Below are 223,269 nucleotides of genomic sequence, written 5' to 3'. Positions count from 1 at the left end.
GTGCGGGGAACGCTTCGCACGGCAGAGCAGCGCTCGGGATCTCTGCCCGCGATGCCGTCCGCCTCTGACAAAGCCGTGCGCACGCTGCGGAAGCCAGTTCACCGGCTCGACAGAACTGCGCCGCTACTGCTCGCCCGAGTGCCGCGATGCAGCGCTCGACGACAAGCGCAGAGAAACGCGACGCAAGGTGCGACTGGAAGCTCTGCGAGCGTACAGCGGCGAGACACCGATCTGCGTCTGCTGCGGCGAGGACACGCTCCTCTTCCTCTCGCTGGACCACATCGACGGCGGCGGCGGCAAGCACCGTCAGGAGACAGGCGGGGGCGGGTTCTACACCTGGCTGCGCCGCCACAACTACCCGGCCGGGTTCCGGGTCCTCTGCCACAACTGCAACCTCGGCCGACAGCTCAACGGCGGCACCTGCCCGCACCAGGAGGAATGACCCCTATGGGATTCGACGCAACCCCCGCTACGGTCACCGTTCGTTTCAAGCCGGGGCACAAGTACCACGGCGCCGAAGCGCAGGTGCGCGGCATGAGCATCGGCGAGTACCTCGCCGCCACCGGCATGGACGGCGGCGAGGGCGACGACACCGCGAAGACGATGGCGCGGTTCTTCGACTCCCTCGTGTCGTGGAACCTCACCTACCAGGGCCAGCCGCTGGCACCCACCCCGGACGCCATGCAGAAGGCCGACCAGGCCCTGATCCGCGCCATGAACAACGCCTGGATCGAGTCGCTTATGGGGGTTGCCGACAGCGACCCTTTGCCCGAGAACTCCACCTCTGGCGCGAGCTCCCCGGCGCCAGCAATTCCGATGGCACCACTGTCGGAGAGCCAGGCGAGCTGACCCAAGCCCGCTACCTGCTGGGGATCCTGCGGAAGTTCCCCGGCTACACCCTCACCACCCTGTTGCAGGAAGACGTGCGCCTGCTGCGCCTGCTCAGCATCGAAGCCCTCGGCACACCCGACGAACCCGACCCGGAAGGAGGTGACGACGCATGGCCGGAGACGACGTAACGATCACTATCCGCGCCGACAGCGGCGACGCCGTCCGCGCGTTCCGTGACGTGGACGGACGCCTACGCGACATGCGTGGCCGGTTCGTGTCCGAGAGCGCGATCATGTCCGGGTCGATGAACCGGCTCTCCTCCTCCATCACGGGAGTCCGCGGATCGATCATCCCGCTCGCCGCCGCGGCCGTACCGCTCGCGGCGGCCATGGCCCCGGTCGCGGCGAAGTCGCTGGCGGCCGGCGCAGCGGTGGCGGCGTTCGGTGTTGCCGTGGCCGGGCAGGTGGGTCATCTGTCGGATGCGTCGAAGGCGCAGCAGAAGTACGCGGACGCGGTCGCCCAGTACGGGCGGGGTTCGAAGCAGGCGGCTGAGGCTGCTCGCGCGCAGCAGGCGACGTTGGCGGGCATGCCTGCGGCGACGGCTCAGGCCTCGGTCGCCATGCAGACGCTGGGCCGCACGTTCCGCGACTGGTCTGACTCGACGGCGAAGTTCACGATGGCGCCGGTCGAGAAGAGCTTCACCGTGCTGGGCGAACTGGTGCCCCGCCTCACACCCATGGTCGAGGGCGCATCAACCCAGCTTGAGCGACTGGTCGACGTGGCCGGCGGTGCGGTCGCCTCGCCCGGCTTCGATGCTCTGGCCGAGAAGCTCGGGACACTCACCAGTGGTGCGCTTGAGGGCGCGGTCGACGGCGTCATCCGGTTCGCGCGGGCTCTGTCCGAAGGCGACGTGTCCGGGCCGATCAAGACGTTCATGGACTACGCGGAACGCAACGGCCCCGCCATGCGGGAAACCCTCGCCTCCGTCAGCGACGCCGTCATGAACCTCGTCGAGGCCGCGGCCGACGCCGGCCCCGGCATGCTGACGCTGGTCAACGCGGCTGCGGGGCTGGTGGCGTCGCTGCCGCCTGAGCTGGTCACGATCCTCATGCAGACCGCGGTCGCCCTGAAGGCGGTGTCGCTGGCGGGCGCGGGGGCGGCTGCTATCGCTGGCGGGATCGCGAGTCTCGGCGCGCAGATCACGGCGCTGAAGGCGGCGTCGGTTGCGGCGGGCGGCGGGCTGGCGGGCTTCAACGCGGCGTTGACCACGCTGTCGACGGGCGGTAAGGCGGCGCTCGCGTTGGGCGTGGTGGGCGGGCTGTCGCTGGCGATGCACCAGCTCAGCGACCAGAAGTCGCCGGTCGCGGTGGATGAACTGTCGACGGCGCTGAACACGCTCGCGTCGACGGGCAAGGTCACCGGGGTCCTGAAGACCGACTTCGACGAGATGACGAAGTCGATCGCGATGATGTCGAAGGGCGCCTCGGACAACAAGCTGCTGAAGCTCACCAGCGACTTCGGCACGTGGATCGGCATCGCGACCGGCCCGTCGATCTCCGACGCCCGGAAGAACCTGGACGCCTGGGACAAGTCCATGGCGAACCTGGTCAAGGAGGGCCGCTTCGAGGAGGCAGCCGCCCAGTACGACATCCTTAAGAAGGCGTGGCAGGCGGGCGGCGGAGACCTCGACCGGCTGAAGGACACCACCAACGACTACCAGAACTCGCTGGCCGACGCTGCGTTCGAGCAAGACCACGCCGCCCAGAGCATGGGCGTGTTCGGGGCGGCGGCGCAGGACACTGAGGCGAAGCTGGCCGCGCAGCGGCAGGCTGCTGATGGGCTGCGCGCCAGCATCCTCGCCCTGAACGACGTCAACAGGTCGGCGCACGATGCGCAGACCCAGTTCGGGGCAGCTCTTGACGCTCTCACCGCCAGCTTCGCGGAGCATGGTGCGACGCTCAGCGCGGACACCGAAGCGGGCCGGGCGAACCGGGATGCCATGTCGGCTGCCGCGGCGGCACAGGATGAGCTGATCGCATCCGGCCTGGCAGCTGGTGAATCACTCGGCTCAATGACGAAGAAGTCGAGCGAGCTGCGCGAGGAGATGATGCGCCTCGCCCTCGAAGCCTTCGACGGGAACAAGCAGAAGGCGACGGAGTACGTCAACACGCTGCTCGGTATACCGAGCGACATCAAGACCATGATCACGGCGGAGAAGGAGGAGGCGATCTCCGGGCTGCACTCCGTGCAGGCCGAGATCGAGAAGACGCCACGAGCCAAGACCGTGACCGTGGAAGCTCTGAACGGGGCGGCTATCGCGGCGCTGGAAGCGGTCGGCCTCAAGACCCGGCAACTCCCCGACGGGCGGACACAGGTCTTCACGGCGAACGGGCAGGCCCTCGGATCCATCGGTGCTGTCGTTGCTGCGCTGGCGGCACTCGACGGGAAGACCGCACAGACCTACACCACGCACAACGTCACCACGATCTTCAAAAGCGTCCAGGCGAGTGGCGGCTCCAACCAGTCGGCAAGGAACGCCGCCGAGCTCGCATCGCGCGGACTCCTCGCAGACGGCGGCCTGGTCCCTCGGTACGCGGACGGCGGAGACGTACAGGTCGCCCCGAACGGCCTGATCCGTGGCCCCGGCGGTGGACGCTCGGACAGCATCCTGGCCCTGTTCGCGTCGGGGGCAACCGGCCGGATCTCGAACACCGAGTACGTCGTCAACGCCGCCTCTACAGCGAAGTACCTGCCGCTGCTGGAAGCCATCAACGAGGACCGCCTGCCCAAATTCGCGAAGGGCGGCAAGGTCTCGAAGGCGCAAGAGCGCGCCCGAGCCCAGGCGAAAGCCGAGGCGGAGGCACGCCGCGACGCGATGGGCGACCTCGGCATCAGCCACTTCGGGCGGATGGCCGGCGACCGGCGCAGTTCGTTCAATTCGGCGCTGGCCCGGCCCGACAGCCTGGCGTCCCTGGTGAGCTCCCTCAACGAGTGGGCCAGCGTCATCCGCAAGGCCACGCACGGCTCCCTCGAAAAGGGCCTCCTCAGGGCGCTCGACTCCGCCGGCCGGAAACTGATCGGCTGGGAGAAGCAACTCACCCAGGTAGGCAAGGAACTCGACAAGGCGAAGGGCCGGCTGTCTGATCTGCGGTCGGCGGCGTCGCAGCTGGCGGGCTCGGTCCGGTCGGGGGTGCTCAGCTCGGCGAGCATCACGCGCGGTGCGGGCGGCAGCGGCACGGTGTCCCTGTCGTCGATCATGGGCGGCCTGATCGGGAGCAGGGACAAGGCCACCGCTTTCGCTAGCGCCTTGGACCAGCTCCGCGACAAGGGCCTCTCCTCCAGCCTGCTCCGCCAGGTCGCCGAAGCCGGGATCGAGGGCGGCGGCCTGGAGACCGCGGGCGCTTTGCTGGGGGCGTCGTCGTCGGAGATCAAGACGATGAACGACCTGCAAGGCCAGATCGCGAAGGCAGCCTCGGCGGCGGGGAAGACGACCGCGGACGCGGTGTACGCCAAGGCGATCGCCGCGCAGGAGCGCCTCGTTAAGTCGCTCGGCGCGCAGCAGAAAGACCTGCTCAAGAGCATGGACAGGCTCGCCGGGTCGATGGAGAAGCTCATCGAGGCCGCCTTCAAACGGAAGGGCGGTAAGGCGGCTGGCGGAATCGTCGGCGCCGCATCGGGCGGGATCCGCTCGAACCTGACATGGGTGGGCGAGCACGGTCCGGAGCTGCTGGATCTGCCGGCGGGGGCGCGGGTGTGGTCGAACCCGGACTCGCGGCGGATGGCTCAGGGCGCGTGGGCGTCGATGCTCAACACCCCCCGCCGCGGTGGTGCGGCTGTGGCGCCGGCGGCTGGCCGGCCTGAGCCGGTGGTGATCGAACTGCGGTCGAGTGGCTCCGAGGTTGACGAGTTCCTGCTGAAGCTTCTGCGCCGTGCGATCAACGCGCGCGGCGGTAACGCCCAGGTCGTCCTCACCGGACGCAAGCAGTAGAGAGGAAGACCCGATGCCCTTCACGGTGTGGAACGGCCCGGCACCGACAACGGCCGCGCTGGCCAGCGTCACGACGGGGACCGCGATCAAGACGATGCTGCAGCTGGCAACGCCGTCGACCACGCAGATCCGCATCATCGAGTGGGGGTTCTCCCTCGACGACCCGCCCGGCGCGGACGGTGTGATCGAGCTGCTGCAGACGGACGTGGCGGCCACGGTCACACAGCATGTCGCCGCGACCGGCGTGGTGAACCTCGACCCGAACGGCCCGACGACGCTGCTCACGATGGGCACGTCGGCTACCGGCTACACAGCGACCGCTGAGGGGGCGATCGCCGCGACACGCCCGTTCGATGCGGTGTCGCTGTCGTCGGTGTCGCAGGAGTCTGGCCTCACCTACACGAAGACGTTCATGCCGAACGCCATGCCGATCGTGGCGGTGAGCCGGTTCCTGCGCGTGCGGGCCACGACCCCGACGACGGCGGCGGACATGCGCTGCTTCGTGACCTTCGAGCAGGTGGGCTGACCTGTGCCGTCCTCCCTCGTCCAGCTCGTCACCGCGTACCGGCGGCGGTTCACGAACACGCCTGGCCCGGCGCGGCCATCGGGCGAGGTGTCGAATGGTGAGCCGGTCCAGGTGGAGATGTGGATCAATGGTGCGTGGGTGGACATCACCGCATATGTGATGGTCCGCGACGACCAGGGCCGCATCTCGATCTCGTATGGGGTGCGTGACGAGTCGTCGCTGACGGAGCAGTCCCGCAGCACCCTTCCCCTGCGGAACGACGATGGCCGGTTCACGCGCCGGAACCCGACCGGCCCGTACTACGGCTACATCGGCCGCAACACCCCGATCCGGATCTCTGTGCCGGACGGGCTGGGCGGCAAGAGCTACCGGCAGCAGGCCGAGATCTCGAAGTGGCCCAAGCAGTGGGACCCCACCGGCAACGACGTGTGGGTGGACGTGTCCGCGGACGGCCTCATGCAGCGCCTGTCGAAGGCCCCGCCGCCCGAGCGGAGCGTGGTGTACGAGGCGATCACGGATCCGCTCGCCTCGTCGGTGGTGGCGTACTGGCCGTGCGAAGACCCGTCCGGTTCGACGTCGCTGGCGTCGGCGATGACGACCGGCTCTGCCATGACCTGGACCGGCACGCCAAGCCTGGCCTCCTACGACGGGTTCACCGCGTCCGACCCGCTGCCGGACCTGACGACCGCCACCCTGTCCGGCGGCGTCGCCAAGTACACAGATCCGACCGCCACGCAGGTGCGGTTCCTCGCGTACATCCCCGCCGACGGTCTCGCCCTCGGCAAGGTTCTGGTGGCGATCGACCAACTCGACTATTCGGCCGGGGCCTCGCAGTTCTGGGAGGTGTTCTACGACACGAGCACCAAGAGCTTCACGATCCGCACGTGCGCGTCCGACGGCACCGTCCTCGGCGCCGAGCTGCAGCACACCCTCGACGTCCGCGGCCGGCTGCTGTACGTGTCGGTGGAGCTGCAGGAGTCCGGCGCCAACATCACCCGCACCGTCCGGTTGAAGGACGTCTCCACCCGCCAGACGTACACCGTCAGCGACACCGTGGCCGTCACCCAGCTCACCCGCGTCACCAAGGTGCAGTTCGGGCCGGCGTCCCGCGCGGTGTCGGGCGCGGCCGGCACGCAGTACCTGCCGGGGGTGGCGGTCGGGCATGTGACGGTGGAGAACTCGATCACGGCGATGGATGCGCTCGGCGTGCGGGTCAACCCCATCGGGGAGACCGCGGGGCGCAGGATTCAGCGGCTGTGCGGCGAGGAGGGCCTGCCGTTCGAGTGGGTCGGCGACCTCGATGACACGGTGGCGCTCGGCGCGCAGGGCAAGAGCAATCTGCTGGCGCTGGTGCAGGAGGCGGCGCTCGCCGACGGCGGCCTGCTGTACGAACTGCGGTCCGGGCTGGGGCTGGGCTACCGCACGCGTGCCTCCCTGTACAACCAGGACCCGGCGCTGACGCTGGACTACACGGCCTACCAGCTGTCGCAGATCCCGGCACCGGTGGAGGACGACCGCTACCTCGCGAACCAAGTCGTCGTCTCGGTCAACGGCGTGACGGCAACGTATGAGGAGACGGACGGCCCGCTATCAACGGAGCTGCCGCCCGCGGGGGTCGGCGTGTACGGCGCCAACAGCGAGTCGCCGCTGTCGCTGAACCTGGCGACCAGCGACCGGCCGACACTGCTGGACCACGCGGCATGGCGGGTGCACCTCGGCACGGTCGATGAAGATCGCTTCCCTGAGATCAGCGTGAACCTGGTCCACCCGAGCATCACCCCGGCAATGCGGCAGGCCATCCTCGCGCTGCGCCTCGGCGACCGCATCCAGGTCACCAACCCGCCCGTCTGGGTCGGCCCCGAAACAATCGACCAGCTCGTCATCGGCATGTCCGAGGAGATCACCCACTTCGAGCACCGAATCACGCTCACCTGCCAGCCCTCGTCGCCCTACAACTCGATGGGCGTCCTCGACGCCGCAGCCGCGCGGATCGACACGGACGGGTCGGAGCTGGCGGCGGACGTGTCGTCGTCGGCCACGTCGCTGTCGGTCGCGTCGTCCGCCGGCCACACCACGCTGTGGACAACGGACGCTGCCGACGCGCCGTTCGACATCCGGGTGGGTGGCGAGGTCATGACCGTGACCGCGGTGTCCGGGAGCAGCAGCCCGCAGACGTTCACCGTGACCCGCTCCGTGAACGGCGTCGTCAAGGCCCACGCTGCTGGCGCGGATGTGCGTCTCGCTACCCCTACCTATCTCGCCCTGTAAGGAGGCCCGTTGTGGCTGAGCAGTACCCGACGCTTGCCGCAGGCCAGCGCATCACCGCGAGCCTCCTGCGCAGCATGCAACCGCAGTTCGCCCGCAAGACCGCCGACACCGCGCGCCCCGCGGTCACGACCCAGACCGACGACCCTCACTTGACTTTCACGGTCGAGGCGAACGGGGTGTACGACTGCACGGGCTGGCTGAAATACGACGGGCCGACCGCGGCCGACTTCCAATTCTCGTGGACCATCCCGGCCGGATCGGACGGCGAGTTCTACGGCTGGGGCGCCGGCCACTCCCCGGTGATCACGTTCACGAATACCGGCGTGGTGCAGCTGGATACGTCGTCGTCGCGCGGCTACCCCATCCGGGTCGAGTCGCTGGACATCACCAGCGCAAGCCGCAACGTGGGCTGTCTCGGTGTCGGCACCGTGCTGACCGTGCAGACCAGGGCCCTGCTCCGCGTCGGCGCGACCGGCGGCACCTTCGCCCTGAAGTGGGGCCAGGCCACTTCGGATGCCTCGGCCACGACTCTGTACACCGACTCGATGCTCCGTCTCGACCGAATCGCCTAGGAGACCCTCATGCCTCAGTACGTCATCACCGGCCGCAGCAACGACGGGACCACGATCGCGACGACGTCCGTCAGCTCGGTGGATCAGGACGGGCCGGTCATCGACGACATGACCATCGTGAATGCGGCTCGGGCCGCGATGGCGTCCGGTGCGGGCGTGGCTTCGGTCCTTGTCCGCAAGTACGACCAGATCATCACCGTCGTCTAGGGGGCTGGCATGGCACGCACCGGACCACAGCGCTACCCGGGCGCCTCGACGGCGGCTTGGTACCAGGACGACTTCCCAGGCTCGCCGATGGAGGTGAACGTCGTTGTCCTCCATACGACCGAGGGCACGTCGTTGCCGTCCTACGGGGGCGGCGGGTCCGCACCGAACCTGACCGCGCGCCCGGACTTCGCGGCGAAGCGGCTGGTCTGGTTCCAGCACTTCGACATCGACGTCTCCTCCCGCGCCCTCCGCAACCTGTCGGGCGGGGTGGAGACGAACACCCTGAACGTCTGCCAGGTGGAGCTGGTCGGCACCTGCGACCCGACCACCCACCAGCGCTGGCAGGCCGCAGGCGTAGCGCACATCTACTGGCCGGAAGCCCCGGACTGGGCGCTCCGCGACGTGGCCGCGTTCCTGCGGTGGATGAACGCCGAGCACGGCGTCCCCCTCGTCGGGCCGTCCCGGTGGCCGGCGTACCCCAGCTCTTACGGGTCGGCCGGCGGGCAGCGGATGTCGGGCGCGCAGTGGACCGGGTTCTCCGGGGTGTGCGGTCACATGCACGTCCCGGAGAACGACCACGGCGACCCGGGCGCCATCGACTTCCCCAAGCTGATTGCCCTGGCCAAGGGCAGCACGACTCCGTCCGAGGAGGACGACATGGCGCTGAGCGCTGAGGACAAGGCGTGGATCGAGGCCGCGATCAGGCGGCTGGTGCCGGTGGCGGTGCTGAACACGGACAACGTCCTGAAGAACCCGAACCCGGCGACGGCGGACGAGAACCCGTACATCGCGCTGGCGACGGCGATCGGGAACATCGAGATCCTCGCGCGGCGCACGGAGGGCCGGGTGATCGGGCTGAAGGCGCCGTCGTTGACGGATGCGCAGGTGGGTGCGTTGGCGGCGGCTGTGGCTGCGCATCCGCTGCTGGCGGATCTGATCGCGACGAAGGTCGCGGACAAGCTCGCCTCGCGACTCGCGAGCTGACCCCCCTCACAGACAGGAGACTGATCATGAAGGATTCGTCGAAGCGCACGGCCCGCACAGTGCTGCAGACCGGCGTCGGCGTGGCCGTGGCCCTGCCCGGCATCGTCGCCGCGTCGGGGGTGCCGGAGTCCCTGCCGTGGGTGGCGGGCGCCCTGGCGGTGGCGGGCGGCTTCGCCCGGGTGATGGCCCTCCCCGCGGTGCAGGGGCTGCTCCCGGCGTGGCTGCGGACGGACGGGGGCGGGACTGAGGCGGTACGCGAGTGACGACTCCGGAGGTGTCTGTGGCGCTGGAGCTGGAGCGGCTGAGGGGAACCTGCGAGACCGGGTTCACTCGGGTGGATGGGCAGCTCGCTCTCCTGGTCCAGCGCGGTGATCAGACAGACAAGGACATCGCGGAGCTGAAGGCGGAGGTTGAGGCGTTGAAGCGCGGTCGCTGGCCTCTGCCGTCGATCGCTGCGGTGTGTGGTGTGGCCGGGCTGGGGATGGCGCTGTGGCAGGCGGCGGGCCGGTGACCAGCGCGGATGTGGTGTGGGCGGGGCTGATCCTGGCGGGTGCGGCTTTCGAGACGTATGCGCTGCGCAACGCCCGCCAGGGGGACACGCTCAGCGAGTCGACGCGCAGGTGGTTCCGGGTCCACACGCGGGCGGGCGCCGTGGCGTTCGGCGTCTCGTGGGCCGCGTTCTCCCTCTGGTACGGGTGGCACATCCTGACCTGACTGGTCGCACGAGAGGCCTCGTCCGCTACGGCGGGCGGGGCCCTCTGCTTGTAGCTACTTGAAGCCGAAGACCTACAAGTAGAGCTACAAGTAGGTCTGGTGAGTGCTTGTTGGAGAAGAGGGGGCGGTTGTTGAAGATCACGCCGCCGTGCTCATGTCCCCGCGTTCCACCCGCCGCAACTCGGCCAGCAGCCGCGCGTACTCCTCCCGCTGCAGCGTCGTCAACGGCACAGCCGGATGCGACCACAGCGCGCGGATCTCCGCATTCACCTCAGCAGCAGAGCGCACGACAGCACCGGGCGCAGGATCGGGGGACATGATCCAAGGCTAGAGCCCTCAGTCCTCCAGGTCGATCCTGAAGTCCACGATCGTGGTATCTCCCCGCCGCACGATGGGATGCGCTACCTCCACCACCCGGCCTGTGTCCGCGATGTGCCGCCGCGTGTACCGCAGGACCGGAACGCCCGCGCCTATCCGCAGCGTTGCCGCCTCCACCTCGGTGGGCATCGCCGCCGTGAACGACTCCGTGATCTGCGTGACCCGGATGCCGAGCGTCGCCAGCTGCGCGCGAGTTCCGCCGGGCCAGGGCTCGTTGATCGGGTCGGCGACGGGGGTGCCGGCCACGTCGGACCAGCGCACGTAGCTCGTCGACATCTGGGTGGGCTGGTCGTTGTCGTAGAAGATGAAGTGCCGCGCGAGGAGCTGCTCGCCGGGCGCGCACTCGAACAGCGCGGCCAACTCGGCGTCCGCCTGGACGCGCTCGAACCGCTTGTCGAGCCGGTACTCCGACCAGCCGATGCCCTGATCCCGCGTGTATGGCGTCGACTTGGCGCCGGGCGTGGACCGGTAGCGGTCGGCGGCCATGCGGTGGATCGGCGGGCGGGGCCTGACGCGGGTGCCGGCGCGGGCGTTGGACTCGACGAGGCCTTCGCCGCGGAGGAGTGCGATGGCGTTGCGGATGGTGGTCTGTGACACGCCGTAGGCGTCGCAGAGTTCGGGGAGGGTGGGGATCTGGTCGCCGGGCGCCCACTCGCCCGCGGTGATGCGGCGCCGCAGGTCGGCGGCGATGCGCAGGTACTCGGGCTGTGCCACGGCGGTGCTCCCACGGTTGGTGATCGCGTCAATCTGTGTACACATACTGTCCCGTCCCCCTTGACCTGCGCCAACCTCGCGGACATTCTGAGTACAGAAAAGCAGATCCTGTACTCAGATAGCTACTGGTCGTGGGGGACATTCATGTCCGAAACAGGCAGAACATGGCAGCGTGCGTTCAAGGGCCACGCCAGCGAGGCTGCCGAAGTTCGGGCCTGGACAGCGAAACGCACCACCCCCGAAGACGCCGTGCAGATCGCCCACGAACTGTTCGCCGCCGTCCTCAGCTCCGGCGCAGACGTCATCGAGCTGACCCTCTCTACCGCAGGCCAGCGGCTCCGCATCACCGCCACCGGCGACCGCCGCTTATCCCTACGCCACAGCCACGGCCCCGGCTGGACCATCATCGCCGCACTCGCCCAACGCACCGGCACCACCACAGACGAGTCGGGCCTGTGGGCGCAGATCGAGACCGACACATGAGCAGCCCCCTGCCGCCCGCAACCAGCCTGACCGGCCCGCAGTACAACGGCTGGGCCTGCGTCTGGTGCGGCACCTCACTCGCCCGCACCGGAGGCGTCAGCGCAGGCATCGCCCGCGGCCAGATCGGCGCCCACGTCCTCGATGTCGAGGTGTACGCCTGCCCGGCAGGCTGCCGCACGCGGCCGACCAAGACTCCCGCCCGAGCCGGTGATCCTCCACAGAACCCGGCCGGGCGGGCCATCCCCAACCACACTCAGCAGAGGAGACCATCGTGACCTTACCGCCGAACCCTGGCCCCGACCGCGACCCGACGCCCGGCCCGGTGCCTGTCCTGCCGCGCATGCTGCTGACGGACCAGCAGTTCGCCAGCGTGCGGGGCACGGTGATGGACGCCAACCCCGGCATGGGTGAGGAGCTCGCGGGCCGGATCGTCGACGAGGGCATCAAGTTCGTGACCGCGTGCGCCAAGCACCCGGGTGCCGGTTTGGTGCCGTCGCGGATCGTGGACGAGGGCTGGCACGCCCTGATCCTCCACACCGCCCTCTACGCCGACCTCTGCCGCGAGGTGGGCGGCCAGTTCGTGCACCACTACCCGGGCTACGACCCCGGCAACTACGACCCCACGGTCCTGGACCGCACGCGTGAGGCGATCGAGGGCCTGGGCTGGGACGTCGACGAGGAACTCTGGGTGGCACCGTCGGACGAGACGCTCGTCGCCGTGGCCGCGAAGTGCCAGCACTCCGACGACTCCGGTCCGATCGTCACCTTGCCCAAGCCCAAGGGCTGACAGCCCCTACGCTGGCGGGACGAAGGGAGGCCGCATGTCCGAGTGGATCGACCCGCGGTACGCGGAACTGGTCGCGGCGTGGAAGCGCGCGCAGCAGCCGGAATCCGATGGTGAGGGTCGGCAGGCGCGGGGTTTCATCGTCCCGCCCAAGCCGTAGACCGGGCGGCCCCGGCTGTAGCTGGTCGGGGCCGTTCACCGCAGGAGATCCGCCAGCGGCATCCCGAGGGCGTCGGCGACGAGCAGCAAGTCGTCGAGGTTGGGTGGTGTTGCCGCGGTCTCCCACCGGTGGACGGTTTTGTGGTCGCGGCCGACGAGCTCGCCGAGCTGCATTTGGGAGAGGCCGAGTTGGCGGCGTGCCATGCGGATGCGTTCCCCGATCTGCCGGCGTCGGGTGGTTACCCAGGCGGGCATGGGGTCGAGTGGCACCCGACCACGTTGGAATGATCTTGGGAAGAAGTCTTTACCATCAGTGGTAAATCGCTAACTCTGGGGTACCCGCGTAGATATATGCAGGTACCATCGGCCAGAACTCAACAGAGAGTCACGAATCCACACCCCGTGTGACGGTCGCGCGCGCATATGCCTGCCGCAACCGCTTCCCAGGATGGTCGTCCCATGATGGGATCAAGCTGCCCCACCCCCCACCACGTGCCCGGCGCGGTGCACTGAGCCTGCACCGCGTCGGACTGGCCGTCCGTCTGTCGTGAGTACCCCCTCGTCGGCAGGCGGACGGTCACATCACTGGCCAGCTTGAACCGAAGTCAAACTCACTCGAACGAGTGACCGATTTGGGCGTGACGGATGCCCCGTACACGCGTTAGAAAGAGTGGCCAGGGTGGGGCACAGGTCCCCTCCCCGGGGTGACAGCCCCACCCTGGTCCAACGGCCCCCGACGTTCACCGTCGGGGGCCGACTCATTTCCCATGGGGAACGGATGGGGTAATGATCTTGTGAACTCAGGCTAACTCAAGCGAACTAGGGCCAACTCAAGCGAACTTGCAATCCACGGCCCCGCAGGCCAGCCCGTCGACCTGCAACAAGTCCACCAACACGACTGACACATGGTGTCAGTGAAGCCGTCCTAGCGTCCTGCCATGGCTTTCACGGAAAAACTGCTCACCGTGCCACCGCCGATCGAGGTGGCCGGGCGGCACGTCAAGCGCTACCACGTCACCGCCGACCCCGCGGGCATCGCGCCCGAGGTGCGGGAGGCGGCGTACGCGATCCTGCCGAAGCTGCTGCCGGAGCCGGACGGCACCCCGCCCGCGACCTTCGTGGTGCTGCACCGGGGCGGCGACAGCGGCGCCTATCTGAACGTCTACAGCTGGGTGTGGGACAACGTGCTGCACTTCCGGGGCGCCGCCGCCGGACAGCCGGTGCTCGGCTGCCCGGACCGCGATCCCACCCACTTCGTGCCGACCGGGCGGCCCTGGATCGGCTGCGTCTGGGAGCTGCCGCCGATCCGGCACGAGCGGGACGCCTGGGTCCGGCATCTGCTCGCGCCCGGCACCCCCGACCTGGCCGCGTACCTGGCCGACAGCATGCCCGAGGGAACCACGGGAGACCCCGCATGAGCAGCCCGCACGACTTCGACTTCCTGCACGGCGACTGGGACGTCCGCAACCGCCGGCGCACCGACTTCCTGGACCCCGCCGGCGCATGGGAGGAGTTCCCGGCCACCACCCGCTGCTGGAGCCTCTTCGACGGCGCGGCCAACGTCGACGAGATCGACATGCCCCACCTCGGCTGCCGCGGACTGACCCTGCGGCTGTTCGACCCGCGGACGCGGCAGTGGTCGCTGAACTGGGCGTCCAGCCGGACCGGGCGGCTGTTCCCGCCGGTGCTCGGGCACTTCGAGGACGGCCGGGGCGTCTTCCACGGCGACGACGCCTACGACGGCAAGGAGGTGCGGGTGCGCTTCGTGTGGTCGGGGATCGGCGCGGCCACGGCCCGCTGGGAGCAGGCGTTCTCCCTGGACGACGGCGAGAGCTGGCTGACGAACTGGTCGATGGAGTTCACCCGCGCGGCTTGCGGAACGCCCGCAGGCTGAACTCCGGGTCCGGGCGGGGCCGGTCCTGGTCGGGGAGCCCGGCGAGACGCGCCGCGAACTCCTCGGTGCGCGGCTCACCCGGCGGGAGGGTGACGAACCAGCCGCGCCGCAGGTCGGCGATGGTGCGCCGGGGGCTGCGGCCCTGGCCCCGCCCCGGGAAGCGGGCCCGTCCGGCGGGTGTCAGTCCGTGTGCCGCGGCGAGCGCGGCGACGGTGCCGGCGGCGTCGTGGGCGGGGCTGGGCGGCCGGGAGGCGAGGACGGCGTCGATGTCGCTGCCCACGTTGTGCGCGGCGGCCTTGTCGACGGTGGTGACGTAGACCCCGCCGGGCCGCAGCACCCGCGCGCACTCGGCGACGACACCGCGCACGTCGGTGTCGTCCAGCAGGTGCAGCAGCCAGACGCTGACGACGGCGTCGAAGGAGGCGTCCGGGAACGGCAGCCGGCGGCTGTCGGCGACGACGACCCGGCCGGGCAGCCGGGCGGCGGCCGTCCGGGCCATCCCGGCCGCCAGGTCCACGCCCGTCACCCGGGTGCCGGGGCGGGCCGCGGCGAGGCGGCGGGTGACGATGCCGGTGCCGCAGGCGAGGTCCAGCAGGTCGGTGCGGTCCGGGGGCAGCAGCCCGAGGACCGCGTCGGCGGCGGCCGCCGCCCGGGGCTCACCGCCGCGCAGGGCGTCGTAGGCGTCGGCTTCCTTGTCGTAGTCGAGCATGCGCGCCCCCCGGCCGTCACTGATCGATCATCCGGGTCAGCTTGCCCCATGCCCGGGTGCCAGGTCTTCCACCTTTCGCGCAAGGCTGAAGTCCATGTCGGTGACGGCGCCGCCCGCGCTGTGGGTGTTCACCGCCAGGCGCACGGTGTTGTAGCCGAGGGTGAGGTCGGAGTGGTGGTTCAGCTCCTCCTGCACCTGCGCGATGTGCACGACCAGCGCGGCCGCGGCGAAGTGGGAACCGAGCCGGTAGGTGCGGGTGAGCCGGTCGTCCTCGACCGCCCAGCCGGGCAGCTCGGCCAGCCGGTCCTCGATCTCCTTCAGCGACAGGGGTTCGACGGCCACGCGTGGCTCCCTTCCTGGGAATCCGGGGATCGTGTACCTGACCAGCGTGCCTCGCTCGACTACGGTCGTCCACATGACCACAGTGAGGTCCGCCCGGGCCACCGTTCCCGCCGCTGCCGCCGCCTCCGCCGACTCGGGTGTCGGTCCGCTGCTGCGGGCCTGGCGGGAGCAGCGGCGGGTCAGCCAGCTGGAGCTGGCGCTGCGCGCCGACTCCTCCGCCCGGCACATCAGCTTCGTCGAGACCGGCCGCTCCCGGCCGAGCGAGGAGCTGCTGCTGCGGCTGGCCGAGCACCTGGAGGTGCCGGTGCGCGAGCGCAACGCCCTGCTGCTGGCGGCCGGTTACGCCCCGCGCTACCCGGAGACCCCGCTGGACGACCCGGCACTGCGCTCGCTGCGCGAGGGCATGGAGCGGCTGATCCAGGGCTACGAGCCCTACCCGGCGCTGGTGGTCGACGCGACGTACGACGTGGTGGCCGCCAACCGGGGCATCCTGATGCTGTTGGACGGCATGCCCGAGGAGCTGCTGGCGCCGCCGCTGAACGCGATGCGGCTGACCCTGCACCCGAAGGGCCTCGCGCCGCGCATCCGCAATCTGCGCGAGTGGCGCGGGCATCTGCTGGCGCAGATGGAGCGGCAGATCGCGCTGCACCGCTCCCAGCCGCTGCGGGAGCTGTACGAGGAGGTCGCGGCGTATCCGGTGCCCGACGAGGCACCGGGCGCGGAGCCCGAGGAGCCGGTGCCGTACTTCGCGCTGCCGCTCCAGGTGGAGCACGAGGGGCGGGTGCTGTCCTTCATCTCGTCCATCTCCACCTTCAACACCCCCATGGACGTGACCGTCGCCGAGCTGGCCATCGAGACGCTGCTCCCGGCCGACCCGGCGACGGTCAAGTACCTTCACTCGCTCATGCCCTGACGGGACCTCAGGGCGGTGTGCTGGAGCAGGGCGAAGCCGATGACCGTGAGGGCCTGCAGCACCGTCCACACCGTGCCGGCGGTGCTGGGGTCCAGCCAGAGGCCGAGCGCGACGAAACTCACCGCCGACCAGGCGAGGTTGGCCTCGATCACGGCCTTCACCGGCAGCGCGGCCGGCCGGGTGCGGGAGGCCAGCAGGCCCACCGCGATCGCGTACGCCGTGAGGAACGCGCCCAGTTCGAGCAGCAGGGGCCTGCCGACGCCGAGGAGGTCGGCCAGGGGGCCGGACGCGGCGAGGTAGGCGAGGCCGTTGACGCCGGTCACCGCCGTGTCGAGAGCCAGGAACCTACGCAGGGCGGTGTTGGGCTCCGAGGTGCGGGCGAGGGCGCTGAGTGCGGTGGCGGACATGGGAATCACCCTCCGGGCAGGTCGTGTTGTCGGTGGGACAACCATGCCGGGACGCGTCCGCCGGGGTCGATTACCTCAGAGGTAATCATGGGTGGTCGGAGCTCACCCGAGATCATCCGAAGCCGGCCGAGGTGATGCGCCTGAGCCGTCCCGCTCACACCGCGCGGCGGAGCGGCATATTCAAAAGGGCCCGCTCCCCTTTACAGTGCAGGCGTGCTGAGGAGGCGTGGTGAGTGAGCGGCGGCCTGCGCCCACCGTCGGGCAGGTGGTGCTCGGCAGGCGGCTGCAGGAACTGCGGGAGGCGGCGGGCCTCAAGCGGGAGGAGGCCGCCAAGGTGCTGCGCGTCGCCCCGGCGACCGTGCGGCGGATGGAGACGGCCGAGGTCTCGCTGAAGATCCCGTATGTGCAGGTGCTGCTGGAGACCTACGGGGTGCCGCAGGAGGAGGCGGAGACGTTCGTCTCGCTCGCCGAGGAGGCCAACCAGCCGGGCTGGTGGCAGCGGTACCACGACGTGCTGCCCGAGTGGTTCAGCCTGTACGTCAGCCTGGAGGGCGCCGCCCGGCTGATCCGCTCCTACGAGCCGCACTTCGTGCCCGGCCTGCTGCAGACCGAGGCGTACGCCCGTGCCGTCATGGCGGCCGGGACGATAGGGCAGCAGGGGCCGGAGGCGGTCGAGCGGCACGTCGCCCTGCGGATGGAGCGGCAGCGGCTGCTGGAGCGCGCCGACCCGCCCCATCTCTGGGTGATCATCGACGAGACGGTGCTGCGGCGGCCCGTGTGCGGGCGCCCCGAGGTGATGCGCGACCAGCTGGACCGGCTGCTCGAGGCCGCCGAGCGGGACCGGGTCACGCTCCAGGTCGCCGAGTTCGCGAGCGGCCCGCACCCGGGGACGTACGCGCCCTTCTCGCTGTTCCGCTTCGCCGAGCCCGAGTTGCCGGACATGGTGTTCACCGAGTACCTGACCGGCGCCCTCTATCTCGACTCGCGCCAGGAGGTCTCCGCGCATCTGGAGGTGCTGGACCATGTCACGGCCCATGCCGCGTCCGGCCGGCGCACCAAGAAGATCCTCCAGGAGTACCGCGAGCGCTACTAGGGGGACGCCCCCCTAGCCATGACCCACTTCTTTCGAGGAGCGCATTCCGCATGACCGGACCCGACGCCGCAGCCCCCCGTATCGACACCAGCCGGCCGCACCCGGCCCGGGTGTACGACTGGTGGCTGGGCGGCAAGGACAACTACCCGGTGGACGAGGAGCTCGCCCGGCGCATCCTCGCCGTGGACGGCACGGTGGTGCGTGGCGCCCGTGCCAACCGGCGTTTCATGCACCGGGCCGTCCGTACGGTCGCCGAGGCCGGCATCCGCCAGTTCCTCGACATCGGCACCGGGATACCGACCGAGCCGAACCTGCACCAGATCGCCCAGCGGGTCGCCCCGGAGTCGAAGGTGGTGTACGCGGACAACGACCCGATCGTGCTGCGCCACGCGGAGGCCCTGCTCGGCGGCACGCCCGAGGGAAGCACCGACTACGTGCACGCCGACGTCCGGGACGCCGGCGCCCTGCTGGCCCGCGCCGAGGAGTCGCTGGACTTCGCCGAGCCGGTCGCGCTGTCGCTGGTGGCGCTGACGCACTACCTCGACGACGAGGCGTACGGGCTCGTGGAGCGGTACGTCGACGCGCTCGCGCCGGGCAGCTACCTGATCCTGTCGCAGGTCACACCCGATCTGAACCCGGCCGCCATCGAGCAGGCCGCGGAGAACTTCCGGCGCAGCGGCACGTCCTTCCACCCGCGCACGCTGGCCGAGTTCACGCGGTTCTTCGAGGGTCTGGAGCTGCTCGGCCCGGGCGTGATCCCGGTCCACGGCTGGCGCCCGGAGGCGGAGGACGTGGCCGCGCAGGCGGAGGGGATCGTCCCGGTGTACGCGGGGGTGGCCCGCAAGCCCTGACCCGCCGGGGGCGCCCGGTCCGGGGGCGGGAGCGGGTGGGGCCGCCGGTCGGGCGGCTCCTCCCGGGCGTCTCCGCCGGGTCAGGCGGCTCCGCCCTTGCGTTCGCGGTCGTCGTCGACGATCTCGGCGTCGACCACGCCCTCCTCCTCCGGTGCCGTGGGCGTCTCGTTGGGCGTCCGGGTCTGCGCGTACATCGCCTGTCCCATCTTCTGGCTGATGCCGGCGAGTTTCTCGACGCCCGCGCGCAGGGGTCCGGTGTCGGCGTTCTGCTCCAGCAGCGCCTTGAGGTCGGCGACGGCGGACTCGACCTCGGAGCGGGTGGCCTGCGGTACCCGCTCGGGGTTGTCGTGGAGGAACTTCTCGGTCTGGTAGACGAGTTGCTCGGCCTGGTTGCGGGCCTCGGCGTTCTCGCGGCGGGTGCGGTCCTCCTCGGCGTACTGCTCGGCCTCGCGCATCATGCGGTCGATGTCGTCCTTCGGCAGCGCCGAGCCGCCGGTGACGGTCATCTTCTGCTCGCGCCCGGTGCCGAGGTCCTTGGCGGAGACGTGCATGATCCCGTTGGCGTCGATGTCGAACGCGACCTCGATCTGCGGCACGCCCCGCGGCGCGGGCGGCAGTCCGGTGAGGTCGAAGGTGCCGAGCTTCTTGTTGTACGCGGCGATCTCGCGCTCGCCCTGGTAGACCTGGATGCCGACGGAGGGCTGGTTGTCCTCGGCGGTGGTGAAGATCTCCGAACGCCGGGTGGGGATCGTGGTGTTGCGCTCGATCAGCTTGGTCATGATGCCGCCCTTGGTCTCGATGCCGAGGGACAGCGGGGTCACGTCGAGCAGCAGCACGTCCTTGACGTCGCCGCGGATCACCCCGGCCTGCAGGGCGGCGCCGACGGCCACGACCTCGTCGGGGTTGACGCCCTTGTGCGGGTCCTTGCCGGTCAGCTCGCGCACCAGGTCGGTGACGGCGGGCATCCGGGTGGAGCCGCCGACCAGGATGACGTGGTCGATCGCGGAGAGCTTGATGCCGGCGTCCTTGACCGCCTGGTGGAAGGGCGTCCTGCAGCGGTCCAGCAGATCGGCGGTGAGCTCCTGGAACTGGGCGCGGGTGAGCTTCTCCTCCAGGTGCAGCGGGCCCTCGGCGGAGGCGGTGACGTAGGGCAGGTTGATGTTCGTCTCCGAGGAGCTGGACAGCTCGATCTTGGCCCGCTCGGCGGCCTCCCTGAGGCGCTGCACGGCCATCTTGTCCTTGGAGAGGTCGATGCCGTACTGCCCCTGGAAGCGTTTGACCAGGTGCTCGACGATCCGCTGGTCCCAGTCGTCGCCGCCGAGGCGGGTGTCGCCGTTGGTGGCCCTGACCTCGATGACGCCGTCGCCGATCTCCAGCAGGGACACGTCGAAGGTGCCGCCGCCGAGGTCGAAGACCAGCACGGTCTGCTCCTCGCCGCGGTCCAGGCCGTAGGCGAGGGCGGCTGCGGTCGGCTCGTTGATGATCCGCAGCACCCTCAGGCCGGCGATCTCCCCGGCCTCCTTGGTGGCCTGGCGCTGGGTGTCGTCGAAGTAGGCGGGCACGGTGATCACCGCGTCGGTGACGTCCTCGCCGAGGTAGGCCTCCGCGTCCCGCTTCAGCTTCTGCAGCACCCGCGCGGACAGCTCCTGCGCCCGGTAGCGGGTGCCGTCCACGGAGCCCTGCTCCGGGAAGCGCCACGAGCCGTCGCCCATGTGCCGCTTCACCGAGCGGGCGGTGCGCTCGACGTTGGTGACCGCCTGCCGCTTGGCGACCTCGCCGACGAGGACCTCGCCGTTCTTGGCGAACGCCACCACCGACGGTGTCGTACGGGCGCCCTCCGCGTTGGCGACGACGGTGGGCTCACCGCCCTCCAGCACGGCCACCACCGAGTTCGTGGTCCCCAGATCGATACCGACCGCACGTGCCATCGCCGTCCCCTTCCACGAGGGTCTCCCCGGTCGCCTGCACCTCCAGCACAAAACCTGAGCGGATGCTTGTCAATGGGGCGCTCGGCGCACAGGGGCGCGGCCCGCCGCCGGGGCGGGCCGCACCGCCTGTCCTGCCCGCCCGGTCAGGCCAGCTTCGCCGTGAGGGTGATCGGTACGGCCTTCAGGGCCTGGCTGACGGGGCAGCCGACCTTGGCCTCCTCGGCGACGGAGAGGAACTTCTCCTCGTCGAGTCCGGGAACCGTGCCCTCCACCGTGAGGTGGATGCCCGTGATGCCCTCGCCCGGCTGGAAGGTGACATCGGCGGAGGTGACGAGCTTGGTGGGCGGCGTGTCGTTCTTGGCCAGCATGTTCGAGAAGGCCATGGAGAAGCAGCTGGAGTGGGCGGCGGCGATCAGCTCCTCCGGGCTCGTCCTGCCGTTGGCCTCCTCGGCGCGCGAGGCCCAGGTCACCGGCTGCTGGCCGATGGCGCCGGAGGAGTCGAAGGTGACGACACCGTTGCCCTTGAGGAGGTCGCCTTCCCAGATGGTGTGTGCGGAACGCGTGGTAGCCATGTTTCTTCCTTTCGCCGTGCCTTCACAAGGACTTGCGGCTCCATCCGATCACATTCCGGGTCACCGCACGCGGAACACCGGCCCACACGCGGTGAACGGCAGCCGGGCGCCCTGGGGAATCAGATAGGCGTGCTCGCGCCGCACCCTGAGGACGTCGCACCAGCCGTCCGTGATGATCAGCACCGGCGCGTCGGGCGGGAAGTCGTCCGCGCGGTGCAGCAGATCGATCCCCGGCTGCAGGACCGTACCGCCACGGCCGTGCACCCGCACCCGCTCGGCGATCTCCGTGACCGGCAGATAGCCCGCGTCGTGCGGGGCCGCGTCGCAGAACACCACGCGGGCCGCGGGCACGTCCCGGGCCTCGGCGTAGGAGGCGATGGCGCCCAGCGCCTTGCCGAGCAGGGTGTGGTTCATCGATCCCGAGGTGTCCAGGACGACGCCGAAGGTGCAGCGGGGCACCTCCTCGGGCGGGAAGTACCGTCCCGCACGCGGGATGCCGGGGGTGGAGGCCTGGCGCCGGGCGGGCCGGGCGTACGACCTGAGCGGCTCGGGGCGGGGCACGAACTCGTCGAACCAGCGGGCCAGTTGCGCGTCCCAGGGCAGCGGCGGATGGCTGAGCGCGCGGATCTCCTCGATCAGCCCGCCGGGCAGGAGGCCGCGCTCCTGGCGCTGGTGCAGGTCGAGGCCGTGGGCCAGGCCCCGGCGGTAGAACTCGTCGAGGTCGGCATGGTCTCCGGGCGCGCCGAGCGGGCCGCTCAGGATGTCGCCGACGCCCTTGCCGCGCAGGGTGGCCAGGCGCCGGCTCCGGCGCAGGTCGCCGGCGATGCGGTCGTAGACCTCCTCGGCGGACAGCCCGGCCGGCTCCGGGTCGTGGAGCAGCCCTTCGGGCATGGTGCCGATCCGCATCTCGCGCAGCCAGGCGTTGATCACGTAGTCGCAGGCGACGTTGAACAACTGCGGGTCGCGGGTGCCACAGCGGTCCTGGTGGCGCAGGGCGGCGTGCAGCATCTCGTGGGCGAGGACGAACCGCCACTGTTCGTCGTCGTAGCGGCACAGCGGGTTGATGTAGATCTCCCCGGACAGCGCGTCGACCGCGGCGATCGCGATGCCGTGCGCACGGGCGAACTCGGCGTCGGCGACCAGCCTGATGCCGGAGGCGATCCCTCCGAGCAGCGGGTACGACGACACGAACCAGCTCAGCGCCCGCTCCCAGGGCCGCCGCTCGGTGGGGCCGCCGGTCATGGCGTCGCGGCGGCCGCCTGCCAGGTCCATCGCGGTGGACAGGGTGCGGGTGAGGGCGTGCGCGAAGGCGAGCTGCCAGTCGGGCACCTGGCCGTTCCAGGAGCCCCAGTCGACCAGCAGCTGGTCGGACTCCTCGCGCCGGTACGCGGCCGGGATGCCGTCGCGGCGCCACAGGGCGGTCAGGCGCTCCTCGTCGCCGTCCGGGTAGGCGGCGGGCAGGTCCTCGGGCGGGCGGCCGACCTTGAAGGTCAGCAGGAACCGGTCGACGACCGCGCAGCGCGCGGCCCGCTCGAACCGGTCGGGCTGGACGCGCGCGCCGTCGGCTGCGGGGACGTGCCCGAAGCCGAGGTGGATCAGCGCGTGGGCGATCGCCCAGGCCCAGTCGGCGGGCTCGGCACGGGCGGTGGGGTGCAGATGGACGGTGCCGTTGGAGTCGACGCGGGCGAGGCCCTGCCGGGGCGCGGCCCGGCACTCGGGGTCACGGCAGGTCCTGGCCTCCAGCGCGGCGAGCGCGGGGTCGGCCCGCACCGTGCGCAGGCCCTCGGCGCACGCCTCGGCCGCGGGGTCGCGCTCGGCGGCGGCCTTGGCCTTGGGTCTGGCGGGGCTCATCGCCGGGCCTCGACCAGCCGGGGCATGTCGCGGGCCGCCTCGACCAGGAACCAGGAGGGCAGCACGGGGTTGCCGTCGGCGTCGGACGCGATCACGCTCTGGGCGACCTCGACGGAGATCTCCGCGAGCTGCACCAGCAGGGACTTGGCGCGGTAGGCGGTCTGCCGGCCGTTCGCCGACAGGTGCTCCTTGGAGACGGGCAGCTCCTTGAGCAGCCGGCCGCGGAACGACTCGGCCAGGTAGTAGAGCAGGTCGCGGTCCTCGACGCGGCTGGGCCAGCGGGCGTCGCCCCTGAGGACCGCCTCGATACCGAAGCGGCTGCGCACGATCTTGACGTAGCCGCAGAAGGCGGTGGCGTGCCGGGGGGTGAGCGTGCCGTGCGCGAGGACCTTCAGGGTCTCCTCGTCGAGGTCCGCGCCGAAGGAGTGCAGCGCGTCGGAGAGCATGTGCCAGGAGCGCGGGGTGGAGAACGGCTCCTCGGTCTTGGGCGGCTTGGCCCACAGGTGGTCGGGCCGGTCGGTCAGGTGGTCCAGGATCCAGGGGTGGATGCCGTTCTTCGCCGCCCACACCAGCCAGTCCTTCGGCGAGGCCTCCAGATGGACGTGGGTGAGCCGGTTGACCAGCGCGGACGCGATCGGGCGGGCGAGGGCGTTGTCGGTGGAGCGGTTGCCCGCGCCGATGACGATCGAGCCCGCGGGCAGCTCGTAGTTCCCTATGCGGCGGTCCAGGATCAGCGAGTAGAACGCCTTCTGCACGTCCGGCGTGGCCGCGTTCAGCTCGTCCAGGAACAGGCAGTACGGCTCGTTCCGGGCGATCGCCTCGGGCGGGCAGAACACCGACCGGCCGTCGCGGATCTGGGGGACCCCGATCAGGTCCTCGGGGGCGAGCTGGGTACCGAGCAGGCTCACGCACTCCAGCCCGAGGGACTCGGCGAACTCCCTGACCAGGGAGGACTTGCCGATGCCGGGCGCGCCCCACAGGAACACCGGCCGGACGGCGGCGAGGCCCAGCAGCAGGTCGGGGACACGGGCGGGAGTGACGGTCACGGCGGCCTGCAACGCAGGGGCTCCTCGGGGCGACAGGGGGCGTAGGCACTCACAGTGTGTGCGTACGGCCCCCTGCCCGCAGCCGAATTTCAGGCGGTGCGCTGCCTCCTGGCAGCCAGCCACGCGTACACGAGGACGCCCGCGAACAGGAACAGCACGCCCTGGTAGACGGCCGCGTACCCGGCGCCCGCGACCAGCCACATCGAGAAGCCGAACGCGACGGCGGCGACCAGGGCGTCGCGCAGCAGGCGGGCCTTGTCCACCTGCTCGCCCCTGACGAGGTGGAAGATCTGCGCGGCGGTCGCCAGCAGGTAGGGCACGGTCGCGGTGAAGGTGGTGACGAGGACGAGGATCTCGAAGACCTTGGCGGTGCCGGCGGTGTAGTTGTAGACCGTCAGCAGGGAGGCCAGGACGACCGTGACGGCCACGCCGACGGTCGGCACGCCGCGCTTCCTGCGGGCGAAGGCGGCCGGGAACAGGCCGTCCTTGGCGGCGGCGTACGGCGTCTGGGCGCTGAGCAGGGTCCAGCCGTTGAGGCAGCCGGTCATCGACACCAGCGCGGCCAGGGCGACGGCCCAGCCGCCCCAGCTGCCGCCGAACATGGCGTTCACGGCGTCGGAGAAGGGGGCCGAGGAGTCGACGAGCTCGTCGTGGGCGACCGTGCCGAACACGGCGAGGGTGCCGAGCAGGTAGACGAGGGCGGCGCCCGCGGTGCCGATGACGGTGGCGCGGCCGACGTTGCGCCGCGGGTCGCGGACCTCGCCCGCGCTGACGGCTGCGGATTCCACGCCCAGGTAGGAGAAGAGCAGGATCGCGGCGGAGGCGGACACCGCGCCGATCGCGCTGTCCCCGCTCGCCCGGAACGGGCCGAGGTTGCCGGCGTCGAAGAAGAACAGCCCGCCGACCGCGACGAGCAGCAGCGGCGCGAACTTCAGCACGGTGGAGACGAGCTGCACGGCACCGACGTAGCGGGTGCCGGCGAAGTTGGCGAGCGCGGGCAGCCACTGCACGGCGAGGGCGGCCAGGCAGGCGGTCCATCTGTGGTCGTTCACCGGGATCAGCACGTCCAGGTAGCCGACCGCGGCGACGGCGAGGGCGGCGTTGGAGACCCAGGTGGTGATCCAGTACGACCAGGCGGCGAGGAAGCCGGCGAAGTCGCCGAACGCCTCACGGGCGTAGACGTAGGGGCCGCCCGTGCGCGGGTCGCGCTCGGCCAGCCGGCCGAAGACCAGGGCCAGGGCGATCGCGCCGACGGTGAGCACACCGAAGGAGACCAGGCTGATCGTGCCGAAGGGGGCCACGGAGGCCGGGAGCAGGAAGATCCCGCCGCCGATGATGTTGCCCATGACCAGGGCGGTGGCGACGGGGAGGCCGAAGCGGCGGGCGTGCCGGCTGGTCGGTGCCGTGGGGTTCGCCTGCTCGGGGGCCGGAGCCGGTGCGGTGACGGTTCCGGAGTCGTGCATGGGGTGGTGCGCCTCTCATCGAACTGACGCCCGGGATCGCCGGGACGGCGCCCATGGTCGGGCACCGTCCGGCGGCTCTCCAAATCACGCGGTTTTGTCCTGTACGACCCCGTCCGGCACCGGAAAAGGTGCGATGTCGCCCGTTCCCGGCCGCGAATCGTCCAGCACCTGGGGGCCGTCGGACTCCCGCAGCCAGCGGCGCAGCACCCGGTGGACCTGCTCGGCACCGGCGATCTCCCCGGGCGGCGGGGTGAGGGCGAGCGGGGACAGCAGGAACGCCCGGCCCTGCTCGCCGCCGAGGCCGCCGTGGGAGCCGATCTGCTCCTCGAAGGCCAGCACCTCGCCGTCGGCCGGGTCGTGGAAGGAGTTGACCATGATGTCGGCGGTGTGCGGGAAGGAGTGCGTGCGCCGTACGGCGTCGGCGGCGCCGGAACCGAAGCCGGCCAGCGGGCCGCGTCCGTCCACCAGCTCGGCGACCGGGATCTCGGCGCCGTACGCCCCGAGCACCACCCCGCCGTGCTCCTCGCTGCGCACCAGCAGGAAGCCGATGCCGGGGTGGTTGGCGAGGGTCGGCAGCAGCGCCGGGTGGCGGGCGTCGATCTCCTCCTTGGTCATGCGGTGCGGCACGTCCGGGAAGGACACCAGGCCGAGGTTGCCGGAGGCCAGCACGACCGGCTCGCTGCGGCGGGCGGGGCGGTACTCCTCGGCGCCCTCCTCGACCGGCCGGCGCAGCGCCGCACGGACCGCCGCGCGCGCCTCGGCGCCACTGTGGGTGCGCTGCGCCCGGCGCGGCACAGGAAGGCCGCAGCCGGCCCGCACGAGGTCGCCGAGGGTGAGACCGTAGCGGGCGCGGAACGTTTCACCCGGGCTCTGGCCGTGGTCGGAGAGCACCACCAGGCGGTACGGGCGCGGCGCGTGCTCGGCGACGTTCTCGATCAGCGCCAGCGAGCGGTCGAGCCGGGCGAGGACCTGCTCGGCGTCCCGGCTGTGCGGCCCGGAGTGGTGCGCCACCTCGTCGTAGGCCACGAGATCGGCGTAGACGGCGGTGCGCCCGGCGAGCAGGTCGCCCGTCACGGCGGCGACCACGACGTCCCGCTCGACGACGGTCGCGAAGGCACGGATGAACGGGTACAGGCCGCCGCGGCTCACCCGGGGGCGCTGCCGGCGCAGCCGGGCCCGGACGGACTGGACGATCTCGCGGCCCACCTCGGCGACGAACGACAGCGCGGTGCGCACGGCGTTGGCCGGGTCGGAGAAGTAGGCGAAGTACCCGGCCCGGGACCGGGTCTCGCGGCTGCGCCGCCGGGCGGCGATGGACAGCACCAGGGCCTGCTCGTCGGCGCCGCCGCTGAACAGGTTGCCGCGGCTGGCGCCGTCCACGGTGAGCAGCCCGCCGTCCCCAGTGCGCTCGACGGCCCGGCGCTGCAGCTCCACGGCGCTGGTGGGCCGGTTGCACACCATGACGACCTGGCTCTCCTTCTCGTACCAGCGGAAGGCCGGCACGTCGAAGTTGCTGCCGTGCAGGATGCCGAGCTGGCTGGCGCCGGTCTGGCTCGACCAGTCGGTGCGCCACGGGGTGAGCCGGTGGGTGGCGGGCGCGCCGGGGGCGCCGTGCAGCCAGCGCGCGACGGTCGGCATGAGCCCGTTGGCGACGGCGTCGGCGAGCACGTCGTGGCCCACCCCGTCCAGTTGCAGGAAGACGGTGCCGGGGCTGGCGGGGCCGGGCACCGGCAGGGCCCGGCGGCGGCGGTCGGCCAGCCGGTACAGGCGGCGCCGGTAGGCGTCGTCGTCGCGGACGGCGAGGGCGGCGCCGGTCGCGGAGGCGACCGCGGACATGACGGCGGCCACCACCACGGCCGTCTCCCAGGCCGCACCGCCCCGCTCGGCCGGGTTCAGGCGCAGCGCGAGCAGCAGCAGCCCGCCGTTGAGGAAGAACACCAGCAGGCCCAGCACCAGCGCGGGCACGAGCAGCAGCAGCCGCACCAGCAGCGGCCACACCAGCGCGGAGAGCACACCGAAGGCGCCCGCGCCGCACGCGGCCGTGACCGCGATCCGGGTGGCGCTGTCGCCGTCCGGGGACTGGAGCTGGAAGTCGGGCAGGATGCCGGCGAGGACGAGCATGGTGAGCGTCGACACGGCCCACACCGTGGTGCTCCGGCCGATCTGGCTCACGACCCGTCGCCAACGCCGTCCCAGCACCCCGCACACACCTCACGTTCCGTACCCGTCCCCGCGGCGGGCCCGGCATCCAGCCTGGCACACGGTGCCGCGGAACCGGCTGGTCCGCCGGGTGACATTCGAAAGTGCGGGCCACCGGCGGACGTGTCCGGGCGGGCGCCCCCGGGCTCAGCGGCCGTCGTAGCCGGCGGTGGGCATCGACAGCCTCCGGTGCACCACGGCCTTCATCCGGGCGTCGTACGCCGGTTCGGCGCAGCCCACCGTCTCCAGGCGCACCCCGCGCCGGGCGCACTCGGCCGTGAACTCCTCCAGGGAGGCGAGCGCGCAGCGCAGCACGCGCGGGCTGGGCGCCACGAACAGGTCGAGACCGGGGCGCACCCCGTCCCACAGGGCGCGGTGGTCGGGCCGCAGCCCGCGTACGAGCAGCTGGCGGGCGACGACGTAGCCGCGCTCGGCGGCCCAGCGCGCGCACATGGCGTGCTGTCCGCGGGAGTCCACCAGGAAGGGGTCGGCCTCCAGTTCCTCCAGCGGCGTCAGGCCGGCGATCGCCGTGACCTGCGCGACCGCCGCGTCCGGCCGGCCGAAGGCACCCCGCGTCTGTCCCATGGCGTCCCCCTCACCTCAGGGTTTCGCCGCCGACCCTACTCCTGCACGTAGGCTTCGGGGGAGTCGCGCGAAAGGGGCGGAAGGGTGCCGGTGGAGATCACCTGGTGGGGGCACGCCACCTGCACGGTCGCGGACTCGGACGTACGGGTCCTCACCGACCCCCTGTTCGCCCGCAGGCTGGCGCATCTGCGGCGCCGCCGGGGCGCGTTGCCGCCGCCGGACGCCTGGCACGCGGACTTGGCGCTGGTGTCGCATCTGCACGCCGACCATCTGCACGTGCCGTCGCTCGCGCGGCTCGCGCCGGGCACGCGCCTGCTCGTGCCCCGGGGCGCGCGCCGTGCGGTGCCGTCGCTGCGCCGACTCTCCCATCTGCGGATCGAGGAGGTGGGGCCCGGTGACGAGACGCGCGTGGGCGACCTCCTCGTACGGGCCGTGCCCGCGGCGCACGACGGACGGCGGCTGCCGGTGGGGCGGCACCGCTCCCCCGCGCTCGGCTATGTCGTCGAGGGCGAGGCACGCACCTACTTCGCCGGGGACACCGGCCTGTTCGACACCATGGCCAAGGAGGTCGGTCCGGTCGACGTGGCCCTGCTGCCGGTGGGCGGCTGGGGCCCCTACCTGGGCGAGGGGCACCTGGACGCGGGCCGGGCCGCCGAGGCGCTGGCGCTGCTGGGGGCGGCGAGCGCGGTGCCGGTGCACTACGGGACGTACTGGCCGATCGGGATGGACGCCGTGCGCCCCCACGAGTTCCATACGCCCGGCGAGGAGTTCGTGCGCCTCGCCGCCTCGCGGGCGCCGCAGGCGGCGGTGCACCGGCTGGGGCACGGGGAGAGTGTGCGGCCGGAGGTCACGCGGTGAGCCTTCTCGCGGCCGCGTCCTCGTCGGTGCCGCCGGAGTCGACGCAGCAGGCCATCGGCTATCCGACGCTGTTCCTGCTGGTGTTGGCCGGGGCGCTGGTCCCCGTCGTGCCGACCGGGGCGCTGGTGTCCTCCGCCGCGGTGGTGGCCTTCCATCAGACGGCGCCGTTCGCTCTGGCCCTGGTGTTCGTGACGGCCTCCGTCGCCGCGTTCCTGGGGGACGTGGCGCTGTACTGGCTCGGGCGGCGGGGGCTGAAGTCGAAGAACGGCTCCCGGTGGCTGGAGGCGATTCGGGCCCGGGCGCCCGAGGACCGGCTGGAGCAGGCGCAGGTGAAGCTGGCCGAGCACGGGGTTGCCGTGCTGGTGCTGTCGCGGCTGATGCCGGCGGGGCGGCTGCCGGTGATGCTGGCGTGTCTGCTGGCCCGGTGGCCCCTGCGGAGGTTCGTGCGCGGGAATCTGCCCGCGTGCCTCGCCTGGGCCGTGACGTATCAGCTGATCGGCATTCTCGGGGGGTCGCTGTTTCCCGAGCCGTGGGAGGGAGTCGTCGCGGCGGTTGGGCTCACGCTGGTGATCAGTGTTGCGCCAAGTGTCTGGAAGCGGGTTCGGGCTGCCGGGTGACGCTCGCGTCGCGGGGTGTCGCGCCGTCGTGGCTTGTCGCGCCGTCGTGGCTTGTCGCGCCGTCGTGGGGTGTCGCGCCGTCGTGGCTTGCCGCGCCGTCCCCGCGCCCCTAGAAGTCGGCGCTCTTCAGCACCCTTGAAGCGCCTACGGGCAGGTCCCACAGGTCCTCCCTCGCCAGGCCCGCCTCCTCCCACGCCCTCCGCACGCGGGTCAGCGGCTCCAGCACCGGCTCCGCGGACAGGATGAACGTGCCCCAGTGCATGGGGGCCATCCTGCGGGCGCCCAGGTCCTGGGTGGCGCGGACGGCCTCCTCCGGGTCGCAGTGGACGTCGCTGAGCCACCAGCGGGGGTCGTAGGCGCCGATGGGGAGCAGGGCGAGGTCGATGCCGGGGTAACGGCGGCCGATGCGGGTGAACCAGTGGCCGTAGCCGGTGTCGCCGGCGAAGTAGACGCGCTGTCCCCCGGCGTCGGTGAGGACCCAGCCGCCCCAGAGGGAACGGCAGGTGTCGGTGAGGGTGCGCTTGGACCAGTGGTGTGCGGGGACGAAGTCGAAACGGACCCCGGACACTTCGGCGGCCTCCCACCAGTCCAGCTCGGTGACACAGGTGAAGCGGCGGCGCTGGAACCAGCGTCCGAGGCCGGCCGGCACCAGCACCGGGGTGTCGCGCGGCAGTCGGCTCAGGGTGGGCGCGTCCAGGTGGTCGTAGTGGTTGTGGCTGATGACGACCGCGTCGATGTGCGGCAGCGCGCTCCAGGCGACGCCCACGGGTGTGACACGGGGCGGGGTGCCGAGGATGCGGCGGGACCACACGGGGTCGGTGAGGACGGTCAGGCCGCCGATGCGCACCACCCAACTGGCGTGCCCCGCCCACGAGACGGCGACCGTGCGGGCGTCCACCCGGGGCAGCGGCCCCGGTTCGAAGGGCAGCCGGGGGATGTCGGCGAGACCGTCGGCGCCGGGGCGCACGGCACCCTCGCGGGCGAAGCGGGCGAACGCCTTGAGGCCGGGCAGCGGGGCGGTCAGCCGGTCGTGGAAGGTGCGCGGCCACACGCGCCGCTCGCCCAGCGGACGGGGTTCGGCGAGCGGCGGGAAGGGCGGGGCGAGGGGCGACTCGACGAGGGATGCCTCGGTCAGCGGCGTCTCGGTGAAGGGTTTTTCGGTGAAGGGCGTCTCGGTGAAGGGCTTCTGCGCGAAGGGGGTTTCGGTGACGGCGGACTCGGTGAGCGGGGCGGCGGCTTCCCGCGCGGGGGCGCTTTCGCGGGGGCCGGCACTCGTGGTGGTCGACTCGGACTGCTGCGTCATCGAGGAGGCTCCCATCGCTGAGCGTCGTCGCGGAGTTCGTCGAAGACCGTCTTCACGGTGATCAACGCACGGTGCACGTGTGGCAGTTCCAGGGGCGAGGGCGCATCGAGGCACCGCGCGCGCTCCTCGTCGGTGCCGCCGAGCAGCGGTCCGGTCGCGAGCCGTACGCGCAGGGCGGCGAGGTCGTCGCCGAAGCGCTGGCCGCCGGGGGTTGGCATGCCGAGCCGGGCGGCGAGGAAGTCCTCCAGCTCCTGGGCGTCGCCGACGCCGTGGGCGGACAGGGCGGCGCGCAGCGGGCCGAGGTCGGCGTAGAGGTGGCGGCCGGCCCGCGGGGGCCGGGCGAGGGCGCCGGCGCCGACGACGGCGTCGTACAGGGCGGCGGCCACCCGCGCGTGCAGCCCTACGGCGGCGGTGACGCGGGTGGTGACCGGCTCGGGTTCGGCGAGGGCGTAGGCGGCCGCGGCGGCGACGGGTCCGGCGACGCGGGCGCCGAGGGCGGTGAGGACGTCCAGCACGCGTGCGCGCAGGCGGGCTCCGGCCGGGTCCCCGGGGAAGCGCGCGACGGCGGCCGGCCAGCCCGACGGCAGCAGCGCGCCGGCCAGGTCGGTGACGACGGTGACCCGGCCGGGGAGCATCTCGGCGGGGCTGAGCAGCAAGGTGTCGGGCGGGCAGTGCACGGCGGCGGACGCGGAGTGCACGGTGCCCGTATGGGAGTGCACGGTGTCGCGCCAGGTCTCGTCGCTGACCAGGTGCAGGCCCTCCCCCGCGGCGGCCTCGACCGCCTCGTGCAGCACCTCGGGCGGGGCGACGGTGCCGGTGGGGTCGTCGGCGACGGACAGCACGAGCAGCCGGGGGTCGCCGCCCTCCTCGCGGACCCGGCGCACGGTCTCCAGCAGGGCGTAGGGGTCGGGCACTCCTCCGCACTCGGCGGGGGTCGCGACGTGGAAGACGGGCCTGCCGAGGAGGCGTGCGTACGGTGCCCACCAGGCGGCGCAGGGCCGGGGCACCAGGACGTCGCCGCCGAGCGCGGCGGTCAGCGCGAGCAGCAGGGACGGGGCGCCGGGGCCCGCGGCGGCGTGCTCGGGCGCGGTGGGCAGTCCGCGGCGCTCCCAGTAGCCGCAGGCGGCGTCCAGCAGCGCCGTGCCGCCGCCGACCGGCTCGGCGCCGCCGCGTCCCGCGGCCGCCGCGAGGACCGCGCACAGCTCCGGCAGCACCGGCAGCCCGTCGTCGGGCGACGGCGGCCCGTACCGTACGGGGCCGTGGCCCTCCGCGTCCGCCGCCCACCGCATGCCCACCTCCGCATCCTGCCGCCGCTGTCGTCCGCCCGCATGCCGGGTGCCCTGGCCGGGCGCGGAACCGGCGCTCGTGTGGCCCGTGGGGCTCTGTGTACCCGGCGCGGGGCGCGGTCAGGCGTCCTTGGCGGGGTTCCTGCGGTGCAGGCGGTAGGCGGCGCCGCCGAGTGCGCCGGTGATGAGGAGGCCGCCCGCGACGAGTGCGGGCACCGAGTCGGTGAAGGTGCCGCCCTCACCGGCCCGTACGCCGTGCTGGACGGGGGCGGGCGGCGGGCAGGCGGAGCCGTGGGAGGACTGGTGGGAGGGCTCGGGGCAGGGCGCCGGGCAGGCGGAGCCGTGGGAGGACTGGTGGGAGGGCTCGGGACAGGGCGCCGGGCAGGCGGTGCCGTGGGACGACTCGGGACAGGGCGGCGCACTGGTGGCGCCGCCGCCGTCCTTGGTCACGGTGAAGGTGGCGCTCCAGGGCGCGCCCTGGCCGCCGGGCGCGGCCGGGCAGGTGCCCTCGACGGTCCAGGCGGTGTCGGGTCCGAGGCCCGCCGGCTCGCTCTCCAGGGCCTCGGCGGGCGCGATCCGGGCGGTGCCCCGGTAGGCGGGTCCCGAGAGCTCGTCGTCGTTGCCGGGGACCAGGTGCAGGGCGACGGTGCCCTCCTCGAAGGCCTCGGAGGTGGCGTCCATGGTCGCGGGCGGCGACCCGCCGACGGGGTCGCAGGAGACGGACACGGTGATGCTGCCGCCGGGCGACACAGCGGCGGGGCTCACCTCGGCGGCGGGTTCGGCCGCCACCAGCGGCACGGCACCGGTCAGGGCGGCGCCGGTGAGGGCGACGACGGACAGGACTCGGGCGGTGCGGCGCATACGAAGGGCTCCTCGGGCCGGCGGGCTGCGGGGGCACGTCGTTCGCGCCCCCGCAGCCATCACAGCCCGCCCTGCCCCGCCCCGCGCGCGGCCGGACCCCATCGGTGGGACCCGCACGCCCGACCGGGTGAAGCGGGGCCGGATCAGGCGGCGTCGTCCAGCACCTGTTCCCTGAGCCGGTCGCAGCAGCGGCTGATCAGCCGGGAGACGTGCATCTGGGAGATGCCGAGCTGCTCGGCGATGCGGCTCTGGGTCATGTCGTCGAAGAACCGCATGTAGAGGATGGCGCGCTCGCGTTCGGGGAGGGCGGCGAGCCGGGTCCTGACGGCCTCGCGGTCGACGACGGTGTCGAGGGCGGGGTCCGGGGCGCCGAGGGCGTCGCCGAGGGAGTAGCCGTCCTCACCGCCGGGCAGTTCGGCGTCGAGGGAGAGGGCGGTGAAGCTCTCCAGGGCCTCCAGGCCGACCTTGACGTCGCCCTCGCTCAGACCGGTGTGCCCGGCGATCTCGGCGACGGTCGGGGTGCGGCCCGCGGGGCTGAGCTCGCCGACGGCGACACGGACCCGGTTGCGCAGGTCCTGGACCCGGCGTGGCACGTGCAGGGTCCACATGTGGTCGCGGAAGTGGCGCTTGATCTCTCCGGTGACGGTGGGCACGGCGTAGCTCTCGAAGGCGTTGCCGAGTGCGGGGTCGTAGCGGTCGACGGCCTTGACCAGGCCGAGCGCCGCCACCTGGCGCAGGTCCTCGTAGGACTCGCCGCGGTTGCGGAAGCGGCCGGCGAGCCGGTCGGCCATGGGCAGCCAGGCTTCGACGATCTGCCCTCGCAGGGTGTCGCGCTGCGGCCCCGGGGGGAGCGTGGCGAGGGTGCGGAAGGCCTGGGCGGTGTCGGGGGCGTCGTCATGGGGGTGGCGCTTCGCGGCTGCTCGGGTGCGCATGGTGCGTCGCAACTCCCTTGTGTGTGCTCTGGGGTGGACGGTCACCGTGGGGAGCCTGGCCGTGGCCGGGCAGCGTGCGCGGGGCTGCGGCGGGCCGCTTCCACGGACGTGCCTCCGGTCCGAAGCACTGAGGGTGCGCCTGCCCCGGCCCCGGGGGCGCAAACCAGGCCGCGGGTTTCCGGGCGGGGTGCGGGGTGACTCGGCAGGGCACGAAGCCCGGTCCGCTGTCCGTCCCGTCCCGGGAGGTTCCGTCATGAGCACCAAGGTCTCCGACCATGTCCTGTCACGGCTGCGCGAGTGGGGGGTCGAACATGTCTTCGGCTACCCCGGCGACGGCATCAACGGCCTGCTCGCCGCCTGGGGCCGGGCCGAGGACCAGCCGATGTTCGTGCAGTCCCGGCACGAGGAGATGTCGGCGTTCGAGGCGGTCGGCTACGCGAAGTTCAGCGGCAGGCTCGGAGTGTGCGTGGCGACCTCGGGGCCGGGGGCGATCCACCTGCTGAACGGCCTGTACGACGCCAAGCTGGACCATGTGCCGGTGCTGGCGATCGTCGGCCAGACGCACCGCACCGCGATGGGCGGCTCCTACCAGCAGGAGGTGGACCTGCACTCGCTGTTCAAGGACGTCGCCTCCGACTTCGTGGAGACGGTGACCGTGCCCGAGCAGCTGCCGAACGTCCTGGACCGGGCGATCCGCACCGCGTACGCGCGCCGCTGCCCGACCGCGCTGATCATCCCCGGCGATGTGCAGGAGCTGGACTACTCGCCGCCCACGCACGAGTTCAAGATGGTGCCGTCGAGCCTGGACCGCAGCGCGTGGACGGCGGTCCCGTCGGACGAGTCGCTGCGCCGGGCGGCGGAGATCCTCAACTCCGGTGACAAAGTGGCCATCCTGATCGGCCAGGGCGCCGCGGGCGCCGTCGACGAGGTGCGCGACGTCGCCGAGACGCTCGGCGCGGGCGTGGCGAAGGCGCTGCTCGGCAAGGACGTCCTCAGCGACGAACTGCCGTACGTGACCGGGTCGATCGGGCTGCTGGGCACGCGCCCGTCGTACGAGCTGATGCGGGACTGCGACACGCTGCTGACCATCGGATCGTCCTTCCCGTACACGCAGTTCATGCCGGAGTTCGGCAAGGCGCGCGGGGTGCAGATCGACATCGACCCGCACATGGTGGGGATGCGTTACCCGTACGAGGTGAACCTCGTCGGCGACGCGCGTGAGACGCTGCGCCGGCTGATCCCGATGCTGCGGGGCGAGGGCCGCGGCCGGGAGTGGTTCGACACGGTGTGCGACAACGTGGCGCGCTGGCACGAGGTGATGGAGCGGCGGGCCGGTCTCTCGGCGGACCCGATCAACCCGGAGTATGTGACGCGGGCGCTGGACCCGCTGCTGCCGGAGAACGCGATCGTCACGTCCGACTCGGGGTCGGCGGCGAACTGGTACGCGCGGCACCTGAACATGCGGCCGGGCATGCGCTCGTCGCTGTCGGGCACGCTGGCGACGATGGGCTGCGGGGTGCCGTACGCGATCGGCGCGAAGTTCGCGCACCCGGACCGGCCGGCGATCGCGCTGGTCGGGGACGGCGCGATGCAGATGAACGGCATGGCTGAGCTGATCACGGCCGCCAAGTACGCCGGCCGCTGGCAGGACCCGCGGCTGGTGGTGGGCGTGTTCAACAACCACGACCTCAACCAGGTCACCTGGGAGATGCGGGCCATGGAGGGCGCGCCGTCCTTCCTGCCCTCGCAGGAGCTGCCGGACGTGCGGTACGCGGCGTTCGCGCGCTCGCTGGGCCTGACCGGGATCCGGGTGGAGAAGCCGGAGGACGTGGAGGCTGCCTGGCGGGCCGGCCTGGAGGCGGACGGGCCGGCGGTGGTGGAGTTCCTCACCGACCCGGCCGTACCGCCGATCCCGCCGCACTCCACCTGGGAGCAGATGGAGGCCACGGCCGCGTCGATCCTGAAGGGCGACGCCGACCGCGGCTCGATGGTGCGGCAGGGCTTCAAGGCGAAGGTGCAGGAGTTCCTGCCCGGACGGGCGAAGAAGTAGCGGGCTGCGCCGCCTCCGCCGTGTCCTCGGGCAGGAGCAGGTCCTCGTACCAGCCGAGCGCCAAGACGACGCCGAGCAGGACGACGGGGATGAGCACCGCGAGTACGACCATGGGCTTTCCTTCCCCAGGCGGATCCGTGGGGGGTTCTGGCCGGGTCTCCCCCGATCCGGCCGGCAAACCCCGGTGTCGTCGGAGCGGGGCCGGGTACGCGGTCGGCGACTGCCGACGATCTGGAGGAGTCATGCAGCGAGGCAGCGACCGGATGAGCGCACACCGCGACGACGAGATGAAGCACCAGCTCCAGGGCCTGCTGAGGTCGGGCCACCCCACGCGGGTCGAGGAGTGGCACGATCCGGAGCCTGTCGCCGAGGACGACCCGTGGATCGCGGGCGGCCCCCATGTCCCGGCCTCCGCGGCCGAGGCCCGTCTGGAGCTCGGCCGGGTCCTCGGGCGAACCGCGTTCCCCGCGGGTCCCCGGGAGCTGATCGGCCTGCTCCGCGACCGGCACGCGCCGGACGCCCTGATCGAGCCGTTGCACCGGCTGCCGCGTTCCGCGCGCTACCGCAACGTCCAGGAGCTGGCCGAGGCGCTGACCGGCGAGGGACGGGAAGGAGGCCGGTGATGGCCGAGTTCGTACGCGAGGTGATGACCCCGGGCGTGGTCGCCGTACGCCCGGACGCCTCGTTGGCGGAGGCCGCGCAGCTGATGCGCGCACAGGACATCGGGGACGTGGTGGTGGCCGAGGGCCAGCAGGTCGTCGGGGTGCTCACCGACCGTGACATCACGATCCGGGCCGTGGCCGAGGGCATCGACCCGTCGGCGATGAGCGTGCGGGCGGCCTGCACCCCGCACCCGGTGACGGTCGGCCCGGCCGAGACCGTGGCCACGGCCGTCGCGCTGATGCGCGAGAAGGCCGTACGGCGGCTGCCTGTCGTCGAGGACGGGATGCCGGTCGGGATGGTGACGCTCGGGGACCTGGCGATGGCCGAGAACCCCGACAGCGCGCTGGCCGCGATCAGCAGGGCCGACCCGGACGAGGAGCCTGGCGCCGGCCGGTACGGCCGGGGGCCCGTGTGAGCCGGGACCGGGCCGCCGAGATCTCCGGGACGGGCGTCACCGTGGACGTGGGTGACGCCACCGTCCGCTATCTGCTGTACGGGCTGCTGCCGAGCTGGTTCGTTCCCGGCCTCGCGGACTGGCTGATGCACCGGCGCACCCGGATCGAGGAGACGACGGGGACGAAGGAGTCCGCCGTCCACTCACTGATGATGGCCGAGGTGGGTGTGCCGATCGCGCTGACCCTGCGCTACGAGGTCAACCCGCTGCTGCTGACCGTGCAGTTGGCGGGTGCCGCCGCCCATGAGGCGACCGCGCTGTGGGACGTGCGGATGGCGACGCGCAGCGAGCGTGAGGTCAAGCCGATCGAGCAGCACATCCACAGCTTCCTGGAGTCGCTGCCGTTCGGCGCGCTGTCCGCGCTGATGTGTCTGCACGCCGACCAGGTGAAGTCGCTGCTGCGGGGCGGCCGCGGAAGCCGGGACGCGTGGCGTCTGGTGCCGCGCGATCCACCGCTGTCGCGGGCCTATCTCGCGGGCATCGGGGCCGCGATCGGCACCTGTGTGCTGCTGCCGTACGGCGAGGAACTGCTGCGCTGCCTCAGGGTGGCCCGGCGGAACAGGAAGCGTGCCGAGGAAATCGACGAAGCCGAGGAAATGGAGTGACCACATGCGGATCGCGTTCCTGACGGCGCCCGAGGGCGTCGAGCAGATCGAGCTGACCGATCCCTGGAAGGCGGCCGAGGAGGCCGGCCACCAGCCGGTGCTGGTGTCGACCGAGGCCGGCCGGGTACAGGCGTTCGAGCACCTCGACAAGGGGGACACCTTCCCCGTGGACGAGGTGGTGGGCGAGGTGGCCGCGGAGTCGTTCGGCGCGCTGGTGCTGCCCGGCGGGGTCGCCAACCCGGACTTCCTGCGGACGGACGACAAGGCCGTCGCGTTCGTGAAGGAGTTCTTCGACCGGGGCCGCCCGGTGGCCGCGATCTGCCACGCGCCGTGGACGCTGGTGGAGGCGGACGTGGTGCGCGGCCGGGTGCTCACCTCCTGGCCGAGTCTGCGCACCGACATCACCAACGCGGGCGGTACCTGGGTCGACGAGCAGGTGAAGGTGTGCGACCACGGCCCCAACAAGCTGGTCACCAGTCGTAAGCCGGACGATCTCAAGGCGTTCTGCGAGACCTTCCTGGAGGTCTTCGCGAAGGAGAACGGCTGAGCATCGGAGACGGCCTGCTCAGCCCCGCAGGACGGCTGAGCGGGCCGTGACCGCGCGCGGACTCCGGGCCGCGGGGACCGACTCCCGGTTCCCGCGGCCCGGAGCGCTGTGCAGGACCGGCCCGGGCCGAGTCCTGGGCTGCGGGAGTCCTGGGCCGCGGTTGTCGGCAGGAGCCTGGCCTGCCGCTGTCAGCCGCCCGCGCCGCCCGCTCCCGGGCCCCACTTGCCGACCGGGGTCCGGTCGGGGCCCGACGGCGTGCGCTCGCGCGCCCCCTCACGGGTGCGGGAGGGGGAGACGGACCGTCGCGGGTTGCGGCGGAGGTACTCGCCCTCCAGTTGCGCCATGCGCTCGTTGTGGGCGCGCAGCGCGTCGTTCGAGCCGTACAGCAGGGTGTCGTGGCGCGTGCGGTGGATCGTCTCCAGCTCTTTCATGAGCTGCTGGTCGTCCAGCCGGCCCGGTTCGACTCCGGTCATCGTGGTGCCCCGCTCGTCGTGTTCGTCCATATCTGCCGGGTACCCGCCCGACGCGTACCGCACCACCGAACGGCCTCCGGGAGGGAGCCATGGACCTCGCTTTCCTGCACCCACTGTACGAACAAACCGGCCCCTGGGCCTCCGTGTACGTCGACACCTCCCGGCACACGGAGGGCACCCCGCACGAGCGGCATCTGACCGCCGAGGCGATGGCCCGCGAGCTGGCCCGGCAGGGCGCGGACGAGGCCACCTGCCGGGCCGTGCGGGACGCCCTGGAGCAGTTGCGGCACTCCTCCGAGCCCCATGGGCGTGCCCTGTTCGCCCGTGCGGGTGAGGTCGTGCTCGACCCGTCGCTGGCCCGGCCGCCGCTGGGCGACCGCGCGGAGTGGGCGCCGCTGCCGCGCGTCTCCCCGCTGCTGGAGCTGACCGGGGAGGACCCGGTGTGCGTGGTGGCCTACGTCGACCGCAAGGGCGCCGGCTTCGAGCTGCGCAGCGCCCTGGACCGGGAGCCCGCGGGCACCGTCGCCTGGCGGCAGTGGCCGGTGCACCGCACCAGCAGCGCCGACTGGTCCGAGCGGCACTTCCAGCTCAGGGTGGAGAACACCTGGGAGCACAACGCGGCGGAGATCGCCGACGCGCTGTCCGTCTGCCAGGAGGAGACGCGGGCCGACCTGCTGATCCTGGTGGGCGAGGACCGCGAGCGGCGCTCGGTGCGCGAACGGCTGCCGCAGCGGCTGGCCGGCCGCGTGGTGGAGGCCCCGCACGGCGCGGGCAGCCGGCTCCTCGACGCGGACGTGGAGGAGGCCCGGACGCGGCATGTGCGCGAGCGCACCGAGGCCGCGCTGGACCGGTTCATGGCCGCGCGCACGCCGGACGACGAGGGCCGCGCCGCAGCGGCCGAGGGCGTCCCGGCGCTGGTCGAGGCCGCGCGCGAGCACCGGATCGACACGCTGGTGGTGCGGCCGGACGGGCCGGACACGCATCGCGAGGTGTGGATCGGGGAGGACCCGGACCAGCTGGCGGTGCGCCGCACCGATCTCAAGATCCTCGGCGAGCAGCACTCGTGGGCGGCGCGCGCGGACGACGCCCTGATCCGCTCCGCCGTCGCCACGGGCGCGCCCGCGCTGTCCCTGGCGCCGCTGGAGGCGGCCCGGCGCGACGACGTCCCGTCCGGCGGACTGGGGGCGCTGCTGCGCTGGAGGTGACCGGCGCGCGAGGAAGGCGGGCGGAGCGGGCCCGCGACGGCGGCACGATCCGGACGACAGTCCCCAGGGCCTGTCCGACGCCGCGGCGCACGCGGGAATGGTCAGACAGCCCTAGCGCGCCCGCTCCACCCGTCGTTCGTCCCACACCGGCTCCGGGGTCTCCCGGACCCGGCCGTCGCTGCCGAAGACCAGGAAGCGGTCGAAGGAGCGGGCGAACCACCGGTCGTGGGTGACCGCCAGGACCGTGCCCTCGAAGGCTTCGAGTCCCTCCTGGAGCGCCTCGGCGGACTCCAGGTCGAGGTTGTCGGTGGGCTCGTCGAGCAGCAGGGCGGTCACGCCCTGGAGCTCCAGCAGCAGGATCTGGAACCGGGCCTGCTGGCCGCCGGAGAGCCGGTCGAAGGTCTGCTCGGCCTGGTTGGTGAGCTCGTAGCGCCGCAGCCGGGACATCGCCGCCCCGCGGTCCTGGGCGTGCTCCTTCCACAGGATGTCCAGCAGGGTGCGGCCCTGGAGCTCCGGGTGGGCGTGCGTCTGGGCGAAGTGCCCGGGCACGACGCGTGCACCCAGCTTCCACTGCCCCGTGTGCGCCACGTCCTCGCCGGCCAGCAGCCGCAGGAAGTGCGACTTGCCCGAGCCGTTGGACCCGAGGACCGCGACGCGTTCGCCGTAGAAGACCTCCAGGTCGAACGGCTTCATCAGGCCGGTGAGTTCGAGCCCGGCGCAGGTGACGGCCCGTACGCCGGTCCGGCCGCCCTTCAGCCGCATGGTGATGTCCTGCTCGCGCGGCGGCTCGGGCGGCGGTCCGGCCTCCTCGAACTTGCGCAGCCGGGTCTGGGCGGCGGCGTAGCGGGAGGCCATCTCGTGGCTGACGGCGGCGGCCTGGCGGAGGTTGACCACCAGCTTCTTCAGCTGGGCGTGCTTCTCGTCCCAGCGGCGGCGCAACTCCTCGAAGCGGGCGAAGCGTTCGCGGCGGGCCTCGTGGTAGGTCGCGAAGCCGCCGCCGTGCACCCAGGCGTCGGCGCCGGCCGGGCCGGGCTCCACGGAGACGATCTTCTCGGCGGCACGGGCGAGCAGTTCACGGTCGTGGGACACGAACAGGACCGTCTTGCGGGTCTCCTTGAGCCGCTCCTCCAGCCAGCGCTTGCCGGGCACGTCGAGGTAGTTGTCCGGCTCGTCGAGCAGCAGCACCTCGTCGGTGCCGCGCAGCAGCGCCTCCAGCACCAGGCGCTTCTGCTCGCCGCCGGACAGGGTGCGCACCAGCCGCCACTGCGCCTTGTCGTAGGGCACGCCGAGCGCGGCCGTGGTGCACATGTCCCACAGCGTCTCGGCCTCGTAGCCGCGCGCCTCCGCCCAGTCGGACAGGGCCTGCGCGTACTTCATCTGGGCCGCCTCGTCGTCCACGGTCATGACCGCGTGCTCGGCGGCGTCGACGGCCTTCGCCGCCTCCCGGATGCGGGGCGTGGCCACGGAGACGAGCAGGTCGCGCACGGTGGTCTCGTCGCGTACCGACCCGACGAACTGCCGCATCACACCGAGGCCGCCACTCACGGTGACCGTGCCGCCGTGCGGCTTGAGCTCCCCGGAGATCAGCCGCAGCAGGGTCGTCTTGCCGGCGCCGTTGGGTCCGACGAGGGCGACGACCGCGCCCTCACCCACCCGGAAGGACACATCGCCGAGCAGCGTCCTCCCGTCGGGGAGGTGGTACTCGAGGTGCGCGGCTTCCAGATGTCCCATGGTCAGGCATTGTGCGGGCGGGCCGCACACCCGGGCAAACCGTTATCCGGTCCGGCCGCGCGCGCGTCTCACCCGGAGGTGTCGTCCAGGGGCCGGCCGGCCGGACCGCCCTCCGTGCCCGGGCCCACCGCCGCCACCATGGCGCCGGCCCAGGAGAGCGCCTTCCAGCCGTCGCCCGGTGAGCCCTCCAGGGCGACCACGCCGGTGTTGTCCAGGCCGTGGGAGGCGGCGAAGTCCACGTCGACGTTGGCGGCGCGCGCGGCCGTCCAGAGCCGGATCACGGCGCCGTGGCTGACCATGGCGACGGTGCCCGCGCCGTCGGCGGCGGCCTCGGCGACCACGGCGTCGTAGCGGGCGAGGACCTCGTCGCCGGTCTCACCGCCCGGCATCCGCAGTCCGGTGTCGCCGTTCATCCAGGCGACCACGGTCCGCAGATAGCGCTGCCCGTCCTCGGTGCCGGCGGGCAGCATCTCCAGCTCGCCCGCGAACACCTCGCGCAGTCCGTCGCGGACCAGGACGTCGAGCCCGCGCGCGGCGGCCAGCGGCGCGGCCGTGCGCCGGGTGCGGGTCAGCGGGGAGGCGTAGACGACCGCGACGTCCTCGTCGGCGAGGGTCCCCGGCAGCAGGGCGGCCTGCCGCTCGCCCAGCTCGGTCAGGTCCGTGCCCGGGTACGCGGTGTCGAGCAGGAAGTCGAGGTTGGCGACGGTCTGGCCGTGGCGAACGAGAAGCAGACGCACCACCTCAGCGTACCCGCACAGAACCTTCACACGGCTGACGAACCATCAGTCCACATGTCGAAACGGCGGTCTCAGAATGCGGCCGCACGGCATACGGTGGCGTCAGCCGCTCCGGCACCTCGGGGGGCGGACCCGACGAGAAGGGGGACGTCATGTCGCAGGCACGGGAGACCGCCGTCTACACGCACGGGCACCACGAGTCGGTGCTGCGATCGCACACCTGGCGCACCGCCGCCAACTCCGCGGCGTACCTGCTGGGTTCGCTCGAGCCCCATATGCGGATCCTGGACATCGGCTGTGGCCCCGGCACCATCACCGCCGACCTGGCCGCACTGGTCCCGGACGGACACGTCACCGGCGTGGACAGGGCGCCCGGGATCGTCGAGACCGCCCGGGCCACCGCCGCCGAACGCGGCCTGGCCAACACCGACTTCGCCGTCGCCGACGTACACGCCCTGGACTTCCCGGACGACACCTTCTGCGTGGTCCACGCCCACCAGGTGCTGCAGCACGTGGGCGACCCGGTGCGGGCACTGCGCGAGATGAGGCGGGTGACGAGGCCGGGCGGCCTGATCGCCGTCCGCGACTCCGACTACGCGGCGATGACCTGGTACCCGGCCTCGCCGGGCCTGGACGCCTGGCTGGACCTGTACGAGCGGGTGGCCCGGGCCAACGGCGGCGAGCCGGACGCCGGGCGGCGCCTGAAGGCCTGGGCGCTGGAGGCCGGCCTGACCGACATCACCGCCACCTCGGCCACCTGGACCTTCTCCACCCCCGAGGAGCGCGCCTGGTGGAGCGGACTGTGGGCGGACCGCACCCTGGCCTCGTCCTACGCCGACCGCGCCACGGAAGGCGGCCATGCGACGGCCGAGGAGCTGCGGGCGGTGTCGGAGGCCTGGCGGGAGTGGGGGCGGCGGGAGGACGGCTGGTTCAGTGTCCTGCACGGAGAGATTCTGTGCCGGAAGGACGCCTGAAACCCGGAATTCTGGATACCCGGGTCGGCAGGAGGTTCACATTATGGTTCCCATCCTGCTGGTGCTGCTTCTGGTGCTCATCCTGTTCGGCGCCGGATTCGCGGTGAAGGTGCTGTGGTGGATCGCACTCGCTGTGCTGATCCTGTGGCTGCTGGGCTTCCTGCTCCGCGGCACGACCGCCGGGGGCGGCAGGGGCCGCTGGTACAGGTGGTGAGGTAAGACCCCCGATCACTTCCGGGGCAGCAATGGTCCGAGCGGCCCGAGGTCCAGATTCAGGTCCTCGGGCCGCAGTCCGTAGCGCTCACGCAGCTCGGTCATCCGCTCGTCCAGCAGCATCAGGGTCAGCCCGATGCGCTCCTCCTGCTCCTCACTGAGGTCGCCCGCGTCGAACCGGCGCAGCGCCTGGCGCTCCATGAGCTGGCGCAGCAGCTCGACGACGGTCAGCACCAGCTTGACCAGGTCCCGCTCGACGGTGTCCGGGTCCAGCTCCATCCGGCGCCGTGGCTCGCTCACGCTCACGCGCTCTCCTCCCAGGGTGCCGGCAGCTGCGGTCCCACCGAGCTGATCAGCGCGTTCAGGTCGATGCGGACGAGGTCGACATCGGCGATGCGCAGGGTGATGTCCCCCGTCAGGACGACCCCGCCCGCCAGCAGCCGGTCGAGGAGGTCGACGAGGGCCACCTCACGGCGTTCGATGACGGTCACCGCTCCTCCCCCACGTCCTCCGTGCCCTCCGTGCCTGCCGTGCCTGCCGTGCCCGCCGTGCCCGCCGTGCCCGCCGTGACCCCGGGAGCCTTTTCCGCGTCCCCGGCGTTCTCTGCGTTCTTTATGGTCTCGTTGTTCTCGGTTTCCCCGGTGAATCCCATGTCCCCGGTGAACGAATAGGCGGCCCACGGCCCGGTGAGTTCCACCCGCATTCCGCTCGCCTGGTCCTTGGTGCGGTCGACCAGCTCGACGAATTCCTCGGAATGGGCCCGGGACACGAGATAGGCCGCATTGAGCACATTCCGCCCCGCGGCCCCGGAGAGCGCCGGATTCTGCGGGGCGTGCAGCCGGGAATCCTCCGCGAAGGAGGCCAGTGTCCGGTGCAGCCCCGTGGCGAATTCCTCCGCCCGCCGCCAGGTCTCCTCGGCACTGCGCGACTGCAGACGCCGCTGCCGCAGATAGTCCCGGCCGCTCGCCGGCCGTGCGGCGGGCCGCGCCGGCTCCGCGGACTCCTCGGAGGGCTCCAGGTACACCTTCACACCCCACTCCACCCGGCCCTCCAGCCGGTCGAGGGTGCGCCGGAACGCCTCCTCGTGCTCCTCGATCATCACGCGTACGCCGCTGTCGTCACGGAAGACGGTGCCGAGCCGCAGCGGCAGCGGCGTCGTGACGGCCGTGAGCGCGTCGATCACGCCCTGGTGGGCGCGGGCGGTCGTGGTGAGCCAGTCCAGGTCCTCCAGCCGCTCGCGCAGCGCCGCCTCGGAGAAGTCGGCCTCGGGTACCGTGCTCACGACGGCGATCAGGCCGTGGTGGGTCAGCTGCCGGGGCGGCACTCCGGCCACGCCCGTCAGCTGGGACTGGAGGGCGGAGCCGAAGGGCCGGCAGACGGCGTAGACGTAGCGCAGTCCGGTCATGAGGCCTCCTCCTGGAGCTCGCCGCTCTCCAGTCGTGCGAGCCGTTCCCGCAACTCGGCGTTCTCCCGCGCGAGTTCCCCGCTCCGGGCGCGCGAGGACAGCGCCGGGTCGTTCTCCCACCAGTCGATGCCCATCTCACGGGCCTTGTCGACGGACGCGACCACGAGCCGCAGCTTGATGGTGAGCAGCTCGATGTCGAGGAGGTTGATACGGATGTCGCCGGCGATGACGACGCCCTTGTCGAGCACCCGCTCCAGGATGTCGGCGAGGTTGGAGCCGCCGTCACCGCCGTAGGTCTGAGGAAGTCGGCTCGGTGTGCTCATCGGCGGCTCCGGCGGCGGGGCTGGGACTCTTCCTCAGGGGACTCTTCCTCCGGCTCGTCCTCGGCCTCGTAGTCGTCCTCCCGCTCGTCCTCGTCCTCCGGCTCGTAGTCGTCCTCCGGCTCGTCGTCGTAGTCCGCCTCGGCCTCGTCGTCGTACTCGTCCTCGTCCTCGTCCTCGTCCTCGTCCTCGGCGGCCTCGTCGGCCTCGTCGCGGTCGTCGCGCTCGCCGCGCGGTTCGTCGCGCTCGTCGGCCTCGGCGTCGGCGTCGTCCGCCTCGTCCTCGTAGCCGTCCTCGTCGGACTCGTACTCCTCGTCGGCTCCCTCGCGGTCCTCGGCGCCCTCGGCGCCCTCGCCGTTCCGGGCGTCCTCGGCGCCCTCGTCCGACTGTTCCGCCTCCTCGGCCTCCATGGCGTCCTCATGGGAGCGGACGACCTCTCCGTCGCGGATCTCGCCGCGCCAGCCCTCGTCCGCCTCGCCGCGCAGGGTGACGTAGCGGGCGTAGTGCTTCAGGTCGAGCCTGGCCCGGCGGCCCTGTGCGCGCCAGATGTTGCCGGTCTTCTCGAAGAGGCCCTGCGGGTAGTACTCGATGACCAGCAGCACGCGCGTGAGGTTCTCACTGATCTCACGGAAGGAGACGACACCCTTCACCGTGCCCTTGGCGCCCTCGGACGACCACGCGATGCGGTCGTCCGGCAGCTGCTCGAGGGTGTGCGCCTTCCAGCTGCGGTTGGACCAGAAGATCTTGGCCTGCCAGTCCGAGGTGGTGTCGTCGGCGCGCTGCGCGCTCTTGACGCCCTTGGCGAAGGTGCTGAAGTCCTGGTAGCGGGTCCACTGGTCGTACGCCGTGCGCAGCGGCACCGCGACGTCGACGTACTCCATGATCACCGTCGGCTTCTGGCCGACGCTGCCCTTGCGGCCCTTCTTGCCGCCCAGGGCGTTCTTGACCGCGCCGGTCACGCTGTCCTTGGCGCGCTTGGCGCCGACCTCCAGGGCCGCGCGCATCGGGCTCTTGCCCTCGGCGAGCTTGCGGCCGCCGTCGACGGCGAGCTTGGCGAAGCCCGGGCTGTTGCCCTCCGCGATGTCGTTGAGCTTGCCGGTGGTCTCCCCCAGCTTGCGGCCCAGGCCGGCCAGGAGCCGCTCCGCCTGGGCGGCGAGGTACTCCTGCGCCTCGGCCTTGAGCCGGTCTGCGGCCTCGCTGTGGGCCACCTGCGAGAGCGGGTTTCCGTCCGCGGCGCCGGCTGCGGCGCCGGTCGCCTTGGAGGCCGCTGATCGGGCTGTGGCGGTCATCGGTCACCGCCTCCTTTCGGCCGCCGGGCACCGGAGGCCGTCCTGGCGGCCGATCCGGCCGCCTTGGCTCCCCGGGCCGTCTTCTTGGCGGCGGTCTTGCGAGCGCCCGCCTTCTTGGCCGGCGCGGTGGTCTTCCGGGCACGTGACCTGCTGCCGGACGCCTCGGACGATGAGTCCTCCTCCGCGGTCTCCTCCGCGTCCTGGGTGTCCCTGGCCTGCGCTGCGTCGTCCTCCTCCGGCTCGGCTGCGTCCGGCTCCCGGTCCTTGTCCGACCGGGTACCCCCGGCTGGGGCTTCCTCCTCGTCCTGAGCGGATTCCTCCCCATCGGGGAGAACCCCGGCGAGCCGGTCGCGGGTCTCGGCGGTACGGTCGTGCAGCCGTCCGGCGAGGGCGTCGAGCTGCCGCTCGATCATCGCCGAGGACGCGGCCTTCCCCACGCCGCGCAGATCACCGCGCAGCTGGTCCCCGAGCTCCTTGAACTGCGGGTTCTCCCGCAGCTGCCGGGAGACGAGGTCCACGACCGTCCCGGGGCCGAGGTTCATCCGGCGGCCCGCCACGAACGTGCCGACGGCGACGGCCAGTTTGAGTTTCCTGGTCCGTCCCAGAAGATATCCGGCCCCTATCGCGAGGCCGAGTCCCGCTCGGTTCATCGTGTCCGTCCCCTCACTGTGCGGCGCCGTCCTGGCGCGAGCCTCTCTCCAGCCGGTCGAGGAGCTCGTCCTCCCTGCGGTCGAACTCCTCCTCGTCGATCTCCCCCGCCTCCAGTTGCTCCTCCAGCCGGGCCAGCTCGGCCCGGACGGCCGCGGGGTCGTAGTAGAGCCGCTCGGCCTCGTGCAGCACCTGTTCGATCACCCAGGCGCTGCCGCGCACCGGGGCGAACGGCAGCAGCAGCACCTCGGAGATCAGTCCCATGGCCTACTCCACCGGCTGCGCGCTGGTGATCCCGGTCTGCGCGGACTCGGCCGGCCCGGGGTCGACGAAGCTGTACGGGGGGAGCGGGCCGTTGACGCGCAGCTCCAGGTGCGGAAGCGTGCCGCGGGCCTCCTCGACGGCCTCCAGGAACTTGGCGGCCGCGTCCCGGTGCACCAGGAACGAGACGTTGACCAGCCAGCCGCTGGACTCGGGCCCCGTGCTGGTCGCCTCGGCGGCGGAGCGCAGCAGCTCCTGGACGCGGGCGGCGTCCTCGGCCTCCTGGGCGCGCACGGCCCCCGCGACCATCTCGCCGAGCCGCAGCTTGTCCTCGTAGCTGCCGCCGCCTGACCTGCGGTTGGCCTCCGCGAGGGCGCGGATCTCGGCATCGGCGGACATCACCTTGTGCAGTACGGCCTCCTCGTCGTGGGAGGCCTTGACGTTGTACTCGACCCGGCCGTCGAGGGCCTGGAGCCGCTCGCGGTAGTGGTCGGCGCGTTCGGTGAGCACCCCGGTCACCGTGTCGTCGTCGGGGGCGACGCTGCCGAACCGCATCGGCAGCACACAGCCCTCGGCCCCCGCCTCTCCCAGCACCGCCTGGTGCGCGATGAGGTCACGGCGCTTGGGCCGCAGCCCCTCCGGGGCCTCGCCGACGACCGCCGCCAGCTCGCCGGCGGGCAGCAGCCGCACCGGGCCGGGCGGGTCGCCGACACCCTTGAGGCCCTCGGGCAGCGGCGGGTGGTCGCTCCCGACGATGCCGTAGACGTAGGTGCTCACTCCTGCTCCTCCTTCCGGCGGGTGGTGGTGCGGCGGGCGCGCGGCTTGCTCTCGGTCTCCTGGCCCTCGTCGCGGGCCTGCTTGAACGCGTCGGAGATGGTCTGGGCGGCGCCGGACAGGGCCCCCTTGGACTTGCCGCGGGCCCCCGACTCGGTGATCTCGCCGACCACCTCGGGCAGCCCCGGGCTCTTGTTAGGTCCGGACTCGAGGTCGAGGCGGTTGCACGCCTCGGCGAACCGCAGATACGTGTCGACGCTGGCCACGACGACACGGACGTCGATCTTCAGAATTTCGATGCCGACCAGGGAGACCCGCACGAAGGCGTCGATGACGAGCCCCCTGTCCAGTACGAGTTCCAGCACGTCGTAGAGGCCACTGCTGCCTCCCGATCCTCCGGTCTGTTGTGCCGGGACGACGGTCATGCCGGTGGTGCCTCCTTGCTGTCGTTGATCGCTCTGGCGATGGCCGCACGGTGAGGGCGGAGCGGCGCTAACGGCCGCCGGACCGCTGTCCGTCGGACCGTCCCCGCTCGTAGCGGCGTACGCGTCGGTAGCCGGTGACTCCGCCCTGGGGGTCGAGGTCGACCCGGTAGCTCGCCAGCAAGCTCATCGTGTCGGGTACGCGGGCCAGTTCGAGGACTTCGACCTCAAGGGTCCAGCCGTCCGCGGTCTGTTCCACCGACGACACCCCCTCGGCGGTCATGCCGGTCAGCTCGGCGAACTGCGCACCGGCCGTGCGTATCACTTCCATCAGGGGCGGACGCTCGTCCGCCCCACCGGTCTTCTCTGCTGTCTTCTTCTCAGTCATTGGCGCCTCTGAGAGCGAGTGGCCCGTCAAGCCGTGGCCAAACCCGGCACCTTCGGAAACGGCCGGAGTTCAGCCGCGCAGCGCGTCGAGCCTGCGCCGCGCCGGACCGAGGGACCTGGCCCGGTCCATGACACCCGACCAGGGGTTCGTCCGGGCCTGTCCGACGGCGTTCGCGATGCTCCAACGACGGGCGGTGAGGGCCGGATCGGCGAGCTGCTCCCAGGTGACGGGGGTGGCGACGGGCGCGCCGGGCAGGGCGCGGACGGTGAAGGGCACGACCGCGGTCTGGGCGTAGGCGTTGCGCTGGATGTCGAGATAGAGGCGGTCGCCGCGGTCCTTCTTGCGGGCGGCGGTGGTCAGCCGGCCGGGGTGGGCCGCGGCGAGCAGCTCGGCGACGTCATGGGCGAACTCCCGGACCTCGTCGAAGTCGTGACGGCCGCTCAGCGGCACCACGATGTGCAGTCCGCGCGATCCGGTGGTCATCGGCGCCGAGGGCAGCCGGAGTTGGTCGAGGACCTCGCCGAGCAGCCCGGCCGCCTCCCGCACCTGCTCGAAGTCGTCCCCGGCCGGGTCCAGGTCGAACACCATCCGGTCGGGCCGGTCGACCGCGCCGGTGCGGGACAGCCAGCGGTGCAGGGTGAGGCAGGCCTGGTCGGTGAGGTAGAGCAGGGTGGCGGTGTCGTCGCAGACGGTGTGACAGACCGTGCCGCCCTCCTTGCGCACCTCGTACCGGGTGATCCAGTCCGGGTAGTTCACGGGGGTGTTCTTCTGCATGAAGCCGGGCCCGTCGACGCCGTCCGGCCGGCGCTCCAGCATCAGCGGGCGGCCGCGCAGATGGGGCAGCATGAACGGGGCGACCGCGCGGTGGTAGTCGGCGAGGTGGCCCTTGGTGTACTCCTTGCCGTCGCCGTCCCCCGGGAACAGCGCCTTGCCTGGCCGGTGCAGCTCCACCGTGTGCCGCCCGGCCCGGATACGTCGTACGTCGTCGCCGCTCACGGCACGATCGCCTGCTCCACCAGCAGCCGTACGCCTGCCGCGACGGATTCGGCGTCGATGCCGGCGGCGTGCAGCTGCTCCTCGGGGGTGGCCGAGCCGGGCATGGTGCGCACCGCGAGCCGCACCAGGCGGGGCATCGGGCGCCCGTCGAGGAAGGCGTCGACGACGGCGTCGCCGAGGCCGCCCTCGGGGTGGTGGTCCTCGACGGTGACCAGGCAGCCGGTGTCCTCGGCGGCCTGCCGCAGGGTGAACCGGTCGACGGGCTTGACCGAGTACAGGTCGATCACGCGGACGGCGATGTCCTCGTGCGCCAGGATGTCGGCGGCGGCGAGCGCCTCGTGCACGGTCACGCCCGCGGCGACCAGTGTGACCCGGTCGCGCGTGGAGGAGCGCAGTACCTTGGAGCCGCCGATCGGGAACTCGTCGTCGGGGCCGTAGATCACCGGCATCGCGCCGCGCGAGGTGCGCAGATAGCGGATGCCGTCCAGCCGGGCCATGGTCGCGACGAGGCGGGCGGTCTGGTTGGCGTCGCAGGGGTAGAGCACGGTCGAGTCGTGCACGGCCCGGAACATCGCCAGGTCCTCCAGGCCCATCTGCGAGGGCCCGTCCTGGCCGATGGAGACACCCGCGTGCGAGCCGACCAGGTTGATGCCGGCGCCGCTGATGGAGGCCATGCGCACGAAATCGTAGGCGCGGGTGAGGAAGGCGGCGAAGGAGGAGGCGTACGGCACCCAGCCGCGGGAGGCGAGCCCGACCGCGGCGGCGACCATCTGCTGCTCGGCGATGTAGCACTCGAAGAACCGGTCGGGGTGTTCCTTGGCGAAGAACTCGGCGCGGGTGGAGTCACCGACCTCGCCGTCCAGGGCCACGACGTCCCCGCGTCCGCTGCCGAGCGCGGCGAGCGCCTTGCCGTACGCGTCACGCGTGGGCACCTTCTCGCCCATCGGCCAGCTAGGCGGCTCGTAGGGCCCGGTGTGCACGGCGTGCAGGGCGCGCGCGGCGGGCGGCTCGGCCACCTGGACGATCAGGTCGGAGGTGCCGCCGAGCTCGGCGACCGCCTGCTCGGCGTCGGGCAGCGGCTTGCCGTGCAGGCCCTCGCGGTCCTGGACGTCCTCGACGCCCTTGCCCTTGAGGGTGCGGGCCAGGATGACGGTGGGCTGGCCCAGGGTGGACAGGGCCTCCCCGTAGGCGCGGTCGATGGCGTCGACGTCATGGCCGTCGATCTCCACGGTGTGCCAGCCGAAGGCCTGGAAGCGGCGGGCGTAGGCGTCCAGGTCGTGGCCGTGGCGGGTGGGGCCGCGCTGGCCGAGGCGGTTGACGTCGACGATCGCGGTGAGGTTGTCCAGGTGCTCGAAGGAGGCGTGCTCGGCGGCCTCCCACACCGAGCCCTCGGCGAGTTCGCTGTCGCCGCACAGCACCCACACCCGGTATCCGGTGCGGTCCAGGCGCTTGCCGGCCAGCGCGATGCCGACGGCGACGGGCAGGCCCTGGCCGAGCGAGCCGGTGGCGGTCTCCACCCAGGGCAGCTTGCGCGGGGTCGGGTGGCCTTCGAGGCGGCTGCCCTGCTTGCGGAAGGTGAGCAGTTCCTCGTCGTCGATGGCGCCGGCCGCCTTGGCCGCCGCGTACATCAGCGGGGAGGCGTGGCCCTTGGACAGGACGAAGCGGTCGTTGGCCGGGTGGGTGGGGCGTTCGAAGTCGTAGCGCAGATGGCCCGCCAGCAGCACGGCCATCAGGTCGGCGGCGGACATCGACGACGTCGGGTGCCCACTGCCCGCCGCGGCGGAGGCGCGCACGCTGTCCACACGCAACTGTCGGGCGAGGTCGGCGAATTCGCGGGAGTTCATCGCGCTCCTTGCTCGGGTTCGTCGGGCTTGTCGGGTTCCTCGTCACCGGGTACCGGGAGCTGCCCGAGGGGGCGTGACCTGCCGGTCCCGCCGGGCTTCCCGGGCTTCTCGGGGGCCTCGTCCATGAGGTCCTCGCGGCGTACGGGACCGGGTGGTTCGGTGTGCCGGGTGCCGGCCGCGGCTCCTGCCGCCGCCCGCGGAGCGGGTCCTCCGGCCACCCGGGCGAGTTCGGGTGCGGCCGTGTCCAGCGGGACCGACCAGGAGCGGACGAGGCCCAACTGCACGGCCTGGCGGGGCAGTACGGCGTCGAGCAGCCAGTCGGCGGCGACCCGGACGCGGTTGCCGGGCATGGCGGCGAGATGGTAGCCGCGGGTGACCAGTCCGGCGAGTGGCCCGGACAGCGGCAGCCCGAACGGGTCGGCGGCGGCCTGCACCCCGCCCAGGTCGACGGCGAAGCCCAGCTCGCGGTGCCGGTACGCGGCGAACTCGCCCCGGCCGAGGGAGGCGGCGACGTTGCGGCCGCAGACCTTGCCCTGCCGCCAGGCGTGCTGCGCGGTCATCGGCGTGTACTGCCCGGGCCGGTCCAGGTCGGGTACGGCGGCCGCGTCGCCGCAGGCGAACACCTCGGGCCTGCCGGGCACCCGCAGCTGCGGGTCGACCAGCAGCCGGCCGCGCTCCAGGGGCAGTCCGAGCGACTCGGCGAGCGGGTCGGGCCGCACGCCGACGCACCACACGAGGGTGCGGGTCTCGACGAACTCCCCGTCGGTGAGCAGCACTCCGTCGGGCGTGGCCTCCTTCACGGACGTGCCCATGCGCACGTCGACGCCCCGCCTGCGCAGCACCTGGTCGGCGGTGCGCGAGAGCCGCTGGTCCAGTTCGGGCAGCACCCGGTCGGCGACGTCCAGCAGCATCCAGCGCGGCCGCAGACCCGAGCGCAGGGGGTGTCTGCGCACCTGCGCGTCGGTGAACAGCTGCCCGTGCGCGGCGACCTCTGTGCCGGTGTAGCCGGCGCCGACGACGACGAAGGTGCAGCGGGCCCGGCAGCGCGCGGGGTCGTCGGCGGAGGCGGCCAGCTCGACCTGGCGGGTCACGTGGTCGCGCAGGTAGAGGGCCTCGGGCAGGCCGCGGAAGCCGTGCGCGTGCTCGGCGACGCCCGGGACGGGCAGCAGCTTGTTGACGCTGCCGGCGGCCAGCACCAGCCGGTCGTAGGGAAGGGTTCCGCCGCCGCCCTCGGGGTCCGTGTAGTGCACGGTCCGCGCGTCGAGGTCGATGCCGTCGGCCTGGCCGAGGACCAGCCGCACCCGGGGCAGCGTGCCGGACAGGGACACCGTGACGCGGCGCGGCTCCAGGATTCCGGCGGCCACCTGCGGCAGCAGCGGCAGATACAGGAAGTAGTCAGTCGGGTTCAGCAGGGTGACGTCGGCCTGCTGCCGGGCCGGCCCCGACAGCGTGCGTGCCGTGCGGTACCCGGCGAACCCGGCGCCGACGATCACGATGCGGGGTCGGCTCACGATCTCGCCTCCGGCGGTGGCGTATGTGCTCGTACGAGGTCTTCCGCGTCCCCCCGGCCCGGGCGGCCAAACCCGGTGCGGCCGCACCGGGCCGGTTTCCGCGGGGGTGCCCGGGTACTCGGGGCGGGTCCCGACCGCCTCAAGCGGAGGTACCCCCCATGCCCGAGTACGGCTACTTCCTGGCCTCGGAGGAATTCGGCCCCGCGGACCTCGTGGAGCAGGCGCGGATGGCCGAGCAGGCCGGTTTCACCTCGCTGTGGATCTCCGACCACTTCCACCCGTGGAACGACGCCCAGGGCCAGAGCCCGTTCGTCTGGTCGGTGATCGGCGCGCTCTCGGAAGCCGTGTCGCTGCCCGTCGAGACCGCGGTGACCTGTCCGACGGTCCGTGTGCATCCGGCGGTGGTGGCGCAGGCCGCCGCGACCTGCGCGGTGATGACGAACGGCCGCTTCCGGCTCGGCGTCGGCACCGGCGAGGCGCTCAACGAGCACATCCTGGGCGACGCCTGGCCGCCCGCGCACGTCCGCATGGAGATGCTGGAGGAGGCGGTCCAGGTCATGCGCGAGCTGTTCACCGGCGAGGAGGTCAACCACGACGGCGTCCACTACACGGTGGAGAACGCCCGGCTGTACACGGTCCCGGACGAGCCCGTCCCGATCGACGTCTCCGGCTTCGGCCCGAAGGCGACCTCGCTGGCGGCGCGGGTGGGCGACGGCTACATCACGATGATGCCGGACGCGGACCTGGTGGAGCAGTTCCGCGAGGGCGGTGGCGGCACGAAGCCGGTCCTCGGCGGGACGAAGGTCTGCTACGGCCCGGACCGCGACGAGGCGGTGCGGACGGTGCGCCGGCTGTGGTCCAACCAGCTGCTGCCCGGCGAGATGGGCCAGATCCTGCCCTCCCCGAAGCACTTCGAGCAGCTGGAGCCGCTGATCACCGAGGACATGGTGCGCGACGGCACGGTGTGCGGGGACGACCCCGACGACCACATCGAGGCCCTGACCGCCTTCGCCGAGGCCGGCTTCGACCGCGTCTACGTCAACCAGATCGGCCCCGACCAGCGCGGATTCTTCGACTTCTACCGTACGAAGGTGCTGCCGCGGCTGCCCTCCTGACCGGCCCGGCTCAGCGGGGCCCGGCCCCCAGCCGCCTGGCCGCCACGGCACCCAGCGCGCCCGCCGCGAGGAGCCCGGCGCCCAGCCGAGTCCGGTTGCGGGAGAGCCACTCCTGGGGGTCGCCGTCGCGCGACTCGGCGTCGAAGCGGCCGTGCGCCCCGTGGTCGTGCCCGTGCGGCCCGTCGGCCGGGGTCCACAGGTTCCCCGCGCCCTCGGGCCGCTGCCCGGGCTGCCGCTCCTGCTGGCTGTCGTACGCGGTGCGGGCCAGGTACCGGTCCAGCAGTCCCGGCATGACCGCGTTGGCGAACAGCGCGGCCGCGGTGGGTGCGCCGGTCCAGTACTCGCGCCGCCGTGGGTGCGCGGCGGCGTGCACGATCGCGCGTGCCGCCACCTCGGGCTGGTAGACGGGCGCGACCGGCCGGGGGCGGCCCGGCATCCGACTGAGCACCCAGTCGAACTGCGGGGTGTTCACGGCCGGGAGCTGCACCATCGTCGTACGCACCCGGCTGCCGTCCCGCAGCAGCTCGCAGCGCAGCGACTCGTTGAACCCCTGGATGGCGTGCTTGGCGCCGCAGTACGCCGACTGCAGCGGCACACCCCGGTAGGCGAGCGCGGAGCCCACCTGCACGATGGTGCCGCGGTCCCGGGGCAGCATGTGCCGCAGCGCCGCCCGGGTGCCGAACACATAGCCCAGGTACGTCACTTCGGTGACCCGGCGGAACTCGTCGGGTGTGATCTCGGTGAAGGGCGCGAAGACGCCCGTGAAGGCGTTGTTGACCCATACGTCGATGCCGCCGAAGGCGTCGGCGACCTGCTGGGCGGCGTCCTCGACGGCCTTGGCGTCGGCCATGTCGACGCCGACCACCAGCGCCTCGCCCCCGGCGCGCTGCACCTCGTCGGCTGCGCCGGCGAGGCCCTCACGGCCGCGGGCCAGCAGCGCGACCCGGTCGCCGCGGGCGGCGAAGGCCACCGCCGCGGCCCGGCCGACTCCGCCGCTGGCACCCGTGACGACGACCGTCCTGCCCCGCCCGCGCACCGGTACTCACGCCCTGTGGTGCGGGGTCTCGGGGTCGATGTCGTCCGGCCGCGGGGCGGCGCCGTCGCTCGTGCCGGGTGCCGGCGTGCCCGCTCCGGGTGCCCCGGTGGCCGCGCCCGCGCCGCCGGGCGCGACGGGCGGGACCGGCGGGTAGCCGCCCGGTCCGGCGAGCCCGCCGGGCGGGCCCAGCGGGGCGGTGCCGCCGTGCACGTGCTCGCGCTCACCGCGGGCCGCGGCGTCGTCCCTCATCCGCTCGGGTGTCGGCCGGGACGCCGAGGGCTTCGCGGCGGCGCGCAGCGCGTAGGCCGCCGCGGCGAGGATCACCGCGGTGATCAGCGCGGCGGCCCAGTCGGGCAGCCCCTCGGCCAGGGCCAGCCCTACGGTGAGCGCCAGCGCGGCGCCCGCGTAGAGGGCGAGGGCCCCGGACGCGCCGTAGAACATCGCCTTGCGCCGCTGCTCCCGCGTCTGCCGGCGCAGCTCGTCCCGCACGGTCTCCCTCGCCACCTGCGCGAGTTCGTCGACCAGTGCCTTGTCCAGATGCTCCAGATGATCCAAGCGCTCCATGCGGTCCGGGTACCCGGGGTTCCGGGGGCGTAACGGGGTGTGCCCGCGGGGGCCGGTGGCACGTCTGCGGGTGGTCCCTGGCTGATCGCGCCGTTCCCCGCGCCCTTTGACGCCCCTCGGCTCGCGCCGTCGCCGGCTGCGGGTGGTCCGTGGTTGATCGCGCAGTTCCCCGCGCCCCCTACCGCCGTCGTCGGCTCGGGTCGTCCCCGGCTGCCGGTTCCGTGGTCGATCGCGCCGTTCCCCGCGCCCCTGGTCGGCGGTGGGCGTCCGTTATTCCCGGCGGGGCCTCACGGCGGCGGCGTACAGTCGGCTCTTTCGATGTGACGTACGGCGACGTATCGGGGAGTGGGACGTGGGCGAGCGGCACACCTACCGGGTGATCGTCCGGGGGACCTGGGACGGGCTCACCGAGGAGGCGCGGGCGCGGCTGGTCGCCGAGGCGGCGGACCACGGGCTGGCGAGCATGCGGTTCACCGAGGAGGGCACGCTGACGTACGAGCCGTCGCCGCTGAAGCACTTCTCGATGCGGTTCGTGGTGGTGGCGGACGCGGCGGACGGCGAGGAGATGGCCGCGGCGATCGCGGAGGACCGGGCGGAGACGGTGCTCGGGGGCCTCGGCTACGGTTGGGGCCCGCTGCGGTCGACCGTCACCGACCTCGACACCATGAAGATCAACCGGAAGTCCGCATCTCGGCGGTGAGCGCCCAGCGCTCGTGGTCCCGCCAGGCCCCGTCGATGAACAGCATGTCCGGGGAGAAGCCCTCCAGCCGGAAGCCGCAGGAGCGGGCGAGGGCGATGGAGGCGGTGTTGCCGGGCTGGACGTTGATCTCCAGGCGGTGCAGCCGCAGCGGCCCGAAGGCGTGGCCGACGACGAGGTCGAGGCCCTCGCGCATCAGACCGCGTCCGGCGGCGTGCGCGAAGGCGCCGTAGCCGAGGGCGCCGCACTGGAAGGCGCCGTGGACGATGTTGTTGATGTTGATGAACCCGGCGATGGCCCCGTCGCCCTTCTCGCACACCAGGAAGCCGGCCCGGGCCGGGTCCTCGATCAGCCGGCCGGCGTAGGCGGCGTAGTCCTCGGCGGTGTCGGGCGGGAACAGCCAGGGGTGGTGGAGGTCCTTGCTCTCCCGGGCTCGGGCGGTGAACTCGTCGCCGTCGGCCAGGGTGAAGTGACGTATGCCCACGCGGGGGCCCTCGGCGAGGTAGAGGGATGCAGTGTGCGGCATCGGGTCAGCCTATGCGGGAGTCACCTCCTTCGCCTCATGAAATAGGCCCCGACCAGCACGCCGATGACCCCGGTGGCGAGCAGCGCCACCCACAGCGGCATGGTCACGACGGGGATCAGCAGCCGGATCTCGGTGCTGTCGTTGTTCTGGAAGATGAAGATCAGGGCGAGGACGGCGAGGGCCAGGACGACGTACCGGGCCGGGGTCATCCACTCGCGCAGTCCGCCGCCCTTGACCTTCTTCTCGACACGCTCGGAGGTCTTGGTACCCATACCACCAGGGTGCGCCCACTGCACCTGTCACGCACGGTGAGCGCGTCACGCGCACTCCTTCGTCCGGCGAAGGACGCGTCGTCGCCCGCGGCGGCCCCGGGACTCAGCGCACTGCCGGCTTGTCGAGCGTCAACGTGCCCGCCTCCGCGTCCAGTTCGGCCGCCACCCCGAAGGGGATGGTCGACGCCCCCTCGCCGTGCCCGAACCCGAACTCCTCCACGACCGGCACGCCCAGCGGGCCGAGCCGGTCGACGAGCATCGGCCGCAGTCTCTCCGCGTAGGGCTCGCAGCTCTCCCAGGAGCCGAGCAGCACCCCGCTCACCCCGTCCAGCCAGCCCGCGCGCAGGAGTTGGGTGAGGTAGCGGTCGAGGCGGTACGTGTCCTCCCCGACGTCCTCCAGGCACAGCAGCCCGCCCGCGGCGGAGGGGCGCGCGTGCGGGGTGCCGAGGTCGGCGGCGAGCAGGCTCAGACAGCCGCCGAGCAGCACCCCGCGGGCGCGGCCCGGCACCATGGCCCTGCTGCCGGGGGCGGTGAGGGTGGTGACGGTCTCCGGCGCGAACAGGGTGGCCCGCAGGTGGTCCTGGGCGTGGGCGTTCTTGATGAAGTCGACGCCCGCCGCCATGGGCCCGTGCAGTGTGACCAGACCGAGCCGGACGGCGAACGCCTCGTGCAGGGCGGTGATGTCGCTGAACCCGACGAACACCTTCGGCCCGGCCGCCCGCATGGCCTCCCAGTCCAGCAGGTCGACCATGCGCTGCACTCCGTAGCCGCCGCGGGCGCACAGCACGGCGTCGACCGCCGGGTCGCACCAGGCGGCCTGGAGGTCGGCGGCCCGGTCGGCGTCGGTGCCCGCGAGGTAGGGGAACCCGGGGTGCCGGTCCAGGACATGGGGCGCCACGACCGGGTCGAGGTCCCAGCCGCGCAGCACGTCGAGGCCCGCCTGGAGCCGCTCCTCGGGCACGGGCCCGCTCGGCGCGACGACGGCGACGCGGGCGCCGGGCGCGAGCCGGGGAGGGCGCTGAAGTTCTCTCACTTGGCCAGCTCCAGCCGCGGCACCCCGCGCAGGTCGATGCCGAAGACCTGGGCGTACAGGGACAGTTCGGCCTCCAGGGCGCGCACCATGGTGTCGGCGCGCCGGAACCCGTGCCCCTCGCCCTCGAAGGCGATGTACGCGTGCGGCACCCGCCGGCCCTCCATCCGGGACAGCAGCCGCTCGCACTGGGCGGGCGGGCAGATCACGTCGTCCAGGCCCTGGAGCAGCAGGAAGGGGGCGGTGATCCGCTCGGCGTGCTCGACGGGCGAGCGCTCGGCGTACCGGGCGGGCACCTCGGCGTACGGGCCGACGAGGGTCTCCAGGTAGCGCGACTCGAAGTCGTGGGTCTCCCCCGACGCCCAGCCGGCCAGGTCGAGGACGGGGTAGATGATCGTGGCGCACGCGTACACGTCGGTCCCGGCGAGGGACGCGGCCGCGGTCCAGCCGCCCGCGCTGCCGCCCCGGATGCCGAGCCGGGCCCGGTCGGCGGTGCCTTCCTCGGCGAGGGCCAGCGCGACGGCGGCGCAGTCCTCGACGTCGACGACGCCCCACTGCTCGCGCAGCCGGTTGCGGTACTCCCGCCCGTACCCGGCCGAGCCGCCGTAGTCGACCTCGGCGACGCCGATGCCGCGCGAGGTGAAGTAGGCGATCTCCAGGTCGAGCACCAGCGGGGAGCGCCCGGTGGGGCCGCCGTGCGCCCACACGACGTACGGCGGCAGCTCGGCGTCGGGGGCCGTGCACAGCGGGTTGTGCGGCGGGTAGACGTGGGCGTGGATCTCCCGGCCGTCCGGCCCGGTGAAGGTGCGGATCTGCGGCTCGGGGTAGTACGCCGGGTCGACGGCGTCCTCGTGCGGGGCGCCGATCACCCGGGCGCGTCCGGTGCGGGTGTCCAGCTCGACGACCTCGTACGCGGTGCGCGGGCTGGCGCCCACCGCGACGACGCGTTCGCCGTGCACGGCGAGGGTGGGCCCGAACTCGGTCCAGGGCCCGGCCGCGTCGACGACCTCGCCGGTCTCCGGGTCGAGGATGCCGAGCGCGGTGGCGCCGCGTCCGTGCACGACGGCGATCAGGCCGCTCGGCAGCGGCGCGAACCAGCGCTGGCCGACCTTCCACAGCGGCCCGCCGAACTCCTCCTCGCGGGGGCACAGGGCCTTGCCGTCGCGGTAGAGGTTCCACCAGCCGGTGCGGTCGGAGGCGTACAGCAGCGCGCCGTCGGCGGCGAAGTCGGCCTGGCAGACGGACTCCTCGGGGCCGCCGGCGACCACCTCGGGCGTGCCGAGGGTGCCGTCGGGGCTCACGTCGGCGAGGAGCAGTTCGGTGCCGTCCCAGGGCATGTTCGGGTGGTCCCAGCCGATCCAGCAGGCCCGCCGTCCGTCGGGCGACAGCTTCGGCCCGGTCACGAACCGGTGCCGCTCCGGCGCGAGTTCACGTACGGCACCGGACCCGTCCAGCGCCACGGCGGCCGGCACCCGGCGCACGTCGGAGGGCCCCTCGCCGGTGAACTCCTCCCGCACGCACCACACTTCGCCGCGCTCGGGCAGCACCACGAGGTCGGCCCAGCGCAGTCCCCCGCCGGTCTCGCCGGCCGGGGTGAGCGCGACCGGCTCGGCGCCGGGCTCCCACCGGTACAGGCGCTGGTCGGCGAAGTGCACGAACACCACCAGCGGGCGGCCGTCCACCTCGGCGCCGGCCCAGGGCTGTCCGCCGTACTCGATGACCCGGCTGCGCACGTTCCACGGCGCGGGCAGCACCGGCTCCTCGCGGCCGTCGGCGTGCCGGCGTACCAGGGTGCGGCGGCCGCCCTCGGTGGGGCGGGGCTCGGTCCACCAGGCCTCGTCGCCGACGAAGCCGACGTACTCGGGGTGGCCGTCGTGGGCGGCGGCGAGGGCCGCGTCGATGGGCGAGGGCCAGGAACCGTAGGCGAGTGTCTGCACGTCGTCCCCCACTTCGCTCAGGCGGTCCGCAGGAAGCGGTCCAGGACGCGGACACCGAAGTGCAGCGCCTCGACCGGGACCCGCTCGTCGACCCCGTGGAACAGCGCCTGGTAGTCGAAGCCCTCCGGCAGCTTCAGCGGCGCGAAGCCGTAGCCGGTGATGCCCAGGCGCGAGAACTGCTTGGCGTCCGTGCCGCCCGACATGCAGTACGGCACGGTGTGTCCCTCGGGCGCGAACTCCTCGACGGCCTGCCGCATCCGCAGGAAGGTCGGCGAGTCGACGGGCGCCTGCAGGGCGACCTCCCGGTGGTGGAACTCCCAGTCCACGTCGGGCCCGGTCAGCTCGTCCAGGGTGGCCCGGAACTCGTCCTCGTGTCCGGCGAGGAAACGCCCGTCGACATAGGCGGCGGCCTCGCCGGGGATGACGTTGACCTTGTAACCGGCCTCCAGCATGGTCGGGTTGGCGCTGTTGCGCACGGTCGCCTCGACCAGCTTGGCCGCCGGGCCCAGCTTCTCCAGCAGCCTGTCGACATCGCGGAGGTCGGTGTCGATGCCGTAGAGCGCGGCGAGTTCGGTGAGGGCGGCCCGCACGGTCGGGGTGAGGCGCAGCGGCCACTCGTGCGCGCCGATGCGGGCGACGGCTGCGGCGAGGCGGGTCACCGCGTTCTCCCGGTTGACCTTGGAGCCGTGCCCGGCCCGGCCGCGCGCGGTCAGCTTCATCCAGCCCGTGCCGCGCTCACCGGCGGCGATGGGGTAGATCTGCCGTCCGGCGCCGTCGTGGAAGGTGAACGCGCCGGACTCGCTGACGCCCTCGGTGCAGCCCTCGAAGAGATGCGGGTGCCGGTCGGCGAGGAAGCCCGAGCCGTCCTCGGCGCTGGCCTCCTCGTCGGCGGTGAACGCGATCACCACGTCCCGGCGGGGCCGTACGCCCTCGCGGGCCCAGGACCGTACGACGGCGAGGATCATCGCGTCCATGTTCTTCATGTCGACCGCGCCGCGGCCCCAGACGACCCCGTCGCGGATCTCCCCGGAGAACGGGTGCACGCTCCAGTCGGCGGGCTCGGCGGGCACGACGTCCAGGTGACCGTGCACGAGCAGCGCGTCCGCGGTCGGGTCGGTGCCCGCGAGCCGGGCCACCACGTTGGTGCGGCCCTTGGTGCGCTCCAGCAGCACCGGCTCCAGGCCCGCCCCGGCGAGAGCGGCGGCCGCGTACTCGGCGGCGGGCCGCTCCTGGCAGTCCCCGCCGCCCCGGTTGGTGGTGTCGATGCGGATGAGGTCGGAGGTGAACCTCACGACCTCGTCCAGTGCCTGCTCGTCAGCCATACTGCTCCTCCACTGCGGCCGAGACGATGGTGGTGACCGCCTTGAAGGTGCGGATCCCCTCGAACATGGTGTCGCTGGTGTAGGCGACCTTGCGCTCCCCGATCCGCGCCACCCCCGGCACGACGGTCGCGGCCATCGCGAGATGCTCGGCGTCGAACTCCAGGGCGATGGTGTGCGGTCCGGCGGTGACCGGCTCGTGCCGCACGGCGAGCGCGGCCGCCTCCTTCGCCGCGGCCCGGATGTCGGCGGCGGTGCGGGCGGGCGTACGGCAGACCGCCGCGTAGCGCGACACATGGTCCTTCACGGCGACCTTCAGCGCCTCGGGCGCGTAGCCGAGCGCGTCCTCGCAGGCCACGTCGTCGCCGGTGACCAGCACGACCGGCACGCCGTACTCGGCGACGACATGGGCGTTCAGCAGGCCCTCGCTGGCGCGTACGTCGTCCAGCCAGACGCCGGTGATCTGGTTGGCGAGGTAGGTGTGGGCGAGGACGCCCTCCATGCCGGCGCCCGCGTGGTAGCCGATGAACGCGATCCCGTCGACGTCGCCGTGCTGGACGCCCTCCACCATCGACAGTGCCTTGTGCCGGCCGGTCAGCATCTGGGCGCGCTCGTCCAGCTGCTCCAGCAGGAGGTTGCGCATGGTCCAGTGCGCCTCGTTGACGAGGACCTCGTCGGCGCCGCCGTCGTAGAAGCCGAGCACCGCCGCGTTCACGTCCGAGGTGAACATCGACCGGCACCGCTCCCACTGCGGTGTCCCCGGCAGCACGTCGGCGGGCCAGGTCACACCGGTGGCGCCCTCCATGTCGGCGCTGATCAGGATCTTCATGGTGCGTCACGTTACGCGGAGAAGCGGGAACGGGCCAGGACGCGGTTTCACCCGACCTGACCGGTTCCCCACCGTGCGTCGCTTACGTCCCGCCGGCCTCACACCGCCTCACACCGCACGCCCCACCACCAGCCAGGTCGACGGGATCCGGATGCGGGTGCCGTCGGCCGTGTGCTCGGTGGTGGTGAGCGGCAGCTCGCCGGCCTCCAGGACGGTCAGGCCGGCCGCGGTCAGATGGCCGGTGACCGCGGCGTCGCTGACCTCACCGGGCGCGATGCCGTGCCGGAAGACCGGGGCGAGCTTGGCGGGCGGCCCCTCGGGGCTCTGGGCGAGGCCCCGCAGGACCGCCCCGGCGGCCTCGGACGGCTCGACGAGGAAGGCGCGGCCGCGCGCGCCGACGAGCGTGGCGAGGGCGTCGGCCAGGGGCCGGCGGTCGTCGGGCTCGCACTGGTGCAGGACGCCCCGCATATAGACGTTGGCGTCGCCGAGTTCGGCGTGCAGGGTCTCGGCCTCGGTCTTGTCGGTGGCGTCGAGCTGCCGGTAGGCGGCCTGTCCTGCCGGGTCGGCCCGCCGGGCGTGCTCCACCGCGGCGGCGGCCAGGTCGACGCCTATGACGTGCGGGAAGCGGCCGGCGAAGAAGCGGGTCTGGGTGCCGTTGCCGCAGCCGAGGTCGATCAGCGGCAGGGCCGGGTCGGCCAGCAGGGGCTCGAACAGGCCGAGGTGCACGGCGGCGGTCAGGGGCGGTTCGGCGTCCCAGAAGACGGACCCGGGTTCGTCGGACGCCTCCCGCCAGAAACCCTCCCAGGCCTGCCGGTACCGACTCGTCACGCTCATGCCCAACTCCCCACGGTGCAGCGCCGATCCGTCGCGTTCGACGGGCGAGTACGGTCTACCCCGCCCGGGTCGCGCCGACAAGCGCGTGACGCGACCGGCTTTCAGCGCCGGGGCAGAGTGAGCTCGAACCACACCGTCTTGCCCGCGCTCGTGCGGCTGGTGCCCCACTCCCGGGCGAGCGTGGAGACCACTCGCAGTCCGCGTCCGGTCTCGTCGTCGGGTCCGGCGCTGCGCAGGGTCGGCAGTTCGTGGTCGTCGTCGTCCACCTCGCACAGCAGCGTGTCCCCGCGCACCAGCCGCAGTTCGACGGGCCTGTTGCGGGAGTGCCGTACGGCGTTGGTGACCAGCTCGCTGACCAGCAGCTCGGCGCTGTCCGCCAGCTTGGCGAGCCCCCAGTCGTGCAGCTGCTCGCGCACCACGGCGCGGGCCCGGGGCACCTCGGCGGGGTCGAGTCCGAGGCGCCACTCGGCGACGTCGTCGGGCTCGATGCCGTTGAGGCGGGCCATCAGCAGGGCCACGTCGTCCTTGCGGCCGCCGCGGGTGTTGAGGGCCCGGATGATCGTGTCGCAGGCGTCGTCCATGGACGCGGCAGGGTGCGCGGCCGACTCGCACAGCGTGGCGAGTCCCACGCCGATGTCCTCGCCGCGCATCTCGACCAGCCCGTCGGTGCACATCACCAGCCGGTCGCCGGGCTCCACGCGCACGCGTACGGCCTCGAAGGGCACCCCGCCGACGCCGATGGGCGCGCCCGTGGGCAGGTCGAGCAGCTCGCTGCGGCCGTCCTCGGCGCGGACGATCACCGGCGGGATGTGTCCGGCGTTGGCGATCACCAGCTCGCTCGCGATCGGGTCGTACACCGCGTACAGGCAGGTCGCGAGGTAGGTGTCGCCGAGGCGCTGGGCGAGGTCGTCGAGGTTGCGCAGCAGCTGGGCGGGCGGCAGGTCGAGGGCGGCCATGGTCTGCACGGCGGTGCGCAACTGGCCCATCATCGCGGCCGAGTTGAGGCCGTGTCCCATCACGTCGCCGACGACGAGCGCGGTGCGCGCGCCGGGCAGCTTCACCGAGTCGAACCAGTCGCCGCCGACCCGGCCGAGCAGGGTGCCGGGCAGATAGCGGGTGGCGATGTCGCAGCCCGCCATGCGCGCCGGGATGTGCGGCAGCATGCTGTCCTGGAGGGTCTCGGCGACCGCCTCCTGGTAGGTGTACATGCGCGCGTTGTCGAGCACCAGGCCCGCGCGGGCGGCGAGTTCCGCGCCGGTGACCCGGTCCATGTCGTTGAACTCGGCGCGCTCGGGGTGGCGCAGCAGGATCATGAAGCCGAGGACGACGTTGCGGGCCTTGAGCGGGACGACCAGCATGGACCGGCCGGTGATCAGCGGCCGGATGTCGCGCTTCTCGAACTGCGAGGCGATGGCGTGGCCCATCTGCTCGCTGATGCGCGGCACCAGGACGGGCTCGCCGGTCGTCATGCACTGGAAGAACGGGGTGTGCGCGGGGAACGGCATGGCCTCGCCGACCGGCACGACGTCGTCCCAGCGGCCGGGTTCGTCGGTGTGCTCGACGGCCACCCGGTGCCACAGGGTGGTGGTGTCGGGCACGCCCTCGGGGAACCCCTCGCCGGCGACGACCTGTTCGCGCAGATAGGTCCCGGCGACGTCGGTGAAGCGCGGTACGACCGCCTTGCTGACCTCGACGATGGTGCGGGACAGGTCGAGGGAGGTGCCGATCCGGCCGCTGACCTCGTTGAGGAACTCCAGCCGCTCCCGTACGGCGGCGTACTCCAGGTCCTCGCGGTCGTCCTCGGTGAGTACGGCGGGCAGCGGCTCGCCCGCGGCGACGGCGCGTGCCAGGCGTTCACGGCGGGCCTTGCGCTCGGCGCGCCGGGGCACGCCCCAGTCGGGGGTGACGGGCACCCGGTCGTTCTGGCTGAACTCCAGCACGGGATAGCCCAGTTCGAGGACCTGCGCGACGATGCGGGCGCTCTCCTCGACGCTCATGCTGGGCAGGATCTCGGGCAGCCCGCGGGCGAGGTCCTCGGCGCCGGGGAAGTCGGTGTGCAGGGCGAAGGCGGGCGCGATGCGCTGGACCGCGCCGTCGGTGTCGTCCTCGGCCCGCAGTCCGGCCGCGTCGGCGGCGAGGACGAGAAGCCGCTCGGGGCCGGGGCCGACCAGCGGGTAGGCCCACCACAGCACGTCGGCGCGGTGGCCCTCGGGCACGTCGAGGCGGGCGCTGCCCGCGGCGGGGTAGTCGAGGCCGCCGTCCAGCGAGGAGCCCAGGTCGGGGCCGAGGCCGTCGTAGTCGTACGGCTCGGGTTCGGGCAGGGCGCCGGAGACCGGCAGCAGATCGGTGGCGGGCCGGCCGATGGCCCCCTCCTTGGGGGTGCCGAACAGGCGTCGGGCGCCGCTGCTCCAGTGCGAGACCAGGCCGGTGCGGTCGACGACTATCACGGCCAGCTGCACGCGCCCGGCCGCGGGCCCAGCCTCCACGCCGGGCCCGGCCGGCCGGCTGGGAGGTGCTTCCCGGTCGGTGCCACGGTCCATGGCCCAAGCCCTCTCTCCGCACGCCTCCACAAGATCTGTCCCCGCACCACGGTACGGCGCCGCCCCCGCGGGATGTGCGGCAATGAGGGAATTGGTCTCCAGGGCGCGCCCCGGCGCACGCCCGCGCCCGGAGGGAAGGCCGTCCGGGCGCACCGGCGACGCCCCCGCTCTCCCGCGGGGCGCGGTCAGTCCTCGTGCCCCAGCTGGAGGTCCCGTTCCGTGCGGCCGCCGCCCGCCACCTGCAGGACGGTGGCGACCGGCGGGTAGCCGGACGCGATCACGGTGTACTCGCCGGAGGACAGGTCGACGAAGCGGAAGGTGCCGTCGGGGCCGGTGGTGAGGGTGTCGACGACGTTGCCCGCGGCGTCGAGGAGGGTGACGCGCGCGTCCTCGACGGGGCGTCCGCCGCCGGCCCGCACGGTGCCCCGCAGCACGGCTCCGCCCGCGAGTTCGATGTCCTGGCGGGTCTCCCGGGCGGCCTGGACGGTGACGGGCAGCGCGGCCGGGCGGAAGGCGGGGGCGCTGGCGGCGAGGGTGTACTCGCCGGCGACCAGCTCGCTGATGACGTACCCGCCCTCGCGGCCGCTGCGGGTGCTGGCGACGACCTCGCCGTGGACGTTGGTGAGGGTGACGGTGGCGTCCCGCACGGTGCTGCCGTCGGCGGTGACGACGGTGCCCGCGAGGCGGCCCGCGCCGCCGAGGACGACGTCGAGCTCCACGGGGCGCTCCCCGACCGTCACCGAGACGGCCTGCGGCTGGTGTCCGCCGGCCGCGGCGATGAGGACGTACGAGCCCTGTCCGGGCGTCGACAGCGCGTACCGGCCGTCCTCGCCGCTCGCGCCGCGGCCGATCTGCTGTCCGGCCACGTCGACGAGGGTGAGCGCGGCGCGGGGCACGACGGTGCCGTCCGGGTGCTGCACGGTCCCGCAGACGGGGATGCCGGCGGCGAGGGGCGTCCGTGCCTGGGGAACGGTCGTCGGCGAGGTCTCGGTGGCGTGGTGGGACACCAGGGGTCTCTCCTTGAGGAAGAAGGCGATGAGCAGGCCGAGGACGAGCACCGGCACGAGGTAGAGGAAGATCCGCGGCATGGCGTCGGCGTAGGCCTGGATGTAGGCGTCGCGCAGCGCCGGGGGCAGGGAGTGGACCGCCTGCGGGGTGACGGACTCCGGGTCGGGCAGCCCGCCGCCCGAGGGCAGTTCCCGGCGCAGGGCGTCGGCGAGCCGGTCGGCGAAGAGCGTGCCGAAGACCGCGGCCCCGACGCTGCCGCCGATCTGGCGGAAGTAGGTGTTCGCGCTGGTGGCCGTCCCGAGGTCGGCCGGGCGCACCGAGTTCTGCACGGCGAGGATCAGGACGGGCATCACCATGCCGATGCCCGCGCCGAGGACGGCCATCCAGATGCTGTAGTGCAGCCGGGGCGTGTCCGCCTCCAGCCGGGACAGCAGCCACATGCCGAGGACGGACAGGGCGCTGCCGAGGACGGGCCAGAGCCGGTAGCGGCCGGTGTGGCTGACGAGCTGGCCGCAGACGACGGAGGCGCCGACGATGCCGCCCATCATCGGCAGCATCAGCAGCCCGGACTCGGTGGCGCTGGCCCCGTCGACCATCTGCAGGAACGTCGGCAGATAGCTGGCCGCGCCGAACAGGGCGACGCCGACGACGAGCCCGACGAGGCCGGTGACGTTGAAGACGGAGTCGCGGAACAGCCTGAGCGGGATGAGGGGTTCGGCGGCGTAGCGCTCCGCGACGAGGAAGAGCACCGTCGCGGCGAGCGCCCCGGCGGCGAGGCCGAGGATCACGCGGGAGTCCCAGGCGTACTCGGTGCCGCCCCAACTGGTCAGCAGAATCAGGCAGGTGGAGGCGGCGGCGAGCAACAGCGCGCCGAGGACGTCGAATCGGGGCCGCGCGTGCGGCTTGGGCAGCTTCAGCACGACGGCGACGACGGCCATGGTGACCAGGCCGAAGGGGACGTTGACGTAGAAGCACCAGCGCCAGGAGAGATGGTCGGTGAAGTAGCCGCCGAGGAGGGGGCCCGCCACGGAGGCGAGTCCGAACGCGGCGCCGATCAGGCCCATGAACCGGCCGCGCCGCCGGGGCGGCACGATGTCCGCGATGATCGCCTGGACGCCGATCATGAGCCCGCCCGCGCCGACGCCCTGCACCGCGCGGAAGGCGATCAGCTGGTCCATGGTCTGCGCGCGTCCGGCGAGCGCGGAGCCGACGACGAAGACGGCGATGGCGAACTGGAAGACGCCCTTGCGGCCGAGGAGGTCGCCGAGCTTGCCGTAGACCGGCAGTCCGACGGTGGCGGTGAGCAGATAGGCGGTGATCGCCCAGGACATCCGGTCCAGGCCGTGCAGTTCACCGACGATCTTCGGCAGGGCCGTGGCGACGATCATCTGCTCCAGCGCGGCGAGCAGCAGCGCCAGCATCAGGCCGAGGAAGACCAACCGCACGCGCCGGGGGCTGAGTTCGCCGGCGTCGGCGGCCGGCGGCGGGACCGGCGGGCCGGGTGGGCCGGACGGGGTCTCGACCGTTTCCGTCCGCTCCAGAGTGATCCCGCCCATGCAGCGCTCCCCTCGTCACACCTGCCACACAATTCCCGCGTAATGCGACAACTCCGAGCAAGTGCGACGAGTTACGGCGCCGACCCGGTCGAGATGCGAATCCACTCGAACCGGTGATGGGGGCAACGCCCCAGCGGATCGCGGGACTTACTTCTCGACCTCGGCGGCGAGCTTCGCGAGGACCTCGTCGTAGATGCGGCCGAGGCCCTTGGGGGCGAAGGTGCGCTCGAAGAAGCCGCCGATGCCGCTCGCCCCGGTCCAGGTGGTGGTGACGACGACACGGGACCTGCCCTCGCCGGCCGGCGTGACGCGCCAGACGGTGACCATGGAGGAGTTGCGGTCCTTCTCGACCAGCTCGCCGTCGGTGGGCTCGGTGACCTCCAGCAGGCAGTCGCGCACCCGCTTGCTGGTGGCCTGGAGCCTCCAGTGGACGAGGGTGCCCTCGCCGTCGCCGCCCTCGCGCACCTCGTACTCGCTGAAGTGCTCGGACAGGAGCTTGGCGCGGGTGCCGCTGTAGTCGGCGAGGGTGTCGAACACCGTCTCCGGGTCCGCCGCGACGACCCGCTCCGTAGTGGCCTCTACCTGCGCCATTGCTTCCTCCAGGACCTTCGGTTCTCGCCGGACGGGGCAAGCCAACCACCCGGGCGCCCGGCCGCCCAAATCGAGGTCGCACGATCATGGGAACACGTGTTCTATTGTGAGGGGAGTACTACCGAGGAGGCGTCATGCGCTGGGACAATCTCACGCAGTCCGGCGAGCACGGCCGGGCGGCCGACGCCGCGCTGTTCGGCGCGGACGCGGTCACGACCCGGACGTTCGACACGCCCGAGTTCCGCGGGATCACCTTCCACGAGGTGCGGGCCCGCTCGATCCTGAACCGGGTGCCGGGCGCCTCCCGCATGCCGTTCGAATGGACGGTGAACCCCTACCGGGGCTGCACGCACGCGTGCGTCTACTGCTTCGCCCGCAGGACCCACAGCTATCTGGACCTGGACACCGGCATCGGCTTCGACACCCAGATCGTGGTCAAGGTCAACGCCCCCGAGCTGCTGCGCCGCCAGCTGGCCTCCCCGCGCTGGCAGGGCGAGCACGTGGCGATGGGCACGAACGTCGACTGCTACCAGCGCGCCGAGGGCCGCTACCGGCTGATGCCGGGCATCATCGCGGCCCTGAGCGACCGGGCGAACCCGTTCTCGATCCTCACCAAGGGCACCCTGATCCTGCGCGACCTCGACCTGCTGACCCGGGCGGCCGAGGTCACCGACGTCGGCATCTCCGTCTCGGTCGGCTTCACCGACCACGAGCTGTGGCGCACGGTCGAGCCGGGCACCCCCGCGCCGGAGCGCCGCCTGGACGTCGTACGGACCCTGGGTGAGCACGGCATCGGCTGCGGGGTGCTGATGGCGCCGGTGATCCCCTTCCTCGGCGACCACCCGGCCCAACTGCGGGCGACCGTCCGGGCGATCGCGGCCGCCGGGGCGACCTCGGTCACCCCGCTGGTGCTGCATCTGCGGCCCGGCGCCCGGGAGTGGTTCATGGCCTGGCTGGGGCAGCACCACCCGCATCTCGTGCGCCGCTACGAGCGGCTGTACGCCGACGGCGCCTACGCACCCAAGTGGTACCAGCGCCGGATCACCCGTCAGGTGCACGAACTCGCCCAGGAGTACGGCATCGGCCCCGCCCGCCCCGGCATGCCGCGCCGCATCCGGGAGCCCGCGCCCGCCACGGAGACGGAGCCGGGTCCGCAGGCGGCGTCCGCTCCGCAGGCGGTGTCCGCTCCGCAGGCGGTGTCCGGTCCCACCCAGCTGACCCTGATATGACCCCGCGACGAAAGCAACTCACCCCGATATGAGCGCATCCGAGCGCAAGTAGCGACCCGATCGGGTCAAGTACGACCAGAACAGGTTCTTACAGGCGCCCTTTCCGGGACGATGCGGCGAGGACCGCGGCCCTCGCGGTCCGGCTCACCCTCCGTCCTGGGAGGACTCCTCCATGAAGAAACGCGCAGCCGTGCTGTGCGGTGCCGCCGCCGTCCTGGCCGGGTCGTTCACCGCCGTCCCCGCCGAGGCGAGCGGCCCGCACACCGCGGCCCCGAAGCTCGCCTGGACCAAGTGCGGCACCACCGGCCACCCGACGCTGCAGTGCGCGTCCCTGAAGGTGCCGCTGGACCACGCGAACCCCGCGGGGCGGCAGATCACGCTCGCGCTGACCCGCGTCCCGCACAGCGCGAAGAAGTTCCAGGGGCCGCTGCTGGTCAATCCCGGCGGCCCGGGGGGCAGCGGCCGGACCCTCGCCGGGTTCGTCGCCACGAGCCTGCCCGAGGCGGTGGCCGCCCAGTACGACGTGATCGGCTTCGACCCGCGCGGCGTCGGCAGGAGCACGCCCGCGCTGAACTGCCGGCCCGGCCACTTCAAGCCCGTACGCCCCGACTCGGTGCCCGTCACCCCGCAGATCGAGCGGGCCAACCTGGTCCGCGCCAAGGCCTTCGCCGACGCCTGCGGCAAGAAGTACGCGGACGTGCTGCCGTACATCGACACGGTCTCGGCGGTACGGGACATGGACCGCATCCGCGAGGCGCTCGGCGCGGGGAATCTGAACTACTTCGGCTACTCGTACGGCACCTACCTCGGCGCGGTCTACGGCAAGCTCTACCCGCACCGGGTGCGCCGTTTCGTGCTGGACTCGGTCGTCGACCCGACCGGCGTCTGGTACGAGGACAATCTCACCCAGGACCACGCCTTCAACGACCGCCACCGGGCCTTCATGTCGTGGGTCGCCCAGCACGACAAGACGTACCGGCTGGGCACGGACCCGGCCCGGGTCGAGACCAAGTGGTACGCGATGCGCGCGGCGCTGGCGAAGAAGCCCGCGGGCCGCAAGGTGGGCCCCTCCGAGCTGGAGGACACCTTCATGCCGGGCGGCTACTACGACGGCTACTGGCCCTACCTCGCCGAGGCGTTCGCCGCGTACGTCACCGACAGGGACGCGGACCCGCTGGTGGAGGCGTACGAGACGTTCGGCGCGGTCGACGCCGCCGGGGAGAACGGCTACAGCGTCTACACCGCGGTGCAGTGCCGGGACGCCGGCTGGCCGCGGGACTGGGAGACCTGGCGCGCGGACAACTGGGCCGCGTACGAGAAGGCGCCCTTCATGACCTGGAACAACGCCTGGTACAACGCGCCGTGCGCGTTCTGGCCGACCGGGTCGCGGCTGCCGAGGAACATCGCCAACGGCGATCTGCCGCCGGTGCTGCTGTTCCAGGCGACCGACGACGCGGCCACCCCGTACCGGGGCGGCGTCCTCGTGCACCGCATGCTGTACGGCTCCAGCCTGGTCGTCGAGGAGGGCGGCGGCAACCACGGCATCACCCTGAGCGGCAACGCCTGCCTGGACAGGCACCTGGCCGCCTACCTCACCGACGGCACGGTCCCGCGCGGCGCGGGCGAGGTGGACGCGGTGTGCAAGGCCCAGCCGGCCCCGAAGCCGCTGGCCGCCAGGTCCGGCCCGTCCCGGGGCACGACCCTGCACAGGCTGCTGGGCTTCCGCGGCTGAGCCCATAACCGGGGGCGGGCGCCCTGGCCCGTGTGGTCCCATGAGCCCATGAGTGAGCCGATCGTCAGGATCCCCGCCCCCGACGGTGTCGCCCCGGCGGCCGCGTACACGCATGTGGTGACGGGCACGGGGCGTTTCGTGGCCGTGGCCGGCCAGCTGCCGCTCGACGAGAACGGCACGCTGGTCGGCCCGGGCGACCCCGAGGCGCAGGCGCGGCAGGTGTTCGAGAACCTCCGGCGCTGCCTCGCCGCCGCCGGCGCGACCTTCGACGACGTCGTGAAGCTCACCTTCTTCGTCACGGACATGGCCCATATGCCCGCGATCCGCGCGGCCCGCAGGGCGTACGTCCCGGACGACCGGCTCCCCGCCGCCTCCGCCGTGCAGGTGGCCGCGCTGGTGGCGCCGGAGTACCTGATGGAGATCGAGGCGTTCGCGGTGGTGGCCGAGTGAGCGTCCTGGTCCGCCCGATGACGCTCGCCGACTGCGGCCGCGTGGCCGAGATCCGCGTCGGCGGCTGGCGCTCCGCCTACCGGGACCTGATGCCGCAGTCCCACCTCGACGGGCTGAGCGTCACCGAGGACGCCGCCCGCCACCGCACCCGGTTCGCGGCAGCCGACGGCAGCACCCTGGACCTGGTGGCCGAGCGGGACGGCGAGGTCGTCGGGTGGGCCTGCCACGGTCCGTACCGGGACGGTGAGGTGCGCACCGCGGACGCCGAGTTGTACGCGATCTACGTCGACCCCGCGCACTGCGGCGGCGGCGTCGGGCAGGCGCTCCTCGCGGAGTCCGTGGCCCGCTGCACGTCCGCCGGCCGCCCGCGGATGCTGCTGTGGGTGCTGAAGGGCAACGCCCGCGCGCGGCGCTTCTACGAGCGGGCCGGCTTCCGCGCGGACGGCACCGAGGAGCCGTACGAGGTGGCCGGAGTGCCGGTGCCGGAGGTGCGCTACGCCAAGGACCTCGCCGCCTAGGCGACGCGCCGTTCAGCCCCGGCGCTGTCCGGGGAGTCGGGCCAGCGCGTGCACGGCGGCCTCCGCCAGCGCCGGGTGGGCGAGCGCCTCGTTGAGTACGGTCCTGGCGCGCGTGTCGCCCAGCGCGCCGAGCCCCTCCACGCAGGCGAGGGCCACCCGCCGGTAGGGGTCGTGCGGGCGCAGGCGCCGCTCCAGGGTGGTGATGAGCGCGGGCACGGCCTCCGGGGCGCGCAGCTCGACCAGCAGCCGCACCGGGTGCAGGGCGTAGGCGACGCGCAGTTCGTTGGTGGCGAGGGCGGCCGCCGCGCGGGCCGTGCGCGGGTCGCCGAGGCGGGCGAGGGCGTGGGCGGCGGAGGCGCAGCGCTCGGGGTCGCGGTGGTTGAGCAGCAGGACGAGCGCCTCGAAGGCCCGCCGGTCGCCGGCCAGGCCCAGCCGGAACGCGGCCAGCTCCCGCGCCCACAGCGGCTGCCCGGGGGCGGTGAGCACCTGCGCCAGCTCGTCCGTGTCCTCGGTCGCCGCCAGGTGTGCGAAGGCCGGGGTGTCCCCGGACTCCTTCCGTAAGCGCTCGGTGAGCGATCGCAACGCTTCGTCCATGAGCCCGAGGGTAGGGGCGATGCCCGCGCAAGGGGACCTACATCACAAACTCCGGGGGCTGGCGCGCTCGTTACCCGCGGGTTAAGCTCAGACGAGCGAGTCACCCACTCGCGGAACTCCTCACGACGGTTTGGTGACGCAACCGTCGTGAGTGCAGCAGTCGGTTCGGTGCCCGAAGGTACCGCAGTGCGACCTGGCCATGGGACAGGGCCGGTCGGATCAGCCGCAGTCCGGGCGTGTGCGCGCCCGTGGGCTCGGCACCGGGCGTGTGCGCTCGCAGCCCGGTCATCACACCCGCGTTTTCTCCACGCACCCGGTGCGCCCTTCGGCGCACCCGGGCGCGCTTCCCGTCGTCACCCTCATTCCTGGAGTCCCGCGATGGCTGCTCCCCTGTCCGACACCCCTCCGTCCCCGCTCCAGACGATCGCCGTCGTCGGCCTCGGCACGATGGGCACCGGCATCGCCGAGGTCCTCGCCCGGGCCGGCCGCCAGGTCGTCGGCATCGACATCAGCGAGGCCCAGGCCGCGAGTTGTGCCGCCGCCCTGGATGCCTCCACCGCCCGCGCCGTTCAGCGCGGCCGGCTGACCGAGGAGGAGCGCGCGGGGACCCTCGCCCGGCTGCGCACTTCAACCGATCTGCGGGCCGCTGCCGACGCCGACCTGGTGATCGAGGTGGCGCCGGAGTCCTACGAGGTCAAGCACCAGATCTTCCGCGAGCTGGACGGCATCGTCCGGCCCGAGACGATCCTGGCGACCGGCACCAACGCGCTGTCGGTGACCCGGCTCGCCGCCGACTCGGCGCGGCCCGAGCGGGTGCTGGGCCTGCACTTCTTCAACCCGGCGCCGGCGATGAAGCTGGTCGAGGTGGTCTCCTCGGTGCTCACCGCCCCGGCCGCGGTCAGCGCCGTCACCGACCTCGCCCTGGACCTGGGCAAGGAGCCCGTCGCGGTCGGTGACCGGCCCGGCTTCGTCGCCGACGGCCTGCTGTTCGGCTACCTCAACCAGGCCGCCGCGATGTACGAGGCGAAGTACGCCTCCCGCGAGGACATCGACGCCGCGATGCGGCTGGGCTGCGGCCTGCCGATGGGCCCGCTCGCGCTGCTGGACCTGATCGGCATCGACACCGCGCGTACGGTCCTGGAGGCCATGTACGCCGAGTCGCAGGACCGGCTGCACGCCCCCGCGCCCATCCTCAAGCAGCTCAGCGAGGCCGGGCTGACGGGCCGTAAGGCGGGCCGGGGCTTCTACAGCTACGAGGCGCCGGGCAGCGCGACCGTGGTCCCGGACACGCTGACCCCGCCGGAGGGCGGCGGCCTCGCCGGGGGCCGTCCCGTCTCCTCGGTCGGTGTCGCGGGCTCGGGCACCATGGCCTCCGGCATCGCCGAGGTCTTCGCCAAGGCCGGCTACACGGTCGTGCTGGCCGCCCGCAGCGCGGAGAAGGCCGAGACGGCCAAGGCGCGGATCGGCAAGTCGCTGGCCCGCTCGGTCGACAAGGGCCGGATGACCGCGGAGGCGGCCGCCGAGACCCTGGAACGGATCACCCCGGCCGGCTCCTACGACGCGTTCGCCGAGGTCGACCTGGCCGTCGAGGCGGTCGCGGAGGACCTGGAGATCAAGCGGCAGCTGTTCGCGACGCTGGACAAGGTGTGCAAGCCGGGCGCGATCCTGGCGACCACCACCTCCTCGCTGCCGGTCGTCGCCTGCGCCCGCGCGACCTCGCGTCCGCAGGACGTGATCGGCATGCACTTCTTCAACCCGGCGCCGGCCATGAAGCTGGTCGAGGTCGTCCGCACGGTGCTCACCGCGGACGACGTCCACGCCACGGTCCGCGCGGTGTGCGCCAAGATCCGCAAGCACGCCGTCGACTGCGGCGACCGGGCCGGTTTCATCGTGAACGCCCTGCTCTTCCCGTACCTGAACAACGCGATCAAGATGGTCCAGGACCACTACGCCTCCCTGGACGACATCGACGCCGCGATGAAGCTGGGCGGCGGCTACCCGATGGGCCCGTTCGAGCTGCTGGACGTGGTCGGGCTCGACGTCTCCCTCGCCATCGAGCAGGTCCTGCACCGCGAGTTCCGCGAGCCGGGACTCGCCCCCGCGCCGCTGCTCGAGCACCTGGTGGCCGCGGGCTGCCTCGGCCGCAAGACGGGCCGCGGTTTCCGCGAATATGCCCGGCGCTGACCGGGCCGGCGACTGGCTGCGGACCGGGGAGGACTGGGGCGGGCTGCTGGATCCGGCCACGGCCGGGCAGCCCGACCGGTCCGCCGCTCCCCCGCCCTCCCCGGGCGGGGAAACCCCCGTGCATGCGCACCGAGCTGCGCACATGCAGTACGTTCGGGTCATGTCCCAGCCCGCCAAGTCCTCACGTACACCAGCCACACCCGACGCGCCGGAGAGTGCCGCAGGTTCCCGCGCGGCGGCCCAGCGGCTCAAGATGCGCCGGGAACTGGCGGCCGCGGCGATGGAGCTGTTCGCGACCAAGGGGTACGAGGCGACCACCGTCGACGAGATCGCGGCGGCGGCCGGCGTCGCCCGCCGCACCTTCTTCCGCCACTTCCGCTCCAAGGAAGAGGCCATCTTCCCGGACCACGACGACACCCTGGTCCGCGCGGAGGCCGTGCTGAACGCCGCCCCCGCCCATGAGCACCCGCTCGACACGGTGTGCCGTGGGATCAAGGAGGTCATGCGGATGTACGCGGCCCGGCCGGAGATCTCGGTCGCCCGCTACAAGCTCACGCGCGAGGTGCCCACCCTGCGCGAGGCGGAGATCGCGTCGGTGGCCCGCTACGAGCGCCTCTTCACCCGCTACCTCCTCGGCCACTTCGACGAGCACGCGCACGACGACGACGCCAACGACGACCCGCTGCTCGCGGAGGTCGCGGCGTCCGCCGTGGTCACCGCCCACAACCACGTGCTGCGCCGCTGGCTCAGGGCCGGCGGCCAGGGCGATGTGGAGGCGCAGCTCGACCACGCCTTCGCGATCGTCCGCAAGACCTTCGGCTCCGGCATCATGGCGGGCCGCACCACCCCGCCCCAGCCGACGGCGGCGACGACCTCCACCCAGGGCGAGGTCCTGGTCACGGTCGCCCGCACCGACGCCCCGCTGGACGAGGTGATGCGCACCATCGAGCAGGCGCTCAAGGAGCGCTGAGCGCCGCCCGGAGGGCGCTGAGACCTACCTCTCAGCTGTGACGACGGCCACCCGCGAGGGTGGCCGTTTTGGCATGTCGGGGGCCCTTTTGCGGGGGCCTCCCCAAGGCGTTCGATCGATCATCGCTCATGTGTTACGTAAAGATTTCATCTGAGACGAACATCTGGCACTCAGTGCCTTGTCACCTGACACGCGGTGTCATACGTTGAAGACGTCCGGGCAGCTGTCCCAGCGAGCCGCCACAGGCCCGACCGCCCGGACGCCTGCGTCACAGGCAACCTCCCGCGCCACAAAGCGCTGCCGAACGAAGCACCACCCGCCGAACCGACGGCACCCGCAAGAAACCACCCTCAGCAGCACCGACGTACCCATCGGCGCCCCTCCCTCAGGGCGCTCACCGCCGGAGGCAACACCGTGACCGTGAACGACATCCTCGCCGCGATCCAGTCGCCCGACTCCACCTCGGCCGACTTCGCCAACCTGCAGCTCCCCGAGTCGTACCGGGCGATCACCGTCCACAAGGACGAGGTCGAGATGTTCGCGGGCCTCGAGACCCGTGACAAGGACCCGCGCAAGTCGATCCACCTGGACGACGTCCCGGTGCCGGAACTCGGCCCGGGCGAGGCCCTGGTGGCCGTCATGGCCTCCTCGGTGAACTACAACTCGGTGTGGACCTCGATCTTCGAGCCGGTGTCCACGTTCTCGTTCCTGGAGCGCTACGGCAGGCTCTCCCCGCTCACCAAGCGCCACGACCTGCCGTACCACATCATCGGCTCCGACCTCGCGGGCGTCGTCCTGCGCACCGGTCCGGGCGTCAACGCCTGGAACCCGGGCGACGAGGTCGTCGCGCACTGCCTGAGCGTCGAACTGGAGTCCCCCGACGGCCACGACGACACCATGCTCGACCCCGAGCAGCGCATCTGGGGCTTCGAGACCAACTTCGGCGGCCTCGCCGAGATCGCGCTGGTCAAGACGAACCAGCTGATGCCGAAGCCGAAGCACCTCACCTGGGAGGAGGCCGCGGCGCCGGGCCTGGTCAACTCCACCGCCTACCGCCAGCTGGTCTCCCGCAACGGCGCGGCGATGAAGCAGGGCGACAACGTCCTGATCTGGGGCGCGAGCGGCGGACTCGGCAGTTACGCCACCCAGTTCGCCCTGGCCGGCGGCGCCAACCCGGTCTGTGTCGTCTCCTCGCCGGAGAAGGCCGAGATCTGCCGGAAGATGGGCGCCACGGCGATCATCGACCGCAACGCCGAGGGCTACAAGTTCTGGAAGGACGAGCACACCCAGGACCCCAAGGAGTGGAAGCGCTTCGGCAAGCGCATCCGCGAGCTCACCGGCGGCGAGGACATCGACATCGTCTTCGAGCACCCCGGCCGCGAGACCTTCGGCGCCTCGGTCTACGTCACCCGCAAGGGCGGCACCATCACCACCTGCGCCTCGACCTCGGGCTACATGCACGAGTACGACAACCGCTACCTGTGGATGTCGCTGAAGCGGATCATCGGCTCGCACTTCGCCAACTACCGCGAGGCGTACGAGGCCAACCGGCTGATCGCCAAGGGCAAGATCCACCCGACGCTGTCGAAGACGTACTCCCTGGAGGAGACCGGACAGGCGGCCTACGACGTGCACCGCAACCTCCACCAGGGCAAGGTCGGCGTGCTGTGCCTGGCCCCCGAGGAGGGTCTCGGCGTGCGCGACGAGGAGATGCGCGCCCAGCACATCGACGCCATCAACCGCTTCCGCAACATCTGAGACACCCGGGGTCATAGATGACTGAGCGTCAGCCCGCCGAAGGCAGGCGGGAGAAGGACCGGCCGTGGCTCATGCGCACGTACGCCGGTCACTCCACGGCCGAGGCGTCCAACGAGCTGTACCGGCGCAACCTCGCCAAGGGCCAGACGGGTCTGTCGGTCGCCTTCGACCTGCCGACCCAGACCGGCTACGACTCCGACCACATCCTCGCCCGCGGCGAGGTCGGCCGGGTCGGAGTGCCGGTGGCGCACCTCGGTGACATGCGCCGGCTGTTCCAGGACATCCCCCTGGAGCAGATGAACACCTCGATGACGATCAACGCCACCGCCATGTGGCTGCTGGCGCTCTACCAGGTCGTCGCCGAGGAGCAGGGCGCGGACATCACCAAGCTCCAGGGCACGACCCAGAACGACATCGTCAAGGAGTACCTCTCGCGGGGCACCCATGTCTTCCCGCCGGGGCCCTCACTCCGGCTGACGACGGACATGATCGCCTACACGGTCTCCCACATCCCGAAGTGGAACCCGATCAACATCTGCAGCTACCACCTGCAGGAGGCGGGCGCCACGCCGGTCCAGGAGATCGCGTACGCGATGTCCACCGCGATCGCGGTTCTCGACGCCGTACGCGACTCCGGGCAGGTCCCCGCCGAGAAGTTCGGGGACGTCGTGGCCCGTATCTCCTTCTTCGTGAACGCGGGTGTCCGCTTCGTCGAGGAGATGTGCAAGATGCGGGCGTTCGGGCGGATCTGGGACAAGGTCACGCGCGAGCGGTACGGCATCGAGGACCCCAAGCAGCGCCGCTTCCGCTACGGCGTCCAGGTCAACTCCCTCGGCCTGACCGAGGCGCAGCCGGAGAACAACGTCCAGCGGATCGTCCTCGAGATGCTGGCGGTCACCCTCTCCAAGGACGCCCGCGCGCGTGCCGTGCAGCTGCCGGCCTGGAACGAGGCGCTGGGCCTGCCCCGGCCCTGGGACCAGCAGTGGAGCCTGCGCATCCAGCAGGTGCTGGCGTACGAGAGCGACCTGCTGGAGTACGACGACATCTTCGAGGGCTCGAAGGTCGTCGAGGCGAAGGTCTCCCAGCTCGTGGAGGACTCACTCGCCGAGATCGAGCGGATCCAGGAGATGGGCGGCGCGATGGCCGCCGTCGAGTCCGGCTACCTGAAGTCGCAGCTCGTCTCCTCGCACGCCGAGCGCCGGGCGCGGATCGAGTCCGGCCAGGAGAAGATCGTCGGCGTCAACATCTTCGAGGGGACCGAGCCGAACCCGCTGACCGCCGACCTGGACACCGCGATCCAGACGGTCGACCCGGCGGTCGAGGCCCAGGTCATCGCCTCGCTCCAGCACTGGCGGGACACCCGTTACCAGCCGCCCTTCAACCACCCGCGCCCGTGCAAGGCGCTGGAGAGGCTGAAGGAGGCCGCGAAGGGCACCGCCAACCTCATGGAGGCCACCCTGGAGTGCGCCCGCGCCGGTGTCACCACCGGCGAGTGGGCCGGGGCCCTGCGCGAGGTGTTCGGCGAGTTCCGCGCCCCGACGGGCGTGTCCTCCGCGCCGGTCGCCATCCCGGCCGAGGCGGGCTCGGCGCTCGCCGAGGTGCGCCGCAAGGTGGAGCTGACGGCCCAGGACATGGGCGTGGGCAAGCTGCGCTTCCTGGTCGGCAAGCCGGGCCTGGACGGGCACTCCAACGGCGCCGAGCAGATCGCGGTGCGGGCGCGGGACGCCGGCTTCGAGGTGGTCTACCAGGGCATCCGGCTCACCCCGGAGCAGATCGTGGACGCGGCCCTCGCCGAGGACGTGCACGCGGTCGGCCTGTCGATCCTGTCGGGCTCGCACGCGCAGCTGGTGCCGGACGTCCTGGAGCGCCTGCGTGTGGCCGGTGCCACAGATATACCGGTGATCGCAGGTGGCATCATCCCGAACGGTGACGCCGAGCAGCTGAAGGAAGCCGGAGTGGCCGCCGTCTTCACCCCGAAGGACTTCGACATCACCGGGATCATCGGCCGCATCGTCGACGAGATCCGGAAAGCGAACAAGCTCGACCCTCTGGAGGTCCCCGCATGACGACCGTCAACCGCCTTCGCCCGCGGCGCTCCTGCCTGGCCGTGCCGGGCTCGAACCCGCGCTTCCTGGAGAAGGCCCAGGGCCTCCCCGCCGACCAGGTCTTCCTCGACCTGGAGGACGCCTGCGCCCCGCTGGCCAAGCCCGAGGCGCGGCACACCATCGTGAAGTTCCTCAACGAGGGCGACTGGACGGGCAAGACGCGCGTGGTCCGCGTCAACGACTGGACGACCGAGTGGACGTACCGCGACGTCGTCACGGTCGTCGAGGGCGCCGGCCAGAACCTCGACTGCATCATGCTGCCGAAGGTGCAGGACGCCCAGCAGATCGTCGCGCTGGACCTGCTGCTGACGCAGATCGAGAAGACGATGGGCTTCGAGGTCGGCAAGATCGGCATCGAGGCGCAGATCGAGAACGCGCAGGGCCTGAACAACGTCAACGAGATCGCGCAGGCCTCCCAGCGCGTCGAGACGATCATCTTCGGCCCGGCCGACTTCATGGCGTCCATCAACATGAAGTCGCTCGTCGTGGGTGAGCAGCCGCCCGGCTACCCGGCGGACGCCTACCACTACATCCTGATGAAGATCCTGATGGCCGCCCGCGCCAACAACCTCCAGGCGATCGACGGTCCCTACCTGCAGATCCGCAACGTCGAGGGCTACCGCGAGGTCGCGCAGCGCGCCGCCGCGCTCGGCTTCGACGGCAAGTGGGTGCTGCACCCGGGCCAGGTCGAGGCGTCCAACGAGATCTTCTCGCCCTCGCAGGAGGACTTCGACCACGCCGAGCTGATCCTGGACGCCTACGACTACTACACGTCCGAGGCGGGCGGCAAGAAGGGCTCCGCGATGCTCGGCGACGAGATGATCGACGAGGCCAGCCGCAAGATGGCCCTGGTCATCTCCGGCAAGGGACGCGCCGCCGGCATGCAGCGCACCAGCAAGTTCGAGATCCCGGAGGCGTGAGCATGCAGTTCGGACGCACCTACGAGGAGTTCGAGGTCGGGGCGACGTACAAGCACTGGCCGGGCAAGACGGTCACGGAGTACGACGACCACCTGTTCTGTCTCCTCACCATGAACCACCACCCGCTCCACATGGACACGAACTACGCCGAGAAGACGACGGACTTCGGCAAGAACGTGGTGGTCGGGAACTACATCTACTCCCTGCTGCTCGGCATGAGCGTGCCGGACATCTCCGGCAAGGCGATCGCCAACCTGGAGATCGAGTCGCTCAAGCACGTGGCGCCGACCTTCCACGGCGACACGATCTACGGCCAGACGACCGTGCTCGACAAGTGGCCGTCGAAGTCGAAGGACGACCGCGGCATCGTCTACGTCGAGACCAAGGGCTACAAGCAGGACGGCACGCTGGTGTGCGTCTTCCGCCGCAAGGTGATGGTGCCCACCGAGACGTACATCAAGGAGCGCGGCGGCGAGCAGCCGGGCCGCCCCGAGCTGAACGCCCCTTCGGAAAAGTCGGAGAAGTAACGATGGCCCGTCTCGCCCAGACCGCCGGTCTGACCGACGTCCAGCAGGAGATCCTCGCCACGGTCCGCGACTTCGTGGACAAGGAGATCATCCCGGTCGCCACCGAGCTGGAGCACCGCGACGAGTACCCGCAAGCGATCGTCGACGGGCTGAAGGAACTCGGCCTCTTCGGCCTGATGATCCCCGAGGAGTACGGGGGCCTGGGCGAGTCGCTCCTGACCTACGCCCTGTGCGTGGAGGAGATCGCCCGCGGCTGGATGTCGGTGTCCGGCATCATCAACACGCACTTCATCGTGGCGTACATGCTCAAGCAGCACGGCACGCAGGAGCAGAAGGACCACTTCCTGCCCCGGATGGCGGCCGGCGACATCCGCGGCGCCTTCTCGATGTCCGAGCCGGCGCTCGGCTCCGATGTGTCGGCCATCACCTCCAAGGCGGTCAAGGACGGCGACGAGTACGTCCTCAACGGCCAGAAGATGTGGCTGACGAACGGCGGCACGTCGTCCCTGGTGGCCGTTCTGGTCCGAAGTGACGAAGGACACCCCGAGGGCACGGCCCCCCACAAGTCGATGACGACCTTCCTCGTGGAGAAGGAGCCGGGCTTCGGTGAGGTCCGTCCGGGCCTGACCATCCCCGGCAAGATCGACAAGATGGGCTACAAGGGTGTCGACACCACCGAGCTCATCATGGACAACCTGCGGATTCCGGCCGATCGGGTGCTCGGCGGGGTCACCGGACGAGGTTTTTACCAAATGATGGACGGGGTCGAGGTCGGCCGCGTCAATGTCGCGGCCCGTGGCTGCGGCGTCGCCCAGCGTGCCTTCGAGCTCGGTGTCCGCTACGCCCAGCAGCGTCACACTTTCGGCAAGCCGATCGCCCAGCACCAGGCGATCCAGTTCAAGCTGGCCGAGATGGCTACCAAGGTCGAGGCCGCGCATGCGATGATGGTGAACGCAGCGCGCAAAAAGGACTCCGGGGAGCGAAACGACCTCGAAGCAGGGATGGCGAAGTACCTCGCCTCCGAGTACTGCAAGGAGGTCGTCGAGGACGCCTTCCGGATCCACGGCGGCTACGGCTTCTCCAAGGAGTACGAGATCGAGCGCCTCTACCGTGAGGCCCCGATGCTGCTCATCGGTGAAGGTACCGCCGAGATCCAGAAAATGATCATCGGCCGCAGGCTGCTCGAAGAGTATCGATTCCAGGGCTGATTGTCCGGATACGGGGTGTTTTCTTCGCGAAGAAGATCACACCCCGTCATTACCCTTCGGCCGCCGACTCGGCTTCCTGGCTTACCCAGTTGCGGCTCTTAACCGCTACGATCGCCGGAAAGCCGCCGTCCCCCCTCATGCGCGGCATCATCCGCTACGAAGGTCATCCATGCCCCACAGCCAAACCTCTGCACCACGCGACAGCCGAGTCGGCGTACGCCTCGCGCGCGGAGCATCGCCGTGGCTTCTCCCGACCGTCGCCACCGCAGCACTCAGCCTGGCCCGGGCGCGCCGCTCCGGCGCCGCCAAGGCCGTCGCCGTGCCCGCCACCGCTCTCGCGGCGGGCATGCTGTGGTTCTTCCGCGACCCCGAGCGTGAGATCGCTACGGGCCGGGTCATCTCCCCCGCCGACGGTGTGGTGCAGAGCATCATGCCGTGGAAGGACGGGCGGACCCGTGTCGCGATCTTCATGAGCCCGCTCAACGTCCACGTCAACCGCGCCCCCCTCGCGGGCACCGTGACGTCGGTCGAGCACATCCCGGGCGGCTTCGTTCCCGCTTTCAACAAGGAGAGCGAGAACAACGAGCGGGTCGTCTGGCACTTCGACACCGAGCTCGGCGACATCGAGATGATCCAGATCGCCGGCGCGGTGGCCCGCCGTATCGTCCCCTACATCCCTGAGGGCACGAAGGTCGAGCAGGGCGACCGCATCGGTCTGATCCGCTTCGGCTCGCGCGTCGACCTGTACCTCCCGGAGGGCGTCGAGGTCGCGGTGGAGGTCGGTCAGAAGACCGTGGCTGGGGTGACTCGCATTGACCGTGATTGACCCGGAGACCCAGACCGGGTGGGTGCCCGAGGCCGAGGAGGCGGACGAGGAGGAGATGCCTCTCTCGCTCCGCCTCTCGATAGCGGACACGCTCACCCTGGGCAACGCCACGTGCGGCTTCATGGCGGTGTACTTCACCACCACCGGCATCCTGATCCCGCACCTCACCGGCAGCCAGGAGACCGGCATGGCCCGCCACAGCGCGGCCACGGCGGTCATCCTGATGCTCTGCGCGGCGGTCTTCGACCTGTTCGACGGCCTGGTGGCGCGCAAGCTGCGCTCCTCCCCCATGGGCGCCGAGCTGGACAACCTGTCGGACCTGATCAGCTTCGGTCTGGCCCCGGCGTACTTCGTCCTGGTCTACGGCATGGTCGCCGACGACGCCCACCAGCGGGTGGCGGCTGTCGGCGCGATCGTGGTCCTGCTGGCGGTGGTGCTGCGCCTGGCGAGATTCTCCTGCGTGACCATGAAGGACGGCATGTTCCAGGGCATGCCCTCCCCCTTCGGCGCGCTGACGGTCGTCTCGATCGTCCTGCTGGAGCTGCCCTTCGTGGCGACGCTCCTGGCGATCCTGGGCACCGCCTGGCTGATGGTGAGCCGCGTGGAGTACCCCAAGCCGCGGGGCCGCCTCGCGGTGGCGATGCTCGCCTGGATCGTCCTGAGCATGGGCCTGCTCACCGCCTGGGCCTTCGACGCCCCGAGCGGTCAGCTCCTCCTCCAGACCGGCTGCGCCCTGCAGCTCGTCATGGGCGCGGTCATCCCCCTGTTCGCCACGGCCCGCCGGGTGAACAACTTCCGCGACAACCGCCGCGAGGCACGGGCGGCCCAGCTGCCGTAGTCCCGCGGACCGGCTGTACGACGCCGAAGGGGCCCGAGCTTGATCTCAAGCTCGGGCCCCTTCGTGTTGCGGCGCCTCAGCGCGCCCGGTGGGCGGAGCCCCCTGGTGTTCGGCTCCGGCGCCTGGACATGGCCTCAGGCGAGGAAGTCCCGAGCGATGGACTCGGCGACGGTTTCCAGGATCGGGCCGGCCTCGGCGATGCACTTGGCCACGTCCGGCTCGACCTCGGTGAGGGGGTAGGCCCTGCGGATGCCGGCGCGGCCCAGGGCCTCCGGGGCGAGGGCGAGGCGCCCGCACACCGCGACGACCTCCTTGTCGGCGGCCCGTGCGGCGGCGGCCACACCCGCGGGCGCCTTGCCGTGCAGGGTCTGCTCGTCCAGCGAGCCCTCCCCGGTGATGACCAGGGTCGCCCGCTCCAGCGCCGGCGCGAAGCCCAGCACGTCCAGCATGACCTCGATCCCGGGCCGGAACCGCGCGCCGACGAGCATGGCGCCGTAGCCGACGCCGCCCGCGGCACCCGCCCCCGGGGCCTGCGCGAACTCGGCGGCCTCAGTGCCCACCGCCCCCTCCAGCACCTCGGCGAAGTGAGCGAGGGCCGCGTCCAGCGTGGCCACGTCCTGCGGCGAGGCCCCCTTCTGTGGTCCGTACACCGCGGGCGCGCCCTTGGGCCCGGTCAGCGGATTGTCGACGTCGCTGGCGAGCACCAGCTCCACCCCGTCCAGCCGCGGGTCGAGCCCGGACAGATCGGCGGAGGCCAGCGAGGCGAGACCCCCGCCGCCCGGCGGCACCGGCTCACCGGAGGCGTCCAGGAAACGCGCGCCCAGCGCGGCCAGCATCCCGGCCCCGCCGTCGGTGGTCGCGCTGCCGCCGACCCCGAACACGATCGTGCGGGCCCCCGCGTCCAGCGCGGCCCGCAGCAGCTCCCCGGAGCCGTACGTGGACGCCGTGAGCGGCGCGAAGACACCCTCCGGCAGCCGCTGCAACCCGCTCGCCTCGGCCATCTCCACCACGGCGGTGCCCTCGCGCAGCGCGAACGCGGCCGTCACCTCGTCGCCGAGCGGCCCCGAGACCCGTACGACACGACGCTCGAACCCGGCCGCGACCGCCGCGGCCACCGTCCCGTCGCCGCCGTCGGCCACCGGCAGCGCCTCGACCTCCAGGCCGGGCACGACCCGCCGCAGTCCGGCGGTCACCCGCTCGGCGACCTGCACGGCCGTCAGCGACCCCTTGAACTTGTCCGCGGCCACGAGCACCCTGCGGGTGCCCTCCAGTGCAGCGTCAGCCACCTTGCAATCCCCTTGCTCTCCGAGCCTTGCGCACGTCAAGGCAGTCGCGCCGCTGTGACCATAACCGCAAGCCCCGGCCGCCGTCATGCCCCTTCCCAGAGGGTGGAACCCGCGCGAGCACCGCCGGAACGGGGTAGATGTTGCCCCATGACCGCTTCTGGCACCGCCGCGACGCTCGCCGACCGCATCCTCGGAGGCTGGCTGGGCCGGATCGCGGGCAACATGCTGGGCAAGCCGGTCGAGCAGGGCGAGGTGTGGACCCGCGCCCGCATCGACCGCTATCTCCGCGAGGCCGGTGCGCTCCCGCTCACCGACTATCTGCCGGAGCCCGTGTCGGAGACCGACACGCTGGCGCTGCGCCCGGAGTGGCGGGAGTGCGTCCGCGGCCGTGTCCACGGCAGCTGCCGCGACGACGACGTGGACTACGCGATCCTCGGCCTGCACCTGCTGGAGCGGCACGGTTTCGGCTTCAGCACCGAGCAGGTCGGCGACCTGTGGCTGCTGTCGCTGCCGTATCTGCAGACGTTCACGGCGGAGCGGGTGGCGTACCGCAACCTGGCGAACGGGCTCAGGCCGCCGCTGACCGCCACCTTCGACAACCCCTACCAGGAGTGGATCGGCGCCCTGATCCGCGCCGACGTCTACGGCTGGACCTGCCCGGGCCTGCCGCGCCGGGCGGCCTCGCTGGCCCGCCGGGACGCGGTGCTGTCGCACTCCGGCAACGGCGTCTACGGCGCCATGTGGGCGGCCGCCCTGATCTCGGCGGCGTTCACCGCGCCGACCGTGCGGGACGCCGTCGACGAGGGCCTCGCCGTGATCCCCGGCGGCAGCCGGCTCGCGCGGACCGTACGCCGGGTGGCCTCGCTGCACGAGAGCGGCCTGTCCTGGGAGGAGACCCTGGCCACGCTCACCGAGGAGACGGCGGGGCTGGGCTGGATCCACGCGGTGCCGAACGCGGCCGTGATCACCGCGGGGCTCCTGTACGGCGCGGGCGACTTCACCCGGACCATCGCCCTCACGGTGCGGGGCGGGCTGGACACCGACTCCAACGGCGCGACGGCCGGCTCGGTGGCAGGCGTACTGACCGGCGCACGGGCGATCCCGGCGCACTGGAAGGACCCGCTGGAGGACACCGTACGCAGTGCGGTGTTCGGGTCCGACGGCGTACGCATCAGTGAGCTGGCGGCGCGCACCCTGCGCCTGGCCGAGAGCGGCGACCAGCGCGGGGAGGCGCTGGTTACCCTTCCTGGATGACCACTGCTGACTTCGCCGCGTACATCGCGGGCCTGCCCAAGGTCCTGGCCGGGGCCGCCGCCCTGTTCCGCGACGCCGAGGGCCGTGTCCTGCTCGTCGAGCCGAACTACCGCGAGGGCTGGGCCCTGCCCGGCGGCACGGTCGAGTCCGACGCCGGGGAGACCCCGCGTGCGGGTGCCCGGCGGGAGACGCTGGAGGAGATCGGCCTGGACCGCGAACTCGGCCGGCTGCTCGCCGTGGACTGGTCGAGCGCCCCGGACCGGCCGCCGCTGGTGGCGTACCTCTACGACGGTGGCGTGCTCGACGAGGACGACCTGAAGGCCATCCGGCTCCAGGAGGAGGAGCTGCTGTCCTGGCGCCTGGTCCCCCGCGAGGACGTCCTCGGCCATCTGCTGGGCAGCCTCGGCCCGCGCGTGCTGGCCGCCCTGGACGTCCTGGACAGCGGCTCCGGCACGGTCGAGCTGGAGAACGGCCGCCCGGTCGCCTGACCGTCAGCCTTCCTCGCGCGGCCGGGCGTCCCGGTCGTGCAGCACCTCGTCCCGCTCGACGACCCGGGCCTCGGTACGGTGCCCGCGCTGGATGTAGTCGCGTACGACGAGCTCGACCGCGTCCTGCGGACTGCCCACTCCGGACAGCACCATGACTTCCACGACGAGCTCGGCGTCCAGCGACACATTGACCTTGGCCATGCGGGGACGCTAGCAGCCGCCGCCCCGGCGCGACAGGGATATCCGCTCGCCGTGCTCCGGCGGCCCGCCCTACCCTCGGTCACATGACCAAGCCCCTCGTCGCGATCCTCAGCGGCGCCGGTATCAGCACGGACTCCGGCATCCCCGACTACCGCGGGCCGAACGGCCTGTGGCGCAAGGATCCCGAGGCCGAGAAGCTCGTGACGTACGAGTACTACATGGGCGACCCCGAGATCCGGCGCAGGTCGTGGCAGATGCGGCGGCGGAACCGGACGCTCCGGGCCGAGCCGAACGCCGCGCACCGGGCGGTGGCCGAGCTGGAGCGGGCCGGGGTGCCGGTGCGGGTGATCACGCAGAACGTGGACGGGCTGCACCAGCTCGCCGGGATGCCCGCGCGCAAGGTCCTCGAACTGCACGGCAGCGCCCGCAGTGTCGTGTGTACGTCGTGCCACGCGCGCGGCCCGATGGAGGACGCCCTGGCCCGGGTCGAGGCCGGTGAGGCGGACCCGGCGTGCCTGCTGTGCGGGGGCATCCTCAAGTCCGCGACGGTCATGTTCGGCGAGCGCCTCGACCCCGTCGTCCTCGGTGAGGCCCTCGCCATCACCAAGGCGTGCCAGGTCTTCATCGCCGTCGGCACCAGCCTCCAGGTCCAGCCCGCCGCCGGTCTCGCCGGCGTGGCCGCCGACCACGGGGCCCGCCTGGTCATCGTCAACGCCGACCCGACGCCGTACGACGACCTGGCCGACGAGGTCGTACGCGAGCCGATCGGCACGGCCCTGCCGCGCCTGCTGCGCGCGCTGGGCGCCGAGGCGACGCCTCAGGGGCCTCAGGGGCCGTAAGGCCGTTGGGGTGTCGCGCCGGTCAGCCCAGGACGCGGCGCTTCTGCTCCTCGAACTCCGCTTCGGTGAGGACGCCCTGCGCCTTCAGTTCGCCGAGTTCCTTGAGCTGGGCGATCCGGGTCGCCATGTCGTCCGGCGGGGCCGTCCCCTCCGGTCGCGGTGCGGCGGGCGGCTGCTCGTACGCCGGCCGCTCGTACGCCTGTTGCTCTTCGTAGCTCTGCCGGGCCCAGCGGCCGGCCTGGCGCCGTGACACTCGGTTGGACACCGCTGTCGCGGTGCCCGAGATGACGGCGGTGCGCGCGACGCCGCGCAGCAGTCCGGGCATGTCACTCATCTCCCACCGGGGGTGTGCGGTCAGGCGGCCGCCGGGCCGGCGCCGGGCGGTGTGTCCTCCAGGGCGTCCAGAGCCGCCAGCAGTGCCTGCACCGGGATACGGCCGCTCGCCACCATCTGGGCGCCCCCGCGGCGCAGTGCCCGGGCCAGGGGTGCCGCCCAGAGGTTCTCGTAGACGAGGAGTGCCGCGGAGTTGCCCGGCTGGAGCACGGCCGCCGCCTCGTCCACGTCGTCCTGGCCCATGAGGCCGGACGAGGCTCCCTCGAAGACGGAGAGGTCCGTCTCGTCGCCCAGGTCCTTCAGCTCCAGTGCGGAGACCGTGCCGTCCTCGTCCCTGCGGACGAAGAGCAGGTCGAGGACGCGGATGATGCCGCGATCGACGAGATCCACGAGCAGCGGAAGCCCCTCGCCCGTCATCCGGTTTCCGGGGAACTCGACGACCAGGTAGTCGACGGGGCCCATTTCTTCCACGTCGTCGCTCATGGTCACTCCTCTGGCCACTCCTCGGGAGCGGTCGGCCCGAGGCCGCGGGGCACCGCACGGGCTCGTGGTCGGCGGTGCCGGGTCACCCCCATTGCATCACCGCGGTGCGGGGGGCGCATGTCATGCGGCCGCGGCCGGCCGGGACCGCCGCCTCAGGCCGGTGCCGTCACGGCCGGGACCGGGAACGGCTTGTGGAAGGTGAACGCCTCGGGCGTGGGGCCGTGTTCGCGGACCAGGGCGACGCGTTCCATCGCCTCGGCGACCGCGGGGCGATGCCCTGCCGGGACCCACCACAGGGCCTGGTGGGCCTCGCCCATGCGGTGGAACCACTCGCGGCGGCGGCCGAGCACCCGCAGGTGGCCGCTGTGGTACGTGAACGCGCGCAGCGCCTCCACCGACTCCCAGACGGAGCAGTTGATCAGGAGCAGCTCGTCCTCGCCGTCGGGGCGCAGGCCGGTGGCGCCCTCACCCTCGTCGTCGACCATGCGCCAGACGAATCCGGGGCTGCGGTCGGCGAGTTCGTTGATCTCCGGGAGCTGGGCGACGAAGTCCGCCAGCTCGGGGCTGTCCAGCGGGGCGACGATCCGGCCGATGTTGACCTGGGCCAAGTGATGCTCAGTCATGGGCCCAGCATGGCCCGGCCCCGACTCTATAGTCAATGACTTTTGTTTTTAGACTTGCCGGGACAGTGCCACACAGCAGCCCCCCGGGCACGGATCCATCGCCGGGGACCACCCCTCGGGCGCCATGCCCTCGATGAGGGCGAGGTTCATACCGCAGATCAGGGCGGGGAAGTCCTTGGCCAGCGTGTGGAAGGGACAGTTGCGCAGCCGCAGCGTGCCGCCGTCCCAGAAGGGCTCGTAGCCGCGGGCGCGCAGCGCCGCCTCCATGTCGCCGGCCTGCCCGCCGGACTGCTCCGCGCCCGCCGTCCGCGCCGCGGCCTGCAGCTCCCGGTCGAGACCGGCGTTCTCCAGCACCTCGGCGAGGAGCCGGCCGGCGGTGTCGTACGACCGCGGCGGCACGGACACCGCGTGCTCCCCCTCGGCACGCCGGTACACCTTCGCCGGCCGACCCGCCCCCGGCCCCGTGCGGCCGGACAGCCGCCGGAAGGAGACGGCCAGCAGCCCCGCCTCGACCAGCTTGTCCAGGTGGAAGGCGGCCAGCGACCGCGAGACGCCGGCCGCCTCCGCGGCCGCGTCCCGGCCCACCTCCTCCGGGGCGGCGGCGACACAGCGGTAGAGCCGGCGGCGCAGGGGGTCGCTGAGGACGCCCAGCACGTCGAACGTGGAGTCTTCGTCAGTCACCCTTCGACTCTATGACCAACGAGGCTTGAGAAAGAAGGTCGGCTACTGCCCGGGAAGCGGGGCGGGTGCCCTCGGCCGTACGACGCGGCGGTACGGGAGGGAACCCGCAGTCACCGCCGAGCATGCGCCTGGCGCAGCGCGCCGGCTGGGCGACCATGCTGATCGCCCTCGCCTCGGGCGCGGCGTGATCGCCCGGGGCGTCGTCGAGTCGAACACGGCGGGGCAGCAGGCCGCCTACGCCGAGGGCGGCTTCCCGGAGGCCGTGCACGGGGTGAGCATGCACGGGGTGCTCGCACTGCCGCTGCCGGCCTGGGCGTCGGCGCGGGCGCCGTGGACGGAGGAGCGGCGGGTGCGGGCCGTCGCGCTGGGGCGTGGGCGTACGGGGTGGCTGCCGCCGTGGCGCTGGGGGCGTGGGCGTACGGGGTGGCTGCCGCCGTGGCGCTGGGGGTGTCGGTGGCGAGGATCTGAGGCGCACCCCTCCGCTAGAACAGAGCCGCCCCCCGCTCGAAGTCCAGCAGCCGCTGCTTGCGGTCCAGGCCGCCGCCGTAGCCGGTGAGGCTGCCGTCGGCGCCGACCACGCGGTGGCAGGGGACGATGATGCCGACCGGGTTCCTGCCGTTGGCGAGGCCGACCGCGCGGGAGGCCTGGGGGTTGCCGAGGGCGTCGGCGAGTTGGCCGTAGGTGCGGGTCTCGCCGTAGGGGATGCGGGTGAGCTCGTCCCACACCCTGCGCTGGAACGGGGTGCCGTGCAGCCGCAGTTCGAGACCGAACTCCTTCAACTCGCCTTCGAAGTACGCCTTGAGCTGCTTCTCGGCCTCGCCGAACAGCGTGTCGTCGCGCGGCCCGAACGTCTCCTCGTCGGGGCGGTGGCGCTGGTCGGTCATGTAGAGGCCGCACAGGACGCCGTCGTCGGCGACGAGGGTGAGCGGGCCGTAGGGGCTGTCGACGACCGTGTGCCGTTTCATCGAATCCATGGCGTACGTCCTTACACCGGAAGGAAGTTGATCGGGTGGCTGTCCGTCGCCCACAGGTACTGCACGGCGTAGGCGCGCCAGGGGCGCCAGGCGGCCGCGCGGGCGGTGAGGGCGGCCGGGGTGGAGGGCAGGCCCAGTTCCTGTGCGGCGCGCCGGATGCCCAGGTCGGTGGGGAGGAAGGCGTCGGGGTCGCCGAGGGCGCGCATGGCGATGACGTCGACGGTCCAGGGGCCGAAGCCGGGCAGGGCGAGCAGCCGGGCACGCGCCTCCGCCCAGTCGCTCTCCACGCCCAAGCGCAGCGACCCGTCAGCGAGTTGGCCGACCAGTGTGGCGAACGTCGTACGGCGGGCGCGAGGCATCGCCAGTGACTCCGGGTCCACGGCGGCGAGCGCCTCGGGCGTCGGGAAGAGGTGGGTGAGGCCGCCCTCGGCGTCCTCGACCGGGTCGCCGTAAGCGGTGACCAGACGGGCGGCGTGGGTGCGGGCGGCGGCCGTGGAGACCTGCTGCCCCAGCACGGCCCGGACCGCGAACTCGGCCTCGTCGACCGTGCGCGGCACGCGGCGGCCCGGCGCCTTGTCCACCAGCGGCGCGAGCAGCGGGTCGGCGCGCAGCTGGTCGTCGACGGCGACCGGGTCGGCGTCCAGGTCGAGCATCCGGCGGCAGCGGCTGATCGCGACGGGCAGATCCCGCAGGTCACCGAGGGTGAGCCGGCAGGCGATGTGATCGGGCTGGGGCCGCAGCGCCACGACGCCGTGCCCGTACGGCAGCCGCAGCGTGCGGCGGTAGGCGCCGTCCCGCCACTCCTCCACCCCGGGCACGGCGGTGGCGGCGAGGTGCCCGAAGAGGTTGTCGGGGTTGAGGGGGGCGCGGAACGGCAGCCGCAGGGTGAGGACGCCCGGGGTGTTCTGCGGGCCGTTGCGGGGTGCGCGGGCGCGCAGGTCGGTCGGGGTGAGGGCGAAGACCTCGCGGACGGTGTCGTTGAAGGTGCGGATGGAGGCGAAGCCGGCGGCGAACGCGATGTCCGCCATGGGCAGCGTGGTCGTCTCGATCAGCAGGCGGGCGGTCTGCGCGCGCTGGGCGCGGGCGAGGGCGAGCGGGCCCGCGCCCAGCTCGGCGAGCAGCTGGCGTTCGATCTGCCGGGTGCTGTAGCCGAGCCGGGCGGCGAGGCCGGGGACGCCCTCGCGGTCGACGGTGCCGTCGGCGATCAGCCGCATGGCGCGGGCCACGAGGTCGGCGCGCCGGTTCCACTCCGGGGAGCCGGGGCTGGTGTCCGGGCGGCAGCGTTTGCAGGCCCGGAAGCCGGCCTGCTGGCAGGCGGCCGCGCTCGGGTGGAAGGTCATGTTCTCGGGCTTGGGCGGCACCACCGGGCAGCTGGGCCGGCAGTAGATCCGGGTGGTCAGGACCGCGGTGAAGAACCAGCCGTCGAACCGCGCGTCCTTGGACTGGACGGCCCGTACGCAGTGGTCGCGGTCGGTGTGCATCCCCTTCAGCATGCGTCCAGCATCCGGTACGCACGCCGAAGGGGCTGGCGAGAATCCGACATCAACCTCGGCTGTCCTGCGGCGGCCCGGATCGCCAGGCGGACTCGCGCAGCAGCCGCAGCCCGTTCAGGCCGACCAGCACGGTGGATCCCTCGTGCCCGGCCACGCCGAGCGGCAGTGGCAGGTGCCCGGCCAGGTCCCACACCACCAGGACGGTGATGAAGGTGCCGGCGATCACCAGGTTCTGCCGCACCAGGCGGCGGGCCGTGCGGGAGAGCCGTACGACGGCGGGTACGGCGGCCAGCTCGTCGCGCACGACCACCGCGTCCGCGGTCTCCAGGGCGAGGTCGGACCCCGCTCGGCCCATCGCCACGCCCGAGTGCGCGGCGGCGAGCGCCGGGGCGTCGTTGACCCCGTCCCCGACGAACAGCACCTTGCGGCCGGCCCGTTCCAGGCCGCGTACGGCGTCCACCTTGCCCTCGGGCAGCAGACCGGCGCGTACGTCGGTCAGGCCCGTGGCCCCGGCGACCCGGGCCGCGGTGGCCTCGTTGTCGCCGGTGAGCAGCAGGGGCGCCGAGCCGGTGAGCTCGGTGAGCTCGGCGGTGGTCGCGGCGGCGTCAGGGCGCAGGCGGTCGGTGAGGGCGAGGGTGCCGACGGGGATGCCGTCACGGGTGACCCGGACGACGGTGGCGGCCTCCCGCCCGGCGACCTCCGCCTTCCGCCCGGCGACCTCCGTCTCCCGCCCGGGGGTGCTCACCTCCTGACCGGGGGCGCCCGCCCCCCGACCGGTGTCGGCCTCCCGGCCGGCGGCAGCCTCCCCGCCCTCCCCCGCGTCCCGGCCCACGGTCACCTTTCGGCCCCCGACCGTGGCGGTGACGCCGGCCCCGGGGGTCGCCGTGAAGTCCCGCGCGGCGGCGATCGGCAGGTCACGGGCGCGGGCCGCCGCGACGATCGCGCGGGCCAGCGGGTGCTCGCTGGAGTGCTCGGCCGCGGCGGCGAGGGCGAGGAGCCCGTCCGCGTCGAGGCCGGAGTCCGGCAGGGGCGTCACTCCGGTGACCTCGGGGACGCCCTCGGTGAGGGTGCCGGTCTTGTCGAGGGCGGCGGTGTCGATCTCGCCGAGGCGTTCCATGGCGACGGCGGACTTGACGAGGACGCCGTGCCGGCCGGCGTTGGCGATGGCGGACAGCAGGGGCGGCATGGTGGCGAGGACGACCGCGCACGGCGAGGCGACGATCATGAAGGTCATCGCCCGCAGCAGGGCGTCGGTCACCGGGGCGCCGAAGGCGAGGGGCAGGGCGAAGACGGCCAGGGTCGCCGCCACCACGCCCACGGCATAGCGCTGCTCGACCTTCTCGATGAACAGCTGCGTCGGCGCCTTGGTGCGGGACGCCTCCTCGACGAGAGTGACGATCCGGGCGATGACCGAGTCGGCGGGGTCGCGCTCGACGCGCACGCGCAGGGCGCCGGTGCCGTTCAGGGTGCCGGCGAACACCTCGTCGCCGGGGTGCTTGACGACCGGGAGGGGTTCGCCGGTGATGGTGGCCTGGTCGGCCTCGCTCACCCCGTCGAGGACCGTGCCGTCCGCGCCGATGCGCTCGCCCGGGCGCACCAACAGGACTTCCCCGACGGCCAGTTCGGCCGTGGGGACGGTCTCCTCCCCGTCGGCGGTCAGCCGGGTCGCGGTGGCGGGGGCGAGGTCGAGCAGGCCGCGTACGGCGTCGGCGGTGCGGGCGGTGGCCAGGGCCTCCAGGGCGCCGGAGGTGGCGAAGATGACGATCAGCAGCGCGCCGTCGAGGACCTGCCCGATCGCGGCCGCGCCGAGCGCCGCGACGATCATCAGCAGGTCGACGTCGAGGGTCTTCTCGCGCAGGGCCCGCAGCCCCTTCAGGGCGGGCTCCCAGCCGCCGGTGACGTACGCGACGGCATAGAGAGGCGCATGGGCCCAGGCCGGGGCGCCGCCGAGGTCCAGGGTCAGGGCCGCGAGGAACGCCAGGAGCGAGACGAGCGCCCAGCGGGCCTCGGGCAGGGCGAGGACACGGGTGCGGCGGCGCGGTGGGCCCGCGGCGGGGCGGGCGGGAGCGGATCGGGTGGTGAGGGTCGCTGACACGCCGGCCACCATACAGGAACACTTGAAGACTCATTCATCTGTTCATGCGAGATGGGTAGGATACGTCCATGGGTCATGGAGCCGTCACCACCACCGCCACGGATCGCGTACGCCTCGACGCGGACAACGTCGCCAAGGTGGCCACCACGCTCCAGGCCCTGTCCACCCCGTCCCGGCTGCTGATCCTGGCGCGGCTGCGCGAAGGCCCGCTGCCCGCCACGGAGCTGGCCGCCGAGGTCGGCATGGAGCAGTCCGCCTGCTCCCACCAGCTGCGCCTGCTGCGCAACCTCGGCCTGGTCGTCGGCGAGCGTCGCGGCCGCTCGGTCGTCTACGCCCTGCACGACCACCATGTCGCCGAACTGCTCGACCAGGCCGTCTACCACGTCGAGCATCTGCGCCTGGGCATCAGTGACGCCCGGGACTGACGCCTGCTCAGGCCGTCCGTTCCTGCTGACTGGCCAGCGCCCAGATGACGAACACGTCGATCGCCATCATGATCACGGACCAGACCGGCGCGTACGGCAGGAAGAGGAACTGGGCGATCAGGCTGAGCGCGGCGAAGAAGATGCCCGCGAACCGGGCCCAGGGCGCCGCCTTCAGCAGGCCCGCCCCGGTGACGGCCACCAGCGCGCCCAGGATGACGTGGACCCAGCCCCAGCCGGTGAGGTCCATCTCGTAGACGTAGGAGCCGATGCGGGCGTACACGTCGTCCTCGGCGATGGCCGCGATGCCCTGGAGGACGGCGAGGACGCCGCCGCAGAGCATGAGCACCCCGGCGAAGAGGACGCCGCCGGAGACCCATGGGTCGGGCTGCCCGGGCCCGGCCTGCCGCCCCTTGGGCGTGCTCCAGGCGGTGCCGATGTCGCCCTCCGGCCGTCCGCCGGGCTGTGCTGCGTTCTGGCTCATGGTGCGGTCCCTTTCGGTGATGTTGCCCCCGGTTGCGGTGGTCCCCCCGTGGTGGACGCGGTCCTCCCCGGCTCCCGGTCCTCGGCCAGGAACTCGACGACGGTCAGCGCGAACAGCAGGCCCAGTGCCAGCCCGAAGATCACCCAGCCCGTCGGGTACGGCCACAGGACGAAGGCGAGCACGGCCGCCGCGACGAGGATCCAGGTGATCCAGGTGCGGTAGCGGTGCAGGAACGGGCCCACGGGACCGGTGCGCATGCCCAGCCGGTCCGCGCTGGAGCGCGTCGCGCCGACACCGGAGTGCCACATGTGCCGCAGTCCGGTCGCCCAGCGGCCCGGCCCGCAGAGCCAGGCGGCGACGGCGACGACCACACCGAGCGTGATCACCATCCGCACCCCGGCCCGCAGATAGCGGATCAGCGTGTCGTACACCGACCCGGCGGCCGGCCGGTTCACCCCGGACGGAAGGGCGTCGAGGTACACGCCCCGGAAGACGCTCAGGGCGACGCCGAGTACCAGCACCGAGAAGGCGAGGCACAGCGCCGCGGTGATCAGCACCCGGCGGCGGTGGGCCGAGAGCAGCACGCCGGCCGCGATCAGCAGCAGCGCGACGACGGGCAGCCAGAAGCCGAGCACCTGCAGCAGCCGGAAGTACGTCTTGATCTTGCCGATGTCCTCGGACTCCACCACCGTGAACCGGGCGTGGATCTCGGGGATCTTCTCGGCCACCGTCAGACCCGAGTCGACGAGCCGCGCCTTGACCTCTTCCACGACCGGCCCGAGGTCCACGGTGACCGTGTCGTCGTTCAGCCGCACCGTGCCGTCGCCGCCCCCGGTCAGGGCCTCGTCCACGGCGCTGTGGACGCGGCGGTTGGCCCCGGTCCAGATCTTCTCGAAGGCGTCGGAGGCGACCACCGCCTGCGCCTTGTCGTGGACGAAGCTGGCGACGGCCCCCTCCAGGGAGGGCCCCAGCTTGCCCAGCGCCTTGTCCACCAGGGGCCGCTCGTCCGGCGCCACCCCCTGGAGCAGGTCCTCCAGGTCCAGGTACTGCATCACGGCGTCGGTGACCCGGTCGGCGACCGCGTTCTGCACGTCCTCGTCGGAGGCGAGGGGCTTGACGGTGTCGACGTAGCGGTCGGTGTCGCCGACGATGTCGGCGGTCCAGGCGGCCACCAGGCTCAGCGGGGCGAGGACGCAGCCGAGGACGATGAGCACCACGGAGAAGAAGGCCCGTACCCGGTGGTGCTGCGGGCGGGCGCGCTCGGCCTCCAGGGCCGCGACACGGGCCCGCAGGTGCTCCAGTTCGCCCGGCCCGGCCGAGCCGTACCCTTCCGCCATGGGCCGCTCCCTCCTCGCGCCGGGACGAACCCCGACGCAAGCAAGGACAACCCGCCCGCGCGGCGGCGGCGACCGGGGCGGGGCCCTCCGGGTGAACGGCCCCCGCCCGGCTGTCACCGGTGATGCCGTGCGTCACATGTTGATCATGTGCCCGGCCAGACCGTGGACGGCCTCCTTGACGGCCTCGCCGAGGGTCGGGTGGGCGTGGACGTTGCGGGCGACCTCGTGGACGGTGAGGTCCCACTGCTGGGCCAGGGTCAGCTCCGGCAGCAGCTCGGTGACATCGGGGCCGATGAGGTGGCCGCCGATCAGCTCGCCGTACTTGGCGTCGCTGATCAGCTTGACGAAGCCGACCGTGTCACCGAGGCCGTGCGACTTGCCGTTGGCGGTGAACGGGAACTTGGCCACCTTGACGTCGTAGCCCAGCTCGCGGGCCTGCGCCTCGGTGTAGCCGAAGCTGGCGATCTGCGGCTGGCAGTAGGTGGCGCGCGGGATCATCGCGTAGTCGAGCTCCATCGTCTCGGCGTCCGCGAGGGTCTCGGCCGCGATCACACCCATCGCCTCGGCGGTGTGCGCGAGCATCAGCTTGGCCGTCACGTCACCGATGGCGTAGATGTGCGGGACGGACGTACGGCAGCGGCCGTCGACGTCGATCGCGCCGCGGTCGGTGAGGCGGACGCCGGTCTTGTCCAGGCCGTAGCCCTCGACGTTGGGCGCGAAGCCGATGGCCTGGAGCACCTTGTCGGCCTCCAGCACCTGCTGGGCGCCGTCCTTGCCGGTGACGGTGACCCGCACCTTGGGGCCGGACTCGTCGATGGCGTCCACCCGGGTGGAGGTGAGCACGTCGATGCCGAGCTTGCGGTACTGCTTGGCCAGTTCCGCGGAGACCTCGGCGTCCTCCAGCGGGGCCATGCGGTCCAGGAACTCGACGATCGTGACCTTCACGCCGTAGTTGTGCAGCACGTACGCGAACTCGATGCCGATCGCGCCGGCGCCCGCGATCACGATCGACTCCGGCAGGTCGTCGGCCAGGATCTGCTCCTCGTACGTCACCACGCGCGCGGTGCGCTTGGTGCCCGGGAGCAGCTTCGGCGTGGCGCCGGTGGCGATGATGCAGTTGTCGAAGCCGATGGTGCGGGTGTTGCCGTCGTAGTCGGCGACCTGGAGGGTGTTCGCGTCGAGGAAGGTGCCCCGGCCGTCGAACTCCGTGATCTTGTTCTTCTTCATCAGGTAGTGGACGCCCTTGACGCGGCCGTCCGCGACCTTGCGGCTGCGCCGGAACGCCTCGCCGTAGTCGAAGGAGACCGTGCCGTCCACCTTGATGCCGAAGGTCTTCGCCTCGCGGGTGACGATGTGCGCCAGCTCGGCGTTGCGCAGCAGGGCCTTGGTGGGGATGCAGCCGACGTTCAGACAGACGCCGCCCCAGTACTTCTCCTCCACGACGGCGACTTTCCTGCCGAGCTGAGCGGCGCGCACGGCGGCGACGTACCCGCCGGGGCCGGCGCCGAGTACCACGACGTCGAAGTGCTCGTCCTGCTCGTCCATGGGTGGTCCTCTTCGGTGACGTAGGAGCGGTGCGCAACAGATTGTTTCGCCCGGCCCGGCTCACCGCCACCGAGCCCCACCAAAGGTGATCACCCTCTCAGTGGTTGGGGCCGGCGCGGCTGATGTCGGCGAGGGCCGAGCGGGGGTCGTCGGTGGTGGCGAGGTCGCCGAGGGTGATCACGCCGACGGGGCAGCCGCCGTGCTCGACGACGGGCAGGCGGCGTACGGCGTGCCGGCGCATCAGCTCGGCGGCGTGGTCGGTCGTGTCGTCGGGGGTGAGCGTCACGACCGGCGGCCGGGTGCACACCGTGCCGACGGCCGTGGCCGCCGGGTCGCGGCCCTCGGCGACGACCCGCAGGGCTATGTCGCGGTCGGTCAGCACACCGAACAGGTCGCAGTCGTACGCCACCAGGACGTCGCCGATGTCCTCGTCGCGCATCATCCGCGCGGCCCGCGCCACCGTGGTCATCGGTTCCACGGCCGTCGCGCCGGGCGACATCACGTCACGTATCTGCCGGTTCATGGGCACCTCCCGTGGGTTGCGTACGGCGTTCCGCGGCAGGCTCGGTCCGGCCGGCGCACACCCCGGGTTCCCGTCGGCCGGGCGTGCGGGGGCTCCGCGGCGCTCCTCACACGGCCCGGGTTTCCCCGGCGGACCGGGTCACACGCAGAAGGCGGGTGCGCGTTGATCGCCCGGGGGGCGCGGCCGGGCACGCAGAGGTCACCGACCTCGTGGGCCGGCCGCGCTGCGCCTGGTTCCCCCGCGCCGCTGCCTGCGCGAGCTGCCGCTGTCCCGGCTGCGGACCTGGGCCCCGCCCGACCGCTGCCCGAGCCGCCGGGGTGGCCGCTGCCCCTGCTCCGGGGTGGGGGCTGCCACCTGCTCCGGGGTGGGGGCGTGGCCTACGGCCGCTTCCCCCGCACCGCCCACGCGCGGGCCGTCAGCGCCACCTCGCCCTCCCGCGGCCCGGCCCCGACGCTCCCGGCGAGTGCGTCCCGCACGCGGTCCCGCGCGGCCGGGCCGAGGGAGGCGACGTACGCGGGTGCGGGGCCCTGCCCGGCGAGGAACGGCTCCCACAGGTCGTCGAACCCGGCGAACACCGTCGGCACCTCGATGCCGGTGACCGCCACCTCGGAGAGCCCGGCGCGCGTCCACGTCTCCCGCAGGGCCTCGGGGCGGCACACCGGGAAGCGCCGGCCCTCGTCCAGGGCGGCCGCGGCGGGGTCCACCCCCACGGCGGCGTCCCAGAAGAGGCGCAGAAACCGCATGCCCTCGGCGTAGTCCCAGACGTACGCGGCGACCGTGCCGCCCGGCCGGACCGCCCGGGCCATCGCGGACGCGGCGGCCACCGGCTCCGGCAGGAAGTTCAGCACCAGCCCCGACACCGCCGCGTCGAAGGCGCCCTCGCGCACCGGCAGCGCCACCGCGTCCCCGACGACGCACCGGGCCGGTCCGCCCCCAGCCGCCCGCCCGGCCGCGACGAACGCCTCCGACCGGTCCACGCCCAGCACCAGCCGTGGCCGGCACCGCTCGGCCACGGTCCGCGAGAGCACGCCCGTACCGCAGCCCACGTCCAGCCACCGCAGTCCGTCCCCCGCGCCGCACCACGGCAGGAACTCCCGCGCCACGAGCCTGCTCCAGCGCCCCATGTAGCGCTCGTAGGCGTCCGCACCCGTCCACATGCCGGCCTCAGGAGGTGACGTCTCGGAGCCGCGCGGCGAACGCGGCGTAGGCGGTCTCGTCGAAGAGGACGAACCTGACCTCCTCGACCGCCGTCGCGGTGGCGCGCACGGTGTTCACCGCGATCCGTGCCGCGTCGTCCGTCGGCCAGCCGTGGATCCCGGCGGAGACGGCCGGGAACGCGACCCTACGGGCGCCCAGTTCGTCGGCGACGCGGAGGGACTCGCGATAGCAGGAGGCGAGCAGCTCCGAGCGGTCCTCGTCCCGGCTGTAGCGGGGGCCGACGGTGTGGATGACCCACCGGGCGTCGAGGTCGCCCGCGGTGGTGGCGACCGCCTGACCGGTCGGGAGGCCCTTGCCGTAGTGGGAGGCGCGCAGGCGGCGGCAGTCCTCCAGGACGGCCGGGCCGCCGCGGCGGTGGATGGCGCCGTCGACGCCTCCGCCGCCCAGCAGCGAGGAGTTGGCGGCGTTGACGATCGCGTCGGCGCTCTGCCGGGTGATGTCGCCCTGCACGAGGGTGATGGTGGTCACGGCTGCATCAACCCTTTCCTCTGAGCCGTCTCCAGACCGCCTTCGCCGCGTTGTGCCCGGACATGCCGTGCACGCCGGGGCCCGGCGGCGTCGCCGACGAGCAGATGAACACGGCCGGGTGCGGGGTGCGGTACGGCGCCAGGGACAGCTTGGGCCGCAGCAGGGTCTGCAGTCCGGTGAACGCGCCGCAGGCGATGTCACCGCCGACGTAGTTGGCGTTGCGGGCGGCGAGTTCGGGCGGTCCCGCGGTGGCGCGGGCGAGGACGCGGTCGCGGAATCCCGGCGCGAAGCGCTCCAGTTGGCGTTCCACGGCGTCGGTGAGGTCGCCGGTCCAGCCGTGGGGGACATGCCCGTACGCCCAGAAGACGTGCTTGCCGTCGGGCGCGCGGGTGGGGTCGACGACGCTGGGCTGGACGGTGATCAGGAAGGGGACCTCGGGCGCGCGCCCCTCGCGGGAGACGGCACGCAGGGCGGTCCCGATCTCCGTGCTGGTCGGGCCGATCTGTACGGTGCCCGCGCCGCGGGCCTCCTTCGCGGTCCAGGGCACCGGCCCGTCGAGGGCGTAGTCGACCTTGAAGACGGCGGCGCCGTAGCGGTAGCCGTCGTACCGGTCGCCGAGGCCCGCGATGCGGGCGAGGGCGGTGGGTGAGGTGTCGAAGACGTACGCGCGCGCGGGCGGCAGGTCGTCCAGGCGCTTGACCTCGTAGTCGGTGTGGACGACGCCGCCGTGGGCCCGGAAGAGGGAGGCGAGCGCGTCGGAGATCGACTGGCTGCCGCCCTCGGCGACGGGCCAGCCGCGGGCGTGCGCGGCGAGCGCGAAGACCAGGCCGATCGCACCGGTCGCGAGGCCGTTCAGCGGGGCGATGACATGGGCGACGAGCCCGGCGAAGAGGGCCTTGGCGCGCTCGTCGTGGAAGCGGCGGGTCAGCCAGGTGGACGGCGGCAGGCCCAGCAGACCGAAGCGGGCGAGGGTGACCGGGTCCCGCGGGAGCGCGGTCAGCGGCAGGGACATGAAGTCGCGGACGAGGGTGTCCCAGTGCGGCAGGAAGGGCTCGACCAGTCTGCGGTAGGGGCCCGCGTCGCGCGGGCCGAAGGAGGCGGCCGTCTCGGCGACGGACCGGGACAGCACGGCGGCGGTGCCGTCGTCGAAGGGGTGGGCCATCGGCAGGTCGGCGTGCAGCCAGCGCAGTCCGTGCTCCTCCAGCGGCAGGGCGCGGAAGGCGGGTGAGTTGATGCCGAGCGGGTGCGCTGCCGAGCACGGGTCGTGGCGGAAGCCGGGCAGGGTCAGTTCCTCGGTGCGCGCTCCCCCGCCGACGGTGTCCCGCGCCTCGAACAGGGCCACGGAGAAGCCGCGGCGGGCCAGCTCGACGGCGGCCGTGAGCCCGTTGGGCCCCGCTCCCACCACGACCGCATCGAACATGGTCGGCACCTTCGGACTCCTTCGTCAGCCGATGGCCTGCGGGGTCAGGATATGCCGCGGCACCGACAACACCCGCTCCCCGGACGCCTCCTCACCGGACGCACCCGTACTCCCTGGGGTCAGGCCGCTCCCGACAGCAGGCGCAGCACGCGCCGGGCGGTGGCGGCGTCCCTGGCCGCGGTGAACGGCAGGGAGTTGCCGCCGGTGACGCGGAACGGCTCGCCGGTCAGGGTGAGGTGGGCGCCGCCCGACTCCTCGACCAGCAGCAGGCCCGCGGCGTGGTCCCAGGCCGCCTCCCAGGAGAAGGCGACCGCGTCCAACTGGCCGCGTGCGACGGCCAGGTACTCCAGTCCCGCCGAGCCGCACGCGCGCGGTGCGACACCCTCGGTCCGCAGGCCGAGCAGCGCGCGCTTCTGCTCCTCGGTGGTGTAGTCGGGGTGGGAGGTGGCGACGGCCAGGTCGCGGCCCGGGGTGGGCGGTCCCGCGTACAGCCGCTCGCCGTCGAGGAAGGCGCCCCGGCCGCGTACGGCGGTGGCGAGTTGACCGCGGACGGGCGCATAGGTCCAGGAGGCGAGCACGACGCCGTGCCGGGCGAGGGCGACCAGGGTGCAGAAGCCGTCCTCGCCGCGCACGAACTGCCGTGTGCCGTCGACCGGGTCGACGATCCAGACGGGGGCGTCGCCCCTGATCGCCTCGTACGTCGCGGGGTTGGCGTGCACCGCCTCCTCGCCGACGACGACGGAGCCGGGCAGCAGGGCGCACAGCGCCTCGGTGAGGTACAGCTCGGCCTTGCGGTCGGCGTCCGTCACCAGGTCGTGCGGGCCGTTCTTCTGGTCGACCTCGTGCGCGGCGAGGCGGCGGAAGCGGGGCAGGATCTCGGCGCGGGCGGCCGCGCGGACCGCCTCCTCCACGTCGGCCGAGTGGCGGGCGAGAAACTCGTCGATGGTTTCCGTGTCTTCGATCATGCCTCCATGAGATCACGCGCCACTGACAATCCCCACCCGGGCCGTGCACACCGGGCGGAATCGGCATGAACACCCGGTGACCGGGCTCAGCGCCCCACCGCGTACCCCTGCATGCCCCGCGGGTTCGCCGCCGCCGACAGCACGCCCGTGTCCGGGTCCCGGGCGACCGCGCACAGCCGTCCTTCCGACCAGGCGTCGCCGACGGTGACGTCATGGCCGCGCAGCCGCAGTCCGGCCACGACGTCCTCGGGCATCCGGGACTCCACGGTGAGGCTGCCCGGGCGCATCCCGCGCGGGTAGAAGGAGCCGGGGAAGGAGTCGTTGTGCCAGTTCGGGGCGTCGATCGCGCCCTGCAGGTCGAGGCCGCCGCGCACCGGCGGGCGCAGGGCCGCGGCGAGGAAGAAGTGCAGCTGCCACTGGTCCTGCTGGTCGCCGCCGGGCGTCCCGAACGCCAGCACCGGCACTCCGTCGCGCAGCGCGAGGGTCGGGGTGAGGGTGGTGCGCGGGCGGCGGCCGGGCGTCAGGGAGTTCGGCAGGCCCTCCTCCAGCCAGGTCATCTGCAGCCGGGTGCCGAGCGGGAAGCCCAGCTCGGGCACGACCGGGTTGGACTGGAGCCAGCCGCCGCTGGGCGTGGCCGCGACCATGTTGCCCCAGCGGTCGACGACGTCCAGGTGGCAGGTGTCGCCCCGGGTGCCTCCGTCGGCGCCGACCCGCGGTTCCCCCGGCACCGGTGAGGTGGAGGGCTTGGCGACGGTGGGTTCGCCGACGCCCAGGGCGTCCATCGGGCTGGGCCCGGAAGGGACCGAAGCGGCCACGCGCGCGTGGGCGGGCAGCAGCGGACTGCGCCCGCCCGGGCTCCCCGGCCGCAGCTCGTAGGACGCCTTGTCGCCGATCAGCTTCCGCCGCCCGGCGTTGTACGGCTCCGACAGCAGCTCCGCGACCGGTACCTCGGCGGCGTCGCCGTACCAGGCCTCCCGGTCGGCCATGGCGAGCTTGCAGCCCTCCACCAGCAGGTGCACGTACTCGGCGGACCCGTACGCGGGCAGTTCGGGCGGCAGCAGGGCGAGCTGCTGCAGCAGGACCGGCCCCTGGCTCCAGGGGCCCGCCTTGCACAGGGTCCAGCCGTTCCAGTCGTAGGTCACCGGTGTCTCGTAGGCCGCCGACCAGCCGGCGAGGTCGGCTGCCGTGAGGGTGCCGGTGTGGCGCTCGCCGCTGGTGTCGAGGGTGGGGCGGGCGGACTGCCGCACAAGCGCCTCGGCGATGAAGCCCGTGCGCCACACCTCCCGCGCGGCGTCGATCCGCGCCTCCCGGCCGGCCGCGCCTGCGGTCTCGGCGAGCAGCCGCTTCCAGGTGGCGGCGAGGGCGGGGTTGCGCAGCAGCCGGCCGGGGCGGGGCGCCTCGCCGCCGGGCAGATAGACCTCCGCCGACGACGTCCACTCGGTCTCGAACAGCTCGCGCACGGTCTCGACGGTCGCGCCGACGTTCTCCACGGGCGCGTGCCCGTGCTCGGCGTACCCGACGGCGTACTTCAGCACGTCGGCGAGGTCCTTGGTGCCGTGGTCGCGCAGCAGCAGCATCCAGGCGTCGAAGGCGCCGGGCACGGCCGCGGCGAGCGGGCCGGTGCCCGGGACCAGGCCGAGGCCGAGCGCGCGGTAGTGCGCGACGGTCGCTCCCGCCGGGGCCACGCCCTGTCCGCACAGCACCCGCACCCCGCCGCCCGCGGGGGCGAGCAGGACGGGCACCTCGCCCGCGGGCCCGTTGAGGTGCGGCTCGACGACATGCAGCACGAACGCGGCCGCCACCGCCGCGTCGAAGGCGTTGCCGCCGTCCTCCAGCACGGCCATCGCCGACTGCGAGGCCAGGTAGTGCGTCGTGGACACCATGCCGAAGGTGCCCTGGAGGGTGGGACGCGTGGTGAACACGGGCGGACTCCCCTGCGGTACGGCGTACGGGTCGTGCGATCGTATGCGCCGGGGTGCGGGCGGCGGCAGCCCGCCGCGGGACATATCCGGACATGCGCCACGGCGTCGGCTCGCCCCCGTCACCGCCTGCGTACGGAGCGAGTTGGCACTTCCGCACCACTGCCACTCGTGTGACACTGGCGTCCCCTGTCCGCAGTGCGGACTGCTTCCGCACCGTCCCCCACGAAAAGTGCGCCCGTGCGTTCTCTTCCTCTGCCGCTCGCCCTCACCGCACGTCTGACCCCCGTAGCCGTCCTCGCCTGCGCGGGCTGGGTCCTCACGTCGGGCCCCGAGACCCCGTCGGCCGCGCAGGCCGCACCGCGCACGCAGACGGGCACGCAGTCGGCGGCCGGCCCTTCGACGACGGCCGTACCGAAGACGTACGCCGCCGCCCCCGCGCCCTGCGCGAGCCTGGGGAAGAAGACGGTCACCTCGCTGGTGCCCGGCGCCAAGCCGGCCGGCAAGGAGATACCGTCCTCCGACTCCGAGGAGCGCCGCACCTGTTCGTGGAACGCCCTCGACGGCTACGACTACCGCTGGCTGGACGTGTCCTTCGAGATCATGGACTCGGACGCGGAGGCGGAGAAGTCGTACAAGGAGCGGATCGCGGACCGCAGCGGCGGCGGCGTGGTCCCCGGGCTCGGTGACGCGGCCTACTCGGTCGTGAACCTCACCACCGAGGACGACCAGGAGACCCGCGAGGGCGTGGTGCTGGCCCGCTCCGACAACGCGCTGGTGGTCGTCACCTACAACGGCAGCGACTTCGAGTCGAAGAAGGCACCGGGCACGGACGAGATCAACGAGGGCGCCATCAAGGCCGCCAAAGAGGCGATGGCCGCGCTGAAGGACGGCGGCGGCAGCGCCTGAACCGCCCGCCGCCCTTCGGCACGCGCCCCTCACCCGGCGCTGCGGTCCCGCCCGCCGGTCGTCACCGTCAGCAGCAGGTACAGCACCATCGAGGTGCCGAGGCCCACCGCCCAGCCGTAGTCGGCGAGCGGCTCCAGCACCGGTACGGGCCTGCCGTCGAGGACCGGCTCGAAGCTCGCGCCGCCGACCGCGAGGACACCGCCCGCGAGGAACGCCGCGACGGCACGCCAGTTCCAGCCGCCCCGGTACCAGTAGCGGCCGCCCTCGCGGTACAGGTCGACCAGGTCGAGGCGGGTGCGGCGCAGGATCCAGTAGTCGGCGATGAGGATGCCGGCGACCGTGCCCAGCAGCCCGCCGACCAGGCCCAGCCAGGTGAAGATGTAGCCCTGCGGGTCCGAGTACAGCTTCCAGGGGAGGATCAGCACGCCGAGGACACAGGTCGCGAGGGCTCCGGCGCGGAAACTGATCCTCCTGGGCGCGATGTTGGAGAAGTCGAAGGCCGGGGAGACCAGGTTGGCGGCCACGTTGACCGACAGGGTCGCGACCAGCACGGTCACCAGCGCGTACAGCAGGCCCACCTCGTTGTCGGTGCGCGCGGCCAACTGCACCGGGTCCCAGACGGGTTCGCCGTACACCGCCTGCGAGCCGGAGGTGACGAGCACCGACAGAAACGCGAACAGGGTCATGGTGGTGGGCAGTCCGAGGGCCTGCCCCCAGGTCTGGGCCTTCTGGCTGCGGCCGTAGCGGGTGAAGTCGGGGATGTTCAGCGACAGCGTGGACCAGAACCCGATCATGCCCATCAGTGCGGGCCAGAACAGCTTCCAGAAGTCACCGCCCCAGCCCAGCTTCGACGGCTGGTCGAACAGCGGGCCGAGTCCGCCCGCCCTGCTGCTCATCCACCACAGCATCACGAACGCGCCGACCAGCACGAAGGGCGCCGCCCAGTTCTCGAAGCGGCGGATGGTCTCCATACCCCGGTAGATGATGGCCACCTGGAGCGCCCAGAAGATCGCGAACGACAGCCACATCGTCCAGGCGTACCCGCCGATCTCCGACGCGTCCGTCCAGCCGGCGCCGATCAGCTTGCCGGCCAGGAAGTAGATGGCCTCGCCGCCGATCCAGGTCTGGATGCCGAACCAGCCGCACGCCACCAACGCCCGTACGACAGCGGGCAGGTTGGCGCCGCGGATGCCGAAGGAGGCGCGGGCGAACACCGGGAAGGGGATGCCGTACCTGGGTCCGGCGTGCCCGGTGAGCAGCATCGGGACGAGCACGATCACATTGGCGAGGGCGATGGTGAGCACCGCCTGCTTCCAGTCCATGCCGACGGCGATCAGACCGGAGGCGAGCGTCCAGGAGGCGGTGTTGTGGGCCATGCCGACCCACAGGGCCGAGAAGTTGTACGTGGTCCAGGTGCGGTCGGCGACGGGCACCGGGAGCAGGTCCTCGTTGGCGTAGGGACCGCTGGGCTGCGGCGAGCCGGGCGCGATCTCCACCCGGCCGTCGGCGAGGGTGACCTGGGCGGCCGGGGGTATGGCGGAGGGAGCGGTGTCGGTCATGGGCAGGCCAATCGAACGAGGCGGGACGGAAGAGGCCGTGCGGGCACCGGCCCCTCCCCGGGACGGCGGGGAGGGGTGACCAGGGGGTTGTGCGGTTCAGCCGTCGAGGGCCGGGATGACCTTCGTGCCGTATGTGTCGATCACGTCCTCCTGCGCGTCGTGCATGTCGTAGACGGCGAACTGGTCGACGCCCAGCGCGCGCAGCGCCCGCAGCTTCTCGACATGCCGCTCCACGGGGCCGATCAGACAGAACCGGTCGACGATCTCGTCGGGCACGAACTGGGTGTCGGGGTTCCCGGCGCGTCCGTGGTGGGAGTAGTCGTAGCCCTGACGGGCCTTGATGTAGGCGGTGAGTTCGTCGGGGACCTGCGCGGAGTGCTCGCCGTACTTGGCGACGAGGTCGGCGACGTGGTTGCCGACCATCCCGCCGAACCAGCGGCACTGGTCGCGGGCGTGGCCGAGCGCCTCGGGCGAGTCGTCGGCGGTGACGTAGGCGGGCGCGGCGACGCAGACCGTCACCTCGGCCGGGTCGCGCCCGGCGTCCGCCGCGGCCGTCTTCACGGCCTTGACCATGTACTCGGTCAGATAGAGGTCGGCGAGCTGGAGGATGAACCCGTCGGCCTCCTCGCCGGCCATCTTCAGCGCCTTCGGCCCGTACGCGGCCATCCACACGGGCAGTTCGGCGCCCGGCTTGATCCAGGGGAACCTGACGACCGTGCCGCCGCCGAGGTCGGCCTGGCGGCCGCTGCCCAGGTCCCGGATGACCTTCATGGCCTCGCTGATCCGGGCGAGCGTGTTGGGCTTGCGGCCCGCCACCCGCATCGCGGAGTCGCCGCGGCCGATGCCGCACAACGTGCGGTTGCCGAACATGTCGTTGAGGGTGGCGAAGGTGGAGGCGGTGACCTCCCAGGTGCGGGTGCCCGGGTTGGTCACCATCGGGCCGACCTTCAGCTTGGTGGTGTTGGCGAGGATCTGGCTGTAGATGACGAACGGCTCCTGCCAGAGCACCGCCGAGTCGAAGGTCCAGCCGTACCGGAAGCCGTTGCGCTCGGCGCGCTTCATCAGGCTGACGACCCGCGCGGCGGGCGGGTCGGTCTGCAGGACGAGTCCGAAGTCCATGGGCACCGCTCCTAGGTGAGGTACTGACAGGTGGAGCGCGGGGTGTAGACGCCGTGCCCGGCACGGCCCGTGTACTCCCGCTCGGTGATGACCGGCACACCGCGCGAGAGCACCGTCTCCACCCGGCCGGTCAGGCGCTTGCCCTCGTACGCCGAGTAGTCGACGTTCATGTGATGTGTCTCGGCGGAGACGACCTGCTCGGCGTGCGGGTCGTAGATCACCACGTCGGCGTCCGCGCCCGGCGCGATCGTGCCCTTCTTCGGGTACATGCCGAACATACGGGCCGGCGTCGCGCAGGCGATCTCGATCCAGCGGCGGCGCGAGATGTGCCCGTCGACGACGGCCTGGTGCAGCAGGTCCATGCGGTTCTCCACGCCCGGCAGGCCGTTGGGGATCTTGGAGAAGTCGCCGCGGCCCAGCTCCTTCTGGCCGACGAAGCAGAAGGGGCAGTGGTCGGTGGAGACGACCTGGAGGTCGTTGGTGCGCAGGCCCCGCCAGAGCTTCGCCTGGTGCTCGCGCGGCCGCAGCGGGGTGCTGCACACGTACTTGGCGCCCTCGAAGTCCGGCTCGGCGAGGTTGTCGGTGGACAGGAACAGATACTGCGGGCAGGTCTCGCCGAAGACGTTCAGTCCCTCGTCGCGGGCCTTGGCGAGTTCGGCCACCGCCTCCATCGCCGAGACGTGCACGACGTACAGGGGCGCGCCGGCCACCTGGGCGAGCCTGATGGCCCGGTGGGTGGCCTCCGCCTCGAGGAGCGCCTTGCGGACCTCCCCGTGGTAGCGGGGGTCGGTCTCGCCGCGCGCCAGGGCCTGTTCGACGAGGACGTCGATCGCGATGCCGTTCTCGGCGTGCATCATGATCAGGCCGCCGTTCTCGGCGGAGCGCTGCATGGCGCGCAGGATCTGGCCGTCGTCGCTGTAGAAGACGCCCGGATAGGCCATGAACTGCTTGAAGGACGTGACTCCTTCCTCCACGAGGAGGTCCATCTCCTTCAGCGTCTCCTGGTTCACATCGGAGACGATCATGTGGAAGCCGTAGTCGATCGCGCAGTTGCCCTCCGCCTTGGCGTGCCAGGCGTCGAGGCCCTCGCGCAGGGCCCGGCCGACGCCCTGCACCGCGAAGTCGACGATGGTGGTCGTGCCGCCCCATGCCGCGGCGCGGGTGCCGGTCTCGAAGGTGTCCGAGGCGGAGGTGCCGCCGAAGGGCAGCTCCATGTGGGTGTGGACGTCCACGCCGCCGGGGATGACGTACTTTCCGGTGGCGTCGATCGTGGTCTCCGCCGAGAAGGCCTCCGCCGCGGGGGTGTGGGAGGCGGCGAGGGCGGCGATGCGGCCGTCCTCCACCAGGACGTCAGCATGGATTTCGTCCGAGGCCGTGATGACGAGGCCGCCTCGGATCAGTGTTCGGCTCATGGGTCGCTCCTCACCGTTCGTACGTACCGGTCGTGGGTGGCTGGTCGCGAAGTTCCCCGCGCCCCTAACGGTCCGTGAGCGGACCGTACGTTCCCGGCGCGCGGTCCCGGTAGAACTGCCAGCGGTCCCTGACCTCCCTGAGCTTGGCCATGTCCAGCTCCCTGACGACCAGTTCGGGTTCCTTGTCGCTCGCCACCTCGCCGACGAACTGGGCCTCCGGGTCGACGAAGTAGCTCGTGCCGTAGAAGTCGTTGTCGCCCAGCTCCTCCACGCCGACCCGGTTGATCGCGCCGACGAAGTACTCGTTGGCGACGGCCGCGGCCGGCTGCTCCAGCTGCCAGAGGTAGCCGGACAGGCCGCGCGAGGTGGCCGAGGGGTTGAAGACGAGCTCGGCGCCCGCGAGGCCCAGCGCCCGCCAGCCCTCGGGGAAGTGGCGGTCGTAGCAGATGTAGACGCCGACGCGGCCCACGGCGGTGTCGAAGACGGGCCAGCCGCTGTTGCCGGGACGGAAGTAGAACTTCTCCCAGAAGCCGCGGACTTGGGGGATGTGGGTCTTGCGGTACTTGCCGAGGTAGGAGCCGTCCGCGTCGATCACGGCCGCGGTGTTGTAGAGCACGCCGGGCTGTTCCTCCTCGTACATGGGCAGGACGAGGACGATCCGCAGTTCCTTCGCCAGGGCCTGGAAGCGGCGGACGACGGGTCCCTCGGGGATCCGCTCGGCGTACTCGTAGAACGCCGGGTCCTGCACCTGGCAGAAGTACGGCCCGTAGAACAGCTCCTGGAAGCAGAGGACTTGGGCGCCCTGGGCGGCGGCGTCGCGGACCGCCTGCTCGTGGGCCTGGATCATCGACTCCTTGTCGCCGGTCCAGGCGGTCTGGAAGACGGCGGCACGGATCACTCGGCTCATCGGGACCTCCGGTAGCTCGGTGTGCGGTGAGCCTAGAAAGTCCGCGTGTCCGCGGTGAGTTGCACCGTGTCACGTCCGCGGGGGTGCGGCGTGGCACCGTGTCACCCTTGACCGACCCCATGTTTCACCGCCGTTCTCCCAGGTCGTCGCATGTTTCACCCCTGTTGCGCGTCATGCGCGAGGAGCGCGATGTGCACCGAGGCCGCCTGCTCGAAGTCGTCGAGGTCGACGCCGAGGCGGCTCTGTATGGCCTCCAGCCGGCGGTAGAGCGCGGGCCGCGAGACATGGTGGAGCTGCGCGGTACGGGACTTGTTGCGGCCCGTCGCCAGATAGGTGCGCAGCACGGCGAGGAGATCGTCGTCGGCCGCGCGCAGCAGGCCGTCCAGCTCCCGCTCGGCGAAGGACTGCACATGCGGGTCGTCGCGCAGCAGCCGGACGAGACCGCGCAGGTGGACGTCCTTCAGACGGATCACCGGCGGGAGTTCGAGGGCGGCGGAGGAGTCGGCGACCGCGTCGGCCACGTGCCTCGCCTCGCGCAGTCCCGCCGGTACGTCGTCCCAGTCGGGGCGGGCCGCGGCGGCGGCCACGACGGCCGCGGGGCCCTCCTGCCGCAGACGGCAGGCGAAGTGGGCGGTGAGCGCGTCGGCGTCCTGGTCGCGGGCGAGGCTGAGCAGCACGGCCGTGGCCGCGTCGGCGAGCTCGGCGACCAGTCCCGGCAGCCCGGTCAGCCGCAGGACGCGGTCGAGCCGGTCCGGGCGGGTCCCGCGCACCACGAGCGGCACGAACGTCCGCCGGTTGACGGGCAGTCCGGCGGCCCGCGCCCGCGGCAGCAGCTGCCGTGCCGGTACGACGCCGGAGACCAGGTCGGTCAGCAGGCTCTGCGCCGACTGCTCCTCCCAGGTCGCGGTGCCGCCGAGCATCCGGTGCAGGACGAGGGCCTCCGCGGCCCGGTCGGCGAGCAGGCGCCCGGCGGCGGTGTCGCCGCGGAAGCCGCAGAGCACGATCCGGCCCCAGCGTTCGCCGCGCCCGCCGAGCTCGGCCCGGATCCAGCCGTCGCCCTCGCTGCCTCCGGCCTGCCGGGCGATGCGTTCCCAGTCGCGCAGGACGTCGTCCACGGCCGGCCGCTCCCCCGCGGTGGCGAGGACGCGGTGGGCGAGGTTGGTGAGGACGACGGGGCAGCCGCTGTGCTGGGCGACCTCGTCGAGCAGCGCCTGGAGGGGCGCCCCGGCCGTGACGAGGGCCGTGAGCGCGGTGCGGACGGCCTCGGAGAGGCTGACGGCGGCGAACTTGCGGCGCACCAGCCGGGACTGCACCTCCTCCGTCAACTCCGCGAAGGGGAAGGGCCGGTGCAGCACCACCAGCGGCAGCCCGCAGCGCTCGGCGGCCCGGCGCATCACGGCGGGCGGGGAGGGGAAGGCGCGGCCGAGCCCGAGGACCACGGCCGCGGCCTCCGCGCGGTGCAGGGAGCGGATGTACTCGGCCTGCTTGTGCTCGTCCCCGGCGAGCAGCACACCGGTGGTGAGGACCATCTCGCCGCCGCTGAGCATCACCCCGACGTCGGCGGCCTCGGCGACGTGCACCCAGCGCACCGGCCGGTCGAGGTGGCCCGCACCGGCCACCACCTCGGGCTCCCCGGCCAGGACCCGCTCCAGGCCGAGGACCTGGCGGACCGACAGGGCGGGCTCCAGGGACTCCAGGGCGTCCAGGGCGGTGGTCATGCGGCGCTCCCTCGGCTCACGCGGCGGCTACTGGAGGCTTCTCAGGGCCCCTTCGAGGATCGCGGCGCCCTCCTCGGCCTCCGCGACGGTCAGGGACAGCGGCGGGGCGATCCGCAGCGCGCTGGTGCTGTGGCCGCCGCCCTTGCCGATCAGCAGCCCGCCCTCGCGGGCCGCCTCCAGTACGGCGGCCGCGGCCTTGGGGTCGGCCTCGTCGGTGCCGGGCCGGGTCAGCTCGATACCGATCATCAGCCCCCGCCCGCGCACCTCCCGTACGGCGGGCACCTGCGCGGCGGCGGCCCGCAGCCGCTCGATGAGCAGGCCGCCGACCCGGCGGGCGTTGCCCTGGAGGTCTTGCTCCAGCAGGTAGTTGAGGTTGGCGAGCCCCGCGGCCATGGTGATCTGGGTGCCGCCGAAGGTGGAGATGCTGTTGGCGTCCAGGCAGTTCATGATCTCGGAGCGGGCGATCACGCCGCCGATGGACATGCCGTTGCCGATGCCCTTGGCGAAGGTGACGATGTCCGGCGGGCCGGACTGCCCGTGGGCCTGCCAGCCCCAGAAGTGCTCGCCGGTGCGGCCCCAGCCGGTCTGCACCTCGTCGGCGATCCACAGCGCGCCCTGCTCGGCGAGGACCTCGCGGAAGGCGGCGTAGAGGCCGTCGGGCGGGGAGGTGAAGCCGCCGACGCCCTGGATCGGCTCGGCGATCAGCGCGGCGGGCGGGCGGGTGTGGCCGAGCAGGTCCTTGAGGTCCTCGACGCAGGCGGCGACGAAGTCGTTGTCGTTCAGCGCCGCGTAGGGCCCCCGGTTGCGGACCGCGCCGTGGACGTACAGCGTCTGCAGCGGGGACAGCGAGGTCGGGGACCAGCCGCGGTTGCCGGTGATGCCTACCGCGCTGAAGGACCGGCCGTGGTAGCTGTTGCGCATCGCCAGGATCGTGTTGCTGCGCCGGTAGGTCGTGGCGAGCAGCAGGGCGGTGTCGTTGGCCTCGGTGCCGGACGTGGTGAAGAAGACGCGGGCGTCCGGGATGCCGCTCACGTGGGCGACGCGCTCGGCGAGTTCGACCATCGGCCGGTTGAGGTAGAGCGTGGAGGAGTGGATGATCCGCCCCGCCTGCTCGGCGACCGCCTTGGTGACCTCGGGCAGGGCGTGCGCGGTCATGGTGGTGAGGATGCCGCCGAAGAAGTCCAGGTAGCGGTTGCCGTCGGCGTCCCAGACGTGGCGGCCCTCGCCGTGGGTGATCTCCAGCGGGTCCTCGTAGTAGAGGGCGAGCCAGTCCGGGAGCACGGCGCGGTGGCGGCCCAGCAGGTCCTTGGTCACGGCTGCACCAGTCCTTCGTAGGCGTCGGGGCGGCGGTCGCGGTAGAAGGCCCAGGTCTGCCGGACCTCTTCGATCAGGTCGAAGTCGAGGTCGCGGACGACGAGTTCCTCCGTGGAGTCGCTGGCGGCCTCGCCGACGAGCTGTCCGCGCGGGTCCACGAAGTAGCTCGTCCCGTAGAAGTCGTTGTCGCCGTACTCCTCCACCCCGACCCGGTTGATCGCGGCGACGAAGTACTCGTTGGCGACGGCCGCCGCGGGCTGCTCCAGCCGCCACAGGTAGGAGGACAGACCGCGGTGGGTGGCGGAGGGGTTGTACACCAACTGTGCGCCGTTCAGGCCGAGTTGCCGCCAGCCCTCCGGGAAGTGGCGGTCGTAGCAGATGTACACGCCGACCTTGCCGACGGCCGTGTCGAAGACGGGCCAGCCGAGGTTGCCGGGCTTGAAGTAGTACTTCTCCCAGAAGCCCCGGACCTGGGGGATGTGGTGCTTGCGGTACTTGCCGAGGTAGGTGCCGTCGGCGTCGATCACGGCCGCGGTGTTGTAGTAGAAGCCGGACTGCTCGACCTCGAACACCGGCACGACGACGACCATGCCCGTCTCGCGGGCGAGGTCCTGCATCCGGCGCACGGTCGGCCCGTCGGGGACCGGCTCGGCCCAGCGGTAGTGCTCGGGTTCCTGGACCTGGCAGAAGTAGGGGCTGTTGAAGACCTCCTGGAAGCCGATGACCTTGGCTCCCTGCCGGGCGGCCTCGCGGGCGTGCTCCTCGTGTTTCGCCACCATGGACTCGGTGTCGCCGGTCCAGGCGGCCTGGACCAGAGCGGCACGGACGACGTTCGCCATGAGCTGCTCCTTCGACGGGACGTCAGCGCCTCTACGCACGTAGAACAGGGCGTAGAGGGATGAACGTATGCCTCCCCGGGGACCTTGCCAAGACCATTGTCGTCAACGCGTGGCGTCGCCGGCGTTTCCCACTCCCGTGGGTGAGTCCCGGGACGGGAGAGCGAGCCGGGTCAGGCGGCGAGCCCGGCGACCCGCAGGGCGTGCAGCAGGTCCCGGTACCGCTCGGCGGACACGCCCCGGGCGGCCTCCAGCAGCAGCGGGACCAGGGTCCGCGGGTCGGCGTGGGCACTGCGGGCGGCCTCCTCGGGGGCGCGCACACGGACGTAGGCGTCGAGCAGCGCCCGTACGCCGGACCGCCGCCCGGCCGCCTCCAGCGCGGCCACGGCCTGTCCGATCTCGTCGGCCGGCCGCACCACGCCCTGCCGCAGGACCTGCCGCCCGTCGGCGCCCCGCCCGGCCGCGACCAGGGCGTCCGCCGCCTCGACGAGCCGGTCTGCGGGCAGCGACGCCGTCTCCCACAGCAGGGTCGCCCAGTCCGCGGCGAGCCCGGCCCGCTCCAGCTCGGCGGCCAGCAGCGGGAACCGGGCCGCGGGCCAGTGCGCCGCCTCCACCAGCACCGCGTGCGCCTCCCCGCTCCGGCCCTGGCCCCGCAACCGCTCCAGCGCGTCGACGGCCTCGACCACCTCGGCCCGCGTGTTCTCGTCGACCGCCGCCCGCACCGGCTGCGGCTCGTCGGCCGCGCCGGCGAACCGGGCCCCCCGGGGCGTACGGCGGTCCCGGCCCGCCGGCGCCGGCAACTCCGGCATCCCGCCGCCCGGCGGCACCACGGCCGCGGCGCCCTCCTCCGCCCCCATCCCGGCGAACCTGGCCCCACCCCGGCGGCGCTTGCGGGGCTTGCCGGGCTCGGGGGCGGCCTGCATCGCTTGGGGGGCGGGGGCGGTCTGGATCGCTTCGGGGGCGGCGGTCTGGATCGCTTCGGGGGCGGGGTGGGCGGCAGAGCTGGGGGCAGTTTGGATCGCCCCGGGCCCACCGTGAGCGGCAGGACCGGGAGCGGCCTGCACCGCCCCGGGCCCGCGGTGGGCGGCATGACCGGGAGCGGCGGCCTGGGGATGGTCTGCGGGCCCCTCCGGGCCGGTGTCCACGGGGCGCCCCACCCCGTACGCGTCCGCCTCCGCCTCGCCCGGCACGGCGGTCACGGCCGGCCCCTCCCCCGGCCTGCCCCCCTCGGCCCGGCCGGGACCGGACGGCGTGGCGGCCCCCTCCGCCGTCACCCCGCCCCCGGGCCACAGGACCGGCCCCCGCTCCACGGCGCTCCGCCGATGGACGGCCGGCTGGTCCAGTTCCTCCATGCGGGCACGCAGCTCGGCACAGCGGGCGGCGGCGCGGACATGGTCGTCGCGGGCCCAGGCGAGGTCGACGCGGAGGGCGTCGGCGGACTCCGGGGTGGCGGAGGCGAGGGCGTGGTGGAGGGCGGCGAGGCGTTCGGCGGCGTACTTCTGTTCGCGGAGCATGACGTCGAGCCGGTCGCCGAGGGCGTCGCGGCCGCCGGGGCGGCGGTCGTGGGCCCGCAGGGCGGCCGAGTGCAGGGCGGCCGCGCGCTGCTGCTCCTCGGCCGCGAAGGCGGGGCCGTACTCGGCGGCGAGGTCCTGCAGGAGTGACTCCAGCACGTCCCAGGGCGGCATCTCGCGGCCGTCGAGGCAGGCCCGCATGCCCTCGGGGTCGCGCTGCCAGAACACCCCGCACCAGCCTGAGCTCTGGTCGAGACGCGCCAGCAGGCCGTCCAGGTAGTTCGCGAACTCCCTGACCTGACCAGGGAGTTGATCCACTGTCATCGCACGACCCCCGCAAGACCGGAGTGTTCCGGCTGGTAGCGAACACCAGCTGTGTTACGACCCGGCTACAGGGAGTTTTCCAAGGGGACGCGGGAGCCTCAGGGGCCCCGCCGCGCGGCGGTGACGTCAGACGGGCACGAGGTCGCAGCGCACGATCAGGTCGTCCATCGACAGCCCCAGCGCACGCGCCAGCGCGGCCACGGTGAAGAAGGCGGGCGTCGGGGCCCGGCCGGTCTCGATCTTGCGGAGCGTCTCGGGAGAGATCCCGGCCTCCGCGGCGACCTCCGGCATACTGCGGCCGCCGCGGGCCTCACGCAGCAACCGCCCGAGCCGCTCGCCGCGTTCGCGCTCTTCGGGGGTGAGGGGGGTGCGCACCATGGACCCATTCTAATACCGGTCCGGCGTGTCGACCCCAACGGGCTCCCGTTTATGCACCCATTAAAATACCGGTATAGTAATTGGCATGGTGGAACTGAAGACGGACTCCTCGATCGACGCGATGCACGCCGCAGGCCAGGTCGTCGCCCGTGCCCTGACGGCTGTACGGGAGGCCGCCGGCGTCGGCGTGTCCCTGCTGGAGCTGGACGACGTGGCGCGTGCGGTGCTGCGCGAGGCGGGCGCGACATCGCCCTTCCTGGGCTACCGGCCCTCCTTCGCCCCGACCCCCTTCCCCGCGGTGATCTGCGCCTCGGTCAACGACGCGATCGTGCACGGCATCCCCACCGGGTACCGGCTGCGCGACGGTGACGTCCTCTCCGTCGACTGCGGCGCCGAACTGGACGGCTGGGCCGGCGACTCGGCGCTCACCTTCACCGTGGGCACGCCCCGTCCGGCGGACCTGCGCCTGATCGAGACCGCCGAGCGCGCCCTCGCGGCCGGCGTCGGCGCCGCCGTCGTCGGCAACCGCGTCGGCGACATCGCGTACGCCATCGGCTCGGTGTGCCGCGAGGCCGGCTACGGCGTCCCCGAGGGGTTCGGCGGGCACGGCATCGGCCGCCGTATGCACGAGGACCCGCCGGTCCCCAACGAGGGCCGGCCCGGCCGTGGCATGCGGCTGCGCCACGGCATGGTCCTCGCCATCGAGCCGATGCTGATCGCCTCGGGCCGGGACGACTACCATGCCGCCGCCGACGGCTGGACCCTGAAGACGAACGACGGCTCACGGGCGGCCCACGCGGAGCACACGGTGGCGATCACCGAGGCGGGGCCGCGCATCCTGACGGCACGTCGCTAGTCCACGGACCGGCCGGGTGACGGCGTCCGCGCCCCTGGTCGCAGCGGGCTCGGAACGGGCCGCTCGGCGGTGGGGCGGCACCCCCTGGGGGCTCCGGCCGCGGGCCTGTCTCCAGGTGCCCCCCGCTCCCGTTCGTGCGAAGGTGTTCTACGAACGCGGCCAGGTGTAACCGGCTTCCGGCAGGGTTACCCGACTCCGGCACGTCGATCAGCGAGGGCGACCCTGCCCGCGCAGGGACGCCGGATGGGAACGCCATGACCAGCGGTTTCAGCGGCCCGGAAGGCTACGACGCCTTCGGAGAGTTCCTCGCCCGCTTCTTCGGCGGACCCCGCCCCGGTCCCCGGCAGATCAACATCGGCCAGCTGCTCAGTCAGCCCGCCCGCGAGCTGGTGCGGGGCGCCGCCCAGTACGCCGCCGAGCACGGCAGCCGCGATCTCGACACCCAGCATCTGCTGCGCGCGGCCCTGTCGGCGGAGCCCACCCGGAGTCTGCTGAGCCGGGCAGGCGCCGACCCGGACGAGCTGGCGTCGGAGATCGACGAACGCTCGGGCCCGGTCGTCCACCAGGCGGCCGAGGCCCCGCCGCCGACCTCGCTGTCCCTCACCCCGGCCGCCAAGCGGGCGCTCCTCGACGCCCATGAGCTGGCCCGGTCGCGGGGTTCCGGCTACATCGGCCCGGAGCATGTGCTCAGCGCGCTGGCCGCCAACCCCGACTCGGCCGCCGGGCACATCCTCAACGCCGCCCACTTCGCCCCCGGCGCCGTACCGCCCGAGGCCCCGGAGGCGGCGCCGCCGCGCGCGGAGCGGCAGCGCAGCAGCGGGACGCCCACGCTGGACAAGTACGGGCGCGATCTGACGGACCAGGCGCGGCAGGGCCGCATCGACCCGGTCATCGGACGGGACACCGAGATCGAGCAGACCGTCGAGGTGCTGTCCCGGCGCGGCAAGAACAACCCCGTGCTGATCGGTGACGCGGGCGTCGGCAAGACCGCCATCGTGGAGGGCCTGGCCCAGCGGATCGCGGAAGGCGATGTGCCGGACATCCTGATCGGCCGCCGGGTGGTGGCCCTCGACCTGACCGGTGTGGTGGCCGGCACCCGCTACCGGGGCGACTTCGAGGAGCGGCTGAACTCCATCGTCGAGGAGATCCGCGCCCACTCCGACCAGCTGATCGTGTTCATCGACGAGCTGCACACGGTCGTCGGCGCGGGCGGCGGCGGGGAGGGCGGCTCGATGGACGCGGGCAACATCCTCAAGCCCGCCCTGGCCCGCGGCGAGCTGCATGTGGTCGGCGCCACGACCCTGGAGGAGTTCCGGCGGATCGAGAAGGACGCGGCGCTGGCCCGCCGCTTCCAGCCGATCCTGGTGCCCGAGCCGACCCCGGAGGACGCGCTGGAGATCCTGCGCGGCCTGCGCGACCGCTACGAGGCCCACCACCAGGTCCGTTACACCGACGAGGCGCTCGACGCGGCCGTGGAGCTGTCCGACCGCTATCTCACCGACCGCCGGCTGCCCGACAAGGCGATCGACCTGATCGACCAGGCCGGCGCCCGGGTCCGGCTGCGCGCCCGCACCAAGGGCACCGACGTACGGGCCATGGAGCGCGAGGCGGAGCAGCTGGTCCGGGAGAAGGACCAGGCGGTCGCCGGCGAACAGTACGAGGAGGCCATGCGGCTGCGCGACCGGATCGGCGAACTCAAGCAGCGCATCGCCGAGGTCAGCGGCAGCGACGCGGCCGACGAGGGCCGGCATCTGGAGGTCACCGCGGAGGCCGTCGCCGAGGTGGTGTCCCGGCAGACCGGCATCCCGGTGAGCCGGCTCACCGAGGAGGAGAAGGACCGCCTCCTCGGTCTGGAGGACCACCTCCACCAGCGGGTCGTCGGCCAGGACGAGGCCGTGCGGGTGGTCTCCGACGCGGTACTGCGCTCCCGCGCGGGCCTGGCGAGTCCCGACCGGCCCATCGGCAGCTTCCTCTTCCTCGGCCCGACCGGCGTCGGCAAGACCGAGCTGGCGCGGGCGCTGGCGGAGGCGCTGTTCGGCAGCGAGGACCGGATGGTGCGCCTGGACATGAGCGAATACCAGGAGCGGCACACCGTCTCCCGGCTGGTCGGCGCGCCGCCCGGCTACGTCGGCCACGAGGAGGCCGGGCAGCTCACCGAGGTCGTGCGCAGGCACCCGTACTCGCTGCTGCTCCTGGACGAGGTGGAGAAGGCCCACCCGGACGTCTTCAACGTCCTGCTGCAGGTCCTCGACGACGGCCGGCTCACCGACTCCCAGGGCCGCACGGTCGACTTCACCAACACCGTCATCGTGATGACCAGCAACCTCGGCTCCGAGGCGATCATCCGCGGTGGCGGCGGTATCGGTTTCGGCGCGGACGACGGCGAGGCCGCCGAGGAGGCGCGCCGCGAACGCATCCTGCGTCCGCTGCGCGAGCACTTCCGGCCGGAGTTCCTCAACCGCATCGACGAGGTCGTCGTCTTCCGGCAGCTGTCGTCCGAGCAGCTGCACCGGATCACCAACCTGCTGCTGGAGCAGACCAAGCGGCTGGTCCACGCGCAGGGCATCGCGGTCGACTTCACCGACAGCGCCGTCGACTGGCTGTCCCGGCAGGGCTTCCAGCCGGAGTACGGCGCCCGCCCGCTGCGCCGCACCATCCAGCGCGAGGTCGACAACCGCCTGTCGCGGCTGCTGCTCGACGGCAAGGTCGCCGAGGGCGACCGGGTGATCGTGGACGCGGCGGACGGACGCCTGGACTTCCGCACGGACGCCGGGCCTCAGGAGACGCCCGGCCTCGCATAGGGCGCCCCGCCTACGGTGCCTGGGGTGCCGGGCTGACCACCATCGCCGATCCGCCGCCGCGGCGGACCTTCTCCGCGGCGGCCAGCCACCTGCCGTCCGGCAGCCGCTGCACGCCGGTCGCCGCGCCGATCTCCGGGTTCGGCCGGAAGCCGTGTCCGATCGCCTCCAGCTCGGCCCGCAAAGGACTGTCCCACAGGCCGGGTTCGAGTTCGGTGGTGGTCTGGTTGCGCTGGCTGGCGCGCGGCGCGGCGATCGCGTCGACGAGCGGCAGCCCGCGGTCGAGGAACCCGGTCAGCGTCTGCAGCACGGTGGTGATGATGGTCGCGCCGCCGGGCGAGCCGACCGCCACCACGGGCCGCTCGTGCCGGTCGAGCACGATCGTCGGCGAGATGGACGAGCGCGGCCGCTTGCCGGGACCGGGCAGGTTCGGGTCGTGCACGGCCGGGTTGGCGGGCGCGAAGGAGAAGTCGGTCAGCTCGTTGTTCAGCAGGAACCCGCGCCCGGGCACGGTGATGCCGCTGCCGCCGGTCTGCTCGATGGTGAGGGTGTAGGCGACGACGTTGCCCCACTTGTCGGCGACGGTGAGGTGCGTGGTGTTCTCGCCCTCGTACGTCGTCGGCGCCGCGGTGCCGGGAGCGCCGCAGTCGGCCGGGTCGCGCGGGTCGCCCGGCGCGAGCGGGCTGGTCAGCACGGCGTCGTCCTTGATCAGGCACGCGCGGGAGTCGGCGTACCGCTGGGAGAGCAGTTCCTTCGCCGGTACGTCCTCGAAGGCGGGGTCGCCGACCCAGCGGCCCCGGTCCGCGAACGCGATCCGGGCGGCCTCGATGAAGCGGTGCAGATACTGCGCCTGGCTCGCCTTCGAAAGGTCGCTGTTCTCGAGGATGTTGAGGGCCTCACCGACGGTGGTGCCGCCGGAGGAGGAGGGCGCGATGGAGTAGACGCCGAGTCCGCGGTACGTCGTCCGGGTGGGGGCCTGGAACTTGGCGCGGTAGGCCTTGAGGTCCTCGGCGGTGAGTCGGCCAGGGCGGGCGTTCCAGCCGGAGGCCGGGTCCACGGGCGGGTGGTTGACCGTGTTGACGATGTCCCGGGCGAGGGCGCCCCGGTACAGGGTGCGCACGCCCTTGCGGCCGAGTTCGGCGTAGGTGCGGGCCAGGTCGGGGTTCTTGAACGTGCTGCCGACGACCGGCAGTTGCCCGCCGGGCAGGAACAGCTCGGCCGTGTCCGGGAAGTAGCGGAAGCGGGTCTCGTTGGCGGCGGTCTGCGCGCGGAAGGTGGTGTCGACGGTGAAGCCGTCCCGGGCGAGCCGCTCGGCGGGCTTGAGCAGCGGGGCGAGCGGCCGGCTGCCCCACCTGTCCAGCGCCTGCTGCCAGGTGGCGGGTGTGCCGGGGACGCCGACGCCGAGTCCACTGCTGACCGCGTCCGCGAAGGCGAGCGGCCTGCCGTTCTCCAGGAACAGGTCGGCTCCCGCGCTCAGCGGCGCGGTCTCGCGGCCGTCGATGGTGTGCACGGACCGGGACTTGGCGTCGTAGTAGACGAAGTAGCCGCCCCCGCCGATCCCGGCGGAGTAGGGCTCGGTCACCCCGAGCGCGGCGGCGGTGGCGACGGCCGCGTCGACGGCGTTGCCGCCCTTGCGGAGCACCTCGATGCCGGCGGCGGAGGCGTCCGCGTCGACACTGGCGACGGCGCCGCCGTATCCGACGGCGACGGGCACCTTCTCGGTCCCCGGGGCCGGCGCGGTGGGCGGCGCTGCCGCTCCCACCGACACGACGGCGGCCGAGACCGCGAGGACCGTCAGTTTCCGTACGACAGGGCGACGCATCCGCACCTCCAGTCGGAGAGACCGTCCGGGCAGCCTATGCCAACCCCATGGCCATGTCAGGCAAGTAGCATGCGCGCCCATGAATGACGACGTGCGCAACATCGTTCTGGGGGTCGTGGCGGCCGGTGTCAGTGCCGCGCTGGGCTGGTTGTCCCGCACCTATCTGTGGCGGCGCAAGCTGCGCCGCAAGCAGCGGTTCCTGGGGCTGCCGGAGAACGCGGAGTCGCTGCTCGTCGTCAACCGCGATCCGGCCGCGTCCGAACCGGCCGTCCACCGCTTCGACGTGTTCGCCCTGGTGGAGCTCTCCGCGCTGATCAAGGACTGCGGGGCGCACGTCCAGATCGTCACCCAGGACATGGCGCCGCCCGGGTTCGGCGAGCGGACGGAGTTCTGCGTGGGCGGGCCCGCCTCCAACCGCCGTATGACGGCGCACATGGCGGCGATGCTGCCGGGCGTGCGGGTCAATGTGGACGCCGAGCCCGGCCCGGACCGCGGGGCGTTCCAGATAGGCGCCGAGCGCTACCGGATGGAGCCTGGCCGTACCGAGTACGTGCTGCTGGCCCGGCTGACGGACGAGCAGAACCCCAGGGCGCGGCCGGTGTTCCTGTTCTGCGGTCAGCGCGCCATCACCAACCAGGCCGCCACCCGCTATCTGGCCCGCCACCACGAGCGCCTGTCCCGCAAGTACGGCACGGGTTCGTTCGTGCTGCTGCTGAAGGTGGTCAACTCGCAGGCGTACGGCCCCGATGTGGTCGAGCTGGTCGGGGACGTGACGCGCGCGGCCCAGGCCCCGCTGCCGGCCGCGCCGCGCGCCTCTCACCGGGCGTCCTGACGGAGATCGTTACTCGTACGTAACTTACCGACGGGTTACTTCCGGTAATACCGCGCGGTTACCGTCGGGTCACTTTGCACTGACACGAGTGAGGAGTGACCTGTGCGACCCCACCGCACCGCACTGCGTACGTCCACGGTGGCCGCCGTCTGCGCGGCCCTGATCGCGACCGGCGCCCTGAGCCTCGCCCCGACCGTCCAAGCCGCCCCGAACCCGGTCCGGTTCGTCGACATCACCGGCGACGGCGGGACCGTGCTGAAGGCCAACGTCGTCACGCCCACGGGCGCGGACGGCAGCCGCCGCTACCCGCTCGTCGTGCTGCCCACCAGCTGGGGCCTGCCGCAGATCGAGTACCTGGTCCCGGCCCAGAAGCTCGCCGACTCCGGCTATGTGGTCGTCACCTACAACGTGCGCGGCTTCTGGCAGTCGGGCGGTGAGATAGAGGTCGCGGGGCCACCGGACGTGGCCGACGCCTCCCGTGTCATCGACTGGGCGCTCGCCAACACCCCGGCCGACCCCGGCCACATCGGCATGGCGGGCGTCTCGTACGGCGCCGGCATCAGCCTCCTCGCGGCCGCGCACGACCCACGGGTGAAGGCCGTCGCCGCGCTCAGCGGCTGGGCCGATCTCATCGACTCCATCTACGGCGGCCGCACCCAGCACGTCCAGGCGGCCGCCCTGCTCGACGGCGCGGGCACGCTCACCGGGCGCCCCGGCCCGGAACTGCGGCAGATCTTCCAGAACTTCTACGCCTCGAACCTCGAGCGGGAGCCGGAGATGATCGCCTGGGGGGAGAAACGCTCCCCCGAGACCTACGTCGACCGGATCAACGCCAACGGCACCGCGGTGATGCTCGCCAACGCCTGGGGCGACAGCATCTTCCCGCCCGGCCAGTACGCCGGCTTCTACGAGCGGCTGACGGGTCCGAAGCGGCTCCAGCTGCGCCCCGGCGACCACGCCACCGCCGAGCTGACGGGCCTGTTCGGGCTGCCCAACGACGTGTGGACCGACACCGGCCGCTGGTTCGACCACCACCTCAAGGGCGCCGACAACGGCGTCGACCGCGAGCAGCCGGTGCGGCTGAAGTCCCGTACTTCGGGGGGCTACGAGGGCTATCCCGACTGGAAGTCGGTCGCGGCGACGAACCGCAAGATCGCTCTGGCGGGCACGAGGACGATCCACACCGACGTCGACTCGGGCGCCGACGGCGGAGTCGTCTTCCTGTCCAGCATCCTCGACCAGGTCGCCCAGGTGCCGCCGATCGCGTCGATCCCGCTGCTCCCCCGCCGCTGGGCCGCCGTCTGGCAGACCGAGGCGTATCCGACGGCCCAGCACATCCGGGGAACCGCCCGGCTGCACACCACGCTGACGGCGACCAAGGAGAGCGGAACCCTCGTCGCGTACCTGTACGACGTGGGCCCGCTCGGCCTCGGCAAGCTGGTCGGCCACGCGCCGTACACCTTCCACGGGCGCACCCCCGGGAAGCCGTTCGGCGTCGACCTGGAGGTGTTCTCCACGGCCTACGACGTACCGGCGGGGCACCGCCTGGCCCTGGTCGTCGACACGGTCGACCCGCTCTACATCGAGCACAACCCGTCCGGCGCGCAGCTGACCTTCTCCTCGCCTGCGGACGACCCGTCGTATGTGACGGTCCCGCTGCGCGAGCAGTGATCTCCGGCTGCCGCCGGCCGGGTCTGGCTCTTTTTGTGACTGCTGCCCCCTACGGTCGAGGGGCCGTGGGGGGTTCCCCACCCGGCAGCAGCGTCCCTGGTCCGGAGACGACCGTGACCACCGGCTCCGCAGGCACGAAGGTCAAATCGTAGTCCAGGTCCGGAGCGGCGCGTCGCCCGGTGGGGTGCGTCCCGGATCCGGCGACGCCCGCGGATGTGGTAAAGAGCGGTCCTGACTCAGTGCTTGAGGATCTTCGACAGGAAGTCCTTGGCGCGGTCGCTGCGCGGGGATTCGAAGAACTCGTCGGGGCTGCGGTCCTCCACGATCCGGCCGTCGGCCATGAACACCACGCGGTTGGCGGCGGAGCGGGCGAAGCCCATCTCGTGGGTGACGACGACCATCGTCATGCCCTCCTGGGCCAGTTGGCGCATGACCTCCAGGACCTCGTTGATCATCTCGGGGTCCAGCGCGGAGGTCGGCTCGTCGAACAGCAGGGCCTTGGGGTCCATGGCGAGGGCACGGGCGATGGCCACGCGCTGCTGCTGGCCGCCGGAGAGCTGCGCGGGGTACTTGTCCGCCTGGTCGGCGACGCCCACCCGCTCCAGCAGTTCGCGTGAACGCCGGTCGGCGTCCTCCTTCTTGCGCTTCCTGACCTTGACCTGGCCGAGCGAGACGTTCTGCAGGACCGTCTTGTGCGCGAACAGGTTGAAGGACTGGAAGACCATGCCGACGTCCGCGCGCAGCGCGGCGAGCGCCTTGCCCTCGTCGGGCAGGGGCTTGCCGTCGAGCAGGACGGTGCCCGACTGGACCGGCTCCAGCCTGTTGATCGCCCTGCACAGGGTGGACTTGCCCGACCCGGACGGGCCGATGACCACGACCACCTCCCCCTTGCCGACGGTCAGATCGATGTCCTGAAGGACATGCAGATCTCCGAAGTGCTTGTTCACTTGACGCAGTTCGATCAACGGATCGACAGCCATTCCCAGCCCCACTCACTCTCAGCCGTGCCGTGGCTGCCGCAACCTATCCACCGGGGAAAGGGGCCGACGAACGACACGCACCTTTCGGGCATTAGCCGTATAACCGTCTCAGGCCTCCGCCACTTCGGCGTAGACCTGCGACAGCTCGGGTGCACCGCTCGACGCCCACTCCTGCCCCGCGGTCACGACGTCGACCTCACGGCCGGAGGCCAGCCGCACCACCGGGTGCCCGTCGGGCCACAGGTCCCAGGCGGCGCCCGGCACGGACCGCACGATCACCGTGCCCAGATACAGACCGGCGTCGTTGCCCAGCCAGGGCAGCGTCTCCTCGTCGTCCCGCCAGCGCGGCACCAACTGGTCCAGCGCCTCCAACGAGGCCGCCGTGTCGTCGAGTCGTACCCCCGCCTCGGCCGCCTGCGAGCGCAGCAGCTCGCACTCGGACAGCAGCGCGGCGATCCCCTCCGGATCGGGCGCGGCGCGCTTCTTCTGCCGGTGGCCGAGGAACGGGATGTTCATCCCACCAGCGTGGCACCCGCACCGCCCCGCGCACCACAGGCGCGCGGGGCACCTCTTCCGGGTGATTCTCGCCAGCTGCCACCCCGTCGGATTGACGGCTACTTACCGTCTCCCTAGCTTCACTTTGCGCCGCTAACGTCACAGTGCGCCGCTCCTCGCACAGCGGCCGGTTCGCCTCACCCCACCGGGAGGATCGGTTGGTACGCCAGGGATGCCGGATCTTCGTCGCCTCCGTCTTGGTCCTGATCGCCACCGCGTTGTCGCCGATCGCGCCACCGGCCAGCGCCGGGCAGGTCTCCCGACCGCTTGAGCTGCTGTACGACAACACCGCCATCAGCGACGACACCGAGCCCGCGGAGGCCGACTTCGACGGCTCGGGCGCCTCGCTCTCGGCCCAGGACCTCGCCGCCGCGGGCTGGACCCCGGGCCGCACGATCACCGTGCAGGGCGCCCGGCTGACCCTGCCGCGCCGCGCGCCGGGCGAACCCGACAACGTCCTGGCCACGGGACAGTCGGTGCGTGTCACCGGGCGCGGGAACGCGCTGGCCTTCCTGGTCGCGGCCACGGGCGCCGACGCGAGCGGCACCGGCACGGTCGACTACGCGGACGGCACCCGCTCCCGCTACCGGCTCACCGCCGCCGACTGGCGCACCGGCCCCCTCGCCACCAAGGCCGTCGCCCTGCCGCACGTCAACACGCCCGACGGCCAACTCGCCGAGCAGGCACGGCTGTACGTCGTGACCGTGCCCATCGTCCCCGACCGCACGGTCCTGTCGGTACGGCTGCCGCACGCCGCCGACCTGCACGTCTTCGCGCTGTCCGTGCGGCCCGCGACGCCGGGCTGGACCGGCACCTGGTCGGCCGCGACCTCAGGACACCCGGCCGTGGGGCCCTGGACCGACCGCACCCTGCGGCTGGTGGTGCACACGTCGGCGGGCGGACCGCGGCTGCGACTGCGGTTCGACAACACGTTCGCGTCGGCGCCGGTCGGGATCGCCTCCGCCACGGTCGCCGTGCAGGAGCAGGGCGCCGCCGCCCTGGACACACCGGTGCCGGTGACCTTCCGGAGCGCGCCGGGCGTCTCGCTCCCGGCCGGCGCCCAGGTGTACAGCGACCCGCTGGACTTCCCCGTGGCCGCGGACACGAACCTCCTGGTCAGCTTTCGGCTGACCGGCACGGTCAGCGCGCTGCCCGTGCACCGCTTCGCCAACCAGCGGTCGTACGTGAGCCGGACCGGCGACCACACGGCGGACGTCTCGGCGGCGGCGTTCACCTCGGGCATCAGCTACTGGCCGCTGCTGACCGGCGTGGACGTGGCCGGCGGGCCGGGGTCCGTGGTGCTGCTGGGCGACTCGATCACCGACGGCAGCCGGTCCACGGTCAACGCCAACCGGCGCTGGCCCGACCTGCTCTCCGACCGGCTCCGGGCGCAGTCCAAGATCCCCCCTTACGGGGTTCTCAACCAGGGGATCTCGGCCAACCGCGTCGTCACCGACGGCTACCCCGGCGACGGGACCTCATCGGTCCAGACCGGGGTCAGCGCCCTCAACCGCCTCGACCGGGACGTGTTCGCGCAGACCTCGGCGCGCACGGTCGTCGTCTTCGAGGGGGTCAACGACCTGCGGTTCGGCGCCGATGCCGGCCAGGTCGCCGCCGGCCTGAGCCAGATCGCCGAGCGCGCCCACGCGCGGGGCCTCAGGGTCCTGGCCGCCACGATCCTGCCCTGCGGGGGCAACGTCCTGTGCACACCGGCCATGGAGGCCGAACGGACCGAGCTGAACACGTGGCTGCGGGCCGGAGGCGGCGGGTTCGACGGGCTGTTCGACTTCGACGCCGTGGTGCGCGACCCCGCCGACCCGAGCCGGATGCTGCCCGCCTACGACGGCGGCGACCACCTGCACCCCGGGGACGCGGGCATGGCCGCGCTGGCGCAGGCGGTGGACCTGGAGGCGCTGTGAGGGTCCAGGGCTGTCGTCCGGATCAGGTCGGCCGAAAGGGACAGGCCCTAAACGTCCAGGTCGACGACCACCGGGGCGTGGTCCGAGGCGCCCTTGCCCTTGCGCTCCTCGCGGTCGACGTAGGCGTCGCTGACGGCCTTGGCGAAGGGGGCGTTGCCGTAGACCAGGTCGATGCGCATGCCGCGGTTCTTGGGGAAGCAGAGCTGGCGGTAGTCCCAGTACGTGAAGGGGTGCTCGTACTTCAGCGGGCGCGGCACCACGTCGTTCAGGCCGGTCTCGCGCAGGGACGCCAGCGCGGCGCGCTCGGCCGGGGTGACATGGGTGGAGCCCACGAAGGCCGCCGGGTCGAAGACGTCGTCGTCCGTCGGCGCCACGTTGTAGTCGCCGAGGATCGCGAAGGGGCGGCTGCCGCCCGCGTCCCCGGCGACGGCGGCCTTGAGGGCCTCGAACCACTGGAGCTTGTACGCGTAGTGCGGGTGCTCGACCTCGCGGCCGTTCGGCACGTACACCGACCAGACGCGGACCGGGCCGCAGGTCGCCGAGATCGCCCTCGGCTCGACCACGCCGTCGAAACCGGGGTCGCCCGGCAGGCCCTTGACCACATCCTCGATGCCGACGCGGGAGAGCACCGCCACGCCGTTCCACCGGCCGGTGGCGTGGACCGCCGACTCGTAGCCCAGCTCGCGCAGCTGCTCCGACGGGAACTGCTCCTCGGAGACCTTGGCCTCCTGGAGGCACAGCACGTCGGTGCCGCTGCTCTCCAGCCAGGCCAGGAGCCTCGGCAGGCGGGCGGTGATCGAGTTCACGTTCCAGGTCGCGATGCGCATGCCTCACAACCTACCCGGAGGGTCTGACAACGCCCTCTCTGCGGTCTCAGACGTCGGCGGAGGTGCCCGGGGACAGCCGCAGATGGTCGGTGCCGCCCAGCGCGCCGATCTGATGGTCGTAGATCGGGCGGGCCAGATCGGTGAGGTAGGCGTCGTGGACGTCGTAGGCCCGTCGCGGCCGGACCTCGCGGACGTAGTCGATGACCTCGGAGATCTTGCTCCACGGCGCCATGACCGGGAGCATCAGCGTCTCCACCTCGTGGTCCGGCACGGTCAGGGCGTCGCCGGGGTGGAAGACGCGGCCGCCGTCGACCAGGAAGCCGACGTTGGTGATGCGCGGGATGTCCGGGTGGATCACGGCGTGCAGTTCGCCGTGCACCTGGACGTCGAAGCCGGCCGCGGTGAAGGTGTCGCCGTGGCCGACGGTGTGCACCCGGCCCGGGAAGGCGGCCGAGATCCGGTCGGCGACCGCCCTCAGGGTCCAGATCTCGGCGGCCGGGTTCGCCTCCAGCGCGGCGCGCAGCCGTCCCTCGTCGAAGTGGTCGGGGTGCTCGTGCGTGACGAGGAGCGCGTCCGCGCCGAGCGCGGCGTCCTCCTCGGTGAAGCCGCCGGGGTCCAGGACGAGCGTGCGGCCGTCCTTCTCCAGGCGGACACACGCGTGTGTCATCTTCGTGAGCTTCATGGTCCCCCATCCTGCCGCGCGGCCCTCGCCGCCGCTCACTCCGGCAGGGTGGTCTCCTCGCGGATGACCTGCTGCGCGACCCGGAAGGCGCTGCCGGCCGCGGGCATGCCGCAGTAGACGGCCGCCTGCATCAGGACCTCCTTGATCTCGGCCGGGGTGAGGCCGTTGCGCAGGGCGGCGCGGGTGTGGACGGCGAGTTCCTCCAGGTGCCCGCCGGCGACGAGCGCGGTGAGCGCGACGCAGCTGCGGGTGCGGCGGTCCAGGCCGGGCCGGTCCCAGATCTCGCCCCAGGTGCAGCGGGTGAGGAAGTCCTGGAAGTCGGCGGAGAAGTCGTCGGTCTGCGCGAGGACGCCGTCCACGTGCGCGTCGCCGAGCACCTCGCGGCGTACCTTGATCCCCGTCTCGTAGGGGTCCGCGGGCACTTCGGCCTCGGGCTGGGCCGCGGCCGGGGCGATCTCGGCGATGGGCGCGACCGGTGCGGGCGCCACGACGGCCATCGGCTGGGCCGGGGCGGCGACCGGCACCGGGATCGGGCCGGTACCGGTGTCCGGCTGCCAGGCGGTGGAGAAGTGCCGCACCAGCAGGTCGGTGACGGCCGCGGGCTGCTCGACGGGTACCAGGTGCGAGGCGCCTGGGACGACGGCCAGGCGTGCGTCGGGGATGCCGGCGACCAGGGTGCGCGCCTCCGCGGGGCCGGTGACCTGGTCCTCGGAGCCGACCAGCACGAGCGTCGGCACCCCGACCCGGGTCAGCTCGGGACGCACGTCGAACGCGGCGAGCGCCTCGCAGGCGGCGATGTAGCAGCCGGGGTCGGTCGTCCGCACCATCTGCACGGCCCAGTCGGTGATCGCGGGCTGCGCGGCGGCGAAACCGGCGGTGAACCAGCGGTCGGGCGCGGTACGGGCGATGGGGTCCAGGCCGTTCGTCCGTACGATCACCCCGCGCTGGCGGAACTCGTCGGCCGTGCCGAACCGCGGCGAGGCCGCGATCAGCGCGAGGGACGCGAGCCGCTCGGGGTGGCGCAGGGCCAGCTCGATGCCGACGGCCCCGCCGAGCGCGCAACCGGCGTACCCGAAGCGCTGCACCCCGAGCCCGTCGAGCGTGGCCAGCAGCCGCGCGGTGAGGTCGGCGACCGATCCGGCCGGGTACGCGGGGGCGCCGCCGTGCCCCGGCAGGTCGAACCGGAAGACCCGCCACTGTCGGGTCAGCTCGGGGACCTGGCGGTCCCACATGTGCCAGGTGGTGCCCAGTGAGGGACCGAGGATCAAGACCGGGGCCTCTTCTGGCCCGTCAAATCGGTATTGCAGGGTGTTCGACGGTGTCTCACTCACGCGTCAGACCCTCTCACGTCTCACGGACGCCCCTATAACGAGGGGGCGCCGGACGCCGGTCCGGCTCCTGGCCGGCTCAGCGGGGCATGCGTGACACCGGTCGGCGCCGGCCCGGCTGATCACTGCGGCGTACGGCAAGGGCCCGGCCTCCCGAAGCCGGGATGCCGGGCCCTCGTCGAGGCGCGCGATCAGGCGGGGCGGATGTTCTCCGCCTGCGGGCCCTTCTGGCCCTGCGTGACGTCGAACTCGACCTTCTGGCCCTCCTGCAGCTCGCGGTAGCCCGTGCTGGCGATGTTGGAGTAGTGGGCGAAGACGTCGGGGCCGCCGCCCTCCTGCTCGATGAAGCCGAAGCCCTTCTCGCTGTTGAACCACTTCACTGTGCCCTTGGCCATGACTGTCTCCTTCGAGGGAAACCGGGCGCGCACCATGCGCGGCCGGGAGGTGATCGCCCTGGTCCGGAGAGGCGCTAAACAGCAAGAACGCCCGCGATGGCGATCACGGGCGAACGGAACTTCGGAACCACGACTGCTGATCACAACGCTATAACGCCATGACCGAAGTCGCTAGCGAAAACGCGCCAGCATCCGGCTCGAAACGAAGGGCTTGATCGCCCGCGCAGCGACTCCCCGTCCCGGTCGCCGGAGTGATCCGGTCGTGCCGGGGCAGCCCCTGCGGGTGATCCGGTCGTGCCGGGACACCGGCAGCGGGTGCCCCGCTCCGTCGGGACAGACGATCACACGGGCAATGGATCACACCGTCCCGCTCTGCGGGTACCGTCAGGGTATGAGTCATCCCCACCCCGAGCTGAAAGCCGCCCCGCCCCTTCCCGAAGGAGGGCTGCGGGTCATCGCCCTGGGCGGCCTAGGTGAGATCGGCCGCAACATGACCGTCTTCGAGCACGCGGGCAAGCTGCTCATCGTCGACTGCGGCGTGCTGTTCCCCGAGGAGACGCAGCCCGGCGTGGACGTGATCCTGCCGGACTTCACCTCGATCCGGGACCGGCTGGACGACGTCGTGGCGGTGGTGCTCACCCACGGCCACGAGGACCATATCGGCGGCGTGCCGTACCTGCTGCGCGAGCGGTCGGACATTCCCGTCGTCGGCTCCAAGCTGACTCTGGCGTTCCTGGAGGCCAAGCTCAGGGAACACGGCATCCGGCCACGCACGGTGCGGGTGCGCGAGGGCGACCGGCGTGGCTTCGGGCCCTTCGACTGCGAGTTCGTGGCGGTCAACCACTCCATCCCCGACAGCCTCGCGGTCGCGATCCGCACCCGGGCCGGGATGGTGCTGCACACCGGCGACTTCAAGATGGACCAGTTCCCCCTCGACGACCGCATCACCGATCTGCGCGCCTTCGCCCGTCTGGGCGAGGAGGGCGTGGACCTGTTCCTGACCGACTCCACCAACGCCGAGGTTCCCGGCTTCACCACCTCCGAGCGGGAGCTGAACCCGGCGATCGAGCAGGTGATGCGCACCGCGCCGCGCCGGGTCATCGTCTCCAGCTTCGCCAGCCATGTGCACCGCATCCAGCAGATCCTGGACGCCGCCCACCAGCACGGCCGCAAGGTCGCCTTCGTCGGCCGGTCGATGGTCCGCAACATGGGCATCGCCCGTGACCTGGGCTATCTGAAGGTCCCCTCCGGTCTGGTCGTGAGCACGAAGGAGCTGGAGAGGCTCCCGGACCACAGAATCGCTCTGGTGTGCACCGGCTCCCAGGGCGAACCGATGGCCGCGCTGTCCCGGATGGCCAACCGCGACCACATGATCCGCATCGGCAAGGGCGACACCGTCCTGCTCGCCAGCTCCTTGATCCCCGGCAACGAGAACGCCATCTACCGGGTGATCAACGGACTCACGCGGTGGGGCGCCCACGTGGTCCACAAGGGCAACGCCAAGGTGCACGTCTCGGGGCACGCCAGCGCCGGCGAACTCGTCTACTGCTACAACATCGTCAAACCCCGCAACGTCATGCCCGTGCACGGCGAATGGCGCCATCTGCGGGCCAACGCCGACCTCGCCATCCGGACCGGCGTCGACCCCGAACGGGTCGTGATCGCCGAGGACGGCGTCGTCGTCGACCTCGTCGACGGGCGCGCGTCCATCACCGGCAAGGTTCCCGCCGGCAACGTCTACGTGGACGGCATGGAAGTCGGCGGCGCCACCGAAGCGTCCCTCAAGGACCGCCTCACCCTCGCCGCCGAAGGCGTCGTCACGGTGGTGGCCATCGTCGACGCGGACACCGGTGCCCTCGCCGAGGCCCCCGACTTCCTGGCCCGGGGCTTCGTCCACGACGACACCACCTTCGAGCCGGTCATCCCCGTCATCGAGAAGACACTGGCCACCGCGGCCGCGGAGGGTGTCGGGGACGCGCGCCAGCTCGAACAGCTCGTCGCCCGCGCCGTGGCGAACTGGGCGTTCCGCACCCACCGCCGCCAGCCCCTCATCATCCCCGTCATCATCGACGCCTGAGCCCCGGCCCGGCCGCACGGTCCGCAAGGCCGGGGACCCCAGTCGTCACGCAGCTCAAGGGTGCGGCAGCTGGCTCAGCCCCGGCCACGGACCATGCGGGGCACGACGGCACCCACGGACCATGCGGGGCACGACGGCACCCACGGAGCACGCAGCGTCCGGCGGCTCGCGTGTGCCGGCCACCGGGCAGGCGAAGCCGGCGCCCTGCGGAGCGGCACACCGCGTCATTGCGAAGGAATGCGGAACTCGAACTCGGGACGGTCCCAGGGCACGGCGGGCGGGTTCGCGAACGCGGTTCCGGTCCGCACTGCACCGACGCGGTGGTAGAACCCCTCGGCGGGAAGGTGCGACACGACCTTGACACGATCCAGCCCGGCCCCGCGGGCCTCGGAGAGCATGTGCGTGACGAGCAGTCGTCCGATGCCCCGCCCTTGCGCCTCGTCGGCGACGAACAGCAGGTCGAGCTCCGGCGGGTCGAGGACGAGCGAGTAGAACCCGAGGACCCGGCCTCCGTGCTCGTCGCCGTCGACCGCTACGAAGCTGCGGTGGGCCTCGATGTAATCAGGGCCGACCCGGTAGCCCGCGACTGCGGCTGCGTACTCACCCCGGTAGGCGCCTGAGCCCCGCACGAGCCGCGTGAGCCGCTTGGCATCCCGCGCGACGGCCCGCCGTATCGTGATCGGCCGGCCGGCCGGGGAAGTGCGTGAACCCATCCCAGAAGTATTTCGCACCGGGAAGCGCCTGCGCGCGGAGGGTCGGCTGCCAGGGCCTGTCGTTCCCGCACCGCTGCGGCGGAGCCGGCCGGCACCATGGTGCACCGGCAGCAGCAGCACGGGACGCGGACAAGGGTCAGGCCCCGGGCTGGATGCCCGGGGCCTTCCCGTCCTGCGGAATGCGCGATGTGCCGCCGACGTGTCAGCGGGTCTTCTTCAGGGTGACCTTGCCGGCCTTCTTCGTGAGCAGGGCGCCGCCCGCGCTCAGGGAGACGAAGAGGTTGTACCGGCCGGCGGGGAGATCCGACACGTCGATTCCGCCGGCTTCGGTGGTGAAGTATCCGGCGTCGTAGTTGCCGAAGTCGCCCTGTGGTACGAGCGGCCGCACCCGCGTGGCGTTCTTCTTCGCCGCCAGCAGGTACGAGTACGTCTCGGACTTCCCCTGGAGAACGAGGTAGTAGGCGGCGTGCATTTCCCGCTCGGCGTTGCGGCCCGGCAGGAAGAAGACGCCTTCCGTGTGGATCTTCCGGTCCTGCTGCTCGGACTTCACCAGCGAGAAGGCCGCGCTCTCGGAGTCCACTCCGATGATGTTCCTCTTGATCACCTTGAGGCCGGCCTTGCCGCCGCGGAAGATGACCTCCGAGTCACCGAAGGGAAGACGCCGGTCGATGACCTTGTCCGAGGTCAGCCGGGTCCTGCGCTCGATGCCCTCGGCCTCGCTGGCCACGCTGACGGACACGTCGAAGGTGCCTCGGGGCAGGGAGGTGAAGTCGAGGCCGTTCTCCGTGGCGAATTCACCTTCGGCGTATTCGCAGAAGTACTCGTCGAAATACTCCCGGTAGAGCTTCTTGCCCGGCCGCGTGTCCAGCGGATAGACGAAGGTCGTGCCCTTCTCCTCCAGGACGAGCCGCTTGGTCTCCGTGGTCGGCCCCTCGGGGGAGACGCCCGGCAGGAAGGCGTGGCCCTTCAGGTGCAGCTTGCCGTCGATGCGCACGGCACCGGTGAGGGTGGCCACGACGGTGTCGCGCCGGCGAAGCTCGGCGAGGTACGCGGACGCCTTCTCCGGGTCCTGCGTGCCGGCACCGATGCGGACCTCCCCGATACGGGGGGTGAAACCCTCCGACAGGGCGTGGACGATGCTCCACACCGAAGGCAGCGCCTGGCGGGTCACCTGGTAGTGCTCCTGGACCGTGGGCGAGTCCAGGAACAGGAAGTTGAAGTTCTCGTACGCCCGGAGCGCGGGCAGGTAGTGCTTCACTTCCTGCTCGTACTGGTAGTCGTTGGGCGACGAGATCAGGTAGATGTTCCGGTTGAAGTCCACCTCCTTGTCCAGGAGGTTCTTCATCACGGAGTCCATGACGGCGACGTTCTCGTCCGACTGCCCCTCGCCGAGGACGGCGTCGCCGAGCTGGCCGTGACCCTTGGAGTAACTCCCCAGGAAATACTGCGGAGTCGAGGAGACGATGTTCTTGTAGTCGTACTTCAGGCCGTAGTAGAGCGCGGCGGCACCACCCTTGGAGGTGCCCAGGAGAGTCACCTCGTCCTTCGTCACGCCCAGGCGCCCCATATAGTCCTCGATGAGCTCCTGAATGGAATCGGAGACACTGAAGTCCATATTGCGGGCCACATAGTAGGAGGCCCCGTCGTCGAAGTGGTCCCGGATGCGCAGGACATTGCAGAGAACGCCGTCGAGCGCGGCACCGAACCCGTACCTGCTGTCCACGGACGAGAACACCACGAGCAGGTGCCGGTGGTCACCGTGAGCCGGGCGGAACTGGAATTGGACGGGCCATTTCCCATAAACCTCCACATGCTCCTTGGCGACGCGAGTTCTTTCCGTCGCATAGTTGGGCGACAGGGGAGGAAGTGAATTGTTCATCGGGGCGTGAAGACTCTCTGGCCGGGGGCTCGGGCGGGGGGGCTTCGGCTCAGTATACGGAGCAGTCATCTGATGGTCATACAGAAGTACAGTGCGGTTACCGCGACATGAGTTGGGTAGACGCGCGCCTCCTCTTCAATGGATCTTGCCAAGGTTCCACAGGGGTGAAGGTCAACCGTTGATCGCCGCGATTCGCACGAGGCGCGCGGCCTGCACCTCGGCAGGGCACGGGCGTTTGTGCTGGTCACAGGCGTAGCAGCGGGCGACGAGGTGGCGGCGTATTCGCCGGTTTGACCTATTCCGGACTCGTTCGCGGGGATGTCGGCGACATGGGTGAATTCGCTGCCGACTGCCGGAATCCAGCGGATTTTCCGCATGGGGAGGGAAATTGGCGGGCCGGGCTGTTTCGCGTGCCTCTGTTCGGCGTGTCCCCCGAGGCGGCCGCCCGGTCACAGACCCGAGGCGGTGCCCAGGCCGGTGAGGGCGCCGACCGGGTCGTGGTCGGGGGTGCCCCGGGGCCACCAGTCGTCGGCGCCGGGGTCGGACTCGTAGGCGTACCAGAGGCCGTCGCGGCCGAGGCGGAGCTGGAGGTGGCCGCGGGGATGGGTCAGTCGGTTGCGGTGCGGGCGGAAGGCCGGCAGGTCGGCGGCCAGGAGCAGGGGACGCGCGCGGTCGAACCGGCCGGCCGGCGGGTCCCACGCCTCCTCCAGCACGGCGAGGCCGTCCGGGCCGCCCTGCCGCCACGCGGCGACCGCGCGGGCCAGCTCGGCCGGTGTGCGGCCCGCCGCGGAGGCGAGCGAGGCGTACAGGGAGCGGCTCCCCGCGGTCAGTCCTGAGCCGGGGCGGGCCGCGGCGAGCCGCACCGCGTCCTGCCACAGCGTCAGTTCGCCGATCGGGTCGTCGCCGGTGACCAGCAGCGTGTGGGCGCGGGCGGCGGCGTCGGTGGCCAGCTGGTCCAGCGCGAAGGGGTCGGGGCCGCCCGGCGCGGCCGGGTAGGCCGGGGGCTGCTCGGGGTGCGCGGGGGCCGGCGACGGCATCGGCAGCGGCGGCCGCTCCCGCCGGGCGAGCACCTCGCTCGCGCGCACGCCCGGCAGCGGGGCGGGGGGCTGCTCCTGCGCGGCACGGGCCGCGCGCGCGGCGTTACGGCGGGACAGCGCGTCCAGCAGCGCGCGTTCGCCCCGTCCGCGCAGCAGGAGCAGCACGAACGGGTCCGCGTCGAGCAGCCGGGCCGTCTGGTAGCACAGCGCCGCGGCGTGCTTGCAGGGGTGGCCGCGGTCCGGGCAGCTGCAGTGCGGCTCCAGCTCCCCCGGGCCGGGCAGCAGCGGCACGGCGCCGTCCGCGAGGGACGGGGGCAACTCCTTGTCCAGCAGTGCCGCGATGTGCGCGGGCCGCTCCGCCGCGGCGTCCAGGAACCTCTCCCAGTCGGCGTCGTCCAGCGTCCGCAGCCGCACCTGCACGCGATACGGCCGCGGCCTGCTGCCCTGCACGTACGCCAGCACCAGCCCGGGTGTGACCGTGATGGCGTCCACATGCCCCTGCTCGGCGTACCCCCGCCCGCGCACCAGCCGCTTCGCGTCCAGGGCGCCTTCCTCCAGCGCCCTGACCCAGGCGTTGCCCCACCAGGTCTCGGCGAAGGCGCCCTGTGCGGGGCGGGTGCTGAAGGCGGGGAAGGTGCGGCGCAGGTCGGTGTCGCGGTGCGGGTCGGCCATGGAGCGGGAGGTGGAGGCGGGCTGAGAGGCCGTCAGAAGCTGCTCAGGGGTGAGGTGATCCGTCCGGGCCGGAGGGTGCGGGGGCAGGGGGCGGGGGCCGTCCGCCGTGTCCGGGGCCGGGTCGGCCTTCGGCGCGGGGCGTCGGCGGGGTGCCTCGGCCGGACGGTGGCGGCGTGCCTCGGTCGGGGGCGCGGCTTCGCTCCGGGACGGCCCCGAGGACGTGCGGTCGCCGCCGGCCGGCTCCTGGGCCGCTCTGGCCGCACGCAGTGCCGCGCGGGCGACGTCACCGGGCCGCGGACCGGGGTGCGGCCGGTGCCCCTCGGGGTCCGTGGTCCGCTGTGCCGCGTCGGGCGCGAGGGCGGGAGTGTCGGCGGCGTCCGCCTCGGGCACCGGCGCGCCTCCGGTCTCGGGGCCGGGCGCCGTCTCCGGCCCGGGAGACGGCTCCGGACCGGGCGCCGTCTCCGGGGCAGGCGTGCCACGGCGCAGGGCCGCGCGGGCCGCGTCGGCGGGGCCGGGCGGGCTGTCGGCGGGGCGCACCCGGACTGCCGGGGTGCGCCGCCGCGGCCTGCCGGCGTCCGGTTCGGGGTGCACCCGGCTCAGTGCGGCCCGCAGCGCGCGACGGGCCTCGTCCGCGGGACCGGAGGACTGTGCGGTGGGGGCGTCCGCAGCTGTGGCGTCCGGGGCTGCGTCCGGGTTCGGCGGTGTCTCCGCCGGGCGTTCCTCCGTCATGACGTCCTCCGCAGGGAGACCAGGTCGGACAGCTCACGGTCGGAGAGTTCGGTCAGGGCCGATTCGCCGGAACCGAGGATGGCGTCGGCGAGGGCGCGCTTGGCGGCGAGCATCTCGGCGATGCGGTCCTCCACGGTGCCCTCGGTGATGAGCCGGTGGACCTGGACCGGCTGGGTCTGGCCGATGCGGTAGGCGCGGTCGGTGGCCTGTTCCTCGACGGCCGGGTTCCACCAGCGGTCGAAGTGGACGACATGGCCCGCGCGGGTGAGGTTCAGGCCGGTGCCCGCCGCCTTCAACGACAGCACCAGCACCGGAGTCGCCCCGTCCTGGAAGCGGTCCACCATGCGCTCGCGCTCGGGTACGGGCGTGCCGCCGTGCAGGAGGTCGACCGGGATCGCGCGGCCGGCGAGGTGGGCGGTGATCAGCCGGGCCATGCCGACGTACTGGGTGAAGACCAGCGCCGAGCCGTCCTCGGAGAGCAGGGTGTCCAGCAGCTCGTCCAGCAGGGCGAGTTTGCCGGAGCGGGCGGCCAGGCCCTCCGGGTTGCCGTCGGCCTCCTTGAGGTAGAGCGCCGGGTGGTCGCAGATCTGCTTGAGCGCGCCGAGCAGCTTCAGGACCAGGCCCCGCCGGGCGATGCCGTCCGCCGTCTCGATCGCGGCCATCGACTCGCGGACCACGGCCTCGTACAGCGCGGCCTGTTCGCGGGTGAGCGGGACCGGGTGGTCGGTCTCCGTCTTCGGCGGCAGTTCGGGGACGATCCCCGGGTCCGACTTCTTGCGGCGCAGCAGGAAGGGGCGCACCAGGCGGGCCAGCCGCCGCACCGCCTCCTCGTCCTCGCCCGTCTCCACCGCGCGCGCGTGCCGGGCGCGGAAGGACTTCAGCGGGCCCAGCAGACCGGGGGTCGTCCAGTCGAGCAGGGCCCACAGTTCGGAGAGGTTGTTCTCCACCGGTGTGCCGGTGAGGGCCACGCGCGCGGGGGTCGGGATGGTGCGCAGGGCTTTCGCGGTGGCGGAGTACGGGTTCTTCACATGCTGGGCCTCGTCGGCGACGACCATGCCCCAGCGCTGCTCGGCGAGGGCCGTGGCGGCCGAGCGCATGGTGCCGTAGGTGGTGAGGACGAAACCGCCGTCGAGGTCGTCGAGGCTGCGCTCGGTGCCGTGGAAGCGGCGGACGGGGACGCCTGGGGCGAAGCGGGTGATCTCCCGCTGCCAGTTGCCGAGCAGGGAGGCGGGGCAGACCACCAGGGTCGGTTCGGTGCGGGCGCGCTTGAGGTGGAGGGCGATGACGGTGACGGTCTTGCCCAGGCCCATGTCGTCGGCGAGGCAGCCGCCGAGACCGAGGGAGGTCATGAGGTCGAGCCAGGCCAGGCCGCGCAGCTGGTAGTCGCGCAGGGTGGCGGCGAGTCCGGCGGGCGGTTCCGCGGGGCGTACGCCGGCCGTCAGGCGGTCGCGCAGGGCGGCCAGCGCGCCGGCCGGGACCGCCTCGACTGTCTCGCCGTCGACCTCCGCGGTGCCGGTGAGCGCCACCGAGAGCGCGTCGACCGGGTCGAGCAGGCCCAGTTCGCGCTTGCGGGCCTTGCGGACGAGGGCGGGGTCCACCAGCACCCACTGGTCGCGCAGCCGGACGACCGGACGGTGGGCCTCGGCCAGCGCGTCCATCTCGGCGTCGCTGAGCGGGTCGCCGCCGATGGCGAGCTGCCAGCTGAAGCGGAGCAGTTCCTCGCTCTCGAAGAAGCCGGTGCCGTCGGTCGCGGAGCCGGGGGCGGGCCGCACCACCGCGGTGGCGGTGAGGTCGCGCGCGAGGTCGCGGGGCCAGTGGACGGCGACCCCGGCCGCGGCGAGCCGGGTCGCGGCCACCCCGAGCAGATCGCCCAACTCCTCCTCGGACAGGGCGAGGACGTCCGGCACGTCCTGCTCTGCGAGCCGGTCCAGCGGCGGCCAGACCCGGGCCGCGCGGCGGACGGCGAGCGCGGCGTCCACCCGCGCGCGTGGCCCGAACGCCCCGTCGGCCTCCCCCGCCCACAGCGCGGTCGCGTCGGCGACCAGGGTGGGGTCGGCGAGGCTGTGCACCTGCACGATCGCGGCCCCCGCGCGCCGGACCCGCTCCCCGCCGGGTGCCTCGGCTCCCCCGCCGTCGCCGCTGTCGAAGATGTCGTACGCCGACAGGTCAAGCCGGAGGGAGACGCGTACGCCCGCGTCCATGCCGGCGGCGACCTCGGCGGCCCAGTCGTGGGCTGCGGGCAGATGCTGGGGGCGGCGGTCGGCGAAGGGGCGGCCGCAGGCGTGCGGGGCGGCCGGGGTGCGGGGCAGGGTGTCCGCGACCGCGTCCAGGAAGGCGCGCATCAGCGCCTCCGGCTCGGGCAGCCGGACCGGGCCCGGACCGGGCAGCGGCACGGCATGGCCCTCGTAGGGCAGGGCGGCGGCGACAGCGCGCAGGTGTGCGATGTCGTCCGGGTCGAGGGGGCCGGCACGCCAGGCGTCGTGTCCGGAGGTGGTGAGCCCGGGCAGCAGACGGCCCCGCGCGGTGAGCCGCAGCGCGTGCAGGGCGGCGGCGCCCCAGCAGACGGTGGCGGGGTGGGCGGCGGGGTCCCGCCTGGCCCGGACGAGCAGAGGCAGGGCCTGGTCGAGCGGCAGGCTGAGTGCGGGCGCGGTGCCGCGGCGCACACCCTTGCCGTGGGGGCGGACGACGGTCAGCTCGGTGACGTCCTCGGAGGCCGGCGCCGGCCCGCCCTCCGGGTCCCAGAAGGCGACGCGGCCCTCGCGCGGGAGCGGGGCCGGGAGGAAGACGGCCGCGAGGCGCGGCAGGGCGGCCAGGTCCGGTCGCGGGGTCGTCGCCGTGTCGGTCATACGTCCTGTCACCTCCCGCCCGTCGTGTCGGATCAGATGTCTTCGACTCTACGGGCGGGGTCTGACAATCGGCCCCGGAGACCGCCCCGGGCCGTCCCGGGCAGACCGTGGCCCTGGCCTCATGGCGCGTGCGGAGAACCTCTCAGGGGGGCGTTCGTAAGGACAGCCGGGGCGCCGTACCGGAAGCCTCGGGCCGTCGTGAGGAAGCCCCGGGCCCTCCTGCGCGAGCCTCAGGGCGTCGTACGGGAGACCACGTACACGAACGGGTTGTTCGGCTCCGACAGGTTCACCATCACGTCCTGGGTGGGCGCGGGCTTCTTCTGCTCGTGGACGAGGCCGTACCAGGGGCCTGGGCCGCTGAAGTCCCAGCCGGTGATCCGCTGGTCGCGGGCGCTGATGGTGATGTCGCCGCGCTTGAGCTGGGCCCGGCTGGCGCCCATGTTCCGCAGGAACTCGTCGAGGTTGACGTTGGGCGCCTGGAACTGGACGTAGAGACGGCTGGTCTTCCAGTTGTTCGTCTCGTAGTGGGCGACCTTCACGGACGGGTGCGGTATCGGCACCTGGTAGAGGCGGCGCTGGACCTTGGACGGCCAGTCCTCGGTCAGACCGCGCGCCGAGTAGCGCGCCTCCTTGTCCTTGCCGCTGGCGCGGCTCTGTGCGGCGGAGATCATCAGGTAGCCGGCCGGGACGCCGATGAGCAGCACGATGATCAGCAGGGTGAGCGCCCGTCGGCGGCGCATGTGGCGGCGGTCCTCCGTGTCGTGGGCCGGCGCGTCGGGCGGGCCGGGCTGCTGGGGCAGGGAATCCGTCACTGGGACTCCCCGGTGCGGCGGGAGGCGGCGAACCACTCGTAGCGCTCGTAGCGCTCCACGCGGCGGCGCTTGGCGCGCCGGAAGCGGCGGGCGACCAGCCGGGCGAGGTCGGCGGCGCCCACCATGCCGGCCTCGGGGCCGAGCTGGGCGCGCACGATCCGGGCCTCGGGGCGGTAGCCGCGGCCGGTGAGATGCCGCTTGAAGGCGTCCCGCGCGGGGCCGATGAGCAGGTCGTCGGCGGCCGAGACGCCGCCTCCGATCACGAAGCAGGAGGGGTCGAGGGCGGCCGCGAGGTTGGCGATGCCGACACCGAGCCACTGGCCGATGTCCTGGAGCAGCTCGATGCACATCGCGTCACCCTCGCGGGCCAGCTCGGTGATCATCGGGCCGGTGATGTCGCCGACCTGCCCCTTGACGTGCTCGACGATCCCGTACGCCACCGGGGAGTCGGCCGCGGCCAGTTCCTTGGCCTCTCTGACCAGGGCGTTCCCTGAGCTGTACTGCTCCCAGCAGCCGCGGTTGCCGCACGGGCAGCGGTGCCCTCCGGGGACGACCTGCATATGGCCGAACTCGCCGGCGACGCCGTACTTGCCGCGCTTGACCTGGCCGTCCTCCAGGATCGCGCCGCCGATGCCGGTGCCGAGGGTGATCATCACCAGGTGGTCCTCGCCGCGGCCGGCGCCGAAGCGCCACTCGGCCCACGCGGCGGTGTTCGCGTCGTTGTCGACGAGCACGGGGACGGCGAGGCGCCCGGCGATGCGGTCGCGCAGCGGCTCGTTGCGCCAGGACAGGTGGGGGGCGAACAGGACCCGGTTGCGGTCGGCGTCCACCCAGCCGGCCGCGCCGATGCCGACGGCGTGCACGTCGTGCCGGTCGGACAGGTCCAGGACGAGCTCGACGATGGTGTCCTCGACGACCTTGGGGCTCTTGGACTTGTCCGGGGTCTCGGTGCGGACCTTCTCCAGGATGTTGCCGTCGGCGTCGACCACGCCCGCCATCACCTTGGTGCCGCCGATGTCGATGCCCACGGTCGGCACGCGGGGTGCCGTCAGGTGCGAGCGGCGTTCCCTGGTGCCGACCGTGCGCAGGACGGGCGCGCGGCGGGAGCCGATGGGGGCGGTGAGGTCGCGGTAGGTGCTCATCAGAGCCGATTCTGCCGTACGGGCACACTGCCCGGCGTACGCAACAGCAACGGGGTGGCTCGTCTCATACAGCGGCTGCGGGCGGTATGTGGTCGATCGCGCGGTTCCCCGCGCCCCTAACCGCGCTGCAGTTCGTGGCGTAGAGCGTCCAGGTCCGAGCCGCCCGCCATCTGCTGGGTCAGCTCGTCCAGGGTGATCTGGTCTCGGGTGTGGTTGCCCACCATCGTGCCTCTCTTCAGGAGGACGAAGCGGTCTCCTACGAGGTACGCGTGGTGGGGGTTGTGGGTGATCAAGACAACACCCAGGCCCTCGTCGCGTGCCGCGGCCACATACTTCAGGACCATGCCGGACTGCTTGACGCCGAGGGCCGCGGTCGGCTCGTCGAGGATGAGGACCTTGGCGCCGAAGTGGACGGCCCGGGCGATGGCGACGCACTGGCGTTCGCCGCCGGAGAGGGTGCCGATGGGCTGGTCGACGTCGCGGAGGTCGATGCCCATGCGCAGCAGTTCGGCGTGGGTGGTGCGGCGCATGTGGTCGACGTCCAGGCGCTTGAACGGGCCGATGCCCTTGCGCGGCTCGGAGCCGAGGAAGAAGTTGCGCCAGACCGGCATGAGGGGGACGACCGCGAGGTCCTGGTAGACCGTGGCGACACCGCGGTCCAGTGCCTCGCGCGGGGAGGAGAGCCTCGTCTCCTCGCCGTCGAGGCGCAGGGTGCCGCCGTCGTGCTGGTGCAGGCCCGAGATGATCTTGATGAGGGTGGACTTGCCCGCGCCGTTGTCGCCGAGCACGCAGGTGATCTCACCCGCGTGGACCTCAAGGGACACGCCTTCGAGGGCGCGGACGTTGCCGTAGCGCTTGCTGACGTCGGTCAGCTCGACGAGTGTCACTTGGTGGCCTCCGCCCGCTTGCGGACCCAGGCGTTGAGCAGGGTCGCGAGGAGCAGCATCGCTCCGAGGAAGAACTTGAACCAGTCGGGGTTCCACTCGGCGAAGACGATGCCCTTGCTGGTCATGCCGAAGATGAACGCGCCGACCGCCGAGCCGACCGCGCTGCCGTAGCCGCCGGTGATCAGACAGCCGCCGATGACGGCCGCGATGATGTAGATCAGCTCGTTGCCGACGCCCTCGCCGGACTGGACGACGTCATAGGAGAACAGCAGGTGCTGGCCGGCGATCCAGGCGCCGAGGGCCACGCCCATGTAGAGGCCGATCTTGGTCCTGGTGACGGGGACGCCGACCGCGCGGGCCGCGTCCTTGTTGCCGCCGACCGCGAAGATCCAGTTGCCCACGCGCGTGCGCAGCAGGATCCAGGAGGCGACGGCGACCAGGCCGAACCACCACAGGATGGTGATCTTGAAGTCGACGTCACCGATCGTGAAGGCCGAGGCGAAGACGTCGTGGGCGGTGGGGAAGCCCTCCATGTCGGCGATGGTCTTGGTGGAGACCGTGCCGTCGATCAGCTTGGTGAAGCCGAGGTTCATGCCGGTCAGCATCAGGAAGGTGCCGAGCGTGATGATGAAGCTGGGCAGGCCGGTGCGGGTGAGCATGAAGCCGTTGAAGGCGCCGATGGCGAGGGTGACGAGCAGCGAGACACCGACGCCGACCCAGACGTTCGCGGTCATCTGGTAGCTGAACATCGACGAGATCAGCGCCGACGAGGTCACCATGACGCCGGCGGACAGGTCGAACTCGCCGCCGATCATCAGCAGCGCGACCGGGACCGCCATGATGCCGATGGTCGATGACGCGTACAGGACGGTACTGAGGCTGGATGCCTGCAGGAAGCTGTCGGCGGCGAGCGCGAAGAAGACGAACACGGCGATCGCGCCGACGGCCGAGCCGAGTTCGGGGCGGCCGAGCAGCTTCTTCAGCGGTGAGGTGCGCAGCAGTCGATCGTCGGTGGTCGTCGCGCTCATCGGGTGCCCCGCTTCGTGTACTCCTCCAGCGCGGACGCCTGGTCCTCGGTGACGATCTGCGGGCCGGTGAGGACCGGCTTGCCGCCGCCGAGGACGTCGGCGTTGTAGCGGTAGAGCCACAGCAGGTCGATCGCCTGGTAGCCCTGGAGGTAGGGCTGCTGGTCGACGGCGAAACCGAGGGTGCCGTCCTTCAGGCCGGCGGCGACCTTGGCGTTGAGGTCGAAGGTGTCGATCTCGGCGTCGCTGCCGGCGTCCTGCTTGGCCTTCACGGCGGTGTCGGCGAAGGGGGCGCCGAGCGTGACGACCGCGTCGATGTCCTTGTCGGCCTGGAGCTTGGCCTCGATCGCGGACTGCACGTCGGGCATGTTGGTGCCGGTGACGTAGAGGTTCTGCACGTCGCCGTCGAAGGTCTCCTTCACTCCGGCGCAGCGCTGCTCGTGGCCGACGTTGCCCTGCTCGTGCAGGACGCAGACGGCGTGCTTGCGGCCGCGCGCGTCGAGCTCCTCGCCGACGGCCCGGCCGGCGACGGTCTCGTCCTGGCCGATGTGGGTGAGCGCGCCGAACGCCTTGGACTCGGCGGAGCCGGAGTTGACGGTGATCACCGGGATGCCGGCCTTCACGGCACGGGCCACGGCGGCCTTCATCGCGTCGGGCTTGGCGAGGGTGACGACGATCCCGTCGACCTTCTTGTCGATCGCCGCGTCCACGAGCTGGGCCTGCTGCTGGGCCTCGTCGTCGTGGGAGTACAGGAAGTTGATGTTGTCCTTGGCGGCGGCCTCCTCGGCGCCGCTCTGGACGATGTCCCAGAAGGTGTCGCCGTCACCCGAGTGGGTGATCATCGCGAAGGTCCAGCGGGGAGTGGACACCGCCGCCCTGCCCCGCTCGGCCGCGGCCTTGCGGGCGTCCTCGGCGCGCTTGCCGCCGGTGCTGCTGCACGCCGCCAGGGACACGCTGAGTGCCCCCGCCAACGCGATCCCTGCCCAGGTCCGAAACCGTGCCACGAGGCCGTGCCCTTCTTGCCGTGTTCTGCCGTACGCGGGGCCGGTCGTCCCACCGGCCCCAAACGCCCCAGTATCGAACACAGGGATCGTGCACCTCATGGCCGGGGAGGGCGAGTCGGCCGCCTTGTCAGGACATTGCGACGAACGGCGGCCGACGGCCGGGCATGCCTCAGGGCCGCACGAGGAGCTGGAACTCGAAGGAGTAGCGGGTGGAGCGGTAGGTGTGGTCGCCCTGTTCGACGGCACGGCCGGTGTCGTCGTAGGTGGTGCGCCGCATGGTCAGAAGGGGGGCGCCCTCGGGCTCGGACAGGCGCTCCGCCTCGGTGGCGGTGGCGGCGCGGGCGCCGATGGACTGGCGGGCGCTGTGCAGGGTGATGCCGGCGGCGCGCATCAGGCGGTAGAGACCGGTGGCCTCCAGCTGGGCGGTGTCGAGGTCCAGCAGGCCGGTCGGCAGGTGGTTGCACAGGTACGCCATCGGCTCGCCGTGGGCCAGGCGCAGGCGCTCCACACGGTGTACGTCGCTGTCCTCCGGGACGCCGAGGGCCGCCGCGACCTCCGCCGAGGCCGGGACGATCGTGTTGACCAGCACCTTCGTCGCGGGGCGCTGCCCGGCCGCCTCCAGGTCGTCGTAGAGGCTGCTGAGCTCCAGCGGGCGCTTGACCTGGCTGTGCACGACCTGGGTGCCGACCCCGCGGCGGCGCACCAGCAGGCCCTTGTCGACCAGGGACTGGATGGCCTGGCGGACCGTGGGCCGGGACAGGCCGAGCCGGGCGGCGAGGTCGATCTCGTTGCCCAGGAGGCTGCCTGGAGTGAGCGTCCCGTGCTCGATGGCGGCCTCCAGCTGCTGGGACAGCTGGAAATACAGCGGCACCGGCGAGCTGCGGTCCACACTGAGCTCGAGTCGCACGGCCGGGTCAACGTCTGGTTTGGGCACGGCCCGAGCGTAGCTCCGTGAATGGTTGACGGGAAGTTGTGTAGTCCGGTTGTCCGGACATACGGATTGACAGATGGCCGGTCCGCCCGCACCTTGATTCCATGCGCATCGGGGTCATCGGTACGGGCCGCATCGGCACCTTCCATGCCAACACGCTGAGCCGTCATCGTGACGTCGGGTCCCTGATCCTCACGGACGTCGATCCCGCGCGGGCGCAGGAGCTCGCCCAGCGGCTGGGCGAGACGGCGGCACCCGGTGTGGACGAGATCTTCAAGTGGGGCGTGGACGCCGTGGTGATCACGGCGGCGACCTCCGCGCACGCCGAGCTCATCGGGCGGGCCGCCCGCTCGGGCCTGCCGGTGTTCTGCGAGAAGCCCATCGCGCTGGACCTGCCGGGCACCCTGCAGGCGATCTCCGAGGTGGAGACGGCCGGGACGGTCCTGCAGATGGGGTTCCAGCGCCGCTTCGACACCGGCTACACCGGCGCACGCGAGGCCGTACGCGCCGGGCGTCTGGGCCGGCTGCACACCGTGCGGGCCATCACCTCCGACCAGGCGCCCCCGCCCGCCGCCTATCTGCCGCTGTCGGGCGGGCTGTACCGGGACACCCTCATCCATGACTTCGACGCCCTGCGCTGGGTGACCGGCCGTGAGGTGGTCGACGTGTACGCGGCCGGGTCCGACGCCGGGCCGGGGATGTTCCGCGAGGCCGGTGACATCGACACGGCGGCGGTGGTGCTCGCCCTGGACGACGGCACCCTGGCCACGGCGACCGCGACCCGGCTGAACGGCGCCGGCTACGACGTCCGGATGGAGCTCGCCGGTGAGCGGGACCAGATCACCGTCGGCCTGGACGACCGTACGCCGATCGCCTCCACCGAGCCGGCCGGGCCACCCGCCGCGTCCAAGCCCTGGACCGGTTTCCTGGAGCGCTTCGGGCCCGCCTACGAGGCCGAACTGGCCGCGTTCATCGAGGTGGTGCGCGGCGAGCGGGCCAACCCCTGCGACGGGCGCGAGGCCCTGCAGGCGCTGCGGATCGCCGAGGCCTGCGAGCTGTCGCGGCGCGAGCGACGGCCGGTCAGGCTGGGCGAGATCCCGGGCGGGCGGGACCTGGGCGCCTGAGCCTGCCGGGACGCCTCGGAAGGCGCCACCGGGCCCGCGCCCGGCTCAAGGCCCTGCGCCGAGCCCCCTGCGCCGAGCCCTCTCACGACGTCCGCGACGACAGCACCGTGCCCTGCGCCACCGCGCACAGCGTCTCCTCGCCGTCCTCCGCGAGCGTCAGCAGGTCGCAGCGGACGACGGCCTGGCGGCGGCCCGCGTGCACCACCTGGGCGGCGGCCCGCAGCGTGCGTCCCAGCGCCGGGCGGACGTACTGGATGGAGAAGCCGGAGGTCAGGACGGCCGGGCCGAGGGCGCTGCCCGCGGCGAAGGTGATCGCGTTGTCCGCGGCGTAGGACAGGACCCCGCCGTGCACGAAGCCGTTCTGCTGGTGGAGTTCCTCGCGGATGTCGAGCTCCAGGACCGCCTCGCCGTCGCCGAAGGCGCTGATGCGGGTGCCGAGGAGTCTGCTGAACGGCTGGGCGGCCAGGGCCTGTCGGGCCGTGTCCAGGTCCAGCTCGACCGGGCGGGAGGGTGCGCTCATGCTGCGGGGCTCCTGAGGTTCGTGGGAAGGGTCGTCGCGGAGGTCACCGGTGTCACCAGCGCACCGGCAGGCTGCGCATGCCGCGCATCAGCATGCCCGGCAGCCAGTCGCCGGAAGGGCCGTCCAGGGCGAGGCCGGGGGCGCGCTCCAGCAGGGTCCGGATCGCCGTACGGCCCTCCAGGCGGGCCAGCGGGGCGCCGAGGCAGAAGTGGATGCCGTGCCCGAAGGCGACATGGCCGCGCGGGTCACGGCGTATGTCGAAGCGGTCGGGGTCGGTGTAGCGCCGCGGGTCGCGGCCGGCGGCGGTGAGGCCGACCAGCACGGACTCGCCCTGCGCGATCGGCACCCCGGCGATCTCCATCGGCTCCGCCGCGAACCGGAAGGTGGCCGTCTCCACCGGGCCCTCCCAGCGCAGCATCTCCTCGACGGCGCCGTCGAGCAGGCCCATGTCGGCGCGCAGGTCGGCGAGTTGGACGGGGTGGGTGAGCAGGGCGTGGACGCCGTTGGCGATGAGGTTGACGGTGGTCTCGTGGCCGGCGACGAGCAGCAGGTAGGCCATGCCGCGCAGTTCGCCGGCGGAGAGCCGGTCGCCGTCCTCGGCGGTGGTGCGGATCAGGTCGCCGAGCAGGTCGTCGCTCGGGCCGCCGGCGCGCTTGTCCTCGATGAGCGCGGTGAGGTACTCGGCGAGGCGCACCACGGCGTCGTACTCGCTGCCGGAGCTGCTGGGGGCGACCACCTCGGTGGACATCTTGCGGAAGGCCGCGCGGTCCATCTCGGGGACGCCGAGCAGTTCGCAGATGACGGTGATGGGCAGCGGGAAGGCGAGGGACTCGACGAGGTCGGCGCGGGCGTGCGGCAGCATCGCGTCCAGCAGTTCGTCGGTGATCTGCTGGACGCGCGGCCGCAGTTGCTCCACACGGCGCGGGGTGAAGGCGCGGGTGACCAGGGAGCGGAGCCGGGTGTGGTCGGGCGGGTCGACGCTCAGCAGGTATTTGCCGATGTGCTCCTCGTCGAGGAAGGTCATGCCGAGCTTGGCGGGGTCCTTGGCCAGCCGCGGGTCGGCGAGCGCCGCGCGGGCCTCCTCGTGGCCGACGACCAGCCAGGTCTCGTGCTCGGGCCCCGCGCCCGGCGGCCTGACCCGGTGCACCGGCCCGCGGGCGCGCAGCTCGGCGTAGACCGGGTGCGGGTCGGTGCGGAACGTGTCCCCGTAGCACCCCAGGTCGATCACCTCGGTCATGGAGCCTCCCCCTCGCCATATCCGTGGTCCTCACCCCGCACAACGCACGGGCGTCCGCTTCAGTGCCCGTTTCGGCGATCTTCTTCGGCATCGGTGAGCCCGGCGTCGTAGGCGAGCAGGGCGATCTGCACGCGGTTGTTGAGGTCGAGCTTGGCGAGGATGCGGGAGACGTGTGTCTTGACGGTGGCGACGCTCATGAACAGGGTCGCCGCGATCTCGGCGTTGGACCGGCCGCGGCCGACCTCGACGGCGACCTCGCGCTCGCGGTCGTTGAGCCGGGCGACGCGCTCACGCGCGCGTGCCCGCCGGGTGCCGGCGGCGGAGCCGGCCGTGCCGCCGGCCGCGTGGGCCATCAACTGCCGGGTGACGGTGGGCGACAGGACCGGGTCGCCGGCGGCGACCTTGCGGACCGCTGCGACGATCTCGGCGGGCGGGGTGTCCTTGAGGACGAAGCCGGCGGCGCCCGCGCGCAGGGCCCGCAGCACCTGCTCGTCGGCGTGGAAGGTGGTCAGGACCACGACCTGCGGTGCGCCCTCGCGGCCGCGCAGCCGTTCGGTCGCGGTCAGGCCGTCCACGGCCGGCATCCGGATGTCCATCAGCACGACGTCCGGGCGGGTGCGCTCCACCAGCGCCTCCACCTCGGCGCCGTCGGCGGCCTCCCCCACGATCTCGATGTCCGGGGAGCCGCCCATCATGAAGGACAGCCCGGCGCGCACCAGGGGGTCGTCGTCGACGAGGAGCACCTTGATCGCTGTCATGGGCCTACGAAACCACGGTCGTACGGGCTGTGGGGGCGGGGCCGAGAAAGCCGAGAAAGGGGCCTCACTCCCACGGCAGCCACCCCCGTACCTCGAAGCCGCCCCCGGCCGTGGGTCCGTGGTCCAGCCGGCCGCCCGCGAGGGTGGCGCGTTCCGCGAGGCCGATGAGGCCCTGGCCGGAGCCGGGCACGGGCGGGACCTCGCCGTCGGGGCCGGGGTTGCGCACGGTCACCGCGAGGCCCTCCCCCGGCGCGCCCGCGACGGTGACGGTCACCTCCGTGCCGGGGGCGTGCTTGCGGGCGTTGGTGAGGCACTCCTGGGCGATGCGGTAGGCGGTGCGGCCGACGGAGGCGGGCACGGTGGCCGGGTCCGTGACCTGCTGGGCGAGCGTGACCTTCATGCCCGCCTCGCGGGACTCGGCGACGAGCGTGTCCAGCGCGGCGAGCGTCGGCTGCGGGCGGCCGTTCTCGTCGGGCTCTCCCGCCCGCAGCACGCCGATGATCTCGCGCAGGTCCTGAAGGGCGTCGTGGGCGCTCTCCCGGATGACGCCGGCCGCGCGGGCGATCTCGTCGCGGGGCGCGTCCGGACGGAACTCCAGCGCTCCCGCGTGCACGCTGAGCAGGGTCAGCCGGTGCGCGAGCACGTCGTGCATCTCCCGCGCGATGGCCTCCCGCGCGAGGCGCTGCGCCTGCTCGGCCCGCAGCCGCGCCTCGGTCTCGGCCCGGCGGGCCCGGTCCCGCAGGCTCAGCATGAGCTGCCGCTTGGACCGGACGAGCAGACCGCAGCTGACGACCGCGACGACGATCACCACGCTGAACGCCACGGCCACCGCGTACGGCAGGCCCGGCTCGGGCCGCAGCCAGTAGTAGAGCGGCTGCGCCGCGAGGCCGACGCCGCCGATCCAGGCGACGTAGCGGAAGGGCCGGTGCACGGCGAGGCTGAACAGGGCGATGAGCCCGGCGCCGCCCGAGGTCGCCGACAGCAGCCCGACGGGAAGCAGGGCCACGGCCAGGCCGGCCGGCCACCGCCTGCGCAGCCACACCGCGGCGCAGGACAGGGCGCCGAGCAACTGGTCGAGGGCGGCGAGGCCCCGCGGCAGATGCTCGTCGGACAGTCCGTCGGCGGCGAGCAGCCCGATGACGACGGACAGCAGGAAGCAGCTGAAGTCGACCAGCCAGTCGCGCGCGGTGCGCCGGGGCCGGCGTCCCGGCCGTACGGCGTCGGGGTCGAGCTCATGGATGACGGCGGACGGGAACAGCCATCTGCGCCCCTCGAACGCCGGCCGTCCGGCGGGCCCCGTGATCTGCGTACCGTCACCCTTCACGGTCGCCCAATCTACGCAGGTGCGGCCCCCGTCACCGGCCCGCGCGCGAGACCGTCGACCTAAGTCGTACGACTGCCGTCCTTCGGCGCTGCCCAGTGCCGTGACCGGCGACTTTCGTCGACGGGGTCCCGCCGCGCGGCCGATGTGGGCGGGGGGTCCGCGGAGCGAGGGTCGGGGGCATGAAACAGGTGCTGGAACTGCTCGGCTTCATCGCCCTGGTGCAGGGCGTCCTCGGTCTGCTGCACGAGTGGGTCCACTGGGACGTGGGCCTGGTGCGGCGCGTCGGCTTCCTCGACGGCCACGAGATCTACGCGAGCGTGGCCCTGATCGTGCTGGCTTTCGCGCTGTTCGCCGTCGCGGAGAGGGAGCGGTCATAGCGGCGGAGCGGTCGTAGCGGCGGAGCGGTCGTAGCGGCGGAGGGCTCGTGGATGCGGAGGGGCCGTGGATGCCGAGGGGCCTGGCTGCCGAGGGGCCCTGGCTGCCGAGGGGCCCTGGCTGCCGGGGGCCGTGGATGCCGAGGTCCGTGCATGCCGAGGTCCGTCGATGCGGGCGGTCAGCCTGTCGCGCGGCGCCCCCATGCCGTCCCCCCGAGCACCAGCGCCCCGCCCAGCAGGCCGAGCGCGCCGAGCCGTTCGCCGCCGAGGGCGATGCCGGCCGCGGCCGCCCACAGCGGCTCGGTGCCGAGCAGCAGGCTGACCCGGGACGGGGAGGTGCGGCGTACGGCCCACATCTGCACGAAGAAGGCGAACAGCGTGCAGAAGGCCGACAGGAACAGCAGCCCGGCCCACTCCCTCGCCCCGAAGTCCGCCGCGGTGGCCCACGGGGTCGAGTCCGACCCGGCCGACAGCAGCGCGAACACCACGACGGCCGTGCCGAGCTGGACCGTGGTCAGGGGCAGCGCACCGGCGTCCTGTACGTGCTTCAGCCGCGCCATGACCAGGACGTGCACGGTCCGCGCGAGGGCGGCGAGCAGCATCAGCAGGTCCCCTTCGGCGGGGCGGGTGAAGCCGCCGCCCTGGGTGAGCAGTACGACGCCGAGCACGGAGAGGACCGCCGCGCCGAGGAAGGCCCGGGAGGGCCGGGTGCGGGTGACGGCCGCCTCGGCGAGCGGTGTGAAGATCATGGTGAGGCTGATGATGAGCCCCGCGTTGGTCGCCGAGGTGTGCACGACGCCGTACGTCTCCAGCAGGAAGATGCCGCTCAGGATCAGGCCGAGCAGGCCCGCGCCCCGCCACTGCGCGGGTCCGAGGGCGCGCAGGCCCCGCCAGGAGGCGCCCACCAGCGCCGGCAGGACGAGGGCGAACCTCAGCACCAGTACGGCGAGGACCGTCCGGGCGGTCGTGATGTCCTTGGCGGCGAGATAGCTCCCGCCCCAGACGACCGCCACCAGCAGCAGCGGCAGATCGGTGAGCCAGGCGCGGCGGGGCGCCAGCGGGCGGGGTACGGCGATCGTGGACACGGTTGCGGCTCCCGGTCGTCTCCGGCGGGCGGACGCCCTTCCCGTCCCGTCGGGCGGTCGTCCTTCCCGGCTCCAGCGGGTGGGCATGCGTGGAGACGGCGGCGGCTCGCACGGGGAGGGTCACCGTACCGGGGCCGGTGATCTTTCGGCCAGGACTTTCCGGAGGGCGGACGCCGGCTCAGGCCTCCCCGGGCTGCGGGAACGAGCCGTACTCCGGGGTGCCCGCGCGGTCGTACGTCTGGATGCTGACGCCCGACGAGGTGACGCGGCCCGAAGTGCGGCGGAAGGCGGTGGGGACGGCGCCCTCGCGGAACAGGCGGCGGCCCGCGCCGAGGACGACCGGGAAGGTGTGGAGGTGGAGGGTGTCGATCAGGCCGAGGTCGAGGAGGGAGGCGACGAGGGCGGCGCTGCCGTGGATCTGGATCTCGCCGTCCGTGCGCTCCTTCAGGGAGGCGACCTCCTTGGCGAGGTCGCCGCGCAGCACGGTGGTCCCGGCCCAGCCGGGGTCGTCGCGGAGGGTCGAGGAGACGACGTACTTCGGCAGCCTGTTCAGCGGGCCGGCGATCGGGTCGGCCGGGTCGGTGATCTTCGGCCAGTAGGAGGCGAAGATGTCGTAGGTGTGGCGGCCGAGGAGGAACGCGGCCGGGCGGGTGAAGAGATCGGTGATGAAGGCGCCGCTCTCGTCGTCGGCGTACGGGACGGTCCAGCCGCCCTGCTCGAAGCCGTCGCGGGTGTCCTCCTCGGGGCCGCCGGGCGCCTGGTGGACGCCGTCGAGGGAGAGGAAGATCTGGGAGACGAGCCTGCCCATGGCGAGTGCCTTCTTCCGGGTGCGGGGTCTGCTGTCATCAGGGCAGACCCCGCCGGCGCCCGCAACTCATCGGCCGCTGGCGCCGGTCACCCCGCGTTCGTCGAGAAGAGGCCTCCCGTCGGGCCCTGCTTGTCGCCGCCCTGGGCCTTCTTCAGGGCGTTGGCCAGGCCCTCGATGGTGAGGGACTGCAGGATCACCCGGCCGTTGCCCTCCAGGGTGGCCAGGGACAAACCCTCGCCGCCGAGCACGGCGTTCATCACGCCCTGGCGGTTGAGGCCGCCCACGCGCTGGACGCCGTACTGGATGCCCTCCTCGAAGGCGACGACGCAGCCGGTGTCGACCTCGATGCGGCCGCCGAAGTCGGCGGGGTTCAGGTCGATGAAGTTGCCCGCGCCGGCGATGATCACGGTGCCGCGGCCGGTGAACTTCTCCAGGACGAAGCCCTCGCCGCCCTTCATGCCGGTACGGCCGCCCTGGAAGGCGATGCCGAAGTCGACGGTCGACTCGGCCGCGACGAAGGCGTCCTTCTCGGCGAACCACGCGCGTGTGCCGTCGAGCTCCAGCGCGCGCATCTCGCCCGGGAGCACACCGGCGAAGGCGACCGTGCCCTCGCCGCTCTGCGCGGTGAAGTACTGGAACGCCAGCGACTCGCCCGCCAGCACGCGCTGGCCGACCTGCATGGCGGTGCCCATCGCCTGGCGCAGCAGACCGCCCATGCCGCCGGACGAACCGGACGAGCCGGACGAGGCTCCCTGCTGTCCCGTCTCGTTCGACGGGCCCGTCAGACGGGTCTCCATCGTCACGTTCGACGTCTTGAACAGGAACTTGCCCGCCTCGCAGTACACGGTCTGGCCCGGGGCGAGGTTCACGACCGCCATCTGCATGGCGTTGCCGACGATTTCTTGCTGAAGAGTCACGTGGGGAGAACGCGCCGCCGGATGCGCGAGTTCCGGGGCCCGAAGACTCTCTGAGGTCGGGCGGCGGTCCTGCGGAGTCGATGTCCGATCGCCGCCAGCCTTCCGCGCCGCCGGGCGCTGAGATGGAGGCATGACAACGACGAGCGAAGCACCCCTGAACAGCGTGGACGCGCCCCTGAACGGCAGGGTGGCCCTGGTCACCGGCGGCAGCCGGGGCATCGGCGCGGCGACCGCCCTGCGGCTGGCCCGGGCCGGGGCCGATGTGGCGCTGACCTATGTGAACGGCAAGGACGCGGCGGCCGACGTCGTACGGGCGGTCGAGGCGCTGGGGCGCCGGGCCGTGGCGCTGCGCGCCGACGCCGGGGACGCGCGGGAGGCGGCGGGGGCCGTGCACGCGGCGGGCGACGCCCTGGGCCGGTTCGACGTACTGGTGAACAACGCGGGCCTCGGCGTCCTCGGGCCGCTGGGCGACCTCGGCCTCGCCGACGTGGACCGGGTCCTCGCGGTGAACGTGCGCGGGGTGTTCCTGGCCTGCCAGGCGGCGGCCGCGAGGATGCCGGACGGCGGGCGGATCATCACCATCGGCACGTGCATGACCCAGCGCGTGCCCGGTCCGGGCGGGACCCTGTACACGACCGGCAAGGCCGCCCTGACCGGTCTCACCAAGGCCCTGGCGCGCGAGCTCGGACCTCGCGGGATCACGGCGAACGTGGTGCACCCCGGCCCCACCGACACCGACATGAACCCGGCCGACGGCCCCTACGCGGCCGGCCAGGCCGCCATGACGGCCCTGGGCCGCTTCGGCAGGGCCGACGAGGTCGCCGCGATGGTCACCTACCTGGCGGGGCCCGACGCTGCGTACATCACCGGCGCCGAGTTCTCCGTCGACGGGGGCCACGCCGCGTAGGGCTTTGGCAGTGGGGCGGCGAGGGGAGGGCGCCTCCGTGGGCCGCCGGCGGTGGCGCCGCGAAGGGGCGGCGGGGCGGGTCTCGGCCGGCCCCCGGGCTGCCCCCGGGTGCCCGAAGAGCAGGGGGCGTCCGCCCGGCGGGGCGAGGCGGGGCGCACCGGTGCTGTCCAGGCCGGTGCGCCCCGCCGCCGTACCCCGGACTCAGCCGCCGAGCTCCTGGTGGCGGGCCGCCAGGGCGCTCGCGCCGGGCTCGGTCAGGGAGCCGAACAGGCGCAGGCGGGAGATGCCGCCGTCCGGGAAGATGTCCACGCGCGCGTGCGTGCCCACGGCCGGGGCCGGCAGCACGAAGCGGTGGTTGGTGTCGGGCTGGAGGCGGGTGCGCGGGAGGATCTCGGTCCACTCGCCGTCCTCGCCGTCCTTGACCGAGACGGACGCCCAGCCCGCGCTGTTGCCCTTCAGGTACGCCGTGTCGATCTCGACGGCGCGGATCCGGGACTGGGCGGCCAGGCGGTAGCGGATCCAGTCGTTGCCCTGGTCGCGGCGGCGCCGGGTCTCCCAGCCGTCGTCCATCTTGCGGGAGCGGCCCGGCTGGATGGTGTTGGTGGCGGGCGAGTAGAAGAGGTTGGAGGCGTCCTCCACCTGGCCGCCGTTCTCCAGCGCGACCACGTCGAAGGTGCCGAGCGCCGACAGCCACGCGGGGTCGGGGACGACCTCGCCGTACACGCGGAGTCGGGCGATGCCGCCGTCGGGGTGCTGGTTGACCCGCAGGTGGGTGAAGCACTGCTCCACCGATACGGCGAAGCCGTTGGCCGCGTGGCCGCCGACGGCGGTGCGCGGGACGAGGGTCGTCCACTTCACGTCGTCGCCGAGCAGCTCCTCGGGCGACGGGGAGCCCGCCACCGAGGTGCCCTCGACCGACACGGCCTGCGGGTAGTTGCCGCGGAAGTGGGCGGTGTCGACGACGATGCCGCGGATCACGCCGGGCGCGCCGAGCCGGACCAGCGCCCAGTCGTGGTCCTCGGCGGTCGGCCAGGGGTGCTCGGCGGAGACACCGCGGCGGCGCCGGGTCTCCCAGCCGTCCATGATCTTGCCCTTGTGGCCGAAGTGCTCCGGGTCGAACTCGGCGCGCTCGGGCACGAGCAGGTTCTCGCGCTGGGCGAAGAACTCGTCGTTGGCGGCGACGACCCCGGCCCCGAGCTGCCGGTCGGCGAGGTTGGCGTACTGGGTGAAGGGGAAGTCGGCGGTGCGGTAGTCCGCGTACGGGTCGCCGCCTCCGTAGGGGTTCGCGTCGCCGGTGAAGCTGGCCCAACTTGATTGATGCAGCGCCGTCACAGTGATCAGTTCTTCCTATCGGAGCTCGTGGGTGGGGTTCAGACGGTCCGGGTGAGCAGACGTCCCTTCGGCTCGGTGAACTCGCCGTCGGCGACGATGCGCTCGCCCCGCAGCCAGGTGGACTTCACGACGCCGTAGAGCGTCTTCCCGGCGTACGCGGTGACGCGGTTGCGGTGCTGGAGGGCGGCCGGGTCGACGGTGAAGGTGTCGTCGGGGGCGAGGACGGCGAAGTCGGCGTCCCGGCCGGCCTCGATGGCGCCCTTCCGGGTCAGGCCCGCGAGTTCGGAGGTGCGCGCGGACATCCAGCGGACGACGTCCTCCAGGTCGTGGCCGCGCCTGCGGGCCTCGGTCCATACGGCGGCCAGGCTCAGCTGGAGGCCGGAGATGCCGCCCCAGGCGGTGGCGAAGTCGTCGGTCTTCAGGTCGGCCGTGGACGGCGAGTGGTCGGTGACCACGCAGTCGATGACGCCGTCGGCGAGGGCCTGCCAGAGCAGGTCCTGGTTGGCGGCCTCGCGGATGGGCGGGCAGCACTTGAACTCGCTCGCGCCGTCGGGGACTTCCTCGGCGGTCAGGGTGAGGTAGTGCGGGCAGGTCTCCACGGTGATGCGGACGCCCTCGGCCCTGGCCTCGGCGATCAGCGGCAGCGCGTCGGACGAGGACAGGTGCAGTACGTGCACGCGCGCGTGGAGCCGCTTCGCCTGGGCGATCAGCTGGGCGATGGCGGTGTCCTCGGCGTCGCGCGGGCGGCTGGCGAGGAAGTCGGCGTACTTGGGGCCGCCGTGCTGCGGGGCCGCGGCCAGGTGGTGCGGGTCCTCGGCGTGCACGATCAGCAGGCCGTCGAAGGAGGCGATCTCGGCCATCGACTGGGCCAGCTGGTCCTGGTCCAGGTGCGGGAACTCCTCCACGCCGGACGGCGACAGGAAGCACTTGAAGCCGAAGACGCCGGCCTCGTGCAGCGGGCGCAGGTCCTTGACGTTGTCGGGCAGGGCGCCGCCCCAGAAGCCGACGTCGATGTGCGCCTTGTCGGCGGCCACCTGCTGCTTGGTGCGCAGGTTGTCGACCGTCGTGGTCGGCGGGAGGGAGTTGAGCGGCATGTCGACGAGGGTGGTGATGCCGCCGGCCGCCGCCGCGCGCGTGGCGGTCCAGAAGCCCTCCCACTCGGTGCGGCCCGGGTCGTTGACGTGCACGTGCGTGTCGACCAGGCCGGGCAGCAGGACGTCGTCGCCGAGGTCCTCGATCCGGGCGCCGGCGGGCACGGGAGCGTCGTACGGCAGTACGGCGGTGATCGTGCCGCCGGCGACCGCGACGGACGCCGCGCGCGTCCCGTCGGGCGTGATGACGCGCGTCGAGCGCAGCACCAGTTCAGCGTCGGACACCCGGACCCCTCTCTGCCGCGTTGTGCTTCCGTCGGCGCGGTCGGTTCACGTCCGCCGACCGCCCCGGCGGAATTCAACGTTCTGTTGAAGCTGCTGTTGAGGGAGTCTTCACTCCCGTCCGGGCTCCGTCAAGAGCACACTTCTCCACAGTGCACCCCGGGGCACCCCTCCTGGATGTTTCCACAAAGCGGAAATACAATTCCGGCAAGCAGAACGTACTTACGCACAAGCGGGGAGTCAACCGGCCGCCGGGTAGGCTTCTGCCCTCTCGCCAGTCCCGAAAGGAACGCGCCGTGCCGACGTCCAGCGCCAGCACCACCGACTCCGCCAAGTCCGCCACCGGCGGGGTCCAGTCCCTCGAGCGCGCCTTCGACCTCCTGGAGCGGATGGCGGACTCCGGCGGTGAGGTCGGGCTGAGCGAGCTCTCGGCCAGCAGCGGGCTGCCGCTGCCCACCATCCACCGGCTGATGCGCACGCTCGTCGCCTGCGGGTACGTCCGCCAGCAGCCGAACCGCCGGTACGCCCTCGGCCCCCGGCTGATCCGCCTCGGCGAGTCGGCGTCCCGGCTGCTGGGCACCTGGGCCCGGCCCTACCTCGCCCGGCTGGTCGAGGAGACCGGGGAGACGGCGAACATGGCGCTGCTCGACGGCGACGAGATCGTGTACGTGGCGCAGGTGCCGTCCAAGCACTCCATGCGGATGTTCACCGAGGTGGGGCGGCGGGTGCTGCCGCACTCCACGGGCGTGGGCAAGGCGCTGCTGGCGCACACGCCGGCGGAGGAGGTGCGTGCGCTGCTGGCCCGTACCGGGATGCCGGCCGCGACGGAGAAGACCATCACCACGCCGGAGGGCTTCCTCGCGGCGCTGGAGGATGTGCGGCGGCTGGGGTACGCCGTGGACGACAACGAGCAGGAGATAGGAGTGCGGTGCCTCGCGGTGTCCGTGCCGGACTCTCCCACCGCGGCGGCCATCTCCATCTCCGGGCCCGCGGGGCGGGTGACCGAGGAGGTCACCGAGCGGATCGTGCCGGTGCTTCAGCAGGTGGCGGCCGAGCTGTCGCAGGCGCTGGCCAGTTCCGGGGCCTGATTTTCACGCCTCTCGCGACGGGGGGTTCTGCGGGGTCGCGGGTGCGGGTGAGTCGTGGTTGCTCGCGCAGTTCCCCGCGCCCCTCAAAGCGCCCCCCGCGAGAGGCTTACCGTGCGGTCGCGGGTGCGGGTGAGTCGTGGTTGCTCGCGCAGTTCCCCGCGCCCCTCAAAGCGCCCCCCGCAAGGGGCCTTCCGTGCGGTCGCGGGTGCGGGTGAGTCGTGGTTGCTCGCGCAGTTCCCCGCGCCCCTGGAAGCGCCCCCCGCGAGGCGCCTTCCGCGCGCTCGCGGGTGCGGGTAGTCCGTGGCCGTTCGCGCAGTTCCCCGCGCCCCTTGGGGTGCGCTCGTGCAGATGTCCGCGGTTCTGAGAGCCGCCGTGGTGGGCTAGTCGCCCTGGGGGGTTCCGAAGAGTTCTATCGCGTCTCTCACCTCCGCCAGGGCGGACGCCAGGGCGCTCATCGAGCCGATCGCGCCTGCGATCAGGAGCAGGGAGCTGCGCAGGCGGGGGATCTCGGGGGTGCCGCCGGCGGCCATGGCGGCCAGGGCGGCGAGTTCGTCCTCGGCGACGGCGCGGTCGGGGAACTCGGCCGGGTACGCGGCGAGACGGCGGCGCAGGTGGGACACCGCCGTGCGCAGTCCCGTCACTCTGGGGTCCTCGTCGCTGCCGGTCACCGGCCTCTGCCCTAAGCTCCGCAACACAGTCCTTCCCCTCGCCCGCCCAGGCCCCCCTGACGGTCCGCGGGCCAGTAAACGCCTCCCGGTGGGCGTGCGCCAGCGATGGGCGCGAAATTCCTTCCCGCCGGTCGTCACAGGATTGACGTGACGTCAGGTATGCAGGACGTATGAGCGATCCGACGGAGGCCCCAGTCGCCGGGCTCGTGCTCGCCGCAGGAGGCGGACGCCGGCTCGGCGGACGCCCCAAGGCCCTGCTGACGCATCGCGGGCGCCCGCTGGTGGAGCATGCCGTCGCGGCGCTGCGCGCGGCCGGCTGCACGCGCGTGCACGTGGTGCTGGGCGCGGGCGCCGCCGCCGTACGGGAGCGGGCGGAGCTCGCCGGGTGCGTGCTGGTGGAGAACCCCGAGTGGGAGCGGGGCATGGGGTCGTCCCTGCGGGCCGGGCTGGCCTCGCTCACCTCCGGCGGGGCACGGGCCGCCCTCGTCGTCCTGGTCGACCAGCCGGGGATCGGCGCCGCCGCGATGGCCCGGGTGCGGGCGGCCTACCGGGACGAGCGGTCACTCGCCGCGGCCTGCTACGGGGGCGAGCGCGGCCATCCGGTGCTGCTCGGGGCCGCCCACTGGGCGGGCGTCGCGGCGGCCGCGTCCGGCGACGAGGGTGCCCGGGCCTATCTGCGGGAACACGCCCAGGACGTCACGCTGGTGGAGTGCTCCGACGTGGCCGACGCCCATGACATCGACACCGAGACCGACCTGGGCCACCTTGAGTGAACGGGGTGGCACCCAGCGCCACCTTGCCTCGACCCAGAGAATCTCGACATCAACAAACCATTGAAGTTCCACAATGAGGAAACTACTATCCACTGCTCAGAAGCACTCGACCGCACAGCGGGTGCGAATTCTCCTATTCGTCCCATCAGGCACCCGGTGCCACCGCTGAAGGAAGTGACCGCTCATGTCCGCACCAGCGCCGTCTCCGCTGGCCATCGTCGATGCCGAGCCCCTGCCCCGGCAGGAGGAGGTCCTCACCGATGCGGCGCTCGCCTTCGTGGCCGAGCTGCACCGGCGGTTCACGCCGCGGCGTGACGAGCTCCTCGCCCGCCGAGCGGAGCGCCGCGCCGAGATCGCCCGCACCTCCACGCTCGACTTCCTCCCGGAGACCGCCGCCGTCCGCGCGGACGACTCCTGGAAGGTGGCCCCGGCCCCCGCCGCGCTGAACGACCGCCGGGTCGAGATCACCGGCCCCACCGACCGCAAGATGACCATCAACGCCCTCAACTCGGGTGCCAGGGTCTGGCTCGCGGACTTCGAGGACGCCTCCGCGCCCACCTGGGAGAACGTCGTCACCGGTCAGCTCAACCTGATCGACGCCTACACCCGCAGCATCGACTTCACGGACCCGCGGTCCGGCAAGTCGTACGCGCTCAAGGCCCAGGACGAGCTCGCGACCGTCGTCATGCGGCCCCGCGGCTGGCACCTGGACGAGCGCCACCTCCAGGTCGACGGGCGCCCGGTCCCCGGCGCGTTCGTCGACTTCGGCCTGTACTTCTTCCACAACGCCCAGCGGCTGCTGGACCTCGGCAAGGGCCCGTACTTCTACCTGCCCAAGACCGAGTCGCACCTGGAGGCCCGCCTCTGGAACGACGTGTTCGTCTTCGCGCAGGACTACGTCGGCATCCCGCAGGGAACCATCCGGGCCACCGTGCTGATCGAGACGATCACGGCGGCCTACGAGATGGAGGAGATCCTCTACGAACTGCGCGACCACGCCTCCGGGTTGAACGCCGGCCGCTGGGACTACCTGTTCTCCATCGTGAAGAACTTCCGTGACGGAGGGGCCAGGTTCGTGCTGCCGGACCGCAACGCGGTCACCATGACGGCCCCGTTCATGCGCGCGTACACCGAACTCCTCGTGCGCACCTGCCACAAGCGCGGCGCGCACGCCATCGGCGGGATGGCGGCGTTCATCCCCTCCCGCCGCGACGCCGAGGTCAACAAGGTCGCCTTCGAGAAGGTCCGCGCCGACAAGGACCGCGAGGCCGGCGACGGCTTCGACGGCTCCTGGGTCGCCCACCCCGACCTGGTCCCGATCGCCATGGAGTCCTTCGACAAGGTCCTCGGCGACAAGCCCCACCAGAAGGACCGGCTGCGCGAGGACGTCCACGTCGAGGCCGCCGACCTGATCGCGATCGACTCGCTGGACGCAAGGCCCACGTACGACGGCCTGGTCAACGCCGTGCAGGTGGGCATCCGCTACATCGAGGCCTGGCTGCGCGGGCTCGGCGCGGTCGCCATCTTCAACCTGATGGAGGACGCGGCCACCGCCGAGATCTCCCGCTCGCAGATCTGGCAGTGGATCAACGCCGGCGTCGAGTTCGAGAACGGTGAGAAGGCCACGCCCGAGCTGGCCCGCAAGGTCGCCGCCGAGGAGCTCGCGCACATCCGCGCGGAGATCGGCGAGGAGGCCTTCGCGGCCGGCCACTGGCAGCAGGCGCACGACCTGCTCCTCGAGGTCTCCCTCGACGAGGACTACGCGGACTTCCTGACGCTGCCCGCCTACGAGCAGCTCAAGGGCTGACGTCCCCCTTCGGGAGCCTCTCCGAGTGGCCCAGGGTCTTTCCCGGGGCCACTCGGTCGCGTACGGCCTTCTTGACCGCAGTGGGCTCGGGGAAGCCCTGCACACGGCGGTCCCAGACCACCTCGTCGCCCACCCGCACGACGAACACGCCACCCGTGCCGGGCTTGAGCGCCAGCTCGTCCAGCTCGGCCTCGAAGGTGGTCAGCAGCTCCTGCGCCAACCAGGCCGCACGGGGCAGCCAGCGGCACTGGGTGCAGTACTCGATCTCGACCCGACGCGTCTCGGACGTCATCCCAGGTGCACCGACCAATCCTGTTCGGCCGCGGGCTTGCCGTGCAGGTCGGGGACCTGCTTCAGCCACGCGGGGCGTCCTCGCCGGCTCTCCTCGGCCCGGCGCGCGTCATCGGCGGCGAGCTCGTCCCGGCTGGGGAAGTCGGTGGGCAGCCAGCGCTCCGACGCCCGCACCCGCGCGTGGAGGTAGGCCACATACGCCTCGCGGGCCTCGGCGGGACCGGCGAACCCACCGTCGGCGAGCCAGGCGTCCGGCACCTCGGCGACGATCCCGCGCAGCAGCTCCTCGGTCACCTTCGGCGCCAGCTCGGCGTCGGCGGCACGCACGTCGGGACCGTAGTGGCCGAGGGCGTGATGGCGGAAGTCGTACACCTTGGCGGGGTCCGCGCCGTCCCAGCGGTGGTGGAAGACGAGCGCGGCGCCGTGGTCGATGAGCCACAGCCGCGGCGGTACGGTGCCGAGCGTCGGCCAGACCATCAGGTTGGAGCTGTGGACCGTACGGTCGACGTTGACGGTCAGCGCGTCCAGCCACACGATCCGGCCCGCCTCCAGCGGGTCCACGGGGAAGACCTTCGCGAGCTCCGGGGTGAAGTCCCGCGCGCCCGGCAGGTGGTCCATGCCGAGGTTGACGCCCGCGCTCGCCCCGTGCAGGTCGCGGACCTCCTGGTGCGGCTCGTGCGCGGCGACGGCCGGGTCGAAGTGCACCAGCACCAGCTCCGGGAAGCGGAGCCCGAGAGCGCGGGCCAGCTCGCCGACGATCACCTCGGCGACCAGCGCCTTGCGGCCCTGCGCGGAGCCGGTGAACTTCACGACGTACGTGCCCAGGTCGTCGGCCTCCACGACGGCGGGCACGGAGCCGCCGGACCGCAGGGGGGTCACGTATCGAACAGCAGTCACGTCGCGCAGCACACCCGCCAGGGTAGTTCAGCGCCGCGGGACCGCCGGCGCGGGACGGGGCGCCGGCCGTCCCGCGGCACGGGCGGGGTCACATGCCGTGCGTCGGCAGGTCCTGGGTGCACACGACGTGGACGACCAGGTCGGCCGGCTCGATCCGCGGGTGCGCGCGGTGGTGGTGCGGCGACGGCAGCACCTGCCCCTTGCGCACGGTGACGATCCAGCCGGTCGCGGTGTCGTTCGGGCGGCTCTCGAGGAGGTCGGCGGCTTCCTTCAGAAAACGGGCCCCCTTACGGGCCTTGAGGGTGAAGCCGCCGCTGTAGGCGTGGAAGGGCGCGGGACAGAACAGCTCGTGGGGACGGCCGTCGGCGCCGCCCGGGATCACCTTGCCGGTGATGTGGCGCGGGGGCTGGGGCGGGTCCGCCGCGGCCGGGGTGACGCAGAGGCCGAGCAGGGCGACGGCGCCCGCGGCGGCCGCGAGGGCGGCCCGAGTCGTGCGCATGGCAGTGGTCCTCCTTGATGCAGGGGATGGGGAGTCGGGCCATTGCTAGCAGCGCGCCGGGGGCCGCCCGGGCGGACACGCAGGGTGAGACACCAACGGGCCATGCCGAATCGTTCCGCTCGGACACCAGCCCACAAATCGCTACGGTGTGTGATCTACTCGCCCCATTCAGTCACCCTGCGTGGTCACCCGGTCCTGTCCGGGTGGCTGCCATGCTCTTAAGGAGCCTGATGTCCCGCAGAGGGAGATGGGCACTCGCGGTCGGCTGTGCCGCGATCGCACTGTCCGCCACCGCGCCCGCCGGCGCCTCCGTCCCGTCCGCCCGCTCCAAGTCCTCACCGGCGTACGAGTCCCCCGCCCGGCCGGGCGGCCTGCGCATCACCGACGAACAGGTCCGCGCGGAGGTACGCCCCGACGAGGTCGAGGCCCTCGGCCGGAAGGCCGCCGAACAGCTGGCCCGCGACCGCATCGGCATGCGGGCCATGGACCACGGCTATTCGCAGCCCATGCGCACCCGCAGCCTCAAGCGGCTGACCGCGTCCCAGAAGGAGATCAACGAGGCCTTCGACGCGCGCACATGGGGCCGGTTCACCGAGTACTTCCCCAGCCCCGACTTCGGTGACCACGTCGCGCTGCTGCCCACGGGCAAGGTCCTGCTGTTCTCCTTCGAGCCCGTGGAGGACAGCCCCAACAAGGAGACCGCGCCCACCGACGTCATCGGCGGCGACAACGCCGGCCGCGCCTACCTCTGGGACCCGGAGGAGGGCACCGGAGCCTCCGCCTTCAAGGCGGTACCGCCGCCCGTCGTCGACATCGACGACGGCATGGACGAGCCGCGGCCCGCGCCGATCTTCTGCGCCGGGCACGCCTACCTGCCCAACGGCATGGTGGGCGTCTTCGGCGGCAACCTCGGCGGCAACCACGGCAGCGGCGCCCACCTCGCCCTGGTCTTCGACCCGTGGAAGGAGACCTGGCTCCAGCAGCAGGACATGGCGGAGGGCCGCTGGTACCCGACCGTGGTCACCGGCGCCGACGGCCGGCAGTTCATCACCTCCGGCCACTCCGACGTCGGATGGGGCGTGCTGTCCAAGACGATCGAGCGCTTCCCGGCCAAGGGCACGCCCGTCGCCCACGACCCGGGCACCAGGCCCCGCGGCCAGGCGCTCGACAAGTGGCCCGTCAAGGCCGAGTTCACGGTCGACTACCCGCACCTGTTCTCGCTGCGCGACGGACTGATCTACGGCTTCGGCCGCAACTACGACGAGCAGTACGTCTTCGACCCGCAGCAGGAGACCAGCCGCAAGCTGCCCAACCGCCCCGACGGCGGCATGCGCAACTACGGCTCGGCCGTCGCCCTGCCCAACGGCGTCGACGGCCCGGACTCGGTGCTGATCCTCGGCGGCAACCGCAACGACAGGAACACCTACAGGTTCTCCGGCGGCCGCTGGACCAAGGACACCCCCCGCGCCTTCGGCCGCACCCAGGACGACACGCTGATCCTGCCCGACGGCACGCTGTTCACCGTCAACGGCGGCTACGACATCCGCGACTACGGCAACGGGCCCTACAACCCCAACGCCGACGAGAAGTACCGGCAGATCGAGCTGCGCGACGACAGCGGCCAGTGGCGCCTCGGCCCGGTCCAGCGGCTGCCGCGCGCCTACCACTCCAACGCGGTGCTGCTGCCCGACGGCCGCATCATGGTCACCGGCGACGAGCTCCAGCAGATCGCCAACGACCCGGACGTCGCCTCCGACATGAACGGCACCATCGAGATCTACGAGCCGGCCTACCTGCACCAGGGCGACCGGCCGGCGCTGTCCGGCGTGCCGACCGGCCCGCTGGGCTACGCCGCCAACCTGCGGGTCAGCAGCAGCACCCCGGAGCGGGTCAGCCGGGCCGTGCTGATGGCCCCCATCACCTCCACCCACTCGGTGGACACCAGCCAGCGGCGGCTCGAACTGCCCATCACCAGCCGGGCGGGCAACAAGCTCGTGCTGCGCACCCCGGCGTCGGCCGAGGAAGCGCCCCCCGGCTACTACCTGCTCTTCCTGCTCGACGACAAGGGCGTGCCCAGCACCGCCCAGTGGGTGCAGCTGCGCCCGGGCGCCTGACCGCGCCCACCCCCAGTCCGTCCCGACATCCTCAGGGAGACTCATGGCCGCTCAGCTCACGCTGCGCGACAGCACCGAGATCCAGGGCGACATCCTGGCCGGTTTCAAGAAGGACCATGTGTCCTTGCTGCTCCTCCAGTTCGGCGACGTCACCGCCGCCCGCTCCTGGCTGGACGACCTGGTCCCGCAGATCGCCACCACCAGGCAGGTGGCCGACTTCAACGCCCGGTTCAGCGCGGCCCGGCGCAACTCGATGGGCGACGACCCCCAGCACCTCAAGGCCACCTGGCTGGGGCTCGCGCTCACCCATCCCGGACTCCAGTTCTTCACCGGCAGGGAAGAGATCTTCGACTCCGTCCCCGGCGGCAGCACGGTCGAGGCGTTCGTGCAGGGCGCGTCCGAGCGGGCGCTGGCCCTCGGCGACACCGACGACAGCGACCCGAAGACCTGGCTGTTCGGCTACGACCACTCCCGGGTCGTGCACGCCGTCCTGACGATCGCCTCCGACACCGAGGAGGACCTCGGCAACGAGCTGAACCGGCAGCGCGAGGCCGCCTCCCGCGCCGGGGCGGTCGTGGTCTTCCAGCAGAACGGGGCCACCCTGCCCGGCGAGTCCGCCGGCAAGGAGCACTTCGGCTTCAAGGACGGCGTCAGCGAGCCCGGCGTACGCGGGTTCGAGGAGGAGGACCCGGCCCGCCCCGGCTATGTGCTGGGCCACCCCGGTACCCGGCTGATCCCCGCCGACAAGTTCGTCGTCGACGCGAGCGGCGACGGCACGCGGCCGGCCGGTGTGCCGCCCTGGATGCGCAACGGCTCCTTCCAGGTCGTCCGCCGCCTCCACCAGGACGTGCCCGGCTGGTGGGCGCAGGTCGGCACCGAGCTCAAGCGGCTCAAGGCGGCCAAGGCGGTCGACGAGAAGACCTCCCAGGAGTGGCTCGCCGCCCGGCTGGTGGGCCGCTGGCCGTCCGGGGCGTCGATCGCCAACTGCCCCGTGAAGCCGGCCGGGAAGCCGGAACCCGTGCCGGACAACGACATCTCCTTCAAGGACGACCCCGACGGTCTGGTCACCCCGCTCTTCTCCCACCTGCGCAAGACCAACCCGCGCGACGGCCTGGTCGACGGGGGCGAGCTGGTCGACGAGAAGTTCATGGACGAGCGGCGCATGATCCGCCGCGGCATCCCCTACGGCCGGCCCTTCAACCCCACCCAGGGCGAGGGAGGCGGCGCCGACGACCCCCGGGGGCTGGTCTTCGTCTGCTACCAGGCCGATCTGGTGCGGCAGTTCGAGTTCGTCCAGGCCGACTGGGTCAACGACCCCGACTTCCCGCACGACCGCCCGAACCGGCCGGGTCCCGACCCCATGGTGAGCGGTCAGCTGACCGATGTGAACGACGGCCGGGTCAGCTTCGAGAGCCGCAACGCGGCGGGCGAGCGGCAGACCACCACGCTCGGCTTCCGCCCGTTCGTCAGGACCGAGGGCGCGGTGTACGCCTTCAGCCCCTCCCTCAGCACCCTGCGCGCCCTCGCGCAGGGACGCCTGGAGGGCGGCGGGTCGGTCACGCCCGTGCCGGATCCCCAGGCGCGGCCGGTCGACGCGGTGATCCCCCACCCGCAGCACCCGGACAGGTACCTCGCCTTCCAGGGCGGCACGGCCGTCCCGCTCCTCTCCACCGTGGGCGGCGGGGACGCCGCGCTCACGCTGGACGGTCCGGGCGGGCGGGCGCTGTCCTCCTGGGACGACCTGCGCGACATCGGACGCGTGGACGCCGCCTGGCCCGTCCCGGACCGGCAGGAGGTCGGCGGGGAGTCCGGCCACTGGCTGTTCTTCACCGGCGAGGACGGCCGGCAGGTCTACCGGCATGTCGTCGTGAACGGGCAGGAGCCCGCCGGGATCAGGGTGGACGGCAACCGGGTGAGGCCGTTGAGCCAGTGGAGGTCGTTCGAGGCCGCGCCGGACCCCGTCACCCATGTCGACGCGGTGCTGCCGATCCCCGACAAGCAGCCCGGGGGCGACGGCCGGTACCACTACTGGATGTTCCACACCACGCCCGCGGGCCAGCGGTACCGGATCATCTCCCTGCAGGCCGGGGGCTACCGGGACCGCCGCGAGGGCGACGACAACGAGCTCTCCCGGTGGCCGTCCCTCGCCGGGGTGCGGCACGTCGACGCCGTGCAGCCCGTCCCGGGCCGGCAGCCCGGCGCCGCCCAGAACTGGTACTGGGTCTTCCACGAGGGCCGCTACCGGGTGATCAGCGTGGCCGACGGCTCGGCGCACACCGATGCCGTGGTGCAGCAGGACCGCCCGCTCCCGGGCTGATCCCGCCCCGCCGCCGAGGCCCCCGGGAACCCACCCCGGGGGCCTCGGCGTGACCGCTCAGCCGCCGGTCAGCGGATTGGGCAGCGGCAGATAGCGGGCGTCCGCGCCGTCCGCGCCGGTCCAGCGCAGGAGGAGGTTCGTCTTGCCGGGCAGGGAGGGGGCCGTGAGCAGGGCGCGGGTCTCGGGCAGGTCGTGGCGGGACAGCTCCCGGCGTACGGCGGGCCAGGGGTCCAGGCCGGGGTGCCGCTCGGCGAGCAGATCGGCCAGTTCCATGAGGTGGTTGACGACCAGGCAGTACACCAGCCGCTCCCAGCCCGCGGCCCGCTCCACGTCGGGCAGCAGCTTGACGCCCTCGGCGTCGCGGAACAGGGCCTGCACGGGCAGGCCCTCGGCGTTCACGGCCACGAGGGTGTTCTGCAGATGCGCCTCCAGTACGACGCCGTGGTCGGCGAACGCCGACAGCGCCGGGGGCACGACCGTGCGCAGGTACGCCTCCCACCAGGCGGCCGGGTCCGCGGCGCGGTCCAGGGGGCTGCCCTCGAAGCCCTCCACCAGTCCGGCCGCGAGCAGCGGGGTCGCGCCGGGCAGCAGCCGGCCGGTGAAGCCGTCGCGGACCAGGACGGCCAGCTCCTCGAAGGCGAAGCGGGCGGTGCGGTAGCCGCGGTCGCCGAGCCATCCGGCGCCCGGCCCGAACCCCGCGAGGGCACCGGCGGCGGCCTCGTCCGTGCGGCGCAGTCTCAGCAGGTCGTGGCGCCAGAGCCGGCGGATGTCGTTGGTGATGCGCACATCCAGGCTGAACTTCAGGAACAGGTCGTGCTCCGGCGTGTACAGCGTGCGGATGGCGGCCGTCGGCCACAGCGGGAAGCCGGTCGTGCCGAGCCGGACCAGCCGGCCGTCGGCGAAGGCGGGCGCCAGCCCGGGTGCGGTCAGGTCCAGCTGCCAGGGGTGCGCGGGCAGCAGCCGGTAGCCGGGCGGGGCCTGGCCCAGCGCGTCCAGGGCCGCGGTGTCGCCCTCCTCCACCACCTCGTCCTCGCGCAGTCCGAGCAGCACCACCGGGAAACGGGCGTACGCCTCCGGCGCGTACGGCAGCCAGGCCGCGGCGGGGGCGCCGCCGCGCGCCTTGGGGGCCGGGTGGTGGGGGTGCCCGGTGACCAGGGACTGCTCGGAGCGCAGGTACAGGCCGTCCGGCGGGGTGGCCCGCGCGCGTGCGGTGAGCAGCGCGGCGACCGCGTCGCGGCTGTCGGCCATCTCGGCGGGCAGCTCGTGGTTGGAGCGGCCGGTGTACCGGGTCAGCTCCTCGGCGACGAGTTTCACCAGATCGGAGTGGTCGAGCGGCTGCCAGGTGCCGCCCGTGCGCACCTCGGGGCCCGCGGGCCGCCGGGTGCCGCGCACCCGCAGCAGGCGGCCCGTGCCGGGCAGCCGGTGCACGTCCTCGCCCACCGGCCGGGCGACCTCCCGCAGCAGACAGTTCAGCAGCGGCACGGCCGCGCAGGCGTCGGCTCGCGCGGCGACGTCGTCGTGGGGTGCGGCGTCGTCGCCGGCGGGCTGGGGCAGGAGGTCCACGCGTTCCACTCGTTCCCTACGGTGCTGTCCGGGCGGGGACGATCAGTATCGCTGCCGTCACGGCCCGCCGTGACCGTCGTACGCTCACCTCTCCAGGTACCCGAGGAGCCCGAACCGTGCACCGACCCCCCGCCGCCGGGGCCGCCGAGACCGACATGGCCGCCGAGCTGGCCGCCGTACGCCCCGGGCTGCTGCCCCGGTTCACCGCCGAACTGCCCGGCGCCCGTGCGGCGGTGCTCACCCGGCTGTGGCGCGCGCTCACCCATGAACCGCTGCCGTGGCGGGAGCGCCGCGGGCCGGGCACGCTGCGGCTGCGCGACGGGCGCGTCCTGCGGGGGCCGGTGCCGGACCCGTACGCGACCGACGCGTACGTCACCGCCGTCACGCTGGACGGCGTGCCGTACGACGATCCGGCGCGGCTGACGGCGGCGCTCGGGGTGCCGCACGGCGGCTCGCTGGCCGCCGAACTGGACCACAGCGCGGTGTCGTTGGCGCTGTCGCGGGCGAACCGGCAGCCGCGGGAGGACAGCTGGCCGGTGAGCGACTGGGCGTGGGAGCGGCGGGTGGTGGACGGGCATCCGTATCACCCCAACTGCCGCTCGCGGCCCGGCTTCTCGGTGGCCGACCAGCTGGCGTACGCGCCGGAGCACGGCCCCGAGGTGCGGCTGGGGCTGGTCCCGGTGCCGGCCGGGCGGTGCCTGGTGTCCGGTGACTGGCCGGCCGAACTGCGCGACGAGGGGCGGCTGCTGATCCCGGTGCACCCCTGGCAGGCGGCGCACGTGCTGAAGCAGCCGGGCGGGCCGGGGCCGCTCGCGCGGCCGTTGATGTCGCTGCGCACGCTGGAGCTGCTGCCGGGCGGGCCGCACGTCAAGACCGCGCTGAGCGCCCGGCTGACGTCGTCGGTGCGGGACATCTCGGTGGGGTCGATCGCCGCGTCGGCGGTGCTGTCGTCCTTCGGGGAGGCGCTCGCCGCGCGCACCGGGGGCCTGCTGCACGTCACCCGCACGCTGGGCGCGGCCACGGCCGACTCCCCCGACCTGGCGGCGATGCTGCGCGAATCGCCGCGGGTGTACGCGGGGGCGGGCGAGCACGTGGTGCCGGTGGCGGCGCTGCCCACCACCGCGCCGGGCGGGGACCCGGCCTGGCAGGCGGACTTCGCCCGGCTGGCGCTCACGGTCGGCCTGCGGCTGCTGGAACTGGGCGTGGCCCTGGAGGCGCACGGGCAGAACCTGCTGGTGGTGCTGTCGGCGGAGGGCGCGCCGCTGCGGCTGGTCTACCGGGACCTGGCCGACATCAGGGTGAGCCCGGCGCGGCTGGCCGCGAACGGCGTCCCGCTGCCCGAGGGGATGCCGGAGCGGATCCTGACCGACGACGTGACGGCCCTGCGCCGCAAGCTGTTCGGCTCGCTGGTGGCGGGCGCGCTGGCGGGCACGGCGGGCTCCGCTCAGGCGCTGGGCGCGGCCCTGGAGGCGGCCGTACCGGATCTGCCGTGCACCCCGGACCTCGCCGCGCTGACGGACGAGCCGCTGCCCGCGAAGGCGCTGACGCTGATGCGGCTGTCGCCGGGCACGCCGGGCGACCGGTGGACCGCCCTGCCCAATCCGCTGACGCGCACCCCGCTTTGAAGCCGGGCACCGGCGCTCAATAAGATCCGCCGATGATCACAAGAAAACGGCTGGCGTCAGGCGTCTGTGTCCTGTTCGCCGCCCTGGCCGCCGGGATCGCCGTCCCGGCCGGGGCCGTCGCCGACGAGACCACGGCCACCGCGCCGAAGGTGAACCTGGTCCTGGACGTGAGCGGCTCGATGCGGGCCCGGGACATCGACGGCCAGTCGCGGATGGCCGCGGCGAAGCAGGCGTTCAACGAGGTGCTCGACGCCACCCCGGAGGAGGTGCTGCTGGGCATCCGCACGCTCGGTGCCGACTACCCCGGCGACGACCAGAAGAGAGGCTGCAAGGACACCGCCCAGCTCTACCCGGTCGGCCCGCTGGACCGCACCGAGGCCAAGACGGCGGTGGCGACCCTCGCGCCCACCGGCTGGACCCCGATCGGCCCGGCGCTGCTGAAGGCGGCCGACGACCTCGACGGCGGCACCGGCTCCAAGCGGATCGTGCTGATCAGCGACGGCGAGGACACCTGCGCCCCGCTCGACCCGTGCGAGGTGGCCCGCGAGATCGCCGCCCGCGGCATCGGGCTGACCATCGACACCCTCGGCCTGGTGCCCAACGCCAGGATGCGCCAGCAGCTCAGCTGCATCGCCGAGGCGACCGGCGGCTCGTACACCTCGGTGGAGCACACCGAGGAACTCGCCGACAAGGTCAACCAGTTGGTGGACCGCGCGGCCGACCCGGTGGTGACGCCGGTGGCCACCGAGGGCGCCGAGGCCTGCGCGAAGGCGCCCACGCTGAAGTCCGGGCTGTACACCGACCGCGTCGGGTTCGGGCAGCAGCGCTGGTACCGCGTGGACGTCGAGCCGGGCAGGGAACTGCGCGCCTCGGTGAGCGTCGCCGCCGACCGGGCCCTCGCCCCGTCGTACGGCGTGCTGCTGCGGGCCGTGACCGTGCACGGCCGGGAGATCGTGCGCGGCGAGGCCGCGGGCGACGGCCGTACGGATGTGATCTCGACGGGCCTGAGGTATCCGAAGGCGGACGACGACGAGGCGCCCACCGAGGGCGTCTGCCTCCAGGTGACGCACTCCTTCGCGGCCGCGTCGGGGGTGGAGACCACGCCCGGTCTGCCGCTGGAGCTGACCGTGGACGTCGTCGAAGGACCCGGTGACTCCGACGACGTGGCCTCCTTCGGCCTCGGGCGCGGCTGGTGGCTGCTGGGCGCGCTGATCCTGACCGGTTTCGTGGCCGGTCTGCTGTGGGGCTGGCTGTCGCGCTGGCGGGTCGCGGTCTGGAGGACCAACTGATGCGTATCGCAAGGATGCTGGGCACGGCGCTGCTGCTGCCGCTGCTGGCGGCCGCGCCCGCCGCCGCGGACTCGACGCCGTCCGCGAGCCCGTCCGAGGACTCCGGCGCCCCCACCGAGGCGGGCACCTCCTTCCGTACGGCGACCGAGATCGAGCAGGGCCAGACGGCCACGGCGAGCGGGTCCACCGGTGACTACCTGTACTGGTCCTTCCCGGCGGACGCCGGACAGCGGCCGACGGTACGGGCCACCGTGAAGCTTCCCGACACGCACGCCGCCGAGACCTGGCAGATCGACGTCTACGACGGTCTGCGCCGCCGTCAGGCCTGCCAGTACGGCATGCAGACCCGTACGGCGGCCGCGGACGCCCCGGCCGTGGAGCTGGCGTGTGTGCTGCGCACGGTGCGCGCCTGGTCGGAGCCGTGGGCCGACGACCCGCTGCCGGGCACCTACTACCTCCGTCTGACCGCGACCGGCCTGGGCACGGCCGACCGGGGTCTGCCGGTGAACGCCGAGGTCCGCGTCGAGTCCAAGGACATCGGTGGCGCGGCGGCGGTGGACGGCTCGCTGGGCGAGCCCGTCGTCCCGGGCATCGCGATGAAGTCCGCCGGGGAGTCCGGAGAGGACGAGGAATCCGCCGTGCTGTCCGCGATCGACCCGGACGACGGCTGGTCGTCCGGCTGGTGGTCCGACCGCTGGGTGTGGACGGCCGTGGGCGGCGCGCTGGCCGCGCTCGCGGGGATCGGCGGCTACCGGCTCACCCGGGGTTCGGGGCGGCCGCGGCACGTGCCGCCGGGGGTCTGAGACCCGGGGGTGTCATCCGAGCCCGCCGCACGCCGACGCGTGCGGCGGGCTCCGCCGTTCGACGTGACCCCGATCGCGGCAGCGCCTCATGCCTCCCGCAGGGACTTCGCCAGCGTCCCGTCCCCGGTGACCTCGACGCGTCCGGCACGCACCGCCTCCGGCAGGCTCAACTCCCCGCGCGCCAGAGCCGTACAGGTCTCCCCGTCCATCGACAGCCGCGCCCCCGGCTCCCGGGGCGCAGGCCCGTCCCCGTAGGCGGGACCCTCCCCGGCGCCGGCGTAGAGGTGGAAGTCGCCCTCCTCCAGGCGGACCTCGACGAGCCCCTCGCCCTCCAGCGAGCCCAGCGAGCTCAGCAGCGGCAGGGCGAACCAGTGGGCGCGCAGCGCGTCGGTGGGCCTGCGCTCGCCCAGGCCGGCGCGCCCCCACTCACCGAGCGCGAGCAGCACGGGGAGCAACTCCCGCCCGCGCGGGGTGAGTTCGTAGACGTAGGCCGCTCCGGGCGGCGGCAGGCGGCGCCTCGTCGTGAGCCCGTCGCGCTCCATGTCCTTCAGCCGGGAGGCGAGCACGTCCGTGCTGACCCCCGGCAGATCCGCGTGCAGGTCCGTGTAGCGGCGGGGTCCGGCGAGGAGTTCGCGCACGATCAGCAGGGTCCAGCGATCGCCGACGGCGTCGAGGGCGCGGGCGGCCGAGCAGTACTGGTCGTAGCTTCGACGAGGTGGCATACGACGCAGTCTAGACAAGTTGTTGGACTTTCCAAGCTTCTACTTGGTAAAACCAAGTGACACTGGTTATCTGGAGGGGCGCACGCATGGAGTTCCGGCAGTCGAACAAGCTCAGCGAGGTCTGCTACGAGATCCGCGGCCCGGTCATCGAGCAGGCCAACGCGCTGGAGGAGGCGGGCCACAGCGTGCTGCGCCTGAACACCGGCAACCCGGCGCTGTTCGGCTTCGAGGCGCCGGAGGAGATCCTCCAGGACATGATCCGGATGCTGCCGAAGGCCCACGGCTACACCGACTCGCGCGGCATCCTCTCCGCCCGCCGCGCGGTCGCCCAGCGCTACCAGACGCTCGGCCTGGAGGTCGACGTCGACGACGTCTTCCTCGGCAACGGCGTCTCCGAGCTGGTCTCCATGGCCGTACAGGCGCTGATCGAGGACGGCGACGAGATCCTCGTCCCGGCCCCCGACTTCCCCCTGTGGACGGCGGTCACCACGCTCGCGGGCGGCAAGGCGGTCCACTACCTCTGCGACGAGCAGGCCGAGTGGTACCCCGACCTCGCCGACATGGAGTCGAAGATCACCGGCCGGACGAAGGCGGTCGTGATCATCAACCCCAACAACCCCACCGGGGCCGTCTACCCCAAGGAGATCGTCGAGGGCATCCTCGACCTCGCCCGCCGGCACGGCCTGATGGTCTTCGCCGACGAGATCTACGACCAGATCCTGTACGACGACGCCGTGCACCACTCCGCCGCCGCGCTCGCCCCCGACCTGGTGGTCCTCACCTTCTGCGGCCTGTCCAAGACCTACCGGGTGGCCGGCTTCCGCTCGGGCTGGCTCGTGGTGACCGGACCCAAGCAGCACGCGCGCGACTACCTGGAGGGCCTGACCATGCTCGCCTCCATGCGCCTGTGCGCCAACGCGCCCGCCCAGTACGCCATCCAGGCCGCGCTCGGCGGCCGCCAGTCGATCGGCGAACTCACCGCCCCCGGCGGGCGGTTGCGCGAGCAGCGCGACGTCGCCTGGGAGAAGCTGAACGAGATCCCCGGCGTCTCCTGCGTCAAGCCGAAGGGCGCGCTGTACGCCTTCCCGCGCATCGACCCCAAGGTGCACCCGATCCACGACGACGAGAAGTTCGTCCTCGACCTGCTGCTGCGGGAGAAGATCCAGGTCGTCCAGGGCACCGGCTTCAACTGGCCGGCCCCCGACCACTTCCGTATCCTCACCCTCCCGCACGCGGAGGACCTGGAGGCCGCGATCGGCCGGATCGGGCGCTTCCTGAGCGGATACCGGCAGTAGGCCCGACCCTGGAGAGGAGCCCGCCGTGAGCCGATCCCTCACCGCCGCGCAGCGGCGTGTCGTGGACACGGCCGATCCCGTCACCGGGCGGCTGAAGGGTACGCAGGCCCAGCTCACGGCGCTGGTCGAACGTGGCCTGGCCTTCCGGCACCCGAGGCCCCCGCACGACCACTTCCTCACCCCGGCGGGGCACCGGCTGCGCGAGGAGGAGCCGTCCCCACCGCCCACCGCGCGAGCCGAGCCGGCCGAGGACCAGGGCGTCTTCGCCGCACGGGTCGGCGGCGAGGAGGAGCCGCCCGCCTCCGGGCCCGCCCGGACGCGCGAGGTGCACAGCGCCTGGCAGGGACTCCTCGAACTGCGCCGGATGACCAACCCGGACGGCGCCGTGGACCGGCCGTGCGGCTGGGAGCGTACGCATCTGGTCCGGGCCGCGGCCCTCGCCCTGGAGGCCGCCGGGCACCCCCCGGCAGGCCCGGAGGGTGCCGGGTACCGGGTGCGGGCGACCCCGCAGCCGGACGCCGTCGCCGTGTACGAGACGGACACGGTGGCGCTGCGGGCCTGCGCGGCCACGCTGGAGCGGGCGGGCTGGCAGACGGGCGAGCACACCGAGCCGCGGACCCGGGCGCGCTACCTGCTGGCCTCACCGCGCCGGGCGTGACGGCCGCGGCCTACGTGCAGTGCGCGGCCTCGGTGCCCTCCGTGCCCTACGTGCCCTGCGCGGCAGCCGTGACAGGATCGAACGGCAGAGCACCCAACGCCGAACAGCACGAGGGGAAGCAGTGAGCGAGCCGTTCTCCGTCCCGGTGACCGTCCGTGGCTACGAGACCGACGTCCAGGGGCACCTCAACCAGGCCGTCTACCTGAACTACGCCGAGCACGCCCGCTGGGCGCTCCTCCAGGCCGCCGGCATCCGCCAGGCCGACCTCGCGGCCCGGGGCATCGGCCCGGTCGCCCTGGAGACCACCATCCGCTACAAGCGCGAGCTGCTGGCGGGCGACGAGGTCGAGGTGACCTGCGAGTTCGTCTGGAGCGAGGGCAAGACCTTCACGATCAGACAGGCGATCCGCAGGACCGACGGCACCCTCGCCGCCGAGATCGACGCCGTCGGCGGACTGCTCGACCTCGAATCGCGCCGGCTCCTGACCGACCCGCGCGAGCGCTTCAAGGAACTCGCGGCCGACCCGGCGCTGTTCGGGCTGTAGCCAGGAGCGCCCCCTAGCGCCCGAACGCCTCCCGGTGGTCCTCGGCCCACTCCCGGTAGCCGCGTGCCGGGCGGCCGAGGACCGTGCGTACGTCGTCGGTGACGACCTCGTTGCGGCCCCGGCGGACGTGCGCGTTGCCGGCCAGGATCGCCTCGACGGCCTCGTCGCCGAGGCCCCAGGCGCCCAGGAAGTCGCGGGACTCGTCCGCCGACGGCTCGCGCGTGGTGACCGGCCGGCCGAGGGCCTCGGCGAGGACGGCCGCCTGCTCGGGCACGCTGATCGCCGCCGGACCCGTCAGGGTGTACGTGCGTCCCGCGTGCCCCGGCTCGACGAGGACACGCGCGGCGACCTCGGACACGTCAGCGGGTCCACGACGCCCCGCCGGGCCCCGCCGGTCATGTCGGGCACGGGTTCGCCCGCGCCGTTGGGGTGTGCCCAGCTCAGCGTGTTGGAGGCGAACACCGAGGGGCGCAGGACGGTCCACGCGGCGCCGCTGTCCGCCGACGCCCGCTCGCCGGGCAGGTGCCAGGCCGCCTAGGGGCCCAGTCCGGAGTCGCGGCGCCGATCGCGGACAGCTTCACCAGCCGGCCCACCCCGGCCGCACGGGCCGCCGCCACCAGCTCCGGGTCGTGCAGCGCGCCCGGCCCCGGCACGCCCACGAGGACGCCGCCGTCACACCGTCCATCGCCGCCCGCACCGACCCCTGGTCGAGGTAGTCGCCGCGGACCACCTCCACGCCCGCGGGACGTCGGCCTTCGCCGGGTCGCCGGTGAGGGCGCGCCTTCCCGCCGTGAGCGGCCAGCCGTCGTACGAGTCCCCGCATCGACCGGGTCCGGCACGTGCTGGCCCGCGCGGCCACGGCCTCCTGGGCCGAACTGGCCGCCGACACCGGCTACTACGACCAGTCCCACATGACAGCGGACTTCCGCGCGCTCATGGGCGACCCGCCCCGCGCCTTCCTCACCGGCCGCCGCCCGGGCCCCCGGCCCTGCTTGGCGGTGAGCCGCCTCTAGGCCGCCTTCGGCCAGGTGTGCACGCCCAGTTGCAGGAAGGCCTCGTCCCGCAGTGCCGTCTGCTTGACCTGGATCTCGAGCACCCCGATGTCGCCGGCGGCGTTCTTGACGCAGATCTCGGTGCCGTCGCCCGCCGCCGCCAGCGACCAGGTGCGGTACTCGGCGCCGGTGGCCCCGCCGAGGAGGAAGCGGCAGGTGTCGAGGGAGGCGGCCTTGCCGTTGAACACCTGCACGAACACGTTGGTGTCGCTCTCCAGCGCGCAGTCGACGTCGTCCTCGCAGTCGAGGTGGATGTCCCCGTCGCGGTCCTCGCGTGGCTCCAGGTCACCGAGGCTCAGGGAGTTGCTCGGCCTCAGCCACACCGGGGACAGCTTGTGCGCTCCCGGAGTGCGGGAGGCGGCCGGGGCGGGCTGTGACGGTCGGGGGGCGGCTCCCGCGGAGGACGCATCGCCCGCGGACGGCGCCGAGGACCGTGCGGTCTTCTCCGGGCCGGGTGTCGAGGCGGGTGCGTCCGCGGCCCACTCGCGCAGCCGGTCCCGGGCGCCCGGCCAGGTCAGGCCCGTCAGCACCAGCGCGCCCGTCGTCAGGGCCGCGGCCCCGATCAGCGCGGTGCGCCGTACGCCCGCCCGGCGGTCGCGTCCCGGCGCCGGTGTGGCGACCGCGGTCAGCGGCGCCGTAGGAGTGGGGGAAGGAGCCGGAAGGGCCGGCTCGGGTTCCGTGAGCTCGCGCCAGACGGCCGCCCCCGCACCCGGGTCGGCGTCCGTGCCCAGCCGCTTGCGGCACCACTCGACGACCTCCTCCAGGGTGGCCCGCTGCCGCGGGTCGCGGGCCAGGCACCTCGCCATCAGCGGGCGCAGCGGCTCGGGCAGCAGGGACAGGTCGGGTTCCTCGTGCACGATCCGGTACAGCACCACGGGCGCGAGGCCGTCCCCGTACAGCGGCCCGCCCAGCGCCGCGAAGGCCGCCGTCTGCGCCAGCGCGAAGACATCGGTGGCCGGGGTGACCTCACCGGCGGTCGCCTGCTCGGGGGCCATGAAGTGCGGTGTGCCGACGGTGGAACCGGTGGCGGTGTGGGAGGAGAGGCCGGCGGCCAGGGAGATGCCGAAGTCGATCACCCGCGGCCCGTCGGAGGCCAGCAGCACGTTGGACGGCTTGAGGTCCCGGTGGACGATTCCCGCGGCGTGGATGGCCTGGAGCGCCTCGGCCACGCCGGCGATCAGCCACAGCACGGCGGGCACCGGCAGCGGCCCCTGCCGCGCCACGGCCTCGGTGAGGGACGGTCCGGGCACGTACAGCGTGGCGAGCCAGGGCGGTACGCCGTCGGGGTCGGCGTCGACGAGTTCGGCGGTGTAGGCGCCCCTGACCCGGCGGGCGGCCTCCACCTCGCGGCGGAAGCGGCGCCGGAAGGCCGGGTCGTCGGCGAGCTCCGGCCGTACGACCTTGATCGCGACGGGGCGGCCGCCCCGGGTGTGCGACAGGTAGACCCGGCCCATGCCTCCGGCGCCGAGCCGGGCGCTGAGGCGGTAACCGGCCACGACGTCGGGGTCGTCCGCCTGAAGCGGCTGGAACACCTCGGTGGTGCTGCTCATCGGCCTGTCCGTCCCCTGGTCCCCTCATCCCCCGGACCGGCCGAAGGGCCGGTCCGGGACAGCAGCCTAGGGCCTGTCTGACCATTACCGTCGTCCGCCCGGAGGGCGGGCGGGAATGGTCGGACGGGCCCTTAGGGGCTGGGGGAAGACCTGTGACCCGGGACGGTCCGGCTCATGCGCCGGCCGTGGGCCACGGCGGAAGGCGTGGCCCACGGGCCGGGTCGGGTCCTGGCTGCCGGCGGCGGTTTCAGTGTGCGGCGGCGATCTCCTCGCCCGCCTCCATCGGGTGGGTCACGTCGTGGGCGTCGCGGCTCCTGCCGAGGTGGTTGAAGAGCATGTTGAGGACGACTGCGGTGACACAGCCCGTCGAGATGCCGGAGTCGAGGACGATCTTCGCCGTCTCGGGGAAGGAGTGGTAGAACTCCGGCGCGGTGATCGGGATGATGCCGACCGCGAGGGAGACGGCGACGATCAGGACGTTGTTGTCCTTGTCGAGGCCGGCCCGCACCAGGGTCTGGATACCGCTCGCGGCGACGGAGCCGAACAGCACGATGCCGGCGCCGCCGAGGACCGGGCGGGGCACGACCGCGATCAGCGAGGCGGCCATCGGGCACAGGCCCATCAGCACCAGGAAGGCGCCGCCGGTGGCGACGACGTACCGGCTGCGGATCTTCGTCATGGCGACCAGGCCGATGTTCTGCGCGAAGGCGCTGCACATGAACCCGTTGAACAGGGGGCTGATCGCCGAGCCGAGGGTGTCGGCCCGCAGGCCGGCGGCGATGGTCTTCTCGTCGGCGGGGCGTTCGACGATCTCACCGAGGGCGAGCATGTCGGCGGTCGACTCGGTCATCGAGACGACCATGACCACGCACAGGGAGAGGATCGCGGCGAGCTGGAACTGCGGGGCGCCGAAGTGGAACGGGGTCGGGAAGCCGACGATGTCCGCGTCGCCGACGGGGCTGAAGTCGGTGACGCCGAAGGGGATCGCGATGAGGGTGCCGGCGACCAGGCCGAGCAGGACGGCGATCTGCTTGACGAAGCCGCGGGTGAAGCGGCGCAGCAGCAGCACGATCAGCAGGGTGATGCCGGCGAGGGTGAGATAGGTCGTCGAACCGTAGTCGTCCGCGGCCGGGTCGGGGCCCTGGGCCCAGCCGAAGGCGACCGGGAGCAGGGACACGCCGATCAGGGTGATGACGCTGCCGGTGACGACGGGCGGGAAGAAGCGGATCGCCTTGCTGAAGAAGGGCGCCGCGACGAAGCCGAGCAGACCGGCGACGATGACCGCGCCGAAGATGATCGGCAGGGCGTCGGACTTGTCCTCGGTGGAGGCGACGATCGCGGTCATCGGGGCGACCCCGGCGAAGGTGACGCCGTTGACGAACGGCAGCCGGGCGCCGATCTTCCAGATGCCGAGGGTCTGCAGGAAGGTGGCGAGGCCCGCGGTGAACAGACAGGCGCCGGTGAGGAAGGTCAGTTCGGTTGCGGTCAGGCCTATGGCCGCGCCGACGATGAGCGGTGGGGCGACGACCCCCGCGTACATGGCGGCTACGTGCTGCAGACCGCTGGTCGCCATTTTCAGGGCGGGGAGTTTCTCGTCTACGGGATGGGCGGCCACGGCTGGTCCTCCAAACGGCTAACACGTCAGGGGTGACGTGGATTTCAGGGAGGTGGTGCGGGTGGTCGTGCGGGACCGTGACGGGGGATGGCGACGGCGGTGAGCGGTGTTGCGTGCGGCGGCGAGCGACGAGCGGTGACCGTTCCGGGGCGCACGCGTCGGGCGGTGACCGTTCCGGGGCGCACGCGTCGGGCGTGCGCCCCGGAGACGGCTTCCGTGGATCCCGCTCGGATCCACGGTCCCGGCCGGGAGCCGTCCCTCTCGGCCGGAGTTCTGGGGTGGGTCAGCGCTGGGCCGCGATCCGCGCCAGGCGCTGGGCCTGCTCCCGGGTGGAGCGGGCTACGGCGTCCTCGTCGACGGTGAGCAGGCGCCCGTTGTCGACGATCTGCCGGCCGTCCACGAAGGAGGCGGTGACCGGGGCCGCCGCGCCGAGGACGAGCGCGGCCACCGGGTCCGCGATGGAGGCGTGGGCGAGGGTGTCCATCTTCCACAGCACCACGTCGGCGAGCTTGCCGGCCTCCAGCGAGCCGATCTGCTCGGCGCGGCCGAGGACCTGAGCGCCGCCGTAGGTGCCCAGGCGCAGGGCCTGGCGGGTGTTCAGCGCGGTCTCGCGGTGGGTGCCGAGGCGGTTGATGAGCAGGGCGTTGCGCAGCTCGGTGTGGAGTTCGCCGGACTCGTTGGAGGCGGTGCCGTCCACGCCGAGGCCGACCGGGACGCCCGACTTCAGCATGTCGGGGACGCGGGCGATACCGGCCGCGAGGCGGGCGTTGGACGACGGGCAGTGGGCGACGCCGGTCCTCGTGCGGGCGAACGCGGCGATGTCGGAGTCGTTCATGTGGACGCAGTGCGCCATCCACACGTCCTCGCCGAGCCAGCCGGTGGACTCGAAGTAGTCGGTCGGGCCCATGCCGAACAGCTCGTGGCAGAACTTCCCCTCCTCCACGGTCTCCGAGCCGTGGGTGTGCAGCCGTACGCCGAGGCGGCGGGCCAACTCGGCCCCCCTGCGCATGAGTTCGGTGGAGACGGAGAACGGGGAGCAGGGCGCGACGGCCACCTGGGTCATGGCGTCGAAGGAGGCGTCGTGGTGCCGTGCCACGGTCTCCTCGGTGGCGGCGAGCGCATCGTCGAGGCTCTCCACGGCGAAGTCCGGCGGCAGGCCGCCGTCCTTCTCGCCGCGGTCCATCGAGCCGCGGGCGAGCGTGAACCGTACGCCCGTCTCGGCCGCGGCGCGGACGATCGCGCCGGACAGGTCACCGGAGCCGTGCGGGAAGACGTAGTGGTGGTCCATGGCGGTGGTGACACCGCCGCGGGCCATCATCGCGAGGGAGCCCTGGGCGGCCGAGTGGCACATCTCCTCGTCGATGCGCGCCCACACCGGGTACAGCGCGACCAGCCAGTCGAACAGGTTGTGGTCGGTGGCCATGCCCCGGGTGAGCCACTGGTAGAAGTGGTGGTGGGTGTTGACCAGACCGGGCGTGGCCAGATGACCGCTCGCGTCGATCCGGCGCACCACGTTCTCCAGGCCCGCGGGGGCGCTGCCCGCGCCGACCGACTCGATGCGGTTGCCCGCCAGGACGAGGTACCCGGAGGCGTACTCGGTGTCGTCCGCGTCGACCGTGGCGATCGCGCAGTTCTCGATGACAGTGCGCTCGGCTGCCGAAGGTGCCATCGTGCTTCCTTGTCTTTCGGTGGCGGCCCGTGGACCGGGAGTGTCCACGGGGAGGGCACGGCAGGACCCTAGAAGGATTTGAGTGCCGGGGCGGTCTGGGCGCTCCGGGTGCCGAGATGGTGGAAGAACAGGTTCAGCGAGACGGCGACGAGCGCGCCGGCGCTGATGCCGGAGCCGAGCACCGTCTGCGCCCAGGCGGGGAAGCCGGCGTAGAAGGTGGGTGCGGCGAGCGGGATGATGCCCGCGCCGAGGGCCACGGCCACCAGGATGATGTTGGAGCTGTCGTCGAGGCCGGCTTCCGACAGGGTGCGGATGCCGCTGACGGCGATCGAGCCGAACAGGACGATGCCCGCGCCGCCGAGGACCGGCATGGGGACCAGGGAGACGACCGCGCCGAGCACCGGGAAGGCGCCGAGGACGATGAGGGTGGCGCCCGCGACGGCGACGACGTAGCGGCTGCGCACCCGGGTCAGCGAGACGACCCCGACGTTCTGGGCGAAGGCGGAGGTGGGGAAGCCGCCGAAGACGGGGCCGAGCAGGGTGGCGATGCCGTCGGTGCGCAGGCCGCGGGTGATGGTGCGCGCGTCGGTGCGGCGGTCGCAGATCTCGCCGAGCGCGAGCATGCCGGCGCTGGACTCGGTCATCAGGACCAGCATCACGATGCACAGCGACAGGATCGCGGCGGGCTGGAACTCGGGCGTGCCGAAGGCGAACGGCGCGGGCAGCGCGGCGACGGGCGCGGACCTGATGCCGGTGAAGTCGGCCATGCCGAACGGGATCGCGGCGAGGGTGCCGACGAACAGGCCGCACAGCAGGGCGACTTGCTTGAGAAAGCCCTTGCCGAAGCGCTGGATCAGCAGGATGACGGCGAGGGTGAACCCGGCGAGCGCGAGGTGGTTCATGGCCCCGAAGTCGGCGGCGGCAGCGTCGCCGCCCTGGGCCCAGCCGACCGGGACCGGCATCAGCGTGACGCCGATCAGGGTGATGACCACGCCGGTGACCAGCGGCGGGAAGAACCGCAGCAGCCGTCCGAAGAACGGGCCGACGGCCAGGCAGAAGACACCGGCGACCATCACCGCGCCGTAGATCGCGGGGAGTTGGCGGCCCTGGTCGTTGGTCTCGGCGATCGCCAGGATCGGCGCGATGCCGGCGGAGGAGGCGGCGTTGACGAAGGGCAGCCGGTTGCCGACGAAGCCCTTGACGCCGAGGGTCTGCAGGAGGGTCGCGACCCCCGCGATCAGCAGGGACGCGGCGATGAGCCGGGTGCGGGCCGCGAGGTCGAGTCCGCAGGCCTGGCCGATGATGAGCGGAGGAGTGACGACGCCCGCGTACATGGCGGCGATGTGCTGGAGTGCGGCGGGGACGAGCCGCGAGGGGTGGAGCTTCTCGTCCACCGGGTGCACGGACGTGGCGGCGTCCAGGTCGTGCACCGGCGGGGTGGAACAGGGGGCTTCGGCCGGCCCCTTTGCAGGCTGTGCCATGGTGTTCCCTCCGGTGTGGCGCGCCCCCGGTCCGCGGTGCTCGTGGGACCGGGGGCGCGCGTCCCGCGTCAGAGGTTGGTCATGTCGACCGGGATACGGGCCTCGCACCCGTCCCGCAGGACGGTGGCCTCGATCAGGCCGTAGGGGCGGTCGGCGGCGAAGTAGACCTCGTTGTCGTTCTTCAGCCCGAACGGCTCCAGGTCCACCAGGAAGTGGTGCTTGTTCGGCAGCGAGAAGCGGACCTCGTCGATCTCGCTGCGGTTGTTGATGATGCGCGCGCCCATCTGGTACAGCGTCTGCTGCAGCGACAGCGAGTAGGTCTCGGCGAAGGCGTGCAGCATGTGCTTCTTCACCTGCTCGTAGGACTTCTCCCAGTTGGGCATCTTCTGCTCGTCGTCGGTCCAGTTGAACCGCCAGCGGCCGGAGACCTGGGTCGCCAGGATGCGGTCGTACGCCTCCTGGAGGGTCGTGTACTTGTCCTTGACGTAGCCCCAGAACTCGGAGTTCGTCGAGTTCATCACGACCAGGTCCTTGAGGCCGGAGACGACCTCCCACTGCTCACCGTCGTAGGTGATCTGGGTGACGCGGGTCTCCTGGCCCTTGCGGACGAAGGAGTGCTTGACCTCGTCGGCGCCGATGAACTTGCTGTTGGCGTCGGAGGTCTCGATCCGCTCCCAGGCGTACTCCTCGATGCGGATGCGCGCCCGGTGGATCGGCTCCTGCGAGGTGACGAAGTGGCGGGCGAGGTGGATGCCGAACTGCTCGGCGGACTCGATGCCGTACTCCTTGGCGAACGCGTACACCGTGTTCTTGGTGGTGTCCGTCGGCAGGCAGTTGGCGTTCGAGCCGGAGTAGTGGACCTCTTCCATGTCGCCGCTCAGCGCCACGGACACGTTCAGGTCCTTGATGTGGTGGGTGGCGCCGTCCCGCGTGATCTTGACGACTCGGTTCTCGGCCTTGCCGTACTGGTTCTGTCCCAGAATGGTGGGCATCTAGCTAGCTCCCTCGGTAAACGGAGTAGCCGAACGGGTTGAGCAGCAGCGGTACGTGGTAGTGCTCGCCCGGCACGACGGCGAACGTGATCGCCACCTCCGGGAAGAACGCACCGGCACCGCTGTCCCGATTCGCGGGGGCGTCCTGCTGCGCATCGGCTTGCTTCTTCTGGAAGTACTGCTCGACTGCGAAATCGAGCCGCACATGGGTCGTCCCCTCCGGCAGGTCCGGAAGGTCCTTGCACCGGCCGTCCGCGTCGGTGGCGGAGCCGCCGAGCGCCTGCCAGTCCGCATTGCGGCCGCTACGGGCCGACAGCTGGACGGCGACGCCCTCGGCGGGACGTCCGACGGATGTGTCCAGGATGTGCGTGGACACGGAGGCGGTGGTGCTGGTGCTCATTCTCAGGCGTCCTCTTCGACGAGTCGGGCCAGTCGGATGCGGTTGATCTTCCCCAGCTCGGTGCGCACGGTCTCGCGCTCCTGCTCAGGCGAGTTGCCGATCCGCTCCTTGACCGCGTCCCGCATCTGCTCGCCGGTCCTGCCGGTGGCGCAGATGAGGAAGACATGGCCGAACTTCTCCTGGTAGGCCAGGTTCAGTTCGAGCATCTCCGCCTTGAGGTCCTCCGCGGCGCCGGCCATACCGGCCTGCTCCCTGGCCGAGGTGGGGTCGCCCGGCTTGGGGCGGCCGATCGGCGGGTGGCCGGCCATGGCCTCGGCGAGGTCCTCCGCGGTCAGCTCGGCCATGGCGGCGTCACTGGTGGTGTAGAGGTCCTCGGCCGTGGCGTAGGGGCGGGCGGCGAGCAGCCGCCGCACCCATGCCGTGGAGGCGCACGCCTCGTGGAGCGCGGTGGAGGCCGCGTCCTCCTCGAGTGCGTTGAACCGGGCCAGGCCCGGCGGCGTGGAAGTGGAAGTCACGGGAGCCTCCGTGGCCGGAAACGGCCTTCGTGCTGAACGGGCTGCGGATAGCTAACGCCCTCCGAAACCCGACGTCAACACTTTGTTGAAAATTCGGGGTTACGTAACCGGGTCCCCCGTGAGACCGCCCGTCAGGCCTCTTTCTCGCGGTTGAGGTAGTTGTAGACGGTGAAGCGGCTGACGCCCAGCGCGCTCGCCACCGTCTCCACGCCGTGCCGCACCGCGAAGGCGCCCCGCGCCTCCAGCACCCGCACGACCTCCTGCTTGGCCTTGCGGTCCAGGTCGGCCAGCGGCCGGCCCTGCTTGCGCTCCATCGCGGCCAGGATGTGGTCGAGGGAGTCCGCGAGCTGGGGCAGTCGTACGGCGACGGCGTCGACACCCTCCCAGGACAGCACGACGTCGTCCGGCCCCGCCTCGTCGGGCGGCAGCAGCTGCCCGCCCATGGCGTCGACCAGCGGCTTGACCGCCGTGATGAAGGGCTCGTCCCCGCTCACTCGGCGCCCTCCGCGAGCACGTTGACCTGAAGCGAGACCCGGGTGGCCCCCGCCTCGAGCGCCTTGCGCAGCAGCGCGTCCACGGCGCCCAGCACCACGTCGGCACCCCCTTCGGCGGTGTTGCCGAACGGGCCGACGTCCACCTCGTCCAGCTCCGCCGCCTCGATCACCTCACGCGCGGCCAGCGCGTGCGCGGGCGCCTCGTCCAGGTCGAACGGCTCGGTCGTGAACTCCACTCTCAATCGCACGCGCCCAACCTAACGCCCCGCAAGGGGGATCCGGCAGCGCTCGCGGGCCAAGACCGCGCGGGATCTGTCGCTCCCTCCGGCACGGGGGAGCGCATCTCGTAGCTTCCTACGGCCCTTGCGGCCCCGGACCGCGTGCTGGGCTGCCGTAGGACCGTTCCGACCTGCGCCGCCTTGGACTTCAGCGCCGTCCCGCGCGGGGGCACGGCGTTCCTGCGCCTCTTGACAGCCTTCCCCGACGACATGCAATCTTCCGTTGAGCAGAAACTAACTTCCGCAATACGAAATACGAGCACGGAAGGGAGCGCGGCCCCCGATGGGATTCGCAGACCAGCGCTTCAACGTCAACCTGTCGATCCTCTTCACGGAACTCCCGCTCCTGGAGCGCCCCGCGGCCGCCGCCGCGGCCGGCTTCACCGCGGTCGAGCTGTGGTGGCCCTGGATCGACTCCCCCACCCCCGAGCAGTCCGAGCTCGACGCCCTGAAGAAGGCGATCGAGGACGCGGGCGTACAGCTCACGGGCCTGAACTTCTACGCGGGCCGGCTGCCCGGCCCGGACCGCGGCGCCCTGTCGGTGCCCGGCGAGGAGTCGGAGCGGTTCCGCGCCAACATCGACGTGGCGGCCGGCTTCGCGCAGTCGCTGGGCTGCAAGGCGCTCAACGCGCTGTACGGCAACCGCGTCGAGGGCGTGGAGCCGGCCGAGCAGGACGCTCTGGCCCTGGAGAACCTGGCCCTCGCGGCCCGCGCGGCCGACCGGATCGGCGCGATCCTGCTGGTCGAGACGCTGAACAAGCCCGAGTCGCCGCTGTACCCGCTGGTCAGCGCCCCGGCCGCGATCGAGGTCGTCGACAAGGTCAACGAGGCGACCGGACTCGGCAACGCCAAGTTCCTCATGGACCTCTACCACCTGTCCATGAACGGCGAGGACCTGCCGTCGGTGATCGAGCAGTACACCGCGAAGACCGGCCACGTCCAGATCGCCGACAACCCCGGCCGCGGCGCCCCGGGCACCGGCTCCCTCCCCCTGGAGGAGCTGCTCGACCAGCTGAGGAAGGCCGGTTACGACGGCTGGGTCGGCCTCGAGTACAAGCCGGGCGACCGCCCGAGCGCCGAGGCCTTCGACTGGCTGCCGACCGAGGCCCGCGCGGCCCGCTGACCACCCCCCGTTTTCCAGAAAGGCCCTGTTATGAGCACGCTTCCCAAGATCGCCTGGATCGGCCTCGGCATCATGGGCTCCCCCATGTCCGAGAACCTGATCAAGGCGGGCTACCAGGTCACCGGCTTCACGCTGGAGCAGGACAAGCTGGACCGCCTGGCCGCCGCCGGCGGCACCGCGGCCGGCTCGATCGCCGAGGCCGTCGAGGACGCCGACGTCGTCGTCACCATGGTGCCCGCCTCCCCGCAGGTCGAGGCGATCGCCTACGGCCCCGAGGGCATCCTGGAGAACGCGAAGTCCGGCGCGCTGCTGATCGACATGTCCTCGATCACCCCGCAGACCTCGGTCGACCTGGCCGCGGCAGCCCGCGACAAGGGCATCCGCGTGCTGGACGCCCCCGTCTCCGGCGGCGAGGCCGGCGCCATCGAGGCCGTGCTGTCCATCATGGTCGGCGGCACGCAGGCCGACTTCGACGAGGCCAGGCCGATCTTCGAGGCGCTCGGCAAGACCATCGTGCTGTGCGGTCCGCACGGCTCGGGCCAGACCGTGAAGGCCGCCAACCAGCTGATCGTCGCCGTGAACATCCAGGCGTGCGCCGAGGCCGTGGTCTTCCTGGAGAAGTCGGGCGTGGACCTCGCGGCCGCGCTGGACGTCCTCAACGGCGGCCTGGCGGGCTCGACCGTGCTGACGCGGAAGAAGGACAACTTCCTCAGCCGCGACTTCAAGCCGGGCTTCCGCATCGACCTGCACCACAAGGACATGGGCATCGTCACCGACGCCGCCCGCAACGTCGGGGCGGCCCTGCCGGTCGGCGCGGTCGTGGCCCAGCTGGTCGCGTCGCTGCGCGCCCAGGGCGACGGCGGCCTGGACCACTCGGCCCTGCTGCGGGCCGTGGAGCGGCTCTCCGGCGCCCAGGTCTGATCGGTCCGGTCACCCCCTGAGACTTCCGGGCCGCGGCGCCGCCGACACCTGTCCTGTCGCGCCCAGGCGGTGCCGCGGCCCGGAATCCCTTTCAACAAACTGTTGACGCTCAGATTCCCCACTTCTAGGCTCCACGAAGCGGAAACAGGTTTCCGCTGACACCCGCACGGAAGGTCCACGATGTCGAAGCGCGTGCTCACGACCGAGTCCGGCGCCCCGGTCGCCGACAACCAGAATTCCGCCTCCGCCGGCGTCGGCGGTCCGCTCCTGATCCAGGACCAGCAGCTCCTGGAGAAGCTCGCCCGGTTCAACCGTGAGCGCATCCCGGAGCGCGTGGTGCACGCCCGCGGTTCCGGCGCGTACGGCTACTTCGAGGTGACCGACGACGTCACCGGCTTCACCCACGCCGACTTCCTCGGCGAGATCGGCCGCCGCACCGAGGTCTTCCTGCGCTTCTCCACCGTCGCCGACTCGCTCGGCGGCGCGGACGCGGTGCGCGACCCGCGCGGCTTCGCGGTGAAGTTCTACACCCGCGAGGGCAACTACGACCTCGTCGGCAACAACACGCCGGTGTTCTTCATCAAGGACCCGATCAAGTTCCCCGACTTCATCCACTCGCAGAAGCGCGACCCGTTCACGGGCCGTCAGGAGCCGGACAACGTCTGGGACTTCTGGGCGCACGCCCCCGAGGCCACGCATCAGGTGACCTGGCTGATGGGCGACCGCGGCATCCCGGCGTCGTACCGCCACATGAACGGCTACGGCTCGCACACCTACCAGTGGACGAACGAGCAGGGCGAGGCCTTCTTCGTCAAGTACCACTTCAAGACCAACCAGGGCATCCGCTGCCTGAGCAGCGAGCAGGCCGCGGAGCTGGCGGGCAAGGACCCGAACTCCCACCAGACGGACCTGCTGCAGGCCATCGAGCGCGGCGTGAACCCGTCCTGGACCCTCTACGTCCAGCTCATGCCGGCGGAGGAAGCGGCCGACTACCGCTTCAACCCCTTCGACCTCACCAAGGTGTGGCCGCACAAGGACTACCCGCTGCAGCGCGTGGGCCGCCTCGTCCTCGACCGCAACCCGGACAACGTGTTCGCCGAGGTCGAGCAGGCCGCGTTCTCCCCGAACAACTTCGTGCCCGGCATCGGCCCGTCCCCGGACAAGATGCTCCAGGGCCGCCTGTTCGCCTACGCCGACGCGCAGCGCTACCGCCTGGGCGTCAACCACACGCTGCTGCCGGTGAACGCCCCGAGGGCGACCGAGGCGAACAACTACGGGCGCGACGGCTTCATGGCGCTCAACCCGCAGGGCCGTGGCGCCAAGAACTACGAGCCGAACTCCTACGACGGCCCCGTCGAGACCGGCCGCCCGCTGTCGGCCCCGCTCGCGGTGAACGGCCACACCGGCAACCACGTGGCGCCGCTGCACACCAAGGACGACGACTTCTTCCAGGCGGGCGAGCTCTACCGGCTCATGTCCGCGGAGGAGAAGTCCCGCCTGATCGCCAACATCGCCGGCGGCCTCTCGCAGGTCTCCCGCGACGACGTGATCGAGAAGAACCTCGCCCACTTCCACGCCGCCGACCCCGAGTACGGCAAGCGCGTGGAGGAGGCGGTCCGCGCCCTGCGCGAGGACTGACCTCCACAGGCGGCCCGCGCCCGCCGACCGGCCCGGATGAGGGGTGGCCGGTCGTGCGGGGCGCGGGCAGGCCGAGGACCGCGGCGGTGTGCGAGCCAGTGCGGTGGTGAAAGGTCCGGCCTCCTTCTTCGACCTGAGGGGAGGGGGGTCCGGGTCCCGTCGCGACCGTCGCGGTCCCTGCCGATGGACTCCGTCCGGCGGCGCGAATGTTCTGTCGCGCCCAGCCTCGTGCCGTCGGGCGGTCACCAAGTGAATACCTCACCGGGCCGAAGAGCACCGGGTGCGGACGGTCCCGCACCCGGTGCTCTTCGGTTTGCGCGGCGGGGCGGCGTGCCGCTTGCTGCCGCCGTCCGGGTGCGGGCCCAGTGTGGTTGCTCGCGCAGTTCCCCGCGCCCCTGAGTACGTTGCCGCGAGCCGCGCGTCCAGTGCGCTTCCGCCGGCGCGGCGAGCGGGGTGCCACTTGTCGCCGCCGTCTCCGGGTGCGGGCCGTCGAGGGCCGGTCGCGCAGTTCCCCGCGCCCCTGAGGGCGACGCCGCCAGGGGCGCGGGGAACTGCGCGAGCAACCACTGTCGGTCCGCACCCGGACGGCGGCGTCCGGTGGCACCCCGCTACCGGACGCCGACATGGCAAAGGGGCCCGCGCCGGATGGCGGGGCCCCTCGGGGTGCCGGCTGGTCAGGCCTTGAGGGTCTTGACGGCCGTGGGCGCGTGCCCCGGCTCCGTGGCGAGGTCCTCGAACTCGATCACGTTGCTGATGTCGTTCGTGCCGGACATGGAGATGTTGGTGACACGCTCCAGGATGGCCTCGACGACGACCGGCACCTGGAACTCCGCCGCGAGCTTCTTGGCCTGCTCGAACGCGGCGCCCAGCTCGGCCGGGTCGGTCACGCGGATCGCCTTGCAGCCGAGGCCCTCGGCCACCTTGACGTGGTCGACGCCGTAGACGCCCAGCTCCGGCGAGTTGATGTTCTCGAACTCCAGCTTGACCTGGAAGTCGATGTCGAACGCCCGCTGGGCCTGGCGGATCAGACCGAGGTAGGAGTTGTTGACCAGGACATGGACGTAAGGGATCTTGTGCTGCGCGCCCACGGCCAGTTCCTCGATCATGAACTGGAAGTCGTAGTCGCCGGACAGGGCGACGACCTGGGCGTCCGGGTCGGCCTTCGCGACGCCCAGGGCCGCGGGGATGGTCCAGCCCAGCGGGCCCGCCTGGCCGCAGTTGATCCAGTGGCGCGGGCGGTAGACGTGCAGCATCTGCGCGCCGGCGATCTGGGAGAGGCCGATCGTGGTGACGTAGCGCGTCTCCGGGCCGAAGGCCTTGTTCATCTCCTCGTAGACGCGCTGCGGCTTGATCGGGATGTTGTCGAAGTGCGTCCGGCGCAGCAGGGTGGCCTTCTTCTCCTGCGCCGAGGCGGCCCAGGCGGAGCGGTCGGGCAGCCTGCCGGCCGCCTTCAGTTCGCGGGCGACCTCCACGAACAGTTCCAGCGCGGCCTTCGCGTCGGACGCGATGCCGTAGTCCGGGGCGAAGATCTTGCCGATCTGGGTGGGCTCGATGTCGACGTGGACGAACTTCCGCCCGGCCGTGTAGACGTCGAGCTTGCCGGTGTGGCGGTTGGCCCAGCGGTTGCCGATGCCGAGGACGAAGTCGGACTCCAGGAAGGTCGCGTTGCCGTAGCGGTGCGAGGTCTGCAGGCCGACCATGCCGGCGTTGAGCTCGTGGTCGTCGGCGATGGCGCCCCAGCCCATCAGGGTCGGGACGACCGGGGTGCCCGTCAGTTCGGCGAACTCGACGAGGAGTTCGCTCGCGTCGGCGCCGATGACACCGCCGCCCGCGACGATCAGGGGGCGCTCGGACGCGTTCAGCATCCCGACCGCCTTCTCGATCTGCGCGCGGGTCGCGGCCGGCTTGTAGACCGGCAGCGGCTCGTAGGTGTCGATGTCGAACTCGATCTCGGTGAGCTGGACGTCGATCGGCAGGTCGATGAGGACCGGGCCGGGGCGGCCGGAGCGCATCAGGTGGAAGGCCTGCTGGAAGACGCCGGGCACCTGGGCGGCCTCCAGGACGGTGACGGCCATCTTGGTCACCGGCTTGGCGATGGAGGCGATGTCGACGGCCTGGAAGTCCTCCTTGTGGATCACCGCGGTCGGCGCCTGGCCGGTGATGCACAGGATCGGGATCGAGTCACCGATGGCGGAGTACAGGCCGGTGATCATGTCGGTGCCGGCCGGGCCGGAGGTGCCGATGCACACGCCGATGTTGCCCGGGTTCGTGCGCGTGTAGCCCTCGGCCATGTGCGAGGCGCCCTCGACGTGCCGGGCGAGGGTGTGGTTCACACCCCCCGAGGCTTTGAGCGCCGCGTAGAACGGGTTGATCGCCGCGCCCGGGACACCGAACGCGTTGGTGACGCCCTCGCGCTTGAGGATCTCGACTGCCGCGCGGGCAGCGGTCATACGAGCCATGGAGTACTCCTGCTTCGGCTGTCGGATGGGCTCGACCGTCGCGCCCCGCGGTGAGACCTTTCCGCGTTGTTCACTTCCCGCGATGTTTTCCGTATCGCGGAAATGAGTTTCTACTATCTGGAAGCAATGTATTTGGCGGGGTGAAGCCCGTCAAGGGACGGCCAGGGGGCGGACACCGGGACGAGCCGAGGCCGGGGAAAGGCCGGACAACCGAGGGGCGGCAGGAGGACGATGGGCCCATGTCCCGAGGCGTACCGGTGCGCTGCCCCGCCTGCCGTCGCGAGCATCTCTTCGCGGCCCCGTCCTATCCGTGCGCGTGCGGGGCCCCGGTCGCCCCGCCGGTCGACCGGTACGGGACGCCCGTGCCCGTCACCCACCGCGCCTGGGACGAGGAGTGGCTCACCCTGCGCTGCCCGGCCTGCGGACGCGGCACGCCGTGGCCACGGCCCGAGCTGGGCTGCCCCTGCGGGACGGTGCTGCGGGTCCCCGTGGCGGTGCGGCCCCCGAAGGCCGCCCCGGCGCCCACGCCTCCCCCGGCCCGGCCCGCCTTCCAGCCGGTCGCCATCCGCACCGCCCGCGACGCGGTCACGGCCGCCGCGCTGTATCTGCGCTGGCTCGGCTACCGGGACATACGCCCCGCCGACCAGCGCCCGCCGTCCGGCGTCGGCCTCGCCGCCAGCGGCATCCTCGCCCAGGTCGACCCGACCGTGCGCCCGGCGACGCCGCGGGACGTCGAGTGCCTGTGGCTCACCGCGATGACGGAGTCCGCGGGCTGCGTCTACTTCTCCCTCGCCGGATACGCCGACGAGGCGCGGGTCCGCGCCGACTCCCTGGGCGTCCCCCTGTTCGTGCTCGACCTGACCGGCACCCCGCAGCCGGTCAACGAGCACGCCGACGCGCTCTCGGCGCCGCCCCGCACATGACGGTGCCGGCCCCCGCGGGAAGCGGGAGCCGGCACCTGGCGGAGCGGTGTCACGGGGTGACGCAGCCGACCGAGCCGACCGGGAAGTTGTTGCCGGTCGAGGTGGCGGTGAAGCCGAACGTGACGCTGCCGTCCGGCGCGATGGTGCGGTTGTAGTCGAGGTTGCCGACCGTGACCGTGCCGTCGGTGCCGGTACTGAGCGAGCCGTTCCAGACACTGCTGATCCGGGTGCCGGTCCCCGGTTGCCAGCGCACCGCCCAGCCGTTCTGCGGTGCCGTGCCGTGGTTCATGACCTCGACCGAACCCTGGAAGCCGCCGTTCCAGGCGTTCGTCACCGAGTAGACCGCCATGCACCCGGTGTGCGGGTCCGTGGGCGTCGGGGTCGGGGTCGGGGTCGGCGTGGGAGTCGGGGTGGGGGTCGGGGTGGGCGTGGGCGTGGGCGTCGGCGTGCCGCCCGAGCCGCGGATGCCGGTCACCTCGCCGTTGCCACCGTCGAAGACGATGTCGGAGCAGGAGAAGAAGTTCTCCTGGCTGTCCGAGCGCACCCACTGGATGAACAGCATGGCGTCACCCGAGCGGCCCGAGGGCAGCCGCAGGTCCCAGTAGTAGTGGCCGGACTCCGTGCCCGGCGACCCGGACTGGGGCGGGTTGGTGACGGTCTGGATCAGCTCCAGGTCGCCCCAGCCCAGCGGCTGCGTCGGCGAGTAGCCGGGCTTGGACACGTACACCCGGAAGGAACCCGGGTGCGCGGCCCAGTTGCTGTACCGCACCCGCATCGTGCCCCCGGACGTCAGATGCGTACGGGGCCAGTCGGCGCGGGCCGCGTTGTAGCCGGTGAAGTTGTACGGCGAGCGGTCGCCCGCGCTGCACAGCTTGCCGTCCGGCACATAGCCGGCTCCGCGGCCGCCCGCGTTGGAGTCGAGCACGGCGAACCAGTTGTACAGCGCGGTCGCGCCGCTCTCGGCGAGCGCGGCCTTGCACGCCGGGTTGGTCGGGTCGAGGGCGCCGTTGCTGGTCTTGGCGTCCAGATAGCAGAGGTAGGTCCGCGATCCGGGCATCATCGTCACGCCGTGCGCCTCGGCGCTGCCCTGACCGATCAGGGCCAGGCCCAGCCCGCTGAGCAGGGTGGCCAGCACCGCCAGTAAGGACAGTGGTCGTCGCTTGGGTCGAGCCATGGGGGTCTCTCTCCTGTGTGTCGGGGTCTCCTTCTAGGGGCTGTCTCAGGCGGGCGGCGCTCCCCAGGCCAGCTGGGTGCCGCGGTAGGCGGGGATGCGCGGGGCGTCGGCGTACGCGGTGGCCGTCGTACGGCTGTAGTCGTTGCTCTCGTCGAACGCGGACCAGTCGGACTTGCTCATCCGCAGCTGGATGTCGCCGGTGTCGCGGCCCGCCGCCAGGGTGCCGCTCGCGAAGCCGACCTCCAGATAGGCGTCGGCGCCCGCGACCGGGGTGCTCAGCGGGACCACCCGCAGCTTGAGGCCGGAGCAGCCGACGACCGCCCAGTCGCACCAGACGCTGACGGTGGACGAGCCGCCGTCCCGGGTGAAGTAGTAGCGGGCCGTGACCTGGCTGAGGTCCAGCGAGGCGCTGCCGGTGTTCGCGATCCGCAGGCTGGGCCGGATGGCGTTGTCCGTGGCGGAGCTGTCGTTGTTCCTGTACGTCACCTTCAGGCCGCCGGCCGGGTCGGGGGTGCCGCCGCCCGTCTCGGTGGTGACGCTCAGGGCGGTCGAGGCCGGGGAGACGTTCCCGGCGGCGTCGCGGGCGCGCACGGTGTAGGAGTACGCCGTGGCGGCGCTCAGCCCGGTGTCGGTGTACGTGGTCCCGGTGACCGGCGAGGCGCTCACCCGGGTGCCGTCGCGGTAGACGTCGTAGCCGGTCACACCGACGTTGTCGGTGGCGGCGGTCCAGCTCAGGGAGACGCTGCTCGCGGTCTTCGCGGTCGCCGTCAGACCGGTCGGCGCGGTCGGGGCGGTGGTGTCGACGGGGTCGCCCGGGCCGCCGCCGTCGACGGGCACGGCCGGGTGGGCGTTGCGCACCAGCATCGCGAACTGGTCGTGGAACCAGTGTCCGGCCAGCGGGGCGCCCGGCAGCGCGCCGGTCTTGTTGCCGCCCGCGTTGGGTGCCGAGTACGTCGGGTCGCACATCCGGTCCAGGCGCTTGCCCTCGTCGTTGGGGATCTCCTCACTCGCCCCGTCCGACTCCCCCGGCGGCTTCACCCACAGGAACGCGTCGAGGTGCGAGTCGGGGTATCCGGAGGGCGCGGACTGCGGGGGCCGGCCGATGCCGGCGCCGCTCACGTTGCACCACAGGCCGCGGTGGGTGCGGCGGTCCGTCTTGGACTCGGTGACGTACGTGTCGAGGGCGGTGCTGGTGCTCTCGGCGGTCGGCCGGGCGGAGCCGCCCCAGCCGTTGCGGGAGGTGTCGACCACCATGCCGGTGGAGGCGGGCCAGCCGGCCGTGACCAGCGCCTGGTGCACGTTCTTGGTGAAGTCCGACTCGTCGAAGTTCGGGTTCCACTCGTAGTACTTGGCCGACTTGAGCATGTTGCCGCCGACCGTCTTGTTCGGGTCGGGCAGGAACGGCTCCTCCAGCGGCGTGTAGTTGGCGACGTTGGTGACCAGCCCGTCGACGCTGGACAGCCCCGCGCGGGTGCCCTTGGCCATGTCCGTGTACAGCTGCACCGTCTGGGAGAGGTTGTTGTCCCAGCCGAGCCAGCCCGAGTGGGCGAAGTCCAGGTAGGTGTAGACGTTCGGGACGGCGTGCAGCTGGTCGAGGGCGTAGCGGATGGCCTGGACGTAGATGCCGCTGCTCTTGGCCTGCGCGCACTCCGGGTCGGAGGTGTTGGTGACCAGGTTGGGCAGGCTGTCCGGCTCGATGACGGTCGTGATGCGGATGTCCTGGTACTTGGGGTTCTTGAAGACGGCCGCGATGGCGTCGATGTATTCGGTCTTGTAGCGGTCCAGCCCGGCGGTCGTCAGCGGCAGTTCGCCGTTGGAGGCGAGGGCCGCGCAGTCGCGGCCCGGCAGGTCGTACACCACGAACGTGGCGGTGATCGGCTGCCCCGGCTTCTTCTGCGCCAGCGCCAGGTCGAGGTGGTCGGCGAGGCTCTTGCGGCCGTCGTTGACCGTCCCGCCGTGGATGGCGGCGATCCGGTCCAGCCAGACGGCCGTCGGGTAGCTCTTGACCGTCTCCATCCGCGCCCGGAGGGTGGCGTCGGAGGTCAGCGCGACGGAGGTCTGCACGCGCTCGGCGTAGTCGGGGTTGACGTACGCGGTGGCTCCGGCGAACGGGTTGTCGACGTGGGCCTCGGCGGCGGACGCCTGCGGCGCGGACAGCTGCGCCGCCGCCCCGAGCAGCAGGGTGGTCAGCGCGGTGGCCAGCGCCGCCGGCCGCCTGCCGTGCGGCCGGGGCGGGCGGGCGCCCGCGCGTCTGGTCCGGTCGGACATGTGCTCTCCTCGGATACGGGATACGGGATACGGGATGGGGATACGCGGTGCTGGCCGCGGGTGCCGGTGGTGGGGACACCCGCGAGGGACAACCGGGGGACGAGCGTGGGCCGGGCGAGGGCCGGGTGAGGGCCGGGTGAGGGCCGGTCGCTCAGGCCGGGGTGCAGCGCGGGGCGGGGGTGCCCGCGGTGCCGCCGGCGGTGTAGCCGAACGAGGTGCCTGCGGAGACGGCCAGGGAGCCGTTGGAGGCGGTGTTGCGGACGGTGACATGGCCGTCGGTGACGGTGTGGACGCCGTTCCAGAGGCTGCTGATCGTCGCGCCGCCCAGGTCCCAGTCGACGCTCCAGCCGGTGATCGGCACGGTGCCGGTGTTCTTGACGGTGACCTCCGCCTGGTGGCCGCCCGGCCAGGAGTTGACCAGCTTGTACGTGGCCGTGCAGGCCTTCGCGGGAGTGGGCTCGGGGTCCGGATCGGGGTCGGGGCCCGGGTCGCTGTCGTAGGTCAGGCCGTACCCGTACCGGAAGAGCGGGGTCTTGCCGTCGCCGTCGTTGACCGGCTGCTGGGCGGCGCTGCTCATCCAGGACATGGGCAGCCGGCCGACGGGTGAGTGGTCTCCGAACAGCACGTCGGCGACTCCGGCGCCCTCCGTGCCGGGCAGCCAGGCGGCCAGCAGGGCCTTCCAGTCGGGCAGTTGGGCGGCGATGTCCAGCGGCCTGCCGGAGACCAGCACCACCACGACGGGCACACCGCTCGCCTTCAGCCGGGCCAGCGTGCCCAGGTCCTCCTGGTCCAGGCCCATGCTGCCGGGCCGGTCGCCGCGCATCTCCGCGTACGGGGTCTCCCCCACGACGGCCACGGCCGCGGTGTAGCTGCCGTCGATGCCGTTGCCGTAGCGGTCGTACGTGACCCGGGAGGGGTCGGCGACGGCGGAGCGGATCCCCTGAAGGACGGTGGTGCCCTCGGTGACGGCCCCGCTGCGGCCCTGCCAGCCGACGGTCCAGCCGCCGCTCTGGTTGCCGATGTCGTCGGCGGACTTCCCCGCGACGAACAGCTTGCCCGTCTTCGGCAGCGGCAGCACTCCGCCGTCGTTCTTCAGCAGCACCTGCGATTCCCGCACCGCCTGCCGGGCCAGGGCGCGGTGGACGGCCGAGCCGACCGTGGAGGTGTACGAGCGGTCGGTCAAGGGCCGCTCGAACAGGCGGAGTTGGAACTTCTTGGTGAGGATGCGCCGGTTGGCGTCGTCGATCCGGGTGAGCGGGACCCGGCCCGCGGAGACCTCGCCGCGCAGCAGGGTGAGGAACTTCTTGTAGTCGTGCGGGACCATCACCATGTCGACGCCGGCGTTGACGGCGGTCGCGATCTCGGCGCCGGTGAAGCCGGTCTGGCCGTCGAGCTGGTCGACGGCGGCCCAGTCGGACACGACGAACCCCGTGAAGCCCAGCTCGCCCTTGAGGACATCGGTGACGAGGTACTTGTTGGCGTGGCTGCGCACTCCGTTCCAGCTGCTGTACGACAGCATCACCGAGCCCACGCCGCGCCGGATCGCCTCCTTGAACGGGGGCAGGTGGACCGCCCGCAGCTCGGCCTCGGAGATCTGGGTGTTGCCCTGGTCGACGCCGCCGGTGGTGCCGCCGTCGCCGAGGTAGTGCTTGGCGGTGGTGAGCACGGACGCCGGGTCGGCGCCCAGGGTGTCGCCCTGCATGCCGGTGATGAACGAGGTCATGGCGGTGGGCAGTTCGGGGGTCTCGCCGAACGACTCGTAGGTGCGGCCCCAGCGGTCGTTGCGGGCCACGCACAGACAGGGCGCGAACGACCAGTCGATGCCGGTGCCGGCCACCTCCTCGGCGACCGCGCGCCCGACGCGCTGCACCAGGGCGGGGTTCCGGGTGGCACCGAGGCCGATGTTGTGCGGGAAGAGCGTGGCGCCGCGCACCGCGTTGTGTCCGTGCACCGCGTCGATGCCGTAGATCACCGGGATGCCGAGCGGGGTGGCCAGGGCGCTGCGCTGGAGGGAGTCGTAGGTGTCGGCCCAGGTCTGGGCGTTGTTGGGGCTGACCGTGGAGTCGCCGCCGGAGAGCACCGAGCCGATGCGGTAGGCGGCGAGGTCGGACTGCGGGACCAGCGCGTCCTTCTCGACCTGGGTCATCTGGCCGAGCTTGTCGTCGAGCGTCATCCGGCCCAGCAGGTCCTCGACCCGCTGCGGCACCGGCAACGCCGGGTCCTGGTACGGCAGTACGGCGGCGGCCGCCGCGACGGCGGGCTCGGGCGAGGCGGCCGCGGTCAGCCCCGTCACGGCGATGGCGGCGGCGCACAGGGCGGCGAGGAGTGCGGGACGGCGTGGGGAGCGTGAGGTGGGGACGGGGGTGGGACGCGAGCTCATGGCGGGCCTTTCCGGGTGCGGGCCGGAGGGGCGGGGCTTGGAGCGCTCCGGGGTCCGCCCTGGTCGGCGCAGGGCGGAGCCCGGAGCGGGTCGGTGTGCCGCCGGTCAGGCGACGGAGCAGGCGGTGCCGTTCAGGGTGAAGGCGGCCGGCTCGGCGAAGGTGCCGCTGTAGGTGCCCTGGAAGCCGAAGCTCTGGGTGCCGCCGGCCGGGATCCGGGCGTTGTGGGCGACGGGGGTCGCGGTGACGGCGCCGGAGGAGCCGGTCAGGGTCGCGTTCCAGGAGCTGGTGATCCGCTGCCCGGACGGCAGGGTGAAGCCGAGGCGCCAGCCGTCGATCGCGGCCGAGCCGGTGTTCCTCACCGTCACGTTGGCGGTGAAGCCGCCCTGCCAGACGTTGGTGTCGTACGCCACCTGGCAGGCGCCCGCCGGGTCGCCCGGGTCGCCCGGGTCGCCGGGGCCGGTGCCGCCGGTGTTCACGGTCGAGGAGAAGGAGTTCACCGCGAGCCCGGCACCGTTCTGCCACGGCTCGAAACCGGCCTGAACGCTCGTCAGGTACCAGTTGTTCTGGGCCATCCCCCGCGCCACGGTCGCGTCGACGAAGTCCATGACGTCGAAGCTCCAGCTCGCGAGCGCGGACGGGGCGACGAAGGAGATCACGTCGTTGGAGCCGTTGCTGCCGGTCCACACCTCCCAGGTGCGGCCGCCGACGGTGGCGGTGGAGGTCCGGGAGCCGATGGGCTGGATGGAGCCGACCCGGTTGAACCAGATCATGATCTCGGTCCGGTTGACTCCGTCGGTCCGCGGCGTCGGGTCGAGCCAGATGTCGTACGAGGCGTTGTAGACGGCGTTCGAGACGAAGCCGTACGAGATGCTGCTGGGGGCGCTGGAGATGCTGCTCACCTGGGCGGGGAGGCTGGTCCCGGGCGAACAGTTCGTGTAGTGGCAGCCGTTGAAGACCGACGGGTAGGACTTGGGGGCCCCGTTGGTCGGCACCGAGCCGTCGGCCTGGGTGAGCCGGAAGCCGGTGTCGGTGGCGGTGACGCACTGGGTGGCGCTGGTGCCCCAGCGGTTGTTCTGGACGACGTAGCGGCCCTGGATCACGGTCGAGCCGTACTGCTCGCAGATCAGCGTGTCGGCCTGGGCCGGCGCGCCGGCGGTGACGAGCGCGGCGACGGTGGCGAGGGCGGTGAGCAACGCGCCGAACAGGGCGCGCACGGTGCGGAGGCGGTGCGGTGACGATCGCATGCGGGGGCCTCTCTGGCGGGGGTTCGACAGGGCCGTGCTGCGGATGGGGCTAGCGGGAGCGCTCCCATCTCCCCACTGATGGGAGCGCTCCCATCCCACCGGTTTCGGTGGCGACTGTAGGAGTCGCCCCATGTTCCTGACAACCCTGCGGAGGCGATTGCGTCGAATCGATTTCGAAGCCGCAGGTCAGCCGGGGTGGATGAGCGAAGATCTCAACTGATGTGTGCACCAAGGGAGTTGGGAGCGCTCCCGAAACTTTCGGTGATGCGGAGTCAGTTGGTGCAGGTGCGGCCGTTCAGGGTGAAGGTGCCGGGAGTTCCCGCCGAGGTGCCGCCGGCCTGGAAGCCGAAGCTCGTCGACGCGCCCGCCGCGAGGGTCGCGTTGTGGCCGGCGTCGGAGGCCGTGACCTCGGTGCCGGACTGGGTGACGGTGGCGTTCCAGGCGTTGGTGACCTTCTCGGCGCCCTTGAAGGAGAAGGCGAGCCGCCACCCGTTCACGGCCGTGGTCCCGGTGTTGCGCACCCGGACCTCGGCGGTGAAGCCGCCGTTCCAGGAGGACCCGACGGTGTAGGTGACCGCGCAGCCCTCGGCGGGCGTGGGAGTCGGCGTGGGGGTGGGAGTCGGCGTGGGGGTGGGGGTCGGTGTCGGAGTGGGGGTCGGCGTCGGAGTGGGGGTCGGCGTGGGGGTCGGGTCCGGGGCCGGGGTGCTGCCGTCGGGCAGGGCGCCCCACTGCCGGTCCGCGCCCTCCAGCAGGACGATGTTCGGGGCGTCCACGGGTGTGCTGCCCGGGGTGGTGGCGATGCCCTGGTACGACCAGTCGTTGCCGGGGTTCCAGGCTCCCGTCGAACTGATCCTGAACTGCACCTCCTTGCGGTACGCGGACTGTCCGGCCGGCGCGATGTCGGTGGCCGAGCAGTCGACGCCGACGTAGTAGACGTCCCCCGCGTGACGCGTCGGGCCGGAGACCGGGCCGCACTGGTTGTAGTTGGTGCTGACGCTGATCTGGCCAGGCTGGACGCCGGGTTCGAGGGTGAAGTAGTACCGCAGGGAGCTGTCGGTGAGCGCGCGGGCGGGCCAGGCCGACCTGTTGATCAAGTACGCCTTGATCTCGGTGAAGTTGGTGCCGGACGCGTTGACCGACGCCTGCACGGACATCTCGGGCCCGTCGGGGGTCTCCGCCCTCGGGAAGCCGGCCTGGGGCGCCCCTCCGTACTCGGCGTACAGCCGGGCGAGGGCGCCGGTGAAGGCCGCGTTGTAGTCGGTGGCGACCTCGTTGTTGACGTAGTTCTGGCGGTCGTCGGTGTAGGCGTCGTCGGCCGCGCTCGGGCCGCCGACGAGGGCGCCGTAGAGGATGTGCCGGCTGTCGGCGGGGCTGGTGATCTGGTCGGTCCAGGAGCCGTGCGCGGTGCGGTGGTGCGGCTTGGTCGGCGGGTTGCTGCCGAAGCCGATGACATAGCTGGACTTCCGGGGGTTGTCGCCGAGGGCGTAGTCGATCTGCCGGACCGCGAAGTCGTGGTAGCGGGCCTTGCGGGTGGGGTCGCCGGTCAGCCAGTCCGCGTAGACGAGCGCGGCGAAGGCGGTGTTGGCGGCGTAGCGCAGGGAGCCCCAGCTGTCGAGGACGGCCTGTCCGCCGGGCGAGTAGCGGACGCGGCTGCCGTTCACGCCGACCGTCCACCAGTCCAGCCAGCGGTTGGTGTCGTCGATGTACTTCTGCTTCCCGGTGAGCTGGGCGAGCAGGACGTACGCGCCGTAGGAGCTGTCGTCCCAGGAGAGGGTCCAGCGGTAGGAGCGGGTGGAGGTCTGCGGCTCGGTGGAGAGGTTGTCGTAGTAGGTCTCGGCCTTGGCGAGGTAGGCGGGGTCGCCGGTGGCCTTGTACAGCCAGATCGCGCCCCACACCAGCTCGTCGCGGTAGCCGCTCCAGGAGTTGTAGTAGCCCTGGGCGTCGCTGATGCAGTCGCTGTACTTGCCGCGGTAGGTGTCGGCGAAGCTGTACAGCTGCTTGGCGTGGGTGAGGAGCTTGTCGGCGTACGCGGCGTCGCTGTCGGCGAACACCATGGAGGAGGCCGCCATGGCCGCCGCGGTCTGGCCCGCGAGGTCCGAGCCGGGGCAGGACGCGTCGATCTTGTAGGCGGGCCGCTCCATCGGCATCACCTCGGCCGGGCCCCACCAGGCGTGGTCCTTGCCGCCGTTGCCGACCTGCCCGTAGAGCACGTTCGGTGCCGGGTGCGCCTTGACGAAGTAGTCGTTGACGAACCTGAGGTTGTTCTTCAGGTGCGTCCACTGGCCGGCGTCGGTGTAGGCGGCCCGTTCCTCCAGGCCGCCCCAGGCCAGCACGGTCGCCGAGAACGCCATCGGCAGGCCGAACTTGACGTGGTCACCGGCGTCGTACCAGCCGCCGGTGAGGTCGACTCCGGCGTCCTTGCCGTCGTTCAGCGCGGAGTCGCCGCGCCAGCCGGCCCGGTTCCAGTCCGGCAGCTTCCCGGACTGCTGGGCCTCGTAGAAGAACAGCGATTTCTGCAGGGCGTCGCCGTAGGCGAAGGCGGGCGCCGCGGTGGAGGGCCCGGCGGACGCGAGCGGGAGCAGCAGCCCCGCGGTGACGGTCGCGGCGAGGGCGGCGGGCCAGGACCTGGACCGTCTGCGGAGGTTGACGAGATGCGGGCGCAACGGATCGTTCCCTTCCGTACGGGTGTGCGGGGAGGATGGATCGTTCGTGCCGTGCTCGGAGAGCGCTTCTGCCTCCAGGCCGTGGGAGCGCTCCCATATGCTGGCCATGAAGCCAGCGGCGGCGCACGGTGTCAAGACGTCCCAGACGGCTGAAAACCCATGCCCCCTTCGGATGCCGGGCCCGTCGAGCGCGGAGGAGGTGATCCTTCTCCTCGGCCGATCCGTCTCGCCTCGGGCCGACCCGGTCTCCTCCGCGCCCGGGGCGGTGGCCGAGGATGGGGCCATGACGGATGAAGCGGGCGAGATCGTTCTGACGAAGACGGACCTTCGGGAGGTCACCGCGTTCGCCGCGGCGTGCGCGGAGGAGGTGCTCGGCGTCTTCGAGGCCGACCGGCCTGACGACCGCCGGCCCCGGGACGCCGTGGACGCCGCCTGGGAGTTCGCCCGGGGCGGCGAGCGCGGGAAGTCCCTGCGGGACACGGCGGCGGCGGCTCTCAAGGCGGCCCGGAGTACGGGCACGGACGCCGCGCGCGAGGCGGCGTGGGCGGCGATGTCCGCGGCCGGTGCCGCCTATCTGCACCCGCTGGCCAAGGCCACCCAGGTCAAGCACATCCTCGGAGCCGGCGCCTACGCGGCCCGGGCGGCCGAGCTCGCCGCAGGCGACGACCGGGATGCGGGTGCCGCACACCTTCGGCGGGTGGTGCCCCGGGCGACCCCGGTCGTCGTCGACGTACTCAGGCGTTTTCCGGCGGCGCCCGCGGGGGGCGGGCGGGTCGGCGAGCTGATCCGGGCGCTGGACGCCGGCCTCCGTGCCCTCACCTTCCCGGGTGCCGAGGCCGGGCTGCCTCTCGGGGCGGACGAACCGGGCTCACGGGGCTGACCGGCGGCCTGGCCGTCGGACCACGGCTGGTAGCCCGGGGCGGGCCCCGGCCGCCTGGACCAGGACAGGTGACGCGGCCGTTCGAACCTGGACAGGTGACCTGGCCGTCCCGAACCCGGGCAGGTGCCCCGGCCACCTGACGAACGGCCGGTGACCCGACCGCCCGAACCCGGGCAGGCGGCCTGGCCGTACGAATCGCGGCCGGTGACCCGACCGCCCGGATGACGGCCGGTGACCCGACCACCCGAACCCGGACAGGCCACCCCGCCACCCGGAGGACGGCCGGTGGCCCGGGGCGGGGGCCGCCGGTCAGGCTCGTGCCGTCGACGTGAACGGATCGCTGAGGAGGCCCAGTTGGCGGAGTTGGGAGAGGACGTCGACGACGCCCCGGATCTCGGCGATGCGGCTGTCGGGGGTGAAGCGGACGATGAAGATCTCGGCGTACTCGACCTTCCGGCCGGTCGGCGCGAGCCCGCGGTACTCGCCCAGGTGCGTGCCGGTGACGGTGTTGCGGAAGACCACCTTGTCCCCCTCGGCGACGACGTCCTCGATCGTCACCCGGATGTCGGGGAAGGCCCGCAGGAGAACCGTCCAGACCTGCTTGAGGGCCTGCGTACCGGTCAGGCCGGTCGGGACGGGCGCGTGGAACACCAGGTCCGGGGCGGCGAGTTCGTCGACGGCGCCGGCGATCACGTCCGGGGCACCGCCGCCGGTGACGGCGTCGTGGAAGCGCAGGAACGCCGCCTTGTGGGACTCGGTACGGACTGCTGACATGGCTGCCTCCTCGGGAACGGCCGGTCGCCGGCCACATCCCTCAGGACGTCACGGCGCGCCGCCCTGTGACATCCGCGCGCGGGCTCACGCCGAGTCGCGCAGCACCAGCCGGGTGCGGAGGATGACGTGCCGCCAGGCGACCTGGGGCTGTTCCATCTCCTCCAGCAGGAGGCGGACCATCGTGCGGCCGATGTCCTCCAGGGGCTGGCGGACGGTGGTCAGGCGGGGCTCGGTGTGCTCGGAGAGCTGGAAGTCGTCGAAGCCGATGACGGCCACGTCGTCGGGGACCCGGCGGCCGGAGGCGTGCAGGACGGCGAGGGCGCCGGCGGCCATGGTGTCGGAGGCGGCGAAGACGGCGTCCACCCGCGGGTGGCGTTCGAGGAGTTCGGTCATCGCACGGCGGCCGCTGGCCTCGGTGAAGTCGCCCTCGACGACCCAGGAGTCGTCCTCGGGCATCCCGGCGTCGGCTAGGGCCTGCCGGTAGCCGCGCAGCCGGCACTGGGCGACGAACATGTCGAGGGGGCCGGCGATGGCCCCGATCGCACGGCGGCCCTGGCGCAGCAGGTGGGTGACGGCCTCGCGGGCGCCGCCCACGTTGTCGGCGTCGACGTAGGTGATCTGCTCCTCGCCGGAGCGGCGGCCCAGCAGCACGGTGGGGATGCCGGCGTCGGCGAGGTGGTCGGGGAGCCGGTCCTCTGCGCGGACGGACATCAGCAGGACGCCGTCGACCCGGCCGCCGCGCGCGTACTCGACGAACCGCTGCCGTTCGGCGTCCGTGCGGACCAGGGTGAGCAGGAGCTGTACGGAGGTGTCGGTCAGGGCGTCGCCGACGGACCGCACGGTCTCCGAGAAGAACGGCTCGCCGAACTGCCGCCAGTCCCGCTCCGTGATGACCAGCGCCACGGCGTCGGCGCGCCGCCCGGCCAGCGAACGCGCCGCCAGGTTGGGCACATAGCCGAGCTCGGCGATGGCCCGCTCGACGGCGCGGCGCGTCGAGTCCTTGACGCCCGCCTTGTTGTTGATGACGCGGGAGACCGTGCCTCGCCCGACACCGGCGAGGGCGGCCACTTGCTCCAGCGTGGGTGTCGTACCGGGCCGACGTCTGACCATGTTCCACCCCCCAGGGGCGTTCGATCTTACGGGCCTCGCCGCGCGTGATCGAACGCTCCGGCGGTTATCGGACGCCGTAGCGCTCCCGCAGCTCCACCTTCCTCACCTTTCCGGACACCGTCATCGGGAAGGTGTCGAGGATCTGCAGGCGGCTGGGGATCTTGTAGTGCGCGAGCCGGCCGTCGCAGAACGCCCGCAGCTCCTCCAGGGCCGGCGGGTCGGCCGGGTCCCGCGGGATGACGCAGGCCAGCACCTCCTCGCCGTAGCGCTCGTCGGGTACGCCCACCACCTGGACGTCGGCGATCTTCGGATGGGCGTAGAGGAACTCCTCGATCTCGCGCGGGTAGATGTTCTCGCCGCCCCGGATGATCATGTCCTTGATGCGGCCGACGATCTCGACGTAGCCGTCCTCGCGCATCACCGCGAGGTCACCGGTGTGCATCCAGCGGCCGGCGTCCACGGCCTCGGCGGTCTTGTCGGGCTGGTCCCAGTAGCCGAGCATCACGCTGTAGCCGCGGGTGCACAACTCGCCCTCCGTGCCGCGCGGTCGGGTGACCCCGGTGGCCGGGTCGACGATCTTCACCTCGATGTGCGGCAGGACCCGGCCGACCGTGCCCGTGCGGTGTTCCAGGTCGTCGTCGCGCCGGGTCTGGGTGGAGACGGGCGACGTCTCGGTCATGCCGTAGCAGATGGACACCTCGGCCATGTTCATCTCGGCGACCACCCGCTTCATCACCTCCACCGGGCAGGGCGAGCCGGCCATGATCCCGGTGCGCAGGGAGGACAGGTCGTAGGAGGCGAAGTCGGGGAGGTTCAACTCCGCGATGAACATGGTCGGGACGCCGTACAGGGAGGTGCACCGCTCCTGCTGGACGGCCTCCAGCGTGGCCCTCGGGTCGAAGGACGGGGCGGGGACGACGATGCAGGCGCCGTGGGAGGTGGCGGCCAGATTCCCCATCACCATGCCGAAGCAGTGGTAGAAGGGGACGGGTACGCACACCCGGTCCTGCTCGCTGTAGGAGAGCAACTCGCCGACGAAATAGCCGTTGTTGAGGATGTTGTGGTGGGAGAGGGTGGCGCCCTTGGGGAAGCCGGTCGTGCCGGACGTGTACTGGATGTTGATCGGGTCGTCGCAGGACAGCTCGGGGAACGGCACCGGGGTGCCGCGGGCGGCGAGGGCGTCCCAGCTCGGGTCGCCGATGAACACGGCCTCCCGCAACTGCGGGCAGTTGCCCCGGACCTGCTCCACCATCGCGCGGTAGTCGCTCGTCCTGTGACTGAGGGACGCGAAGAGCAGTGAGATCCCGGCCTGCTTCAGGACGTACTCGACCTCGTGGGTGCGGTAGGCCGGATTGATGTTGACCATGATCGCGCCGATGCGGGCGGTGGCGTACTGGACGAGGACCCACTCGGGGCAGTTGACCGCCCAGATCCCCACCCGGTCGCCCTTGGTGACACCGCTCGCGAGGAGCGCGTACGCCAGCCGGTCGACGTCCGCCACGAACTCGGCGTAGGTCCAGCGCCGGCCGGAGGGCACGTCGACGAGCGCCTCCCGGTCGGGCCAGGCGGCGGCCGTGCGGTCGAGGTCGGCGCCGATGGTGTCGCCGAGCAACGGGGTGTCGCCGACGCCGTGTGCGTACGAGAGCACGGGCGTCTCCTGGGGGCGGCCGGGGTACGACGGGCTCACCGGAAGTCCTCCTCGCGGTACTCGGCGTCCGATCCGGCCGCGGTGGCCTCGCGCAGCTCGATGCGGCGGATCTTGCCGGAGACGGTCTTGGGCAGCGGCGCGAACTCCAGGCGCCGGATGCGCTTGTAGGGGGCGAGGACCTCGCGGGAGTGCTCGAACAGCACCTTCGCGGTGTCGGCGCCCGGCTCCCAGCCCTCGGCGAGGACGACGTACGCCTTCGGCACCGCCAGGCGCAGCTCGTCCGGCGCGGGCACGACGGCGGCCTCGGCGACGGCCGGGTGCTCCAGGAGGGCGCTCTCCAGCTCGAAGGGGGAGATCTTGTAGTCGGATGCCTTGAAGACGTCGTCGCTGCGGCCGACGTAGGTCAGATAGCCGTCCTCGTCGCGGGAGGCGACGTCGCCGGTGCGGTAGTAGCCGTCGGCCATGGCCTCGGCGGTGCGCTCCGGGTCGCCGTGGTAGCCGGTCATCAGGCCGACCGGGCGGACGGACAGGTCGAGCGCGATCTCGCCCTCGGCGGCGCCGGGCGCGCCGGTGACGGGGTCGAGCAGTTCGACGCGGAAGCCGGGGCTGGGGCGGCCCATGGAGCCGGTCTTGAGGGGCTGGCCGGGGCTGTTGGAGACCTGGACGGCGGTCTCGGTCTGGCCGAAGCCGTCCCGGACGGTGACGCCCCAGGCGCGCCGGACCTGCTCGATGACCTCGGGGTTGAGGGGCTCGCCCGCGGCGACGGCCTCGCGGGGCGGGGTGGCGAGCCGGCCGAGGTCGGCCTGGATGAGCATGCGCCACACGGTCGGGGGCGCGCAGAAGGTGGTGACGCCCACCCGGTCCATCTCGGTCATCAGGCGGGCCGCGTCGAAGCGGGTGTAGTCGAAGAGGAAGACGGTCGCCTCGGCGTTCCACGGCGCGAAGAGGTTGGACCAGGCGTGCTTGGCCCAGCCGGGCGAGGAGATGTTGAGGTGCACGTCGCCTGGCCGGAGGCCGATCCAGTACATGGTGGCGAGGTGGCCGACCGGGTACGAGGTGTGGGTGTGCTCGACCAGCTTGGGCCGGGCGGTCGTCCCCGAGGTGAAGTACAGCATCAGGGTGTCGTCGGCGCGGGTGGGGCCGTCGGGGGTGAAGCCGGCGGGGGCGGCGTAGGCCTCCTCGTAGGCGTGCCACTCCCCTCCGGTGCCGCCGACCGCGATCCGCGTGTAGCCGCCGGGGACCTCGGCGAACTTCTCCGTGTCGCCGTCGCGCGCGATCACGTGCCGGACGTGTCCGCGCTCGACCCGGTCGCGCAGGTCGGCGGGGCCGAGCAGCGGGGTGGCGGGGATGACGACGGCGCGCAGCTTCATCGCGGCGAGGGCGGTCTCCCACAGCTCGGCCTGGTTGCCGAGCATGACGAGGATGCGGTCGCCGGCCCGTACGCCGAGGCCGCGCAGCCAGTTCGCGACGCGGTCGGAGCGGTCGGAGAGCTCCGCGAAGGACAGCAGGGTCTCGGTGCCGTCCTCCTCGACGATGTGCAGGGCGGTGCGGTCGTTGCCGTCGGCGATCCGGTCGAACCAGTCGAGGGCCCAGTTGAAGTGTTCGGGGCGCGGCCACGTGAAGCCCTCGTATGCGCGTGCGTAGTCCTCGCGGTGCTCCAGCAGGAAGTCGCGTGCTCCGCGGAAGTCCTCGGTGGCCGTCGTCATCTGTCCTCCTCTGTGCCGGACCATTGCCGGGCGGCTCCCGGTCATCGTGTAATCCGTGATGCGGGTCTCACTACCCCCGAACGGGGGTGTGCGCCGCGAGGTTGCGGGTGGCCTGTCCGGCGATCGGGACGCGGGACGGCGGCGGGACCCTGCCGGGACACGGCGGGGAGGGCGGCGGGAAGGGGCAGCGGACGGCCGGCCGGGCCGCGAGGGACGACGAGGCAGGGCACCCGGGCGGGCGAGGCGAGCGCGCGGGTCGGCAGAGGCGGGCGGCGGGGCGTGTGGCGAGACGGGCGAGCAGGTGCGCGGGGCACGGCAGGGAAGGGCGAGCGGGTGGCGGCGGACACGCGGACGGACGGAGCGGCGGGTGCGGACCTGCGGGCCGCGCTGCTGAGGCTGCGGCGGGCCACGGGGCTGCCCGTGGCGTTCGGCGGGCTGGTGGAGCCGGGCCGGCCGCGGGTGCGGATCAGCGAGCTGAGCGGGACGGCGACGCCGGCGCTGCGTTCGCTGGCGGTGACCTCCGGCAACGGCCTGGGCGGCAAGGCGGTCGCGCTGTCGCGGCCGTGCGCGGTGACGGACTACTCCTCTTCGCGGCAGATCAGCCACGAGTACGACGTGCCGGTCGCCACGGAGGGGCTGCGCTCGGTCCTGGCCGTACCGGTCGTCGTACGGCGCCGGGTGCGCGGGGTGCTGTACGGCGCGCTGCGTACGGCCCAGCCGCTGGGCGACCGGACCCTGCACGCGGCGGTGCAGGCGGCGCGGGACGTGGAGCAGTCGCTGGTGGCGGCGGAGGAGGCGCGGAACCTGCTCGCCGCGGCGCCCGCCCCGGCCACCGGCACCCGTACCGATGCCACGGCGGCCCGGGAGCGGCTGCGGGAGGCCCACGCGGCGCTGCGTGCGCTGGCCCCGCGGATCGCCGACCCGGCGCTGCGGGAGGAGCTGCTCCGGGCGTGCGGCCTGCTGACCCCGGAGGACCCGGACGGCCCGGTCACCGTGGACCTCGCCCCGCGCGAGGTGGACGTGCTCGCCTGGGTGGCCGCGGGCGCCACCAACGCCACCGCGGCCGACCGGCTCGGCCTGCGCCCCGAGACCGTCAAGAGCTATCTCCGCTCGGCCATGCGCAAGCTGGGCGCCCGCACCCGCGGCGAGGCAGTGGCGACAGCCCGCCGCACAGGAGCGCTGCCGTAGCGGGCGGGCCGCCGGAGGGCAGTGCGGCCGTAGTCGGCAGGGCGCCGGAGCGCAGCGCGGCTGGGCTCGGCGAAGCGCCGGGCCGGAGTGCGGCCGTGCGTGGCGGGCCGCCGGTCGGGAGCGCTGCCGCGCTCGGCGGGCCGCCGGACGGGAGCGCTGCTGTAGTCGGCGGGCCGCCGGACGGGAGTGCTGCCGCGCTCGGCGGGCCGCCGGAGCGCAGCGCGGCTGGGCTCGGGGAAGCGCCGGACGGGAGTGCCGCTTGGCACGGCGGAGCACCGGACCGGAGAGCGGCCGCGCTTGGCGGAGCACCGGACCGCAGCGCGGCCATGCTTGGCCGAGCGCCGGACGGGAGCGCTGCCGTAGCCGGCGCGGCGCCGGACGGGAGCGGTGCCGTAGCCGGCGGCGGGACGCCGGGTGGAGGTCCTGCCCTGGACGGCGGCCCGCCGGACGGCGGTGCTGCCGTGCTCGGCGCGGCGCCGGACGGGAGCGGCGATGCCGTTGGTGACCGAGCGCCTGGCGGGGGTGCTGCCCCAGACGGTGGCACGCCGGGCAGGAGCGCTGCGCCAGGCGGCGGCCCAGCCGTCGGTGCCGGCGGCGGAGCCGTCATGACAGTTGTCACAGGTGCGGCCGGCGCCCCGGTCCGCGAGGCGGCCGGCGCGGCCCGAGTGCCCCGGCGAACCGCCGACGGACCCGCCCCCACGGCAGCCGCGCATTCATATGCCGGCGCCCCGAATTTCCGTATGATCCCAAGTTGTTATTTCCCTCACCACCTCGTCACTCCGATATTCAATGAGTCGTTGCCTAGAATTTGGCACGGCCACGACACGCGGAGGGAGCGGTGACCGTGCGACGGGACTTCCAGGAGCCTGCCCGATGCCGCCCCGACCTGGTCATCGGCAGGGAGGAGCTGTTCGCCGCGGCGCGCGAGCAGCTCGGGCGGGGCGGCAGCGTGCTGCTGCACGGGCCCGCCGGAATCGGGAAGTCGACCGTGCTGCGGGCATTGGCCGCGGAATACGGCCGCACCGCACGGACCGTGCTGCGCTGCTCGGCCACCGAGTCGGAATCGCACCTGCCCTTCCTGGCCCTGGCCGACCTGCTCGGCCTGGTGCTGCACGAGGTGTCGGACCAGCTGCCCGCCGCCCAGCGCACCGCCCTGGAGTCGGCGCTGACCGGCCGCGGCGAGTCCAGCCTCCAGCGCGACGGCCTCGCGCTGCGCCTGGCCGTGCTGTCGGTGCTGCGGGCGCTCGCAGCCGAGGGCCCCGTCCTGGTCGTCGCCGACGACCTGCAGTGGCTGGATTCCGCCAGCGCCGAGCTGCTCGGCTTCGCCGCGCGCCGCCTGGGCGACTTCCCGGTACAGATCCTGTGCGCCGTACGCACGGACGGACAGGAGTACGACCGTCAGCTGCGGGCCACCCCGCCGGAGACGCTCGCGCTGCGGCTCGGCCCGCTCACCCGCGCCCAGGTGGCGGCGCTGCTCGACCAGGGCGGCTACGAGCTGCCCCGCTCCACGGTCCGGGACATCCACCGCACCAGCGGCGGCAACCCGCTGTTCGCCCTGGAGCTGGGCCGCGCCCTCGCCGAGAGCGCCACCCCGCCGCGGCCGGGCGAGCCGCTGCCGGTGCCGACCTCGCTGCGCGCGCTCGTGCTGAGCCGTCTGGAGATGCTGTCGGAGGAGGCCCGCGCCACCCTGCTGGTGGCCAGTGCGGGCGCCCGGCCCACCCTGGCCCTGCTGCACGCGGCCGGCCGGGAGAACGCCGAGGCGGAGACCGCGCAGGCGGCCGCGCTGGGGCTGCTGGCGACGGAGCCGGAGGGTCCCGCCGTACGGTTCGCGCATCCGCTGATCTCGGCCGCTCTGTACGCGGAGGCGCCCGCGCAGTCGCGGCGGGCGGCGCACGCGGCGCTGTCCACGGCGGCCTTCGACCCGATCGAGCGGGCCCGGCATCTGGCGCTGGCCACGACCGGCACCGACCCCGAGGTCGCGGCCCGGCTCGGCGAGGCCGCCGCGCTGGCCCGGGACCGCGGGGCGCCGTCCGTGGCGGCCTCCCTCGGGCTGCTCGCGGCCCGGCACACCCCGGCCGGCATGGTCCCGAGCCCCGACACCCGCAGGCTCCAGGCCGCCGAGGACGCGCTGACGGCGGGCGAGGTCGACCTCGCCCGGGACATCGCCCGGGACGTGCTGACCCGGGCCACCGCCTCCAGCGACCGGGTGCGGGCCTGGATGGTGGTGATCGAGGCGGCGGGCCAGGCGCTCGGTGACGTCGACGCCGTGTTCCCGCAGGCCCTCGCGGACGCGGGCGACGACCCGCGGCTGCTCGCCCAGGTGCACTACCAGCTGGCCTGGCGGGGCCTGGTCGTCGTGGGCGACTTCGCCGAGGCCCGCCAGGAGGCCGAGCACGCCGCCGAGCTGGCCGCCCGGGCCGGCGACCGGCGCACCGAGCTGCTCGCGCTGTCCTTCCAGGCGCAGACCGAGACCCTGATGGGCCACCCGAACGCCCCGCAGACGATCAAGCGGGCCCTGCGCGAGCCTCAGGACCCGCAGGTGGCGTGTCATCACAACGGGGCCGGTGCGGCCCGCTTCCGCTGGCTGATCATGAGCGACCAGCTGGCCGAGGCCCGCGCCACCGTGACCGCGCTGCTGCGCGAGGCACGCAGGCGCGGCAACGTCGAGAGCGAGGTGCACTTCGTGCGCTCGCTCGCGGAGACGGAGCTGCGCTCGGGCAACTGCGGCCGGGCGCTCGACCTGGCCCGCGAGAGCCTCCGGCTGGCCCGGGACTGCGGCCTGGGTGAGGGCGCGTCGGCGATGTTCACCTCGCTGGCGGAGGCCTCCGGCGGGGACGCGGAGCTGGCCCTGGGGCTGGCCCGGGAGGCCGTGGGGCACGCCGAGGAGGACGGCGACCCGATGTACCTGTCCCTGGCGCTCGGGGCGCTCGGACACGCCCAGTTCGTCACCCAGGACGCGCCCGGGGCGGTCGCTTCGCTGCGCCGGGTGCGGCAGCTGGAGGAGAGCCTCGGCGTGACCGACCCGGCCCGCGGCCGCTGGCAGGGCAACCTGGCCGAGGCGCTGGTGCTCGTCGGCGAGACCGCCGAGGCCCAGGAGGTGATCGACGTCACCCGCGAGCAGGCGCTGCGGCTCGGCCGGGAGAGCGTGCTCGCCGTGCTGGACCGGGCGGAGGCGCTGGTGCGGGCCGCACGCGGGGAACGCGAGGCGGCCGTCGCCCAGCTGACCTCCGTGCAGGACCGGCTCGCCAAGCTCGGGTTCGGTCTGGAGGAGGCGCGGGCGGCCTTCGCGCTGGCCCGGCTGCGCACCGGACGGCCCGGCCCGACGTCGTACGACGAGGCGGAGCGGCTGTTCCGCAGATGCCGTGCGCTGCCCTGGCTGAAGCAGGTGGAGGCGGCCGCGCAGGCGAGCCCGGTGGAGGTCTCCGCACCCGCGCCCGCGCCCGCCGAGGTGGACGCGCTGGCCGGGCTGGCCTCGATGGAGCGTCAGGTCGCGGCGCTGGTCATGGAGGGCGCGACCAACCGGGAGATAGCCGGCCGGCTGTTCATCAGCGTCAAGACGGTCGAGGCGACCCTGACCCGCGTCTACCGCAAGCTCGGGATCCGCTCGCGGGTCGACATCGTCCGGCTGGCCGCGGGCCGCCACGCCAAGTGAGCCCCTGGGCTCACCCGGCTCGACGCCGTCGCACGGCCCGGCCCTGGTACGGCCTCGCCCGAGCCGGGACGACCTCGCGCGACCGAGGGTTTTCCCTGCCCCAACTCGCTTAGGGGGTTCCCTCATTGGGAGGGTGCGGGGCCAGGTCTAGCGTAAGGGCGTGCCGCTCGCCGGGCACACGGAGGCCGGTCCCGAGGCCTTCGTGCAACCCCCCACCCCGCGCGACCCCCCACCGGCAACCTCCGAGGAGACTCATGTTCGGGTTCACCCGTGCAAGACGATCCGCCGTAGTCCTCGCGGCCGGCGCCGCTGCCGCCGCCACCGCCCTCACCTGCGCCCCCTCCGCCTCCGCCGCCCCCAACCCGATCGTGGGCGGCACCACGACCACCACGTCCGCGTACCCGTTCATGATGCAGATCACCGACGCCCACCAGAACCAGTTCTGCGGCGGCACGCTGGTCTCCCCCACCAAGGTCGTCACCGCCGCGCACTGCATGGCGGGCGAGACCGCCGGCTCGGTCCGCGTGGTCGGCGGACGCACCTACCTCAACGGCACCAACGGCACGGTCGCCCGGGTCAGCAGGATCTGGGTCCACCCGAACCACACCGACGCCACCGACGGCGAGGACGTGGCCGTCCTCACGCTGTCGACGTCGATGCCCTACACCACCGCCAAGTACGTGACCTCCTCGCAGACGGGCGTGTACACGGCCGGCACCACCGCCCGGGTGCTCGGCTGGGGCACGACCTCGGAGAGCGGCGGCTCGTCCAGCCGGCTGCGGACCGCGACCGTCCCGGTCGTGTCCGACAGCGGCTGCGGCAGCGCCTACGGCTCCGACTACGTCGCGAGCGAGATGGTCTGCGCCGGATACTCCTCCGGCGGCGTGGACACCTGCCAGGGCGACAGCGGCGGTCCCCTGCTCATCAGGGGCGTCCTGGCAGGGATCACTTCCTGGGGCGAGGGCTGTGCGAGGGCCGGCCACCCGGGTGTCTACACCCGGCTGACGGCCTTCTCCGACCTGGTGAGCACACAGGTCGCCTCGTGACCCAGAAGACTCCTGAGTATCCCTCAGGTGAGTGACCAGGGGGCGTTGCGGGCCTCCACGAGCGGCCCGCAACGCCCCCTATCCATGTCCGCTCACCGCACGACGGTCCCGAACCTCAGGTCGTACGACGTCCCTTCGTACAGTGTGTCGAGCATCCGCCGCCCCTCCCGTTCGACCTCGTCCCGCCGGGCTCCGGTGAGGGGGGTGAAGGGCTCGACGACGAGGGCGTCGTCGATGATCCGCCACACCCCGGCGAGGAAGCCGTCGACGAGGAGCGGGCAGTAGAAGGTGTTCGCCTGCCAGGTGCGGCCCTTGTTCGCGGGCGGGACGACGCGGGTGCGGTCGGCGTGGGAGAGCAGCAGGTTGTCGAACTCGGGCAGGAAGCGCGGCGGTGCCGGGGTGTCCGGGTCGGGGCGCGGGGCGTCGGGCAGGTCGAACAGCTCGACGCCGTTCTCGTCGCGGAAGGTCAGCAGCCCCGGGCGGAGCCGTTCGAAGACGGGGCGCGTCCGGGTCAGCCCCGCCCAGGTCTGGAAGTCCTTCACCGAGGCCGGGCCGAAGGCGGCAAGATAGCGCAGGACGGTGGCGTCGGGGGACGCGGCGGGTTCGGCGGGGCGGCCAAGCCAGTGCTCGACGGTGGTGAGGGCGACCTGGCCGCTTCGGCCCCACAGCCCGCGCGGGGTGACCTGTACGAGCGGGAGGCCGCAGCGGGCGGCGACGGCGAGCGACTGCGGGTCGGCGTCCGGCCACTCCTCGCCGAGGACCTCGCGCAGCTGCTTCATGGTGCGCGGTGTCTCCTCGACGGACTCCCGGGCGATCGCGGCGAGCCGTTCCAGGTCGACGCCGACGAGCCCCTTGCGGAAGTAGCCGATCTCCCGGTCCCGCGCGGACTGCACCAGCGGCCGCAGGGTGAGGCTGTCGTCGGCCGTGTGCAGATGGATGGTGGAGCGCATGGTCACGATCCGCACGGCCTCCCGGCGCTCCAGCAGTCCGGACAGCTCCCCGGGCGCGAAGCCGTCGAGCCGCGCGGCGAGCGCGACGTACGGCGGCCTGACCTCCTGCGCCTGGAGGCCGACGAGGTGCTCCACCGCGGCCTTCGCGGACAGCGGCGCACGGCGCAGCAGCAACTGCCGTTCGAGGGTGGCGCGGTTGAGGGCGCGGGGCCCGAGCACGGGGGCGTGGGCGGAGCTCGTCCTGGTCATACGGGCACGCTAGCGGGACTTGCGGACGACTTCTGTCCTCTACGGCCGCCGTTGCCGGCCGGGGATATCCTGCCCGCTGATCAACCCGTGCGTACGACCCGAGAGGCACCGCGATGGCAGAGCGACGCGTCCGTCCCGCCGCCAAGGGCCCGGGGAGGAGGGTCTGGCGCCGCACGCCGCCTTCGCAGAGGGCGCCCGCAGCGCGGCCGCAGGCGCCGGTGGCCCCCGCCGCGGAACCGGTCGAGATCGGCAGTGTGGCCGAGGCGGCGCTGTACCGGGACGGGGTGCGGGTCTCCTCCCCCGGCACGCTGGCGGAGGCCTTCCGTGAGCTCAGGGAGCAGCCGGAGGGCATGGCGTGGATCGGTCTGGCCCGTCCGACGGAGGCCGAACTGCTGTCGATCGCCGCCGAGTTCGATCTGCATCCGCTGGCGGTGGAGGACGCGCTGGAGGCGCATCAGCGGCCCAAGCTGGAGCGCTACGGCGACACCCTGTTCGTCGTCCTGCGCGCCACCCGCTATCTGGACGCACCGGAGGAGATCGACTTCGCCGAGCTGCACGTCTTCGTGGGCGCCGACTTCGTGATCACGGTCCGGCACGGGGCGGCCCCGGACCTGTCGGCGGTGCGCCGCCGTATGGAGGCGACGCCGGATCTGCTGAGGCTGGGCCCGGAGGCGGTGCTGTACGCCATCCTGGACGCGGTCGTCGACGGTTACGCGCCGGTCGTCGCGGGCGTCCAGAACGACGTCGACGAGATCGAGACGGAGGTGTTCCGCGGCGACCCGGAGGTCTCCCGCCGTATCTACGAACTCTCCCGCGAGATGGTCGAGTTCCAGCGCGCCACCCGCCCCCTGGTCGGCATGCTGCACGGTCTGATGGCCGGCTTCTCCAAGTACGGCACGGACGACGAACTCCAGCGCTACCTCCGTGACGTCGCCGACCACGTCACGCACACCAGCGAGCGCGTCGACGGCTTCCGCCAGGCGCTGACGGAGATCCTGACGGTCAACGCGACGCTGGTGACGCAGCAGCAGAACGCGGAGATGCGGGCGTTGGCGGAGGCGGGCTTCGAGCAGAACGAGGAGCTCAAGAAGATCTCCGCCTGGGCCGCGATCCTCTTCGCCCCCCCCTGGTCGGCACGATCTACGGGATGAACTTCGACCACATGCCGGAGCTGCACTGGGCCGCCGGCTACCCCTTCGCGGTCCTGCTGATGGCGGTGGTCTGCGTCAGCCTGTACGTGATCTTCAAGCGGCGCGACTGGCTGTAGCGCCCGCCCGGCGCGGGTAAACCCGGCGAGGTGCCGCGTGAGCGCCGGGTCACCAGACGAGGCCGCCGTCCACGCGGATGTTCTGCCCCGTGACCCAGCCGCCGTCGGGTCCGACCAGGAAGGCGACCATGCCCGCGATGTCGGCGGTGCTGCCGAGGGCGCCCAGCGGGGTCTGCCTGGCGACCTCCGCGCGGACCTCGTCCGTGGTGGCCGAGCGCAGCATGCCCTTCTCGCCGCTGTCGGTGGGGCCGGGCGAGACGACGTTGACGGTGATGCCGCGGCCGCCGAGCTCACGGGTGGCGATCCAGGCGAACTGTTCGAGGGCGGCCTTGCTCGCGGCGTACACGGCTTCCTGCAGCCGGGGCCAGCGAGTGGTGACCGTGGAGACGTTGACGATGCGTCCGCCGTCGGTCATGCGTCCCGCGGCGTGCTGGATGGCGAAGAACGGCGCTTTGGCGTTGACGGCCATCTGCCGGTCGAAGTCCTCCTCGACGGTCTCGCCGATCGGCGTCCGCCGGAAGGTGCCCGCGTTGTTGACAAGGATGTCGAGCCGTCCGTCGAAGTGCTTGTCGGCGGCGAGGAAGAGCGCCTCGACCTGGTCGAGGTCGGTCAGTTCGATCCGCTCGGCCCACACCGTCCCTCCCTCGGCCGTGACCTCGGCGACGGTCTGCCGCGCGGACTCCTCGTCGCGGCCGTAGCTGAACACCACCGCCGCCCCTTCGGCGGCCAGTCGCCGCACGATGGCCCGGCCGATCCCCCGGGACCCGCCGGTCACGATCGCGTTCTTGCCGGCCAGTGGCCTCGTCCGCTCAGTGGTCATCGCTTGCCGTTCCTCTCGGGGTCCTCGGCGCCGGAATGCCGATTAGGACACGCCCCGGAGGTGACGACAAGGACGGTCCGGCTACTTTGTGAGGTCGCCCGTGGGACCGCTCCCACAGCCCGTGGGCCAAGGGGCGGGACCCGGATCCGGGCCCTTGGTCACCCCCCGGGCCGGGGACGGAGACGACGGAAATCCGCGGGTGATCAGCTCCGGTACAGCTTGGTGAGGAGTTCGACGGCCGCGCGGGTCGCTGGGTGCGGGTCGTCGCGCCACCGGGCGAGCCGCACGGCGACCGGTTCGGCGTCCCGGACCGGCCGGTGGACCACGCCCGGGCGGCGGTACTGGTGCGCGGCCGACTCGGCGGTCATGCCGACGCGGCGCCCGACCGGCGACGGCGGTGCGCCAGTTGTCCATGTCATGGTGAGAAACCGCAGGTCAGACCACTATACACTGCGAATATACCTGCCGTGTATAGTCCCCTCATGCCTTCTCTGACCAAGAAGCTTCCGACCCGGAAGACGACGACAACGGGGGCCGGGTTCCGTGCCGCCGCGATCGGCGCGGTGGCCGCCTGCGCGGCACTCGCGCTGACGGGGTGCACCCGCCTGGAGACGACCGCGCCGAGCACCGTGCGCACCGAGGCCGCCGCGGGCGCCCCCGCGCGCTTCGGGGCCGTGGACTGCCGCAGGGCCAAGTGCATCGCGCTGACCTTCGACGCCGGGCCCAGCGAGAACTCCCCGCGGCTGCTGGACATCCTCAAGAGGGAGCGGGTCCCGGCGACCTTCTTCCTGCTGGGCGAGGGGCACATCGACACCTATCCCGAGCTGGTGCGGCGGATGGCCGCCGAGGGGCACGAGGTCGCCAGCCACACCTGGGACCACAAGATCCTCACCGAGCTGCGGCCCGACGAGATACGCGAGGAACTGCGGCGCCCCAACGAGGAGATACGGCGCCTGACCGGGCGCACCCCCACCCTGATGCGTCCGCCGCAGGGCCGCACCGACGACACCGTGCACGAGATCTGCCGGGAGCTGGGCCTCTCGGAGGTGCTGTGGTCCGTGACCGCCAAGGACTACAGGACGAACGACTCGGCGCTCATCGAGCAGCGTGTCCTCGACCAGGCGTCCCGCGACGGCATCATCCTGCTGCACGACATCTACGACGGGACCGTGCCGGCCGTGCCCGGCATCATCGAGGCGCTCAAGGAGCGCGGCTATGTCTTCGTGACCGTCCCGCAGCTCCTGGCCCCCGGCAGGGCCGAGCCTGGGGCGGTGTACCGCTAGGTGTATTGACCCGCAGCGTTGTTGACGCGGCTGATGGGCGGGTGTCCGGCCAGTGCGGTGTGGCAGCGGTGGTGGTTGTAGGTGTGGAGGAAGTCTGCCAGGGCCGCTGTCCGCTCGGTGTTCGAGGTGTAGGGCCGCAGGTAGGC

The 223,269-nt window shown here is 72.5% G+C and carries 206 protein-coding genes and 4 pseudogenes; 81 read left to right on the top strand and 129 right to left on the bottom strand.

Annotation, left to right across the window (positions count from 1 at the left end):
• Positions 1-187 precede the first annotated feature (187 nt).
• The 11 genes from ACIGXJ_RS29450 (at position 188) to ACIGXJ_RS29400 (ending at position 10,090) form a co-directional block, all read left to right on the top strand.
• The gene (locus ACIGXJ_RS29450; RefSeq protein ID WP_399651558.1) at positions 188-442 is read left to right on the top strand and encodes a hypothetical protein; all 255 of its coding nucleotides are present in this window, start codon (positions 188-190) and stop codon (positions 440-442) included.
• A gap of 5 nt (positions 443-447) precedes the next feature.
• Entirely contained in the window at positions 448-849 is a 402-nt protein-coding gene (locus tag ACIGXJ_RS29445; protein ID WP_399651555.1) for a hypothetical protein, read from the top strand.
• A gap of 151 nt (positions 850-1,000) precedes the next feature.
• Positions 1,001-4,819: a phage tail protein gene (locus ACIGXJ_RS29440; RefSeq protein ID WP_399651552.1), complete on the top strand. Its 3,819-nt coding sequence runs from the start codon at positions 1,001-1,003 to the stop codon at positions 4,817-4,819.
• A 13-nt stretch (positions 4,820-4,832) separates the two neighbouring features.
• Complete coding sequence (locus tag ACIGXJ_RS29435) at positions 4,833-5,345, top strand: hypothetical protein (protein WP_399651549.1); 513 nt, start codon at positions 4,833-4,835, stop codon at positions 5,343-5,345.
• A gap of 138 nt (positions 5,346-5,483) precedes the next feature.
• Positions 5,484-7,613 (top strand): hypothetical protein, encoded by a 2,130-nt coding sequence (locus ACIGXJ_RS29430; RefSeq protein WP_399651546.1) that lies wholly within the window; start codon positions 5,484-5,486, stop codon positions 7,611-7,613.
• An 11-nt stretch (positions 7,614-7,624) separates the two neighbouring features.
• Positions 7,625-8,185, top strand: a complete 561-nt coding sequence (locus tag ACIGXJ_RS29425) for a hypothetical protein (protein ID WP_399651543.1) — start codon at positions 7,625-7,627, stop codon at positions 8,183-8,185.
• Between the two features lie 9 nt (positions 8,186-8,194).
• Positions 8,195-8,392 (top strand): hypothetical protein, encoded by a 198-nt coding sequence (locus ACIGXJ_RS29420; RefSeq protein WP_399651540.1) that lies wholly within the window; start codon positions 8,195-8,197, stop codon positions 8,390-8,392.
• A gap of 9 nt (positions 8,393-8,401) precedes the next feature.
• Positions 8,402-9,376 carry a hypothetical protein gene (locus ACIGXJ_RS29415; protein ID WP_399651537.1) on the top strand — a complete coding sequence of 325 codons (975 nt, stop codon included), beginning with the start codon at positions 8,402-8,404 and terminating at the stop codon, positions 9,374-9,376.
• Positions 9,377-9,402: 26 nt separating this feature from the next.
• Entirely contained in the window at positions 9,403-9,639 is a 237-nt protein-coding gene (locus tag ACIGXJ_RS29410; protein WP_399651534.1) for a hypothetical protein, read from the top strand.
• Between the two features lie 11 nt (positions 9,640-9,650).
• Positions 9,651-9,887 carry a hypothetical protein gene (locus ACIGXJ_RS29405; RefSeq protein ID WP_399651977.1) on the top strand — a complete coding sequence of 79 codons (237 nt, stop codon included), beginning with the start codon at positions 9,651-9,653 and terminating at the stop codon, positions 9,885-9,887.
• Positions 9,884-10,090, top strand: a complete 207-nt coding sequence (locus tag ACIGXJ_RS29400; protein WP_399651531.1) for a hypothetical protein — start codon at positions 9,884-9,886, stop codon at positions 10,088-10,090. Before ACIGXJ_RS29405 ends, ACIGXJ_RS29400 begins: the two co-directional genes overlap by 4 nt.
• 138 nt (positions 10,091-10,228) lie before the next feature.
• Here ACIGXJ_RS29400 and ACIGXJ_RS29395 read toward each other — a convergent pair whose 3' ends face one another.
• Both ACIGXJ_RS29395 and ACIGXJ_RS29390 read right to left on the bottom strand, forming a co-directional pair.
• Positions 10,229-10,408, bottom strand: coding sequence for a hypothetical protein (locus ACIGXJ_RS29395; RefSeq protein ID WP_399651528.1), 180 nt, complete (start codon positions 10,406-10,408; stop codon positions 10,229-10,231).
• A gap of 18 nt (positions 10,409-10,426) precedes the next feature.
• Positions 10,427-11,227: a GntR family transcriptional regulator gene (locus ACIGXJ_RS29390; RefSeq protein WP_399651525.1), complete on the bottom strand. Its 801-nt coding sequence runs from the start codon at positions 11,225-11,227 to the stop codon at positions 10,427-10,429.
• Between the two features lie 15 nt (positions 11,228-11,242).
• Between ACIGXJ_RS29390 and ACIGXJ_RS29385 the strand changes: the two genes are divergently transcribed.
• From ACIGXJ_RS29385 to ACIGXJ_RS29370, 4 genes are read left to right on the top strand one after another with little or no spacing between them, the layout of a single operon-like run.
• Complete coding sequence (locus ACIGXJ_RS29385; protein ID WP_399651522.1) at positions 11,243-11,665, top strand: hypothetical protein; 423 nt, start codon at positions 11,243-11,245, stop codon at positions 11,663-11,665.
• Entirely contained in the window at positions 11,662-11,940 is a 279-nt protein-coding gene (locus tag ACIGXJ_RS29380; protein ID WP_399651519.1) for a hypothetical protein, read from the top strand. Before ACIGXJ_RS29385 ends, ACIGXJ_RS29380 begins: the two co-directional genes overlap by 4 nt.
• Positions 11,937-12,452, top strand: coding sequence for a glycine-rich domain-containing protein (locus tag ACIGXJ_RS29375; protein ID WP_399651516.1), 516 nt, complete (start codon positions 11,937-11,939; stop codon positions 12,450-12,452). Before ACIGXJ_RS29380 ends, ACIGXJ_RS29375 begins: the two co-directional genes overlap by 4 nt.
• Before the next feature lie 34 nt (positions 12,453-12,486).
• Positions 12,487-12,609, top strand: a complete 123-nt coding sequence (locus tag ACIGXJ_RS29370) for a hypothetical protein (protein WP_399651513.1) — start codon at positions 12,487-12,489, stop codon at positions 12,607-12,609.
• Between the two features lie 35 nt (positions 12,610-12,644).
• Here ACIGXJ_RS29370 and ACIGXJ_RS29365 read toward each other — a convergent pair whose 3' ends face one another.
• A complete protein-coding gene (locus ACIGXJ_RS29365) occupies positions 12,645-12,863 on the bottom strand; it encodes a helix-turn-helix domain-containing protein (RefSeq protein ID WP_399651510.1) in 219 nt (72 codons plus the stop codon).
• A gap of 683 nt (positions 12,864-13,546) precedes the next feature.
• Here ACIGXJ_RS29365 and ACIGXJ_RS29360 point away from each other — a divergent pair.
• Together ACIGXJ_RS29360 and ACIGXJ_RS29355 are read left to right on the top strand one after the other, a co-directional pair.
• Positions 13,547-14,026: a hypothetical protein gene (locus ACIGXJ_RS29360; protein ID WP_399651507.1), complete on the top strand. Its 480-nt coding sequence runs from the start codon at positions 13,547-13,549 to the stop codon at positions 14,024-14,026.
• On the top strand, positions 14,023-14,502 hold the full coding sequence (locus ACIGXJ_RS29355) for a hypothetical protein (protein WP_399651504.1): 480 nt from the start codon (positions 14,023-14,025) through the stop codon (positions 14,500-14,502). Before ACIGXJ_RS29360 ends, ACIGXJ_RS29355 begins: the two co-directional genes overlap by 4 nt.
• Here the strand turns inward: ACIGXJ_RS29355 and ACIGXJ_RS29350 are convergent.
• Both ACIGXJ_RS29350 and ACIGXJ_RS29345 read right to left on the bottom strand, forming a co-directional pair.
• Entirely contained in the window at positions 14,468-15,211 is a 744-nt protein-coding gene (locus tag ACIGXJ_RS29350) for a class I SAM-dependent methyltransferase (protein ID WP_399651501.1), read from the bottom strand. The two genes, ACIGXJ_RS29355 and ACIGXJ_RS29350, sit on opposite strands and share 35 nt — an antisense overlap.
• Positions 15,212-15,247: 36 nt before the next feature.
• Positions 15,248-15,553: a 4a-hydroxytetrahydrobiopterin dehydratase gene (locus ACIGXJ_RS29345; protein ID WP_399651498.1), complete on the bottom strand. Its 306-nt coding sequence runs from the start codon at positions 15,551-15,553 to the stop codon at positions 15,248-15,250.
• 73 nt (positions 15,554-15,626) lie between these two features.
• On the opposite strand from ACIGXJ_RS29345, the gene ACIGXJ_RS29340 reads away from it, so the two are divergent.
• Positions 15,627-16,466, top strand: coding sequence for a helix-turn-helix domain-containing protein (locus tag ACIGXJ_RS29340; RefSeq protein WP_399651495.1), 840 nt, complete (start codon positions 15,627-15,629; stop codon positions 16,464-16,466).
• Here the strand turns inward: ACIGXJ_RS29340 and ACIGXJ_RS29335 are convergent.
• Entirely contained in the window at positions 16,448-16,873 is a 426-nt protein-coding gene (locus tag ACIGXJ_RS29335) for a hypothetical protein (RefSeq protein WP_399651492.1), read from the bottom strand. The two genes, ACIGXJ_RS29340 and ACIGXJ_RS29335, sit on opposite strands and share 19 nt — an antisense overlap.
• A 229-nt stretch (positions 16,874-17,102) precedes the next feature.
• Between ACIGXJ_RS29335 and ACIGXJ_RS29330 the strand changes: the two genes are divergently transcribed.
• Together ACIGXJ_RS29330 and ACIGXJ_RS29325 are read left to right on the top strand one after the other, a co-directional pair.
• Positions 17,103-17,966 carry a helix-turn-helix domain-containing protein gene (locus tag ACIGXJ_RS29330; RefSeq protein ID WP_399651489.1) on the top strand — a complete coding sequence of 288 codons (864 nt, stop codon included), beginning with the start codon at positions 17,103-17,105 and terminating at the stop codon, positions 17,964-17,966.
• A gap of 50 nt (positions 17,967-18,016) precedes the next feature.
• Entirely contained in the window at positions 18,017-18,817 is an 801-nt protein-coding gene (locus tag ACIGXJ_RS29325; protein WP_399651486.1) for an SAM-dependent methyltransferase, read from the top strand.
• Between the two features lie 80 nt (positions 18,818-18,897).
• Here the strand turns inward: ACIGXJ_RS29325 and dnaK are convergent, their stop codons facing one another.
• The 7 genes from dnaK to ACIGXJ_RS29290 all read right to left on the bottom strand — a co-directional run bounded on the left by dnaK (position 18,898) and on the right by ACIGXJ_RS29290 (position 28,461).
• Positions 18,898-20,745, bottom strand: a complete 1,848-nt coding sequence (dnaK, locus tag ACIGXJ_RS29320) for a molecular chaperone DnaK (protein WP_399651483.1) — start codon at positions 20,743-20,745, stop codon at positions 18,898-18,900.
• Positions 20,746-20,888: 143 nt separating this feature from the next.
• Positions 20,889-21,317, bottom strand: a complete 429-nt coding sequence (locus ACIGXJ_RS29315) for an OsmC family protein (RefSeq protein ID WP_399651480.1) — start codon at positions 21,315-21,317, stop codon at positions 20,889-20,891.
• 60 nt (positions 21,318-21,377) lie between these two features.
• Positions 21,378-23,168, bottom strand: a complete 1,791-nt coding sequence (locus ACIGXJ_RS29310) for a hypothetical protein (RefSeq protein ID WP_399651477.1) — start codon at positions 23,166-23,168, stop codon at positions 21,378-21,380.
• Positions 23,165-24,226, bottom strand: a complete 1,062-nt coding sequence (locus ACIGXJ_RS29305) for an ATP-binding protein (RefSeq protein ID WP_399651474.1) — start codon at positions 24,224-24,226, stop codon at positions 23,165-23,167. The genes ACIGXJ_RS29310 and ACIGXJ_RS29305 overlap by 4 nt, the downstream gene beginning before the upstream one ends.
• 77 nt (positions 24,227-24,303) lie before the next feature.
• A complete protein-coding gene (locus ACIGXJ_RS29300) occupies positions 24,304-25,677 on the bottom strand; it encodes an amino acid permease (RefSeq protein ID WP_399651470.1) in 1,374 nt (457 codons plus the stop codon).
• An 84-nt stretch (positions 25,678-25,761) separates the two neighbouring features.
• Positions 25,762-27,876: a phage holin family protein gene (locus ACIGXJ_RS29295; protein WP_399651467.1), complete on the bottom strand. Its 2,115-nt coding sequence runs from the start codon at positions 27,874-27,876 to the stop codon at positions 25,762-25,764.
• Between the two features lie 147 nt (positions 27,877-28,023).
• Complete coding sequence (locus tag ACIGXJ_RS29290) at positions 28,024-28,461, bottom strand: hypothetical protein (RefSeq protein ID WP_399651464.1); 438 nt, start codon at positions 28,459-28,461, stop codon at positions 28,024-28,026.
• An 84-nt stretch (positions 28,462-28,545) separates the two neighbouring features.
• On the opposite strand from ACIGXJ_RS29290, the gene ACIGXJ_RS29285 reads away from it, so the two are divergent.
• On the top strand, positions 28,546-29,319 hold the full coding sequence (locus ACIGXJ_RS29285; protein WP_399651461.1) for an MBL fold metallo-hydrolase: 774 nt from the start codon (positions 28,546-28,548) through the stop codon (positions 29,317-29,319).
• Positions 29,316-29,936: a DedA family protein gene (locus tag ACIGXJ_RS29280; RefSeq protein WP_399651458.1), complete on the top strand. Its 621-nt coding sequence runs from the start codon at positions 29,316-29,318 to the stop codon at positions 29,934-29,936. Before ACIGXJ_RS29285 ends, ACIGXJ_RS29280 begins: the two co-directional genes overlap by 4 nt.
• Positions 29,937-30,045: 109 nt before the next feature.
• Here ACIGXJ_RS29280 and ACIGXJ_RS29275 read toward each other — a convergent pair whose 3' ends face one another.
• The 4 genes from ACIGXJ_RS29275 to ACIGXJ_RS29260 form a co-directional block, all read right to left on the bottom strand.
• A complete protein-coding gene (locus ACIGXJ_RS29275; RefSeq protein ID WP_399651455.1) occupies positions 30,046-31,353 on the bottom strand; it encodes an MBL fold metallo-hydrolase in 1,308 nt (435 codons plus the stop codon).
• The gene (locus tag ACIGXJ_RS29270) at positions 31,236-32,528 is read right to left on the bottom strand and encodes an aminotransferase class I/II-fold pyridoxal phosphate-dependent enzyme (RefSeq protein WP_399651452.1); all 1,293 of its coding nucleotides are present in this window, start codon (positions 32,526-32,528) and stop codon (positions 31,236-31,238) included. Before ACIGXJ_RS29270 ends, ACIGXJ_RS29275 begins: the two co-directional genes overlap by 118 nt.
• Before the next feature lie 117 nt (positions 32,529-32,645).
• The gene (locus tag ACIGXJ_RS29265) at positions 32,646-33,386 is read right to left on the bottom strand and encodes a hypothetical protein (RefSeq protein WP_399651449.1); all 741 of its coding nucleotides are present in this window, start codon (positions 33,384-33,386) and stop codon (positions 32,646-32,648) included.
• Between the two features lie 143 nt (positions 33,387-33,529).
• Positions 33,530-34,318, bottom strand: a complete 789-nt coding sequence (locus ACIGXJ_RS29260; RefSeq protein WP_399651446.1) for an RNA polymerase sigma factor SigF — start codon at positions 34,316-34,318, stop codon at positions 33,530-33,532.
• 253 nt (positions 34,319-34,571) lie between these two features.
• Here ACIGXJ_RS29260 and ACIGXJ_RS29255 point away from each other — a divergent pair, with 253 nt between their 5' ends.
• The 5 genes from ACIGXJ_RS29255 (at position 34,572) to ACIGXJ_RS29235 (ending at position 38,637) form a co-directional block, all read left to right on the top strand.
• The gene (locus tag ACIGXJ_RS29255; protein WP_399651443.1) at positions 34,572-36,368 is read left to right on the top strand and encodes a thiamine pyrophosphate-requiring protein; all 1,797 of its coding nucleotides are present in this window, start codon (positions 34,572-34,574) and stop codon (positions 36,366-36,368) included.
• 242 nt (positions 36,369-36,610) lie between these two features.
• Complete coding sequence (locus ACIGXJ_RS29250; protein WP_399651440.1) at positions 36,611-36,991, top strand: DUF2795 domain-containing protein; 381 nt, start codon at positions 36,611-36,613, stop codon at positions 36,989-36,991.
• Positions 36,991-37,446: a CBS domain-containing protein gene (locus ACIGXJ_RS29245; protein ID WP_399651437.1), complete on the top strand. Its 456-nt coding sequence runs from the start codon at positions 36,991-36,993 to the stop codon at positions 37,444-37,446. The genes ACIGXJ_RS29250 and ACIGXJ_RS29245 overlap by 1 nt, the downstream gene beginning before the upstream one ends.
• Complete coding sequence (locus ACIGXJ_RS29240; protein ID WP_399651434.1) at positions 37,443-38,090, top strand: diguanylate cyclase; 648 nt, start codon at positions 37,443-37,445, stop codon at positions 38,088-38,090. The genes ACIGXJ_RS29245 and ACIGXJ_RS29240 overlap by 4 nt, the downstream gene beginning before the upstream one ends.
• A gap of 4 nt (positions 38,091-38,094) precedes the next feature.
• Positions 38,095-38,637, top strand: coding sequence for a type 1 glutamine amidotransferase domain-containing protein (locus tag ACIGXJ_RS29235; RefSeq protein ID WP_399651431.1), 543 nt, complete (start codon positions 38,095-38,097; stop codon positions 38,635-38,637).
• A 188-nt stretch (positions 38,638-38,825) separates the two neighbouring features.
• On the opposite strand, the gene ACIGXJ_RS29230 is transcribed toward ACIGXJ_RS29235, so the two are convergent.
• Positions 38,826-39,140 (bottom strand): DUF6158 family protein, encoded by a 315-nt coding sequence (locus ACIGXJ_RS29230; RefSeq protein WP_399651428.1) that lies wholly within the window; start codon positions 39,138-39,140, stop codon positions 38,826-38,828.
• A gap of 59 nt (positions 39,141-39,199) precedes the next feature.
• Between ACIGXJ_RS29230 and ACIGXJ_RS29225 the strand changes: the two genes are divergently transcribed.
• Entirely contained in the window at positions 39,200-40,315 is a 1,116-nt protein-coding gene (locus ACIGXJ_RS29225; RefSeq protein ID WP_399651424.1) for a Vms1/Ankzf1 family peptidyl-tRNA hydrolase, read from the top strand.
• Positions 40,316-40,426: 111 nt separating this feature from the next.
• On the opposite strand, the gene ACIGXJ_RS29220 is transcribed toward ACIGXJ_RS29225, so the two are convergent.
• The gene (locus ACIGXJ_RS29220) at positions 40,427-42,046 is read right to left on the bottom strand and encodes an ABC-F family ATP-binding cassette domain-containing protein (protein ID WP_399651421.1); all 1,620 of its coding nucleotides are present in this window, start codon (positions 42,044-42,046) and stop codon (positions 40,427-40,429) included.
• A gap of 68 nt (positions 42,047-42,114) precedes the next feature.
• A complete protein-coding gene (locus ACIGXJ_RS29215) occupies positions 42,115-42,783 on the bottom strand; it encodes a histidine phosphatase family protein (RefSeq protein WP_399651418.1) in 669 nt (222 codons plus the stop codon).
• A gap of 152 nt (positions 42,784-42,935) precedes the next feature.
• Between ACIGXJ_RS29215 and ACIGXJ_RS29210 the strand changes: the two genes are divergently transcribed.
• Together ACIGXJ_RS29210 and ACIGXJ_RS29205 are read left to right on the top strand one after the other, a co-directional pair.
• Positions 42,936-43,757 carry a methyltransferase domain-containing protein gene (locus tag ACIGXJ_RS29210; RefSeq protein WP_399651414.1) on the top strand — a complete coding sequence of 274 codons (822 nt, stop codon included), beginning with the start codon at positions 42,936-42,938 and terminating at the stop codon, positions 43,755-43,757.
• Positions 43,758-43,800: 43 nt separating this feature from the next.
• Positions 43,801-43,971: a hydrophobic protein gene (locus tag ACIGXJ_RS29205; RefSeq protein ID WP_399651411.1), complete on the top strand. Its 171-nt coding sequence runs from the start codon at positions 43,801-43,803 to the stop codon at positions 43,969-43,971.
• A 14-nt stretch (positions 43,972-43,985) separates the two neighbouring features.
• Here ACIGXJ_RS29205 and ACIGXJ_RS29200 read toward each other — a convergent pair whose 3' ends face one another.
• From ACIGXJ_RS29200 to ACIGXJ_RS29140, 13 genes are all read right to left on the bottom strand, one after another.
• Positions 43,986-44,249 carry a gas vesicle protein K gene (locus ACIGXJ_RS29200; protein ID WP_399651974.1) on the bottom strand — a complete coding sequence of 88 codons (264 nt, stop codon included), beginning with the start codon at positions 44,247-44,249 and terminating at the stop codon, positions 43,986-43,988.
• Positions 44,250-44,272: 23 nt separating this feature from the next.
• Positions 44,273-44,461, bottom strand: coding sequence for a gas vesicle protein (locus tag ACIGXJ_RS29195; RefSeq protein WP_399651408.1), 189 nt, complete (start codon positions 44,459-44,461; stop codon positions 44,273-44,275).
• Positions 44,458-45,375 (bottom strand): GvpL/GvpF family gas vesicle protein, encoded by a 918-nt coding sequence (locus ACIGXJ_RS29190; RefSeq protein WP_399651405.1) that lies wholly within the window; start codon positions 45,373-45,375, stop codon positions 44,458-44,460. The genes ACIGXJ_RS29195 and ACIGXJ_RS29190 overlap by 4 nt, the downstream gene beginning before the upstream one ends.
• Entirely contained in the window at positions 45,372-45,698 is a 327-nt protein-coding gene (locus ACIGXJ_RS29185) for a gas vesicle protein (RefSeq protein ID WP_399651402.1), read from the bottom strand. The genes ACIGXJ_RS29190 and ACIGXJ_RS29185 overlap by 4 nt, the downstream gene beginning before the upstream one ends.
• Complete coding sequence (locus tag ACIGXJ_RS29180) at positions 45,695-46,984, bottom strand: SRPBCC family protein (RefSeq protein WP_399651399.1); 1,290 nt, start codon at positions 46,982-46,984, stop codon at positions 45,695-45,697. The genes ACIGXJ_RS29185 and ACIGXJ_RS29180 overlap by 4 nt, the downstream gene beginning before the upstream one ends.
• Positions 46,981-47,634: a DNA primase gene (locus ACIGXJ_RS29175; protein WP_399651396.1), complete on the bottom strand. Its 654-nt coding sequence runs from the start codon at positions 47,632-47,634 to the stop codon at positions 46,981-46,983. Before ACIGXJ_RS29175 ends, ACIGXJ_RS29180 begins: the two co-directional genes overlap by 4 nt.
• A 13-nt stretch (positions 47,635-47,647) precedes the next feature.
• Positions 47,648-47,896 (bottom strand): gas vesicle protein GvpG, encoded by a 249-nt coding sequence (locus ACIGXJ_RS29170; protein ID WP_399651393.1) that lies wholly within the window; start codon positions 47,894-47,896, stop codon positions 47,648-47,650.
• 3 nt (positions 47,897-47,899) lie between these two features.
• The gene (locus ACIGXJ_RS29165; RefSeq protein WP_399651390.1) at positions 47,900-48,670 is read right to left on the bottom strand and encodes a GvpL/GvpF family gas vesicle protein; all 771 of its coding nucleotides are present in this window, start codon (positions 48,668-48,670) and stop codon (positions 47,900-47,902) included.
• A complete protein-coding gene (locus ACIGXJ_RS29160) occupies positions 48,667-49,092 on the bottom strand; it encodes a gas vesicle structural protein GvpA (protein ID WP_399651387.1) in 426 nt (141 codons plus the stop codon). The genes ACIGXJ_RS29165 and ACIGXJ_RS29160 overlap by 4 nt, the downstream gene beginning before the upstream one ends.
• Positions 49,093-49,159: 67 nt before the next feature.
• Positions 49,160-49,477: a gas vesicle protein gene (locus ACIGXJ_RS29155; protein ID WP_399651384.1), complete on the bottom strand. Its 318-nt coding sequence runs from the start codon at positions 49,475-49,477 to the stop codon at positions 49,160-49,162.
• A gap of 69 nt (positions 49,478-49,546) precedes the next feature.
• Positions 49,547-50,473: a non-homologous end-joining DNA ligase gene (gene ligD / locus ACIGXJ_RS29150; RefSeq protein ID WP_399651381.1), complete on the bottom strand. Its 927-nt coding sequence runs from the start codon at positions 50,471-50,473 to the stop codon at positions 49,547-49,549.
• Positions 50,470-52,317 carry a transketolase gene (locus tag ACIGXJ_RS29145; protein ID WP_399651378.1) on the bottom strand — a complete coding sequence of 616 codons (1,848 nt, stop codon included), beginning with the start codon at positions 52,315-52,317 and terminating at the stop codon, positions 50,470-50,472. The genes ligD and ACIGXJ_RS29145 overlap by 4 nt, the downstream gene beginning before the upstream one ends.
• A complete protein-coding gene (locus ACIGXJ_RS29140; RefSeq protein WP_399651375.1) occupies positions 52,314-53,828 on the bottom strand; it encodes an NAD(P)/FAD-dependent oxidoreductase in 1,515 nt (504 codons plus the stop codon). The genes ACIGXJ_RS29145 and ACIGXJ_RS29140 overlap by 4 nt, the downstream gene beginning before the upstream one ends.
• Positions 53,829-53,986: 158 nt before the next feature.
• On the opposite strand from ACIGXJ_RS29140, the gene ACIGXJ_RS29135 reads away from it, so the two are divergent.
• Positions 53,987-54,943 (top strand): LLM class F420-dependent oxidoreductase, encoded by a 957-nt coding sequence (locus tag ACIGXJ_RS29135; protein WP_399651373.1) that lies wholly within the window; start codon positions 53,987-53,989, stop codon positions 54,941-54,943.
• Between the two features lie 10 nt (positions 54,944-54,953).
• Here the strand turns inward: ACIGXJ_RS29135 and ACIGXJ_RS29130 are convergent, their stop codons facing one another.
• Positions 54,954-55,979, bottom strand: coding sequence for an SDR family oxidoreductase (locus ACIGXJ_RS29130; protein ID WP_399651371.1), 1,026 nt, complete (start codon positions 55,977-55,979; stop codon positions 54,954-54,956).
• Positions 55,980-55,985: 6 nt separating this feature from the next.
• Positions 55,986-56,543, bottom strand: a complete 558-nt coding sequence (locus tag ACIGXJ_RS29125; RefSeq protein ID WP_399651369.1) for a phage holin family protein — start codon at positions 56,541-56,543, stop codon at positions 55,986-55,988.
• 352 nt (positions 56,544-56,895) lie between these two features.
• Between ACIGXJ_RS29125 and ACIGXJ_RS29120 the strand changes: the two genes are divergently transcribed.
• On the top strand, positions 56,896-57,243 hold the full coding sequence (locus ACIGXJ_RS29120) for a DUF6204 family protein (RefSeq protein WP_399651366.1): 348 nt from the start codon (positions 56,896-56,898) through the stop codon (positions 57,241-57,243).
• Here ACIGXJ_RS29120 and ACIGXJ_RS29115 read toward each other — a convergent pair.
• The 10 genes from ACIGXJ_RS29115 to ACIGXJ_RS29070 form a co-directional block, all read right to left on the bottom strand.
• Entirely contained in the window at positions 57,215-57,766 is a 552-nt protein-coding gene (locus ACIGXJ_RS29115; RefSeq protein WP_399651364.1) for a GNAT family N-acetyltransferase, read from the bottom strand. The two genes, ACIGXJ_RS29120 and ACIGXJ_RS29115, sit on opposite strands and share 29 nt — an antisense overlap.
• Before the next feature lie 20 nt (positions 57,767-57,786).
• Positions 57,787-58,038, bottom strand: coding sequence for a DUF1049 domain-containing protein (locus ACIGXJ_RS29110; RefSeq protein ID WP_399651362.1), 252 nt, complete (start codon positions 58,036-58,038; stop codon positions 57,787-57,789).
• 103 nt (positions 58,039-58,141) lie between these two features.
• Positions 58,142-59,071 (bottom strand): LD-carboxypeptidase, encoded by a 930-nt coding sequence (locus ACIGXJ_RS29105; RefSeq protein WP_399651358.1) that lies wholly within the window; start codon positions 59,069-59,071, stop codon positions 58,142-58,144.
• Positions 59,068-61,005 (bottom strand): prolyl oligopeptidase family serine peptidase, encoded by a 1,938-nt coding sequence (locus ACIGXJ_RS29100; protein ID WP_399651356.1) that lies wholly within the window; start codon positions 61,003-61,005, stop codon positions 59,068-59,070. Before ACIGXJ_RS29100 ends, ACIGXJ_RS29105 begins: the two co-directional genes overlap by 4 nt.
• 17 nt (positions 61,006-61,022) lie before the next feature.
• Positions 61,023-62,327, bottom strand: a complete 1,305-nt coding sequence (locus ACIGXJ_RS29095; protein ID WP_399651353.1) for a M20/M25/M40 family metallo-hydrolase — start codon at positions 62,325-62,327, stop codon at positions 61,023-61,025.
• Entirely contained in the window at positions 62,320-63,153 is an 834-nt protein-coding gene (locus ACIGXJ_RS29090) for a M55 family metallopeptidase (protein WP_399651351.1), read from the bottom strand. The genes ACIGXJ_RS29095 and ACIGXJ_RS29090 overlap by 8 nt, the downstream gene beginning before the upstream one ends.
• Positions 63,154-63,261: 108 nt before the next feature.
• On the bottom strand, positions 63,262-63,987 hold the full coding sequence (locus tag ACIGXJ_RS29085) for a class I SAM-dependent methyltransferase (protein WP_399651349.1): 726 nt from the start codon (positions 63,985-63,987) through the stop codon (positions 63,262-63,264).
• Positions 63,988-64,088: 101 nt separating this feature from the next.
• A complete protein-coding gene (locus ACIGXJ_RS29080; RefSeq protein WP_399651346.1) occupies positions 64,089-66,527 on the bottom strand; it encodes a SpoIIE family protein phosphatase in 2,439 nt (812 codons plus the stop codon).
• 185 nt (positions 66,528-66,712) lie between these two features.
• Complete coding sequence (locus tag ACIGXJ_RS29075; protein WP_399651343.1) at positions 66,713-69,091, bottom strand: MFS transporter; 2,379 nt, start codon at positions 69,089-69,091, stop codon at positions 66,713-66,715.
• A gap of 147 nt (positions 69,092-69,238) precedes the next feature.
• Positions 69,239-69,682, bottom strand: coding sequence for an SRPBCC family protein (locus tag ACIGXJ_RS29070; RefSeq protein WP_399651340.1), 444 nt, complete (start codon positions 69,680-69,682; stop codon positions 69,239-69,241).
• 134 nt (positions 69,683-69,816) lie between these two features.
• Here ACIGXJ_RS29070 and ACIGXJ_RS29065 point away from each other — a divergent pair, with 134 nt between their 5' ends.
• The 4 genes from ACIGXJ_RS29065 (at position 69,817) to ACIGXJ_RS29050 (ending at position 73,611) form a co-directional block, all read left to right on the top strand.
• Positions 69,817-70,911 carry an Rv2578c family radical SAM protein gene (locus tag ACIGXJ_RS29065; protein WP_399651337.1) on the top strand — a complete coding sequence of 365 codons (1,095 nt, stop codon included), beginning with the start codon at positions 69,817-69,819 and terminating at the stop codon, positions 70,909-70,911.
• Positions 70,912-71,083: 172 nt separating this feature from the next.
• Positions 71,084-72,643 (top strand): alpha/beta hydrolase, encoded by a 1,560-nt coding sequence (locus ACIGXJ_RS29060; protein ID WP_399651335.1) that lies wholly within the window; start codon positions 71,084-71,086, stop codon positions 72,641-72,643.
• Between the two features lie 48 nt (positions 72,644-72,691).
• Complete coding sequence (locus ACIGXJ_RS29055) at positions 72,692-73,093, top strand: RidA family protein (protein WP_399651333.1); 402 nt, start codon at positions 72,692-72,694, stop codon at positions 73,091-73,093.
• 17 nt (positions 73,094-73,110) lie between these two features.
• Positions 73,111-73,611 (top strand): GNAT family N-acetyltransferase, encoded by a 501-nt coding sequence (locus ACIGXJ_RS29050; protein ID WP_399651970.1) that lies wholly within the window; start codon positions 73,111-73,113, stop codon positions 73,609-73,611.
• A 12-nt stretch (positions 73,612-73,623) separates the two neighbouring features.
• On the opposite strand, the gene ACIGXJ_RS29045 is transcribed toward ACIGXJ_RS29050, so the two are convergent.
• Entirely contained in the window at positions 73,624-74,205 is a 582-nt protein-coding gene (locus ACIGXJ_RS29045; protein ID WP_399651330.1) for an adenylosuccinate lyase, read from the bottom strand.
• A 378-nt stretch (positions 74,206-74,583) separates the two neighbouring features.
• Between ACIGXJ_RS29045 and ACIGXJ_RS29040 the strand changes: the two genes are divergently transcribed.
• The 9 genes from ACIGXJ_RS29040 to pssA all read left to right on the top strand — a co-directional run bounded on the left by ACIGXJ_RS29040 (position 74,584) and on the right by pssA (position 85,541).
• Entirely contained in the window at positions 74,584-76,389 is a 1,806-nt protein-coding gene (locus ACIGXJ_RS29040; protein ID WP_399651328.1) for a 3-hydroxyacyl-CoA dehydrogenase family protein, read from the top strand.
• Between the two features lie 160 nt (positions 76,390-76,549).
• Complete coding sequence (locus tag ACIGXJ_RS29035; protein WP_399651326.1) at positions 76,550-77,359, top strand: TetR family transcriptional regulator; 810 nt, start codon at positions 76,550-76,552, stop codon at positions 77,357-77,359.
• A gap of 420 nt (positions 77,360-77,779) precedes the next feature.
• Positions 77,780-79,117 (top strand): crotonyl-CoA carboxylase/reductase, encoded by a 1,338-nt coding sequence (gene ccrA / locus ACIGXJ_RS29030; RefSeq protein ID WP_399651968.1) that lies wholly within the window; start codon positions 77,780-77,782, stop codon positions 79,115-79,117.
• A 17-nt stretch (positions 79,118-79,134) separates the two neighbouring features.
• Positions 79,135-81,183 (top strand): protein meaA, encoded by a 2,049-nt coding sequence (locus tag ACIGXJ_RS29025; protein WP_399651324.1) that lies wholly within the window; start codon positions 79,135-79,137, stop codon positions 81,181-81,183.
• Positions 81,180-82,142, top strand: a complete 963-nt coding sequence (locus tag ACIGXJ_RS29020) for an HpcH/HpaI aldolase/citrate lyase family protein (protein WP_399651322.1) — start codon at positions 81,180-81,182, stop codon at positions 82,140-82,142. Before ACIGXJ_RS29025 ends, ACIGXJ_RS29020 begins: the two co-directional genes overlap by 4 nt.
• 2 nt (positions 82,143-82,144) lie before the next feature.
• Positions 82,145-82,669, top strand: coding sequence for a MaoC family dehydratase (locus ACIGXJ_RS29015; protein WP_399651319.1), 525 nt, complete (start codon positions 82,145-82,147; stop codon positions 82,667-82,669).
• 2 nt (positions 82,670-82,671) lie between these two features.
• A complete protein-coding gene (locus ACIGXJ_RS29010; protein ID WP_399651316.1) occupies positions 82,672-83,877 on the top strand; it encodes an acyl-CoA dehydrogenase family protein in 1,206 nt (401 codons plus the stop codon).
• Positions 83,878-84,046: 169 nt separating this feature from the next.
• Positions 84,047-84,703 carry a phosphatidylserine decarboxylase gene (locus ACIGXJ_RS29005; protein ID WP_399651314.1) on the top strand — a complete coding sequence of 219 codons (657 nt, stop codon included), beginning with the start codon at positions 84,047-84,049 and terminating at the stop codon, positions 84,701-84,703.
• Positions 84,704-84,725: 22 nt separating this feature from the next.
• Complete coding sequence (gene pssA / locus ACIGXJ_RS29000; RefSeq protein WP_399651965.1) at positions 84,726-85,541, top strand: CDP-diacylglycerol--serine O-phosphatidyltransferase; 816 nt, start codon at positions 84,726-84,728, stop codon at positions 85,539-85,541.
• 134 nt (positions 85,542-85,675) lie between these two features.
• Here the strand turns inward: pssA and ACIGXJ_RS28995 are convergent, their stop codons facing one another.
• Positions 85,676-86,812 (bottom strand): glycerate kinase, encoded by a 1,137-nt coding sequence (locus ACIGXJ_RS28995; protein ID WP_399651963.1) that lies wholly within the window; start codon positions 86,810-86,812, stop codon positions 85,676-85,678.
• Between the two features lie 162 nt (positions 86,813-86,974).
• Between ACIGXJ_RS28995 and ACIGXJ_RS28990 the strand changes: the two genes are divergently transcribed.
• The gene (locus tag ACIGXJ_RS28990; protein ID WP_399651311.1) at positions 86,975-88,081 is read left to right on the top strand and encodes an ADP-ribosylglycohydrolase family protein; all 1,107 of its coding nucleotides are present in this window, start codon (positions 86,975-86,977) and stop codon (positions 88,079-88,081) included.
• Positions 88,078-88,569, top strand: coding sequence for an NUDIX domain-containing protein (locus tag ACIGXJ_RS28985; RefSeq protein WP_399651307.1), 492 nt, complete (start codon positions 88,078-88,080; stop codon positions 88,567-88,569). The genes ACIGXJ_RS28990 and ACIGXJ_RS28985 overlap by 4 nt, the downstream gene beginning before the upstream one ends.
• Before the next feature lie 3 nt (positions 88,570-88,572).
• On the opposite strand, the gene ACIGXJ_RS28980 is transcribed toward ACIGXJ_RS28985, so the two are convergent.
• Positions 88,573-88,770, bottom strand: coding sequence for a type II toxin-antitoxin system VapB family antitoxin (locus tag ACIGXJ_RS28980; protein WP_399651304.1), 198 nt, complete (start codon positions 88,768-88,770; stop codon positions 88,573-88,575).
• An 83-nt stretch (positions 88,771-88,853) separates the two neighbouring features.
• On the opposite strand from ACIGXJ_RS28980, the gene ACIGXJ_RS28975 reads away from it, so the two are divergent.
• Positions 88,854-89,609 (top strand): SIR2 family NAD-dependent protein deacylase, encoded by a 756-nt coding sequence (locus ACIGXJ_RS28975; RefSeq protein ID WP_399651300.1) that lies wholly within the window; start codon positions 88,854-88,856, stop codon positions 89,607-89,609.
• A gap of 22 nt (positions 89,610-89,631) precedes the next feature.
• Here the strand turns inward: ACIGXJ_RS28975 and ACIGXJ_RS28970 are convergent, their stop codons facing one another.
• The 7 genes from ACIGXJ_RS28970 to ACIGXJ_RS28940 all read right to left on the bottom strand — a co-directional run bounded on the left by ACIGXJ_RS28970 (position 89,632) and on the right by ACIGXJ_RS28940 (position 96,303).
• Positions 89,632-89,934, bottom strand: a complete 303-nt coding sequence (locus tag ACIGXJ_RS28970; protein ID WP_399651960.1) for an SHOCT domain-containing protein — start codon at positions 89,932-89,934, stop codon at positions 89,632-89,634.
• A gap of 29 nt (positions 89,935-89,963) precedes the next feature.
• Positions 89,964-90,425: a DUF6325 family protein gene (locus ACIGXJ_RS28965; RefSeq protein ID WP_399651298.1), complete on the bottom strand. Its 462-nt coding sequence runs from the start codon at positions 90,423-90,425 to the stop codon at positions 89,964-89,966.
• Positions 90,426-90,577: 152 nt separating this feature from the next.
• Positions 90,578-91,048 carry a DUF3291 domain-containing protein gene (locus tag ACIGXJ_RS28960; RefSeq protein ID WP_399651295.1) on the bottom strand — a complete coding sequence of 157 codons (471 nt, stop codon included), beginning with the start codon at positions 91,046-91,048 and terminating at the stop codon, positions 90,578-90,580.
• Between the two features lie 48 nt (positions 91,049-91,096).
• Positions 91,097-91,729 carry a helix-turn-helix transcriptional regulator gene (locus tag ACIGXJ_RS28955; protein ID WP_399651292.1) on the bottom strand — a complete coding sequence of 211 codons (633 nt, stop codon included), beginning with the start codon at positions 91,727-91,729 and terminating at the stop codon, positions 91,097-91,099.
• A gap of 482 nt (positions 91,730-92,211) precedes the next feature.
• A complete protein-coding gene (locus ACIGXJ_RS28950) occupies positions 92,212-92,694 on the bottom strand; it encodes a methylated-DNA--[protein]-cysteine S-methyltransferase (RefSeq protein WP_399651957.1) in 483 nt (160 codons plus the stop codon).
• Positions 92,695-92,714: 20 nt separating this feature from the next.
• Entirely contained in the window at positions 92,715-94,184 is a 1,470-nt protein-coding gene (locus ACIGXJ_RS28945; RefSeq protein WP_399651954.1) for an AlkA N-terminal domain-containing protein, read from the bottom strand.
• Between the two features lie 61 nt (positions 94,185-94,245).
• Positions 94,246-96,303, bottom strand: coding sequence for a heavy metal translocating P-type ATPase (locus ACIGXJ_RS28940; protein WP_399651290.1), 2,058 nt, complete (start codon positions 96,301-96,303; stop codon positions 94,246-94,248).
• 56 nt (positions 96,304-96,359) lie between these two features.
• Between ACIGXJ_RS28940 and ACIGXJ_RS28935 the strand changes: the two genes are divergently transcribed.
• Positions 96,360-96,716, top strand: a complete 357-nt coding sequence (locus tag ACIGXJ_RS28935; RefSeq protein WP_399651287.1) for an ArsR/SmtB family transcription factor — start codon at positions 96,360-96,362, stop codon at positions 96,714-96,716.
• A 7-nt stretch (positions 96,717-96,723) separates the two neighbouring features.
• Here ACIGXJ_RS28935 and ACIGXJ_RS28930 read toward each other — a convergent pair whose 3' ends face one another.
• From ACIGXJ_RS28930 to ACIGXJ_RS28890, 9 genes are all read right to left on the bottom strand, one after another.
• Positions 96,724-97,197 (bottom strand): hypothetical protein, encoded by a 474-nt coding sequence (locus ACIGXJ_RS28930; protein WP_399651284.1) that lies wholly within the window; start codon positions 97,195-97,197, stop codon positions 96,724-96,726.
• Positions 97,194-98,534, bottom strand: coding sequence for a hypothetical protein (locus tag ACIGXJ_RS28925; RefSeq protein WP_399651282.1), 1,341 nt, complete (start codon positions 98,532-98,534; stop codon positions 97,194-97,196). Before ACIGXJ_RS28925 ends, ACIGXJ_RS28930 begins: the two co-directional genes overlap by 4 nt.
• 132 nt (positions 98,535-98,666) lie before the next feature.
• On the bottom strand, positions 98,667-100,079 hold the full coding sequence (gene lpdA / locus ACIGXJ_RS28920) for a dihydrolipoyl dehydrogenase (protein ID WP_399651279.1): 1,413 nt from the start codon (positions 100,077-100,079) through the stop codon (positions 98,667-98,669).
• Positions 100,080-100,176: 97 nt separating this feature from the next.
• Positions 100,177-100,602: a CBS domain-containing protein gene (locus ACIGXJ_RS28915; RefSeq protein WP_399651276.1), complete on the bottom strand. Its 426-nt coding sequence runs from the start codon at positions 100,600-100,602 to the stop codon at positions 100,177-100,179.
• A gap of 377 nt (positions 100,603-100,979) precedes the next feature.
• Positions 100,980-101,759: a class I SAM-dependent methyltransferase gene (locus ACIGXJ_RS28910; protein ID WP_399651274.1), complete on the bottom strand. Its 780-nt coding sequence runs from the start codon at positions 101,757-101,759 to the stop codon at positions 100,980-100,982.
• Positions 101,760-101,766: 7 nt separating this feature from the next.
• On the bottom strand, positions 101,767-102,288 hold the full coding sequence (locus tag ACIGXJ_RS28905) for an O-acetyl-ADP-ribose deacetylase (RefSeq protein WP_399651271.1): 522 nt from the start codon (positions 102,286-102,288) through the stop codon (positions 101,767-101,769).
• A gap of 7 nt (positions 102,289-102,295) precedes the next feature.
• Entirely contained in the window at positions 102,296-103,708 is a 1,413-nt protein-coding gene (locus tag ACIGXJ_RS28900) for a phytoene desaturase family protein (RefSeq protein ID WP_399651267.1), read from the bottom strand.
• Between the two features lie 119 nt (positions 103,709-103,827).
• Positions 103,828-104,673, bottom strand: a complete 846-nt coding sequence (locus ACIGXJ_RS28895) for an inositol monophosphatase family protein (RefSeq protein WP_399651263.1) — start codon at positions 104,671-104,673, stop codon at positions 103,828-103,830.
• A gap of 86 nt (positions 104,674-104,759) precedes the next feature.
• Complete coding sequence (locus ACIGXJ_RS28890; protein ID WP_399651261.1) at positions 104,760-106,595, bottom strand: gamma-glutamyltransferase family protein; 1,836 nt, start codon at positions 106,593-106,595, stop codon at positions 104,760-104,762.
• Positions 106,596-106,832: 237 nt separating this feature from the next.
• On the opposite strand from ACIGXJ_RS28890, the gene ACIGXJ_RS28885 reads away from it, so the two are divergent.
• Positions 106,833-107,501 carry a hypothetical protein gene (locus ACIGXJ_RS28885; protein ID WP_399651259.1) on the top strand — a complete coding sequence of 223 codons (669 nt, stop codon included), beginning with the start codon at positions 106,833-106,835 and terminating at the stop codon, positions 107,499-107,501.
• A 29-nt stretch (positions 107,502-107,530) separates the two neighbouring features.
• Here the strand turns inward: ACIGXJ_RS28885 and ACIGXJ_RS28880 are convergent, their stop codons facing one another.
• From ACIGXJ_RS28880 to ACIGXJ_RS28840, 9 genes are all read right to left on the bottom strand, one after another.
• On the bottom strand, positions 107,531-109,060 hold the full coding sequence (locus ACIGXJ_RS28880) for an NCS1 family nucleobase:cation symporter-1 (protein WP_399651256.1): 1,530 nt from the start codon (positions 109,058-109,060) through the stop codon (positions 107,531-107,533).
• Between the two features lie 96 nt (positions 109,061-109,156).
• Complete coding sequence (locus ACIGXJ_RS28875) at positions 109,157-110,179, bottom strand: TIGR03842 family LLM class F420-dependent oxidoreductase (protein WP_399651254.1); 1,023 nt, start codon at positions 110,177-110,179, stop codon at positions 109,157-109,159.
• Positions 110,180-110,190: 11 nt separating this feature from the next.
• Positions 110,191-111,591: a dihydropyrimidinase gene (gene hydA, locus ACIGXJ_RS28870; protein WP_399651251.1), complete on the bottom strand. Its 1,401-nt coding sequence runs from the start codon at positions 111,589-111,591 to the stop codon at positions 110,191-110,193.
• A gap of 64 nt (positions 111,592-111,655) precedes the next feature.
• Positions 111,656-112,498: a nitrilase-related carbon-nitrogen hydrolase gene (locus ACIGXJ_RS28865; protein ID WP_399651248.1), complete on the bottom strand. Its 843-nt coding sequence runs from the start codon at positions 112,496-112,498 to the stop codon at positions 111,656-111,658.
• Positions 112,499-112,653: 155 nt separating this feature from the next.
• Positions 112,654-114,216, bottom strand: coding sequence for a PucR family transcriptional regulator (locus ACIGXJ_RS28860; protein WP_399651245.1), 1,563 nt, complete (start codon positions 114,214-114,216; stop codon positions 112,654-112,656).
• Positions 114,217-114,243: 27 nt separating this feature from the next.
• Positions 114,244-115,530, bottom strand: coding sequence for an aspartate aminotransferase family protein (locus ACIGXJ_RS28855; protein WP_399651242.1), 1,287 nt, complete (start codon positions 115,528-115,530; stop codon positions 114,244-114,246).
• The gene (locus ACIGXJ_RS28850; RefSeq protein WP_399651239.1) at positions 115,527-116,369 is read right to left on the bottom strand and encodes a nitrilase-related carbon-nitrogen hydrolase; all 843 of its coding nucleotides are present in this window, start codon (positions 116,367-116,369) and stop codon (positions 115,527-115,529) included. Before ACIGXJ_RS28850 ends, ACIGXJ_RS28855 begins: the two co-directional genes overlap by 4 nt.
• A gap of 170 nt (positions 116,370-116,539) precedes the next feature.
• On the bottom strand, positions 116,540-118,201 hold the full coding sequence (locus tag ACIGXJ_RS28845) for a hypothetical protein (protein ID WP_399651236.1): 1,662 nt from the start codon (positions 118,199-118,201) through the stop codon (positions 116,540-116,542).
• A 126-nt stretch (positions 118,202-118,327) separates the two neighbouring features.
• Entirely contained in the window at positions 118,328-118,579 is a 252-nt protein-coding gene (locus ACIGXJ_RS28840) for a helix-turn-helix domain-containing protein (RefSeq protein ID WP_399651234.1), read from the bottom strand.
• 85 nt (positions 118,580-118,664) lie between these two features.
• Between ACIGXJ_RS28840 and map the strand changes: the two genes are divergently transcribed.
• Together map and ACIGXJ_RS28830 are read left to right on the top strand one after the other, a co-directional pair.
• The gene (gene map, locus ACIGXJ_RS28835) at positions 118,665-119,435 is read left to right on the top strand and encodes a type I methionyl aminopeptidase (protein ID WP_399651231.1); all 771 of its coding nucleotides are present in this window, start codon (positions 118,665-118,667) and stop codon (positions 119,433-119,435) included.
• A gap of 254 nt (positions 119,436-119,689) precedes the next feature.
• Positions 119,690-122,236, top strand: a complete 2,547-nt coding sequence (locus ACIGXJ_RS28830; RefSeq protein WP_399651227.1) for an ATP-dependent Clp protease ATP-binding subunit — start codon at positions 119,690-119,692, stop codon at positions 122,234-122,236.
• 10 nt (positions 122,237-122,246) lie between these two features.
• Here the strand turns inward: ACIGXJ_RS28830 and ggt are convergent, their stop codons facing one another.
• On the bottom strand, positions 122,247-124,055 hold the full coding sequence (gene ggt / locus ACIGXJ_RS28825; protein WP_399651225.1) for a gamma-glutamyltransferase: 1,809 nt from the start codon (positions 124,053-124,055) through the stop codon (positions 122,247-122,249).
• Between the two features lie 79 nt (positions 124,056-124,134).
• Here ggt and ACIGXJ_RS28820 point away from each other — a divergent pair, with 79 nt between their 5' ends.
• Together ACIGXJ_RS28820 and ACIGXJ_RS28815 are read left to right on the top strand one after the other, a co-directional pair.
• Entirely contained in the window at positions 124,135-124,887 is a 753-nt protein-coding gene (locus ACIGXJ_RS28820) for a hypothetical protein (protein ID WP_399651222.1), read from the top strand.
• A gap of 102 nt (positions 124,888-124,989) precedes the next feature.
• Entirely contained in the window at positions 124,990-126,558 is a 1,569-nt protein-coding gene (locus ACIGXJ_RS28815; RefSeq protein WP_399651219.1) for an alpha/beta fold hydrolase, read from the top strand.
• Positions 126,559-126,794: 236 nt separating this feature from the next.
• Here the strand turns inward: ACIGXJ_RS28815 and ACIGXJ_RS28810 are convergent, their stop codons facing one another.
• Both ACIGXJ_RS28810 and ACIGXJ_RS28805 read right to left on the bottom strand, forming a co-directional pair.
• Positions 126,795-127,538, bottom strand: coding sequence for an amino acid ABC transporter ATP-binding protein (locus ACIGXJ_RS28810; RefSeq protein WP_399651217.1), 744 nt, complete (start codon positions 127,536-127,538; stop codon positions 126,795-126,797).
• 108 nt (positions 127,539-127,646) lie between these two features.
• A complete protein-coding gene (locus tag ACIGXJ_RS28805; protein WP_399651214.1) occupies positions 127,647-128,054 on the bottom strand; it encodes a DUF6278 family protein in 408 nt (135 codons plus the stop codon).
• Positions 128,055-128,251: 197 nt separating this feature from the next.
• Between ACIGXJ_RS28805 and ACIGXJ_RS28800 the strand changes: the two genes are divergently transcribed.
• Positions 128,252-130,012 (top strand): SGNH/GDSL hydrolase family protein, encoded by a 1,761-nt coding sequence (locus ACIGXJ_RS28800; RefSeq protein WP_399651211.1) that lies wholly within the window; start codon positions 128,252-128,254, stop codon positions 130,010-130,012.
• A 47-nt stretch (positions 130,013-130,059) separates the two neighbouring features.
• Here the strand turns inward: ACIGXJ_RS28800 and ACIGXJ_RS28795 are convergent, their stop codons facing one another.
• The 4 genes from ACIGXJ_RS28795 to ACIGXJ_RS28780 all read right to left on the bottom strand — a co-directional run bounded on the left by ACIGXJ_RS28795 (position 130,060) and on the right by ACIGXJ_RS28780 (position 133,244).
• Positions 130,060-130,839 (bottom strand): exodeoxyribonuclease III, encoded by a 780-nt coding sequence (locus tag ACIGXJ_RS28795; protein ID WP_399651208.1) that lies wholly within the window; start codon positions 130,837-130,839, stop codon positions 130,060-130,062.
• Positions 130,840-130,885: 46 nt separating this feature from the next.
• Positions 130,886-131,521, bottom strand: a complete 636-nt coding sequence (locus tag ACIGXJ_RS28790) for an MBL fold metallo-hydrolase (protein WP_399651205.1) — start codon at positions 131,519-131,521, stop codon at positions 130,886-130,888.
• A 35-nt stretch (positions 131,522-131,556) separates the two neighbouring features.
• Positions 131,557-132,852, bottom strand: coding sequence for an alpha/beta fold hydrolase (locus ACIGXJ_RS28785; protein ID WP_399651202.1), 1,296 nt, complete (start codon positions 132,850-132,852; stop codon positions 131,557-131,559).
• A gap of 188 nt (positions 132,853-133,040) precedes the next feature.
• Positions 133,041-133,244, bottom strand: a complete 204-nt coding sequence (locus ACIGXJ_RS28780; RefSeq protein ID WP_399413250.1) for a cold-shock protein — start codon at positions 133,242-133,244, stop codon at positions 133,041-133,043.
• Positions 133,245-133,635: 391 nt separating this feature from the next.
• On the opposite strand from ACIGXJ_RS28780, the gene ACIGXJ_RS28775 reads away from it, so the two are divergent.
• Positions 133,636-135,321: a ribonuclease J gene (locus ACIGXJ_RS28775; protein ID WP_399651200.1), complete on the top strand. Its 1,686-nt coding sequence runs from the start codon at positions 133,636-133,638 to the stop codon at positions 135,319-135,321.
• Between the two features lie 224 nt (positions 135,322-135,545).
• Here the strand turns inward: ACIGXJ_RS28775 and ACIGXJ_RS28770 are convergent, their stop codons facing one another.
• The 10 genes from ACIGXJ_RS28770 to ACIGXJ_RS28725 all read right to left on the bottom strand — a co-directional run bounded on the left by ACIGXJ_RS28770 (position 135,546) and on the right by ACIGXJ_RS28725 (position 148,974).
• Positions 135,546-136,034 carry a GNAT family N-acetyltransferase gene (locus ACIGXJ_RS28770; protein ID WP_399651198.1) on the bottom strand — a complete coding sequence of 163 codons (489 nt, stop codon included), beginning with the start codon at positions 136,032-136,034 and terminating at the stop codon, positions 135,546-135,548.
• 202 nt (positions 136,035-136,236) lie between these two features.
• Positions 136,237-137,757: a hypothetical protein gene (locus ACIGXJ_RS28765; protein WP_399651196.1), complete on the bottom strand. Its 1,521-nt coding sequence runs from the start codon at positions 137,755-137,757 to the stop codon at positions 136,237-136,239.
• Positions 137,758-138,362: 605 nt separating this feature from the next.
• Complete coding sequence (locus tag ACIGXJ_RS28760; RefSeq protein WP_399651194.1) at positions 138,363-140,351, bottom strand: SWIM zinc finger family protein; 1,989 nt, start codon at positions 140,349-140,351, stop codon at positions 138,363-138,365.
• The gene (locus tag ACIGXJ_RS28755) at positions 140,348-143,197 is read right to left on the bottom strand and encodes an SNF2-related protein (RefSeq protein ID WP_399651192.1); all 2,850 of its coding nucleotides are present in this window, start codon (positions 143,195-143,197) and stop codon (positions 140,348-140,350) included. The genes ACIGXJ_RS28760 and ACIGXJ_RS28755 overlap by 4 nt, the downstream gene beginning before the upstream one ends.
• 230 nt (positions 143,198-143,427) lie before the next feature.
• Positions 143,428-144,009: a sugar kinase gene (locus ACIGXJ_RS28750; RefSeq protein WP_399651190.1), complete on the bottom strand. Its 582-nt coding sequence runs from the start codon at positions 144,007-144,009 to the stop codon at positions 143,428-143,430.
• Positions 144,006-145,151 carry an ROK family glucokinase gene (locus ACIGXJ_RS28745; protein WP_399651188.1) on the bottom strand — a complete coding sequence of 382 codons (1,146 nt, stop codon included), beginning with the start codon at positions 145,149-145,151 and terminating at the stop codon, positions 144,006-144,008. The genes ACIGXJ_RS28750 and ACIGXJ_RS28745 overlap by 4 nt, the downstream gene beginning before the upstream one ends.
• Positions 145,152-145,267: 116 nt before the next feature.
• On the bottom strand, positions 145,268-146,038 hold the full coding sequence (locus ACIGXJ_RS28740; protein ID WP_399651185.1) for an ATP-binding cassette domain-containing protein: 771 nt from the start codon (positions 146,036-146,038) through the stop codon (positions 145,268-145,270).
• A complete protein-coding gene (locus ACIGXJ_RS28735; RefSeq protein ID WP_399651182.1) occupies positions 146,035-147,066 on the bottom strand; it encodes an ABC transporter permease in 1,032 nt (343 codons plus the stop codon). The genes ACIGXJ_RS28740 and ACIGXJ_RS28735 overlap by 4 nt, the downstream gene beginning before the upstream one ends.
• On the bottom strand, positions 147,063-148,067 hold the full coding sequence (locus ACIGXJ_RS28730) for a sugar ABC transporter substrate-binding protein (RefSeq protein ID WP_399651178.1): 1,005 nt from the start codon (positions 148,065-148,067) through the stop codon (positions 147,063-147,065). Before ACIGXJ_RS28730 ends, ACIGXJ_RS28735 begins: the two co-directional genes overlap by 4 nt.
• Positions 148,068-148,236: 169 nt before the next feature.
• On the bottom strand, positions 148,237-148,974 hold the full coding sequence (locus ACIGXJ_RS28725; protein WP_399651952.1) for a GntR family transcriptional regulator: 738 nt from the start codon (positions 148,972-148,974) through the stop codon (positions 148,237-148,239).
• 128 nt (positions 148,975-149,102) lie between these two features.
• On the opposite strand from ACIGXJ_RS28725, the gene ACIGXJ_RS28720 reads away from it, so the two are divergent.
• Positions 149,103-150,122 carry a Gfo/Idh/MocA family oxidoreductase gene (locus ACIGXJ_RS28720; RefSeq protein ID WP_399651176.1) on the top strand — a complete coding sequence of 340 codons (1,020 nt, stop codon included), beginning with the start codon at positions 149,103-149,105 and terminating at the stop codon, positions 150,120-150,122.
• Positions 150,123-150,204: 82 nt separating this feature from the next.
• On the opposite strand, the gene ACIGXJ_RS28715 is transcribed toward ACIGXJ_RS28720, so the two are convergent.
• The 4 genes from ACIGXJ_RS28715 to ACIGXJ_RS28700 form a co-directional block, all read right to left on the bottom strand.
• Positions 150,205-150,642, bottom strand: coding sequence for a PaaI family thioesterase (locus ACIGXJ_RS28715; protein WP_399651174.1), 438 nt, complete (start codon positions 150,640-150,642; stop codon positions 150,205-150,207).
• A 52-nt stretch (positions 150,643-150,694) separates the two neighbouring features.
• Positions 150,695-151,879 carry a cytochrome P450 gene (locus ACIGXJ_RS28710; RefSeq protein WP_399651171.1) on the bottom strand — a complete coding sequence of 395 codons (1,185 nt, stop codon included), beginning with the start codon at positions 151,877-151,879 and terminating at the stop codon, positions 150,695-150,697.
• A 59-nt stretch (positions 151,880-151,938) separates the two neighbouring features.
• The gene (locus ACIGXJ_RS28705; RefSeq protein ID WP_399651169.1) at positions 151,939-152,637 is read right to left on the bottom strand and encodes a response regulator; all 699 of its coding nucleotides are present in this window, start codon (positions 152,635-152,637) and stop codon (positions 151,939-151,941) included.
• Positions 152,638-152,701: 64 nt separating this feature from the next.
• Complete coding sequence (locus ACIGXJ_RS28700) at positions 152,702-153,961, bottom strand: sensor histidine kinase (RefSeq protein ID WP_399651166.1); 1,260 nt, start codon at positions 153,959-153,961, stop codon at positions 152,702-152,704.
• Positions 153,962-154,140: 179 nt separating this feature from the next.
• Between ACIGXJ_RS28700 and ACIGXJ_RS28695 the strand changes: the two genes are divergently transcribed.
• Positions 154,141-154,338 (top strand): hypothetical protein, encoded by a 198-nt coding sequence (locus ACIGXJ_RS28695; RefSeq protein WP_399651163.1) that lies wholly within the window; start codon positions 154,141-154,143, stop codon positions 154,336-154,338.
• 176 nt (positions 154,339-154,514) lie between these two features.
• Here the strand turns inward: ACIGXJ_RS28695 and ACIGXJ_RS28690 are convergent, their stop codons facing one another.
• The 3 genes from ACIGXJ_RS28690 to ACIGXJ_RS28680 all read right to left on the bottom strand — a co-directional run bounded on the left by ACIGXJ_RS28690 (position 154,515) and on the right by ACIGXJ_RS28680 (position 157,145).
• Positions 154,515-155,420: a DMT family transporter gene (locus ACIGXJ_RS28690; RefSeq protein ID WP_399651161.1), complete on the bottom strand. Its 906-nt coding sequence runs from the start codon at positions 155,418-155,420 to the stop codon at positions 154,515-154,517.
• A 178-nt stretch (positions 155,421-155,598) separates the two neighbouring features.
• Positions 155,599-156,228 carry a dihydrofolate reductase family protein gene (locus ACIGXJ_RS28685; RefSeq protein ID WP_399651158.1) on the bottom strand — a complete coding sequence of 210 codons (630 nt, stop codon included), beginning with the start codon at positions 156,226-156,228 and terminating at the stop codon, positions 155,599-155,601.
• 86 nt (positions 156,229-156,314) lie between these two features.
• A complete protein-coding gene (locus ACIGXJ_RS28680; protein WP_399651155.1) occupies positions 156,315-157,145 on the bottom strand; it encodes an AIM24 family protein in 831 nt (276 codons plus the stop codon).
• A gap of 130 nt (positions 157,146-157,275) precedes the next feature.
• Here ACIGXJ_RS28680 and ACIGXJ_RS28675 point away from each other — a divergent pair, with 130 nt between their 5' ends.
• Positions 157,276-158,052, top strand: a complete 777-nt coding sequence (locus ACIGXJ_RS28675; protein WP_399651153.1) for an SDR family oxidoreductase — start codon at positions 157,276-157,278, stop codon at positions 158,050-158,052.
• Between the two features lie 201 nt (positions 158,053-158,253).
• Here the strand turns inward: ACIGXJ_RS28675 and alc are convergent, their stop codons facing one another.
• Positions 158,254-159,393 carry an allantoicase gene (gene alc, locus ACIGXJ_RS28670; RefSeq protein ID WP_399651950.1) on the bottom strand — a complete coding sequence of 380 codons (1,140 nt, stop codon included), beginning with the start codon at positions 159,391-159,393 and terminating at the stop codon, positions 158,254-158,256.
• 29 nt (positions 159,394-159,422) lie between these two features.
• Positions 159,423-160,760, bottom strand: coding sequence for an allantoinase AllB (allB, locus tag ACIGXJ_RS28665; RefSeq protein ID WP_399651151.1), 1,338 nt, complete (start codon positions 160,758-160,760; stop codon positions 159,423-159,425).
• Positions 160,761-161,053: 293 nt separating this feature from the next.
• Between allB and ACIGXJ_RS28660 the strand changes: the two genes are divergently transcribed.
• Positions 161,054-161,845 carry an IclR family transcriptional regulator gene (locus ACIGXJ_RS28660; RefSeq protein WP_399651146.1) on the top strand — a complete coding sequence of 264 codons (792 nt, stop codon included), beginning with the start codon at positions 161,054-161,056 and terminating at the stop codon, positions 161,843-161,845.
• Positions 161,846-162,225: 380 nt separating this feature from the next.
• Here the strand turns inward: ACIGXJ_RS28660 and ACIGXJ_RS28655 are convergent, their stop codons facing one another.
• Positions 162,226-162,540: a DUF5955 family protein gene (locus ACIGXJ_RS28655; RefSeq protein WP_399651144.1), complete on the bottom strand. Its 315-nt coding sequence runs from the start codon at positions 162,538-162,540 to the stop codon at positions 162,226-162,228.
• Positions 162,541-162,683: 143 nt separating this feature from the next.
• Between ACIGXJ_RS28655 and ACIGXJ_RS28650 the strand changes: the two genes are divergently transcribed.
• Entirely contained in the window at positions 162,684-163,286 is a 603-nt protein-coding gene (locus ACIGXJ_RS28650) for an NTP transferase domain-containing protein (protein WP_399651141.1), read from the top strand.
• A gap of 184 nt (positions 163,287-163,470) precedes the next feature.
• A complete protein-coding gene (aceB, locus tag ACIGXJ_RS28645; RefSeq protein ID WP_399651138.1) occupies positions 163,471-165,093 on the top strand; it encodes a malate synthase A in 1,623 nt (540 codons plus the stop codon).
• On the opposite strand, the gene ACIGXJ_RS28640 is transcribed toward aceB, so the two are convergent.
• The 3 genes from ACIGXJ_RS28640 to ACIGXJ_RS28630 all read right to left on the bottom strand — a co-directional run bounded on the left by ACIGXJ_RS28640 (position 165,083) and on the right by ACIGXJ_RS28630 (position 166,780).
• Positions 165,083-165,385, bottom strand: coding sequence for a SelT/SelW/SelH family protein (locus ACIGXJ_RS28640; protein ID WP_399651135.1), 303 nt, complete (start codon positions 165,383-165,385; stop codon positions 165,083-165,085). The two genes, aceB and ACIGXJ_RS28640, sit on opposite strands and share 11 nt — an antisense overlap.
• Positions 165,382-166,293 (bottom strand): HipA family kinase, encoded by a 912-nt coding sequence (locus tag ACIGXJ_RS28635; RefSeq protein WP_399651132.1) that lies wholly within the window; start codon positions 166,291-166,293, stop codon positions 165,382-165,384. Before ACIGXJ_RS28635 ends, ACIGXJ_RS28640 begins: the two co-directional genes overlap by 4 nt.
• Before the next feature lie 76 nt (positions 166,294-166,369).
• Entirely contained in the window at positions 166,370-166,780 is a 411-nt protein-coding gene (locus ACIGXJ_RS28630) for a hypothetical protein (protein WP_399651130.1), read from the bottom strand.
• Between the two features lie 230 nt (positions 166,781-167,010).
• Between ACIGXJ_RS28630 and ACIGXJ_RS28625 the strand changes: the two genes are divergently transcribed.
• Both ACIGXJ_RS28625 and ACIGXJ_RS28620 read left to right on the top strand, forming a co-directional pair.
• Positions 167,011-168,894 carry a galactose oxidase-like domain-containing protein gene (locus tag ACIGXJ_RS28625; RefSeq protein ID WP_399651127.1) on the top strand — a complete coding sequence of 628 codons (1,884 nt, stop codon included), beginning with the start codon at positions 167,011-167,013 and terminating at the stop codon, positions 168,892-168,894.
• 43 nt (positions 168,895-168,937) lie between these two features.
• On the top strand, positions 168,938-171,211 hold the full coding sequence (locus ACIGXJ_RS28620) for a Dyp-type peroxidase (RefSeq protein WP_399651124.1): 2,274 nt from the start codon (positions 168,938-168,940) through the stop codon (positions 171,209-171,211).
• A 57-nt stretch (positions 171,212-171,268) separates the two neighbouring features.
• Here ACIGXJ_RS28620 and ACIGXJ_RS28615 read toward each other — a convergent pair whose 3' ends face one another.
• On the bottom strand, positions 171,269-172,783 hold the full coding sequence (locus ACIGXJ_RS28615; protein ID WP_399651122.1) for an IucA/IucC family protein: 1,515 nt from the start codon (positions 172,781-172,783) through the stop codon (positions 171,269-171,271).
• 107 nt (positions 172,784-172,890) lie between these two features.
• Between ACIGXJ_RS28615 and ACIGXJ_RS28610 the strand changes: the two genes are divergently transcribed.
• From ACIGXJ_RS28610 to ACIGXJ_RS28600, 3 genes are read left to right on the top strand one after another with little or no spacing between them, the layout of a single operon-like run.
• A complete protein-coding gene (locus tag ACIGXJ_RS28610) occupies positions 172,891-174,399 on the top strand; it encodes an IucA/IucC family protein (protein ID WP_399651119.1) in 1,509 nt (502 codons plus the stop codon).
• A gap of 32 nt (positions 174,400-174,431) precedes the next feature.
• Positions 174,432-175,688, top strand: a complete 1,257-nt coding sequence (locus ACIGXJ_RS28605) for a VWA domain-containing protein (RefSeq protein ID WP_399651116.1) — start codon at positions 174,432-174,434, stop codon at positions 175,686-175,688.
• Positions 175,688-176,491, top strand: a complete 804-nt coding sequence (locus ACIGXJ_RS28600; RefSeq protein WP_399651114.1) for a hypothetical protein — start codon at positions 175,688-175,690, stop codon at positions 176,489-176,491. Before ACIGXJ_RS28605 ends, ACIGXJ_RS28600 begins: the two co-directional genes overlap by 1 nt.
• 86 nt (positions 176,492-176,577) lie before the next feature.
• On the opposite strand, the gene ACIGXJ_RS28595 is transcribed toward ACIGXJ_RS28600, so the two are convergent.
• Positions 176,578-177,213, bottom strand: a complete 636-nt coding sequence (locus tag ACIGXJ_RS28595; protein ID WP_399651111.1) for a winged helix-turn-helix transcriptional regulator — start codon at positions 177,211-177,213, stop codon at positions 176,578-176,580.
• Between the two features lie 86 nt (positions 177,214-177,299).
• Here ACIGXJ_RS28595 and ACIGXJ_RS28590 point away from each other — a divergent pair, with 86 nt between their 5' ends.
• The 3 genes from ACIGXJ_RS28590 (at position 177,300) to ACIGXJ_RS28580 (ending at position 179,710) form a co-directional block, all read left to right on the top strand.
• Positions 177,300-178,508, top strand: a complete 1,209-nt coding sequence (locus ACIGXJ_RS28590; RefSeq protein WP_399651108.1) for a pyridoxal phosphate-dependent aminotransferase — start codon at positions 177,300-177,302, stop codon at positions 178,506-178,508.
• 25 nt (positions 178,509-178,533) lie between these two features.
• On the top strand, positions 178,534-179,166 hold the full coding sequence (locus ACIGXJ_RS28585) for a hypothetical protein (RefSeq protein WP_399651105.1): 633 nt from the start codon (positions 178,534-178,536) through the stop codon (positions 179,164-179,166).
• A 121-nt stretch (positions 179,167-179,287) separates the two neighbouring features.
• A complete protein-coding gene (locus ACIGXJ_RS28580) occupies positions 179,288-179,710 on the top strand; it encodes an acyl-CoA thioesterase (RefSeq protein ID WP_399651103.1) in 423 nt (140 codons plus the stop codon).
• A 13-nt stretch (positions 179,711-179,723) separates the two neighbouring features.
• Here ACIGXJ_RS28580 and ACIGXJ_RS28575 read toward each other — a convergent pair whose 3' ends face one another.
• Positions 179,724-180,068: a hypothetical protein gene (locus ACIGXJ_RS28575; RefSeq protein WP_399651100.1), complete on the bottom strand. Its 345-nt coding sequence runs from the start codon at positions 180,066-180,068 to the stop codon at positions 179,724-179,726.
• Between the two features lie 460 nt (positions 180,069-180,528).
• On the opposite strand from ACIGXJ_RS28575, the pseudogene ACIGXJ_RS28570 reads away from it, so the two are divergent.
• Positions 180,529-180,723: pseudogene (locus tag ACIGXJ_RS28570) on the top strand (helix-turn-helix domain-containing protein); the annotation flags it as partial.
• Here the strand turns inward: ACIGXJ_RS28570 and ACIGXJ_RS28565 are convergent.
• From ACIGXJ_RS28565 to ACIGXJ_RS28525, 9 genes are all read right to left on the bottom strand, one after another.
• On the bottom strand, positions 180,720-182,312 hold the full coding sequence (locus tag ACIGXJ_RS28565) for a serine/threonine-protein kinase (RefSeq protein ID WP_399651097.1): 1,593 nt from the start codon (positions 182,310-182,312) through the stop codon (positions 180,720-180,722). The pseudogene ACIGXJ_RS28570 and the gene ACIGXJ_RS28565 sit on opposite strands and share 4 nt — an antisense overlap.
• A gap of 247 nt (positions 182,313-182,559) precedes the next feature.
• The gene (locus tag ACIGXJ_RS28560; protein ID WP_399651094.1) at positions 182,560-183,927 is read right to left on the bottom strand and encodes a nucleobase:cation symporter-2 family protein; all 1,368 of its coding nucleotides are present in this window, start codon (positions 183,925-183,927) and stop codon (positions 182,560-182,562) included.
• A 283-nt stretch (positions 183,928-184,210) separates the two neighbouring features.
• The gene (locus ACIGXJ_RS28555) at positions 184,211-185,596 is read right to left on the bottom strand and encodes an 8-oxoguanine deaminase (protein ID WP_399651091.1); all 1,386 of its coding nucleotides are present in this window, start codon (positions 185,594-185,596) and stop codon (positions 184,211-184,213) included.
• Positions 185,597-185,664: 68 nt separating this feature from the next.
• Positions 185,665-187,077, bottom strand: coding sequence for a uracil-xanthine permease family protein (locus ACIGXJ_RS28550; protein WP_399651089.1), 1,413 nt, complete (start codon positions 187,075-187,077; stop codon positions 185,665-185,667).
• A 68-nt stretch (positions 187,078-187,145) separates the two neighbouring features.
• Positions 187,146-188,069, bottom strand: a complete 924-nt coding sequence (pucL, locus tag ACIGXJ_RS28545) for a factor-independent urate hydroxylase (protein ID WP_399651087.1) — start codon at positions 188,067-188,069, stop codon at positions 187,146-187,148.
• Between the two features lie 4 nt (positions 188,070-188,073).
• Positions 188,074-188,469, bottom strand: a complete 396-nt coding sequence (gene uraH, locus ACIGXJ_RS28540; RefSeq protein WP_399651084.1) for a hydroxyisourate hydrolase — start codon at positions 188,467-188,469, stop codon at positions 188,074-188,076.
• A gap of 2 nt (positions 188,470-188,471) precedes the next feature.
• Positions 188,472-188,984, bottom strand: coding sequence for a 2-oxo-4-hydroxy-4-carboxy-5-ureidoimidazoline decarboxylase (gene uraD / locus ACIGXJ_RS28535; RefSeq protein ID WP_399651081.1), 513 nt, complete (start codon positions 188,982-188,984; stop codon positions 188,472-188,474).
• A gap of 131 nt (positions 188,985-189,115) precedes the next feature.
• Positions 189,116-189,478 carry a helix-turn-helix domain-containing protein gene (locus tag ACIGXJ_RS28530; RefSeq protein WP_399651079.1) on the bottom strand — a complete coding sequence of 121 codons (363 nt, stop codon included), beginning with the start codon at positions 189,476-189,478 and terminating at the stop codon, positions 189,116-189,118.
• Positions 189,475-189,726, bottom strand: coding sequence for a hypothetical protein (locus ACIGXJ_RS28525; RefSeq protein ID WP_399651078.1), 252 nt, complete (start codon positions 189,724-189,726; stop codon positions 189,475-189,477). The genes ACIGXJ_RS28530 and ACIGXJ_RS28525 overlap by 4 nt, the downstream gene beginning before the upstream one ends.
• Before the next feature lie 313 nt (positions 189,727-190,039).
• Here ACIGXJ_RS28525 and ACIGXJ_RS28520 point away from each other — a divergent pair, with 313 nt between their 5' ends.
• The 3 genes from ACIGXJ_RS28520 to ACIGXJ_RS28510 all read left to right on the top strand — a co-directional run bounded on the left by ACIGXJ_RS28520 (position 190,040) and on the right by ACIGXJ_RS28510 (position 193,438).
• Positions 190,040-190,879: a TIM barrel protein gene (locus ACIGXJ_RS28520; RefSeq protein WP_399651076.1), complete on the top strand. Its 840-nt coding sequence runs from the start codon at positions 190,040-190,042 to the stop codon at positions 190,877-190,879.
• A gap of 30 nt (positions 190,880-190,909) precedes the next feature.
• The gene (locus ACIGXJ_RS28515) at positions 190,910-191,800 is read left to right on the top strand and encodes a 2-hydroxy-3-oxopropionate reductase (RefSeq protein WP_399651074.1); all 891 of its coding nucleotides are present in this window, start codon (positions 190,910-190,912) and stop codon (positions 191,798-191,800) included.
• Between the two features lie 180 nt (positions 191,801-191,980).
• A complete protein-coding gene (locus ACIGXJ_RS28510) occupies positions 191,981-193,438 on the top strand; it encodes a catalase (RefSeq protein WP_399651072.1) in 1,458 nt (485 codons plus the stop codon).
• A gap of 674 nt (positions 193,439-194,112) precedes the next feature.
• Here the strand turns inward: ACIGXJ_RS28510 and gcl are convergent.
• A complete protein-coding gene (gene gcl / locus ACIGXJ_RS28505; protein ID WP_399651070.1) occupies positions 194,113-195,897 on the bottom strand; it encodes a glyoxylate carboligase in 1,785 nt (594 codons plus the stop codon).
• Between the two features lie 239 nt (positions 195,898-196,136).
• Between gcl and ACIGXJ_RS28500 the strand changes: the two genes are divergently transcribed.
• A complete protein-coding gene (locus ACIGXJ_RS28500; protein ID WP_399651068.1) occupies positions 196,137-196,820 on the top strand; it encodes a hypothetical protein in 684 nt (227 codons plus the stop codon).
• 49 nt (positions 196,821-196,869) lie between these two features.
• Here the strand turns inward: ACIGXJ_RS28500 and ACIGXJ_RS28495 are convergent, their stop codons facing one another.
• From ACIGXJ_RS28495 to ACIGXJ_RS28475, 5 genes are all read right to left on the bottom strand, one after another.
• Positions 196,870-197,994 carry a lytic polysaccharide monooxygenase gene (locus ACIGXJ_RS28495; RefSeq protein WP_399651066.1) on the bottom strand — a complete coding sequence of 375 codons (1,125 nt, stop codon included), beginning with the start codon at positions 197,992-197,994 and terminating at the stop codon, positions 196,870-196,872.
• Between the two features lie 45 nt (positions 197,995-198,039).
• Positions 198,040-200,262: a glycoside hydrolase family 6 protein gene (locus tag ACIGXJ_RS28490; RefSeq protein WP_399651063.1), complete on the bottom strand. Its 2,223-nt coding sequence runs from the start codon at positions 200,260-200,262 to the stop codon at positions 198,040-198,042.
• Positions 200,263-200,413: 151 nt separating this feature from the next.
• Positions 200,414-202,642, bottom strand: coding sequence for a glycoside hydrolase family 3 N-terminal domain-containing protein (locus ACIGXJ_RS28485; RefSeq protein WP_399651060.1), 2,229 nt, complete (start codon positions 202,640-202,642; stop codon positions 200,414-200,416).
• A 105-nt stretch (positions 202,643-202,747) separates the two neighbouring features.
• On the bottom strand, positions 202,748-203,887 hold the full coding sequence (locus tag ACIGXJ_RS28480; RefSeq protein WP_399651058.1) for a cellulose binding domain-containing protein: 1,140 nt from the start codon (positions 203,885-203,887) through the stop codon (positions 202,748-202,750).
• Positions 203,888-204,159: 272 nt separating this feature from the next.
• A complete protein-coding gene (locus ACIGXJ_RS28475; protein ID WP_399651055.1) occupies positions 204,160-206,658 on the bottom strand; it encodes a glycoside hydrolase family 9 protein in 2,499 nt (832 codons plus the stop codon).
• A gap of 175 nt (positions 206,659-206,833) precedes the next feature.
• On the opposite strand from ACIGXJ_RS28475, the gene ACIGXJ_RS28470 reads away from it, so the two are divergent.
• Positions 206,834-207,430 carry a putative immunity protein gene (locus ACIGXJ_RS28470; protein ID WP_399651052.1) on the top strand — a complete coding sequence of 199 codons (597 nt, stop codon included), beginning with the start codon at positions 206,834-206,836 and terminating at the stop codon, positions 207,428-207,430.
• Positions 207,431-207,739: 309 nt separating this feature from the next.
• Here the strand turns inward: ACIGXJ_RS28470 and ACIGXJ_RS28465 are convergent, their stop codons facing one another.
• From ACIGXJ_RS28465 to ACIGXJ_RS28450, 4 genes are all read right to left on the bottom strand, one after another.
• Complete coding sequence (locus ACIGXJ_RS28465) at positions 207,740-208,204, bottom strand: ester cyclase (protein ID WP_399651049.1); 465 nt, start codon at positions 208,202-208,204, stop codon at positions 207,740-207,742.
• An 84-nt stretch (positions 208,205-208,288) separates the two neighbouring features.
• On the bottom strand, positions 208,289-209,314 hold the full coding sequence (locus ACIGXJ_RS28460; protein WP_399651045.1) for a LacI family DNA-binding transcriptional regulator: 1,026 nt from the start codon (positions 209,312-209,314) through the stop codon (positions 208,289-208,291).
• Between the two features lie 64 nt (positions 209,315-209,378).
• Positions 209,379-210,962: an AMP-binding protein gene (locus ACIGXJ_RS28455; protein ID WP_399651947.1), complete on the bottom strand. Its 1,584-nt coding sequence runs from the start codon at positions 210,960-210,962 to the stop codon at positions 209,379-209,381.
• A 35-nt stretch (positions 210,963-210,997) separates the two neighbouring features.
• Positions 210,998-212,668, bottom strand: a complete 1,671-nt coding sequence (locus ACIGXJ_RS28450; protein ID WP_399651042.1) for an AMP-binding protein — start codon at positions 212,666-212,668, stop codon at positions 210,998-211,000.
• 333 nt (positions 212,669-213,001) lie between these two features.
• Between ACIGXJ_RS28450 and ACIGXJ_RS28445 the strand changes: the two genes are divergently transcribed.
• The 3 genes from ACIGXJ_RS28445 to ACIGXJ_RS28435 all read left to right on the top strand — a co-directional run bounded on the left by ACIGXJ_RS28445 (position 213,002) and on the right by ACIGXJ_RS28435 (position 218,554).
• On the top strand, positions 213,002-213,856 hold the full coding sequence (locus tag ACIGXJ_RS28445) for a LuxR C-terminal-related transcriptional regulator (protein WP_399651039.1): 855 nt from the start codon (positions 213,002-213,004) through the stop codon (positions 213,854-213,856).
• Between the two features lie 838 nt (positions 213,857-214,694).
• Positions 214,695-217,508, top strand: a complete 2,814-nt coding sequence (locus ACIGXJ_RS28440) for an AAA family ATPase (RefSeq protein WP_399651036.1) — start codon at positions 214,695-214,697, stop codon at positions 217,506-217,508.
• Between the two features lie 254 nt (positions 217,509-217,762).
• A complete protein-coding gene (locus ACIGXJ_RS28435) occupies positions 217,763-218,554 on the top strand; it encodes a S1 family peptidase (protein ID WP_399651034.1) in 792 nt (263 codons plus the stop codon).
• A 92-nt stretch (positions 218,555-218,646) separates the two neighbouring features.
• Here the strand turns inward: ACIGXJ_RS28435 and ACIGXJ_RS28430 are convergent, their stop codons facing one another.
• On the bottom strand, positions 218,647-219,753 hold the full coding sequence (locus tag ACIGXJ_RS28430) for a winged helix DNA-binding domain-containing protein (protein WP_399651032.1): 1,107 nt from the start codon (positions 219,751-219,753) through the stop codon (positions 218,647-218,649).
• 113 nt (positions 219,754-219,866) lie between these two features.
• On the opposite strand from ACIGXJ_RS28430, the pseudogene ACIGXJ_RS28425 reads away from it, so the two are divergent.
• Positions 219,867-221,020 (top strand): annotated as a pseudogene (locus ACIGXJ_RS28425) (magnesium and cobalt transport protein CorA).
• 49 nt (positions 221,021-221,069) lie between these two features.
• Here ACIGXJ_RS28425 and ACIGXJ_RS28420 read toward each other — a convergent pair.
• Both ACIGXJ_RS28420 and ACIGXJ_RS28415 read right to left on the bottom strand, forming a co-directional pair.
• Entirely contained in the window at positions 221,070-221,840 is a 771-nt protein-coding gene (locus ACIGXJ_RS28420) for an SDR family oxidoreductase (RefSeq protein WP_399651031.1), read from the bottom strand.
• Between the two features lie 203 nt (positions 221,841-222,043).
• Positions 222,044-222,260, bottom strand: a pseudogene (locus ACIGXJ_RS28415) (LysR family transcriptional regulator); the annotation flags it as partial.
• 62 nt (positions 222,261-222,322) lie between these two features.
• Between ACIGXJ_RS28415 and ACIGXJ_RS28410 the strand changes: the two are divergent.
• Positions 222,323-223,123 carry a polysaccharide deacetylase family protein gene (locus ACIGXJ_RS28410; protein ID WP_399651027.1) on the top strand — a complete coding sequence of 267 codons (801 nt, stop codon included), beginning with the start codon at positions 222,323-222,325 and terminating at the stop codon, positions 223,121-223,123.
• Here ACIGXJ_RS28410 and ACIGXJ_RS28405 read toward each other — a convergent pair.
• Positions 223,120-223,269 (bottom strand): annotated as a pseudogene (locus tag ACIGXJ_RS28405) (IS481 family transposase); the annotation flags it as partial. The gene ACIGXJ_RS28410 and the pseudogene ACIGXJ_RS28405 overlap by 4 nt on opposite strands.

The sequence above is a fragment of the Streptomyces sp. NPDC053367 genome, from assembly GCF_044545925.1.
Classification (GTDB): Bacteria; Actinomycetota; Actinomycetes; order Streptomycetales; family Streptomycetaceae; genus Streptomyces.
Note: the sequence above shows the minus strand (reverse complement) of the source record. Positions and strands in the feature narration are given on the sequence as shown.

Bases quoted from the DNA above. Each gene is read 5' to 3' on its own strand.
- ACIGXJ_RS29445 (WP_399651555.1), top strand. From the start codon at position 448: ATGGGATTCGACGCAACCCCCGCTACGGTCACCGTTCGTTTCAAGCCG.
- ACIGXJ_RS29440 (WP_399651552.1), top strand. From the start codon at position 1,001: ATGGCCGGAGACGACGTAACGATCACTATCCGCGCCGACAGCGGCGAC.
- ACIGXJ_RS29435 (WP_399651549.1), top strand. From the start codon at position 4,833: ATGCCCTTCACGGTGTGGAACGGCCCGGCACCGACAACGGCCGCGCTG.
- ACIGXJ_RS29420 (WP_399651540.1), top strand. From the start codon at position 8,195: ATGCCTCAGTACGTCATCACCGGCCGCAGCAACGACGGGACCACGATC.
- ACIGXJ_RS29415 (WP_399651537.1), top strand. From the start codon at position 8,402: ATGGCACGCACCGGACCACAGCGCTACCCGGGCGCCTCGACGGCGGCT.
- ACIGXJ_RS29410 (WP_399651534.1), top strand. From the start codon at position 9,403: ATGAAGGATTCGTCGAAGCGCACGGCCCGCACAGTGCTGCAGACCGGC.
- ACIGXJ_RS29395 (WP_399651528.1), bottom strand. From the start codon at position 10,408: ATGTCCCCCGATCCTGCGCCCGGTGCTGTCGTGCGCTCTGCTGCTGAG.
- ACIGXJ_RS29390 (WP_399651525.1), bottom strand. From the start codon at position 11,227: ATGTGTACACAGATTGACGCGATCACCAACCGTGGGAGCACCGCCGTG.
- ACIGXJ_RS29380 (WP_399651519.1), top strand. From the start codon at position 11,662: ATGAGCAGCCCCCTGCCGCCCGCAACCAGCCTGACCGGCCCGCAGTAC.
- ACIGXJ_RS29370 (WP_399651513.1), top strand. From the start codon at position 12,487: ATGTCCGAGTGGATCGACCCGCGGTACGCGGAACTGGTCGCGGCGTGG.
- ACIGXJ_RS29365 (WP_399651510.1), bottom strand. From the start codon at position 12,863: ATGCCCGCCTGGGTAACCACCCGACGCCGGCAGATCGGGGAACGCATC.
- ACIGXJ_RS29360 (WP_399651507.1), top strand. From the start codon at position 13,547: ATGGCTTTCACGGAAAAACTGCTCACCGTGCCACCGCCGATCGAGGTG.
- ACIGXJ_RS29355 (WP_399651504.1), top strand. From the start codon at position 14,023: ATGAGCAGCCCGCACGACTTCGACTTCCTGCACGGCGACTGGGACGTC.
- ACIGXJ_RS29350 (WP_399651501.1), bottom strand. From the start codon at position 15,211: ATGCTCGACTACGACAAGGAAGCCGACGCCTACGACGCCCTGCGCGGC.
- ACIGXJ_RS29340 (WP_399651495.1), top strand. From the start codon at position 15,627: ATGACCACAGTGAGGTCCGCCCGGGCCACCGTTCCCGCCGCTGCCGCC.
- ACIGXJ_RS29335 (WP_399651492.1), bottom strand. From the start codon at position 16,873: ATGTCCGCCACCGCACTCAGCGCCCTCGCCCGCACCTCGGAGCCCAAC.
- ACIGXJ_RS29325 (WP_399651486.1), top strand. From the start codon at position 18,017: ATGACCGGACCCGACGCCGCAGCCCCCCGTATCGACACCAGCCGGCCG.
- dnaK (WP_399651483.1), bottom strand. From the start codon at position 20,745: ATGGCACGTGCGGTCGGTATCGATCTGGGGACCACGAACTCGGTGGTG.
- ACIGXJ_RS29315 (WP_399651480.1), bottom strand. From the start codon at position 21,317: ATGGCTACCACGCGTTCCGCACACACCATCTGGGAAGGCGACCTCCTC.
- ACIGXJ_RS29310 (WP_399651477.1), bottom strand. From the start codon at position 23,168: ATGAGCCCCGCCAGACCCAAGGCCAAGGCCGCCGCCGAGCGCGACCCC.
- ACIGXJ_RS29300 (WP_399651470.1), bottom strand. From the start codon at position 25,677: ATGCACGACTCCGGAACCGTCACCGCACCGGCTCCGGCCCCCGAGCAG.
- ACIGXJ_RS29290 (WP_399651464.1), bottom strand. From the start codon at position 28,461: ATGGGACAGACGCGGGGTGCCTTCGGCCGGCCGGACGCGGCGGTCGCG.
- ACIGXJ_RS29270 (WP_399651452.1), bottom strand. From the start codon at position 32,528: ATGCGGTGGGCGGCGGACGCGGAGGGCCACGGCCCCGTACGGTACGGG.
- ACIGXJ_RS29265 (WP_399651449.1), bottom strand. From the start codon at position 33,386: ATGCGCCGCACCGCCCGAGTCCTGTCCGTCGTCGCCCTCACCGGCGCC.
- ACIGXJ_RS29260 (WP_399651446.1), bottom strand. From the start codon at position 34,318: ATGCGCACCCGAGCAGCCGCGAAGCGCCACCCCCATGACGACGCCCCC.
- ACIGXJ_RS29255 (WP_399651443.1), top strand. From the start codon at position 34,572: ATGAGCACCAAGGTCTCCGACCATGTCCTGTCACGGCTGCGCGAGTGG.
- ACIGXJ_RS29250 (WP_399651440.1), top strand. From the start codon at position 36,611: ATGCAGCGAGGCAGCGACCGGATGAGCGCACACCGCGACGACGAGATG.
- ACIGXJ_RS29245 (WP_399651437.1), top strand. From the start codon at position 36,991: ATGGCCGAGTTCGTACGCGAGGTGATGACCCCGGGCGTGGTCGCCGTA.
- ACIGXJ_RS29235 (WP_399651431.1), top strand. From the start codon at position 38,095: ATGCGGATCGCGTTCCTGACGGCGCCCGAGGGCGTCGAGCAGATCGAG.
- ACIGXJ_RS29230 (WP_399651428.1), bottom strand. From the start codon at position 39,140: ATGGACGAACACGACGAGCGGGGCACCACGATGACCGGAGTCGAACCG.
- ACIGXJ_RS29225 (WP_399651424.1), top strand. From the start codon at position 39,200: ATGGACCTCGCTTTCCTGCACCCACTGTACGAACAAACCGGCCCCTGG.
- ACIGXJ_RS29220 (WP_399651421.1), bottom strand. From the start codon at position 42,046: ATGGGACATCTGGAAGCCGCGCACCTCGAGTACCACCTCCCCGACGGG.
- ACIGXJ_RS29210 (WP_399651414.1), top strand. From the start codon at position 42,936: ATGTCGCAGGCACGGGAGACCGCCGTCTACACGCACGGGCACCACGAG.
- ACIGXJ_RS29205 (WP_399651411.1), top strand. From the start codon at position 43,801: ATGGTTCCCATCCTGCTGGTGCTGCTTCTGGTGCTCATCCTGTTCGGC.
- ACIGXJ_RS29200 (WP_399651974.1), bottom strand. From the start codon at position 44,249: ATGGAGCTGGACCCGGACACCGTCGAGCGGGACCTGGTCAAGCTGGTG.
- ACIGXJ_RS29190 (WP_399651405.1), bottom strand. From the start codon at position 45,375: ATGACCGGACTGCGCTACGTCTACGCCGTCTGCCGGCCCTTCGGCTCC.
- ACIGXJ_RS29185 (WP_399651402.1), bottom strand. From the start codon at position 45,698: ATGAGCACACCGAGCCGACTTCCTCAGACCTACGGCGGTGACGGCGGC.
- ACIGXJ_RS29180 (WP_399651399.1), bottom strand. From the start codon at position 46,984: ATGACCGCCACAGCCCGATCAGCGGCCTCCAAGGCGACCGGCGCCGCA.
- ACIGXJ_RS29175 (WP_399651396.1), bottom strand. From the start codon at position 47,634: ATGAACCGAGCGGGACTCGGCCTCGCGATAGGGGCCGGATATCTTCTG.
- ACIGXJ_RS29170 (WP_399651393.1), bottom strand. From the start codon at position 47,896: ATGGGACTGATCTCCGAGGTGCTGCTGCTGCCGTTCGCCCCGGTGCGC.
- ACIGXJ_RS29160 (WP_399651387.1), bottom strand. From the start codon at position 49,092: ATGACCGTCGTCCCGGCACAACAGACCGGAGGATCGGGAGGCAGCAGT.
- ACIGXJ_RS29155 (WP_399651384.1), bottom strand. From the start codon at position 49,477: ATGACTGAGAAGAAGACAGCAGAGAAGACCGGTGGGGCGGACGAGCGT.
- ACIGXJ_RS29145 (WP_399651378.1), bottom strand. From the start codon at position 52,317: ATGAACTCCCGCGAATTCGCCGACCTCGCCCGACAGTTGCGTGTGGAC.
- ACIGXJ_RS29135 (WP_399651373.1), top strand. From the start codon at position 53,987: ATGCCCGAGTACGGCTACTTCCTGGCCTCGGAGGAATTCGGCCCCGCG.
- ACIGXJ_RS29125 (WP_399651369.1), bottom strand. From the start codon at position 56,543: ATGGAGCGCTTGGATCATCTGGAGCATCTGGACAAGGCACTGGTCGAC.
- ACIGXJ_RS29115 (WP_399651364.1), bottom strand. From the start codon at position 57,766: ATGCCGCACACTGCATCCCTCTACCTCGCCGAGGGCCCCCGCGTGGGC.
- ACIGXJ_RS29110 (WP_399651362.1), bottom strand. From the start codon at position 58,038: ATGGGTACCAAGACCTCCGAGCGTGTCGAGAAGAAGGTCAAGGGCGGC.
- ACIGXJ_RS29095 (WP_399651353.1), bottom strand. From the start codon at position 62,327: ATGGCTGACGAGCAGGCACTGGACGAGGTCGTGAGGTTCACCTCCGAC.
- ACIGXJ_RS29090 (WP_399651351.1), bottom strand. From the start codon at position 63,153: ATGAAGATCCTGATCAGCGCCGACATGGAGGGCGCCACCGGTGTGACC.
- ACIGXJ_RS29085 (WP_399651349.1), bottom strand. From the start codon at position 63,987: ATGAGCGTGACGAGTCGGTACCGGCAGGCCTGGGAGGGTTTCTGGCGG.
- ACIGXJ_RS29080 (WP_399651346.1), bottom strand. From the start codon at position 66,527: ATGGACCGTGGCACCGACCGGGAAGCACCTCCCAGCCGGCCGGCCGGG.
- ACIGXJ_RS29075 (WP_399651343.1), bottom strand. From the start codon at position 69,091: ATGGGCGGGATCACTCTGGAGCGGACGGAAACGGTCGAGACCCCGTCC.
- ACIGXJ_RS29070 (WP_399651340.1), bottom strand. From the start codon at position 69,682: ATGGCGCAGGTAGAGGCCACTACGGAGCGGGTCGTCGCGGCGGACCCG.
- ACIGXJ_RS29065 (WP_399651337.1), top strand. From the start codon at position 69,817: ATGCGCTGGGACAATCTCACGCAGTCCGGCGAGCACGGCCGGGCGGCC.
- ACIGXJ_RS29060 (WP_399651335.1), top strand. From the start codon at position 71,084: ATGAAGAAACGCGCAGCCGTGCTGTGCGGTGCCGCCGCCGTCCTGGCC.
- ACIGXJ_RS29055 (WP_399651333.1), top strand. From the start codon at position 72,692: ATGAGTGAGCCGATCGTCAGGATCCCCGCCCCCGACGGTGTCGCCCCG.
- ACIGXJ_RS29050 (WP_399651970.1), top strand. From the start codon at position 73,111: ATGACGCTCGCCGACTGCGGCCGCGTGGCCGAGATCCGCGTCGGCGGC.
- ACIGXJ_RS29045 (WP_399651330.1), bottom strand. From the start codon at position 74,205: ATGGACGAAGCGTTGCGATCGCTCACCGAGCGCTTACGGAAGGAGTCC.
- ACIGXJ_RS29040 (WP_399651328.1), top strand. From the start codon at position 74,584: ATGGCTGCTCCCCTGTCCGACACCCCTCCGTCCCCGCTCCAGACGATC.
- ACIGXJ_RS29035 (WP_399651326.1), top strand. From the start codon at position 76,550: ATGTCCCAGCCCGCCAAGTCCTCACGTACACCAGCCACACCCGACGCG.
- ACIGXJ_RS29025 (WP_399651324.1), top strand. From the start codon at position 79,135: ATGACTGAGCGTCAGCCCGCCGAAGGCAGGCGGGAGAAGGACCGGCCG.
- ACIGXJ_RS29020 (WP_399651322.1), top strand. From the start codon at position 81,180: ATGACGACCGTCAACCGCCTTCGCCCGCGGCGCTCCTGCCTGGCCGTG.
- ACIGXJ_RS29015 (WP_399651319.1), top strand. From the start codon at position 82,145: ATGCAGTTCGGACGCACCTACGAGGAGTTCGAGGTCGGGGCGACGTAC.
- ACIGXJ_RS29010 (WP_399651316.1), top strand. From the start codon at position 82,672: ATGGCCCGTCTCGCCCAGACCGCCGGTCTGACCGACGTCCAGCAGGAG.
- ACIGXJ_RS29005 (WP_399651314.1), top strand. From the start codon at position 84,047: ATGCCCCACAGCCAAACCTCTGCACCACGCGACAGCCGAGTCGGCGTA.
- ACIGXJ_RS28990 (WP_399651311.1), top strand. From the start codon at position 86,975: ATGACCGCTTCTGGCACCGCCGCGACGCTCGCCGACCGCATCCTCGGA.
- ACIGXJ_RS28985 (WP_399651307.1), top strand. From the start codon at position 88,078: ATGACCACTGCTGACTTCGCCGCGTACATCGCGGGCCTGCCCAAGGTC.
- ACIGXJ_RS28980 (WP_399651304.1), bottom strand. From the start codon at position 88,770: ATGGCCAAGGTCAATGTGTCGCTGGACGCCGAGCTCGTCGTGGAAGTC.
- ACIGXJ_RS28975 (WP_399651300.1), top strand. From the start codon at position 88,854: ATGACCAAGCCCCTCGTCGCGATCCTCAGCGGCGCCGGTATCAGCACG.
- ACIGXJ_RS28970 (WP_399651960.1), bottom strand. From the start codon at position 89,934: ATGCCCGGACTGCTGCGCGGCGTCGCGCGCACCGCCGTCATCTCGGGC.
- ACIGXJ_RS28965 (WP_399651298.1), bottom strand. From the start codon at position 90,425: ATGAGCGACGACGTGGAAGAAATGGGCCCCGTCGACTACCTGGTCGTC.
- ACIGXJ_RS28960 (WP_399651295.1), bottom strand. From the start codon at position 91,048: ATGACTGAGCATCACTTGGCCCAGGTCAACATCGGCCGGATCGTCGCC.
- ACIGXJ_RS28950 (WP_399651957.1), bottom strand. From the start codon at position 92,694: ATGAAACGGCACACGGTCGTCGACAGCCCCTACGGCCCGCTCACCCTC.
- ACIGXJ_RS28945 (WP_399651954.1), bottom strand. From the start codon at position 94,184: ATGCACACCGACCGCGACCACTGCGTACGGGCCGTCCAGTCCAAGGAC.
- ACIGXJ_RS28940 (WP_399651290.1), bottom strand. From the start codon at position 96,303: ATGGTGGCCGGCGTGTCAGCGACCCTCACCACCCGATCCGCTCCCGCC.
- ACIGXJ_RS28935 (WP_399651287.1), top strand. From the start codon at position 96,360: ATGGGTCATGGAGCCGTCACCACCACCGCCACGGATCGCGTACGCCTC.
- ACIGXJ_RS28930 (WP_399651284.1), bottom strand. From the start codon at position 97,197: ATGAGCCAGAACGCAGCACAGCCCGGCGGACGGCCGGAGGGCGACATC.
- ACIGXJ_RS28925 (WP_399651282.1), bottom strand. From the start codon at position 98,534: ATGGCGGAAGGGTACGGCTCGGCCGGGCCGGGCGAACTGGAGCACCTG.
- lpdA (WP_399651279.1), bottom strand. From the start codon at position 100,079: ATGGACGAGCAGGACGAGCACTTCGACGTCGTGGTACTCGGCGCCGGC.
- ACIGXJ_RS28915 (WP_399651276.1), bottom strand. From the start codon at position 100,602: ATGAACCGGCAGATACGTGACGTGATGTCGCCCGGCGCGACGGCCGTG.
- ACIGXJ_RS28910 (WP_399651274.1), bottom strand. From the start codon at position 101,759: ATGTGGACGGGTGCGGACGCCTACGAGCGCTACATGGGGCGCTGGAGC.
- ACIGXJ_RS28900 (WP_399651267.1), bottom strand. From the start codon at position 103,708: ATGTTCGATGCGGTCGTGGTGGGAGCGGGGCCCAACGGGCTCACGGCC.
- ACIGXJ_RS28895 (WP_399651263.1), bottom strand. From the start codon at position 104,673: ATGATCGAAGACACGGAAACCATCGACGAGTTTCTCGCCCGCCACTCG.
- ACIGXJ_RS28880 (WP_399651256.1), bottom strand. From the start codon at position 109,060: ATGACCGACACCGCTCCCTCCGCCATACCCCCGGCCGCCCAGGTCACC.
- ACIGXJ_RS28875 (WP_399651254.1), bottom strand. From the start codon at position 110,179: ATGGACTTCGGACTCGTCCTGCAGACCGACCCGCCCGCCGCGCGGGTC.
- hydA (WP_399651251.1), bottom strand. From the start codon at position 111,591: ATGAGCCGAACACTGATCCGAGGCGGCCTCGTCATCACGGCCTCGGAC.
- ACIGXJ_RS28865 (WP_399651248.1), bottom strand. From the start codon at position 112,498: ATGAGCCGAGTGATCCGTGCCGCCGTCTTCCAGACCGCCTGGACCGGC.
- ACIGXJ_RS28860 (WP_399651245.1), bottom strand. From the start codon at position 114,216: ATGACCACCGCCCTGGACGCCCTGGAGTCCCTGGAGCCCGCCCTGTCG.
- ACIGXJ_RS28850 (WP_399651239.1), bottom strand. From the start codon at position 116,369: ATGGCGAACGTCGTCCGTGCCGCTCTGGTCCAGGCCGCCTGGACCGGC.
- ACIGXJ_RS28845 (WP_399651236.1), bottom strand. From the start codon at position 118,201: ATGACAGTGGATCAACTCCCTGGTCAGGTCAGGGAGTTCGCGAACTAC.
- ACIGXJ_RS28840 (WP_399651234.1), bottom strand. From the start codon at position 118,579: ATGGTGCGCACCCCCCTCACCCCCGAAGAGCGCGAACGCGGCGAGCGG.
- map (WP_399651231.1), top strand. From the start codon at position 118,665: ATGGTGGAACTGAAGACGGACTCCTCGATCGACGCGATGCACGCCGCA.
- ACIGXJ_RS28830 (WP_399651227.1), top strand. From the start codon at position 119,690: ATGACCAGCGGTTTCAGCGGCCCGGAAGGCTACGACGCCTTCGGAGAG.
- ggt (WP_399651225.1), bottom strand. From the start codon at position 124,055: ATGCGTCGCCCTGTCGTACGGAAACTGACGGTCCTCGCGGTCTCGGCC.
- ACIGXJ_RS28820 (WP_399651222.1), top strand. From the start codon at position 124,135: ATGAATGACGACGTGCGCAACATCGTTCTGGGGGTCGTGGCGGCCGGT.
- ACIGXJ_RS28810 (WP_399651217.1), bottom strand. From the start codon at position 127,538: ATGGCTGTCGATCCGTTGATCGAACTGCGTCAAGTGAACAAGCACTTC.
- ACIGXJ_RS28805 (WP_399651214.1), bottom strand. From the start codon at position 128,054: ATGAACATCCCGTTCCTCGGCCACCGGCAGAAGAAGCGCGCCGCGCCC.
- ACIGXJ_RS28795 (WP_399651208.1), bottom strand. From the start codon at position 130,839: ATGCGCATCGCGACCTGGAACGTGAACTCGATCACCGCCCGCCTGCCG.
- ACIGXJ_RS28790 (WP_399651205.1), bottom strand. From the start codon at position 131,521: ATGAAGCTCACGAAGATGACACACGCGTGTGTCCGCCTGGAGAAGGAC.
- ACIGXJ_RS28780 (WP_399413250.1), bottom strand. From the start codon at position 133,244: ATGGCCAAGGGCACAGTGAAGTGGTTCAACAGCGAGAAGGGCTTCGGC.
- ACIGXJ_RS28775 (WP_399651200.1), top strand. From the start codon at position 133,636: ATGAGTCATCCCCACCCCGAGCTGAAAGCCGCCCCGCCCCTTCCCGAA.
- ACIGXJ_RS28770 (WP_399651198.1), bottom strand. From the start codon at position 136,034: ATGGGTTCACGCACTTCCCCGGCCGGCCGGCCGATCACGATACGGCGG.
- ACIGXJ_RS28760 (WP_399651194.1), bottom strand. From the start codon at position 140,351: ATGACGGAGGAACGCCCGGCGGAGACACCGCCGAACCCGGACGCAGCC.
- ACIGXJ_RS28755 (WP_399651192.1), bottom strand. From the start codon at position 143,197: ATGACCGACACGGCGACGACCCCGCGACCGGACCTGGCCGCCCTGCCG.
- ACIGXJ_RS28745 (WP_399651188.1), bottom strand. From the start codon at position 145,151: ATGAGCACCTACCGCGACCTCACCGCCCCCATCGGCTCCCGCCGCGCG.
- ACIGXJ_RS28735 (WP_399651182.1), bottom strand. From the start codon at position 147,066: ATGAGCGCGACGACCACCGACGATCGACTGCTGCGCACCTCACCGCTG.
- ACIGXJ_RS28720 (WP_399651176.1), top strand. From the start codon at position 149,103: ATGCGCATCGGGGTCATCGGTACGGGCCGCATCGGCACCTTCCATGCC.
- ACIGXJ_RS28715 (WP_399651174.1), bottom strand. From the start codon at position 150,642: ATGAGCGCACCCTCCCGCCCGGTCGAGCTGGACCTGGACACGGCCCGA.
- ACIGXJ_RS28710 (WP_399651171.1), bottom strand. From the start codon at position 151,879: ATGACCGAGGTGATCGACCTGGGGTGCTACGGGGACACGTTCCGCACC.
- ACIGXJ_RS28705 (WP_399651169.1), bottom strand. From the start codon at position 152,637: ATGACAGCGATCAAGGTGCTCCTCGTCGACGACGACCCCCTGGTGCGC.
- ACIGXJ_RS28695 (WP_399651163.1), top strand. From the start codon at position 154,141: ATGAAACAGGTGCTGGAACTGCTCGGCTTCATCGCCCTGGTGCAGGGC.
- ACIGXJ_RS28685 (WP_399651158.1), bottom strand. From the start codon at position 156,228: ATGGGCAGGCTCGTCTCCCAGATCTTCCTCTCCCTCGACGGCGTCCAC.
- ACIGXJ_RS28675 (WP_399651153.1), top strand. From the start codon at position 157,276: ATGACAACGACGAGCGAAGCACCCCTGAACAGCGTGGACGCGCCCCTG.
- ACIGXJ_RS28650 (WP_399651141.1), top strand. From the start codon at position 162,684: ATGAGCGATCCGACGGAGGCCCCAGTCGCCGGGCTCGTGCTCGCCGCA.
- aceB (WP_399651138.1), top strand. From the start codon at position 163,471: ATGTCCGCACCAGCGCCGTCTCCGCTGGCCATCGTCGATGCCGAGCCC.
- ACIGXJ_RS28640 (WP_399651135.1), bottom strand. From the start codon at position 165,385: ATGACGTCCGAGACGCGTCGGGTCGAGATCGAGTACTGCACCCAGTGC.
- ACIGXJ_RS28630 (WP_399651130.1), bottom strand. From the start codon at position 166,780: ATGCGCACGACTCGGGCCGCCCTCGCGGCCGCCGCGGGCGCCGTCGCC.
- ACIGXJ_RS28625 (WP_399651127.1), top strand. From the start codon at position 167,011: ATGTCCCGCAGAGGGAGATGGGCACTCGCGGTCGGCTGTGCCGCGATC.
- ACIGXJ_RS28620 (WP_399651124.1), top strand. From the start codon at position 168,938: ATGGCCGCTCAGCTCACGCTGCGCGACAGCACCGAGATCCAGGGCGAC.
- ACIGXJ_RS28605 (WP_399651116.1), top strand. From the start codon at position 174,432: ATGATCACAAGAAAACGGCTGGCGTCAGGCGTCTGTGTCCTGTTCGCC.
- ACIGXJ_RS28600 (WP_399651114.1), top strand. From the start codon at position 175,688: ATGCGTATCGCAAGGATGCTGGGCACGGCGCTGCTGCTGCCGCTGCTG.
- ACIGXJ_RS28595 (WP_399651111.1), bottom strand. From the start codon at position 177,213: ATGCCACCTCGTCGAAGCTACGACCAGTACTGCTCGGCCGCCCGCGCC.
- ACIGXJ_RS28590 (WP_399651108.1), top strand. From the start codon at position 177,300: ATGGAGTTCCGGCAGTCGAACAAGCTCAGCGAGGTCTGCTACGAGATC.
- ACIGXJ_RS28565 (WP_399651097.1), bottom strand. From the start codon at position 182,312: ATGAGCAGCACCACCGAGGTGTTCCAGCCGCTTCAGGCGGACGACCCC.
- ACIGXJ_RS28555 (WP_399651091.1), bottom strand. From the start codon at position 185,596: ATGGCACCTTCGGCAGCCGAGCGCACTGTCATCGAGAACTGCGCGATC.
- ACIGXJ_RS28550 (WP_399651089.1), bottom strand. From the start codon at position 187,077: ATGGCACAGCCTGCAAAGGGGCCGGCCGAAGCCCCCTGTTCCACCCCG.
- pucL (WP_399651087.1), bottom strand. From the start codon at position 188,069: ATGCCCACCATTCTGGGACAGAACCAGTACGGCAAGGCCGAGAACCGA.
- uraH (WP_399651084.1), bottom strand. From the start codon at position 188,469: ATGAGCACCAGCACCACCGCCTCCGTGTCCACGCACATCCTGGACACA.
- ACIGXJ_RS28520 (WP_399651076.1), top strand. From the start codon at position 190,040: ATGGGATTCGCAGACCAGCGCTTCAACGTCAACCTGTCGATCCTCTTC.
- ACIGXJ_RS28515 (WP_399651074.1), top strand. From the start codon at position 190,910: ATGAGCACGCTTCCCAAGATCGCCTGGATCGGCCTCGGCATCATGGGC.
- ACIGXJ_RS28510 (WP_399651072.1), top strand. From the start codon at position 191,981: ATGTCGAAGCGCGTGCTCACGACCGAGTCCGGCGCCCCGGTCGCCGAC.
- gcl (WP_399651070.1), bottom strand. From the start codon at position 195,897: ATGGCTCGTATGACCGCTGCCCGCGCGGCAGTCGAGATCCTCAAGCGC.
- ACIGXJ_RS28500 (WP_399651068.1), top strand. From the start codon at position 196,137: ATGTCCCGAGGCGTACCGGTGCGCTGCCCCGCCTGCCGTCGCGAGCAT.
- ACIGXJ_RS28495 (WP_399651066.1), bottom strand. From the start codon at position 197,994: ATGGCTCGACCCAAGCGACGACCACTGTCCTTACTGGCGGTGCTGGCC.
- ACIGXJ_RS28490 (WP_399651063.1), bottom strand. From the start codon at position 200,262: ATGTCCGACCGGACCAGACGCGCGGGCGCCCGCCCGCCCCGGCCGCAC.
- ACIGXJ_RS28485 (WP_399651060.1), bottom strand. From the start codon at position 202,642: ATGAGCTCGCGTCCCACCCCCGTCCCCACCTCACGCTCCCCACGCCGT.
- ACIGXJ_RS28480 (WP_399651058.1), bottom strand. From the start codon at position 203,887: ATGCGATCGTCACCGCACCGCCTCCGCACCGTGCGCGCCCTGTTCGGC.
- ACIGXJ_RS28475 (WP_399651055.1), bottom strand. From the start codon at position 206,658: ATGGCCAGCATATGGGAGCGCTCCCACGGCCTGGAGGCAGAAGCGCTC.
- ACIGXJ_RS28470 (WP_399651052.1), top strand. From the start codon at position 206,834: ATGACGGATGAAGCGGGCGAGATCGTTCTGACGAAGACGGACCTTCGG.
- ACIGXJ_RS28465 (WP_399651049.1), bottom strand. From the start codon at position 208,204: ATGTCAGCAGTCCGTACCGAGTCCCACAAGGCGGCGTTCCTGCGCTTC.
- ACIGXJ_RS28460 (WP_399651045.1), bottom strand. From the start codon at position 209,314: ATGGTCAGACGTCGGCCCGGTACGACACCCACGCTGGAGCAAGTGGCC.
- ACIGXJ_RS28450 (WP_399651042.1), bottom strand. From the start codon at position 212,668: ATGACGACGGCCACCGAGGACTTCCGCGGAGCACGCGACTTCCTGCTG.
- ACIGXJ_RS28435 (WP_399651034.1), top strand. From the start codon at position 217,763: ATGTTCGGGTTCACCCGTGCAAGACGATCCGCCGTAGTCCTCGCGGCC.
- ACIGXJ_RS28430 (WP_399651032.1), bottom strand. From the start codon at position 219,753: ATGACCAGGACGAGCTCCGCCCACGCCCCCGTGCTCGGGCCCCGCGCC.
- ACIGXJ_RS28420 (WP_399651031.1), bottom strand. From the start codon at position 221,840: ATGACCACTGAGCGGACGAGGCCACTGGCCGGCAAGAACGCGATCGTG.
- ACIGXJ_RS28410 (WP_399651027.1), top strand. From the start codon at position 222,323: ATGCCTTCTCTGACCAAGAAGCTTCCGACCCGGAAGACGACGACAACG.